The organism is Streptomyces sp. NPDC026659 (assembly GCF_040638245.1).
Classification (GTDB): domain Bacteria; phylum Actinomycetota; class Actinomycetes; order Streptomycetales; family Streptomycetaceae; genus Streptomyces.
On the sequence record NZ_JBEZXY010000001.1, the window covers coordinates 790,577 to 1,020,414 of the forward strand.

The 229,838-nt window shown below is 71.0% G+C and carries 194 protein-coding genes, 2 pseudogenes and 1 riboswitch (2 of these 197 running past the window's edge); of the genes and pseudogenes, 90 read left to right on the plus strand and 106 right to left on the minus strand.

What is annotated here, in order from left to right; all coding sequences use genetic code 11:
- Positions 1-795 carry the 3' portion of a lytic polysaccharide monooxygenase gene (locus AB0E91_RS03435; RefSeq protein WP_361774432.1) on the plus strand. Its footprint begins 201 nt before the window's first position, so the window shows 795 of its 996 coding nt (coding positions 202-996); its start codon lies off the left edge, out of view; its stop codon occupies positions 793-795.
- Between the two features lie 19 nt (positions 796-814).
- Here the strand turns inward: AB0E91_RS03435 and AB0E91_RS03440 are convergent, their stop codons facing one another.
- Positions 815-1,468 (minus strand): Tat pathway signal sequence domain protein, encoded by a 654-nt coding sequence (locus AB0E91_RS03440; RefSeq protein WP_361774435.1) that lies wholly within the window; start codon positions 1,466-1,468, stop codon positions 815-817.
- 437 nt (positions 1,469-1,905) lie between these two features.
- Here AB0E91_RS03440 and AB0E91_RS03445 point away from each other — a divergent pair, with 437 nt between their 5' ends.
- Both AB0E91_RS03445 and AB0E91_RS03450 read left to right on the plus strand, forming a co-directional pair.
- Positions 1,906-2,598, plus strand: a complete 693-nt coding sequence (locus AB0E91_RS03445) for a DUF6230 family protein (RefSeq protein ID WP_361774438.1) — start codon at positions 1,906-1,908, stop codon at positions 2,596-2,598.
- Positions 2,598-3,047 (plus strand): DUF6114 domain-containing protein, encoded by a 450-nt coding sequence (locus AB0E91_RS03450; RefSeq protein ID WP_361774441.1) that lies wholly within the window; start codon positions 2,598-2,600, stop codon positions 3,045-3,047. The genes AB0E91_RS03445 and AB0E91_RS03450 overlap by 1 nt, the downstream gene beginning before the upstream one ends.
- Positions 3,048-3,304: 257 nt before the next feature.
- Here the strand turns inward: AB0E91_RS03450 and tatA are convergent, their stop codons facing one another.
- Positions 3,305-3,547, minus strand: a complete 243-nt coding sequence (gene tatA, locus AB0E91_RS03455) for a Sec-independent protein translocase subunit TatA (RefSeq protein ID WP_361774444.1) — start codon at positions 3,545-3,547, stop codon at positions 3,305-3,307.
- Positions 3,548-3,691: 144 nt separating this feature from the next.
- Here tatA and AB0E91_RS03460 point away from each other — a divergent pair, with 144 nt between their 5' ends.
- On the plus strand, positions 3,692-5,275 hold the full coding sequence (locus AB0E91_RS03460; protein WP_361774447.1) for an LCP family protein: 1,584 nt from the start codon (positions 3,692-3,694) through the stop codon (positions 5,273-5,275).
- Between the two features lie 2 nt (positions 5,276-5,277).
- Here the strand turns inward: AB0E91_RS03460 and AB0E91_RS03465 are convergent, their stop codons facing one another.
- The 10 genes from AB0E91_RS03465 to AB0E91_RS03510 all read right to left on the minus strand — a co-directional run bounded on the left by AB0E91_RS03465 (position 5,278) and on the right by AB0E91_RS03510 (position 15,826).
- A complete protein-coding gene (locus tag AB0E91_RS03465) occupies positions 5,278-7,791 on the minus strand; it encodes an HAD-IC family P-type ATPase (RefSeq protein ID WP_361774450.1) in 2,514 nt (837 codons plus the stop codon).
- A 4-nt stretch (positions 7,792-7,795) separates the two neighbouring features.
- Entirely contained in the window at positions 7,796-8,164 is a 369-nt protein-coding gene (locus AB0E91_RS03470; RefSeq protein ID WP_361774452.1) for a metalloregulator ArsR/SmtB family transcription factor, read from the minus strand.
- A gap of 210 nt (positions 8,165-8,374) precedes the next feature.
- Positions 8,375-9,340 carry an ABC transporter substrate-binding protein gene (locus AB0E91_RS03475; protein ID WP_361774455.1) on the minus strand — a complete coding sequence of 322 codons (966 nt, stop codon included), beginning with the start codon at positions 9,338-9,340 and terminating at the stop codon, positions 8,375-8,377.
- 108 nt (positions 9,341-9,448) lie between these two features.
- Complete coding sequence (locus AB0E91_RS03480; RefSeq protein ID WP_361774458.1) at positions 9,449-10,117, minus strand: ABC transporter permease; 669 nt, start codon at positions 10,115-10,117, stop codon at positions 9,449-9,451.
- Positions 10,114-10,767 carry an ABC transporter permease subunit gene (locus AB0E91_RS03485; protein WP_361774461.1) on the minus strand — a complete coding sequence of 218 codons (654 nt, stop codon included), beginning with the start codon at positions 10,765-10,767 and terminating at the stop codon, positions 10,114-10,116. Before AB0E91_RS03485 ends, AB0E91_RS03480 begins: the two co-directional genes overlap by 4 nt.
- Positions 10,764-11,903: an ABC transporter ATP-binding protein gene (locus AB0E91_RS03490; RefSeq protein WP_361774464.1), complete on the minus strand. Its 1,140-nt coding sequence runs from the start codon at positions 11,901-11,903 to the stop codon at positions 10,764-10,766. The genes AB0E91_RS03485 and AB0E91_RS03490 overlap by 4 nt, the downstream gene beginning before the upstream one ends.
- A gap of 237 nt (positions 11,904-12,140) precedes the next feature.
- Positions 12,141-12,548: a peptide-methionine (R)-S-oxide reductase MsrB gene (gene msrB, locus AB0E91_RS03495; protein WP_361774467.1), complete on the minus strand. Its 408-nt coding sequence runs from the start codon at positions 12,546-12,548 to the stop codon at positions 12,141-12,143.
- A gap of 13 nt (positions 12,549-12,561) precedes the next feature.
- Positions 12,562-13,953, minus strand: a complete 1,392-nt coding sequence (gene murC / locus AB0E91_RS03500; protein WP_361774470.1) for a UDP-N-acetylmuramate--L-alanine ligase — start codon at positions 13,951-13,953, stop codon at positions 12,562-12,564.
- 422 nt (positions 13,954-14,375) lie between these two features.
- The gene (locus tag AB0E91_RS03505; protein ID WP_161180799.1) at positions 14,376-14,849 is read right to left on the minus strand and encodes an indole-3-glycerol phosphate synthase; all 474 of its coding nucleotides are present in this window, start codon (positions 14,847-14,849) and stop codon (positions 14,376-14,378) included.
- A 167-nt stretch (positions 14,850-15,016) separates the two neighbouring features.
- A complete protein-coding gene (locus AB0E91_RS03510) occupies positions 15,017-15,826 on the minus strand; it encodes a pyrimidine reductase family protein (protein ID WP_361774475.1) in 810 nt (269 codons plus the stop codon).
- 36 nt (positions 15,827-15,862) lie between these two features.
- On the opposite strand from AB0E91_RS03510, the gene zapE reads away from it, so the two are divergent.
- The 10 genes from zapE to AB0E91_RS03560 all read left to right on the plus strand — a co-directional run bounded on the left by zapE (position 15,863) and on the right by AB0E91_RS03560 (position 27,045).
- Positions 15,863-16,972 (plus strand): cell division protein ZapE, encoded by a 1,110-nt coding sequence (gene zapE / locus AB0E91_RS03515; protein ID WP_361774478.1) that lies wholly within the window; start codon positions 15,863-15,865, stop codon positions 16,970-16,972.
- Positions 16,973-17,209: 237 nt separating this feature from the next.
- On the plus strand, positions 17,210-17,605 hold the full coding sequence (locus AB0E91_RS03520; RefSeq protein WP_361774481.1) for a hypothetical protein: 396 nt from the start codon (positions 17,210-17,212) through the stop codon (positions 17,603-17,605).
- A 76-nt stretch (positions 17,606-17,681) separates the two neighbouring features.
- Entirely contained in the window at positions 17,682-18,260 is a 579-nt protein-coding gene (locus tag AB0E91_RS03525) for a carbonic anhydrase (protein WP_361115450.1), read from the plus strand.
- The gene (locus AB0E91_RS03530; protein ID WP_361774484.1) at positions 18,257-19,789 is read left to right on the plus strand and encodes a SulP family inorganic anion transporter; all 1,533 of its coding nucleotides are present in this window, start codon (positions 18,257-18,259) and stop codon (positions 19,787-19,789) included. Before AB0E91_RS03525 ends, AB0E91_RS03530 begins: the two co-directional genes overlap by 4 nt.
- Positions 19,790-19,977: 188 nt before the next feature.
- Positions 19,978-20,934 carry a slipin family protein gene (locus AB0E91_RS03535; protein WP_361774487.1) on the plus strand — a complete coding sequence of 319 codons (957 nt, stop codon included), beginning with the start codon at positions 19,978-19,980 and terminating at the stop codon, positions 20,932-20,934.
- 229 nt (positions 20,935-21,163) lie between these two features.
- Positions 21,164-22,027, plus strand: coding sequence for a polysaccharide deacetylase family protein (locus AB0E91_RS03540; protein ID WP_361774490.1), 864 nt, complete (start codon positions 21,164-21,166; stop codon positions 22,025-22,027).
- 99 nt (positions 22,028-22,126) lie between these two features.
- Positions 22,127-22,852: a peptidyl-tRNA hydrolase gene (locus tag AB0E91_RS03545; RefSeq protein WP_361774493.1), complete on the plus strand. Its 726-nt coding sequence runs from the start codon at positions 22,127-22,129 to the stop codon at positions 22,850-22,852.
- 123 nt (positions 22,853-22,975) lie between these two features.
- The gene (locus AB0E91_RS03550) at positions 22,976-24,283 is read left to right on the plus strand and encodes a DUF692 domain-containing protein (RefSeq protein ID WP_361774496.1); all 1,308 of its coding nucleotides are present in this window, start codon (positions 22,976-22,978) and stop codon (positions 24,281-24,283) included.
- A 122-nt stretch (positions 24,284-24,405) separates the two neighbouring features.
- Positions 24,406-25,227, plus strand: coding sequence for a TIGR04222 domain-containing membrane protein (locus tag AB0E91_RS03555; protein ID WP_361774499.1), 822 nt, complete (start codon positions 24,406-24,408; stop codon positions 25,225-25,227).
- A 165-nt stretch (positions 25,228-25,392) separates the two neighbouring features.
- Positions 25,393-27,045 (plus strand): alpha/beta hydrolase, encoded by a 1,653-nt coding sequence (locus AB0E91_RS03560; RefSeq protein WP_361774502.1) that lies wholly within the window; start codon positions 25,393-25,395, stop codon positions 27,043-27,045.
- Here AB0E91_RS03560 and hemQ read toward each other — a convergent pair.
- Both hemQ and hemG read right to left on the minus strand, forming a co-directional pair.
- On the minus strand, positions 27,042-27,773 hold the full coding sequence (gene hemQ / locus AB0E91_RS03565) for a hydrogen peroxide-dependent heme synthase (protein ID WP_361774505.1): 732 nt from the start codon (positions 27,771-27,773) through the stop codon (positions 27,042-27,044). The two genes, AB0E91_RS03560 and hemQ, sit on opposite strands and share 4 nt — an antisense overlap.
- A gap of 5 nt (positions 27,774-27,778) precedes the next feature.
- Positions 27,779-29,224: a protoporphyrinogen oxidase gene (gene hemG, locus AB0E91_RS03570; RefSeq protein WP_361774508.1), complete on the minus strand. Its 1,446-nt coding sequence runs from the start codon at positions 29,222-29,224 to the stop codon at positions 27,779-27,781.
- Positions 29,225-29,438: 214 nt separating this feature from the next.
- Between hemG and AB0E91_RS03575 the strand changes: the two genes are divergently transcribed.
- The 3 genes from AB0E91_RS03575 to AB0E91_RS03585 all read left to right on the plus strand — a co-directional run bounded on the left by AB0E91_RS03575 (position 29,439) and on the right by AB0E91_RS03585 (position 32,733).
- A complete protein-coding gene (locus AB0E91_RS03575) occupies positions 29,439-30,404 on the plus strand; it encodes a DUF4349 domain-containing protein (protein ID WP_361774511.1) in 966 nt (321 codons plus the stop codon).
- 37 nt (positions 30,405-30,441) lie between these two features.
- The gene (locus AB0E91_RS03580; protein ID WP_361774514.1) at positions 30,442-31,842 is read left to right on the plus strand and encodes an FAD-dependent oxidoreductase; all 1,401 of its coding nucleotides are present in this window, start codon (positions 30,442-30,444) and stop codon (positions 31,840-31,842) included.
- Between the two features lie 63 nt (positions 31,843-31,905).
- On the plus strand, positions 31,906-32,733 hold the full coding sequence (locus tag AB0E91_RS03585) for a rhomboid family intramembrane serine protease (protein WP_361774517.1): 828 nt from the start codon (positions 31,906-31,908) through the stop codon (positions 32,731-32,733).
- Positions 32,734-32,753: 20 nt separating this feature from the next.
- Here the strand turns inward: AB0E91_RS03585 and hemE are convergent, their stop codons facing one another.
- Positions 32,754-33,821, minus strand: coding sequence for a uroporphyrinogen decarboxylase (gene hemE / locus AB0E91_RS03590; RefSeq protein ID WP_161181317.1), 1,068 nt, complete (start codon positions 33,819-33,821; stop codon positions 32,754-32,756).
- A 107-nt stretch (positions 33,822-33,928) separates the two neighbouring features.
- Here hemE and AB0E91_RS03595 point away from each other — a divergent pair, with 107 nt between their 5' ends.
- The 5 genes from AB0E91_RS03595 to AB0E91_RS03615 all read left to right on the plus strand — a co-directional run bounded on the left by AB0E91_RS03595 (position 33,929) and on the right by AB0E91_RS03615 (position 40,783).
- Positions 33,929-34,606, plus strand: a complete 678-nt coding sequence (locus AB0E91_RS03595; protein ID WP_361774520.1) for a DUF3000 domain-containing protein — start codon at positions 33,929-33,931, stop codon at positions 34,604-34,606.
- Positions 34,607-34,947: 341 nt separating this feature from the next.
- Positions 34,948-35,610 carry a response regulator transcription factor gene (locus AB0E91_RS03600; RefSeq protein ID WP_129305965.1) on the plus strand — a complete coding sequence of 221 codons (663 nt, stop codon included), beginning with the start codon at positions 34,948-34,950 and terminating at the stop codon, positions 35,608-35,610.
- 226 nt (positions 35,611-35,836) lie between these two features.
- Positions 35,837-37,144 carry a ribonuclease D gene (locus AB0E91_RS03605; RefSeq protein ID WP_361774523.1) on the plus strand — a complete coding sequence of 436 codons (1,308 nt, stop codon included), beginning with the start codon at positions 35,837-35,839 and terminating at the stop codon, positions 37,142-37,144.
- Positions 37,145-37,439: 295 nt separating this feature from the next.
- On the plus strand, positions 37,440-38,657 hold the full coding sequence (locus AB0E91_RS03610) for an acetyl-CoA C-acyltransferase (RefSeq protein ID WP_361774526.1): 1,218 nt from the start codon (positions 37,440-37,442) through the stop codon (positions 38,655-38,657).
- Entirely contained in the window at positions 38,654-40,783 is a 2,130-nt protein-coding gene (locus AB0E91_RS03615; protein WP_361774529.1) for a 3-hydroxyacyl-CoA dehydrogenase NAD-binding domain-containing protein, read from the plus strand. Before AB0E91_RS03610 ends, AB0E91_RS03615 begins: the two co-directional genes overlap by 4 nt.
- A gap of 63 nt (positions 40,784-40,846) precedes the next feature.
- On the opposite strand, the gene AB0E91_RS03620 is transcribed toward AB0E91_RS03615, so the two are convergent.
- From AB0E91_RS03620 to AB0E91_RS03640, 5 genes are all read right to left on the minus strand, one after another.
- A complete protein-coding gene (locus AB0E91_RS03620; protein ID WP_361774532.1) occupies positions 40,847-42,235 on the minus strand; it encodes a GDSL-type esterase/lipase family protein in 1,389 nt (462 codons plus the stop codon).
- 216 nt (positions 42,236-42,451) lie between these two features.
- Entirely contained in the window at positions 42,452-44,422 is a 1,971-nt protein-coding gene (locus tag AB0E91_RS03625; RefSeq protein WP_361774535.1) for a PIG-L family deacetylase, read from the minus strand.
- Between the two features lie 35 nt (positions 44,423-44,457).
- Entirely contained in the window at positions 44,458-47,328 is a 2,871-nt protein-coding gene (locus AB0E91_RS03630) for a stealth conserved region 3 domain-containing protein (RefSeq protein WP_361774538.1), read from the minus strand.
- An 8-nt stretch (positions 47,329-47,336) separates the two neighbouring features.
- Positions 47,337-48,293, minus strand: coding sequence for a hypothetical protein (locus tag AB0E91_RS03635; RefSeq protein ID WP_361774541.1), 957 nt, complete (start codon positions 48,291-48,293; stop codon positions 47,337-47,339).
- The gene (locus tag AB0E91_RS03640) at positions 48,290-50,008 is read right to left on the minus strand and encodes a stealth family protein (RefSeq protein ID WP_361774544.1); all 1,719 of its coding nucleotides are present in this window, start codon (positions 50,006-50,008) and stop codon (positions 48,290-48,292) included. The genes AB0E91_RS03635 and AB0E91_RS03640 overlap by 4 nt, the downstream gene beginning before the upstream one ends.
- Before the next feature lie 544 nt (positions 50,009-50,552).
- On the opposite strand from AB0E91_RS03640, the gene AB0E91_RS03645 reads away from it, so the two are divergent.
- Positions 50,553-51,641, plus strand: a complete 1,089-nt coding sequence (locus tag AB0E91_RS03645) for an LCP family protein (protein WP_361774547.1) — start codon at positions 50,553-50,555, stop codon at positions 51,639-51,641.
- 51 nt (positions 51,642-51,692) lie between these two features.
- Here the strand turns inward: AB0E91_RS03645 and AB0E91_RS03650 are convergent, their stop codons facing one another.
- Positions 51,693-52,709, minus strand: a complete 1,017-nt coding sequence (locus AB0E91_RS03650) for a hypothetical protein (RefSeq protein WP_361774550.1) — start codon at positions 52,707-52,709, stop codon at positions 51,693-51,695.
- A gap of 72 nt (positions 52,710-52,781) precedes the next feature.
- Here AB0E91_RS03650 and AB0E91_RS03655 point away from each other — a divergent pair, with 72 nt between their 5' ends.
- Positions 52,782-53,174 (plus strand): NTP pyrophosphohydrolase, encoded by a 393-nt coding sequence (locus AB0E91_RS03655; RefSeq protein ID WP_361115526.1) that lies wholly within the window; start codon positions 52,782-52,784, stop codon positions 53,172-53,174.
- 47 nt (positions 53,175-53,221) lie between these two features.
- Here AB0E91_RS03655 and AB0E91_RS03660 read toward each other — a convergent pair whose 3' ends face one another.
- From AB0E91_RS03660 to ngcE, 9 genes are all read right to left on the minus strand, one after another.
- Positions 53,222-54,733, minus strand: a complete 1,512-nt coding sequence (locus tag AB0E91_RS03660) for an amino acid permease (RefSeq protein WP_361774554.1) — start codon at positions 54,731-54,733, stop codon at positions 53,222-53,224.
- A 176-nt stretch (positions 54,734-54,909) separates the two neighbouring features.
- Entirely contained in the window at positions 54,910-56,829 is a 1,920-nt protein-coding gene (gene dxs, locus AB0E91_RS03665; protein WP_361774557.1) for a 1-deoxy-D-xylulose-5-phosphate synthase, read from the minus strand.
- Positions 56,830-57,009: 180 nt separating this feature from the next.
- Positions 57,010-58,302 (minus strand): sugar ABC transporter permease, encoded by a 1,293-nt coding sequence (locus tag AB0E91_RS03670; RefSeq protein ID WP_361774560.1) that lies wholly within the window; start codon positions 58,300-58,302, stop codon positions 57,010-57,012.
- Positions 58,299-59,090, minus strand: coding sequence for an ATP-binding cassette domain-containing protein (locus AB0E91_RS03675; RefSeq protein ID WP_161180594.1), 792 nt, complete (start codon positions 59,088-59,090; stop codon positions 58,299-58,301). The genes AB0E91_RS03670 and AB0E91_RS03675 overlap by 4 nt, the downstream gene beginning before the upstream one ends.
- Before the next feature lie 183 nt (positions 59,091-59,273).
- Positions 59,274-60,374 (minus strand): substrate-binding domain-containing protein, encoded by a 1,101-nt coding sequence (locus AB0E91_RS03680; RefSeq protein WP_361775153.1) that lies wholly within the window; start codon positions 60,372-60,374, stop codon positions 59,274-59,276.
- 133 nt (positions 60,375-60,507) lie between these two features.
- Positions 60,508-61,719 (minus strand): ROK family transcriptional regulator, encoded by a 1,212-nt coding sequence (locus AB0E91_RS03685; protein ID WP_361774563.1) that lies wholly within the window; start codon positions 61,717-61,719, stop codon positions 60,508-60,510.
- Positions 61,720-61,916: 197 nt separating this feature from the next.
- Entirely contained in the window at positions 61,917-62,849 is a 933-nt protein-coding gene (locus AB0E91_RS03690) for a carbohydrate ABC transporter permease (protein WP_361774566.1), read from the minus strand.
- 5 nt (positions 62,850-62,854) lie between these two features.
- Positions 62,855-63,781 carry a sugar ABC transporter permease gene (locus AB0E91_RS03695; RefSeq protein WP_361774569.1) on the minus strand — a complete coding sequence of 309 codons (927 nt, stop codon included), beginning with the start codon at positions 63,779-63,781 and terminating at the stop codon, positions 62,855-62,857.
- Between the two features lie 53 nt (positions 63,782-63,834).
- Positions 63,835-65,280, minus strand: coding sequence for an N-acetylglucosamine/diacetylchitobiose ABC transporter substrate-binding protein (gene ngcE, locus AB0E91_RS03700; RefSeq protein WP_361774572.1), 1,446 nt, complete (start codon positions 65,278-65,280; stop codon positions 63,835-63,837).
- Between the two features lie 331 nt (positions 65,281-65,611).
- Between ngcE and AB0E91_RS03705 the strand changes: the two genes are divergently transcribed.
- Complete coding sequence (locus AB0E91_RS03705; protein ID WP_361774575.1) at positions 65,612-69,415, plus strand: GH92 family glycosyl hydrolase; 3,804 nt, start codon at positions 65,612-65,614, stop codon at positions 69,413-69,415.
- A gap of 63 nt (positions 69,416-69,478) precedes the next feature.
- Here the strand turns inward: AB0E91_RS03705 and AB0E91_RS03710 are convergent, their stop codons facing one another.
- Together AB0E91_RS03710 and acnA are read right to left on the minus strand one after the other, a co-directional pair.
- Entirely contained in the window at positions 69,479-72,748 is a 3,270-nt protein-coding gene (locus tag AB0E91_RS03710) for a GH92 family glycosyl hydrolase (RefSeq protein ID WP_361774578.1), read from the minus strand.
- 866 nt (positions 72,749-73,614) lie between these two features.
- Positions 73,615-76,332 carry an aconitate hydratase AcnA gene (gene acnA / locus AB0E91_RS03715; RefSeq protein ID WP_361774581.1) on the minus strand — a complete coding sequence of 906 codons (2,718 nt, stop codon included), beginning with the start codon at positions 76,330-76,332 and terminating at the stop codon, positions 73,615-73,617.
- Between the two features lie 250 nt (positions 76,333-76,582).
- Between acnA and AB0E91_RS03720 the strand changes: the two genes are divergently transcribed.
- A complete protein-coding gene (locus AB0E91_RS03720) occupies positions 76,583-76,945 on the plus strand; it encodes a hypothetical protein (protein ID WP_361774584.1) in 363 nt (120 codons plus the stop codon).
- A 36-nt stretch (positions 76,946-76,981) separates the two neighbouring features.
- Here the strand turns inward: AB0E91_RS03720 and AB0E91_RS03725 are convergent, their stop codons facing one another.
- Positions 76,982-77,536 (minus strand): SUKH-4 family immunity protein, encoded by a 555-nt coding sequence (locus AB0E91_RS03725; RefSeq protein ID WP_361774587.1) that lies wholly within the window; start codon positions 77,534-77,536, stop codon positions 76,982-76,984.
- A gap of 104 nt (positions 77,537-77,640) precedes the next feature.
- Between AB0E91_RS03725 and AB0E91_RS03730 the strand changes: the two are divergent.
- The 3 genes and pseudogenes from AB0E91_RS03730 to AB0E91_RS03740 form a co-directional block, all read left to right on the plus strand.
- Positions 77,641-78,021 (plus strand): annotated as a pseudogene (locus tag AB0E91_RS03730) (DUF5959 family protein); the annotation flags it as partial.
- A 16-nt stretch (positions 78,022-78,037) separates the two neighbouring features.
- A complete protein-coding gene (locus AB0E91_RS03735) occupies positions 78,038-78,682 on the plus strand; it encodes a hypothetical protein (RefSeq protein WP_361774590.1) in 645 nt (214 codons plus the stop codon).
- Between the two features lie 88 nt (positions 78,683-78,770).
- Positions 78,771-79,364, plus strand: coding sequence for a DinB family protein (locus AB0E91_RS03740; protein ID WP_361774593.1), 594 nt, complete (start codon positions 78,771-78,773; stop codon positions 79,362-79,364).
- 156 nt (positions 79,365-79,520) lie between these two features.
- Here the strand turns inward: AB0E91_RS03740 and AB0E91_RS03745 are convergent, their stop codons facing one another.
- From AB0E91_RS03745 to AB0E91_RS03760, 4 genes are all read right to left on the minus strand, one after another.
- The gene (locus AB0E91_RS03745; protein ID WP_361774596.1) at positions 79,521-80,303 is read right to left on the minus strand and encodes a hypothetical protein; all 783 of its coding nucleotides are present in this window, start codon (positions 80,301-80,303) and stop codon (positions 79,521-79,523) included.
- Positions 80,304-80,320: 17 nt separating this feature from the next.
- Positions 80,321-80,947 carry a hypothetical protein gene (locus tag AB0E91_RS03750; protein WP_361774599.1) on the minus strand — a complete coding sequence of 209 codons (627 nt, stop codon included), beginning with the start codon at positions 80,945-80,947 and terminating at the stop codon, positions 80,321-80,323.
- Positions 80,948-81,114: 167 nt separating this feature from the next.
- On the minus strand, positions 81,115-81,783 hold the full coding sequence (locus tag AB0E91_RS03755; protein ID WP_361774602.1) for a hypothetical protein: 669 nt from the start codon (positions 81,781-81,783) through the stop codon (positions 81,115-81,117).
- A 2-nt stretch (positions 81,784-81,785) separates the two neighbouring features.
- On the minus strand, positions 81,786-82,295 hold the full coding sequence (locus AB0E91_RS03760; protein WP_361774605.1) for a sigma-70 family RNA polymerase sigma factor: 510 nt from the start codon (positions 82,293-82,295) through the stop codon (positions 81,786-81,788).
- Positions 82,296-82,573: 278 nt separating this feature from the next.
- Here AB0E91_RS03760 and AB0E91_RS03765 point away from each other — a divergent pair, with 278 nt between their 5' ends.
- Positions 82,574-83,128: a hypothetical protein gene (locus AB0E91_RS03765; protein ID WP_361774608.1), complete on the plus strand. Its 555-nt coding sequence runs from the start codon at positions 82,574-82,576 to the stop codon at positions 83,126-83,128.
- 18 nt (positions 83,129-83,146) lie between these two features.
- On the opposite strand, the gene AB0E91_RS03770 is transcribed toward AB0E91_RS03765, so the two are convergent.
- On the minus strand, positions 83,147-83,437 hold the full coding sequence (locus tag AB0E91_RS03770) for a DUF1330 domain-containing protein (RefSeq protein ID WP_361774611.1): 291 nt from the start codon (positions 83,435-83,437) through the stop codon (positions 83,147-83,149).
- 239 nt (positions 83,438-83,676) lie between these two features.
- Here AB0E91_RS03770 and AB0E91_RS03775 point away from each other — a divergent pair, with 239 nt between their 5' ends.
- From AB0E91_RS03775 to AB0E91_RS03785, 3 genes are all read left to right on the plus strand, one after another.
- Positions 83,677-85,206, plus strand: a complete 1,530-nt coding sequence (locus AB0E91_RS03775) for a UDP-N-acetylglucosamine 1-carboxyvinyltransferase (RefSeq protein ID WP_161180614.1) — start codon at positions 83,677-83,679, stop codon at positions 85,204-85,206.
- A 267-nt stretch (positions 85,207-85,473) separates the two neighbouring features.
- Positions 85,474-86,751 carry an MFS transporter gene (locus AB0E91_RS03780; RefSeq protein WP_361774615.1) on the plus strand — a complete coding sequence of 426 codons (1,278 nt, stop codon included), beginning with the start codon at positions 85,474-85,476 and terminating at the stop codon, positions 86,749-86,751.
- Positions 86,752-87,037: 286 nt separating this feature from the next.
- Entirely contained in the window at positions 87,038-87,544 is a 507-nt protein-coding gene (locus tag AB0E91_RS03785) for an RICIN domain-containing protein (protein ID WP_361774618.1), read from the plus strand.
- 102 nt (positions 87,545-87,646) lie between these two features.
- Here the strand turns inward: AB0E91_RS03785 and AB0E91_RS03790 are convergent, their stop codons facing one another.
- Positions 87,647-89,362, minus strand: coding sequence for a hypothetical protein (locus AB0E91_RS03790; RefSeq protein ID WP_361774621.1), 1,716 nt, complete (start codon positions 89,360-89,362; stop codon positions 87,647-87,649).
- Positions 89,363-89,477: 115 nt separating this feature from the next.
- Positions 89,478-90,533: a Gfo/Idh/MocA family oxidoreductase gene (locus tag AB0E91_RS03795; protein ID WP_361774624.1), complete on the minus strand. Its 1,056-nt coding sequence runs from the start codon at positions 90,531-90,533 to the stop codon at positions 89,478-89,480.
- 267 nt (positions 90,534-90,800) lie between these two features.
- Between AB0E91_RS03795 and AB0E91_RS03800 the strand changes: the two genes are divergently transcribed.
- The 3 genes from AB0E91_RS03800 to AB0E91_RS03810 are packed head-to-tail and all read left to right on the plus strand — an operon-like array spanning position 90,801 to position 96,743.
- On the plus strand, positions 90,801-92,807 hold the full coding sequence (locus tag AB0E91_RS03800; RefSeq protein ID WP_361774627.1) for a dynamin family protein: 2,007 nt from the start codon (positions 90,801-90,803) through the stop codon (positions 92,805-92,807).
- Positions 92,800-94,764 carry a hypothetical protein gene (locus AB0E91_RS03805; RefSeq protein WP_361774630.1) on the plus strand — a complete coding sequence of 655 codons (1,965 nt, stop codon included), beginning with the start codon at positions 92,800-92,802 and terminating at the stop codon, positions 94,762-94,764. The genes AB0E91_RS03800 and AB0E91_RS03805 overlap by 8 nt, the downstream gene beginning before the upstream one ends.
- Positions 94,761-96,743 (plus strand): dynamin family protein, encoded by a 1,983-nt coding sequence (locus AB0E91_RS03810; protein WP_361774633.1) that lies wholly within the window; start codon positions 94,761-94,763, stop codon positions 96,741-96,743. The genes AB0E91_RS03805 and AB0E91_RS03810 overlap by 4 nt, the downstream gene beginning before the upstream one ends.
- Positions 96,744-96,791: 48 nt before the next feature.
- On the opposite strand, the gene AB0E91_RS03815 is transcribed toward AB0E91_RS03810, so the two are convergent.
- Positions 96,792-97,706, minus strand: a complete 915-nt coding sequence (locus AB0E91_RS03815) for a hypothetical protein (protein WP_361774636.1) — start codon at positions 97,704-97,706, stop codon at positions 96,792-96,794.
- Between the two features lie 50 nt (positions 97,707-97,756).
- The gene (locus AB0E91_RS03820; protein ID WP_361774639.1) at positions 97,757-98,566 is read right to left on the minus strand and encodes a Crp/Fnr family transcriptional regulator; all 810 of its coding nucleotides are present in this window, start codon (positions 98,564-98,566) and stop codon (positions 97,757-97,759) included.
- A 517-nt stretch (positions 98,567-99,083) separates the two neighbouring features.
- Between AB0E91_RS03820 and AB0E91_RS03825 the strand changes: the two genes are divergently transcribed.
- Entirely contained in the window at positions 99,084-99,887 is an 804-nt protein-coding gene (locus AB0E91_RS03825) for a hypothetical protein (RefSeq protein ID WP_361774642.1), read from the plus strand.
- A 50-nt stretch (positions 99,888-99,937) separates the two neighbouring features.
- On the opposite strand, the gene AB0E91_RS03830 is transcribed toward AB0E91_RS03825, so the two are convergent.
- Positions 99,938-100,366, minus strand: coding sequence for a DUF6299 family protein (locus AB0E91_RS03830; RefSeq protein ID WP_361774645.1), 429 nt, complete (start codon positions 100,364-100,366; stop codon positions 99,938-99,940).
- Between the two features lie 186 nt (positions 100,367-100,552).
- On the opposite strand from AB0E91_RS03830, the gene AB0E91_RS03835 reads away from it, so the two are divergent.
- Both AB0E91_RS03835 and AB0E91_RS03840 read left to right on the plus strand, forming a co-directional pair.
- Positions 100,553-101,377 carry a PaaX family transcriptional regulator C-terminal domain-containing protein gene (locus AB0E91_RS03835; protein ID WP_361774648.1) on the plus strand — a complete coding sequence of 275 codons (825 nt, stop codon included), beginning with the start codon at positions 100,553-100,555 and terminating at the stop codon, positions 101,375-101,377.
- A gap of 397 nt (positions 101,378-101,774) precedes the next feature.
- Positions 101,775-102,230 carry an ATP-binding protein gene (locus AB0E91_RS03840; protein WP_161180624.1) on the plus strand — a complete coding sequence of 152 codons (456 nt, stop codon included), beginning with the start codon at positions 101,775-101,777 and terminating at the stop codon, positions 102,228-102,230.
- On the opposite strand, the gene AB0E91_RS03845 is transcribed toward AB0E91_RS03840, so the two are convergent.
- From AB0E91_RS03845 to AB0E91_RS03855, 3 genes are all read right to left on the minus strand, one after another.
- Positions 102,190-103,674, minus strand: a complete 1,485-nt coding sequence (locus tag AB0E91_RS03845) for an amino acid permease (protein WP_361774652.1) — start codon at positions 103,672-103,674, stop codon at positions 102,190-102,192. The genes AB0E91_RS03840 and AB0E91_RS03845 overlap by 41 nt on opposite strands.
- 111 nt (positions 103,675-103,785) lie before the next feature.
- Positions 103,786-104,814, minus strand: coding sequence for an ornithine carbamoyltransferase (gene argF, locus AB0E91_RS03850; RefSeq protein ID WP_361774655.1), 1,029 nt, complete (start codon positions 104,812-104,814; stop codon positions 103,786-103,788).
- Positions 104,815-104,962: 148 nt separating this feature from the next.
- Complete coding sequence (locus AB0E91_RS03855; protein WP_361774658.1) at positions 104,963-106,186, minus strand: arginine deiminase; 1,224 nt, start codon at positions 106,184-106,186, stop codon at positions 104,963-104,965.
- 224 nt (positions 106,187-106,410) lie between these two features.
- Here AB0E91_RS03855 and AB0E91_RS03860 point away from each other — a divergent pair, with 224 nt between their 5' ends.
- Positions 106,411-107,778 (plus strand): alkaline phosphatase PhoX, encoded by a 1,368-nt coding sequence (locus tag AB0E91_RS03860; protein WP_361774661.1) that lies wholly within the window; start codon positions 106,411-106,413, stop codon positions 107,776-107,778.
- Positions 107,779-107,798: 20 nt separating this feature from the next.
- On the opposite strand, the gene AB0E91_RS03865 is transcribed toward AB0E91_RS03860, so the two are convergent.
- The 8 genes from AB0E91_RS03865 to AB0E91_RS03900 all read right to left on the minus strand — a co-directional run bounded on the left by AB0E91_RS03865 (position 107,799) and on the right by AB0E91_RS03900 (position 116,345).
- Positions 107,799-110,342, minus strand: a complete 2,544-nt coding sequence (locus AB0E91_RS03865; protein ID WP_361774664.1) for a polynucleotide kinase-phosphatase — start codon at positions 110,340-110,342, stop codon at positions 107,799-107,801.
- Positions 110,339-111,946, minus strand: a complete 1,608-nt coding sequence (locus tag AB0E91_RS03870; RefSeq protein ID WP_361774667.1) for a 3' terminal RNA ribose 2'-O-methyltransferase Hen1 — start codon at positions 111,944-111,946, stop codon at positions 110,339-110,341. The genes AB0E91_RS03865 and AB0E91_RS03870 overlap by 4 nt, the downstream gene beginning before the upstream one ends.
- Positions 111,937-112,473, minus strand: coding sequence for a hypothetical protein (locus tag AB0E91_RS03875; protein ID WP_361774670.1), 537 nt, complete (start codon positions 112,471-112,473; stop codon positions 111,937-111,939). Before AB0E91_RS03875 ends, AB0E91_RS03870 begins: the two co-directional genes overlap by 10 nt.
- Positions 112,474-112,594: 121 nt before the next feature.
- Entirely contained in the window at positions 112,595-113,518 is a 924-nt protein-coding gene (locus AB0E91_RS03880; RefSeq protein WP_361774673.1) for an LLM class F420-dependent oxidoreductase, read from the minus strand.
- A 46-nt stretch (positions 113,519-113,564) separates the two neighbouring features.
- Positions 113,565-114,035: a DUF6099 family protein gene (locus tag AB0E91_RS03885; protein ID WP_361774676.1), complete on the minus strand. Its 471-nt coding sequence runs from the start codon at positions 114,033-114,035 to the stop codon at positions 113,565-113,567.
- Between the two features lie 187 nt (positions 114,036-114,222).
- Positions 114,223-114,576, minus strand: coding sequence for a nucleotide pyrophosphohydrolase (locus AB0E91_RS03890; protein WP_361774679.1), 354 nt, complete (start codon positions 114,574-114,576; stop codon positions 114,223-114,225).
- A complete protein-coding gene (locus AB0E91_RS03895; protein WP_361774682.1) occupies positions 114,573-115,808 on the minus strand; it encodes an ATP-binding protein in 1,236 nt (411 codons plus the stop codon). The genes AB0E91_RS03890 and AB0E91_RS03895 overlap by 4 nt, the downstream gene beginning before the upstream one ends.
- Before the next feature lie 150 nt (positions 115,809-115,958).
- Positions 115,959-116,345, minus strand: coding sequence for a cell division protein SepF (locus tag AB0E91_RS03900; protein ID WP_018547259.1), 387 nt, complete (start codon positions 116,343-116,345; stop codon positions 115,959-115,961).
- A 239-nt stretch (positions 116,346-116,584) separates the two neighbouring features.
- On the opposite strand from AB0E91_RS03900, the gene AB0E91_RS03905 reads away from it, so the two are divergent.
- The 4 genes from AB0E91_RS03905 to AB0E91_RS03920 all read left to right on the plus strand — a co-directional run bounded on the left by AB0E91_RS03905 (position 116,585) and on the right by AB0E91_RS03920 (position 122,017).
- Positions 116,585-118,387: a methylmalonyl-CoA mutase family protein gene (locus AB0E91_RS03905; protein WP_361774686.1), complete on the plus strand. Its 1,803-nt coding sequence runs from the start codon at positions 116,585-116,587 to the stop codon at positions 118,385-118,387.
- Entirely contained in the window at positions 118,387-120,561 is a 2,175-nt protein-coding gene (gene scpA / locus AB0E91_RS03910) for a methylmalonyl-CoA mutase (protein ID WP_361774689.1), read from the plus strand. Before AB0E91_RS03905 ends, scpA begins: the two co-directional genes overlap by 1 nt.
- A 6-nt stretch (positions 120,562-120,567) precedes the next feature.
- Positions 120,568-121,569, plus strand: a complete 1,002-nt coding sequence (gene meaB, locus AB0E91_RS03915) for a methylmalonyl Co-A mutase-associated GTPase MeaB (protein ID WP_361774692.1) — start codon at positions 120,568-120,570, stop codon at positions 121,567-121,569.
- Between the two features lie 82 nt (positions 121,570-121,651).
- Positions 121,652-122,017, plus strand: a complete 366-nt coding sequence (locus tag AB0E91_RS03920; protein WP_361774695.1) for a metalloregulator ArsR/SmtB family transcription factor — start codon at positions 121,652-121,654, stop codon at positions 122,015-122,017.
- Here AB0E91_RS03920 and AB0E91_RS03925 read toward each other — a convergent pair.
- Positions 121,957-122,571 carry a DUF3291 domain-containing protein gene (locus AB0E91_RS03925; RefSeq protein ID WP_361774698.1) on the minus strand — a complete coding sequence of 205 codons (615 nt, stop codon included), beginning with the start codon at positions 122,569-122,571 and terminating at the stop codon, positions 121,957-121,959. The two genes, AB0E91_RS03920 and AB0E91_RS03925, sit on opposite strands and share 61 nt — an antisense overlap.
- 165 nt (positions 122,572-122,736) lie before the next feature.
- Here AB0E91_RS03925 and AB0E91_RS03930 point away from each other — a divergent pair, with 165 nt between their 5' ends.
- The 3 genes from AB0E91_RS03930 (at position 122,737) to AB0E91_RS03940 (ending at position 124,979) form a co-directional block, all read left to right on the plus strand.
- A complete protein-coding gene (locus AB0E91_RS03930; RefSeq protein WP_361774701.1) occupies positions 122,737-123,432 on the plus strand; it encodes an NAD(P)H-dependent oxidoreductase in 696 nt (231 codons plus the stop codon).
- Positions 123,433-123,499: 67 nt separating this feature from the next.
- Positions 123,500-124,471 carry a DUF4232 domain-containing protein gene (locus tag AB0E91_RS03935; RefSeq protein WP_361774704.1) on the plus strand — a complete coding sequence of 324 codons (972 nt, stop codon included), beginning with the start codon at positions 123,500-123,502 and terminating at the stop codon, positions 124,469-124,471.
- Positions 124,472-124,475: 4 nt separating this feature from the next.
- Positions 124,476-124,979: an NUDIX hydrolase gene (locus tag AB0E91_RS03940; protein WP_361774707.1), complete on the plus strand. Its 504-nt coding sequence runs from the start codon at positions 124,476-124,478 to the stop codon at positions 124,977-124,979.
- Here AB0E91_RS03940 and AB0E91_RS03945 read toward each other — a convergent pair.
- Complete coding sequence (locus tag AB0E91_RS03945; RefSeq protein ID WP_361774710.1) at positions 124,949-125,815, minus strand: helix-turn-helix transcriptional regulator; 867 nt, start codon at positions 125,813-125,815, stop codon at positions 124,949-124,951. The two genes, AB0E91_RS03940 and AB0E91_RS03945, sit on opposite strands and share 31 nt — an antisense overlap.
- A gap of 101 nt (positions 125,816-125,916) precedes the next feature.
- Between AB0E91_RS03945 and AB0E91_RS03950 the strand changes: the two genes are divergently transcribed.
- The 7 genes from AB0E91_RS03950 to AB0E91_RS03980 all read left to right on the plus strand — a co-directional run bounded on the left by AB0E91_RS03950 (position 125,917) and on the right by AB0E91_RS03980 (position 132,585).
- Positions 125,917-126,624 (plus strand): SDR family NAD(P)-dependent oxidoreductase, encoded by a 708-nt coding sequence (locus AB0E91_RS03950; protein ID WP_361774713.1) that lies wholly within the window; start codon positions 125,917-125,919, stop codon positions 126,622-126,624.
- A gap of 722 nt (positions 126,625-127,346) precedes the next feature.
- Positions 127,347-128,738, plus strand: a complete 1,392-nt coding sequence (locus tag AB0E91_RS03955; protein WP_361774716.1) for an ATP-binding protein — start codon at positions 127,347-127,349, stop codon at positions 128,736-128,738.
- 5 nt (positions 128,739-128,743) lie between these two features.
- Positions 128,744-129,172: a roadblock/LC7 domain-containing protein gene (locus AB0E91_RS03960; RefSeq protein ID WP_161180041.1), complete on the plus strand. Its 429-nt coding sequence runs from the start codon at positions 128,744-128,746 to the stop codon at positions 129,170-129,172.
- Positions 129,169-129,522, plus strand: coding sequence for a DUF742 domain-containing protein (locus AB0E91_RS03965; protein ID WP_361774719.1), 354 nt, complete (start codon positions 129,169-129,171; stop codon positions 129,520-129,522). The genes AB0E91_RS03960 and AB0E91_RS03965 overlap by 4 nt, the downstream gene beginning before the upstream one ends.
- Positions 129,500-130,120, plus strand: coding sequence for an ATP/GTP-binding protein (locus AB0E91_RS03970; RefSeq protein ID WP_361774722.1), 621 nt, complete (start codon positions 129,500-129,502; stop codon positions 130,118-130,120). Before AB0E91_RS03965 ends, AB0E91_RS03970 begins: the two co-directional genes overlap by 23 nt.
- Positions 130,117-131,322 carry a cytochrome P450 gene (locus AB0E91_RS03975; protein WP_361774725.1) on the plus strand — a complete coding sequence of 402 codons (1,206 nt, stop codon included), beginning with the start codon at positions 130,117-130,119 and terminating at the stop codon, positions 131,320-131,322. The genes AB0E91_RS03970 and AB0E91_RS03975 overlap by 4 nt, the downstream gene beginning before the upstream one ends.
- 9 nt (positions 131,323-131,331) lie before the next feature.
- The gene (locus AB0E91_RS03980) at positions 131,332-132,585 is read left to right on the plus strand and encodes a cytochrome P450 (protein WP_361774728.1); all 1,254 of its coding nucleotides are present in this window, start codon (positions 131,332-131,334) and stop codon (positions 132,583-132,585) included.
- Between the two features lie 114 nt (positions 132,586-132,699).
- Here AB0E91_RS03980 and AB0E91_RS03985 read toward each other — a convergent pair whose 3' ends face one another.
- The gene (locus AB0E91_RS03985; protein ID WP_361774731.1) at positions 132,700-133,689 is read right to left on the minus strand and encodes a hypothetical protein; all 990 of its coding nucleotides are present in this window, start codon (positions 133,687-133,689) and stop codon (positions 132,700-132,702) included.
- Positions 133,690-133,816: 127 nt separating this feature from the next.
- The gene (locus AB0E91_RS03990) at positions 133,817-135,166 is read right to left on the minus strand and encodes a hypothetical protein (RefSeq protein WP_361774734.1); all 1,350 of its coding nucleotides are present in this window, start codon (positions 135,164-135,166) and stop codon (positions 133,817-133,819) included.
- Positions 135,167-135,469: 303 nt separating this feature from the next.
- Between AB0E91_RS03990 and AB0E91_RS03995 the strand changes: the two genes are divergently transcribed.
- Together AB0E91_RS03995 and AB0E91_RS04000 are read left to right on the plus strand one after the other, a co-directional pair.
- A complete protein-coding gene (locus AB0E91_RS03995) occupies positions 135,470-136,114 on the plus strand; it encodes a dihydrofolate reductase family protein (RefSeq protein WP_161181305.1) in 645 nt (214 codons plus the stop codon).
- Positions 136,115-136,347: 233 nt separating this feature from the next.
- The gene (locus AB0E91_RS04000; RefSeq protein WP_361774738.1) at positions 136,348-137,313 is read left to right on the plus strand and encodes an SDR family NAD(P)-dependent oxidoreductase; all 966 of its coding nucleotides are present in this window, start codon (positions 136,348-136,350) and stop codon (positions 137,311-137,313) included.
- A 199-nt stretch (positions 137,314-137,512) separates the two neighbouring features.
- Here the strand turns inward: AB0E91_RS04000 and AB0E91_RS04005 are convergent, their stop codons facing one another.
- From AB0E91_RS04005 to AB0E91_RS04020, 4 genes are all read right to left on the minus strand, one after another.
- Positions 137,513-138,988 carry an MFS transporter gene (locus AB0E91_RS04005; RefSeq protein ID WP_361774741.1) on the minus strand — a complete coding sequence of 492 codons (1,476 nt, stop codon included), beginning with the start codon at positions 138,986-138,988 and terminating at the stop codon, positions 137,513-137,515.
- 32 nt (positions 138,989-139,020) lie between these two features.
- A complete protein-coding gene (locus AB0E91_RS04010; RefSeq protein ID WP_361774744.1) occupies positions 139,021-140,628 on the minus strand; it encodes an FAD-dependent monooxygenase in 1,608 nt (535 codons plus the stop codon).
- Between the two features lie 84 nt (positions 140,629-140,712).
- Entirely contained in the window at positions 140,713-141,471 is a 759-nt protein-coding gene (locus AB0E91_RS04015) for an ABC transporter permease (protein WP_361774747.1), read from the minus strand.
- A complete protein-coding gene (locus tag AB0E91_RS04020; protein ID WP_361774750.1) occupies positions 141,468-142,397 on the minus strand; it encodes an ATP-binding cassette domain-containing protein in 930 nt (309 codons plus the stop codon). The genes AB0E91_RS04015 and AB0E91_RS04020 overlap by 4 nt, the downstream gene beginning before the upstream one ends.
- Before the next feature lie 68 nt (positions 142,398-142,465).
- Between AB0E91_RS04020 and AB0E91_RS04025 the strand changes: the two genes are divergently transcribed.
- From AB0E91_RS04025 to AB0E91_RS04045, 5 genes are all read left to right on the plus strand, one after another.
- The gene (locus AB0E91_RS04025) at positions 142,466-143,101 is read left to right on the plus strand and encodes a TetR/AcrR family transcriptional regulator (protein WP_361774753.1); all 636 of its coding nucleotides are present in this window, start codon (positions 142,466-142,468) and stop codon (positions 143,099-143,101) included.
- Between the two features lie 171 nt (positions 143,102-143,272).
- Positions 143,273-145,195: an excinuclease ABC subunit UvrB gene (gene uvrB, locus AB0E91_RS04030; protein ID WP_361774756.1), complete on the plus strand. Its 1,923-nt coding sequence runs from the start codon at positions 143,273-143,275 to the stop codon at positions 145,193-145,195.
- Positions 145,196-145,425: 230 nt separating this feature from the next.
- Positions 145,426-146,187 carry an ABC transporter ATP-binding protein gene (locus AB0E91_RS04035; RefSeq protein ID WP_361774759.1) on the plus strand — a complete coding sequence of 254 codons (762 nt, stop codon included), beginning with the start codon at positions 145,426-145,428 and terminating at the stop codon, positions 146,185-146,187.
- Between the two features lie 5 nt (positions 146,188-146,192).
- Complete coding sequence (locus tag AB0E91_RS04040; protein WP_361774762.1) at positions 146,193-147,563, plus strand: FtsX-like permease family protein; 1,371 nt, start codon at positions 146,193-146,195, stop codon at positions 147,561-147,563.
- A 53-nt stretch (positions 147,564-147,616) separates the two neighbouring features.
- Positions 147,617-148,861, plus strand: a complete 1,245-nt coding sequence (locus AB0E91_RS04045) for a sensor domain-containing protein (RefSeq protein ID WP_361774765.1) — start codon at positions 147,617-147,619, stop codon at positions 148,859-148,861.
- A gap of 1 nt (position 148,862) precedes the next feature.
- Here the strand turns inward: AB0E91_RS04045 and AB0E91_RS04050 are convergent, their stop codons facing one another.
- The 4 genes from AB0E91_RS04050 to AB0E91_RS04065 all read right to left on the minus strand — a co-directional run bounded on the left by AB0E91_RS04050 (position 148,863) and on the right by AB0E91_RS04065 (position 153,077).
- A complete protein-coding gene (locus AB0E91_RS04050; RefSeq protein ID WP_361774768.1) occupies positions 148,863-149,528 on the minus strand; it encodes a response regulator transcription factor in 666 nt (221 codons plus the stop codon).
- An 11-nt stretch (positions 149,529-149,539) separates the two neighbouring features.
- Positions 149,540-150,178, minus strand: coding sequence for a hypothetical protein (locus AB0E91_RS04055; RefSeq protein ID WP_361774771.1), 639 nt, complete (start codon positions 150,176-150,178; stop codon positions 149,540-149,542).
- 83 nt (positions 150,179-150,261) lie between these two features.
- Complete coding sequence (locus tag AB0E91_RS04060; RefSeq protein ID WP_361774774.1) at positions 150,262-152,625, minus strand: hypothetical protein; 2,364 nt, start codon at positions 152,623-152,625, stop codon at positions 150,262-150,264.
- Positions 152,626-152,645: 20 nt separating this feature from the next.
- On the minus strand, positions 152,646-153,077 hold the full coding sequence (locus AB0E91_RS04065; RefSeq protein ID WP_361774777.1) for a hypothetical protein: 432 nt from the start codon (positions 153,075-153,077) through the stop codon (positions 152,646-152,648).
- 501 nt (positions 153,078-153,578) lie between these two features.
- Here AB0E91_RS04065 and AB0E91_RS04070 point away from each other — a divergent pair.
- The 4 genes and pseudogenes from AB0E91_RS04070 to AB0E91_RS04085 all read left to right on the plus strand — a co-directional run bounded on the left by AB0E91_RS04070 (position 153,579) and on the right by AB0E91_RS04085 (position 155,979).
- Complete coding sequence (locus AB0E91_RS04070) at positions 153,579-154,061, plus strand: hypothetical protein (RefSeq protein ID WP_361774780.1); 483 nt, start codon at positions 153,579-153,581, stop codon at positions 154,059-154,061.
- Between the two features lie 71 nt (positions 154,062-154,132).
- Complete coding sequence (locus AB0E91_RS04075) at positions 154,133-154,762, plus strand: SigE family RNA polymerase sigma factor (RefSeq protein ID WP_361774783.1); 630 nt, start codon at positions 154,133-154,135, stop codon at positions 154,760-154,762.
- Complete coding sequence (locus AB0E91_RS04080) at positions 154,759-155,097, plus strand: hypothetical protein (RefSeq protein WP_361774786.1); 339 nt, start codon at positions 154,759-154,761, stop codon at positions 155,095-155,097. Before AB0E91_RS04075 ends, AB0E91_RS04080 begins: the two co-directional genes overlap by 4 nt.
- A gap of 37 nt (positions 155,098-155,134) precedes the next feature.
- Positions 155,135-155,979 (plus strand): annotated as a pseudogene (locus AB0E91_RS04085) (IS5 family transposase).
- Here AB0E91_RS04085 and AB0E91_RS04090 read toward each other — a convergent pair.
- From AB0E91_RS04090 to AB0E91_RS04105, 4 genes are all read right to left on the minus strand, one after another.
- Positions 155,960-156,742 carry a hypothetical protein gene (locus AB0E91_RS04090; protein ID WP_361774789.1) on the minus strand — a complete coding sequence of 261 codons (783 nt, stop codon included), beginning with the start codon at positions 156,740-156,742 and terminating at the stop codon, positions 155,960-155,962. The pseudogene AB0E91_RS04085 and the gene AB0E91_RS04090 sit on opposite strands and share 20 nt — an antisense overlap.
- 112 nt (positions 156,743-156,854) lie before the next feature.
- The gene (locus tag AB0E91_RS04095; RefSeq protein ID WP_361774792.1) at positions 156,855-157,808 is read right to left on the minus strand and encodes a hypothetical protein; all 954 of its coding nucleotides are present in this window, start codon (positions 157,806-157,808) and stop codon (positions 156,855-156,857) included.
- A gap of 177 nt (positions 157,809-157,985) precedes the next feature.
- Complete coding sequence (locus tag AB0E91_RS04100) at positions 157,986-158,195, minus strand: DUF397 domain-containing protein (RefSeq protein ID WP_361774795.1); 210 nt, start codon at positions 158,193-158,195, stop codon at positions 157,986-157,988.
- Entirely contained in the window at positions 158,177-159,019 is an 843-nt protein-coding gene (locus AB0E91_RS04105; protein WP_361775156.1) for a helix-turn-helix transcriptional regulator, read from the minus strand. Before AB0E91_RS04105 ends, AB0E91_RS04100 begins: the two co-directional genes overlap by 19 nt.
- Before the next feature lie 235 nt (positions 159,020-159,254).
- Here AB0E91_RS04105 and AB0E91_RS04110 point away from each other — a divergent pair, with 235 nt between their 5' ends.
- Positions 159,255-159,533, plus strand: coding sequence for a hypothetical protein (locus AB0E91_RS04110; RefSeq protein WP_361774798.1), 279 nt, complete (start codon positions 159,255-159,257; stop codon positions 159,531-159,533).
- 80 nt (positions 159,534-159,613) lie between these two features.
- A complete protein-coding gene (locus AB0E91_RS04115) occupies positions 159,614-159,862 on the plus strand; it encodes a hypothetical protein (RefSeq protein ID WP_361775159.1) in 249 nt (82 codons plus the stop codon).
- 47 nt (positions 159,863-159,909) lie between these two features.
- On the opposite strand, the gene AB0E91_RS04120 is transcribed toward AB0E91_RS04115, so the two are convergent.
- Positions 159,910-164,133, minus strand: coding sequence for a hypothetical protein (locus tag AB0E91_RS04120; RefSeq protein ID WP_361774801.1), 4,224 nt, complete (start codon positions 164,131-164,133; stop codon positions 159,910-159,912).
- Between the two features lie 224 nt (positions 164,134-164,357).
- Here AB0E91_RS04120 and AB0E91_RS04125 point away from each other — a divergent pair, with 224 nt between their 5' ends.
- Positions 164,358-164,603 carry a hypothetical protein gene (locus AB0E91_RS04125; protein ID WP_361774804.1) on the plus strand — a complete coding sequence of 82 codons (246 nt, stop codon included), beginning with the start codon at positions 164,358-164,360 and terminating at the stop codon, positions 164,601-164,603.
- A 543-nt stretch (positions 164,604-165,146) separates the two neighbouring features.
- Here AB0E91_RS04125 and AB0E91_RS04130 read toward each other — a convergent pair.
- Both AB0E91_RS04130 and AB0E91_RS04135 read right to left on the minus strand, forming a co-directional pair.
- Complete coding sequence (locus AB0E91_RS04130) at positions 165,147-165,590, minus strand: PIN domain-containing protein (RefSeq protein WP_361774807.1); 444 nt, start codon at positions 165,588-165,590, stop codon at positions 165,147-165,149.
- Positions 165,587-165,847 carry a CopG family transcriptional regulator gene (locus AB0E91_RS04135; RefSeq protein WP_361774810.1) on the minus strand — a complete coding sequence of 87 codons (261 nt, stop codon included), beginning with the start codon at positions 165,845-165,847 and terminating at the stop codon, positions 165,587-165,589. Before AB0E91_RS04135 ends, AB0E91_RS04130 begins: the two co-directional genes overlap by 4 nt.
- Before the next feature lie 624 nt (positions 165,848-166,471).
- Here AB0E91_RS04135 and AB0E91_RS04140 point away from each other — a divergent pair.
- Positions 166,472-169,654: a type ISP restriction/modification enzyme gene (locus tag AB0E91_RS04140; RefSeq protein WP_361774813.1), complete on the plus strand. Its 3,183-nt coding sequence runs from the start codon at positions 166,472-166,474 to the stop codon at positions 169,652-169,654.
- Positions 169,655-170,376: 722 nt separating this feature from the next.
- Here AB0E91_RS04140 and AB0E91_RS04145 read toward each other — a convergent pair.
- The 5 genes from AB0E91_RS04145 to AB0E91_RS04165 form a co-directional block, all read right to left on the minus strand.
- Positions 170,377-173,754 carry an AAA family ATPase gene (locus AB0E91_RS04145; protein ID WP_361774816.1) on the minus strand — a complete coding sequence of 1,126 codons (3,378 nt, stop codon included), beginning with the start codon at positions 173,752-173,754 and terminating at the stop codon, positions 170,377-170,379.
- A 107-nt stretch (positions 173,755-173,861) separates the two neighbouring features.
- The gene (locus AB0E91_RS04150) at positions 173,862-174,236 is read right to left on the minus strand and encodes a hypothetical protein (RefSeq protein ID WP_361774819.1); all 375 of its coding nucleotides are present in this window, start codon (positions 174,234-174,236) and stop codon (positions 173,862-173,864) included.
- The gene (locus AB0E91_RS04155; protein ID WP_361774822.1) at positions 174,233-176,692 is read right to left on the minus strand and encodes an AAA family ATPase; all 2,460 of its coding nucleotides are present in this window, start codon (positions 176,690-176,692) and stop codon (positions 174,233-174,235) included. Before AB0E91_RS04155 ends, AB0E91_RS04150 begins: the two co-directional genes overlap by 4 nt.
- A 202-nt stretch (positions 176,693-176,894) precedes the next feature.
- Complete coding sequence (locus tag AB0E91_RS04160; protein ID WP_361774825.1) at positions 176,895-177,524, minus strand: hypothetical protein; 630 nt, start codon at positions 177,522-177,524, stop codon at positions 176,895-176,897.
- Between the two features lie 176 nt (positions 177,525-177,700).
- Positions 177,701-178,333 (minus strand): hypothetical protein, encoded by a 633-nt coding sequence (locus AB0E91_RS04165; RefSeq protein ID WP_361774828.1) that lies wholly within the window; start codon positions 178,331-178,333, stop codon positions 177,701-177,703.
- A gap of 235 nt (positions 178,334-178,568) precedes the next feature.
- Here AB0E91_RS04165 and AB0E91_RS04170 point away from each other — a divergent pair, with 235 nt between their 5' ends.
- From AB0E91_RS04170 to AB0E91_RS04190, 5 genes are all read left to right on the plus strand, one after another.
- Positions 178,569-180,710 (plus strand): hypothetical protein, encoded by a 2,142-nt coding sequence (locus tag AB0E91_RS04170; protein ID WP_361774831.1) that lies wholly within the window; start codon positions 178,569-178,571, stop codon positions 180,708-180,710.
- A gap of 17 nt (positions 180,711-180,727) precedes the next feature.
- Entirely contained in the window at positions 180,728-182,350 is a 1,623-nt protein-coding gene (locus tag AB0E91_RS04175) for a class I SAM-dependent DNA methyltransferase (protein ID WP_361774834.1), read from the plus strand.
- A gap of 103 nt (positions 182,351-182,453) precedes the next feature.
- Positions 182,454-183,614 (plus strand): restriction endonuclease subunit S, encoded by a 1,161-nt coding sequence (locus AB0E91_RS04180; RefSeq protein WP_361774837.1) that lies wholly within the window; start codon positions 182,454-182,456, stop codon positions 183,612-183,614.
- A complete protein-coding gene (locus AB0E91_RS04185) occupies positions 183,611-186,889 on the plus strand; it encodes a type I restriction endonuclease subunit R (protein ID WP_361774840.1) in 3,279 nt (1,092 codons plus the stop codon). The genes AB0E91_RS04180 and AB0E91_RS04185 overlap by 4 nt, the downstream gene beginning before the upstream one ends.
- A 146-nt stretch (positions 186,890-187,035) precedes the next feature.
- Positions 187,036-188,289, plus strand: coding sequence for a hypothetical protein (locus AB0E91_RS04190; RefSeq protein ID WP_361774843.1), 1,254 nt, complete (start codon positions 187,036-187,038; stop codon positions 188,287-188,289).
- A 403-nt stretch (positions 188,290-188,692) separates the two neighbouring features.
- Here AB0E91_RS04190 and AB0E91_RS04195 read toward each other — a convergent pair whose 3' ends face one another.
- Positions 188,693-190,012 (minus strand): TRAM domain-containing protein, encoded by a 1,320-nt coding sequence (locus AB0E91_RS04195; RefSeq protein WP_361774845.1) that lies wholly within the window; start codon positions 190,010-190,012, stop codon positions 188,693-188,695.
- 222 nt (positions 190,013-190,234) lie between these two features.
- Complete coding sequence (locus AB0E91_RS04200) at positions 190,235-192,271, minus strand: APC family permease (protein ID WP_361774848.1); 2,037 nt, start codon at positions 192,269-192,271, stop codon at positions 190,235-190,237.
- A gap of 170 nt (positions 192,272-192,441) precedes the next feature.
- Between AB0E91_RS04200 and AB0E91_RS04205 the strand changes: the two genes are divergently transcribed.
- The 3 genes from AB0E91_RS04205 (at position 192,442) to AB0E91_RS04215 (ending at position 194,202) form a co-directional block, all read left to right on the plus strand.
- Positions 192,442-192,576, plus strand: coding sequence for a hypothetical protein (locus tag AB0E91_RS04205; RefSeq protein ID WP_361117607.1), 135 nt, complete (start codon positions 192,442-192,444; stop codon positions 192,574-192,576).
- 283 nt (positions 192,577-192,859) lie between these two features.
- Positions 192,860-193,531 (plus strand): TrkA family potassium uptake protein, encoded by a 672-nt coding sequence (locus AB0E91_RS04210; RefSeq protein ID WP_018547303.1) that lies wholly within the window; start codon positions 192,860-192,862, stop codon positions 193,529-193,531.
- Positions 193,531-194,202, plus strand: a complete 672-nt coding sequence (locus AB0E91_RS04215) for a TrkA family potassium uptake protein (RefSeq protein WP_361774852.1) — start codon at positions 193,531-193,533, stop codon at positions 194,200-194,202. The genes AB0E91_RS04210 and AB0E91_RS04215 overlap by 1 nt, the downstream gene beginning before the upstream one ends.
- 68 nt (positions 194,203-194,270) lie before the next feature.
- Here AB0E91_RS04215 and AB0E91_RS04220 read toward each other — a convergent pair whose 3' ends face one another.
- The 7 genes from AB0E91_RS04220 to AB0E91_RS04250 form a co-directional block, all read right to left on the minus strand.
- Complete coding sequence (locus AB0E91_RS04220) at positions 194,271-195,056, minus strand: DUF3159 domain-containing protein (RefSeq protein ID WP_361774855.1); 786 nt, start codon at positions 195,054-195,056, stop codon at positions 194,271-194,273.
- 3 nt (positions 195,057-195,059) lie between these two features.
- Complete coding sequence (locus AB0E91_RS04225; protein WP_161181104.1) at positions 195,060-195,458, minus strand: OB-fold nucleic acid binding domain-containing protein; 399 nt, start codon at positions 195,456-195,458, stop codon at positions 195,060-195,062.
- Between the two features lie 95 nt (positions 195,459-195,553).
- Positions 195,554-196,240, minus strand: coding sequence for a response regulator (locus tag AB0E91_RS04230; RefSeq protein WP_361774858.1), 687 nt, complete (start codon positions 196,238-196,240; stop codon positions 195,554-195,556).
- A complete protein-coding gene (locus AB0E91_RS04235; protein WP_361774861.1) occupies positions 196,237-198,813 on the minus strand; it encodes a sensor histidine kinase KdpD in 2,577 nt (858 codons plus the stop codon). Before AB0E91_RS04235 ends, AB0E91_RS04230 begins: the two co-directional genes overlap by 4 nt.
- Before the next feature lie 182 nt (positions 198,814-198,995).
- Positions 198,996-199,748, minus strand: a complete 753-nt coding sequence (locus AB0E91_RS04240) for a DUF3710 domain-containing protein (RefSeq protein ID WP_361774864.1) — start codon at positions 199,746-199,748, stop codon at positions 198,996-198,998.
- 1 nt (position 199,749) lies between these two features.
- The gene (gene dut / locus AB0E91_RS04245; protein WP_361774867.1) at positions 199,750-200,310 is read right to left on the minus strand and encodes a dUTP diphosphatase; all 561 of its coding nucleotides are present in this window, start codon (positions 200,308-200,310) and stop codon (positions 199,750-199,752) included.
- Positions 200,307-200,891, minus strand: coding sequence for a PaaI family thioesterase (locus AB0E91_RS04250; protein ID WP_361774870.1), 585 nt, complete (start codon positions 200,889-200,891; stop codon positions 200,307-200,309). Before AB0E91_RS04250 ends, dut begins: the two co-directional genes overlap by 4 nt.
- A 58-nt stretch (positions 200,892-200,949) precedes the next feature.
- Here AB0E91_RS04250 and AB0E91_RS04255 point away from each other — a divergent pair, with 58 nt between their 5' ends.
- The gene (locus AB0E91_RS04255) at positions 200,950-201,420 is read left to right on the plus strand and encodes a DUF3093 domain-containing protein (protein WP_361774873.1); all 471 of its coding nucleotides are present in this window, start codon (positions 200,950-200,952) and stop codon (positions 201,418-201,420) included.
- A 2-nt stretch (positions 201,421-201,422) separates the two neighbouring features.
- Here the strand turns inward: AB0E91_RS04255 and AB0E91_RS04260 are convergent, their stop codons facing one another.
- The 4 genes from AB0E91_RS04260 to AB0E91_RS04275 all read right to left on the minus strand — a co-directional run bounded on the left by AB0E91_RS04260 (position 201,423) and on the right by AB0E91_RS04275 (position 204,986).
- Positions 201,423-202,373, minus strand: a complete 951-nt coding sequence (locus AB0E91_RS04260; RefSeq protein WP_361774876.1) for a hypothetical protein — start codon at positions 202,371-202,373, stop codon at positions 201,423-201,425.
- A 13-nt stretch (positions 202,374-202,386) separates the two neighbouring features.
- The gene (locus AB0E91_RS04265) at positions 202,387-202,683 is read right to left on the minus strand and encodes a DUF4193 domain-containing protein (RefSeq protein WP_005481602.1); all 297 of its coding nucleotides are present in this window, start codon (positions 202,681-202,683) and stop codon (positions 202,387-202,389) included.
- A 395-nt stretch (positions 202,684-203,078) separates the two neighbouring features.
- Positions 203,079-204,326, minus strand: coding sequence for a HAMP domain-containing sensor histidine kinase (locus tag AB0E91_RS04270; protein ID WP_361117579.1), 1,248 nt, complete (start codon positions 204,324-204,326; stop codon positions 203,079-203,081).
- A 6-nt stretch (positions 204,327-204,332) separates the two neighbouring features.
- On the minus strand, positions 204,333-204,986 hold the full coding sequence (locus AB0E91_RS04275) for a response regulator transcription factor (RefSeq protein ID WP_018547315.1): 654 nt from the start codon (positions 204,984-204,986) through the stop codon (positions 204,333-204,335).
- 416 nt (positions 204,987-205,402) lie between these two features.
- Here AB0E91_RS04275 and AB0E91_RS04280 point away from each other — a divergent pair, with 416 nt between their 5' ends.
- The gene (locus tag AB0E91_RS04280; RefSeq protein ID WP_018547316.1) at positions 205,403-205,576 is read left to right on the plus strand and encodes a hypothetical protein; all 174 of its coding nucleotides are present in this window, start codon (positions 205,403-205,405) and stop codon (positions 205,574-205,576) included.
- Positions 205,577-205,644: 68 nt separating this feature from the next.
- Here AB0E91_RS04280 and AB0E91_RS04285 read toward each other — a convergent pair whose 3' ends face one another.
- On the minus strand, positions 205,645-206,493 hold the full coding sequence (locus AB0E91_RS04285; RefSeq protein WP_361774881.1) for an inositol monophosphatase family protein: 849 nt from the start codon (positions 206,491-206,493) through the stop codon (positions 205,645-205,647).
- Between the two features lie 8 nt (positions 206,494-206,501).
- Positions 206,502-207,644, minus strand: a complete 1,143-nt coding sequence (locus AB0E91_RS04290; protein ID WP_361774884.1) for a ferrochelatase — start codon at positions 207,642-207,644, stop codon at positions 206,502-206,504.
- A 191-nt stretch (positions 207,645-207,835) separates the two neighbouring features.
- On the opposite strand from AB0E91_RS04290, the gene AB0E91_RS04295 reads away from it, so the two are divergent.
- Both AB0E91_RS04295 and AB0E91_RS04300 read left to right on the plus strand, forming a co-directional pair.
- Positions 207,836-209,077 carry an MFS transporter gene (locus AB0E91_RS04295; RefSeq protein WP_361774887.1) on the plus strand — a complete coding sequence of 414 codons (1,242 nt, stop codon included), beginning with the start codon at positions 207,836-207,838 and terminating at the stop codon, positions 209,075-209,077.
- Complete coding sequence (locus tag AB0E91_RS04300) at positions 209,037-210,356, plus strand: D-arabinono-1,4-lactone oxidase (RefSeq protein ID WP_361774890.1); 1,320 nt, start codon at positions 209,037-209,039, stop codon at positions 210,354-210,356. The genes AB0E91_RS04295 and AB0E91_RS04300 overlap by 41 nt, the downstream gene beginning before the upstream one ends.
- Here AB0E91_RS04300 and AB0E91_RS04305 read toward each other — a convergent pair.
- Complete coding sequence (locus tag AB0E91_RS04305) at positions 210,280-211,038, minus strand: hypothetical protein (protein ID WP_361774893.1); 759 nt, start codon at positions 211,036-211,038, stop codon at positions 210,280-210,282. The genes AB0E91_RS04300 and AB0E91_RS04305 overlap by 77 nt on opposite strands.
- Before the next feature lie 481 nt (positions 211,039-211,519).
- Here AB0E91_RS04305 and sepH point away from each other — a divergent pair, with 481 nt between their 5' ends.
- Complete coding sequence (gene sepH, locus AB0E91_RS04310) at positions 211,520-212,563, plus strand: septation protein SepH (protein ID WP_361774896.1); 1,044 nt, start codon at positions 211,520-211,522, stop codon at positions 212,561-212,563.
- A 125-nt stretch (positions 212,564-212,688) separates the two neighbouring features.
- Here sepH and AB0E91_RS04315 read toward each other — a convergent pair whose 3' ends face one another.
- Positions 212,689-213,540, minus strand: a complete 852-nt coding sequence (locus tag AB0E91_RS04315) for a sulfurtransferase (protein ID WP_361774899.1) — start codon at positions 213,538-213,540, stop codon at positions 212,689-212,691.
- A 277-nt stretch (positions 213,541-213,817) separates the two neighbouring features.
- Between AB0E91_RS04315 and AB0E91_RS04320 the strand changes: the two genes are divergently transcribed.
- Positions 213,818-214,597 (plus strand): VOC family protein, encoded by a 780-nt coding sequence (locus AB0E91_RS04320; protein WP_361774902.1) that lies wholly within the window; start codon positions 213,818-213,820, stop codon positions 214,595-214,597.
- 21 nt (positions 214,598-214,618) lie between these two features.
- Here AB0E91_RS04320 and AB0E91_RS04325 read toward each other — a convergent pair whose 3' ends face one another.
- Entirely contained in the window at positions 214,619-215,401 is a 783-nt protein-coding gene (locus AB0E91_RS04325) for a diguanylate cyclase (RefSeq protein ID WP_361774905.1), read from the minus strand.
- Between the two features lie 187 nt (positions 215,402-215,588).
- A complete protein-coding gene (locus tag AB0E91_RS04330; RefSeq protein WP_361775162.1) occupies positions 215,589-216,665 on the minus strand; it encodes a HoxN/HupN/NixA family nickel/cobalt transporter in 1,077 nt (358 codons plus the stop codon).
- Between the two features lie 261 nt (positions 216,666-216,926).
- Between AB0E91_RS04330 and AB0E91_RS04335 the strand changes: the two genes are divergently transcribed.
- Positions 216,927-217,472, plus strand: a complete 546-nt coding sequence (locus tag AB0E91_RS04335) for a DUF6461 domain-containing protein (protein ID WP_361774908.1) — start codon at positions 216,927-216,929, stop codon at positions 217,470-217,472.
- A 3-nt stretch (positions 217,473-217,475) separates the two neighbouring features.
- Here AB0E91_RS04335 and AB0E91_RS04340 read toward each other — a convergent pair whose 3' ends face one another.
- Complete coding sequence (locus AB0E91_RS04340) at positions 217,476-217,952, minus strand: ATP-binding protein (protein ID WP_361774911.1); 477 nt, start codon at positions 217,950-217,952, stop codon at positions 217,476-217,478.
- A gap of 149 nt (positions 217,953-218,101) precedes the next feature.
- Here AB0E91_RS04340 and AB0E91_RS04345 point away from each other — a divergent pair, with 149 nt between their 5' ends.
- The 4 genes from AB0E91_RS04345 to AB0E91_RS04360 are packed head-to-tail and all read left to right on the plus strand — an operon-like array spanning position 218,102 to position 219,866.
- Positions 218,102-218,965, plus strand: a complete 864-nt coding sequence (locus AB0E91_RS04345; RefSeq protein ID WP_361774914.1) for a helix-turn-helix transcriptional regulator — start codon at positions 218,102-218,104, stop codon at positions 218,963-218,965.
- The gene (locus AB0E91_RS04350; RefSeq protein ID WP_361774917.1) at positions 218,962-219,171 is read left to right on the plus strand and encodes a DUF397 domain-containing protein; all 210 of its coding nucleotides are present in this window, start codon (positions 218,962-218,964) and stop codon (positions 219,169-219,171) included. Before AB0E91_RS04345 ends, AB0E91_RS04350 begins: the two co-directional genes overlap by 4 nt.
- A gap of 7 nt (positions 219,172-219,178) precedes the next feature.
- The gene (locus AB0E91_RS04355; RefSeq protein ID WP_361774920.1) at positions 219,179-219,529 is read left to right on the plus strand and encodes a DUF397 domain-containing protein; all 351 of its coding nucleotides are present in this window, start codon (positions 219,179-219,181) and stop codon (positions 219,527-219,529) included.
- A gap of 7 nt (positions 219,530-219,536) precedes the next feature.
- Positions 219,537-219,866, plus strand: a complete 330-nt coding sequence (locus AB0E91_RS04360) for a DUF397 domain-containing protein (protein WP_361774923.1) — start codon at positions 219,537-219,539, stop codon at positions 219,864-219,866.
- Here the strand turns inward: AB0E91_RS04360 and AB0E91_RS04365 are convergent.
- The 3 genes from AB0E91_RS04365 to AB0E91_RS04375 are packed head-to-tail and all read right to left on the minus strand — an operon-like array spanning position 219,853 to position 222,356.
- A complete protein-coding gene (locus AB0E91_RS04365) occupies positions 219,853-220,503 on the minus strand; it encodes a thymidine kinase (RefSeq protein ID WP_361774926.1) in 651 nt (216 codons plus the stop codon). The two genes, AB0E91_RS04360 and AB0E91_RS04365, sit on opposite strands and share 14 nt — an antisense overlap.
- Positions 220,504-220,551: 48 nt before the next feature.
- A complete protein-coding gene (locus AB0E91_RS04370) occupies positions 220,552-221,742 on the minus strand; it encodes a nucleotide pyrophosphatase/phosphodiesterase family protein (RefSeq protein WP_361774929.1) in 1,191 nt (396 codons plus the stop codon).
- On the minus strand, positions 221,742-222,356 hold the full coding sequence (locus tag AB0E91_RS04375) for a DUF5998 family protein (RefSeq protein ID WP_361774932.1): 615 nt from the start codon (positions 222,354-222,356) through the stop codon (positions 221,742-221,744). Before AB0E91_RS04375 ends, AB0E91_RS04370 begins: the two co-directional genes overlap by 1 nt.
- On the opposite strand from AB0E91_RS04375, the gene AB0E91_RS04380 reads away from it, so the two are divergent.
- The gene (locus AB0E91_RS04380; protein WP_361774935.1) at positions 222,346-222,849 is read left to right on the plus strand and encodes a hypothetical protein; all 504 of its coding nucleotides are present in this window, start codon (positions 222,346-222,348) and stop codon (positions 222,847-222,849) included. The genes AB0E91_RS04375 and AB0E91_RS04380 overlap by 11 nt on opposite strands.
- Here the strand turns inward: AB0E91_RS04380 and AB0E91_RS04385 are convergent.
- Together AB0E91_RS04385 and AB0E91_RS04390 are read right to left on the minus strand one after the other, a co-directional pair.
- Positions 222,838-223,263 (minus strand): contact-dependent growth inhibition system immunity protein, encoded by a 426-nt coding sequence (locus AB0E91_RS04385; RefSeq protein ID WP_361774938.1) that lies wholly within the window; start codon positions 223,261-223,263, stop codon positions 222,838-222,840. The two genes, AB0E91_RS04380 and AB0E91_RS04385, sit on opposite strands and share 12 nt — an antisense overlap.
- Before the next feature lie 8 nt (positions 223,264-223,271).
- Positions 223,272-226,226 (minus strand): GNAT family N-acetyltransferase, encoded by a 2,955-nt coding sequence (locus AB0E91_RS04390; protein ID WP_361774941.1) that lies wholly within the window; start codon positions 226,224-226,226, stop codon positions 223,272-223,274.
- Positions 226,227-226,412: 186 nt separating this feature from the next.
- Here AB0E91_RS04390 and AB0E91_RS04395 point away from each other — a divergent pair, with 186 nt between their 5' ends.
- Positions 226,413-226,694 carry an HPr family phosphocarrier protein gene (locus AB0E91_RS04395; RefSeq protein WP_361774944.1) on the plus strand — a complete coding sequence of 94 codons (282 nt, stop codon included), beginning with the start codon at positions 226,413-226,415 and terminating at the stop codon, positions 226,692-226,694.
- Positions 226,695-226,876: 182 nt separating this feature from the next.
- Here the strand turns inward: AB0E91_RS04395 and AB0E91_RS04400 are convergent, their stop codons facing one another.
- From AB0E91_RS04400 to AB0E91_RS04410, 3 genes are all read right to left on the minus strand, one after another.
- The gene (locus AB0E91_RS04400; protein ID WP_361774947.1) at positions 226,877-227,536 is read right to left on the minus strand and encodes a GntR family transcriptional regulator; all 660 of its coding nucleotides are present in this window, start codon (positions 227,534-227,536) and stop codon (positions 226,877-226,879) included.
- A 232-nt stretch (positions 227,537-227,768) separates the two neighbouring features.
- Entirely contained in the window at positions 227,769-228,512 is a 744-nt protein-coding gene (locus AB0E91_RS04405) for a M23 family metallopeptidase (protein WP_361774950.1), read from the minus strand.
- 12 nt (positions 228,513-228,524) lie between these two features.
- Positions 228,525-228,683: riboswitch (cyclic di-AMP (ydaO/yuaA leader) on the minus strand.
- A gap of 245 nt (positions 228,684-228,928) precedes the next feature.
- Positions 228,929-229,838, minus strand: the 3' portion of a protein-coding gene (locus AB0E91_RS04410) for a pitrilysin family protein (RefSeq protein ID WP_361774953.1). The gene runs 479 nt beyond the window's last position; the window shows 910 of its 1,389 coding nt (coding positions 480-1,389); its start codon lies beyond the right edge, outside the window — the gene reads right to left on this strand; the stop codon is at positions 228,929-228,931.

The window sequence follows — 229,838 nt, forward strand, 5'->3', positions numbered from 1 at the left end:
GGCGGCGCGTCCTTCGCCGCGTGGGACAACCTGCGGGTGCCCGGCGTCAACGGTCGTGACCGGCAGGTGATTCCGGACGGCAAGCTGTGCAGCGGAAACCTGTCCGCCTACCGGGGCCTGGACCTGGCCCGCGCGGACTTCCCGGCCACCCGGCTGACGGCGGGCGCCCGGCTGACGATGACGTACACCTCCCCCATCGCGCACGCCGGTACGTTCAAGCTGTATCTGTCCAAGCCCGGTTACGACCCGTCGAAGCCGCTGAAGTGGTCCGATCTGCCCGCCACCCCCTTCGCCGAGGTCAAGGACCCGCCGCTGACGAACGGCGCGTACCACATCCGGGCGACCGTGCCGAGCGGCCGGACGGGCCGTCAGATGCTGTACACGATCTGGCAGACCAGCAGCACGCCCGACACCTACTACTCCTGCTCCGACGTCGTCCTCTCCGGATCGGGATCGAGCGGGGGCTCGGGCTCGGCGTCGGGCGGCGCCTCAGGAGCGGGCGCCGGCGCGAAGGCGGAGAAGAAGGAACCGAGCAACAAGCCGTCCGCCTCCCCCTCCCCCACGCACTCCGCGCACCACGAACCGTCGGCGTCACCCAGCCCGTCGGCGAGCGCGGCCGACGAGCCGCGCAAGGACGCCTCGTACGCGCCGGTCACCTCGGACGACAGCACGCCGGTGGCCGAGGCGACCCGCGCGGACGCGGGCCCCTCGGCTCCGTTGCTGGCGGCCGGCGCGGCGGGGGTGCTGCTGATCACCGCGGCGGTGGCGTTCCTGCCCCGGCTGCGGCGGCGCTGAACGACCGTGCGCGCACAGCTCAGTTGACGGACACCGGAGCGCCGTTGTCGCTGACGGGCGCGTACTTGGCCGTGAAGTAGCCGTTCGCGAAGCACAGCGACGAGCCGGACACCTTCGTGAACTGCTGGCTGGTGAAGGCGATGCTGCTGTCGGCGTTGTCGGCCTTGCCGTTGAGACTCGGCGCCTGGTAGACGCAGGTGATGCTGCCGAGCAGGGTGCGCAGCTTGACCGTGGTCTGGATGGTGGACCCGGCGCCGGGCAGCACGGTCAGGGTGCCGTCCGAGGCGACCGAGGCGGTGTACGGCAGGTTGTCGACGGTGATGCCGCTGACGCCGAGCACGCCGGTGACGTTGCTGGAACAGCTGGAGCTGTTGAAGCTGTGCCCGCTGACCGACTCGGTGGCCGTACCCGGCGCGTCCGGGTTGGCGGTGACGCTCGCGGTGAACTGGGACGACGTGCAGACGACTCCGCTGGTGCCGGTGGCGCTGGAGTAGAGCGTGGCGGAGGTGCCGGAGGCCAGGGGCGCGCTGAGGGTGTCGCCGACCGCGACGGCGGTGCCGCCGGTGCCGCCCGTGGTCAGGACGGCGGTGCCGCCCGCCGAGGCGGGGACGGCCGCGGTGAGGGCGAGCGCGGTGGCGGCGGTGGCGAGGGCGAGGAGCGTGCGGGTGCGCATACGGGTGCCTCTCTTCGATGTGGGGGGAGTGCGGGGTGGGGTGGGGCGCTTGACGGTGCCGGGGTGCGATGCCGCGCGGCGGGTCCGGCGCCACGGACCCAGGGGGAAACCAGGGAGAGTTGTAGACCTGATGGTTCGTCAACGTCAATACGACACAAGGCAATTGAGGTAAGCGGCGAGTGCGCGGCAGGGCGTCCGTAACCCCGTGTCCATCAACTCCCGTGCGGTGCGCGCAGTTTGCACACCCGTTTTTCACAACTCCCTTGACCCCTCAAAGTAACCGGCGGTAACTTCCTGGCAGGCTACCGCCGCGTAACACAGGAGCCCTCGCACCCGCCGGGAGTGTGGGGACGGCGTGCGCGGCAGCCGTCGTCCGCGCCAGGACACCGCGCCACCTGAAGCCCACCCCGCATTGATCCGTGCCCATGGGAGCAGACATGGCCTCGTCCCCGGACTTCGCGTCCGCCGACCACACCCCCGAGAACCCCGACGGCGGTTCCCCCGCACCCTCCCCGGACCCGGCCGTCGCCGGGAGCGGGAGACGCGGGCGGGTCCGGCTGCGCCGGACCGCCGTGCTGGCGGTGCCCGCCACGCTGGTCGCCGCCGGCCTCGCCGTCTTCACCGCCCAGGGAGCGCTGGGTGTGCAGTTCGCGATCTCCGGGATGCCGTTCACCGTCACGGCGACCCAGCTGGACGGCACCGGCTTCGAGCAGTTCGGCGGCCTGGACAACATGGCGGAGGGCAGCCCCAACGCGGGCGACACCGGTGGCCAGGTGCTGGTCGTCACCTCCGCGATCAAGCGCGCCAAGCTGACCAAGCTGTGCCAGAGCGTCGACCTCGGCGGCACCAACCTGCTCATCACGGCGGGCAATGGCAAGACCCGGGTGTCCGCGAAGGACCTCACCACGGACTCGACCCAGCTCTCGGGCAACGCGTCGTTCGACAACATCGAGATCGGCAACGACGCGAGCACGCTCACCAAGGCCAACGCCAAGGGCCCGATCGGCGTCTTCAGCCAGCAGGCCGACACGGTGCACATCGCCAACCTGCGGCAGACCAACTACGCCACCACCGCAGGCGTGTTCAAGCTGCCGGGACTCAACCTGCGCTTCAGCGACTCGGGCTGCTGATGCCCGGGCGTCCACACGGGTCCGGGCGAGCGGCCTTCCGGGCGTGGCGGGGCCGCCGGCCGTTCTGGGGCGGTCTGCTGCTCACCCTGGGCGGGGCCGAGATCCTGCTCACCGAGAAGGCCTCGCTGAAGGTCGTCATGCACATCGGGATACAGGGCGTGGCGGGCTATCTGTTGCCCACGCTGATGGTGCTGCTCGGGCTGCTCATCCTGTTCAACCCCGCGCAGCGGCTGTTCTACTCGCTGACCGGCATCCTGTTCTCGCTGGGCACCTGGATCACGTCCAACCTGGGCGGCTTCTTCATCGGCCTGCTCCTCGGCGCGACCGGCGCCTGTCTGACCTTCGGCTGGCTCCCCGACCAGGAGCCCCGAGTCTCCCGGCGGCAGCGCCGCGAGCGGGCCAAGGTCCTGGCGGGCGATGCGGGGCAGGGCGTGGAGAAGGCGGCCTGAGCCCGAGAACCTTCAGGGCCCCGGGGGTCCGAGGTACGGCATCGGCGCCGGAAGCTGTCTCAGCTCCGGCGCCGATGCCGTACTCCCCGGCCGCCGCCGACACCGTACGACCCGTCCGGCGCCGATGCCGTACGCCCTGCCCGGCGCCGATCCCGTACGCCCCGTCCGCTCCCGGATGTCGTACGACCGGTCGAACCCCGCGCCGGCCCCGTCCTTCGATCAGGTGACACGGGAACCCGGGCCGGGACGCGGCACGTTCACCGGACGGTCGGCGCCTCCGTCGCGCTCGCCTCGGCGGCCGTACCGACCGGACCCGCGGCACCGGCGGCGACACCGGGCGTCGCGTGCTCCGTCTTCATCGCCTTCGCCTCGCTCTTGAGGATGCGCAGGGACTTGCCCAGCGCGCGGGCGGTGTCCGGCAGCTTCCGGGAGCCGAACAGCACGATGAATACGATCGCGACGACCAGCAGGTGCCAGGGTTCGAGTCCGTTGCGGAGCATGACCGCTCTCCCTCTCTCACGGGTGTTCACGTGCTTTTCTCACGTACTTACCGACGGCCGGGACTGCCTCGCCGCCGACCCGCTCAGCAATGATTGCTACATTGCGCAACTGTACAACCCAGGGTGAGACACAAGAGGGCGCCGATGAGTATCACCAGCAGCCGGGGTACGGCACCGTCGCGACGGCGCGGTGGTGACCGCGGTGGCCGCAGCGGTCCGGGCGACGGGGCGGAGTCCCCGCGCGCCACGGCCCGCGACCGGCGCCGCAAGCGTGGCCGCAGACTGCGCACGGTTCTCGTCGTGTGTCTGTCGCTGGCGGTCCTCGTCACCGCCGGGGCGGGCTGGGTGTATCTCAAGCTCGACGGCGACATCCGCACCTTCGACTCCGGCGGCCTCTCCGACAACCGGCCCGCCGCGGGCTCCTCCAAGGGGGAGAACGTCCTCGTCATCGGCTCGGACGCGCGCACCGACGGCAACGCGGCCCTGGGCGGCGGCGACAAGACCGCCATAGGGCGCTCCGACACCACTCTGCTGCTGCACATATACGCCGACCACAAGCACGCGCTCGCGGTGTCGATACCGCGCGACACCCTGGTCACCATCCCGCCCTGCAAACTGCCGAACGGCAGCTGGACCCAGACCCAGCAGAACACCATGTTCAACGCGGCCTTCTCCGTCGGCGAGACCGACAAGGGCAACCCGGCCTGCACCCAGAACACGGTGGAGCAGCTCACCGGGCTGCGCGTGGACCACACGGTGGTCGTGGACTTCAAGGGCTTCGCCTCGCTCACCCAGGTCGTCGGCGGGGTCAAGGTCTGTCTGCCGAACGACGTGTACCAGAAGGACCTGAACCCCAACCGCGCCACGCGGGGCGCGCTGCTCTTCCCCAAGGGCGAGCAGACGGTGGCGGGCAAGCAGGCCCTGGACTACGTACGGCTGCGGCACGGCATCGGCGACGGCTCGGACATCGGCCGCATCAAGCGCCAGCAGGCGTTCATCGCGAGCCTCCTGAAGGAGGTCAAGAGCAAGGGCTTCACGCCGACCCGGCTGCTCCCGCTGGCGACGGCGGCCACCAAGTCGCTGACCGTGGACCCCGGCCTCGGCTCCGCCGACAAGCTGCTCTCCTTCGCGATGTCGATGAAGGGCATCGACCTGCACAACACCAAGTTCATCACCATCCCCTGGCGGTACTCCGGTTCACGCGTGTCGGTGGTGGAGCCGGACGCGAGCGAGCTGTGGGCCGCGCTGCGGGAGGACCGCACGATCGACGGCAAGGACGCCAGCGGCAAGGACAAGCAGGGGAAGCAGACGGACGGCGCGAAGGCGTCCGCCTCCCCCGCCATCTCGGCCGAACCGGTCTCGGGCGCGGGCATCAGCGTGGCGGTCTACAACGGCACCACCGTGACCGGACTCGGTGCCAAGGGCGCCCAGTTGCTCACCGCCGACGGGTTCTCCGTCACCGGCACGGCCACCGCGACCTCGCAGGACCACGCGACGACGGTCGTGCAGTACGGCCCCGGTCTGGAGAGCCAGGCGCGGACCGTCGCCAAGGTGTTCCCGGGCGCCACGCTCGAACAGATCGGCGCGGCCCGGATCAATGTGGTCCTCGGCCAGTCGTACGCCACCGCCGCCTCCGCCTCGGCGGCCCCGGCGAAGGTGCCGAGCGCTGTGGCCGACGGGGCGCGCTCGGCGGACGAGAACCCCTGCGACAACCTGACCTACGGCTGAACCTACGGCTGAGACGGGCCGTCCTCCGACCGGCGCCGGTCGTGGCGGCCCCGGGCCACGGCCAGCGCGAGGGCGTACACCCCGAGGACGGCGGCGAGCAGCAGGTAGTGCACGGCCGGCAGGCCCGTCATCCGCAGGGTGGCGCCCAGCGGGGTGAGCGGGATCAGCAGTCCGGCGGCGGCCAGGGCCGCGGCCGACCGGCCGACGGGGCCGGGGCGGCGGCGCCCGGCCACCCGGCGGCCGGTGCGCAGCAGGACCATCACCAGGGCCTGGGTGAGCAGGTTCTCGGTGAACCAGGCCGAGTGGAACAGCACCCGGTCGGCCGGCGCGGCGTCGCCGTGCGGGGCGAGCGCGAGCACGGCGAAGGTCGCGAGGTCCGCCACCGCGTTGAGCAGCCCGAACCCGGTGATGAAGCGCAGGAGGGCGGGCGGCCGCAGCCGGGTCGGCCGGCGCAGCACCGCGCGGTCGGGGCGGTCGTGGGCGAAGGCCAGCTGGGCCGCGTCGAAGCACAGGTTCTGCGCGAGGACCTGTGAGGGGAGCATCGGCAGGAAGGGCAGCAGCAGTCCCGCGGCGAGCATGGCGAGGACGTTGCCGAGGTTGGAGGAGAGCGTGACGCGCAGGTAGGAGGCGATGTTGGCGCTGCTGTGCCGCCCCGCGACGACCGCGTGCCCGATCGCGGTGAGGTCCTTGCGGCCGAGCACCACGTCCGCGCTCTCCCGGGCCACGCCCACCGCCTCGCGCGGGGCCAGCCCCACGTCGGCGGCGTGCAGCGCGGGCACGTCGTTGACGCCGTCGCCGAGGAAGCCGACGGTGTGCCCGGCTTCGCGCAGTCCGCTGACGATGCGCGCCTTGTCCTCGGGGGTGCAGCGGGCGACGACCCGTACGCCCCCGGACCCGCCCGAGCCCGCTCTGGACGCCGTCTCCACCTCCCCCACGTCAAGGCCCAGATCGCGGCAGACCCGGGCGGCGGTGGCCGGGTGGTCGCCGGTGAGGACGTGCACGGTGACGCCGAGCGCGGCCAGTTCACGCAGGGCCTCGGCGGCGCCGGGGGCGAGTTCGTCGCGGAAGCCGACCAGGCCCCGGAAGGTGAGCCCGCGCGCGTCGGCCGCGCGGTAGGGCCGTACGGCGGCCGGGCGCTCGGCGGTCGCGACGGCGAGCACCCGGAGTCCGGCCTCCGCCTGGCCCGCGGCGAGCCCGAGCAGCCGCCGGTGTTCGTCCTCGGGCAGCGCGCAGCGGTCGAGTACGTCCTCCACCGCGCCCTTGGTGATCAGCACATGGCATCCGAGACCGTCGCCCGCGACGACCGCCGTCGCCACCCGGTGCGCCGGGTCGAAGGGCAGCGCGGCGACGCCGTCGTACTCCTCGCCGACGGGTCCGGCGGCGTTCAGCAGTGCCTCGTCGAGGGCGTCGGGGGCGGGCGGGTCGGCCAGTTGGAGGGTCCACCAGGCGCCGACGGCGGCCCAGCGCAGCACCTCGGGGTCGGTCCGGCCGTCAGGGCCGAGCGCGGCGGCGACGACGGGCCGGTTGCGGGTGAGGGTGCCGGTCTTGTCCACGCACAGCACGTCGACGGCGCCGAGGTCGTGCAGCGCGGGCAGGCGTCGTACGACCACCTGGTGGGTGCGGGCGAGCAGGGCGGCGGCCCGGGCCAGGCAGGTGGTGACGATCACCGGGAGCATCTCGGGGGTGAGCCCGACGGCGACCGCGACGGCGAACGGCAGGGTGGCCACACCCCGGCCGTGCAGCGCGGCGGCGGCCATGAGGACGAGGGGCGGGGTGAGCAGTACGAAGCGGACCAGCACCCAGGAGATGCCGTGCACGGACCGGTCGAAGGCGCTCGGCTCCCGCCGGGCCGGGGCCCGCTGGGCGGCGGCGAACCGGGTGCGCGGTCCGGTCTCCACCACGACGGCGGTGGCGCTGCCCGTGACCACCGCGCAGCCCTGGAAGCACAGTCGGGCGTCGGTGCCCTGCTCGGGCGGGTCGGCGGCGTGTTTGGGCACCGGCGCGGACTCGCCGGTCAGTACGTCCTCCCGCACGGTCAGTCCCCGCGCGCGCAACAGGGTCACGTCGGCGGGCACCAGGTCGCCGGGGCCGAGCCGTACGACGTCGCCGGGCACCAGGTCGGCGACCGGCACCTCGCGGGCCTGCGGTTCGGCCGCTCGGTCGGTGCGGCGGAGCACGGTGGCCGTGCCCGTGACGAGCCCGCGCAGCGCGGCCAGGGCGCGGTCGGCGCGGCGTTCACCGGTCACGCGCAGCGCGCAGCTGACGGCGACGAGGGCGAGGATGACGGCGGCGGTGCGCCAGGAGGCGACGCAGGCCGAGACCAGACCGAGGGTCAGCAGCAGGGCGGTGAAGGGGTCGCGCAGGGCGCGGACGCAGCGGCGCGGCCAGGAGGGTCCGGCGAGCGGCGCGGGGGTGTTCTCGCCGAGGGCGGCGAGCCGCGCGGCCGCCTCGGTGTCGGTCAGTCCGCGCGGGCCGGTCTCCAGGCGCCGCAGCAGCCCGAGTGCTGTGTCCGGCACGGGTTCACAGGCCGTGCAGCCGGCGTACGGGCGCGGCGGCCCCGTCCTGCGGCCGGGCGGTCAGGCCGACGAGGCGGTGGACGACGTCCACGAGGGCGGCCTGCTCGACGGTGTCCACGAAGTACACCTGGCGGCGGCCCTCGCGGCGGGAGCGGACGAGTCCGGCGAGCTTGAGCTTGGTGAGGTGCTGGCTGACGGCGGGCAGCGCGCCGCCGACCCGTTCGGCGAGCCCGGTGACGTCGCTCTCGCCCTGGGCGAGCGCCCACACGATGTGCAGCCTGGCCGGTGAGGCGAGCAGCCCGAAGGCGGCCGCCGCCTCCGCGAACACCTCCGGGGAGGGGTCCTGCCGGCCGGTGCCGGGCGCTGTCGCCACTGTGCTCGTCCTCCTCGGCGTGTCTCGGCCGTGTCCGTCGGTTCCGTCGTTTCCGGGGAGCCAGTGTAGGTCGCCGGAGCCGTCCGTCCGTGCCGGGCGGGACAGGCGGAACGCCCGGCGGCGGTGTGCGCGCCGGGCGTTCCGGGTCGTTCGGGACGGTCCTCGGGCCGAGGCGCCGTCAGCTGGACGTACTGTCAGTCAGGCGTGCCGTCAGCTCAGCCCCGCGGACTTCAGCCACGCCCGCGCCACGTCCAGCGGGTCCTTGTGCTGGTTCTGCACCTGGGTGTCCAGGTCGAGCAGCGTCGCCGTGTCCAGCTTGGCGGAGACGGCGTCGAGCGCGGCGGCCCCCTCCTCGGTGAGCGCGCCCTTGCGGACGAGCGGCTGGACGTTCTCGAAGCCGAAGAGGTTCTCGGGGTCCTTCAGGACGACGAACTTCTCCTTGGCGATGATCGGGTCGGTGCTGAAGATGTCCGCGACCTGCACGTCGTTCTTCTTGAGCGCCGTCTGGGTGAGCGGGCCGCCCGCGTCCAGCGCCTTGAAGGACTTGAACTCGAGGCCGTACACGTCCTTCAGTCCGACGAGTCCCTGGTGGCGGGTCTGGAACTCCGGGGAGGCGCCGATCACGAGATCCTTCGCCACGCCCTTGAGGTCGGCGATGGAGGACTGGTCGGTCAGCTTGAGCTTGTCCGCGGTGGCCGCGTTGACCGTGACCGAGTCCTTGTCCTCGGCCGCCGACGGCTTGAGCAGGGTCAGCCCGGGGTCGAGCTTGGCCTCGATCGCCTTCGTCGTCTCCTCGGCCGTCTTCGGGGTGGCCTTGGGGTCGAGGTAGGCGAGCAGGGCGCCGTTGTACTCGGGCAGGACGGAGATGTCGCCGCTCTTGAGGACGCGGTACGTGGTCTCGCGGCTGCCGATGTTGGGCTTGTAGGAGACCTTGACACCCTTGGCCTTGAGGGCCTCGCCGTAGATGTCGGCGAGCAGGATGCTCTCGGCGAAGTTGTTGGAGCCGACCACGACGGTGCCCGCGGAGGGCTTGTCGCCGCCGGTCAGCGGGTTGTCGTCGGAGCCCTTGTCGGATGAGCCACAGCCCGCCAGCAGCGCCGTCGCCGCCACGAGCGCGGCCGCCGCCGCGGCTCGGTTTCTCCGGGTGGGCCCGCTGATGCGGTTGTCGGTAGTCACCCGTCGATCCAAGCCAGCGTGCTCCGGGCAGGTCAAGTGCGCCATGGTCACCAATTGGCTTCGATTGATGGGGAGTTGTGTGCTTCGGTGCTGGATTCCCGGCATGGTTCAGCTGCTCCTTCGTACGCCGGGCGAGACCACCAGGCGGGAGAGGGCCCAGAAGAGGACGAGGGTGGCGAGGGCCATTCCGGCGACCAGGGAGGCGCCGCCGACGACCTTCTCGTAGTCCTTCTGGTAGAGCCCGTCGATGATGTACCGGCCCAGTCCGCCGAAGCTGACGTAGGCCGCGATGGTGGCGGTGGAGACGATCTGGACGGCGGCCGTGCGCAGTCCGCCGAGGATCACCGGGAGCGCGACGGGCAGTTCCACCTGGAAGAGGATGCGCGTCTCGGTCAGCCCCATGCCGCGCGCGGCGTCCACCGGGGAGGGGTCCACGGAGCGGATCGCCTCGTAGGCGGTGACCAGGATCGGCGGTACGGCGAGGACGACCAGCGGGATCATCACGGGTAGCACGCCGAAGCCGAGCCAGAAGAACATGAGCACGAGCAGGCCGAAACTGGGCAGTGCCCGCGCGGCGGTGGCGACCAGGGCGATGGCGTTGCCGCCGCGTCCCAGGTGACCGGTGATCAGGCCGACGGGCAGCGCGATCAGGGCGGCGATGACGAGCGCTTCGAGCGAGTAGCCGAGGTGTTCGAGGAGCCGGGTGGGGATGCCGTCGTAGCCGTGCCAGTGGGCGTTGTCCTCGAAGAAGGCGCGGGCGAAATCGAGTACGTTCACCGGGCGGCGCCCTTCTCCGGCATCCAGGGGGTCAGCAGTGTGCGCAGCGCGACGAGGGCCGCGTCGACGAGGGTCGCCAACACCGCTGTGGTGATCACGGAGTTCACGGCAAGGGCGGGCCGGTGGTAGATGTTCGCGTCGTTGAGCATGTTGCCGAGGGCGCCCTGGTTGCCGATGAGCATGCCGACGCTGACCAGCGAGATGCTGGAGACGCAGGCGACCCGGAGGCCGGCCATGATCGCGGGTACGGCGATGGGCAACTGCACCTGGAGATAACGCCGCACGGGCCCGAGCCCCATCGCCTCGGCGGCGGCCAGGGTCTCCGGGGGCACCGAGCGGACGCCGTCCACGATGGCCGGGACGAGCACCACGAGGCTGTAGACGGCGAGCGGGATCATCACCGTCATCTCGCTCTGGCCGGTGTAGTCGATGAGGACGACGAAGAAGGCGAGCGAGGGTATCGCGTACAGGACCGTGGTGACGCCGAGCACCGGTGGGTACAACCAGCGGAATCTGACGCAGAGTTGGGCGACGGGCAGCGAGGCGAGGAGTCCGGCGAGCACTGGTAGCAGGGCCTCGCGCAGATGCAGTCCGATGAGTCCGGCGTAGCTGTGCTGGAGGTCGCTGGGGAGGTCGAAGAAGCCGTTCATCCCGCGGCCTTCGCGTCCGTGCGGTGCTCGTCCGTGCGGTGCTCGTCGTGCGCGGCGCGGATGGCCTCGCCGACGGCCTGCTGGGAGACCACGCCGACGGCACGCCCGTCACCGTCCACGGCCACCGCCCAGCCGGTCGGGGAGAGTACGGCGCCGTCGAGCGCGGTACGCAGCGAGTCGGTGCCGGGCCGGAACGGCCGCCCGAACGACAGCAGTTGGCCCTTGTCGATGCTTCCGGCGACGAGCCGCTCCGGCTCGGCCCAGCCGAGGGGGCGGCCGTCGGCGTCGGTCACGAGGAGGTAGGGCGCGGTGGCGGCCCCGGAGATCCGCTCGGCGTCCGCGTCGATGGGCACGACGGGCGCGGTCTCCAGCTCCAGTTCCCCGGAGGCGAAGAAGGAGAGCCTGCGGATGCCCCGGTCGGCGCCGAGGAAGTCCTCGACGAACGGGTCGGCGGGCTCGCTCAACAGCTCTGCGGGCGGCGCGAATTGGGCGAGGTGGCCCCCGGTGCGCAGTACGGCGACCATCGTGCCGAGCTTCACGGCCTCGTCGATGTCATGGGTGACGAAGACGATCGTCTTGCCCAACTCGTCCTGGATGCGCAACAGTTCGTCCTGGAGCCCCTTGCGCACCACCGGGTCGACGGCGGAGAAGGGCTCGTCCATGAGCAGCACCGGCGGATCGGCGGCGAGCGCCCGCGCCACGCCGACACGCTGCTGCTGGCCGCCGGACAGCTGGTACGGGTAGCGCCGGGCGAGCGCGGTGTCGAGCCCGACCCGCTCCATCAACTCGGCGGCCTGCTCCCGCGCCACGCGTTTGCTCGTCCCCAACAGGCGGGGGACGGTCGCGATGTTGTCGATGATGGTGCGGTGCTGGAAGAGGCCCGCGTTCTGGATGACGTAACCCATCGACCGCCGCAGCGAGTTGACGGGCCGGTCTCTGATGTCCTCCCCGTCGAGGAGGATGCGGCCCTCGCTGGGCTCCACCATCCGGTTGATCATCCGCAGCGTCGTGGTCTTGCCACACCCGGAGGGTCCGACGAGCACAGTGATCGCACGGTCCGGGATGTCGAGCGAGAGCCGGTCGACGGCCACCGTCCCGTCCGGATACCGCTTGCTGACTGAATCTATCCGTATCAAAACGCCGCGCGCCCTTCGGTTTCGGCAGGAGCCTGGGACCGTGCCGGCCGGGTCTGGACGGCGGATGTTTCCGGTACCTGGTGCATGAACGGGCTTCCCCTACCCGGAGATCACCAGGCCATTCCCGCCATTTTCAGCCGGATGCGCGGGGGCACGCGGAGTGGAGGTGACCGACACGCCACCGGCCCCCGTCCGCGCGGGCGGACGGGGGCCGGTGGTGGGCGGTCGGCGGTCGCTCTACGACTCGGTGGGCTCCAGGCGCAGCGAGATGCTGTTGATGCAGTACCGCTGGTCCGTGGGGGTCGGGTAGCCCTCGCCCTCGAAGACATGGCCGAGGTGGGAGCCGCAGCGGGAGCAGCGGACCTCGGTGCGGAGCATGCCGTGGGAGCGGTCCTCGATCAGCTCGACCGCGTCGGTGTCCTTCGGGTCGTAGAAGGACGGCCAGCCGCAGTGCGAGGCGAACTTGGTGCCGGAGGTGAACAGCTCCGCGCCGCAGGCACGGCAGGAGTAGACGCCCTGGGTCTTGGTGTCGGTGTACTCACCGGTGAAGGCCGGTTCGGTGCCCGCCTGGCGCAGTACGGCGTACTCCGCCGGGCTCAGCTCCGCCCGCCACTGCTCGTCCGGCTTCTCGACGTCGTACGACATGAGACTCAGCCCCTTACTTCCGCGACAGGCGGTCCAGGATCAGCGGGCCCAGGTCGGTGACATCACCCGCGCCCATGGTGAGAACGAGATCGCCCCGCTCCGCCATTCCCGCGACGACCTCGGGGATCTCCGCCTTGTCGTGCACAGCGGTGACGTCGGCGCCCGCGACGCGCGCGGCCTCGATGATCAGCTCGCTGGTGACACCGGGGATCGGGTCCTCGCGGGCCGGGTAGATGTCGAGCACCACGGAGGCGTCGGCCAGCGCGAGGGCCTGGCCCATCTCCTTGCCCAGCTCCTGGGTGCGGGAGAACAGGTGGGGCTGGAAGACGACGAGGATGCGGCGCGAGTCCCCGGCGGCGGCGCGCATGGCCTCCAGGTCGGCGGTCATCTCGGTCGGGTGGTGGGCGTAGGAGTCGATCACCTGGACGCCCGCCTCCTCGCCCTTGAGCTGGAGGCGCCGCTTGACGCCGGTGTACGCGGCGAGGGCGGTGGCCAGCTCGTCGGCGGGCAGGCCCAGGGCGACGCCCGCGGCGAGCGCGGCGACGGCGTTGAGCGCGTAGTGGCGGCCGGGGACGGAGACGGCGAAGGTCAGCTCGCGGCCGTCCAGCACGACGGTGACCCGGCTCTTCAGCCCCTCGGGGACGATCTTCAGGACCCGTACGTCGGCGTCGTCGGCCTCGCCGTACGTCACCGTCTGCACACCGGTCACCCGGCGGGTCAGCTCGCGGGCGCCCTCGTGGTCGGCGGAGATCACCAGCGTGCCGCCGGGGACGATCTTCCCGGCGAAGGTCTCGAAGGACTCGTAGATCTCGTCCATCGAGGCGTAGTTGGCGTGGTGGTCCAGCTCGACGTTGAGGACGATGGCGACCTCGGGGGCGTACTTGTGGAAGCTGCGGTCCGATTCGTCCGCCTCGGCCACGAAGATCTCGCCCTCGCCGTGCAGGGCGTTGGAGCCGGGGGCGTCCAGGTCGCCGCCGATGGCGTACGACGGCTGCGCGCCCAGCTCGGTCAACGAGACGGCGAGCATGGAGGTGGTGGTGGTCTTGCCGTGCGTACCGGCGACGGCGATCGGCCGCAGGCCGCCCATCAGCGCGGCGAGCGCGTCGGAACGGTGCACCACGGGGATGCCCAGCTCGGCGGCGCGCACCAGCTCGGGGTTGTCCTGCCGGATCGCGGACGACACGACGACACAGCTGGCGTCGTCGGCGAGGTGCGCGGCGTCGTGCCCGATGTGCACGGTCGCGCCCAGCGTCCGCAGCGCTTCCGCCGTCGCGGACTCCTTGGCGTCACTGCCCGCCACCTTCGCCCCGCGCTGCGCCAGAATCTTCGCGATCCCCGACATCCCGGCGCCGCCGATGCCGATGAAGTGCGGTCGGTCCATGGCGATAGGAAGGCCGGGTGCCATGCGATGTTCTCCCAGAGGACGATGAGCCAGAGCGCCCCTAGCCTATGCGCTCCGCACGGGGGCGCTCCGCAACGGGCGGGGTGGTGGGCGGCCTGGCTGCTCCAGGAGGGGCAACGTCCCGGGGGCGGGACCGACGCGTCGCGCCCGCCTGCGCGGTGGCACGGTGTGCGACGGGGCCCGGGCCGACCGCTCCGCGAGAGGCAATGGCTCGGGGGCTCCGCGCGGGACCGACGCCTCGGGGGCGGGGCTGACGCATCACGCCCACCTACGGGCGGGACGGCACGCGCCGAAGACCCGACACACACCACTCCCGGCAGCCGCCCGCACGGCCCGCGCCGGAGGCGACACCGCACCCCCGCCCCGAGCCGCCGCAGGCACCCGGCACCCGGCACCACAACACCCCGCCGAACCCGGCGGAGCGCTCACGCCTTGCTGTGCGAGAACAGCTTCAGCACCGGCACCCCCACCTTGTGCCGCGCCCGGGACGCCCAGTCGCGGTGGAAGAACTCCTCGACGTAGTGAGGGTCGGTGAGGACGATGACCTCGTCGGCGTGGACCTCTTCGACCAGAGACTTGAGGGCGTCGAGGGGGTGGTTCTCGACCAGGCGGCCCTCGGCCTGGCTGCCGGCGGCGCGCAGCGCGCGGACGGAGACGTCGAGCGCCTGCTCCCCCACGTCGCGCGCGTCCGCGCCCTCGGGCGTCTCGCGCTCGTGGACGGCCTCGTCGATCTCGCCGAGCGCGATGTCGTCGATGGCCCGCAGCAAACGGTCCGCCTGATCGCCGCGCGGCTGGAGCAGCACATGGAAGAAGACCGGCTCATCCCCGTGCAGGGTGGTGACGAACTCGACGTCGGCCGACGTCAGGGCCTTCTCGATCATCAGAACGCTTGTGAACACCAGGCGCCTCTTCTCCTTCGAGGATCTGCCGACCCTCTGTCCACCGTGGGCCCGAAAGGGCCTGCGGAAACCATCCTGCCCCGTGATCGCACGGGTAGTGCCGCACTAAGTGTGCCCGCCGGAAGCTAAACGGAACGGTAGATTCCGCTGTTTCAGCGCCGCCGTTTTCAGGGTCGGCGGTAACGCCCGAACAGAAATCCGTCCTCCTCCAGCAAGGACACCAGCCCGAACCGGTGCGGGACCGCGACCGACGGACCCCCCGCGATGCGCTGCGCGTCCCCCGCCGCGAGCATCGGCGCGAGCGTCAGGCACATCTCGTCCAGCACGTCCGCCGCCACCAGCTGGCCGAGCAGCCGCGGCCCGCCCTCGGTGAGCTGCCGGGTGTAGCCGAGCCCGGCGAGCGCCTGCACGGCGCGGGCGGGCTCGACACGGCGCCCCTCGCCCGCGACGACCACCCGCGCCCCCGCCCGCTCGGCGGCGCGCACCCGGTCGGCGGGCGCGTCGGCGCCGGTGAGCAGCACCGTCGGCACCAGGGGCGAGGTGAACAGCGGCAGCGAGAAGTCGAGGTCGAGAGCGGCGGTGACGATCGCGATCGCCGGTGCCGGACCCTGCCCCGCCGCCTCCCGCGCGGCGGCGAACTCGGCCCGCGCGCGGGCGGGCCGGTACCCCTCCTGCCGTACCGTCTCCGCACCCACCAGCACCACGTCCGCGAGCGCCCGCAGCGTGCCGAAGATCCGCATGTCGGCGGGGCAGGAGATGGGGTGGGAGTGCCCGTCGTGCTGGGCGGCGCCGTCGAGCGTGGAGACCATGTTCGCCCGCAGGTACGGGCGGGGCGCGGCGGGGTCCGGCGCCGGATAGGCATACGCCGCGGCCAGCTCCGCGAGCGGCCACTCACCACCGGAGCCCGCAGGCGCCGCGCCGCCCTCGTCAGGGGCCTGGGCTGCTGTTTCGTGGGTCACAGGGAACAGGCGTCGCATTCGTGCAGTCTGACATGACGCTTAGCATGGGTAATCGTGTCGTCCTCCACCACCGCCTCCGGTTCCGGCAAGCTGACCGGCGCGGCCCCGCTGTCCCTGTGCGCGCGCGAGCCGCATGTCCCCGCCGACCGCCTGGTCGCGGAGATGGTGCCGCCGCCCCGCTTCGACTCGGTGCGCTTCGCCACGTACATCCCGGACCCGAACCAGCCCAGCCAGACGGACGCCGTCCATGTGCTGGAGACCTTCGCGACCGGGCTCGGCGGTGTGCACGCCTCCACCGCCAAGCGCGGCTTCCTCGGCTTCGGCCGGGCCAAGGCCCCCAAGACCCCGGCGGGACCGCGCGGGGTGTACCTCGACGGCGGCTACGGCGTCGGCAAGACCCACCTCCTCGCCTCCCTCTGGCACGCCACCCCCGCCGAGCCCTCCCGCAAGGCGTTCGGCACCTTCGTGGAGCTGACCAACCTGGTCGGCGCCCTCGGCTTCCAGCAGACGGTGCGGACGCTGTCCGGCCACGCCCTACTGTGCATCGACGAGTTCGAGCTCGACGACCCGGGCGACACCGTGCTGGTCTCCAGCCTGCTCGGCAAGCTGGTCGAATCGGGCGTGGCACTCGCCGCCACCTCCAACACGCTGCCCGGCAAGCTCGGCGAGGGCCGCTTCGCGGCGGCCGACTTCCTGCGCGAGATCCAGGGTCTGTCCGCCCACTTCCGCGCCCTGCGCATCGACGGCGAGGACTACCGCCACCGGGGTCTGCCCGAGGCGCCCGCGCCGTTCACCGACGAGCAGGTCACCCGGACGGCGCAGCGCACCGAGGGTGCTTCGCTGGACGCCTTCCCGCAGCTCCTCGACCACCTGGCCAAGGTGCACCCGAGCCGCTACGGCGCGCTGACCGACGGCCTGCGCGCGGTGTGCCTGACGGATGTGCAGCCCATACCCGACCAGTCGACCGCGCTGCGTCTCGTCGTCCTGGCCGACCGGCTCTACGACCGCGAGGTCCCGGTCCTGGCCTCGGGTCTGCCCTTCGACCGGCTGTTCAGCGAGGAGATGCTGAAGGGCGGCTACCGCAAGAAGTACTTCCGCGCGATCTCCCGTCTCACCGCGCTCGCCCGCGACGCGAAGGGTCTGGTCGCCGACCCGACCGACTGACAACTCAACATATTCACAGCTCAGCGGACTGACAGATCGTCCGACTGACATCCGATCACCAAAAGAGCGGGTCAGGGGCCGGTTCCGGCCACCCGACCCGCTCTTTTCACGCTCTTTTGCGCGTGTAACCCGCCGTTAACCCTGCAAAGCCCCTCGCCGGGTTAACGTATTTCTTGACCATCCATTGACCAACGTTTGGTGCGTGCGAGAGACGCGGGTTTCCGCAGGGGGGTGCGCATGTCCCGGTGTACGAAGGCCCGTTCCGTCCTCGCTCTGCTCGCCGCCGCGCTGCTCGCCCTCCAGCTCTTCGCACCCACGGGAACCTTCGCACCCGCGCATACGCTCGGTGAGACCCAGGCCAACGACGCCCCCGGCATCGCGCTCGCCCTGCAGCCCGCGGCGGCGGCCGACGGGGAGACGATCCATGAACCCGGCCGCTCCCGGGCACCCCACAGCGCCCCGCACACCCGCGACAAGCGGCGCGGCGCGGCATCCGGGGACGGTCCCGAGCGCCCCCTCATCATCCGGCGAGCGGCCGTCCCGGCGCCGCCCGTGGCCGGTTCCCCGCACCCCCGTGTCCCGAGATCCTCCGGAGTCCGTTCACCGGCAGTGCTTCAGGTCTTCCGCTGCTGAGAGCGGGCTCGCCTCCCCCCACGTACGTCGTGCAAGACCGACGCGCCATGAGGCGCGCCAGGAGGAGTCCACACACATGCAGCCCCTCATCGACAACGCCCGCACCTTCGGTCAGCGCCCTGAGGAGTTCGCCAGGCTCGCCGAGGGTCAGTCCCCCCAGGTCCTGTTCATCACCTGCTCCGACTCCCGGGTCGTCCCGGCCCTGATCACGGGCGCCCGCCCCGGCGAGCTCTTCGAGCTGCGCACCGCGGGCAACATCGTCCCGCCGTACGCCTCCGAGCGGCCGACCGGCGAGGCCGCCACCATCGAGTACGCCGTGGAGGTGCTGGGCGTCCGCGACATCGTCGTCTGCGGACACTCGCACTGCGGCGCCGTCGGCGCGCTGGTGCGCGGCGACGACCTGGACGCCGTACCCGCCGTGCGCGACTGGCTGGCGCACGCGACCCCGCGCCCGGCCGGCGCGGCCGAGGACCCCGAGGTCGCCGAGGGTGTCCAGAGCCATGTGCTCACCCAGCTGCTGCGGCTGCGCTCGTACCCGTGCGTGGAGCGGCGCGTCGCGCAGGGCGTGCTCGGCCTGCACGGCTGGTACTACGAGGTGCACACCGGCGCCGTCCGTTCGCACCGTCCGCGGACCGACACCTTCGAGGCCCTGTGAGCGCGCCCGCGGACCGGCGCGGTCCCGCCGGTCTCATAGCCCGTCATCCGCATCTGCGGCAGGACCTCACCGCGTCCCTCGTCGTCTTCCTGGTCGCGCTCCCACTGTGCGTGGGCGTGGCCGTCGCCTCCGGAGTCCCGGCCGAACTGGGGCTGGTCACCGGCATCGTGGGCGGTCTGGTCACCGGGATGATGCGCGGCAGCAGCCTCCAGGTGTCCGGGCCCGCCGCCGGACTGACCGTGCTCGTCTTCGAGGCGGTCCAGGAGCACGGGCTGCCCATGCTGGGCGTGCTCGTGCTGGTCACCGGCCTGCTCCAGGTGCTCATGGGCTCGCTGCGGCTCGGCCGGTACTTCCGGGCGATCTCGCTCTCGGTCGTCGAGGGGATGCTGGCCGGAATCGGTCTGGTGCTCGTGGCCGGACAGCTGTACCCGGCCATGGCGGCCAAGGCGCCCGACTCCGGCATCGCCAAGATGGCCGGGCTGCCGTCGGGGCTGGGCTCCGCGCTGGGCGACGGCCAGGCGCTGGCCTCGCTCGGACTGTGCGCGGGCACGATCGCGGTCCTGGTGTTCTGGAAGCACCTGCCCGCCCGGGTGCGCACGCTGCCCGGTCCGCTCGCGGCCGTCGGGCTCGCCATGCTGGCCGTGCCGGTGCTGGGCCTGCCGGTGGCCACCGTGCGGGTGAGCGGGCTCATGGACGCGCTCCAGCCGCCGCCCCTGAGCGCCTTCGGCGAGCTGTGGCATCCGGCGGTGATCGGCACGATCGTCGCGTTCACGCTGATCGCGTCCGCCGAGTCCCTGTTCAGCGCGGCGGCCGTGGACCGGCTGCACGACGGGCCGCGCACCTCCTACGACAAGGAGCTGATCGCCCAGGGCACGGGCAACGCGGTGTGCGGGGTGCTCGGCGCCCTGCCGATGACCGCGGTGATCGTGCGCAGCGCGGCCAACGTCCAGGCCGGTGCCCGTACGAAGCTGTCCCGGGTCGCGCACGGCGTCTGGCTGCTGCTGTTCGCCGCGCTGCTGCCGGGCGTGCTGGAGCACATCCCGATCCCGGCGCTCGCGGGCGTCCTGATCTACTCCGGCGCCAAGCTGGTGCCGCTGCGGCGGCTGGCCACGCTGTGGCGCGAGCACCGGGGCGAGGCGCTGGTCCTCGCCGTCACGGCGGTGTCGATCGTGGCGGTGGGCATGTTCGAGGGCGTGCTCGTCGGTCTCGCGCTGGCGGTCGTCAAGGCGGCCTGGGAGGCCTCGCACATCCGGCTGACGGTCGTGGACAAGGGCGCGGGTCCGGTGGACGCGTATCTGTCGGGCAACGCGACCTTCCTGCGGCTGCCGAAAATACTGGACAGCCTGGAGGCGCTCCCCCAGGACCGGCCGATCCGGCTGGACCTGTCGGGCCTGCTCCACCTGGACCACGCCTGCCGCAGCGCCCTGGAGAACTGGGCGGAGCGGCACAGCGCGGACGGCACGGAACCGGTGCGGATGACGTCACCGGTACGACCGGGCGAGCGGGCCGGTACGACGACGGCGGGCTGAGCCCCGGCCGGGCGACGACCCGGCCGGCCATGGGGGCCGGGGTGCGCTTGGGCATCCCGGCCCCTCCCCATTCCCCACCGGGTTCGCACCCCGTCGCCGGGATCGTGGCCTCCGGCACCGACCCGGGCATATCGTGGCATCAGCGGACAGATCCGACTCTCGGGTAACCCTCGGGGAAGGGGGACACCATGCTTGCCGAGCTGGTGGCGGCCGTGGCGGTGGCCGGTGGCGCCTCTCTGGTGTACCTGGCCGCGGCAGCACGCGTCGTCAAGCAGTACGAACGGGGTGTCCTGTTCCGCCTGGGGCGGCTCACGGGCGAACCGCGGCCGCCGGGCCTGACCCTGGTGATCCCGGTCGTCGACAGGCTGCACAAGATCAATATGCAGATCGTGACGATGCCGATCCCCGCCCAGGAGGGCATCACGCGCGACAACGTGACCGTACGGGTGGACGCGGTCGTCTACTTCCGGGTGGTGGACGCGGCGAGCGCGCTGGTCAAGGTGGAGGACTACCGGTTCGCGGTCTCGCAGATGGCGCAGACCTCGCTGCGGTCGATCATCGGAAAGAGCGACCTGGACGACCTGCTCTCCAACCGGGAGAAACTCAACGAGGGCCTGGAGCTGATGATCGACAGTCCGGCCGTGGGCTGGGGCGTCCAGATCGACCGGGTGGAGATCAAGGACGTGTCGCTGCCCGACACCATGAAGCGGTCCATGGCCCGCCAGGCCGAGGCGGACCGGGAGCGCCGGGCCCGCATCATCAACGCCGACGCCGAGTTCCAGGCGTCCAAGAAGCTCGCCCAGGCGGCCCAGCAGATGGCCGACACCCCGGCGGCGCTCCAGCTCCGCCTCCTCCAGACGGTCATGGCCGTCTCCGCCGAGAAGAACTCCACCCTGGTGCTGCCCATCCCGGTGGAGCTCCTCCACTTCCTGGAACGCGGCAACCGCCAGGCGACTCCGTCGGACAACGGGGACAGGACGGCGGCGAAGCAGCGGCAGCCGCAGCCGAGCGAGGCTGCGGAGCCGGTCGACGCCGCCGAGGCGATCGAAGCCGCCGAGGCCGTCGAAGCGATTCCCCTGACCGACCCCGTCCTCGGCCTCGGCCCGGCCGCGGACCCGGCGACGGCCCCGCCCGAGCGGGCCTGAGCGCGCCGCAGACGCCCGCGCCGACCCCGTCCTGCCCCTGGTCCGCGCCAACCCGGCCGCTGCCTGGCCCGCTCCGGCCTGTTCCGGCCTGTTCCATGCCGACCCGGCCGCACCGGGAGGACGCCATCCACACCGGGGACGACGCCCCACCCCGCCGGGCGGGTGACCGTGCCGTCGCGTCGGCAGGTGGTTGGCCGGACAGGTCTCCATACGGTCCTACTTTCATACGGTGATTGCACACGCACGCCGTATCACCGCCGTCTGCGTCCTCGGCGCGACCCTCGCCGCCTGTGGTGGCGCGGGTACGTCCGGCACCGCACGACCGGCCCCCGCCCAGCCGCATTCGTCCTCCCCGTCCCCGTCTCCCTCCAGTACGCGTCCCCCGGTCATGGCCCCGGGTCCGGGCGGTCTGACGCCGGTGTTCGCGCACGGGCCGCGTGACCGGGGCAAGACCGTCGCGCTGACCTTCGACGCCGACATGACCGCCGACGAGGGGCCGCGCGCGGCCGCCGGGGAGCGCTTCGACAACCCCGGGCTCATCTCCGCCCTGCGCTCGCTGAAGGTCCCGGCGACCGTGTTCATGACCGGCAAGTGGGCCGAGACGTACCCCGACGAGGCCCGCTCCCTCGGTCAGGACCCGAACTTCGAGGTGGCCAACCACTCCTACAGCCACTACGCGTTCACCGCCGGCTGCTACGGGCTGCCGACCATCGCGCCGGACGAGATCCGCACGGAGGTCGACCGCACGTACACGTCACTACGCAAGGCGGGCGTGCCGAACCCGATGCCGTACTTCCGCTTCCCGGGCGGCTGTTACGACAACCGGGTGCTGCGCACGCTCAACGCCACCGGGGTCACCGCCGTCCAGTGGGACGTGGTGAGCGGCGACGCGTTCGCCACCGACGCCGACGCGGTCGTACGGCAGGTGCTCGACGGGGTGAAGCCCGGTTCGGTGGTCGTCATGCACTGCACCCGCAGCGCGGCGCCGACGACCGAGCGGGTCGTACGCGCGGTGGTGCCGGAGCTGCGCAAGCAGGGCTACACCTTCGTGAAGGTCTCCCAGCTGATCGGCGCGACGGCGGGCCACCGCTGACCGTCCCGGCGTCACACGGACCCCGAGCCGCCGTCCGGCGCCGGGCCGTGGCGGACCGTCCCGCCCGGCGCCGGACGGCGGCTCGTAGGGTTGGCTCCCGTGAGTGAAGATCCCGCAGTCCCCGCGACCAGCCAGACCAGCCCCTTCCACGACGAGCGCAACGCCCGCGACGAGGCGCCCCAGTTCGTGCTGCCCCTCGTCGTACGCATCGAGCGCGACGCCCCGCCCGCCCGCACCGACGTCCTGGAGACCGCCGCGCGCGCCGTGCTCCTGCTGCTCGCCGACGAGCGGTCGGCCGGTGACGGGGAGTGGGCCGACGCCGTACGGAACTGGGAGGACGCCCGCATCCGCAAGGTCGTCCGGCGGGCGCGCGGTGCCGAGTGGCGGCGCGCCGGGACCCTGGACGGGATCACGGTGACCGGCACCTCGGCCGAGGTGCGGGTCTTCCCGCCCGTCCCGCTGGACGGCTGGCCCAAGGACCTGGTCAAGCTCCAGGTCTCCGGCACCGAACTGGACGACCCGGAACCCCCCGCCACCCCCGACCCCACGCTGCCTGTCCTCTGGCTGAACCCGGACCTCAAGATGTCCGCGGGCAAGGCGATGGCCCAGGCCGGCCACGGCGCCCAACTCGCCTGGTGGGCCCTGCCGGACGCGGCCCGCGCCGCCTGGCACGCGGCCGGTTTCCCGCTGGCGGTACGCACCGCCGACCCCGCCCGCTGGCACCAACTGTCCGGCAGCGAACTGCCGTTGGTCCGCGACGCGGGCTTCACGGAAATCGCCCCGGGCTCGGCGACGGTGATCGCCGACCACCCCGCGCTGCGCTGACCCGGCACCCGGAACCTCAAATGTTCCTCTGAAGGCGGCCGGCGCGGGATTCGGGGCCGCGCGCCCGGGCCATACCCCCGTCATCCGGAGATGACTGCCGGAGCGGGACGGGGGGACAGCGCCATGCGACGACTGGGTACGGGGATCGGCTGGCGGCCGGAGATCGCGGATGCCGTGGCCGCGATGCCGGGCGTCGACTGGGTGGAGGTCGTGGCGGAGAACGTCTGCCCCGGCCACCTCCCGGAGCAACTGGTGCGGCTGCGCGAGCGCGGGGTGACCGTGATCCCGCACGGTGTCTCGCTCGGTCTTGGCGGTGCGGAGCGGCCCGACGCGGGTCGGCTCGCGGCGCTCGCGGAGCGGGTGGAGGCGCTGGGGGCGCCGCTGGTCACCGAGCACATCGCGTTCGTCCGGGCGGGCGGCCCGCTCACCGCGTCCCCGTCGTTGGAGGCCGGACATCTGCTGCCGGTGCCGCGTACCCGCGACGCCCTCGACGTGCTCTGCGAGAACGTCCGCATCGCCCAGGACGCGCTCCCGGTCCCGCTGGCCGTGGAGAACATCGCCGCGCTCTTCTCCTGGCCCGGCGAGGAGCTGACCGAGGGGCAGTTCCTGTACGAGCTGGCCGAGCGGACCGGCGTACGGCTGCTCGTCGACGTGGCCAACCTCCACACCAACCACGTCAACCGGGGCGAGGACCCGGCGCGGGCGCTCGCGGAACTCCCCGTGGAGGCCGTCGCGTACGTCCATGTCGCGGGCGGCTACGAGCGCGACGGCGTCTGGCACGACAGCCACGCGCACCCCGTGCCGGAGGCGGTGCTCGACATCCTCACCGACCTCGCCGCCCGGGTCGCACCGCCCGGCGTACTCCTTGAGCGGGACGACAACTTCCCCGAACCGGCCGAGCTGGAGCGGGAGTTGGACCGGATCAGGGCCACCGTGGCGGACGCCGACCGGACGTCCCGGCACCGGACCGCGCCCACCGCGGGGGGCGACCCCCGCCGCAGCGTGGCCGTACTCGCCCGCCCCGAGGCCCGTCAGCGTCTCGGCGTCGCCCAGGCCGCCGTACTCTCCGCGCTGGTGGCGGGCACACCCGCGCCTGAGGGGTTCGACCGGGCGCGGATGGGGGTGCAGGCGCGGGCGCTCGCCGCGAAGCGGGCGTCGGTGGTGGCGAAGGTGGCGCCGGAGCTGCCGGAGATCCTCGGGGAGGGATACCGGGAGGCGTTCCTCGGCTACGCACGCTCACGGCCGATGCGCGGCGGCTACCGCCAGGACGCGCTGGACTTCGCAGGCCAGCTGCTGAAGACCGGTCACCCGGCGGACGCCCGCGCCCGGCGCCGACTGCGCGCCTGGTGGCTGGACCGCGTCGGTCCGGCACCCCGGGGCGGCGCGGCCCGGCTGCTGCGGCGCACTCTCGGGGCACTCCCGGGACGCTGACACCCGCTGGCACCTCGCCGCTGACCTGCGGGAAAAACGGAACGTCACATACCGCTAACACTCTGTCCCAGATACTGAACAAGCCATGGCGTTTACCCTGCGTACTGGCATAGAAACACTCCATGTTCTGGGTCCTTCTCCTGCTCCTGGCCTGGGGTTTCGCCGGTTTCGCGTGTACCAGGCTGTGCCTGGCCGCCGGACGCGCGGGGACCGCCGAGCGCGCCGCCGCGACGGCGGACGACCGCCATGATCTGACGCTGTACGAGGCCGCGTTCCTCTCCGGCGGCCCCGCGCGCGTCGCGGACCTGGCCATGGTGCGCATGGCCCGGCAGCGCAGGCTGCTGCTCGCGCACACCGGCTGGGCCACGGTGGTGAACCCGCGCGGCCGCGACGAGATGGAACGATTCGTCATAGCCGCGATCGGCCCCGAGGGGCAGTCCCGGATCGCCCCCGTACGGACCGCCGCCGCCCGCAGCGAGGCCATACGGCACCTGGGCGACCGGCTGGAGCGCGCGGGGCTCGCCGTCCCGGCCGGATCGGGCACCGACGTCGCCTCCGCGGTCCGCCTGGTGCGCGCCGCCGCGCCGGCCGTACTCGTCCTGGCCACGACCGCTCTGTTGCTGCCCTCCGACACCGAACTGCCGTTCCTGATGGTCGGCCTGTGGTTCCTGCTGCCCCTGGTGCTGACACTGGGCTTCCTGGTCATCGCCCACTTCGAACTGCGCCCGTACACCCGCTGGGCCTCCCCGGCCGGACAGTTGCTGCTCGGCACGCTGACGGCACGCCGGGACCGGGACGCCGACGACGACTTCGGCGACAGCGCGGACCGGGACGGCAACGAGTCGGGCTTCCTCACCTCCCTCGCCACGCGCGGCATCCGCGCCCTGGCCGAGCCGGAGCTGCGCGCCGCCTTCAACCACCGCGACCAGCCCTGGCGGGAGTGACGGCGTGCCCCCGAAGGCGGCGGCTCCGGGGGCGCACAGGGAGCACTGACACCGACACCACCTGAACGGTGCTTGCCTTCACCGACCGCCGTCCGAAACATCCCTTCTGTCGCCGCCGAGCCGCAGCAGCCGCGCCGTGGCCGCCGCGCACCGGAGGGATACGCGATGAGAGCTGCCGCCCTGTACTCGGCCGCCGGGTCCTTGCTGCTGGCCGGGCTGGCCACGGCTCCGGCGGGCGGCACCCCCGCCGGGCCCGTCGGGAGTGCCGCCTCCCCCACCTCCCCCACCTCCGCCGAATCGCGCGGAGTCGCCGTCGCCGCCGCCCGCGCCAAGGCCGCCGGTATCCGCTTCGGCGCCTGCCCCGCCGAGCAGGAGGCGCCCGACGGCATGCGCTGCGGCACGGTCAGTGTCCCGCTCGACTACGCGCACCCCGACGGCAAGCACCTCACCCTCGCGGTCAGCCGTATGCCCGCCACCCAGCGCGACCCGAGGAACAGCAAGCGCCGCGTCCCCCGGCAGGGCGCCCTCGTCTACAACCCGGGCGGCCCCGGCGCCTCCGGCCTCGCCTTCCCGGTGATCGGCGTCGTCCCCGAGTGGAAGCGGATCGCCGCCGCCTACGACCTGGTCGGCTACGCCCCGCGCGGTGTGGCCCCCTCGGCCCCGCTGTCCTGTGTGAAGCCCGAGCAGTTCTACAAGGCGCCGAGCCCGGCCCCCGTCCACCCCTCCGCGGCGTACAAACGGGAGCGGATCGCGCGGGCGAAGGCGTACGCACGCGGCTGCGCGCAGCGCTCGGGCAACGGGCTGCGCTTCTTCAACTCCCTCAACAACGCACGCGACTTGGACGTCCTGCGCGCCGCCCTCGGCGAGCCGAGGCTGACCTTCATGGGCGCGTCGTACGGCACCTACCTCGGCGCCCTCTACGCCGCCCTGTTCCCCGCGCACGTACGACGCATGGTGCTGGACTCGGCGGTGAACCCCGCCCCGGCGAAGGTCTGGTACCGCGCCAACCTCGACCAGTCGGCCGCGTTCGAGCGCCGCTGGACCGACTTCCGCGCCTGGGTAGCCCGGCACGACGACGTGTACGGCCTCGGCGGCACGGCGGCGGCCGTCCAGCGCGCGTACGACACCGCGAGCGCGAAGCTGGCCGTCTCACCGGCGGGCGGCACGGTCGGTCCCGGCCAGTTGCAGAACACGTTCCTGATGGCCGGGTACTACGACGACTACTGGCCGAGCCGGGCCGAGGCACTCTCCGCCTATCTCAAGGGCGACGCCAAACCGCTGGTCAGGCTGGCCGCGCCGAGCCCGGAGACGGCGAAGGAGGCCGAGAACGGCAGCGCGGTCTACTCCGCCGTCGAGTGCAACGACGCCCCCTGGCCGGCGGACTTCGCGGTCTGGGACCGCGACAACACCCGGCTCGCCCGCGTGGCCCCCTTCGAGACCTGGGACAACGTCTGGGCGAACCTGCCGTGCGCCTACTGGCCGGTGCCCCGTCAGCGGCCGCTGGACGTACGGACCTCCCGGGGCGCGACCCCGCCGGTGCTGATCCTCGCCGCCGAGCGGGACGCGGCCGCGCCGTACGCCGGGGCGCTGGAGATGGCGCGGCGGCTGGCCGGGTCCACGCTGGTGACCGAGCGGGGCGCGGGCACGCACGGGGTCGGGCTCGGCCCGAACAGTTGCGTCAACGCCCACGTGGACGCGTACCTCCTGGAGGGCCGCCTGCCGGGCGGGCGCGCCGCGTGCGCCCCGCGCCCGGAGCCGCGCCCCGCCGAACCGGCCGGACGCGGCACCATCACGGAGACCCTCAAGGGCAAGGGCTAGGCGAGCCCGGCGACGAGGTCCGCGACCGACTTGCGGCGCCCCGTGTAGAAGGGCACCTCCTCGCGGACGTGCCTGCGGGCCTCGGAGCCGCGCAGGTGACGCATGAGGTCGACGATGCGGTACAGCTCGTCGGCCTCGAAGGCGAGCATCCACTCGTAGTCGCCCAGCGAGAAGGAGGCGACCGTGTTGGCGCGCACGTCCGGGAAGCCGCGGGCCATCTTGCCGTGGTCGGCGAGCATGCGGCGGCGGTCCTCGTCGGGCAGCAGGTACCAGTCGTAGGAGCGCACGAAGGGGTAGACGCTCACGTAGTTGCGGGGCGTCTCGTCGGCGAGGAACGCCGGGATGTGCGAGCGGTTGAACTCCGCCGGGCGGTGCAGCGCCATGTTGGACCACACCGGCTCCAGGGCGCGGCCCAGCCTGGTGCGGCGGAAGAGGTTGTACGCCTCCTGGAGCTGGTCGGCGGTCTCGGCGTGCCACCAGATCATCAGGTCGGCATCCGCGCGCAGGCCGGAGACGTCGTAGGTGCCGCGGACGGTCACGTCCTTCGCGGCGAGCTGGTCGAACAGCTCCTGGACCTCGTCGGCCCAGCCCGCGCGGTCCTCCGGCAGGACGTCCTTCAGCTTGAAGACGGACCACAGGGTGTAACGGATGACCTCGTTGAGGTCCTTGGCCAGCTTGCCCTTGTTCGGGATGCGGGTCGGCTCGTTGGTGGGGGCGTCGTCACTCATGGTCCCTATTCTCCCGCTCCGCCGTGCAGGCTCTGCACCGGGTTGGCGGTCAGCTCGCGCACACCGGTGAGGTCGCCGCCGAGCTGGTCGACGGCCGCGTACGCGCTCGCGATGCACGCCGGGATGCCGACACCGTCGTACTGCGCGCCGCACACGGCGAGTCCGGGCAGCTTGGCGACGTGCTCGCGGATACGGGCCACGCGCGCGTGGTGGCCGACGGGGTACTGGGGCAGTCCGTCGGTCCAGCGGGTGACGTGACTGTCGACGGGCGTGGCGTCCACTCCGGTGGCGGCGCGCAGGTCGCGCCGGGCGACGTTGGTCAGCTCGGTGTCGTCGCGGCCGAGGATCTCGGTCTCGCGGTGGCGGCCGACCGAGGCGCGGACCACGACCAGTTCCGGGTCCTGCTCCCCGATCCAGCCCCACTTCTGGGAGGCGAAGGTGGCGGCCTTGATGGTGTGGCCGTCGACGGGCGGTACGAGGAAACCGCTGCCCTCGGGGAGGGCGACGTCCGCGCGGCGGTAGGCGAGGCTGATCAGCGCCATGGAGGCGTACTCGACGGCGGCCAGCTCGGCGGCCGCGCCCGGGGCCTCCGCGCCCAGCAGAGCGGCGGCGGCCGGTGCGGGTACGGCGACGACCACCGCGTCGGCGTGCAGCACCCGGTCCCCGGCGGTCACGCGCCAGCCGGTGCCGTCCCGGAGCAGTTCGCGCGCCGGGGTACCGGTCAGGATCTCGCCGCCGCCCGCCCGTACGGCGTCCGCGACGGCGAGCGGGAGGGTGCCGACGCCGCCCTCGATGCCGACGAACACGGGTCCGGACTGCGGGGCCTCGGCGGCCCTGGCCTGGAGGGCACGGACGGCCTCGGTGAGGGAGTCGTGGGTGCGCGCGGCCTGGTAGAGCTGCGGGACGGCCGACCGCATGGACAGTCGGTACGCGTCGCCCGCGTACACCCCGCCGAGCAGCGGCTCGATCATCCGGTCGACGACCTCGCGGCCGAGACGTGCGGCCACGTACTCGCCCACGGCCACGTCGTCCCCGACGTCGGTGCGCGGCAGTTCGGCGTCCCGCCCGATCCGCGCCAGCCCCTCGTCGGAAAGGATTCCGGCGAGCACGTCGGCGGTGCCGGGCACGCCCATGACGTGTCCCTTGGGCATCGGGCGCAGACTGTTCCGGGTCCACAGGGACGCGCTCGCGGTGGCGGGCGTGACGAGCCGTTCCCCGAGCCCCACCGCCCGGGCCAGCTCCACGGCCTCGGGCCGCCGGGCGAGCATCGACTCGGCCCCGAGATCCATCCGGACCCCGCCGATCTCCCCGGGCAGCAGCTTGCCGCCCACCCGCTCGCCCGCCTCCAGCACCGTCACCCGGGCCCCGCGCTCCACCAGCCGGTGCGCGGCGGCCAGCCCCGCGACACCGGCCCCGATGACCACGACCTGGCCCTTACCTGTTCCGCTCATGCCCCCACTCTCTCAAAACCGGCCCCCCATCCGGCCCCGGGCCACTCCTCCCCGCCCGGGCGCCCATCGGCCCTTGTCGGCCCTTGTCGGCCCTGAGCCGGGTCGGTCCCCTGACGTGTCCGGACCGTGACCGCTTCGGGATGTGGATCGTCCAACGTTCGGGAGTGCCCCGGCGTCCAAGGGATGTCGGTTCCGTACTCATCGGGGGTAGCCCATGCGTGCACCACGTCCGTCCTCGTCCGTCCGGGCCCTGGCCGGAGCCCTGCTCGTCGCTTCGCTCGCGCTCTCCGGCTGCAGCGCGGCGGGAGGGGGCTCGTCCGGTTCCGAGAAGTCCATGGCGGACGGCCCGGCCCGGCAGACCGGCGCGGCGGGCGCGGGCGCGTCCGACGCCAAGTCCGGGGAGCGGAGCGTGCCCCGGATCACGCCGAGCTCGATCGTCCGTACCGCTTCCCTGACCGTCCAGGTCAAGGACGTGCCCAAGGCGCTGGACGAGGCGCGCACGACCGCCGAGGACGCGGGCGGGTACGTCGGGGACGAGGACACCACCCGGGACGAGCGCGGGAACGAGCGCACCCGGGTCGTGCTGCGCGTGCCGACCGCGAAGTACGACGAGGTGATGACCGGTCTCCAGGGCACCGGCAAGCTGCTGGAGCGCAACGCGAAGGCCGAGGACGTCACCGACCAGGTGGTGGACGTGGAGAGCCGGATCAAGTCGCAGCGGGCGAGCGTGGCCCGGGTGCGGGAGCTGATGGACCGGGCGGGCTCGCTGAGCGACATCGTCTCCCTGGAGGGCGAGTTGAGCAGCCGCGAGGCCGCCCTGGAGTCGCTGCTCGCGCAGCAGGCGTCCCTGAAGGACCGTACGAGTCTCGCGACCATCGCCCTGTCGCTGACCGCGACGCCGGTGCACGTGGCCGCCAAGGAGAAGGACGACGAACCCGACTTCTTCGACGCCCTCTCCGACGGCTGGAGCGCCTTCCTCGCGACCCTGCGCTGGGTCACCGTCGTGGTGGGCGCCGTGCTGCCGTTCGCCGTGCTCGCCGGTGTCGTCGCGTTCGTGTGGCTGCGGCTCGTACGGCCCCGGCTGCGCAGGCGTCAGGCCGGGGTGGCGCCGCTCCCCGCGGGCTCCCTGCCCGCCTCCCGCCCCGTCTCCGAGTCCGGTGAGCCGCACTCGGGGAGCTGACCGGGCGTGCGCCGACCCCGCCCCGTAGCGTGTCCGCATGAGCGAGCGTGACAGGCGGGGCGGGGCACAGCGGCTGGTCGTGATCGGCGGTGACGCGGCCGGGATGTCGGCCGCGTCGCAGGCGCGGCGGCTGCGAACGCCGGAGGAACTTCGGATCGTGGCCTTCGAGCGCGGCCACTTCACCTCCTACTCGGCGTGCGGCATCCCGTACTGGGTGGGCGGCACGGTCACCGAGCGGAACCGGCTGATCGCCCGCACCGCCGAGGAGCACCGCGCCCGCGACATCGACCTCAGGCTGCGCACCGAGGTCACGGAGATCGACGTACCGGGGCGCCGGGTCCGTGCGCACGACCTGGACTCCGGCGACACGTACTGGACCTCGTACGACAAGCTCGTCATCGCCACCGGCGCCCGCCCGGTCCGCCCGGACCTGCCCGGCATCGACGCCGACGGGGTGCACGGCGTACAGACCCTGGACGACGGGCAGGCCCTGATCGACTCGCTGGCCCGCGCGCGCGGACGGCGTGCCGTGGTCGTCGGGGCGGGCTACATCGGCGTGGAGATGGCGGAGGCGCTGATCCTGCGGGGCTTCGAGGTGACCGTGGTGGACCGGGGCGAGGAGCCGATGTCCACGCTCGATCCCGACATGGGGCGCCTGGTGCGCAAGGCGATGACGGGCCTCGGCATCACCATGGTCAGCGGCGCCGAGGTCACCGAGGTACGCACCGACGACGCCAACAGGGTGCGTGCGGTGGTCACTTCGGACGCGGAGTACCCCGCCGACGTCGTCGTCCTCGGCATCGGCGTCCGCCCCGAGACCACGCTCGCGCGTGCGGCCGGGCTCCCCCTCGGCGCGCGCGGCGGTCTGCTCACCGACCTGGCGATGCGGGTGCGCGGCCACGAGGACATCTGGGCGGGCGGCGACTGCGTCGAGGTGCTGAACCTCGTCTCGGGCCAGGAGCAGTACGTCCCGCTCGGCACCCACGCCAACAAGCACGGCCAGGTCATCGGCACGAACGTGGGCGGCGGTTACGCCACCTTCCCGGGCGTCGTCGGCACGGCGGTCAGCAAGGTCTGCGACCTGGAGATCGCCCGCACCGGTCTGCGCGAGAAGGACGCCGACCGGGCCGGCCTGCGGTACGAGCCGGTCGTCATCGAGTCGACCAGCCGGGCGGGTTACTACCCCGGCGCCGCCCCCATGACGGTCAAGATGCTCGCCGAACGCGACACCGGCAGACTGCTCGGCGTCCAGATCGTCGGCGGCGAGGGCGCGGGCAAACGCGTCGACATCGCGGCGGTGGCGCTGACCGCGCGGATGACGGTGGAACAGATGACGGCCCTCGACCTCGGCTACGCCCCGCCGTTCTCCCCGGTCTGGGACCCGGTGCTGGTGGCGGCGCGCAAGGCGGTGGCGCGGGTGCGTGACCGGCGGGGCTGATCCCGCGCGGGGGCGCCCCGGGCGTCACCGGTTCGGGGGCGCGATCGCGGGCAGTAGTCCTGTGTGGTCATACCCGTCCATGACGTCAATCCGGTGCGCCGCACCCCCGTGGTGACGTACGCCCTCATCGCCGCCAACGTCCTCGTCTTCCTGCTGACGCCCGGCGCCGTCGGTGCCGTGGCCGGGGAATCGCATCTGGCGCAGCTCTGCCATCTCCATGCCTTCATGGACCACTACGCGGCCGTACCAAGGGAGTTGATCCATCATCAGCTTCCGCCGCTGGTGCCGACGGGCGCGACGGGCGTGGGGCCGAACGGCCCGGGGTGCGTGGTGGGGACGCCCTCCTACGACAAGTCCCCGGCCCTGTCGGTCCTCACGTCGATGTTCCTGCACGGCGGCTGGCTGCACCTGCTGGGGAACATGCTGTTCCTGCTGATCTTCGGCAACAACGTCGAGGACCGCATGGGCCACGTGCGCTATCTGCTCTTCTACGTGGTGTGCGGCTACGCGGCCGGGTACGGCTTCGCGCTGCTCAACGCCTCCTCCACCGACCCGCTGATCGGCGCCTCGGGGGCCATCGCGGGGGTGCTGGGCGCGTATCTGGTGCTGTATCCGAAGGCCAGGGTGTGGGTGCTGGTGCCGTTCCTGGTCTTCCTGCCGCTGCGGCTGCCCGCCTGGGTGGTGCTGGGCTTCTGGTTCGGGCTCCAGGCCGTGTACTCGTCCGGGCAGGGCGTGGAGGCCGGGTCAGGGACCGTGGCCTACGCGGCGCACGTCGTCGGCTTCGTGGCGGGAATGCTGCTGGCCTGGCCGCTCAAGGCGGGCACCCCGCCCCCGCCGGAGCCGGGCCGCCTGCTGTTCGGCAGGCGGGCACGGCACCGTCAGGCATGGTGAGCGTCAGGCGTGGTGAGCGGTCAGCGGGCGCTCGCCCGGTGGACGTAGTCCACGAGGTGGCTCAGCGCGTCCGGGTCGGTGCTGGGCATGACGCCGTGGCCGAGGTTGAAGACGTGGCCCTCCAGACCGGCGGCCGCGTCGAGCACCTCCTGCGCCTTGGTCTCGGTGACCTTCCGCCCGGCGAACAGGACGGTCGGGTCGAGGTTGCCCTGGAGCGCCTTGCCGGGGCCGACGCGGCGCACGGCCTCGTCCAGCGGGACGCGCCAGTCCACGCCGACCACGTCGGCACCCGCCTCGCCCATGAGCTTCAGCAGCTCACCGGTGCCGACGCCGAAGTGGATGCGCGGGACGCCGTAGCCCGCGACGGACTCGAAGACCTTCGCGGAGGCGGGCAGCACCGAGGCGCGGTAGTCGGCGGGGGCCAGCGCGCCCGCCCAGGAGTCGAAGAGCTGGACCGCCGAGACACCGGCCTCGATCTGGACCTTGAGGAACGCGGAGGTGATCTCCGCGAGGCGGTCGAGCAGGTCGGCCCACAGCTCGGGGTCGCCGTACATCATCGCCTTGGCGTTCTCGTACGTGCGCGAGGGGCCGCCCTCGACCAGGTAGCTCGCGAGGGTGAAGGGGGCGCCCGCGAAGCCGATCAGCGGGGTGCGGCCCAGTTCGCCGGTGAGCATGCCGATGGCCTCGGTGACGTACGGCACGTCGTCGGGGGTGAGGTCGCGCAGCCGGGCGAGGTCGGCGCGGGTGCGCACGGGCTCGGCGACGACCGGGCCGACGCCGGGCTTGATGTCGAGGTCGATGCCGATGGCCTTGAGCGGGACGACGATGTCGCTGTAGAAGATCGCCGCGTCCACGTCGTGCCTGCGCACCGGCTGGAGCGTGATCTCGGTGACGAGCTCGGGCCGCATGCAGGACTCCAGCATGGGAATGCCCTCGCGCACCTTGCGGTACTCCGGCAGGGAGCGCCCCGCCTGCCGCATGAACCAGACGGGGGTGTGCGGCACGGGCTCGCGCCGGCACGCCCGGAGAAAGGCACTGTCGTACGTCGCTGCGGGCTGCCCGCCGGTGGGGATCGCGTTGGCACTCACCCCGCAAGTCTCGCACGGCCCGGGCGGGGGAAGTGCCCCAGCCCTCTGCGACCCTCTATGGGTGTCTTGCCCTGCGGAAAGGTCCGGTTCCCCTTACTCTTCCCCGCATGGCTGCGGCTCAGGGACGACCGTCGGACGGCGGCGGCGCACAGGACGACGCGAAGGACACCGATCGGATGGAGGGCCCGGGGGGCATCGCGGTACCGCAGGCATTCCGGAGCGCGGTCGACGCGCTGCGCACCGCGCGGCTGCGGCCGCAGGTGGAGGTGGAACCGACGCCCGCGCCACAGCGGCTCGCGCCGTTCGCGCACGCGCTGGAGGCGGTGGTGGCCGACGGCGAGCAGGAGCTGGCGGACGGCCGGCTGGTACTGCTGCACGACCCGGCGGGGCACGACGCCTGGCACGGGACGTTCCGTCTGGTGACGCTGGTGCGCGCGGAGCTGGAGGCCGAGATGGCGGCCGATCCGCTGCTGCCGGAGGTGTGCTGGTCGTGGCTGACCGGCGCGCTCCAGGCGCGCGGGCTCGGCTACGGCGAGCCGAGCGGCACCGTGACCCGCGCGAGTTCGCACTACTTCGGCGGCCTCTCCGAGCGCCCGGCCGCCTCGCAGATCGAGATCCGCGCCTCCTGGACCCCGCGCGAGGGCCTCGGCGGAGTGCCGGACACCGCCGCACACCTGGCCGCCTGGTGCGATCTGCTGGCCCAGGTCGGCGGACTGCCCCCGGCGGGACCGGGCGACGCCTCGGTGGTGACCCTGCCGCAGCGCCGGGGACCGCAGTCCCGCTGACGCACCGCACGGCACGGCACCGCAACGCACGACACCGCCCACCGAACACACGATCAGATCAGCGCCCCGCCACCACGGCGGGGCGCTGCTTTGTGATCACTTCCCCGACCATCTCTTTGTCGATACGGCCACTTTCCGCACTCGAATGGCACCACCCCGAACCGATTCGCTCTTCGGATGATCGACCACGTGTCCGAATTGCACGGATTGCTACTCACTAGATCGTGATCATTCTCTAAAGGCGGACGGGTTTACTGCCGAAGACGACTGTGACCTTGAAAGCACGGTTCCTCCCGGCTGTCTCCCCACCAGCCGGCCCCGTCCCCCACCCAGGAGGCCTGGTGTCCGTTCTCCTCGAGCAGCCCGCAAGCCTGGTCGCCTACCGCCCGAACAAGCCGACCGCCATGGTGGTCGTGGCCGATCCACGCGTGCGTTCCACCGTCACCCGCCATCTGTGGGCCCTCGGTGTACGCGATGTCATCGAAGCCTCGTCCGTCGCGGAGGCTCGTCCCCGCATCGGCAACCCCCGCGACATCTGCGTCGCCGACGTCCACCTGCCCGACGGATCCGGACTGACCCTGCTGTCCGAGACCCGCGCCGCCGGCTGGCCCAACGGGCTGGCCCTGTCCGCCGCCGACGACATCGGCGCCGTCCGCAACGCCCTGGCCGGTGGGGTCAAGGGCTACGTCGTCACCGGCACCCGCACCAACATCGGGCTCCCCACCCGACCGGGCGCCGCCCCCATCGGTTCCGCCGCCGCCCGTATGCACCGCCGCCCCCCGGGTGCCCCGAGCCACCCGGGTGGCTACCGCGAACTGTCCGGCCGCGAGGTAGAGGTCCTGCGCCTCGTCGCGGAGGGCCAGTCGAACAAGGCGATCGGCGTCTCCATGGGCCTGTCCGCCCTCACCGTGAAGAGCCACCTGGCCCGCATCGCGCGCAAGCTCGGCACGGGCGACCGCGCCGGCATGGTCGCGGTGGCCCTGCGCACCGGCATCATCCACTGACACCCACCCCTGCCCCGTACGACCCTCCCCCCACACCCTGACCTCGCACGTCACCGGCCGCACCAGCCTCCCCTTCCCGGCGCCCGTCGGCGGAACGTTCCGCCGACGGGCGCCGGCGCGTGCGCGGGTCCGGGAAGCGCGCCGGGTCGGCCGGATTTGACCGGTCCGCACGCCGCCCGGCCGAACGCGCAGGCCAGCGGCGCGGCCATACGGATACCCTGGGCATGTGACCGACGCCCAAGACACCGCAGCAGACAGTTCCCTGCGCATCACCGGAGGCACCCCTCCGGACGACGCCGGATCTTCTGCGACGGGGGCGTCCGCCCTGGCCGGGGCCCCGATCCCGCTCCTCGAGCCGCGCGAGGGCATCCCGGCCGTGATCGCCGACGCGGCCGGGCTCGCCGAGGTCGTCGCCGCGTTCGCCGCCGGTTCGGGACCGGTCGCCGTCGACGCCGAGCGCGCCTCCGGCTACCGCTACGGCCAGCGCGCCTACCTGGTGCAGCTGCGCCGCCAGGGCGCGGGTACCGCACTGATCGACCCGGTCGGCTGCCCCGACCTGTCCTCCCTCGGCGACGCGCTCTCCGGCGTCGAGTGGGTGCTGCACGCCGCCACCCAGGACCTGCCCTGTCTGCGCGAGATAGGCATGCTGCCCACCCGGCTCTTCGACACGGAGCTGGCCGGGCGGCTCGCCGGGTTCCCCCGGGTCGGCCTCGGCGCCATGGTCGAGAACGTGCTCGGCTTCGTCCTGGAGAAGGGCCACTCGGCCGTCGACTGGTCCACCCGCCCGCTGCCCGAGCCCTGGCTGCGCTACGCCGCCCTCGACGTGGAACTCCTGGTGGACCTGCGGGACGCCCTGGAGAAGGAGCTGGACCGGCAGGGCAAGCTGGAGTGGGCCCTGGAGGAGTTCGCCGCGATCGCGGCCGCGCCGCCCGCCGAGCCGCGCAAGGACCCCTGGCGGCGTACGTCCGGGATGCACAAGGTACGCAGGCGGCGCCAGCTCGGCGTCGTACGCGAACTGTGGGAGACCCGGGACCGGATCGCCCAGCGGCGGGACGTTTCGCCGGGCAAGGTGCTGAGCGACGCGGCGATCGTGGAGGCGGCGCTGGCGGTGCCGTCGAACGTCCACGCGCTCGCCGCGCTGAACGGGTTCGGGCACCGGATGGGACGGCGTCAGCTGGAGCAGTGGCAGGCGGCCGTCGACCGGGTGAAGGCGCTTGCCGAGTCCGAACTCCCCCAGCCGGGGCAGCAGATGACGGGTCCGCCGCCGCCGCGCGCGTGGGCCGACAAGGACCCCGCCGCCGCGGCCCGCCTGTCCGCCGCCCGTGCGGGGGTCACCGCGCTGGCCGAGCAGGTCGACATGCCCCAGGAGAATTTGATCTCTCCGGACACGGTGCGGCGCCTGTGCTGGGAACCTCCGGTGGTTGTCAGTGGGGAGTCCGTTTCGGCGGTGCTTCGGGGATTCGGCGCGCGGGAGTGGCAGATCGCGCAGGTGACGCCGGTTCTGGTCGCTGCGCTGTCCTCCGACGGCGCGTAATCGCCGCAACGGTTGCGCGGGTAGGGCGGGTGCGGCCCGGCTGTGGCCGTTCGCGCAGTTCCCCGCGCCCCTAAAAGACAAAAACCCACCCCCGCCCCCTTACCGCCCTGCCGTGGGCAGTCGTTCCGCAGGGCGGAACGGGTGGGCACGGCCATCAACGCCGGGTGCCCCGGCAACCCGACCCGCCAGTGTGACGTTCACCGCTAGCCGGGGCTGGGCTGTGCAGCTACGTTACTCATAAGTAGCATGGGCTTAAGCAAGCGCTCAGCGTCCCGCACCCTGGAGGAGAGCCATCGTGCCTCGTACCGTCAGGGACGTCGTCTTCGTCGACGGCGTCCGTACCCCGTTCGGCAAGGCGGGCCCGAAGGGCATCTACCACGAGACCCGCGCGGACGACCTGGTCGTCAAGGCGATCCGGGAGCTGCTGCGCCGCAACCCCGGTCTGGACCCGCAGAAGATCGACGAGGTCGCCATCGCCGCGACCACCCAGATCGGCGACCAGGGCCTGACCCTGGGCCGGACCGCGGGCATCCTCGCCGGTCTGCCGCAGTCGGTCCCCGGCTACTCCATCGACCGCATGTGCGCGGGCGCCCTGACCGCCGTGACCTCGGTCTCCGGCTCGGTCGCCTTCGGCGCGTACGACGTGGCGATCGCGGGCGGCGTCGAGCACATGGGCCGTCACCCCATGGGCGAGGGCGTGGACCCGAACCCCCGTTTCGTGAGCGAGAAGCTGGTCGACGAGTCCGCCCTGTTCATGGGCATGACCGCCGAGAACCTGCACGACCGCTACCCGCAGATCACCAAGCGGCGCGCCGACGAGTACGCGGTGCGCTCGCAGGAGAAGGCCGCCAAGGCGTACGCCAACGGCAAGATCCAGCAGGACCTGGTGCCGATCTCGGTCCGCAACACCAACGCGGCGGCCGGCGAGACCGGTTGGGGCATGGTCACCGCCGACGAGCCGATGCGCCCGGGCACCACCCTGGAGAACCTGGCGGGTCTGAAGACGCCGTTCCGCGTGCACGGCCGGGTCACCGCGGGCAACGCGGCCGGTCTGAACGACGGCGCCACCGCCTCGATCATCGCGAGCGAGGAGTTCGCCCGCGAGCACGGCCTGCCGGTCAGGATGCGCCTGGTGTCGTACGCCTTCGCGGGCGTCGAGCCCGAGGTCATGGGCTACGGCCCGATCCCGGCGACCGAGAAGGCGCTGGCCAAGGCGGGTCTGTCGATCTCCGACATCGGCCTGTTCGAGATCAACGAGGCATTCGCCGTCCAGGTGCTGGCCTTCCTCGACCACTACGGCATCGCGGACGACGACGAGCGCGTCAACCAGTACGGCGGCGCCATCGCCTTCGGCCACCCGCTGGCCTCCTCCGGCGTCCGTCTGATGACGCAACTGGCCCGCCAGTTCGAGGAGAACCCGGACGTCCGCTACGGCCTGACCACGATGTGCGTCGGCTTCGGCATGGGCGCGACGGTCATCTGGGAGAACCCGAACTTCGAGGGGGACAAGTGAGCACCACCACCGAACTGTTGAAGGGTGCGGCCGAGCTGTTCCCGGACGAGGTCGTGACCTCGGCGCACGTGCGCCACTTCGAGCTGCCGTTCGGGGCGGGGCGCTTCGCGCTCATCACCCTGGACAACGGCTTCGACCACACCAAGCCGACCACCTTCGGCCCGGCGTCGCTGGCGAACCTGAACGCCGCCATCGACCAGGTCGAGAAGGAGGCCGCGGCCGGTGAGATCGTCGGCGTCGGCATCACCGGAAAGCCGTTCATCTTCGCGGTCGGTGCCGACCTCAAGGGCGTCGAGCTGCTGAAGACGCACGAGGACGCGCTCGCCATCGGCAAGGGCGGCCACGCGGTCTTCAAGCGCCTGTCCGGCCTGGCCGTACCGACCTTCGCCTACTACAACGGCGCGGCCATGGGCGGCGGCGTCGAGGTCGGTCTGCACTGCACCTACCGGACCGTCTCCAAGTCGGTCCCGGCGTTCTCGCTGCCCGAGGTCTTCCTCGGTCTGGTCCCCGGCTGGGGCGGCTGCGCCCTGCTGCCGAACCTGATCGGCGCCGACAAGGCCGTCTCGGTCATCATCGAGAACAGCCTCAACCAGAACCGTCAGCTCAAGGGCAAGCAGGTCTTCGAACTCGGCATCGCGGACGCGCTGTTCGAGGGTGCCGACTTCCTGGAGCAGTCGCTGATCTGGACCGCCCAGGTCCTCAAGGGCGACCTCACCGTCGAGCGCCCGGAGATCGACCGGGGCGAGGCGTGGGACCAGGCCGTCGCCAAGGGCCGCTTCATCGCGGACTCCAAGGTGCACGGCGCCGCCCCGGCCGCCTACCGCGCTCTCGACATCATCGAGGGTGCCAAGGACGGGGACCTGGACAAGGGCTTCGACGCCGAGGACCTGGCGCTCGCCGACCTCATCATGGGCGGCGAACTGCGCGCGGGCATCTACTCGTTCAACCTGGTGCAGAAGCGCGGCAAGCGTCCGGCCGGCGCGCCGGACAAGGCGCTGGCCCGTCCGGTCACCAAGGTCGGCGTCGTGGGCGCCGGTCTGATGGCCTCCCAGCTCGCGCTGCTGTTCCTGCGCCGCCTGGAGGTGCCGGTCGTGCTGACCGACATCGACCAGGAGCGTGTCGACAAGGGTGTGGGCTACGTCCACGCCGAGATCGACAAGCTGCTCGGCAAGGGCCGTATCCACCAGGACAAGGCCAACCGCCTCAAGGCACTGGTCACCGGTGTCCTGGACAAGGCCGAGGGCTTCTCGGACGCCGACTTCATCATTGAAGCCGTCTTCGAGGAGATGGGCGTCAAGCAGAAGGTGTTCGCCGAGGTCGAGGCGGTCGCCCCGGCGCACGCGATCCTCGCCACGAACACCTCCTCGCTGTCGGTGTCGGAGATGGCGTCGAAGCTGAAGCACCCCGAGCGGGTCGTCGGCTTCCACTTCTTCAACCCGGTCGCGATCCTGCCGCTCCTGGAGATCGTGCGCGGCGAGCAGACGGACGACGCCTCGCTGGCGACCGCGTTCGCGGTGGCCAAGAAGCTGAAGAAGACCGCGGTGCTGGTGAAGGACGCCCCGGCGTTCGTCGTCAACCGCATCCTGACCCGCTTCATGGGCGAGATCCAGAACGTCATCGACGAGGGCACCCCGGTCGAGGTCGCGGAGAAGGCCGTCGAGCCGCTCGGCCTGCCGATGTCCCCGCTGGTGCTCCTGGAGCTGGTCGGTCCGGCGATCGGTCTGCACGTCTCGGAGACCCTCAACCGGGCCTACCCCGAGCGCTTCACCGTCTCCCCGAACCTCAAGGCGGTCGTCGAGGCGGGCAAGCGCGGCTTCTACGTCTACGACTCCGGCAAGCCGGAGCTGGACCCCGAGGTCGCCGCGCTGCTCAAGCAGGGCGACACCGTCCTGACCGAGGAGCAGGTCCGCGCCCGCGTCCTGGACGCGGTGGCCGAGGAGATCGGCCTCATGCTGGCCGAGGGCGTCGTCGCCGAGGCCCAGGACATCGACCTCTGCCTGATCACCGGCGCCGGCTGGCCCTTCCACCTGGGCGGCATCACGCCGTACCTGGACCGTGAGGGCGTCTCCGAGCGGGTGAACGGCAAGCGGTTCCTGGAGCCGGGCACGGCGTCGGTTCCGGCGTAACGGCCGTACGGCACACGTGAAGAGGGCCTCCGCCTCGGCGGGGGCCCTCTTCCGTGCTGCGGTTCACCAGACGGGCATCGCCGGGTAGTGCTCGCAGGTACCGGAGCAGGGTTCACGCGAGGACAGTGACGAGTGCAGCCAGCTGTCCTCGGGGATGCCGTGCACGCGCAGGGTCAGCGGGGTGGGGGCGGAGTGGATGGCGCTGAACACCGACACGAACTCGACCGCGTACGTGCCCGGCCGCCAGTCGTGGGCGTGGGTGACACGCCAGGTTCCGTCCTCCTGGACGGGGGCCTCGGCGATGAGCCGGCCCTGTTCGAGGACCATCACCTTGTGCACGCCGCGCGACGCGGTACCGGAGAAGCGGGGGCGCGGACCGCACCAGGCGTCCGGCCGCGGCTCCACGACCTGCGGAGCGTCCAGGCGGTCGAGAACCTCGAAGTCCACCGTGGAGGTCGTGGAGACCTCGTTGCCCGAGACTCCGAGCACCTCGACCGTGTGCGGCCCCGCGGGCCAGTTGACGACTCGGCGCCACTGCCAGGTGCCCGAGGCGGAGACGGCCGTCCCCCCGAGATAGCGGCCCGCTTCGTAGAAGAGGACGTAGCCGGTCCCGGCCGGTGCCTTGCCGGTCAGCTTGCGGGAGGCGCCGACGATCTGTCCGGACGCGGGCGAGTCGAAGACGGGCGCGGCGGGGAGGCTCGGCGCGATGGTGAGGGCCAGCTCGGGCCGGTTCACGGTGAACTCGGTGAGCACCGGGGGGACCATGCCCGGTTCCAGCCGCTGCGGATCGATCATGCCCTGGGGCAGTCCGGGAGTGTGGGCGAGGCACTCGGCCAGCCGCCGGGCCACTTCACGGGCTCCCATGTCGTTGAAGTGGGTGGAGTCGATGATGCCGTCGGGGTGGTTCGGGTGCTCGCCCGGGTCCAGCCACCGGAAGATGCGACGCGCGCGCCGGGGCCCCAGTTGCGCGAGCAGATTCGCGGTGAAGGCGTTCATGTCGACCAGCACGGCACCCGTCTCCGCCGCCGCCTTGCGGGTGAGCTCGGGGTACGCGTCGTTGGTGTCCACCACGTTGCCGGCCTCGTCGAAGGCGCAGCGAGCCGTCGCGGTGACCAGCACCGGGACGGCCCCCTCGCCCCGGATGGCCTCCACGTACAGGCGCATGTACTCCATGTACTCGCGCGGCCCGTGGTGCCGGTTGAGCTGGTTGATGCGCTGCTCGACGCTCCCGAAGGCGATGAGTACCAGGTCTCCGGGGCCGACGAGGCTGAGGAGCGCGGCCAGCCGCTCGGTGAAGTAGCCACGCAGCGTCATGGCGTCCCGGGCGTAGTTGCGCACCTCGTAACCCTCGCCGAGGAACTCGCCGAGGTACTGCCCCCAGCCGGCGAGCGGTGCCTCCTCCTCGGACCGCGGGGCGGCGACCGAGTTTCCGATGATGCAGATCTTCCTCATGTGTTCCTCTATGTCTTCCTGATGTCTCCAGCAGCCGCCGCTGTCGGGGCTCCCAGCGCCACCGCCGAACGCCGAGCCGTTCCGCACCCGCGTTCCGCCGGCTGTCGGGCCGCTGCCGTACGCACCTCGCTCACCCCGAGGCCGACGACCCGGTCCCGGCGCGAGGCCGGCGCGGGGCCGCGGCGCCCTCGCGCGGCAGCCCCGTACGCGTTCCGGTCAGCCGACGATCGTCCAGTCGTCGAACTCGGGGGCGCCGGGTTCCGTCTGGCGGGCGGTGGCCAGACGGGCGTCGGCACCGATCACCGCGATCACGGCTCGGCCCTGCGCGTCGAACGCGGCCGCAGGGGCGCCGACGAAGGCGCCGCCCAGCGCCTCCGTGGACAGTTCCCGCCAGGGCTGGTCGCCGGGCAGGAAGCGGTGGGCGACGCCGCCGAGGTCACTGCGGCACGCCACGAGCGTGCCCGTCTGCTCGGACGGTCCCGCGGCGAGCGCCACGGCGCCGTAGCCGCCCCGGCCACCCACCGACTTCGCGGGCTCCGCCCAGTTGCCCCCGGGGGCGTCCTCCTGGGCGACGAGCACGTTCCCCGTGTCCGGCTCCCGGTAGGCGGTCATGACCCGGCCGCTGGGCTGCAGCACGGCCGTCACCGGACCCGCGGACGGCGCGAGCCGGAAGCGCGGGGCACGGACGAGTGGTTCGCTCAGGGACCGGTGTCCCCAGCGGAAGACGGCCTCGCGACTGGCACCGAACACATCGACCTGGCCGCCCGCCGCGGTGACCGCCGTGAGTCCTTCCTGCAGCTCGTGCCCCCGCAGGTCGGTCCAGCCGCTCCAGGTGCCGTCGGGCATGCCGACGCGGGTCATCAGTCCCTGGCCGGCGTTGCGCACGAAGAGGTGCACCCTGCCCGCGCCGTCCCGGACCGCGACGGGCGTACCGAGGTGCCGGTCGCGGTGCGGTGCCCCGGCGGAGGGGTTGCCGAGGCTGGTCCAGGTGCCGAACCCGCCACCGGGCTCGGTCTGTTCGAGCAGCACGATCTCCCGCGTGTGCGCGTCGTCCGCCGCCAGGCGGGACAGCCGCTCGGCGAAGATCTGCCAGCGCCCGTCGGGCGTGAGGCAGACCGCGAGGCCGGGGGCGAGCGGTCCGCCGCCGAGGAGGAAGGGACCCCGCCACTGGCCGGTGCCGGGCTGCGTCTCCAGCCAGACCGCGGCCTGCTGGTTGACCACGGCGAAGGCGGTGAGCCGCCCGGACGGGTCGGCCCGCAGCCAGTTGCTGCCGCCGGGATACCGCGGGTTCGTGCTCTGCACCCACCCGGTCATCCGGGAGGCCAGCCCGACGGAGTAGTCCCCGCTGCCCGCCGGGTCACCGCAGTCGTAGCCGTCGGCCGCCGCGTAGAGATTGAGGAACAGCTCCTTCTGGGCGACGGCCCGGACGCCGAGATTGTGCGGCCAGCGCTCGTTGTAGTACCCGCGGAAGGCCTCCACCGTGAACGTCCGCCCCTCGGCGGGCCCCTGGTAGCGGTCCAGGGCGAGCCAGGTGAAGAGGGCGGCCGCGGTGTGGTCGCAGTGGTCGGACAGATCGCGGTAGTCGTGGCGCTGCGGGAACCGCTCGTTGTGCACGAGGCGGTCGGGGTCCGGGTCCAGGCTGCGGATCACGGTGGGACGGACGATGTCCATGATCTGGACGAGGGTCTGGACCAGGCCGGTCCGGGTGTACCAGTGCTTTTCCTGGACCAGCCCCTCGCTGAGCACCAGCGTGGGAACCCGCTCGGTCTCCTCGCGCCACAGCACGTGCAGGCTCCTCGGGAGGCCCTCCGGGGTTCCGTGCTGCCGGATGTTGAGGAAGATCAGGGTCACCCAGGGGGCGCCGGTCAGCGAGAAGACCTCCGCCACCGGGCCCTCCGCCGTGGTCATGGTCATGGCCTTCCACGGCGCGGTGCGGTCGCCCAGCGTCATCGCCGCGTAGGCGGCCTTGATGCCGTTCTGCCGGGCCTTGCCGTAGGCCGCCCGGTCCTCGGCCACCGGACCCGACTGCCAGGGCCGGGGGTTGCGTCCGTCGGAGTCCCCGCTCGTGAGGTAGACGGTCGTGGTGCGGGTGCCGCTCTTCAGCCCCTGGAGGATGGCGGGGTTCACGAAGAACAGGTCGTCGTCCGGATGCGCCATGACCTGCAGCGTCGACGCGGGGGTGTTCACGTTGTTGCTCCTCCCGGTGACGGGACTCGGGGTGTTCACATCGGCCAGCCGGGCAGATAGCCGAGCCGGGCGCGCTCGTTGCGCGTCGATCCGGTCTCGAACTGGCTCGGCACCGGGAAGTAGCTGGGCAGGAACGCGGCGAGGATCGCGTCCTGTTCGTCCGCGGTGATGTCGCCGTCGTGGTAGTCGTTCAGGCAGAACACGTCGTGCGGCCGCACCGCGAGGAGGCGGCTGAGCCGGGGCTTGTGCTCGGTCAGACCGACGTTGACGAAGCCGCAGGAGATGCTGCCGGGCGTGCTGCGCAGGGTGTGGTACGCGTAGTAGTGATGCAGCGACGAGGGGATCGAGATGTCGTCGTGACTGCGCAACTGGTGGGTGGCGGTCGCCGCCGACTCCTCGTGGTAGCGCTCCGCGATGTCCTCGAGAACACTGCGCCGCAGCGGGTACGGCGCGTGCAGGAAGCCGTTGACCAGGGTCTGGCCGAAGTCCCGCTCGATCAGCTCCCTGTTGTTCTTGGCACCCGCGATGTTGAACTCGTCCTCCTCCGAGACCGGAGCCATCGGTATGGAGGTCGGCGACATGAAGTGCTTGGCCTGGCCGTTGCCGAGGAAGAACAGGTCGGGTCGCACGGTGCGCCCGATGAACATGTCGTCGTTGAAGTACAGGACGTGCTCGGCCAGCCCCTCGATGTGGTGCAACTGGCTCTCGATGGCATGGGAGTTGTAGGTCGGCAGCGTGCCCCGGTCGCCGAAGATCTCCGTGTGGTCCACGACGCGGACCCGCGGGTGGTCGACGTCGAGCCAGTGGGGAACCTGCCGGTCGGTGACGATGTAGATGTTGCGGATCCAGGGGGCGTACATGTCGATGGACCGCAGGGAGTAGCGCAGTTCGTCACGGTCCCGGAACCGGGCGGCGCTCGTCGCCGAGTCCTCCGTGTCCAGGCCGAGCGCCGCGAGGACGGCGCTCTTGCGCTCCAGCCAGTCCACGTCGCCCCCGTTCACCCAGGTGTAGACGGCGTCGATGGGGAACGTGATGTCTCCGTGCAGCGTCCGGGTGAACGGCTCGATGCTCGGGTAGGCGCGGCCCGCGAGGGGAAGCGCTCTGCGGCGCAGGGCCTTTCCCGGCACCCGGTCGCCGATGAGCGTCCGGGTGGGGCTCCGCAGCCACGTCGGGTCCTCGGGGTCGGTCTCCCAGAACGAGATGGTGCAGCCGTACACGGCGCCGAGGCGCAGCGTGCGCGACGGAGAGACCAGGTTCTGGTGGACGCGGACACCGGAGACGGCCGGTGACGCGTACGGGGCGACCAGTCCGGCGAGGACGGTGGCGGTCGTCTTCTGCCCCTCGTTGAGGACGGCGGCGTACACGGCCTCCCCGGCATGAGTGCTCGCCAGCGCCTTGAACACGGTCTCCCGGTACCCGGCGTGCACGGCGACGGTGTGCCGGATCATCTGGTCGCGTACGACGAGGTGGGGGATGTCGGCGGCTTCGAGGGCGTTCACCGCCAGGGCGAGATTGTGCTGGACGACGTCCCAGGGCGACTCCCAGTCCAGCAGTCGGCAGACCTGCCCGCCGTCCTTGACGAGGTCGTCCCGCTTCAGCAGCCGCTCCTCTGCGGCCTGTTGCTCGGTCGAACGCACCATCGTGGCGGGGGTCGGGGCCGCGGACGGCAGGATTCCGTCGGGACCGCTGCGGTGAGCGTGCACGGCCTGGCGTTCGGCCTTGACGGCGGCACGCCGGCCACTGTCCCGTTCGGCGACGAGCTCGTGGAAAATGCGCTCCCACTGGGCGGTGACCGTGGCGGGCGCGAAGCGGTCCACCGAGGCCAGGGCCGCGGCGCCCATGCGCAGCCGCAGTTCGGTGTCCTCGATGAGCAGCATCAGGGCGGAGGCGAGGGCGTCGGTGTCGCCGGGCGGGACGAGGAGGCCGGTCTGCCCCTCGATCACGACCTCGCGCGGGCCGTTGGGCGAGTCGTAGGAAACGACCGGCACACCGGCGGCGTGCGCCTCGGCGAGCACCAGGCCGAACGCCTCGCTGCGCGAGGTCAGGGTGGCGATGCTGGCCTTGGCCCACTCCTCCGCGAGATGGCGGGAGTTGCTGTTCAGCTGGACGCAGTCGTGCAGTCCGAGCATGTCGATCTGGCGGCGCAGGGCACCGCTGAGCGGTCCGTCGCCGAAGATCCTGAGCTGCCAGTCGGGATGGTGCCGGGCGACCGTCGCCCAGGCCGTGATGGCATGGTCGATCTGCTTCTCCGCGACCAGCCGGCCGGCGATCACCACGGTGCGGGTGCGCAGCGTCGAGCGCGGCCGGAAGCCACTGGGCAGGGCGTTGGGTACGACCTCCAGGCGCGGCGCGGCGTCGCCCAGGGTCTCGGCGAACCATTCGAGGGTGCGTTCGCTGAGCACGGCCAGGGCGTCGAGCTGGGCCGCGTAACGGCGCAGGGGCTCCCCGGTGGGACCGCGCAGCTCCGAGACCCGGTGTTCCTGGTGGACGGTGACGACGTGCGCGGGGGCGTAGCGGACAGCCAGCGCCATCAGCGCGGGAGTGGTGCTGATGAGGATGTCGGTGTCGGTGTCCTGGAGGGCCAGGCCCAGTTCGAGGTCCGACAGCCGGCTGAACACCGGCTCCCAGGGACGCTCGACCACCTGGCTCGGCTGGGCCGCGAGCCCGGCCCACACCGAGTCCTCGACCGGGGTGTCGCGAAGCGGCCGGGGAGGCGTGGAGGTCAGGTCGACCAGGTAGTCGACGCGGACCCGGGTGTCCGGGGTGAAGAACTGCTCGGGTCTGCTCTTGAAGACGCTGAGCACGCGCACGTCGTGGCGCGCCGCGAGCTCGGACGCCTGGTTGAACACCGCGCGTTCGGTACCACCGACGGCGTCGGCCGTGGTCAGCAGGAACGTGATCTTCATCTGTCGGTTCAGCCTGCCTCGGGCATGCGCGTGCAGGTCACCCGGAGATTCCCTGCGGGGGTGTAGCGCGGTTGGACGATCATGGTGGTGAGCCCCGGCGGGGTGACGGCGAGCCGGCGGACGGCGAAGACGCGCAGCGGATTGCGCACGTCGTGCAGCCTGCGCCCCAGACGCAGCGACCTGCCGGTGGCGTCGCGCAGCCGGACGTCCCAGTGTTCGGGCCGGACACCACGGGGCGCCATCTCGCCCAGGGGCACGTCGACGCGGAGGATGTCGGGTCCGAGAACGGTGACGGCCTGCTCGACGGTGCGTCCGGAGGCCGTGAACTCGGCCCACGGCTCCTCGAACCGGGTGCCCAGCACCCGGAAGTCGACGGTGAGTCCCGAATGTTCGAGGTGCACCTTGGCCACCTCGACGGCGGCACGGGCGTCGGCGCTGACCACGCGGACGCTGCCGCGCACGGAGCGGCCGATGCGGTGGCGTTCGCCCGTCACCGGGGAGGCCTCCATCGGCTTGGTGGGGCCGGCGTAGGGCACCGGCGGTTCCACCAGCAGCAGCGACAGCGTGCGGGTGCGCCGTCCGGTGCGGACCCGCAGTCTCACGCGCCAGCGTCCGGTGCCGATGGGAAGCCCGCCGACCCCGGCGCCCAGCAGGACGGCGGCGTCCACGAAGGTCTCGCCCTCGGTGCCCCGGTAGACACGAGCCTCGGTGGGGTGGCTGTGCCGTCCGCGGCTCAGGATGATCTCCGCCTGCTCGGGCAGTCCGGCCGAGGCCGGCAGCTGGACATGCAGGTTCACGGTCTGGCCGTCGAGGATGCCGGCGTAGCGGACCTGCGCGGCACGCCTGCGGAGCGGGATCAGGAAGGCCATCAGCCGGGCACGCAGGAGGACCGCACGGGGGCGCAGACGGCGCGGGACCGCGGTCGCCCGCCGGGTGACGGCCGAGGTCTTGTGGCGGAGCGTCATGACTCGGTGTTCCCCAGTTCTCCCCTGCGGGCGGCACCGCGGAGCGGCGCGGTCTCGGGGGCAGCCTCGGGGGCGGCCTCGAAAGGACTGGGGACCGGGAAGTAGGAGTCCAGGAAGGTGGAGACCATGCGAGCCTGCGCTTCGGGATCGGCGGCGGTGACGGTGTCGTTCATGCAGAAGGTGTCGAAGTTGCGGCGTGCCAGAAGGTTGTTGAGCCGCCGCTGGGCCAGTTCGTCGGCCAGGTCGACGTAGAGGTACCGGATGTCGCCGACGGTGGCGCGCGCCGATCCGTAGGCGTAGTAGTGGTGCAGCGACGAGGCGATCGGCACGTCGGTGGGCGACCGGAAGCGCGAGTGCTGGGTCACGCGGTGGGCCTTGCCGTACACGTGCTCCATCTCCGCGAGGATGCTGCGCCTGAGCGCGTGCGGAGTGTGCTTCATCTTCTGGGAGATGACCGTGCCGAACTGCTGGGCGATCAGGCCCCGGCTGTTCTTGCCCGCCGCGTTGACGGGGAGGTCGTCCGAGCTGGCGCCCCCGGACGGGATCAGCGCCTTCGACTGGAAGAACTTGGTCAGCCCGTTGGGGTGGAAGAAGGTCCCGGGCGACACGGGACGCCCGAAGAACACGTCGTCGTTCAGGTAGAGGAAGTGCTCCGCCAGGTCCTCGATGTGGTGCAACTGGCTTTCGATGGCATGGGAGTTGAACGTCGGAAGCGCGTCCGGGTCGGAGAAGATCTCCCGGTGGTCCACCACGCGGATGCCGGGAAAGTCCGTACGCAGCCACGAGGGCACCTGGCCGGCCGTGACCAGGAAGATGTTGCGCACCCACGGGGCGTACTGGTGGAGCGACCGCAGCGAGTACTTCAGCTCGTCCCGGCTGGTGAACCGGGCGTCGTTGGCCGCCTGCTCGTGCAGTACGTCCCCCCGGCCCGCCGCGAGCTGCCTGCGGGCCGCGTCCCTGCGCGCACGCCACAGCGGGTCCGAATCGTCGACCCAGGTGTAGACGACGTCGATCGGGAAGAGGTGGTCGTCGGGCAGCGCGGCGAGGAACTCGGGGAGGGTACGGGTACGGCCGGTCAGGTAGGGGCCGGGCACCGTGCTGAAACGTTTCTGCCCCGCCCAGCACCTCCCCGCGTCCACGGGGATCTCGGTCACCACCTTGTTGGGGCGCGGCGCCACGAGCTTGCCGTCGACCTCGTCCCAGAACTCGATGTCACAGCCGGACTCGCCGCCGAAAACCAGCTTTCCGGTGGGGTCGCAGACCACCCAGGCCAGCCGCAGCACGCTCTGCCCGCGCAGCGCACGCCAGCTCGTCGCCGAACCGCCCGGCCGCAGACGCAGCGGGGACGCCGTTCCGACGTACCCCGGATACCGCGCGCAGGCGGCCTGCAGCAGCTCCTCGAACCGCCCGCGCCAGCGGGCGGGAATCGCCACGCACGGCACCCGCGGCGAAGCGGTGCCGCGGACGCAGAAGTAGTCCATCCCGGCCTCTTCCAGGAAGGAGACGAGGAGATGGAGGTTGCGCGCCCGCGCGGCCCACTCCGTGGCGCCGTCCACCTCCACGGCCTGGAGGTGCTTGCCGGCCACCCGCACGACGCGCCGGACATCGTCGGTGGCGCCCACCTCGCCCCGGCGACGGCCGCTCATCGCACGGACCACGGCCGCGGACCGGACGGCGTCGGCGGTGGCGAAGGACCGCTTCACCGAGGTACGCATGGGGGTGGGGACCTTCTGGACGATCCAGCGCCGGGCCCCCGCCGGCACAACAGATCGATATGTCGACACAAGTGCGCTTGCCTCAGGATTGTTCAGGCTCACCCGACGTCCACACCATCCAACTCGAAGTCCGGAGTCGACCACCCGGACAGCAACTCCATCCCGAACCGGGGCCGTCGCCCCCCATCGCGCGCGGCATCGGCGCGGGAACACCCCGTCCCGCCGAACGGAATCAGGCCCAGCGGGCCCGGACGCCGTCCTCCCCAGCACGCCGGACCGGCCGAGAGCGCATCACGACGAGGCACCCCCTTCGATCCGAAGATATTGAGTCGTCACATAATATGCACGCCCCGTGCACATTATGACCACGCATTGGTCATCTCTCCCACGTGACCGGCGACCGCACCAGCTTCGCATGTACGACCTACACAGACATGCCATGTGATCTACATCATTGCCGTACAACGTCCGTCGCGGCTGGTCGGTCTGTCCGAGCACTCAACACGAAATCGCCCTGGCATGAGCAGACGAGGACAGCGACTTCATGACAACTCCCAAGGCCGAGGCACCCGCCGGTCCGCCCCGGACGCCCGAGAGTGACGCGCCCCGCCGTCGGCGCCGTACCGGCCGGTGGATCCTGCTCTCGCTGGCGGTGCTCGTCCTGGCGGGCGCCGGCACCGGCTACTGGCTCTACGACAGCCTCGACTCCAACATCAAGGGCGTCGACCTCGACCGCGCCATCGGCGACAACCGCCCCGAGAAGCTGCCGACCTCGGGGCAGAACCTGCTCATGCTCGGCTCCGACTCGCGCTCCGGTGCCAACGCGGCCCTGCACACCGGGAAGGTCTCCGGCGCCCGTTCCGACACCGCGCTGGTGATCCACATACCCGAGGGCCGGAAGAAGGCCGTCGCGATCAGCATCCCGCGCGACACCCTCGTGACCCGGCCCGAGTGCACGACCCGGAGCGGCAAACAACTGCCCCCGGCCAAGCGCGTCATGTTCAACTCGGTCTACTCGGTGGCCGGTCCGGCCTGTGTGGTCAAGACGGTCGAGCAGATGTCGGGCGTACGGCTCGACCACTTCGTGGAGATCGACTTCGCGGGCTTCCAGGGGCTCGTGGACGCGATAGGCGGGGTGCCCGTCACCGTGGACCGCGACATCCACGACTCCTCCAGCGGCCTCGACCTGAAGGCGGGCACCACCCGGCTGACGGGCACTCAGGCCCTCGAGTTCGTACGCACCCGGCACGGCATCGGCGACGGCAGCGACCTCGGACGCATCGGCCTCCAGCAGAAGTTCCTGATCTCCCTGCTCTCCGAGATCAAGAAGCAGGATCTGCTCGGCAGCCCCACCAAGGCGTACACCGTCGCCGACAAGCTGACCGAGTCGCTCACGACCGACTCCGGGCTCGACTCCCTCACCAAGCTCGCGGAGTTCAGCCGCAGCATGAACGGCGTCGACCCCGCCACCATGGACACGCTCATGCTGCCGGTGCGCTACGACACCCAGGACCCCAACCGGGTCGTGGCCGCCGAACCGCAGGCCAAGGAGCTGTGGCAGGCCGTGCGCGCCGACAAGGCGATTCCCGAGTCGGCCAGGAAGTCCCCGGCCCGGGGCGGCGACACCCCCTGAGTCCGGCGGGGCTCCGCGCGGGCAGGTCCCGGCGCGGAGCCCCGGCCCGCCTCAGACCTCGCGCCACGCCTCCAGCGCGAGCCCCGGCTCGTCCTTGCGGCGGGTCAGCAGCAGGCGCCCGGTGGAGGGGGACAGCGCGGCCGCGACCGTACGGCCGTACTCGTCCGTCGCCAGTGACACCACCGCGTCCTCGGCCAGGCGCGGGCCCGACTCGGCCCACCAGGCACCGGCCGACTCCAGCTCCGTGGGGTAGGCGGCGAACGCCACCCGGTCGTTCGCCGTGCGCTGGGCCAACAGGGTGCAGCCGTGCCCGTCGAGCGTGCAGCGGACGGCGGTCACCGGGCCGGAACTGGCGGCGGCCAGCAGCGCGGCGGGCTGGGCACCGGGGCGCCAGGCGGAGAGGGTGCCGGAGTCGTCGGTGTAGAAGAGGGTCGTCCGCTCCGGGGAGGTGGCCAGGGCGTACAGCGTGCCGGGGCGGACCGGGGTCTCCAGGGCCTCCGTGCGGACCGGTTCGGCGCCCGGCTTCTCCTGGCGCCAGTGCAGGATGCCGCCGGGCACCGCCGCGTACAGCTCGACGAGACCGGACTCCCCCGTGATCGCCGCGAGGCCGTCCTGGACGCCGCTGCCCTTGAGGTCTTTCCAGGGCGCCCAGCCGCCCTGCTCCTTCTGGACGGCCATGCTCACCCCGCCGCCGCCGTTGCGGACGAAGACATGGGCGCGGCCCTGGGCGTCCACCGCGACGGCGGGCGTACCGGTGCGGGGGCCCTGCTTGTTGGGGTGGCCGATGGGGACCCAGTCCAGCGCGGCGAGATGCGCGCGGAAGTGGGTGGAGTGCACCAGTTCCGCCGCGCCGTTGGCGGCGGGCCGCCACGAGACCAGGTGGGCATAGCCGTCCGCGCCCTGGCCGACGCCGAGGACGGGATGGAGTGTCTGTTCGCCGCCCACCCTGCGCGGGTCGGTCCAGCCGCCGCCCGGCAGGTGTTCCGCCCGGCACACGACCGCGTCGCCCGTGGGGTGGTAGACACCGAGCCGCCCGTCGCGGCCGCATATGAGCCAGTCGCCGTTCACAGAATCACCATAAACGGCCCGGTCCGGGCGCTGTCCCGCGCCCCCTCGGCACGGGCGTGGGACGCTGGAGGCATGGACGACGTGCAAGGCAACGCTGACCAGGCAGGCCCTCTCCTCGCGATCGTGGACTGCGCGAACGTCGTCGGTTCACGGCCCGACGGCTGGTGGCGCGACCGCAAGGGCGCCGCCGAGCGGCTGCGGGACCGGCTCGCCACCGACGGACTGCCCGGCCGCACGGACGACGTGGAGATCGTGCTCGTCGTGGAGGGCGCGGCGCGCGGGGTCGAGTCCGTGCCCGGGGTACGGGTGGAGTCGGCCCCCGGCAGCGGCGACGACTGGATCGTGGAGCTGGTCGCCGGTGCGGGCGACCGCGACCGTCTGGTGGTCACGGCCGACCGCGAACTGCGGCGCCGGGTGGGTGACTTGGGCGCGGACGTGTCCGGCCCCCGTACGGCACTGGGCTGAGCCACCGCCCCCGCCCGCGTCCGCATTCACGCGCCCCGCGCCCGCGCTCAGTGGGCGCCGCCCGGGGGCTTCTCCCCCGCCGCCTCCCGCTCCCGTACCGCGAGGCGGCTGTGGGTGCGGCCGTAGGCGAAGTAGACGACGAAGCCGATCGCCATCCAGATGGCGAAACGGATCCAGGTCTCGGTGGGCAGGTTGACCATCAGCCACAGCGAGGCGCACACCGACAGGATCGGCAGGACCGGCACCCACGGGGTGCGGAACGCGCGGGGCAGGTCGGGCCGGGTCTTGCGCAGGATGATCACGCTGAGCGCGACGACGACGAAGGCGAACAGCGTGCCGATGTTCACCAGCTCGGCCAGCTCGCTCAGGCTGGTGAAGCCCGCGATGACCGCGATGATCACGCCGAGCAGGATGGTCGGCCGGTGCGGGGTGCGGAAGCGCGGGTGGACGCGGGAGAAGAAGCGGGGCAGCAGCCCGTCCCGGCTCATCGCGAAGAACACCCGGGTCTGGCCGAGCAGCAGGATCATGCACACGGTCGTCAGACCGATCACCGCGCCGAAGCTGATGATGCCCGCGAACCAGGGGTGTCCGAGCGCCTTGAAGGCGTCCGAGAGCGGCGCCTCGATCGACAGTTGGCTGTACTTCTGCATGCCGGTGACCACGATGGACACGGCGACGTAGAGCAGGGTGCAGATGACCAGTGAGCCGAGGATGCCGCGCGGCATGTCCCGCTGCGGATTGCGGGTCTCCTCGGCGGCGGTGGCGACGATGTCGAAGCCGATGAACGCGAAGAACACCACCGAGGCTGCGGTGAAGATGCCCATCACCCCGAAGTTGGCCGGGGCCCAGCCGAACATGAGCTGGATGAGGGGTGCGCTGAGGTCGCCGCCCGCCTCGGCCGGCTGGGCCGGCGGGATGAACGGGTCGTAGTTGGAGCCCGTGATGAAGAAGGCGCCGCCGATGATCACGATGAGCACCACGATCACCTTGATCGCGACGACCACGGAGGTGATCCGGGCCGAGAGCTTCATGCCGACCACGAGGACGACGGTCAGCAGCAGCACCAGCGCGGCCGCGAGGACGTCGAAGCCGAACCCGGTGGCGCCGTCCCGCCCGGAGAGGTACGGCGGCAGGGTCGCGCCCCAGCTGTCCAGCAGCGAGCGGATGTAGCCCGACCAGCCGACCGCCACCACCGCCGTGCCCAGCGCGAACTCCAGCACCAGGTCCCAGCCGATGATCCAGGCGGGCAGTTCGCCCAGGGAGGCGTACGCGAAGGTGTACGCGGACCCGGCCACCGGGACCGTGGAGGCGAACTCGGCGTAGCAGAGCGCGGCCAGGCCGCAGACGATGCCGGCCACGACGAAGGACAGCGCGACCGCGGGGCCCGCGTTGTTCTTCGCCACCTGGCCGGTGAGTACGAAGATGCCGGTGCCGATGATGACACCGACGCCGAAGACGGTCAGGTCGAGGGCGGAGAGGGACTTCTTGAGGGAATGCTCCGGTTCCTCCGTGTCCCGGATGGACTGCTCGACGTTCTTCGTCCGGAAGAGCGTGCTCACACGTACCTACCTCCCACGCGCGTCGACCTCGACATGATCGAGAGGGCCGGGGATGCGTGTGCCCGGCACTGGCAGGTTCACGCAAGCGGGCCGGTTCCGCCACCCGGAGAGGGCGGCGGAACCGGCCCGAAGGGTCGGTCCGGGAGCGCGCCTTCGCGCGCGCTCTCTTCTCCCGGCTAGTCGCGCGCGGCCTCCACGGCGGCCGCGGTCTCCTCGAAGCGGCCGTCCAGCTTGGCGACCAGGCCGGTGACCTGACGCGCGATGTCCGGCGCGGTCAGCCCGATCTCGGCCATGACCTCGGCGCGCGAGGCGTGGTCGAGGAAGCGCGGCGGGATGCCGAAGTCGCGCAGCGGCACGTCCACGCCCGCGTCGCGCAGCGCCTGCGCGATCGCGGAGCCGACACCGCCGACGCGGCTGTTGTCCTCCACGGTGACGACGACCCGGTGCTCGTTCGCGAGCGGGGCCATGGCCTCGTCCACCGGCTTGACCCAGCGGGGGTCGACGACGGTGGTGGAGATGCCCTGCTTGTCGAGCAGGTCCGCGATCTCCAGGCACATCGGGGCGAGCGCGCCGACCGAGACCAGGAGCACGTCGGGCCGGTCGGCGCCGGGCTCGCGCAGCACGTCCATGCCGCCGACCTTGCGCAGGGCCGGTACGGCGGGGCCGACGGCGCCCTTGGAGAAGCGCACCACGGTCGGCGCGTCCTCGACGGCGACGGCCTCGCGCAGCTGGGCGCGCACCTGGTCGGCGTCGCGCGGCGCGGCCAGGCGCAGCCCGGGGACGACCTGGAGGATCGACATGTCCCACATGCCGTTGTGGGAGGCGCCGTCGGTGCCGGTGACGCCCGCGCGGTCCAGGACGAAGGTGACACCGCACTTGTGCAGGGCCACGTCCATCAGGACCTGGTCGAAGGCGCGGTTGAGGAAGGTGGCGTAGACGGCGAAGACGGGGTGCACCCCGCCGTGGGCGAGACCGGCCGCCGAGACGGCGCCGTGCTGCTCCGCGATGCCGACGTCGTAGACGCGGTCGGGGAAGCGCTTGGCGAACTTGTCCAGGCCGACCGGCTGGAGCATGGCCGCCGTGATGGCGACGACGTCCTCGCGCTCCTCGCCGAGCTTGACCATCTCCTCGCCGAACACCGAGGTCCAGTCCGCGCCGGAGGTGGCGATGGGCAGACCGGTGTCGGGGTGGATCTTGCCGACGGCGTGGAAGCGGTCGGCCTCGTCCTGGAGGGCGGGCTGGTAGCCGCGGCCCTTCTCGGTGAGGCAGTGCACGATGACCGGGCCGCCGAACCGCTTGGCGCGGGCCAGCGCGGACTCCAGGGCCTCGATGTCGTGGCCGTCGATGGGGCCGACGTACTTCAGGCCCAGGTCCTCGAACATGCCCTGCGGGGCGATGAAGTCCTTCAGGCCCTTCTTGGCGCCGTGCAGGGTGTCGTAGAGCGGGCGGCCGACGACCGGGGTGCGGTCGAGCAGGTCCTTGGTACGGGCGAGGAAGCGCTCGTAGCCGTCGGTGGTGCGCAGGGTGGCCAGGTGGTTGGCGAGGCCGCCGATGGTGGGCGCGTAGGAGCGCTCGTTGTCGTTGACGACGATGACGAGCGGGCGGTCCTTGGCCTCGGCGATGTTGTTCAGCGCCTCCCAGGCCATGCCGCCGGTCAGCGCGCCGTCACCGATGACGGCGACGACGTGGCTGTCGCGCTGCTTGAGCTCGTTGGCCTTGGCGATGCCGTCGGCCCAGCCGAGCACCGTGGAGGCGTGGCTGTTCTCGATGACGTCGTGCTCGGACTCGCTCTGCGCGGGGTAGCCGGACAGGCCGCCCTTCATCTTCAGGCGGGAGAAGTCCTGGCGTCCCGTGAGCAGCTTGTGCACGTAGGACTGGTGGCCGGTGTCCCACAGGACCTTGTCCTTGGGCGAGTGGAACACCCGGTGCATGGCGATGGTCAGCTCGACCACACCGAGGTTGGGGCCGAGGTGGCCGCCGGTCTTGGAGACGGCCTCGACGAGGAAGGTCCGGATCTCCTCCGCCAGCTGGTTCAGCTCCTCCAGGCTGAGCCGGTCCAGATCGCGCGGTCCCGTGATGCGGGTCAGCAGCGGCACCCGTGCCTCCTTGCAGATAAGAGCTGATCGAGCTGTTGCCGGGCTTGATGAGTCTAATGTTCCGCTCCGGCCGCCGGTGTCCGGGCGTGCCCATGGTTGTTTCACGGGCAGCCGGAAGCGGCCGGAGACGCCGAAGAGGCCCGGCGCTCCGTTGCGCCGGGCCTCTGAGCCTGACCGCGCTTACGCGCGGCCGGCCGACTTCTGGGTCTTGCGGGTGACGGCGTCGATGACGACGGTCGCCAGCAGGACACCACCGGTGATCATGTACTGCACCGGCGAGGGGATGCCCTGGAGGGCCAGGCCGTACTGGATCGAGATGATGACCAGCACGCCCAGGAGCGCGTTCCAGGTGCGGCCGCGGCCGCCGAAGAGGGACGTACCACCGATGACGGCCGCCGCGATGGCGTTCATCAGCAGGTCACCACCACCGGCGCCCTGGTTGGCGGACGCGATCTTGGAGGCGATGAACAGACCGCCCAGCGCCGCGAAGGTGCCGGAGATGGCGAACACCGAGATGCGGACCAGGTCGACGTTGATACCGGCGCGGCGGGAGGCCTCGACGCTGCCGCCGAGCGCGAACACCTTGCGGCCGTAGGCCGTGCGGCGCAGCACGAAGTCGGTGACGAAGAGGACCGCGACGAAGATCACGACAGCCAGGGGCAGGCCCTTGTACTGGTTGAAGACGATCGCGACGGCGAAGGCGAGGACACCGAGCAGCACCGTGCGCAGGATCGTCTCGCTCAGCGGCTTCGACGGCACACCGGCGGCCTCGCGGCGCTTGTTGGCGAGGAAGGAGTTGAGGAAGAAGAGCACGGTCACCACGGCGGCCAGACCGTAGGCGGCGGCCACGTCGGAGAAGTAGTAGCTCGTCAGGTTGGCCACGAGGCCGTCGCTGTTGAGGTTGATCGTGCCGTTGTCGCCCAGGATCTTGAGCATCAGGCCGTTCCAGAACAGCAGACCCGCCAGGGTGACCGCGAAGGCGGGCACACCGATCTTGGCGAAGAAGAAGCCCTGGACGGCACCGGCGACGGTGCCCGTGAGGATCGCCAGCACGAAGGCCAGCACCTCGTTCATGCCGTTCGTGATGTTCAGCACCGCGAAGGTCGCGCCCGCGACACCGGAGAGGGAGCCGACCGAGAGGTCGATCTCGCCGAGCAGCAGGACGAACACGATACCGACGGCGATCATGCCCGTGCCGACCATGGCGACGGAGATGTCGGAGAGGTTGCCCGCGGTGAGGAAGTTGGAGTTCAGGCTCTGGAAGATGATCCAGATGACGATGAGTCCGACGACGACGGGCATCGAGCCCAGGTCGCCGGCCTTCATCTTGCGCTTGAACTCGCCGACGTAGCCCGCGAGGCCCTGCTCGCGCACCAGCAGCCGGGGGTCCACGGCGACACCGGCGCCGGGAGCGGCCTCCGGGTTCGCCACGGCCGCGTCCCCGGAGGACGTGGAGGTCTTGTCGATGCTCACTTCTTGATCTCCCCATTGGTGCGCGCCGCACGACGGGTGACGGCATTGTCCGAGGCGCCGGTGATGGCGGAGATGATCTCTTCCTGAGAGGTCGACTTGACCTCGAAGACGCCGTTGTTGCGGCCCAGGCGCAGAACGGCCACCTTGTCGGCGACCGCCTTGACGTCGGCCATGTTGTGGCTGATGAGGATCACGGCGTGGCCGCGCTCCCGCAGCCGCTCGACGAGGTCGAGGACCTGGGCGGTCTGCTCGACGCCGAGCGCGGCGGTGGGCTCGTCGAGGATCACCAGCTTGGGCTCGCCGAGCATGGAGCGGGCGATGGCCACGACCTGCCGCTGACCGCCGGAGAGCGAGGCGATCGGGATGCGGACGCTGGGGATGCGGATCGAGAGCTGGTCCAGCAGCTCACGCGAGCGCCGCTCCATCTCGACCTCGTCCAGGATGCCGCCGCGGCGGAGCTCCCGGCCCAGGTAGAGGTTGCCGACGACATCGATGTTGTCGCACAGCGCGAGGTCCTGGTACACCGTGGCGATGCCCAGGTTCTGGGCGTCGTGCGGCTTGTTGACCTGGACGGTCTTGCCGTCCCATTCGATGACACCCTCATCGATGGGGTGCACACCGGCGATCGTCTTCACCAGCGTGGACTTTCCGGCACCGTTGTCGCCCACCAGGGCGACCACCTCACCGGCGTGGACCTCCAGCGTGACATCGGTGAGCGCCTGGACGGCACCGAATCGCTTGGAGACTCCGCGCAACGCCAGCACGGGCGTAGCGGACACGTGAACCAACTCCTTCGCCGCCTGACCCGGCGGGAGGTTGTGCAGAAGTTTGGGGGAATTCCTTCCGGCGCCCCGCGACGAGCTTGCGGGGCTGTGTGATGCGCGGGGCACCGGAGGAGCCTGGTGCGGCCTGCGGCCCGGCCGGGGGCGGGACTCGCGGTGGAGTCCGGCCCCCGTGCGGGGCGGCGGCGCTTACTTCAGGCCGGCCTTGTCGCAGGCGGCCTTGTACTGGGCCGTGCAGATGTCGGCCAGGGTGTAGACGCCGTCCTTGATGACGGTGTCCTTGATGTTGTCCTTCGTCAGCGAGGTGACGGCGACGAGGACCGAGGGGACGCCCTTCGTGGTGGGGCTGTCGACCTTGTCCTTGGCGACGGAGTCCAGCGACTTGCCCTGGGCGAGGGACACGGCCATCTCGGCGGCGGCGGCGGCCTCCGGGGCGTACGGCTTGTAGACGCTCATGAACTGCTCACCGGCGACGATGCGCTGCACACCCGCGAGCTCCGCGTCCTGGCCGGTGACCGGGACGTTGATGCCGGCCTGCTTGAGGGCGGTGATGATACCGCCGGCCATGCCGTCGTTGGCGGAGTAGACGCCGATGATGTTCTTCTTGCCCAGAGCGGAGATGGCGCCCTCCATGTTGGAGTTGGCGTTCTCCGGCTTCCACTCCTTGGTGTCGTACTCCTTGCCGACGTTGACCTTGCCGTCGAGCACCTGGTGGGCGCCCGCCTTGAACTGCGCGGCGTTGGGGTCGGTGGAGGAGCCGTTCATCATGACGATCTTGCCGGACTTGGCCTTGGCGCCGAGCGCCTTGAGCAGCGCCTCGCCCTGGGTCTTGCCGACGGTCACGTTGTCGAACGACGTGTAGGCGTCGATCGGGCCCTGCGCCAGGCGGTCGTAGGCCACCACGGGGATGCCCGCGTCGTGGGCCTTCTGGACCGAGTTCTTGATGGCCGCGGCGTCCACCGCGTCGACGACAAGGACGTCCACCTTGTTGGTGATCATGGTGTCGACCTGCTGGCTCTGCAGCGTCGCGTCCTGCTTGGCGTTGGCGTAGACGACCTTGCCCTTGCCGTTCGTCAGCTCCGAGACCTTCTTCTCGATCAGCGGACGGTCGAACTTCTCGTAGCGCGCGGTCTGGTTCTCCGGGAGGAGCAGACCGACCGTGATCGCGTCGCCCTTCTTCTTGCTGTCCGCGGACTTGGCGGCACCGCCACCGGATTCCTTGGCGCTGCCACAAGCGGCGAGCGAGACGGCCATGGCACCAGCAGCAACGGCGAAGGCCGCACGACGCATACGCGTGTTCACTTCAGAAACCTCCCTGACGAGGCCGCGTCGTTGCGGCCGAGGTGGCTGGAAGTCAACTCGGCCACGCGTTCGGCGTCAAGAAGTAAATTCTTAACGAGATGGCAACGGTGCCAATCGTTGTTTAAGTGAACGCAGGCGCGACGACAGGCAGGGCGGCTGTCGCAGAACCGTCCAGAAGGGTCGAATCGCCCATTTCGCTGAGCGCGAGGGCGAGGGCGCCGAGCACCTCGGCTCGACCCCCAAGTGCCCCTGGAAGAATAGACAGTTGACGGCTCGCACTGGGAATCGCATAGCGTCCCACGGCCTCCCGGATGGGCCCGAGGACCAGTTCGCCGGCCTCGGCCAGATCGCCGCCCAGGACGACCCGGCTGGGGTTCAGCAGGTTGCACAGATTGGCCACACCGCTGCCCACATGGCGCCCCACGTCGGCGATCACCCGGCGGCAGCCGGGGTCCCCGTCCCGCGCGAGGCGTACGACGCCCTCCATGGTGAGCGCGCTGCCGTGGCTCGGCTGGAGCAGCGGCAGGACGTACCGCGCGGCGGTGAAGGTCTCCAGGCAGCCGCGGTTGCCGCAGCGGCACACCGGGCCCGACTCGTCGATCGTGATGTGCCCGATCTCACCCGCGGTGCCCCCCGGGCCCCGGTAGATCGTGCCGTTGATCACCAGGCCGGCCCCGACCCCGCTGGCGACCTTGATGTAGGCCAGGTCGCGCACGCCCTTGCCGCTGCCCCAGACCAGTTCGCCGAGGGCCCCGAGGTTGGCGTCGTTGTCCACGTGCACCGGCACGCCGAGGCGTTCTCGCAGCTCGTCGGCGGGTTTGGTGCCGCCCCAGCCCGGCAGGATCGAGGTCGAACCGATCTTGCCCGACTCCACGTCGATCGGCCCCGGCACGCCGAGGCCCACCCCGGCAATCTTGGACCGGTCCACCCCGGTCGCCGCGATCAACCGGTCGACCAGCTCCTCGGCACGGTCGAAGCCCTGCGCGGAGGAGGCGTCCACGTCCAGCGGCTCGGACTCCTCGGCCAGCACCTGGTGCGCGAGGTTGCCGATCGCGACGCGCAGGTGCGTGTGCCCGAAGTCGATGCCGATCACTATGCCCGCGTCCCCGCTCAGCGACACGCTGCGGGCCCGCCGGCCACCGGCCGACGTGGGCGTGACCTCCACGGTCCCGTGATCCTTCAGCTCCCGCACGATGTTGGAGACCGTCGCGGCGGACAGACCGGTCGTGCGGGCGATCTCGGCCTGCGTGAGCGACCCGGCGAGTCGCACCGCCCGCACGACTCTTTCCAGGTTGGCTCGGTGCAGCGACGACTGCGACCCCGGAGTCTCCATCGACCCATTCACTCCCGCCATCGGCCGGGCGGCCCCATCGCCGCCCGTGGCCCAGGTCACATCTGCGGAACCGGGCCACTTACAAGTTATGAACTCCAAGCTGTGCCGTAGGGGTTCCCGCAGTCAAGTCCTTGACGGAAATCGTCGTCAGAAGCTACGACTTCAGGTGAGTGATCGAGTCCACACCGTGTGTGATCCTACTTGAGCGCTCCCGCAGTCAGTCCGGAGACGACCTGCCGCTGGAAGACGATGTACGCGGCGAGGACCGGCAGCATCGCCATGACCAGCCCGGCGAACAGTCCGGACCAGTCGCCCTTGTAGCCCTGGCTGACCGCGAGCTGCACGAGCCCCTGGGTGAGCACCTTCTTGTCCGGGTCGGTGTTCAGGACCGTCGGGAGCATGTACTGGTTCCACTGACCGAGGAAGTTGAAGATCGCGACGCTGATCAGACCGGGCTTCGCCATCGGCAGCATGATCTGGAAGAAGGTCCGGCTGTGCGAGGCGCCGTCGACGAAGGCCGCCTCCGCGACCGAGGTCGGCAGCGTACGGAAGAACGCCGTCAGGAAGAACACCGTGAACGGCAGCGAGTAGGCGATGTAGACCAGGATCAGCCCGTGGATCGTGTTCAGCAGGCCCATGTTGTTCACGACGTAGAACAGCGGGACCAGCGCGAGCATCACCGGGAAGCTCATGCCGCCGACGAACAGGTAGTAGACGAACCTGTTGCCGGGGAAGTCGAAGCGGGCCAGCACATAGGCCGCCATCGAGCCCAGGATCATCGTGCCGATGAGCGAACCACCCACCACCAGAACGGTGTTGAAGAAGTAGTCGCTCATGTTGGCCCCGGTCCAGGCCCGCGACCAGTTGTCGAAGTGCAGCCGGTCCGGCAGCGACCAGGGCGAGGTGAGGATCGAGTTGTCGTCCTTGAAGGACGTCATCACCGCCCACGCCAGCGGCAGCACCACCATGATCGCCCAGATCACCAGCACGCCGTGGGAGAAGACGTTGAGGACGGCGCCCTCGCGCTCCCCGCGGCGACCGGGCCCGGGCCGTGCCCCGCGCGTGTCCGACTTGGCGATGGCCGGGCCGCGTTCGGCCGGCAGCGGGGCAGGAGGCTCGGTCGTCTTCATCGCTTTCAGTACTCCAGCCGCTCGCGGCGGCCCAGCCGCATCACGATCGCGGCGAACGCGAGGGTGACGACGAGGAGGGCGACGCCGATGGTGGTGGCGTAGGCGGCCTGACCGTCCCGGAACGCCTTCTGGTACACGTACAGGACCAGCACCGTGGTCGAGTAGTCGGGGCCGCCGGGGCCGGTCGTCATGATCTGGACGACCGCGAACGACTCGGCGCCGAGCGCGAGGATGCCCATGTAGACCCAGCCGGACTGCACGGTGTCCCACAGCAGCGGCAGGGTGACGCGGAAGAACGTGGCGAAACGGCTCGCGCCGTCCAGGAGCGCCGCCTCGTACAGCTCGACCGGGATCGAGGCCATGCCCGCCGAGAAGAGCACCACGAAGAAGCCGGTCGTGGACCACACGAGCACCGCCATCACGCACCACAGCGCGAGGGACGGATCGCCCAGCCACAGCGGCTGGATACTGCCGAGTCCGATGTCCCGCAGGAATGAATTGATCATCCCCGTGTCGGGGTTGTAGGCGAAGGTGAACAGCAGGGCCACGATGGCGATCGACAGCACCTGGGGAAAGAAATAGACGATCTTGTAGAACCCCGATCCCCGGACCCCGGAGATCGCCGGCCCCCCTCTGCGGCGCCGCCCGCCCACATTGATCATGAAGGCGAAGAACAGCGCCATGCCGAGCGTCACCAGCGGCAGCACCAGCGCGAACAGCAGACTGTGCCACAACGACTTCCAGAAGATGTCGTCGTGCAGCATCCGCTGATAGTTGTCGAAACCGACCGTCGTGAATTCCGGGCTCAGTCCGGTCCAGTCCGTGAACGTGTAGTAGATGGACTGGATGAACGGCCAGACGACGAAGAGCGCGTAGAGCCCGAGCGGGAGCGCCAGAAACCCCACGATGAAGCGGTACTTGCCGTGCTGCATTGCTGCCGACCCCGTTCTCCGGTCAGATGCCGCCGCTGGTGAGAGAAGCCGCGTTACTGGTGCTTGTAATGCTTGATCGACGTGTCCTTGGCGGCCTCGTCGGCATAACCCTGGATGCGCTTGATCGCCTCGGCGGGGGTGATCCGGCCGGCCATCATCTCGCCGAGCCCGGAGACGCCGATCTTCTCCTTCTCCAACTGCACGTACCAGTCGGGGATACGCGGGTTCACCACGTTCGTACCGGCCTTCTGCAGGGCCGCCACACCGGACTTGAGGCCGGGCGTGAGGGTGATGCCGTCGGTGCCGCCGTTGAACGCGGTCAGCGACTTCACCTTGGCGGTGAAGCTCTTCGAGGACGCCTCGGACAGCATGATGCGCAACTGCTCCATGCCCCCTGCCGCGTTGGCCGCCTTGGCGGGTACGACGAAGGGTTCGCCGCCGGAGGCCCAGATGGTGCCGAAGGGCATCTTGTCCGAGCCGTCGATGCCGGTCGGCGCCGACACCGCGAGGTCGAAGTCGGCCGGGATGACGTTCGCCGACTCGTTCTCCACCCAGGAGCCGTTGGGGATGAACAGCGCCTCGCCCTTGGCCCACGCGGTCTGCGACTGGATGTGGTCGAGACCCGGGGTGCCGCGCAGGATGTACCCCTTCTTGTACAGCTCGTAGTAGGCCTCGAAACACGCCTTGACCGCCGGGTGCTTCCAGGCGTTCGGCTCCAGGTTGTCGATGGCGTTCAGGACCTCGACGCCGCCGACCTTGCCGATCATCGGGTAGAGCGAGAAGGGGATGTAGTACGGGTACTTGCCCGCGTAGGTCCAGCCCGCCATGCCCTTCTTCTTGGCCTTGGCGCAGACCTTGAGCATCTCGTCCCAGGTCTCGGGGTACTTCTCGTCGAGCGAGTCCAGCGCCTTCTGCGAGTACCAGACGCCGTACACCGTGTAGGCGTAGTACATGATCCAGACCGGGTCGCCGTCGAACTGGCCCATCTCCACGATGCCGGGCCGCAGGGTGTCGCGGACCTTCTTCGAGGGGTCGTCGTACGACGGCGCGTCCAGCAGTGGAGTGAGGTCCGCGAGCTGCTTCTTGCCGACCAGGACGCCCATGTCCATCTGCTCGGCGCCGGAGTTGTCGATGAGGTCCGGCGGGTTGCCCTGGTTGAACCGGGGCTGGAGCGTGGACTGGATCTTCTGGGTGGCGGAGAACTTCACCTTGGCGCCGGGGAAGTCCTTCTCGTAGATCTTCACCGCGTCCTCGGCGTACTCCTTGCCGAAACCGCCGTCGAAGAGGACGAATTCCATCCCCGCGGTCTTGTTGACACCGAGCGGGTTCTTCGCGGTCTTCTCGCCCGCCTTCGCCTTGCCCTGCCCGTCGCCGCCACTGCTCGCGCAGGCCGACAGCAGTCCCATTCCCGGGGCCGCGATCAGGCCGATCGCCGCCGAACGCTTGATCAGATCGCGCCGGCCGACGCCCTCTCCACCGTGGTGCGGAAGTGATCCCATGCTCAAGTCCTCGCCACTCAGGCGGTGAACCGGATCTCCCCCCGGCACCGCGTCGGGTAGTGCTGGTTCGTGCAGGAAACGCCGATAGGTATAGTCCACTTCCCGCCAACTGGGCAAGATCGAGCACAACGCGACCTCGGGACTTTTCCGAGTTGAGACCTGCCGGAAATATCGGTGCGGCGCGTCCGGGCTCCTGCGGCGAATTCGCGCGATAGCCCCCCGAATGCCACACCCAACACCCTTGACATCGTGGGCCACTTGACCACCTACTGGTTCTTGCGCAGCAAGTTGACAACGTTGTCCGAAGTGAGCGCAGGAGGGGAATCCGTAGATGCAGCGGAGAACTCGGTACAGATGGACTCCGGCGGTCGTCCTCACGGCCGCCTTTGTCATGGCCGTGGGAGCGCAAGGGGCGGCGACCGCCCTGCCCGCCCAACCCAGGGCCACGGCATCGGAGTTCGCCTCGTCGTTCGAGGCAGGTGATCCGGCGCCCGACTGGCTCAGTACCGTCGACACCGGGCCGGACGGCGCGAAGCGCTCCTCGGGGGTGGACGGCGGCTTCAGCAACGGCATCCCGGGCAATGTCACCGACCAGGTCACCGACCTGCGCGCCAACGGCGAGAACACGGGCGCGGGCGAGGTCAAGGAGAACCTGACCGACGTCGACCCGAGCACCAAATGGCTGACCTTCCAGCCCACCGGCTGGGTCGAGTTCGACCTCGCCAAACCGGTCAGGCTCGTGACCTACGCGCTCACCTCGGCCAACGACCACGCCGAGCGCGACCCCAAGGACTGGAAGCTCCTCGGCTCCGCCGACGGCAAGGACTGGACGCAGGTCGACTCGCGCACCGGCGAGTCCTTCCCCGAGCGCTTCCAGACCAAGTCCTACGACCTCGCCGCCCCGGCGGAGTACCAGCACTTCCGTCTGGAGGTGACGAAGAACAACGGCGCGACCGACGCCCTGCAACTCGCCGACGTGCAGTTCTCCACCGGCGGCAGTGAAGGGCCGGTCCCGCACGACATGCTCTCGCTGGTCGACCGCGGCCCCAGCGGCTCGCCCACGGCCAAGGCGGGCGCGGGCTTCACCGGCAAGCGCGCGCTGCGCTACGCGGGACGGCACACCGCCGACGGCCGCGCCTACTCGTACAACAAGGTCTTCGACGTCGATGTGAAGGTGGGCCGCGACACCCAGCTGTCGTACCGGATCTTCCCGTCGATGGCCGACGGCGACCGGGACTACGACGCCACCAACGTCTCCGTGGACCTGGCCTTCACCGACGGCACCTATCTGAGCGGCCTCGGCGCGAGCGACCAGCACGGCTTCCCGCTGACCCCGCGCGGTCAGGGCGACGCCAAGGTGCTCTACGTCAACCAGTGGAACAACGTGGCCTCGCGGATCGGTTCGGTCGCGGCGGGCAAGACCGTCGACCGGATTCTCCTCGCCTACGACTCCCCCAAGGGTCCGGCCAAGTTCCGGGGCTGGATCGACGACGTGGCGCTCGCCAAGGCGGCCCCCGAGCGGCCCAAGGCGCATCTGTCGGACTACGCGCTGACCACGCGCGGCACCAACTCCAGCGGCAGCTTCTCGCGCGGCAACAACTTCCCCGCGACCGCGCTGCCGCACGGGTTCAACTTCTGGACCCCGGTGACCAACGCGTCCTCGCTGAGCTGGCTCTACGAGTACGCGCGGGCCAACAACGACGACAACCTGCCCACCATCCAGGCGTTCAGCGCGAGCCACGAGCCGAGCCCGTGGATGGGCGACCGGCAGACCTTCCAGCTGATGCCGTCGGCCGCGAAGGGCACCCCGGACACCGGCCGTGACGCGCGCGAGCTGGCCTTCCGGCACGAGAACGAGACCGCGCGGCCGTACTACTACGGCGTGACGTTCCAGAACGGCCTCAAGGCCGAGATGACCCCGACCGACCACGCGGCCGCGCTCCGCTTCACCTACCCGGGCGACGACGCGAGCGTGCTCTTCGACAACGTCACCGAGCAGGCCGGACTCACCCTGGACAAGGAACACGGGATCGTCACCGGCTACTCCGACGTCAAGTCGGGGCTGTCCACGGGCGCGACGCGGCTGTTCGTGTACGGCACCTTCGACAAGCCCGTGACGGAGGGCTCCTCCAGCGGGGTCAAGGGCTATCTGCGGTTCGACGCGGGCTCCGACCGCACCGTGACGCTGCGCCTGGCGACCTCGCTGATCAGCGTCGACCAGGCGAAGGACAACCTGCGCCAGGAGATCCCGGACGGCACCTCCTTCAACACCGTGAAGGCGCGCGCCCAGCACACCTGGGACAAGCTCTTCGGCAAGGTCGAGGTGGAGGGCGCAACCCCGGACCAGCTGACCACGCTGTACTCCAGCATGTACCGGCTGTACCTCTACCCCAACTCCGGCTTCGAGAAGGTGGGTTCGAAGTACCAGTACGCCTCGCCGTTCTCCCCGATGCCGAACCAGGACACCCCGACGCACACCGGCGCCAAGATCGTGGACGGCAAGGTGTACGTCAACAACGGCTTCTGGGACACCTATCGGACGACCTGGCCCGCCTACTCACTCCTGACGCCCGGTCAGGCCGGTGAGATGGTCGACGGGTTCGTGCAGCAGTACAAGGACGGCGGCTGGACCTCCCGCTGGTCCTCCCCCGGCTACGCCGACCTCATGACCGGCACCTCCTCGGACGTGGCCTTCGCCGACGCCTACGTCAAGGGCGTGAACTTCGACGCCAAGGCGGCGTACGACGCGGCCGTGAAGAACGCGACCGTGGTGCCGCCGAGTTCGGGCGTCGGCCGCAAGGGCATGGCCACCTCGCCCTTCCTCGGCTACACCAGCACCGACACCGGCGAGGGCTTCTCCTGGGCCATGGAGGGCTACGTCAACGACTACGGAATCGCCAAGATGGGAGAGGCCCTCTACAAGAAGACGGGCGAGAAGCGGTACAAGGAGGAGTCCGCGTACTTCCTCAACCGGGCCCGCGACTATGTGAACCTCTTCGACTCCCAGGCCGGCTTCTTCCAGGGCAGGAACACCAAGGGCGCCTGGCGCGTGGACTCCGCCAAGTACGACGCGCGCGTGTGGGGTTACGACTACACGGAGACCAACGGCTGGGGCTACGCCTTCACCGCCCCGCAGGACAGCCGGGGCCTGGCCAACCTCTACGGCGGCCGCAAGGCCCTCGGCGACAAGCTGGACACCTACTTCGCCACCCCGGAGACGGCCTCCCCGGAGTTCGTCGGCTCCTACGGCGGTGTCATCCACGAGATGACCGAGGCGCGGGACGTGCGGATGGGCATGTACGGCCACTCCAACCAGGTCGCCCACCATGTGATCTACATGTACGACGCGGCCGGCGAGCCCTGGAAGGCGCAGGCGAACGTGCGCCAGGCACTGTCCCGGCTGTACACGGGCAGCGAGATCGGGCAGGGCTACCACGGCGACGAGGACAACGGCGAGCAGTCGGCCTGGTTCCTCTTCTCCTCGCTCGGCTTCTACCCGCTGGTCATGGGCAGCGGTGAATACTCCATCGGTTCCCCGCTGTTCAAGAAGGTCACCGTCCACCTGGAGAACGGGCACGACCTGGTGGTCAAGGCCCCGAAGAACAGCGCCCGCAACATCTACGTCCAGGGCGTGCGCTTCAACGGCCGTGCCTGGAACTCCACTTCGCTCCCCCACTCGCTGCTGTCCAAGGGCGGGGTGCTGGAGTTCTCGATGGGCGACAGGCCCTCGTCGTGGGGCACGGGCAAGGACGCGGCGCCGGTCTCCATCACCCAGGACGACAAGGTGCCGACCCCGCGTGCGGACCTGCTGAAGGGTGACGGCGCCCTGTTCGACAACACCTCGGCGACGAGCGCGATGGTCACCTCGGTGGACCTGCCAGTGAGCGCGGCCGCCAAGGGCGTTCAGTACACGCTGACTTCACCGGCGGACCACACCAAGGCGCCGACCGGCTGGACGCTCCAGGGGTCCACGGACGGCACCACCTGGACGACGCTGGACAAGCGGTCGGGCGAGTCCTTCGCGTGGGACCGGCAGACACGGGCGTTCAGTGTCGCGGCACCGGGTTCGTACACGAAGTACCGGCTGGTGCTGGACGGCGAATCCACTCTGGCGGAGGTGGAGTTGCTGGGCTGACGCACCGGGAATGACGGAGGGGCGGGTCCTTGTGGGCCCGCCCCTTCCGGTGTGCGGGGCAGATCAGTTGGTGGCGATGGTGAACACGTGCAGATCGGCGTCGGCGGGAAGCGTGACGCTCTTCACCGTCCTGCCCTCCGGCGCCGTGAACGGCTTGGTGGCGAAGACGTAGGTGGCGACCGGATCCTTGTCGGTGCCCGCGACATTGCGGTACGCGGCCCTGGCGACGACCTCGTTGCCGTACTGGATGGTGCCGCCTCCGCCGCCGACGGTCCAGTCGGTGAAGGCGAGGTCGGCGGTTCCGGTGCTGCCGTCGGTGTAGGTGACGGTGGCCTTGGCCTGCTGGTTGCCGTTGACGGCACTGCCGATGAAGGCGAACTTGGTGGTGCTGCCCTTCAGTCGGATGGTCTGTCCGGCGCCGGTGGCGTTGTCCGGGCGGCCCGCGGGCGAGTCCGGCCAGGTGAAGGCGAGGCCGTTGGTGGCGTACTGCTCGCCCGCGGTGAGTCCGGCCGCCGTGAGGGCCTGGCGGGAGTAGGACCAGCCGCCGCCGTCGTAGTCGGCCTCGTCGTGGTCGCCCTCGTCGTCGGAGACGCCGGTGTTGTCGTAGGCGGCGAGCAGGGTGCCGGGGGCGGCGACCGTGAGGGCCACGGGCTGCTCGTAGGAGGTGTCGCCGGAGGTCACGGTGACCTTGGCGGTGTAGAAGCCCTGCTCGGCGTCGTTCGCGGCGGTCAGGGTGATCTCCTGGGCGCCGCCGGTGACCGTGCCCTCGGCGGGCGTGGCCGTGACCCCGGCCGGGGTCTCGACCCGGTAGCGCACCTCGGGTCCGGTGCCGCCGCTCAGGGACAGGGCGCGGATGCCGATCTTCGCGCTGTCGCCGGGTGCCAGCGTGGCCGTGGTGGGGCCGACGCCGATCTGGTAGGGCTGCTCGCCCTGCCGGAAGGACGGCGGCGGATTGTGCGCGCCCCAGGCCCGGTTGGCGGTGGTGCCGAGGGTGTAGTCGAGCCGTCCGCCGTCCCGGACGAAGGAGGCCGGGAGCCAAGGACGGTCACTGGAGCGGCCGTTGACCTTCAGGGACTGGACGTACGGCGCGTCGGCCGCCGCTCCCGTGGCGCGTACGGAGATGTCGTTGCCGTGCGGACGGGCGATCTCGATGCGCTCGAACAGCGGGGAGGCGAGGACGAGTTCGGCCCGCGAGGGGACCTGGGGGTACATGCCCATCGCGGAGAAGACGTACCAGGCCGACATCGCGCCGAGGTCGTCGTTTCCGGGGATGCCGCCGGGCGTGGGCGCCCAGAGCTGCCGCATCGCGGCGCGGACGGTCTCCTGCGCCTTGTACGGGGCGCCCGCGTAGTCGTAGAGGTACGGCACGTTGATCGAGGGCTCGTTGTCCAGCTCGGACTTGGCGCCGCCGTTGCCGGTGAGGGCCCACTTGCCGTCGGCGGTGTGGAAGAAGTCGTCGAGTCGGGCAAGGGCCTTGTCGGTACCGCCGAGCGCCGCGAACAGCCCCGCCGGGTTGTGCTGGACCATCCAGGTGTACTGGGCGGCCGAGCCCTCCACGAAGCCGTTGCCGGTGTCCGGGGTGAAGCCGGTGACCCAGCTGCCGTCGGCCTTGCGGTTGGCGATGTAGCCGCCGGTGGAGTCGGCGGCGATGTTGAAGTTGTTCTGCCACCACTGGGCGCGGCCCGCGAAGGTCTCGGCGGTGCTCTTCTGACCTGCCGCCGTGGCGAGTTGGGAGAGGGAGAAGTCGGCCGTCGACATCTCCAGGGTCTCGGCGGCGCCGCCCCAGGCGTTGGAGACGCTGGGCATGTAGTGCAGCTTCAGGTACTTGTCGAGGGAGGGGCGCTGACCTACCGAGAGGATGGGCTTGCCGGAGGCGGACAGGTCCTGCTCGGTGGGCACGGTGGCCGCCTTGACGAGCGACTTCAGGGCGCCCCTGAGGTCGAAGTCGGTGCCGCCGAAGGCGTGGATGCCGGCCAGGGCGGTGGGTGCGGGGTCGCCGTTCATGACGTGGGTGCCGCCCGCGCCGTGCAGCCAGCGGTCCCAGATCCCGCCGTTCTGCTTGCTGAGTTCGTAGAGCGACTGGGCGACGTCGGAGCCGGTGCGCGGGTCGAGCAGGGTGAGCAGCTGGACCTGGTCGCGGTAGACGTCCCAGCCGGAGAAGGTGCCGTACTGGGCGCGGTGGCCGCGTGCGGTGCGGTGGACCTTGTCGTCGCTGCCCCGGTAGCGGCCGTCGGCGTCGCTGATGACGTTGGGGTGCAGCAGGGCGTGGTAGAGCGCGGTGTAGAAGGTGGTGCGCTCGTCGTCGGTGCCGCCGCCGACCCTGACGGCGCCGAGTCGCTCGCGCCAGGCCGCGCGGGCCGCGTCGCGTACGGCGTCGAAGGAGCGGTGACTGCCGTTCTCCGCGCGGAGGTTGGCCTCGGCGGCGTCCTTGCTGACGTAGGAGATGCCGACCTTGACGTTCACCGGGCCGTCGCCGGGCGCGAACTCGACGTACCCTCCGGCGCCCTTGCCCGCGACGGGGCGGCCGCCGTGGGAGAAGCCGCCGGTGCCGCCGGAGGCGCTGGTGGAGCCGGGGGTGAGCTTGTCGTCCTGCCAGGTGCCGGTGGCCTTGAAGGCGCGGTCGAAGTGGGCGGTGAAGTAGAGGGTGTAGTAGGAGCGTTGGCCCTCGGGGTCGAGGTAGCCGCAGAAGTTCCCGGAGGTGACGGAGCCGGAGACCGTCCGGCTGCCGGGGTCGATGCTGACCGTCGAATCCGCCGACCCCACCTCGGAGTTGGCGGTGCGCACCAGCAGCGAGGCGGGCTTGTCGGCGGGGTAGGTGAACCGGGCCGCGCCGGTGCGCGCGGTGGCGGTGAGGTCGGCGGTGACGCCGGAGGCGAGGCCGAGCTTGTAGTGGCCGGGCTCGGCGGTCTCGTCGGTGTGCTTGAAGTCCGAGGCGTAGACGGCGTCCTTGGTGTCGCTCGCCGGCGAGGAGGTGACCTCGCCCGCGTACGGGAAGAACGGGATGTCGCCGCTGCCGCCCGCGCAGCCGGTGCCGGACATGTGGGTCAGGCTGAAGCCTCTGACCCGGGTGGCGTCGTAGTGGTAACCGCCGGGCGCGGCGGTACGGGTGGCGTCGCCTCTGGTGTTCTCCGGGCTCCAGGAGAACATGCCGAAGGGCACGACGGCACCGGGGAAGGTGTCGCCGCCGTTGCTGGTGCCGATCAGCGGATCGACGTACGGCGTCGGGTCGTTGACGAGAGCCGGTGGTGCGTGGGTCGCCGCGAGGGCGGGGGTGGCACCGCCGCCGACCGCGAGCGCGGCGGCGAGCAGCAGGGACATCGGACGGAATCGCATGACGCGGCCCTTCCTCCTTGCGGACGGGTCGCGCCCCACGGGTCGCACAAGCCGCAGGGACAGTAACGTGCGCCACCCGCCCCATGGAAGAGCGCCCGTACCGGTCGGCCTGGTTCTCTCAACTGGGTTGACATCGTTGTCCGTTGGGACGGTAAAGTCATGTACGGAACCACTAGACAACGTTGTCGCCGCCCCACCCCGGCGAGGCCCCCGCCTCTCCCCACAAGCCGCCGCACCCCCGCAAGGCCAGCACCATCCGGACGGGCACCACCCCCTCGCCCACCCGGCTCGCGGACCCGGTGGACCGTTCTCCACCGGGTCCGCCCAGAGCGATGCCCGGGCGGGGGTCACTCACAGGTGCCGCTGCCGCTTTGACGCCCTCACCTACCCGAAGGCAGGAGATTCCGGTCCGTACCGCTGCGCGGTACCACCTTGGGTTCCTGTTTCACAGGCCTCTGCCGACCGGTAAGGGTCGGTCTTACGTGGCCTCCGCAGGCCTGACTTCCCGCCCGCCCGGCGGTAGGCCGGACAACTCCGTTGATCGGCAGCTCAATTCTAGCCGTATCGCTGCGGCTCTTCGGGGCGCTGTGGACGGGATGCTCTACACCTCCACCCTGAAGGGTGGAGCACTGGGCAAGCATTCGATCGCGATGGTGTCGACCTCCCGCTGCTCCCCTGGGGGGGGACCAGGCCATGTCCGTCGCAACGGGGAGGCGGGGTGCGACTGTGTCATGCGCCCATCCTGCCGCTCCGGTCGCGGGGGTCGCCTGAGTACGGCTACTCAGTCCGCGCCGGGCGCGCTCCGCGTACGACGAAGGGCCGCACCCCCGAGGGGGTGCGGCCCTTCAACCGCGTTACCGGAAAGGCTACTTGCCGATCAGGTTGCGCAGCACGTACTGCATGATGCCGCCGTTGCGGTAGTAGTCGGCCTCACCGGGGGTGTCGATGCGGACGACCGCGTCGAACTCCACGCCCGTGTCGGTGGTGACCTTGACCGTGCGCGGGGTGGTGCCGTTGTTCAGCTCCTCGACGCCGGTGAAGGAGAAGGTCTCCTCGCCGGTCAGGCCGAGGGAGGCCGCGGTGGCGCCCTCCGGGAACTGGAGCGGGAGCACGCCCATGCCGATGAGGTTCGAGCGGTGGATGCGCTCGTAGGACTCGGCGATGACGGCCTTGACGCCGAGGAGCGCGGTGCCCTTGGCGGCCCAGTCGCGGGACGAGCCGGAGCCGTACTCCTTGCCCGCGAGCACGACCAGCGGGATGCCCTGGTCGATGTAGTTGCGCGAGGCGTCGTAGATGAAGGAGACCGGCGCGCCCTCGACGGTGAAGTCGCGGGTGTAGCCGCCCTCGGTGCCCGGCGCGATCTGGTTGCGCAGGCGGATGTTGGCGAAGGTGCCGCGGATCATGACCTCGTGGTTGCCACGGCGCGAGCCGTAGGAGTTGAAGTCACGACGCTCCACACCGTGCTCGGTGAGGTACTTGCCCGCCGGGGTGTCGGCCTTGATCGCGCCGGCCGGGGAGATGTGGTCGGTGGTGACCGAGTCGCCCAGCTTGGCGAGCACGCGGGCACCGGTGATGTCCGAGACCGGAGTGGTCTCCATCGTCATGCCCTCGAAGTACGGGGGCTTGCGGACGTAGGTCGACTCCGCGTCCCACTCGAAGGTGTTGCCGGTCGGGATCGGCAGGGCCTGCCACTGGGCGTCGCCCGCGAAGACGTCCTCGTAGGACTTGGCGAACATGTCCTCGCCGATGGCGTTCGCGACGACCTCGTTGACCTCGGCCTCGGAGGGCCAGATGTCCTTGAGGAAGACCGGGTTGCCGTCCTGGTCGATGCCCAGGGCGTCCTTGGTGATGTCCACCTTCATGGAGCCCGCGAGGGCGTACGCGACCACCAGCGGCGGGGAGGCCAGGTAGTTCATCTTGACGTCGGGGTTGATCCGGCCCTCGAAGTTGCGGTTGCCGGAGAGCACCGAGACGACGGCGAGGTCGTGGTCGTTGACGGCCTTGGAGACCTCCTCCGGCAGCGGGCCGGAGTTGCCGATGCAGGTGGTGCAGCCGTAGCCGACCAGGTTGAAGCCGACCTTGTCGAGGTACGGCGTCAGGCCCGCCTTCTCGAAGTAGTCGGTGACGACCTTCGAGCCCGGGGCGAGGGTGGTCTTGACCCACGGCTTGCGGGTCAGGCCCTTCTCCACGGCCTTCTTGGCGACGAGCGCCGCGGCGACCATGACGTACGGGTTGGAGGTGTTGGTGCAGGAGGTGATGGCCGCGACCGTCACCGCACCGTGGTCCAGCTCGTAGGTGGTGCCGTCGGGGGCGGTCACGGTGACCGGGTTCGACGGGGTGCCGTTGGGGGCGACGGCCGGGGAGTCGGAGGCCGGGAAGGACTCCTTGCCCGCCTCGTCCACGACGTCCACGTAGTTGAGGACGTCCGACTTGAACTGCTCGGCGGCGTTCGCCAGGACGATGCGGTCCTGCGGGCGCTTCGGGCCGGCGATGGAGGGGACGACCGTGGAGAGGTCCAGCTCGAGCTTCTCGGAGAAGTCGGGCTCGGCCTTCGGGTCCAGCCAGAGGCCCTGCTCCTTGGCGTACGCCTCGACGAGCGCGACCTGCTGGTCCGAACGGCCGGTCAGGCGCAGGTAGTTCAGGGTCTCGTCGTCTACGGGGAAGATCGCGGCGGTGGAGCCGAACTCCGGCGACATGTTGCCGATGGTGGCGCGGTTGGCCAGGGAGGTGGCGGCCACACCCTCGCCGTAGAACTCGACGAACTTGCCGACGACACCGTGCTTGCGCAGCATCTCGGTGATGGTCAGCACGAGGTCGGTCGCGGTGGTGCCGGGCGTGAGCTCACCGGTGAGCTTGAAGCCGACGACGCGCGGGATCAGCATGGAGACCGGCTGGCCGAGCATGGCGGCCTCGGCCTCGATGCCGCCGACGCCCCAGCCGAGCACGCCGAGGCCGTTGACCATGGTGGTGTGCGAGTCGGTGCCGACCAGGGTGTCGGGGTACGCCTTGCCGTCACGGACCATGACGACGCGGGCCAGGTGCTCGATGTTCACCTGGTGGACGATGCCGGTGCCCGGCGGGACGACCTTGAAGTCGTCGAACGCGGTCTGGCCCCAGCGCAGGAACTGGTAGCGCTCCTTGTTGCGGCCGTACTCCAGGTCGACGTTCTGCTTGAACGCGTCGTTGGTGCCGAACTTGTCGGCGATGACGGAGTGGTCGATGACCATCTCGGCCGGGGAGAGCGGGTTGATCTTCGCCGGGTCGCCGCCGAGCGCCGCGACGGCCTCACGCATGGTGGCGAGGTCGACGACACAGGGAACGCCGGTGAAGTCCTGCATGATCACGCGGGCCGGCGTGAACTGGATCTCCTGGCTGGGCTGAGCCTGCGAGTCCCAGCCGCCGAGGGCGCGGATGTGGTCGGCGGTGATGTTCGCGCCGTCCTCCGTGCGGAGCAGGTTCTCCAGCAGGACCTTCAGGCTGTACGGCAGGCGGGCCGAGCCCTCGACCTTGTCCAGCCGGAAGATCTCGTACGACTCGTCGCCCACCTGCAGCGTGCTACGGGCGTCGAAGCTGTTCGCCGACACGACAGTCTCCTTCATTGATGTGCGCGTTCCACCGCATCCTGCCGCCACGCCGGTCTGGCCAATCCGCTAAGGTAAGGCTAAGTTAGGTAACCCTTACCGGTACGGCTGCTGCGGTGCGCCTCGGCAGATATCTCGATGTCGAGATAACTCTAGTACATGGGGGCTGGATGGTCATGCCCGGGCTCGGGTGAGCGCGCTGAGAGGCACCGGCCCGTCCCGGGCGGGGTGGCGCCGCCGGTACGGTCGGTCCGTGTGCACCTACGCCTTCGTCCACTACAAGCTGCACTACGCGTGCGTGTCGTGCCGGATCAGCTTCAAACGGCACCCCCGTAACGCGGGACACACCTGCCCCCGCTGCACCGGTCCCCTGCTGTGCGCGGGCCACGACTTCGCCGCACCTCGCCGCAGCGACCGCAAGGCATGGTCGGTCGTCGCGGTCGTCCTGAACGCCGGCCTCCGCTACGAGGGCTTCGAACCCTGCGGCTGCGGCCGCGCCCCCAAGTTCCGCCCCCGCACCCGCGCCCAGCTACGCGCCCGCCGCGTGATCGCGGCCCGGACGGGGGCGCCGCTGGCGGAGGTGCTGGGGAGGGCGGAGCCGTCGGAGACCGGCTGATCCGAGAGGGACCGGCCCTCTGCCGCCGGGCCGAGGTCAGTAGAGCCAGCGGTCCAGAAGCGCCGGCCAGAGCAACCCCTCGTAGCCGTCGAAGGCCGCGGGGTCGATCTCCTTCAGCTTTTCGGCCAGCCTCTCCAGCTCGGCGAAGGCACGCTCTTCCTCCTCTTCGGAGAAGTGCTCCTCGGGGCCCTCCGGCTCGCCGAGAAGCTCTGATGCGGTGACGCGGGCGCCGTAACAGTGAAGGGTTTCGAGCCATACCCCGACGCCCGAGTTGGCGAACCGTGCCGCTCCGCCCGGCATGACGAAGTAGACCGCCCCTGTCTCCGGCTCGACGCCGAACGACGCCCGCTCCGCCGCCCCATCGTCGTCCGTGGTGAGGAGATAGAGCGGGCCACGGTCCGTGAGCAGGACCGGATCGGCCTCGCTCTGCATCACCACACGCTCGATGAGACGCGGAGTCACCGGAATGCCCACCTCGACGAGCCGCGCCTTCATGAAGTCCGGGATCCGCCAGCCGCCCACCACGCGCCGTTCGGCTCGCACTACATGCCCAGGACCGGCCCACTCGGTCAGCTGGTCGTACGTCGCCATCGAACGATCCCCCACAGTCGGCTGCCGACCCCGACCCTACCGAGCCGCCCCCTCCTCCTGATGGAAATCCCCTCGCCGCAGCGACGTTTGATCTCTCTCGAGGAGACCAGCGGATCCTGGTGCACATTCGCTTCTCGGAATCGGGCGACTACGACGCCCTCCACTCCGAGATTCTGGTGAGCAGCGAATTCGTGAACGGGCGCGTCGAGTTGTACATCAACGCCTACGACCTCGACAGCTGGAGCGAGGTTCTGGAGGCTCTCGCGGCCGGGCAGTCGGCGACCTGGCTCGAGAGTGGGCGGTCTCCTCGCGTGAGGATCGCTCCTCCGGAGGGGTCCGAAAGCGGGTGCACGGAAATAAGCGTCCACGACGTCACCGGCTCGCAGATCCATGTCACCGTCCCCGTCGCGGTAGAGCCCGACTGGATCGAGCGCCACCGTCAGCTGCTCGGGGAGATCAGGGACCGGTTCCCGTTGGCGCGCTGAGTGACAGGATCCCCCCATGGGTCTGCACATGGTCGTCGGAGTCCCCGACCGCGCCGAGGACGAGTATGTCGAGATGGTCCGCGCCGACTTCGCCGCGATCGGGGAGTTGCTCGACCGCGCCGGGGTGGGGCCGTGGGCCGAGCCCGGGCGGGTCGACGTCGAGGACGCGGAGTTCGAGATGTGGGGGTACTCGGGGCTGCACGCCGTTCGGCGTCTCGCCGTGCATCTCGCGGCGCACGGCCGGCTCCCCGAGCCCTTGCCGGCGAACGAGTCACGGCGGGCGAGTGGCGATCCGCTGCTGAGGAAGGTGTACGAAGGGCTCCCCGGGGAGCGGCCCGAGCCGTTCGAGCACCTGGTCCATCACGCGGACCACGAGGGGTACTACGTCCCGGTCGACTTCGCCCGGGTCATCACCGGCGCACCGGGCGGAGCGCTCGGCTCGTCGGTGCGGCTGCTGGCGGAGACTCGCCGGATCGCCGCGGCCCTCGGGCTGCCCGAGGACCTCGATCCGGACTCCGAGGAGGTCTTCGAGGCGTCGGACGCCGAGGAACCGGCCGAGGAAGGGTGGCAGCGGTACGGCGTCGAGTCGTACGTCTGCCTCCAGCTGATCCGGGCCGCGAAGCTCTCCATCGCCACGGGGGCGGCCATCGCACTCGTCTGAGCCGGGGCCGGGGCCGGGCCACGCCACGCATGGGAAGGGCGCCGGAAAACATCCGTACCGCCTGCGACGGCACCGGCAGACTGACCCCATGACCGTCTCAGACCCCAAGGACGACCTGCGCTTCTACCTCCAGGCCGCCCGCGATGCCCTCCTCTGGAAGCTCGACGGCCTCGCGGAGTACGACATCCGCCGCCCGTTCACGCCGACCGGCACCAACCTCCTGGGCTTGGTGAAGCACGCGGCCGGTGTGGAGCTGGGCTATCTCGGCGACACCTTCGGACGACCGTCCGGCGAACCACTGCCCTGGCTCGACGACGACGCGGAGCCCAACGCGGACATGTGGGCCACCGCCGACGAGTCACGCGCGTACATCGTGGACCTCTACCGCAGGGCGTGGGCGCACGCCGACGCCACGATCGACGCGCTGCCGCTGGACACGGTCGGCAGGGTCCCGTGGTGGCCGGACGGAAAGGACGACGTGACGTTGCATCACGCCGTCATACGCGTGACGGCCGACACGCACCGCCACGCCGGACACGCCGACATCCTCCGGGAACTCATGGACGGCGCCGTCGGAATGAACCAGGGCAACACCAGCATCCCGCCGGGCGACGGGGAGTGGTGGGAGACGTACCGGAACGGGCTGGAGCGGGCGGCTCGGGAGGCCGGGCGGAACGCGTGACGCAGGGCGTGAGATCGGACCGTCTCGCCGTCGCCTGGTGCGTGGTCCGGCGGTCGGGCGGTCGGGCGGTCGGCCCAAAGGCCTACGGGCTCAGACCCTTGGCCCGACCACCCAAGAACATCCTCAGAACTTCAGGACCTCAGAAACTTCAGGACCTCAGGAACACTCCTCCGCGGGCGCGTCCGCCTGCCGCAGGCTCCGCTGTGTCTTCTGGCCGGGCGGAGTGCCGGTCAGGCGGTCGGCCAGTTCGGCGGCGGTGTGTCCGGTGAACTCGTCACGCAGGCTGTAGTCCGGATCGCCCGGGTCGAGTGCGGCCGCGCGGGCGGCCTTCAGCAGGACTGGCCGTCCCTGGAACTCGCCCTCGCCGAGGACCCCGTTGTCGTACGGGATGATCGACTCGGAGCCGAGCCCACGCCACTGGCCGGGCAGCTCGCCGTCGCCCGGGACGCACCGGGGAGCCTGCCATTCGAGGGCCATCACGTAATGGTGGCCCGTCTCGATGCGCGGCTGGCCCTCCCCCGCCATCTCGGTACGGTTGTGGACGTCGCCGTCGGTGAACTGCCAGCCGTAGGCGGTCCAGTCGAACGACGAGGGTGCGGCCTGGGCGGCCCCGGAACGCGTCCACAGGACCTTGTCGACGCGGAGGGTGACCCCTCGGAGGATGACGCCCTCGCCGCGGTCGATCTCCTCCTGGCTCGGCGGGATGTCCCGCTCGTCCACCGGCGTGACCTCGACGACGTGGTCGGCGTACGTGACCCAGTCGGTCGCCGTCTGGGAGGGGTGCCGGTCGGCGCCGTGCGCGATGACGACTCCGGTGTGCCGTTGCTCGTGCGCGGCGGCCCCGGTGGGCGTGTGCGCGACGGCGAGGGCGGTGACGGCGAGCGCGGCCGCCGCGGCGGTTCCGGCCGCCAGGGTGGTGATGCGTGCGGATCGTCTCAACTCGATTCCCCCGTCGGTCAGTAGACGATGTTGATGTTGTTCTTGTTGTTCGAGCCGAGGGTCTGTCCGTAGTCGACGGACTTCTTCATGCAGCCCAGGATGCTGTCCTGCATGCCGACGCGCGGATAGGCGAGGTCACCGTGCGTGAGGCCGACGGCGTGTCCGGTCTCGTGGCAGGACAGTCCAGGGGTGTAGGCACCGGGCTGGATGCGGATGTACTGCTGGTCGCACTTGTAGTTGCCCGGACTGTCGTCATTGCAGTAGGTGAAGCCGTCGTCGTTGCCGGGCACGGCGGCCTCGCTGTAGTAGATGTCCGTCTCGGCGCTTCCGGACCAGCTCGGCGAGGAGTCGTAGTGGATCGACAGATGGGTGGGCCCGTACTGCGAGGACAGCATGTCCTGGACGATCGCCTTGTCGTCCGCTTCCAGCTTGTTCGAACCGCCGGAGTCCATGTAGTAGGTGAGGTAGTCGTTGTCGGTCTGGCAGATGGTTCCGTTGGTGCCGTCCAGACAGCCGACGTAGTAGTTGGCGGTGGGCACGATGTTGTCGACGGATTCCGCCGAACTCGGGGCGGCGGTGACGAGCACACCCACCGCGGCCAGGGCGAACGCCCACAGGACGTGGATCTTGTGACGTATCGGCACCTGTCTCAAAAGGATTCCCCCTGCTCAGGTCGATTGCCGCTCAGATGGTCGGCCGAGCGCGCGACCCCGGTGCCCGCACAAGCGTTCACAGGCACCGGAGACGCCCAATCGTCCCCCCAACTACACGGTGCAGCAAGGGAGTTGAGGATATCGAGAGGTCCCGGCCCTCAGGGGCGAGTCCGGCTCCAGAAGGCCGGGCAGGGGGTGTGGGCCGCCTCGGCCAGGTGGCTTGTGACACGGGCGCGGTACGCGTTCAGCTCGGCGCCCCGGAAGATGTCGAGCTCCTCGTCGTAGCGGCGGGGGACGACGATCAGGGCGTGCTGCCCGGGTTCCACCTTCTTCTCCTCGTCCGCCTTCGCCGGGTCGACGACGTCGAGCGTGACCTGCCGCTCACCCTTCCCCGGCTTGATCCATTCCGTGACGTGGAACGTGACGGTGATGTGCCCCGCCTTGGACGGTGTCGGGCGCACGGTCGCGACATCACCCACGGCGATCGTGGTCGCGCACGAGATCCACTGGGGCAGCGTCTGGCCCTGCCCGTCCTGAGGTGCCGGACGGCCGCCGCCCGAGGACGTGAGCAGCGTCGCCGTCACCGCGACGACGCAGGCCGCCGCGGCGACCGACACGGCCACGGCGGTCCGGCGCGTACGCCACCACGGCCCGGCGGTCCCGGTGTCGCGGACCGGTGCGGGCACGAATTCGGGGGCGGGGGTGGGGATGGCTTCGGGGGCGGGGATGGGTTCGGGGGCGGGGGTGGGGATGGGTTCGGGGCGTGCGGCCTCGTCCCCGATCGCGCGGATGGCACGGCGTACCAGGTCCTCGTCCGGGTCGGTCATGGCTAGATCACCTCCATGTCGCGCAGCCGTCGGCCGAGCGCGGCCACGGCGGTGTGCAGTCTGCTCTTGACCGTTCCTTCGGGGACGCGCAGACGCTGCGCGATCTCCCGGACGGGCAGGTCGGCGTAGTACCGCAGGGCGAGCACCTGCCGTTGCACGGCCGGCAGGCTCTGCATCCCCTCGGCCACGGTCAGGGCCAGAACCCGCGCGTCCTCGGTCTGATCCGGCGGTGGCCGGTCCGTCCAGCGCGCGGCCAGCCGTTCGCCCAGCGATTCGTCGCGGGCCCGGCGCCGGTGCCAGTCGACCGCGACACGGGAGGCCACGACCGACAGCCATGCCTGCCGGTTGTGGATCTCTTCCCCCGCGTCCAGCAGCTTGACCCGCACCTGCTGGACGCCGTCCTCCAGCTCCCCCCAGGGCACTCCGCCGAGAGACAGCATCGCGCGGACCAGTTCAACGTCCGAGGGCTCCAGCAGCGGCACGCCAGGGGCATGTCTACGCTCGTAGGACATCAGACTCCCCTTCTTCTTCCTCATACGACGGAGCCACCCCCGGAAACGTTCGGCCCGGGCGGGACGCGGTGGCGGCGACAGCCGGAGCGAGGCGCGGAGGGTGCGACGACGGGCCGGGGCGAGGCGGGGGAGGCGACGACGGGCCGGAGCGAGGCGCGGGGGGAGGCGACGACGGGCCGGAGCGAGGCGCGGGGGGGCGACGACGGGCCGGGGCGAAAAGCGGCTTGGGGGCGAAAAGGCGCTCGCGCGCCGCCCGGCTGCGGTGAGACCATCCGCCGGTGAGCCACTTCTCGTACCACCCGCTCCCCCAGGGCACATCGGCGAGCGCCTTCCGCACTCCCGAGCCGCGGCGCGCCGAGCCCGGAGCGTGGCCGGGGTTCGAGAAGGCGCTGGAGGCGGTGAACCGGGACCTCGCGGCCACGCTGCCCGAACACCCCCCGCTGGTACTGATGCTGCTGCCCGCCTGCGAGGCGGACGAGCCCGAGCAGCTGTACGTGGCGCTGCCGGACGGCAGCTGGCAGGGCAACGCCGTGCACCCCGAGGACACGACGGACGACTCCGGCGTACCGGAGCCGACCGATCCCGCGCGGCTCCTCGCACGCGTCGCCGACGCCGCCCAGGAGACGGTGATGGAGATGTCCTGGCAGGTGTGGCCGGTGTGCCCGTACCACAAGCTGGGCCTGCACGTCCGTACCGCCGAGGCCGTGGTGTGGTGGTGCGGGGATGCCGACGGCGGTCACGCGGCGGCGGAGGTGGGCCGGCTGGCCGGGTCCCTGCCGGGGAAACGACGGCGCGAGCTGCGCCGCGAGGAGCGCGCCCGGCGCACACCGTGAGCCGGCCCTTGGTTCCCCCTAGATTCCCCGCACGATGAGCCGCTTGCTGTCCGTGTTCCGTATCCGCAGCGGGGCGATGGCCTGGTACTCGGGCGAGTCGTTCCAGGCCCGGGCCGAGTCGACGTCGGGGAACTCCACGAGGACGATCTGCCCCGGCGCCCAGTCGCCCTCGACCACGTCGATGTCGCCGCCGCGCGCGAGGTACCGCCCGCCGTACGGCTCCAGGGTGGCGATGACCTTCGCGCGGTACTCGGCCAGTTCTCCGGCGTCGCCGGTCAGCTGTACGTCCGCGATCACATAGGCGCTCATGGACGGGGACTGTACTGGCACCCGTGTCTCGACTTGAGCGACGGCCGTCCCCGGTGACAATCGAAGAGGGCGCCATGGACGGCGCCGCCCGCCGATGCTTCACAAGACAACCCGACATAGCCCGATTTACCGGATTCCTCGCCAGGTGTCATCACGTGCCCGCCACCGGCGTGACACCGCATCACCCGAATGGACCCCCCGGGAGGGCGCCATCTCATATCTGAGATAGCCTCAACCTCATGTCAGACGACTACCTCGTACGCATCGGCAAGCTCATCCGTGACGCCCGGCAGCACCGCGGCTGGACTCAGGCCCAGCTCGCGGAGGCTCTCGGCACGAGCCAGAGCGCGGTCAACCGCATCGAGCGCGGGAACCAGAACATCAGCCTTGAGATGATCGCCCGCATCGGAGAGGCCCTGGACAGCGAGATCGTGTCGCTGGGCTACGCGGGCCCGATGCATCTGCGCGTCGTCGGCGGCCGTCGCCTGTCCGGCGCCATCGACGTCAAGACGAGCAAGAACGCCTGCGTCGCCCTGCTGTGCGCGTCCCTGCTGAACAAGGGCCGTACGGTACTGCGCCGGGTCGCCCGGATCGAGGAGGTGTACCGCCTCCTGGAGGTGCTCAACTCCATCGGCGTCCGCACCCGCTGGATCAACGACGGCGTCGACCTCGAACTCGTCCCCCCGGCCCAGCTGGAGATGGACGCCATCGACGCGGAGGCGGCCGTCCGCACCCGCTCGATCATCATGTTCCTCGGCCCGCTGCTGCACCGCATGGACCGCTTCATGCTGCCGTACGCCGGCGGCTGCGACCTCGGCACCCGCACCATCGAGCCGCACATGATCGCGCTGCGCCGGTTCGGCCTGGACATCGCGGCGACCGAGGGGCAGTACCACGCGGTGGTGGACCGTACCGTCCGCCCGGACCGCCCGATCGTCCTGACCGAGCGCGGCGACACCGTGACCGAGAACGCACTGCTCGCGGCCGCCCGCCACGACGGCGTGACCGTCATCCGCAACGCCTCCTCCAACTACATGGTCCAGGACCTGTGCTTCTTCCTGGAGGCCCTGGGCGTACGGGTCGAGGGCATCGGCACCACCACCCTCACCGTGCACGGCGTCCCGAACATCGACATCGATGTCGACTACTCCCCCTCCGAGGACCCGGTCGAGGCGATGAGCCTGGTCGCCGCGGCCGTGGTGACGGAGTCCGAGCTGACGGTCCGCCGGGTGCCGATCGAGTTCCTCGAGATCGAGCTGGCGGTCCTGGAGGAGATGGGCCTCGACCACGACCGCAGCCGCGAGTACTTCGCCGACAACGGCCGTACCCGGCTGGTCGACCTCACGGTCCGCCCCTCCAAGCTGGAGGCGCCGATCGACAAGATCCACCCGATGCCGTTCCCCGGCCTCAACATCGACAACGTCCCCTTCTTCGCCGCCATCGCCGCCGTCGCCCAGGGCAAGACCCTGATCCACGACTGGGTCTACGACAACCGCGCGATCTACCTGACGGACCTCAACCGCCTGGGCGGCCGCCTCCAACTCCTCGACCCCCACCGGGTGTTGGTGGAAGGCCCCACCCGCTGGCGCGCCGCCGAGATGATGTGCCCGCCCGCACTCCGCCCCGCCGTGGTCGTCCTCCTGGCGATGATGGCGGCGGAGGGCACGTCGGTGCTCCGCAACGTGTACGTCATCAACCGGGGGTACGAGGACCTCGCGGAGCGGCTGAACTCGATCGGGGCGCAGATCGAGATCTTCCGGGACATCTGACCGGCGCGGGTGTCGTGCCCCTTGGAGATGAGGGGCACGACACCTCAGCTCAGCCCGCAGTCGCTCCGGGGCGGGGCGAACCCGTGAACCGCTACTCGTCACAACGCCTGGCCGACGACTCCTTGTTCCCCTTTGAGATGTGACATTTCGCCAGGTCGGCGTGCCTTTCGCGGAAGGCAGGACCCCGTGCATAGTCCCTGGGCGGCCAACAGGCTCGCAGGGAGGGGATCCGGCACTTTGAGGACCGACAGGACGTCCGGCCACGCGTTGGACGGCACCGCGCCGAAAGAGGCGGAGCGACCTCGGCAGTCGGGGCTGGTGACGCGTGGGCTGCTGCCCGAGCGGGGGCCCCGGCGGACACTGGCACTGGCGACGTTCATCAGCATGACCGGCGGCGGTCTCTTCATGACCGGCGCGGCGCTGTTCTTCACCCGCTCGGTCGGACTGTCGGTGGCACAGGTCGGTCTGGGCATGGGCGTGGCGGCCCTGGCCGGCATGGCGGCAGCGGTGCCGATGGGGCGGGTGGCCGACCGGCGCGGTCCGCGGGAGACGTATCTGGCGATCCAGTGCGTGCAGGCTGCCGCGATGGCGGCGCTGGTGCTGGTGCACTCGTTCGGGATGTTCGTCCTTGTCATCTCCCTCACCCAGCTCGCGTCCTCGGCCGGTGCCGCTGCCCGGGGCCCGCTGACGCGCGGCCTTGCGGGGGCGGATTCGACGAAGTACCGCTCCTATCTGCGGGCCGTGGCCAATCTGGCCGGCGCGTGTGGCGCGGTCGTGGCCGGCGTGGTGGTGCAGGTGGACACCCGAGGTGCGTACGTGGCACTGGTGCTGGCCAATGCCCTGAGTTTCCTGCTCTGCGCGGCCGTCGTGAGCCGACTGCCGCATCTGCCGCCTTTGGGGGAACGGGACTCCGCCTCGGGGACGTCCCCCGCAGGCCGTTGGGGTGTTCTGAAGGACCGTCCCTACGTGGTGGTCACCGTACTGGACTCGATCCTTTCGCTTCAGGGACATGTCCTGGTGTTCGCGCTGCCGCTGTGGATCGTCGGGCACAGCGCAGCACCCCAGTGGCTGGTCGGAGCGTGCGCGGTGGTCAACACACTGATCGTGGTGCTGTTCCAGGTGCGGGCGAGCCGAGGGGTGGTCGACAACGTCTCGGCGGGGCGGGTCGCGGCCCGTTCCGGTGTGGCGTTCCTGCTCGGCATGGCGGCGACGTCGGCCGCCGCGGGAGCCCCGGGATGGCTCGCCACGATAATGATCGTCGCCGGTGTCGTCGTGCACACGATCGGTGAGTTGTGGCACACCGCCGCCTCGTTCGAACTGAGCTTCAAACTGGCGCCCGCCCATGCCCAGGGTCAGTACTCCGGACTGAGCGCCACCGGAGCCGGCGTGGCAAGTTCGCTGGCCCCGTCGATTCTGGGCCTGTTCTGCATTACCTGGGGTGTTGCCGGCTGGCTGGCTCTGGGTGGCGTGTTCGTACTCGCGGGACTGGCGATGCCGTATGCGGTCCGATGGGCCGAGCAGGGCGATAGCCGTTGCGGTGGTTGACGCGTTCGTCGCGACAGATCCCCGTGAAATCGCCGATCCGCACCGTCGATTCGAATCAATTTCCGGGGCCAGGTCCAGATTGGCTGGAGTGATGCGGGAGACAATATCGCCGCAGCGGCAATAAAGATAATTGGAGTGGTTCGGTCAACACCGGCGACGGCCTGTGGAGTTTTACGGAACCCATCCACGGCCAGCCACTGTCCCCTAGAATGGGGCGGAAATCGGCATTACTTCGTGGCACCTCATGGGGGGGGCTGTGAAAATCAAAGCGTCACCAGCAAGTCACATGAACCGCGCCGTTATCGCACTTCTCGTCCTGGCGACGACGGTACTGGCCATGGCCAGTAGTGCGACGGCCAGTACCGAGGCCGTGAAAACCCGGGCCGAGTCCGTGAGGTTGGGCCCGGCTGCCTCCACCCACTCGATCAAGAGCACGGTCACGGGCCGCTGCCTGGACGATAGCATCGCCTACGGTTTGCGAACGTTTCCGTGCAACGGGCTCGCGTTCCAGAAATTCATTTTCTGGCGCGACCCTCGCGGCACCTATCTGCTGCAGAACCAGGCAACCAAGCGCTGCCTCTACGACAGCCCCACTCGCGGAATCTGGGCCGCTGCGTGCACCGGCTCCAGCAACCAGCACTGGTACCTCGTCACCTGGGCACGCGGCGGCCCGTACGGTTTCGCGAACCGCTATACGATGCGATGCATCGACACCACTTCTGTCGCAGGCGTCAGCATCTTGCAGACCCTGCCGTGCAGGACGGTAAACCATCAGAAGTTCTCTCTCCGATGACCTTGACCGTCGGACAGCGGCTCGCGGACCGTGGGCGAAGAGACCGACGAGTTCAGCTGCTTTGATCCGCTGCTGGACACCGTTGCCGCGTGACTCCCGCGCTCACCCGGAGTTGTACCCCCAGCGCGCCTGGCCGTCCCTGCCCATGAAGCACTTCGCGGGGCGTCCGTCGGTGGTGGTCGCGGTGGCTCCCACCGGAGAGCAGTACTGGCCGAACTGGGTGCCCGTGTGGCTTCCGGTGCCGCCGCTGGTTCCGCCGGAGGTGGTGGAGGAGCCGCCGCTGGACGAGCCGCCGCCGGTGCTGCCTCCTGTCGTGCCGCCGCTCGTGGTGGAGTCGTACTGCGGCTGAGGGCGCGGGCGTGACTCGGGCTCGGGGTTCGGGTTCGGCTTGGGTTTCGGTTTGGGCTTCGGCTTCGGGCTGGGGCTGGGGCTGGGCTGAGCGCAGGGGGTGTCGGGGTCGATCAGCCACAGGTCGACCTGCGTCCAGGCCGAGACCTCGCTCTCGGGTTCCGGCTGCTGACGGCACACCCGCCAGTCGTCCAGGTCCCGGTCGTCGTACAGGCGCCTGTTGGTGTGGGCGTGCCAGGTGGCCGTGTGAGCGACGTCGAGGTCGCCGAGGACACGTACGGCGTCGTCGAACCGTCGGCCGATGAGGTCCGGCATGACGATCCGGCGCGGGCCGAGCAGCTGCGCGGGGCACAGTTCCTGTTCGGGGACCGCGTACAGCGTCAGGAATCTGCTTGAAGGGCGAACCGATTCATCGCGGGAGGGCGTCTGGAAGCAGACCCGCCAGCCGCTTGTGGTGATGTCCACCCGGCGGAGGTCGGAGGAGGCATCGACCGCCGACACGCTCACCCATGGGTGGCGCCGGGCGTCCGCGACAGCGGCGGTGAGCTCGGCGCCCTTGAAGTCGGGGACGTCCAGGACGCTGTCCGTCCCGCTCCGCGCGGTCGCGTGTCCGCCGCCCGACCCCGCGCCCGACCCCGCGCCCGAGCCGGCGAACAGCGCTCCGACCACGGCGAGGGATATGAGGACGGGGTGCCTGCGTATCCAGGTGAGGAACCGGGCCCGGCCGTGCGGTCGCAGGGGAGAGTCCGCGGGCAGGAGATCACCCATGCGCTGGAGCAGATCGCCCTTCGGATCGATCTTCGAACCGTGCAGTTTGTACGGCTTCCCGTCGATGAGGAGATCGACGGAGTTCAGGATGCCGTACGTACGGCGGAGGACCCGCAGGGGCTGGGGAGCCCGGATCGCCTTGGGCGCCACGAGACCGCGAAGGAAGACGAGTCCGTTCCTCGTGAGCGCCGCATAGCCCCAGCCGCAGTGGTAGAGGGCGCGTATGTCTTCGCCCGGTTCGAGCTCCGCCAGCAGCACGCTCCTGTGATCGTCGGACAGGGAGAGATTCTCGTCGGCCGCTACCACGGCCGTGCGCGGATCACCGGCGAGAGAGCCGGTCGCCGGGTTGCCCGCGCGCTGGACGAGCCCACCCGACGCGTCGAGCCGTGAGCCCCACACGGCGACGCGTCGCCCCTTCACCGACACGTCCACGCGCTGCCGCACCCCGTACGCGGGCCGGAGGATGGCCAGCGGCCTCTCGACCCGCGTCGGCGTCTCCCCGCCCAGGAGGATGAGCGCGTCGTCGGTGAGCGCGGCGTATCCCAGGCCCTGGTGATAGAGCGCCAGCACCATCTCCCCGGCACGGAGGGCGGCGAGGAGTTCCTTCGCCCTGTGGGGCGGAAGGGTGACCGTCTCGTGGGCCGCCACCTTGGCGGTGCGGGGGTCATGACGCAGCGGACACTGCGCGGCAGCAGGGGACATAAGCGGAGGATAATGGCCGGCGATCTTGGGCCCGTTACCGGTCCCACCTGCGTACGGCGATGACCTGCCCTGCCGGGACCAGGTCATCGCCCGTCAACAGGAGTGACGGCGCGCTTCATCGCTCCTGCGGCTCGCCGCGGACCGGGAGTCCGCACGCGCGGTAGATCTCGTCGAGGACCCCCATGTTCGCGACGGCGTCGGCGGGCGAGGTGACGACCGGGCCCTTGTCCAGCACCGCCGACGCGAAGGCCGACAGCTGGCAGTCGTAGCTCGAGGGGGTACGACTGAGGCGCTCCCGCCGCACCACGCGCCCTCCCTCACCGCGCGGTGCGCGGACGGTGAGCCGGTGATAGAGCTGCGGCATCACGAAGTTGATCACGTCCAGCTCACCGGCGGACCCGATCGCCCGGGCCCGGATCGACAGCAGACGACGCGACCACATGGACGCACGGACACGTCCAACAGCCCCGCCCGGAAAGGTGAGTTCGGCACTCATCGCACGGTCGACGCGCGGGTCCTTGCGCAGGGTCAGCATCCGGGCGGCCGTCACCGCCGGGTCGCCTCCGCCGAGGAGCCGGGCGACGTGGACCGCGTAGCAGCCGGCGTCCATGGTCGCGCCGCCCGCCAGTCCGTAGTCGTACCGGATGTCGCTGAACCGGGGCAGCGGGAAGCACACCTCGGCCTCGACGCGCTGCAGTTCGCCGAGTTCACCGCTCTCCACGATCTCCCGCATGCGCGTGGCAAGCGGGTGGTGACGGTAGTGAAACGCCTCCATCACCACCAGGCCGCTCCGCGCGAAAGCCTCGGCCGCGGCTTCCGCGACCCGCTCCGCCTCGGCACGGTTCGCGGCGAACGGCTTCTCGCACAGCACGTGCTTGCCCGCCCGCAGCGCCTTCAACGTCCACTCCGCGTGCAGCCCGTTGGGCAACGGCACGTATACGGCGTCCACTTGTGGGTCTTCAAGCAGCGCGTCGTAGCCGGTGTGCACGTCGGGGATGCCGTGCTTGCGGGCGAACTCCTCGGCGCGGCTCCGGTCACGAGCGGCGACCGCGGTCACCGTGACGCGGGGGTTCCGGCTCGCGGGTTTGATCAGCGCGCTCGGCGCGATGGCGGCGGCTCCCAGCAGGCCGATTCCGAGGGTTTGGGGCGGGGGGTTCGGGGTGCTTGTCATGACAGGCGGTACGGAGCCTCGGCTTCGCGTGCTCAGCCTCGGGCACGGGCCTTGCGGGCGAGGGTGGGGCAGCAAGCCAGACCCCGTCACGTCGCGTACCGGCGCGGCATGGTCGCGAAGATTCCCCCGATCCCTTCATATGCGCTATTTCACGCCGCCCGGGCGGAGTTGACTGGAACCGTCGTCAGGGAGGGGACTTTGACAACTTTGCAGAGCAAACGCCCCGTTCGCGTCATTGCCGCTGAACAGCTGGACTTCGCAGAGGAGTTGATCGGGCTCTTTGACCGTACGGATGCCCGGCGGCCCGGCTGGGAGGAGACCGTCTCCCGTGCGCGGGCCCGGATCGCCGATCCGCACCACTATCTCGCCGTGATCGGAGAGTTCTCCAGCGGCAAGAGCACCTTCGTCAACGCCCTGCTGCAGGCGGAGTTGTTCCCGTCCAGCGCACTGCCCGCGACGGGCGCCGCGGTACAGGTCCGGCACGGTCCCGCGTTCCATGTCCGCGCGGTGTTCGGCGACGGCAGCGAGTGGACGGTCACCGGGAGCGTCCCGGACGCCGTCGCCGGGTCCGGCCCGCTGCGTCCGGTACGAGCGCCCGCGGGCGCCGGGGTACCCGGCACGGTCCTCACCCCGGACGAGGTACGCGCTCGGCTCGCGGGGCTCGCTCCCCGGGCGGCGCTGGCCGTGCTGAGCACCGATCCGTCGGTCGCGCCATCCGTACGGGAGTTGCGGGTGCGCTACCCGGCTCCCCTGCTGGAGTCCGGGCTGGTGCTCATCGACACACCCGGCGCGAATGCGGCGAACGAGGGGCCGGGTCCGGCGCACGACCGTATCGCCGCCGACGCGGCGGCCCGCGCCGATGCCGCGGTGGTGGTCATGTCCCGTGCCCAGGTGCTGGCGGCCTCGCTCAACGACTTCCTCGCCGACGCCCTGGACGAGGGCGTCCTCGCCCACAGCGTCTTCGTCGTCACCCGCGCGGACGAGGAGGACGGAGAGGGCGAGGAGGACGAGGACCAGGCACAGGCGCGATCCCGCCATGATGCCGTCGCCCGCGTCGCCGCGCTGACCGGGCTCACGGACCCGCCGGTCGTGCTGGCCTCGCCCAAGGAGGTGCTGGCGGTCCTGCGGACGGGAGCTGCCGGGGACGGTGCCGCGACGGTCTGGGTCGAGCGGTTCGACCGGACCCGCGCCTGGCTGCTGCGGACCGTCGAGGCCCGGCGTGCGGCAGCCGTCGACGACACGGTGCTGCGGCTGGTGCAGAGCCTGCAGCAGGGGCTGGAGGAGGGCCTGACCGCCGAGATCCGTGATCTCGACCGACGGCGTCAGGAGCTGGAACTGGTCGCCCCCGCCGACATGGGCGGCTTCCTCGCCGACCAGGTCACGTCCCACACCACCGGCCTGCGCGCCGTCGAACGGCAGGTCGTCGCGGCCGTACGGGCCGAGTGCGGCATGCACCGGGCGGCGGCGGTCGCGTCGGTGACGGCCGCCACCGACGCCTGCGCCAACGGCAAGGAGTTGCAGCAGGCTCTTTCCGGGCCGGTACCCCAGCAGGTGCGTCAGTGCGTGGACCGCTTCCTGGAGAACGCCGCCGTCACGACCCGGACGCACTTCGACCGCCGCCTGACGAGGCTCTCCGCCGCGCTGTTCGACGATTTCGGCGAGGTGTTCGGGCAGTTGGACCGGATCGACCCGGCCCCGCTGCGCGAGCACGCGCCGGACACCCCTCCCGCGCCCGTCTCCGTGACCTCCGGCGCCTTCGCCGCCGCCGGCACCCTCGCCGCCGACGACAGTCGGCGGGACCGCCTGTCGTTCGGCTGGGGTGCGGGTGCCGGCGCGGCCATCGGCACCATGATCCTGCCCGGTGTCGGGACTCTGGTCGGCGGCGCTCTGGGGCTCTTCCTCGGTGGCATGTTCACCCGCGACATCGCCGAGGTGCGCGGGCAGGCCGTACAGAAGGCGACCGCGTCGGTCGGCGAGCTGTTCGACACCGCGCAGCGGGCCGCCGTCACAGCCGTCGCCGAGACCCGGGCCGCCGCCTGCGCCGAGATCGACCGGCAGGCGGAGTGGTATCGCACGGCCTACCGCAAGGCCGTGGACGTCCTGCACCGGTCGCATGCCGACGAGCAGGCGGCGCTCACCGCACGCGCCGACCGGCTCGGCGAGGCCGTGGGGCAGGTGGCCGGCTTCGCCGCGCACGTCGCGGCCGAGCGGGCCCGACTGCGTGTGGTCGGTCCCCTGCGTCCCACCGATCCCTTCGGAGGCATCCATGAATGACGCGCCGATCCCGTCGCAGGCACCCCCGGACGGCCCGGACCGCACCGGCCCGCAGGCGGCCGTCGACACCTGGGTGAGCGAGGTCCGCGCCCTGGCCGACGAGGCCCGGACGCCCGGGCTGGCCAACGATCTGACCGACATCCTCGTCCAGGCCGCCAGGCCGGGCGTGCGCGTGGCGGTCACCGCCACCCTGGCTCGCTTCAGCGACCTGGTCGTCGAGCAGTTCCTGGGGCGTCGGGTGCTGCCCGCCGAACGACGCTCCCCCGACCCGGTCCTGGTCACCGTCGTCCCCGGACCGGCACCGGCGGCCGATGCGAGCGGCACAGGCCGTACAGACGGCACCGGCGACATGGGCGACACCGGCAACACCGGCAACACGGGCGACGGTTGGGTCCCCCTCGCCGACGGTCTCGAACCCCCGAGCCGGGCCGACGGGACGGCGCGGCGCGGCTGTCGCCTGCGTGTGGCCGCCGGTCCGGGCGTGTCCCTGCCCGACGGTGTCGAGCTGCTCAGCTGCCCCGAGGTCCACGACGGCGGCCGCACCCCCGTCCCGCCGTCCCTGCTCGGCGCCGACGCCGCCGTCGTCGTCGTGTCGGCCGCCGCGCCGCTGACCCAGCACGAAAGCAGGCTGATCGAGCGCCTGTCGGCCTGGTACGGCTCGGCGCGCCTGCTGGTCGTGGTGACCCGGCTCGATCTGGTCGATCCGGACGAACGCGACGAGCTCGTCGCGTTCGTGCACCGCCGGGCCGGGGCACTGTCCCCCGCGCCGAGGGTCGTGGTGCAGGAGGCCGGTACGGGCCCCGAGGACCCGTCGGCGCGTGCCACGCTCCACGCGTGGCTGGAGGCCGCGGTGCTGCCCGGTGCCGCGGCCGCCCGCCGCGAGCGCCTGGCGCACCGGCTCGCCGGCTGCCTCTCACAGGTCCGTGAAACGGCCGACGAACGGCTGCGGGCCCGGAAGGCGCGGGAAGCGGCCCGCGCCGAGGCACGGGAGGCCGCACGCCGGGCGCACGAGGACGAGCTGCGCGTCTTCGACGAACTGCGGGTCGAGGTGCAGGCCCGCCACAACCAGACCCTGTCGGAGTTCCTGAGCGACCGCGACCGCTTCCGCGAGCGGCTACTGCGCGATCTGCTCCAGCAGGCGAAACGGTCGCCGGACCCGGCGGCCTGGTGGCAGCAGGAGGCCGTCTACCAGCTGGACACCCGGCTGTCGGCCTGGCGCGCGGGCGCCCGCCAGGCGCTCCAGGAGACGAGCGTCCGGTACGTGGAGCGGCTCGACGACCGCCTGGAGCGGCGGTTCGGGGTCCGTACCGACGCGTCGCCGCGGAGCGGACCGGCCGACGACGTCCCCCCGGTGGACGCCGGAACACTCCCGGTGACCCCGCTGCGCCACCGGCGGCTGCTGTACCGCATGGGACCGACCGGTGTCGCCGCGCTCGGGGTGCTGCTCGTCCCGGGCATCGGACCGGTGGCCGGGCTCGTCACCTCCCTCGTCGGCACCGGCCTGGCCGAGATACGGCTGCGGACCCTGGCCGAGGAACAGTTCCAGCTTGTCCGGCGGCAGTTGCCCCCACTCGTCGACACGGTGCTGAGTGCCGAGAGCGGCAACGTCACCGCGCAACTGGCCGAGGCCCACCGGCACATGGAGAACGCGGTGCTGCGCCTGCGCCGGCAGTGGCGCAGCCGCGGACCGGACGAGGGCCCGGAGAAGCCCTCCGACGCGGTCGAGGACGCCTGCGACTGGGCGGACGTCGGCCGTCGTGCCGGGCTGCTCGCCGAGCGCATCCTGGCCGAGGCCGGCCGCGGCCCCGTCATCACGGACGCGGCCGGAGCGGCCTCGCGGGACACCCGCCACCGGCAGCACGGTGAGCGTGCGGGACGTGCCCGGACCTCGTCCTCCGGGGACGGTACGACGTCCTCCGGAAACGGCACGACGCTCGGAAAGGAGCGTGACGCATGACTGCGATCAGCACGGGGACGGGCGGGACGGACCGTTCCGACTTCGACCAGTTCCGCCGACTGCAGCAGGAGCTGACGGAAATCGCCGACGACCTGACCGGCGTCGTCTCGGCCCTCGGGCAGAACCACTTGGCCAAGTCGGCCCGGGAGGTGTCGGCAAAGGTGGCGAACGACCGGTTCACGGTCCTGGTCGTCGGTGAGTTCAACGCGGGCAAGAGCACGGTGGTCAACGCCATGCTCGGCCGGAAGGTGCTGCCCGCCTCGATCAAGCCGACCACGGCCGTGCTGACCGTCGTCCGCTGGGGCGAGCAGCCGACCGCGACCCTCTACGCCGCCGACCGCGCCAGCCTGGACGGCCTGGACCGCACGCCGGTGCCGGTCCCGGTCGACTCGCTGGAGAAGCACCTCGTGATCGGCGACCGGAGCGACGCCGAACCCGGCTGGGGCCTGGCGGAGTTGCTCTGGCCGCTCCCGGTCTGCCGGAACGGTGTGGATGTCGTCGACTCGCCCGGCCTCAACGACCACCCCGACCGTGAAGTCATCACCATGGACTTCCTCGGCCGGGCCGACGCGGTCGTCTTCGTCCTGAGCGCCCTGCAGGCGCTCAAGAACAGCGAACGCTCCTTCGCCGACGAGTACTTGCGGCTGTTCCGGCACGACAACTTCTTCTTCCTGGTCAACCGGATGAACCAGGTCGACGAGGACGAGGCGGGCCCCCTGCTGCGCGACATCCGGGACCAGGTGCGCGGCAACTGGGACATCCGTCCCGAGCGGGTGCTTCCGGTGAACGCCCTGGCGGCACTGAAGAGCCGGCAGAACGGCGATCCCACGCTCGCCGCGTCGGGGCTGCCGGAGTTCGAGAGGGACCTGGAACGCTTTCTGACCACCGAACGCGGCCGGCTGAAGGTCGTACCACCCGCCCTGGAGATCCAGCGGCTCACCGCCGAGGCGCGCGGCGGCATCGAGGACACGGCGGCACTGCTCGACGTCGACGTGGAGAAGCTCTCCACCGAGTACGAGAGGCAGCGTGGTCCGCTGGAGTCGCTCGGCCGGGACCACCAGATCATCGTCCGCACCATCGACAACCACCTCGCGGAGACCCGCGTGCTGGTGGAGGAGTCCGCCCGCGCGTGCCTGAACCGGGCGGCCGCCCAGTGCGCGACGTGGGCGGCCGAGGTGGAACGGCAGAACAAGGTCGGCTTCAACGTGTTCAAGGCGCGCCAGAATCTGACGGCCGTCGTCGAGGAGATCGGCACCGGTCTCGGCGAACGTGTCCAGCGGCATGTCGCCGACTGGGAGAAGGAGGAACTGACCGCCCTGCTCACGGCCCGGACCACGGATCTGGCGGAGACGGTCGGGGACGACCTCACCTCCTTCGTGCAGGACCTGAGGGGGATCCGGCTGTCGTTCCGGGGAAAGACGGATGTGCCGATGGAGAAACTTCCGTCGCCCGGGGAGCGGAGTGCGGCGTTGGCCGCCGGTCTGCTCCTCGATCCCGGATCGGCTCTGGTGGGTGCCCAGTTCGGCTTCAAGGAAATGCTCAAGGGGGTACTGCCACAGCTCGCGCTGGCCATCGGGGTCGCCTTCGTCGGCTTCGGGCCCGGCGCTCTGCTCCTCACCCTGTTCGGCAGCGGGGTGATCCGCACCGTGATCAAAAAGGGCAAGTTCGACGCCCAGCTCGTCACCACCGTGGCCGACACCACGGCGGAGCGGTTGCGTGCGGATGCACCGGCGGCTGCCCGGCGGATCGCGGGCAAGACGTTCCAGCATCTCTCCACGATCCGCGAGAAGACCGATGAGCGGCTCGCCGCGGAACTCGCCAAGGTCGCCGAGAGCGTCCAGTTCGCGCTCCGGCAGCGTGACGAGAACCGGCGGGACGCCGAGACGGCGAAGCGGGAACTGGGCGAGCGACGCAACGACCTGAACTCGATCGACCAGCGCGCGGCGGCGGTACTGCAGCGCTGGGTGAGCGGGGACTGACCGGGGCAGGGGAACCGGACGGGCCGGATCACGCGGGATCGGACGGGGTCAGGCCGGGTGATCCGGCACGGCCGGGGTGTCCGGTGCATCCGGTGCGTCCGGCCCCGTATCGGGGGTGGTGTCCGGTGCGTCGGTCCATCCGATGCACGGGTCACCGGCCGGATCGTGGCTGAACGAGGCATGGCCGGAAGGTCCGTGAGGGTCCGGGGCGCGCGCGGCGTCACCTGCGGCAGGGTGCGTGCCCGGACGGAGCTCGTCGGAGCCGGGTCCGTGCAGCAGGTGCTGCAGTCCCAGCGCGGCCAGCTGGCCCGCCGCCCCGGCCGCGGCGGTGCGGACGAAGTCGCCGACCCCACCGGAACCGACGGGACCAGCGTCGGCGGCCCGCCCGGGGCCCGGCAGCGGAACCCAGCCGGCAGGCTCCGGAAGACATGTCCACGCGGGGCCGCTGAACCTCTTCTCCGGTATCCGTACGACCACTTCCCGGAAAGCGGCCGGGTCCAGTCCCGGATAGCCCTGCGCGACGACGTCGCGGTACAGCGTCTCGGAGACGATGACGGCGAGATCGCGGTCCGGGCCGCCCGCGAGCACCGACCGGAGCACGTCGGAGTCGACCAGTCGGCACACCGCCACGACGGCTTCCCCGGCGTAGCCGGACGCTCCGCGGTGTACGACGCCCTCCGTGAACGCGGTGCGCAGCCGCATGTGACGGCTGGTCACCACCCGGGAGTTGACGCGGTCGAGGGCGCCGCCCAGGCCGGCCAGTATCCGGCTGAGGACCGCGGGCTCGTCGATGCCCTGGGGAAGAACCAGCAGCAGTCCGTCTCCCCGGTCCTGTCTGCCGATGGCCGACAGGGACACCCGGGCGTGCTGGAGAGCGGCCCGCACCACGATGGTCAACTGCTCCTGGAGCGCCAGATGGTCGACGTTCCCGCGGCGGCTGTACTGCTCGATGTCGAGGGCCATGCACAGGCGTCGTTCACCCGGCGGCAGGACTGGACGCGTCGGCCGCCCCTTCACGCCCGGTCCCCTCCCCGCACGCCCGGCTCTCCTTCCCGCACGCCCGGTTCCCCTCTCCGCACGCCCGGCTCCCCCTCCCGTACACCTGGGTTTCCTCCCCGCACGGTCCGGCCCTCCGCCACGGCGCGCAGCCGGCAGGTGTCGATCACGAACATCCTGCGGTAGCGGGTGCTGATCACTCCTGCCTCACGCAACGCGGACAGCGCCCGCCGCACGCTCTGCTCGGTCGACCCGACGAGCTCCGCCAGGTCGGCCTGGCTCAGAGGCGCTCCGATGAGCACACCCTCCGGGGTGTCCTTGCCGTACACACTCGCCAGCCGCCGCACCACCCGGGCCAGCCTCATCAGCACGGGCACCCCGTTGAGGTCGGTCCGGTGGCTGGTCGACTCGCGGAGTTTGGCGGTGACCGTGCGCTGCAGGGCGAGCGCGGTGACGGGGTGCCCGGCAATGTGGGTGAGCAGTTGCCCGCCCGCGATGACGCGCGCCCAGGTCGGCACGGCGGCGAAGACGGTCGCCGACCGCGGTCTGCCGTCCAGCACCGCGATCTCGCCGACGACATCCCCCGGTACCCGGATGGCGAGCAGGGCGCGGTTGCCGTCCGTGTTCTCCCCGACGACCTTCAAAAACCCCCGGAGCACGACGAAGCACTGCGTGCCGTCTTCGCCCGCCGTCATCAAGGCGCTGCCGCGCTCGTACCGCCGGGTGGTGCCCAGCGCCAGCAACTCGCGCCGCTCCCGCTCCGGCAGTGCGGCGAGAAAGCCCCGGAGCGGCCAGGGCTCGGCTGCTTCGGCAGAACGCTCGGTCACGATGACGGTTTCCTTCCCCCATGCGCGAGAGTGGCACACCTCATCCCTCTTCCGTATTCACTATGCCAAATGCCCTGAGTTCTGCCAGTAGTTGCGGTAGGGCAACGGGCCGCAGAGGCAGTAGGGGGCGTCGTCGGGGGTACGGCACTGCCGGAGACCGCTTCCTCCGGCCTCCGGCAGCGCCTCCCACGGATCAGCCTTCTGCCACGGATCAGCCTCCTGGTGTCCCGCCCGTGGTGGTCGCGCCGGTACCGCCACCAGTCGTCGCACCGGGCCCTGTGGTCGCCCAGTCGTCGTACCAGCCCTGCGGTCGCCGCCCAGAGGCGCACTGGCCGCAGACTCGCCACGGAATCCAGCCTGCTTCGGCCGCGCCGGTTTGTCCAGTTCTGGGGGTTCGCCGTGCCCCCGAGGGACTGCGCGGCCACTCCAACTCCCCTCGCACACGACCCGTTTGGCCCGCTTCGGCGGCGAGCAGAACCCCTCCGGGACGGTGCTGTGGCGGGATACAGGGGGCGGTATGGGGGCGATATGGCTGACCGCGGTGGTGGTGGTCGTGGGCGGTGCGTTCGCCGGGTGGCGGCGGCATCTGTTCCCCGGCGGCTGGGCCTTCGCCCTCGCGTCCCGGTTCGCCGCCGAACGGCGTGAGCTGGCCCGGGCACGGACGAGGGTGCGCGGACTGGAAGGGGCCGCCCACGCGGACGAGTCGGCGGCGCGGGCCGAGCTGGCGGAACAGGAGCAGCGGCACCGGAGCGAGCTGCGGTCCCGGGAACGGCTCATCGCCACGCTGAACAACCCCGGCACGGGCCGACGGCTGGGGAGCCTCGGGGAAGTGACCCTGAACGAGCACGTCGTGGTGGCGAGGGACGCCAAGAGCGTGCGGCACACGCTTCAACTCGCCGGGCTCGGTGTGGAGTTCGACTGGGGCGAGGAGAGCTACTACGTCTACCTCGTCCGGACCGACGGACGCCGGGTGCGGGTCGACTACCCACGTACCGGCGTGAGTTCGGAGGAGACGGAGCAGAAGCAGCGGCAGGAGACGCGTTACACCGAGAAGCAGGTGCGGGACTTCGCGGACGTGGTCCGGGACGCCGTCGCGCAGGAGAACGCCTTCCGTGCCCGTCTCCCCCAGCGCCTGAAGGAGACCGAGGCCGAACTCGACCGCGTCCGTGAGGACACCGCCGCCCAGGAGCGGGCGCGCGAGCGGCTGGCCAGGATCGAGGCACGCAACAAGGACAACCCCCATCTCCGGGACGCACGCGAGGAGTTGGAGGCCGAGCGGCGGAAGTGGCGGGTGCTGACCGGGAAGATGCCGCCCGGATAGCGGAGGGAGCGGTGTCGGCCCGGTGGCGCCGGGCCGACGGGGGGGCGAGGTCAGTCCTCGATCAGCGTCACGTTCCGTTCGCCGGTCGCGTGGAACACCGGCAGGAAGGCGATACCCGAGGGGTGCAGTTCGGTGACGGTCGCCTCCACCTGGGCCGCGCCGGGGAGCAGGGCGTCGTCCGGGACCTGGCCGGAGTTGGTCCAGCGGTGCCGGACTCCGTCGCAGGTGGCACGGGTGCCGCCGATGCCGTACTTGACGCGGGAGTCGTCCTGGGCGACGGAGGAGCTGACGAACACCGGCCCGGTGGCGCCCAGGCAGCGGTAGGTGCCGGAGAGGGTCACGGTGCCGTCCTCCTCGATCGTGGCGACCGGGTCGACGGTGACGCTCTCGGACGGGGCCGCGGTGGCGGCCGGTGCGGCGACGGCGCACAGCAGCGCGGCGGCGACGGGCACGGCGGCGAGGGCGGGGCGTACGGACATGGGGGTGCCTCCCGGTCGGGGTTCCAAGGGTCCATGGGGATGGTTCCTGGGGTGGAGTTCCCCCCTGGCGCCGGGCGCCCCCGGGGCCGGGCGCGATCATCACCCGAGCGGTGGCACCGCACTGGGCCGGGCGTACCACCCACCCCTCGCACCGGTGGTGACCAGCACTGATGTCGAAGATCTAAAATGATCAACGTGTCCGAGCAGCACACCCCCAGGTCTCTCATCGTCACGCTCTACGGCGCGTACGGCCGCTCCATGCCGGGTCCGATGCCCGTCGCGGAACTGATCCGGCTGTTGGCCGCGGTCGGCGTCGACGCCCCTTCGGTGCGCTCCTCGGTGTCCCGCCTCAAGCGCCGCGGCCTGCTGCTGCCCGCCCGTACGGCCGAGGGCGCCGCCGGGTACGAACTCTCCGCCGAGGCACGCCAGTTGCTTCAGGACAGCGACCGCCGCACCCACAGCGCCGGGCCCGCCGAGGACGCGGGCTGGGTGCTCGCGGTGTTCTCGGTGCCCGAGTCGGAGCGCCAGAAGCGGCACGTCCTGCGCTCCCGGCTGGCCGCCCTCGGCTTCGGCACGGCGGCGCCCGGGGTGTGGGTGGCCCCGGCGCGGCTGTACGAGGAGACCCGGCGCGTGCTGGGCCGGCTGGGCCTGGACCCGTACGTCGATCTGTTCCGGGGCGATCACCTCGGTTTCGCGGCGACCGCCGAGGCCGTCGGCCGCTGGTGGGACCTCGCGGCGATCGCCAAGGAGCACGAACGGTTCCTCGACGCCCACGCGCCCGTGCTGCGGGCCTGGCGGCAGCGCGCGGACACCCCGCCCGAGGACGCCTACCGCGACTACCTGTCGGCCCTGGACTCCTTCCGGCACCTCCCCTACGCCGACCCCGGGCTGCCCGCCCGGCTGCTGCCCGCCGACTGGCCCGGCATCGCCTCGGCGGAGGTCTTCCGCGCCCTGCACGAGCGGCTGCGCGACGCGGGTGCCGCCTTCGCCGGAGTACGAGCCGGAGCCTGAGCCGGAGGCCGACCGCGCCGAGGTGTAAGCCGGAGCCCGTCCGCGCCAAGGTGCCGTCCGCACCGGGCCGTAAACCCCCGTCCGCGTGGAGTGACCGCGCCCACGCCTCGTGCGCGCGCGTGTACGGACGCGTACGGAAGTGACCTCGCCCGCCCCCGGATCGTTTGTGAATGTCGTCACGTAGGTGCGGCCGGACACTCCCCCGAGCCCGGCCGCGTCACACGTGTCACCGGGGTTCCACAACGCCGTAACGGCTGGCACGGGCAGGTGCGGCGGGGTTCCCGGGCGGGTAGGCAGCGGCTTGGCGGGGCCCTCGGGCACCGTCCGGCGGCCGCCGACCGACCGTGAGGGCGGGCCCGTACCATTTCCTACAGTCGAAAGCAGGACAGCCTGCTCCATGAACGGACTACTCGCCTTGCACGAACGCCCCACCGAATCGGCCTCCTGGCGCATCGCGCTGCCGCACACCGCCGCGGCGGTGCCGGTGGCGCGCGCGCTGGTGCGGTCGGCGCTGGCCGGGGTGGAGCACACGGCCGACAGCGACACCGCGGAGCTGCTCACGGCCGAGCTGGTCGCCAATGCCGTGGAGCACACCGCCGGGAGCGGCCCGATCGAGCTGGTCGTGGAGCTGCGGCCGAGCGGCTGCCAGGTCGAGGTGCACGACCCGGACCCGGCGCCGCCGGGCCATCTGACGCGTCCCGTGATCGAGGAGCCCGACCTCTGGCAGGAAGGAGGGCGTGGTCTGTTGCTGATCCGCGCCCTCAGTTCGTCCTGCGGTCACCGCCCCACCTCGTCGGGCAAGGCGGTCTGGTTCAGACTGCCTGTGGTTCCCGCTCAGCGACGCTCGGCGTGACCTCAAGGGCCTCGGGGGCCTCGACGCCGTCGGTGCCCCCGGTTCCCGCGCCCTTGGCCATCAGCGAGTGCCGGCGCCCGTAGGCGAAGTAGATGCCGAGGCCCACCGCGAGGAACACCGCGAACTGCACCCAGGTCTGCCAGCCCGTCTCGTACATCAGGTACAGGCAGAAGGCGACGCCGAGCAGCGGGGCGACCGGGTACAGCGGCACCCGGAACCCGCGCTTGAGGTCCGGCTGGCGGCGGCGCAGGGCGATCACGGCGATGTTGACGACGGCCATGATGGCGAGCGTGCCCATGGTGCACAGGTTCACCGTGGCGTCCAGCGAGGCGAAGGCCGCCGGGATCGCGAAGACGACGGCGACGATCAGCGTGCCCGCGACCGGCGTGGAGGTCTTCGGGGAGACCTTCTCGAAGACGCGCGGGACCAGGCCGTCGCGGGACATCGAGAGCAGGATGCGGGTCTGGCCGTACATCACGGCGAGGACCACGGAGGCGATGGCGACGACCGCGCCGAAGGCGATGACCCCGGCGCCGATCGCGGAGCCGGTGACCTCGTTGACGACGTACGACAGCGCCGCGGGGCGGCTGCCGACCTCCTTGCCGCCGATGGCGCCGATCGCGGCGACCGCGACCGCGCAGTACAGCAGCGTGACCAGGCCCATGCAGACGAGGATCGCGACCGGGATGTCCCGGCGCGGGTTCTTGGCCTCTTCACCGGCCGTGGTGATCGCGTCGAAGCCGATGTAGGAGAAGAACGCGGCGGTGGTGCCCGCGCCGATGCCGCCGAGGCCCGCCGGGGAGAACGGCGTGAGGTTGCCGTGCTTGAACGCGCTGTAGCCGATGGCGCAGAACGCGAGCAGGATGACCAGCTTGACCGCGGCCATGGCGGCGGTGGCCCGCGCGCTCTCGCGCACGCCGCGCACCAGCAGCACGGCGGCCATGGCGATGACGATGACGGCGGGCAGGTTCACGATGCCGCCGTCGCCGGGTCCGGCGGACAGCGCGGCCGGGATCTGCCAGCCGGTGAGGCTGTGCAGGAGTTCGTTGACGTACTCGCTCCAGCCGACCGCGACGGCCGAGATGGAGATGCCGTACTCCAGGAGCAGGCACCAGCCGACCAGGAAGGCGGTGGTCTCGCCGAGACCGGCGTAGGCGAAGGAGTACGAGGAGCCGGAGACCGGGATCGCGCCGCCCAGCTCCGCGAAGGAGAAGGCGGTGAACACACAGGTGATCGCGGCGAGGATGTACGAGACGACGACGGCCGGGCCGGCCTGTGCGACGGAGGAGGAGAGGCCGACGAAGATGCCGGTGCCCACGATGGCGCCGACGCCGAAGCAGATGAGCTGGAAGAGGCCCATGGTGCGCTTCAGACCGTGGCCCTCGCGGTCGGCGCCGGACTGGGCGACGAGCAGCTGCGGGGACTTGATGCGGGGAGCGGGCATAGGGGTGGTGCTCGTTTCTGGGTGGTGCGGACGGCCCGGGTGAGGCCGCTGCGTCGGCGCGGCGGGGGGTGGGGCCAGGCCGTCGGTCAGGATAAGGCCAGGTGAGGCGGGTCACGCAAGGGTTTGTGAGATATCGCCGAGCGTCGCCACCAGCACCGCCTTGATCGTGTGCATACGGTTCTCGGCCTCGTCGAAGACCACCGAGTGCGCCGATTCGAAGACCTCGTCGCTGACCTCCAGCTCGGTCAGTCCGTGCCGCTCGAAGATCTCGCGGCCGACGGTGGTGCCGAGGTCGTGGAAGGCGGGCAGGCAGTGCAGGAACTTCACGTCCGCGTTGCCGGTGGCGCGCAGCACGTCCATGGTGACGGCGTACGGGCCGAGCAGCGCGATCCGCTCGTCCCAGACCTCCTTGGGCTCGCCCATGGACACCCAGACGTCGGTGGCGACGAAGTCGGCGCCGCGCACGCCCTGCTCGACGTCCTCGGTGAGGGTGACGCGGGCGCCGGAGACCTCGGCGAGCTGCCGGGCCAGGGCGACGATCGTGTCGTCCGGCCACAGCACGCGGGGGGCGACGATCCGTACGTCCATGCCGAGCAGGGCGCCGGTGACCAGGTAGGAGTTGCCCATGTTGTAGCGGGCGTCACCGAGGTAGGCGAAGGTGATCTCCTCCAGGGGCTTGTCGGAGTGCTCGGTCATGGTGAGCACGTCGGCGAGCATCTGGGTGGGGTGCCACTCGTCGGTCAGGCCGTTGTAGACGGGGACGCCCGCGTGGGCGGCCAGCTCCTCGACGACGCCCTGGCCGTGCCCCCGGTACTCGATCGCGTCGTACATCCGGCCGAGCACCCGGGCGGTGTCCTTCACGGACTCCTTGTGCCCGATCTGGGAGCCGGCCGGGTCGAGGTAGGTGGTGTGGGCGCCCTGGTCGGCGGCGGCGACCTCGAACGCGCAGCGGGTGCGCGTCGAGGTCTTCTCGAAGACCAGCGCGATGTTCTTGCCGGTCAGATGCCGCGTCTCGGTCCCGGCGCGCTTGGCGGCCTTCAGCTCCGCGGCCAGCTCGACCAGACCGCGGAACTCCTCGGCGGAGAAGTCGATCTCCTTGAGGAAGTGGCGGCCGGCGAGGGCGGTCGGGACTGTCGCCATGGGGGCGCTCCAGGGGTACGGGTGCGGGGACTGCGGCAATTCTATACGAGACTTGGCATGGCTATTCATTTCGCGGCATGATTATGCGGAGTCTCACAGAGCCTCTCGCGTGCGCCCCCGCCTCACCTGCCCTCCGAGCGCCCGGGCCTCAGACCGCCTCCCGCTCCACCGGGCAGCTCATGCAGCGCGGCCCGCCTCTCCCCCGGCCCAGTTCGCTGCCCGGGATCTCGATGACCTCGATGCCCTGCTTGCGCAGATGGGTGTTGGTGGTGGCGTTGCGCTCGTAGGCGACGACGACGCCGGGCTCGACGGCGAGCACGTTGCAGCCGTCGTCCCACTGCTCGCGCTCGGCCGCGTGCACGTCCTGGGTGGCGGTGAGCACGCGGATCTCGCCGAGGCCGAGGGCGGCGGCGATGGCCCGGTGCATGTGCTCCGGCGGATGGTCGGTGACCTTCAGCTCCTTGTCGCCCACGCCCGGCTCGATGGTGTACGAGCGCAGCATGCCGAGCCCGGCGTACTGGGTGAAGGTGTCGCCGTCGACCATGGTCATCACCGTGTCGAGGTGCATGAAGGCCCGCCGCTTGGGCATGTCGAGCGCCACGATGGTGCGCGCGGAGCCCGCCGCGAACAGCTTGTGCGCGAGCATCTCCACGGCCTGCGGGGTGGTGCGCTCGCTCATGCCGATGAGGACCGCGCCGTTGCCGATCACCAGCACGTCGCCGCCCTCGATGGTGGAGGGGTAGTCGGCCTGGCCGCGCGACCAGACGCCGAAGGTCTCGTCCCGGAAGAGCGGGTGGTGCCGGTAGATCGCCTCGAAGTGCACGGTCTCGCGCTGCCGGGCGGGCCAGCGCATGGCGTTGATGGAGACACCGTCGTAGATCCACGCCGAGGTGTCGCGGGTGAAGAGGTGGTTGGGCAGCGGGCCGAGCAGGAAGTCGTCCAGGTCCATGACGTGGAAGCGGACCGAGGTGGGCTCCGCGTACGCGTCCAGGAACTCCCGCTTGGTCATGCCGCCGACCAGCGCCTCGGCCAGCGTGTCCGGGGTCATCCGGTCGAAGGCGGCGCGCAGATGGTCGGTGGCGAGCGGGCCGTACTCCTTCTCGTCGAAGACCCGGTCCAGGACCAGGGCGCGGGCCTCGGGGACGGCCAGGGTCTCGGTGAGCAGGTCGCCGAAGAGGTGGACCTCGACCCCGCGGTCGCGCAGCACGTCGGCGAACCCGTCGTGCTCGGCGCGCGCCCGGCGCACCCACAGCACGTCGTCGAAGAGGAGGGCGTCCTTGTTGCTCGGGGTGAGCCGTTTCAGTTCGAGGTCGGGGCGGTGGAGAATCACCCGGCGCAGCCGTCCGGCCTCGGAATCGACGTGGAATGCCATGCCTTCATCCTGGCCGTCCGCGACCGGATTCACGCGCTTCCCGACCGTTTCCGCGCCTCAGTTTTCGCCGTTGGTCGCGTCGGGCGACGGGAACCGGCGGGTCCGGAGTGCCGCATGCTCGGAGAGTGACAGGTGGCGCACGCGTGGTTCCCGTGATCCGTGTCGGGTGGTACACACAGCGGAACGCACGTGTTCCTGTCCGCCAGCAGGAAGGTTGCTCCCGCATGTCCGCATCACGACGTCAGGTCCTCGCCTCCACGAGCGCGGTGGGGGCGGGCATCGTCTTCACCGGTGCTCTCTCCGAACTCTTCGCGGGCACCGCCGCCGCCCGCTCGCTGGGCCGCACCGGTTACGGCCCGCTCGTCCCCGATCCCGACGGCCTGCTCGACCTGCCGAAGGGCTTCCGCTACCGGGTCCTCTCCCGCGAGGGCGCCCCGCTGCGCTCCGGCGAGGGCCCGGTGCCGTCCAACCACGACGGCATGGCCGCCTTCGGAGGACGGGGCGGCCGCACCCACCTCGTGCGCAACCACGAGAACCGCCCGACCGCCAAGATCCGGGTGCCCGCCGTCGAGGGCCTCACCTACGACCCGGAGGGCCACGGCGGCTGTACGGCCCTGGAGCTGGACTCCCGCAACCGGGTGCTGTCGGAACGGGTGGCCATCGCCGGTACGGCCGTGAACTGCGCGGGCGGCCGCACCCCCTGGGGCACCTGGCTGACCTGCGAGGAGACCGAGGACCGGGCGGGCGACAACGGCCACACCAAGGACCACGGCTTCATCTTCGAGGTCCACCCCACCGACCCGCACCGCACCGGCGCCGTCCCGCTGACCGCGATGGGCCGCTTCCAGCACGAGGCGATCGCGATCGACCCGCGCACCGGCGTCGTCTACGAGACCGAGGACGCCTTCCTCAAGCCCTTCGGCCTCTTCTACCGCTTCCTGCCGGACAAGCCGCTCGGCGGAGTGGGCTCGCTGCGCGCGGGCGGCCGGCTCCAGGCGATGCGGGTACCCGGGGTGCCCGATCTGTCGACCGTGCAGGAGACGGGGGCGAGCTTCGACGGCGTCGAGTGGGTGGACGTCCCCGACCCGCTGGCCGCCGCCACCCCGACCCGCCTCCAGGACTACGGCCCAGGCGGCATCACCCACGCCCAGAAGCTGGAGGGCTGCTACTGGGGCGGCACCTGCGTGTACTTCGTGTCGTCCTTCGCCCACCGGTCGGAGGGCTCCGGCGCCGACCACTACGGCCAGATCTGGCGCTACGACCCGCACCGGCGCCGTCTCACCCTGGTGATCGTCTTCGGCCCGGACACGGACGTCCAGCTGCCCGGCGAGTCCCCGGACAACATCTGCCTCGCCCCGAGCGGCGGCCTGATGGTGTGCGAGGACGGCAACGGCGCCCAGCACGTCTTCGGCGTCACCCGGGGCGGCGAGGTCTACGCGATGGCCCGGGGCAGGCAGAACATCGGCACCCCCGAGCAGCCGGAGTGGGGCGAGTTCGCGGGCGTCACCTTCTCCCCCGACGGGGAGACGATGTACGTCAACTGCTACACGCCCGGCACCACGTTCGCGGTGACCGGGCCCTGGCACGGGTAGCCGCACCAGGACCCGGGTCGCTACAGGCGCGGGTCCACCGGTTCCGACTCCAGCGCAAGCACCCCGAAGACCGCCTCGTGCACCCGCCACAGCGGCTCGCCGTCGGCGAGGCGGTCCAGGGCCTCCAGGCCGAGGGCGTACTCGCGGACCGCGAGGGAGCGCTTGTGGTTCAGGAAGCGCTGCCGCAGGCGGGCGAGGTTGTCCGGGCGGGTGTACTCGGGGCCGTAGATGATCCGCAGGTACTCCCGGCCCCGGCACTTGACGCCGGGCTGCACCAGGCGGCCCTTGTCGTCGCGGACCAGGGCGCCGAGCGGCTTGACGACCATGCCCTCGCCGCCCCGCCCTGTCATCTCCAGCCACCAGTCGACGCCCGCGCGCACCGACTCCGGGTCACCGGTGTCGACGTAGAGGCGCCGGGTGGTCTGGAGCAGACCGGTGGAGTCGTGCTCCACCAGGCGGTCCAGCAGGGCCAGTTGTTCGTCGTGCGGGAGTCCGGCGAGGCTGCGGCCGCGCACCGCGAGGAGCTGGAAGGGCGCCAGGCGGACGCCGTCCAGGCCGTCGGTGGTCCAGCAGTAGCGGCGGTAGGCGTCGGTGAACGCGGCCGCGTCCACGGCGCGTTCGCGCTGCCGCTCCAGCAGGTCCGACACCTCGGCACCGCGCGCGGCGGCGGACTCCAGGGCGGCGAGCGCGTCCGGGAACACCGCCCCGGAGGCGGCGCCCACGGCCGCGTACTGGCGGCGCAGCAGACCGCCCGCCTTCAGCGACCACGGCATCAGCTCGGCGTCCAACAGCAGCCAGTCGGTGTCGAGTTCGTCCCACAGTCCCGCTTCCGTGACCGCCGAGCGGAGCCGGCCGAGGATCTCCTCGGTCACCTTCCCGTCGTCGAAGAAGGGGCGCCCGGTGCGGGTGTAGAGCGAACCGGTGCGCCCGTCCTCGACGCCGAACCGCTCGCGCGCGGCCTCCGCGTCCCGGCAGACCAGGGCGACGGCCCGCGAGCCCATGTGCTTCTCCTCGCACACGACCCGCGTGACACCGTCCCGCGCGTACTGCGCGAAGGCCTCGGCCGGGTGCTCCAGGTACCCCTCCTCCCGCGAGGTCGGGGTCGGCGCCATGGTGGGCGGCAGATACGGCAGCAGGCGCGGGTCGACGGCGAAGCGGCTCATCACCTCCAGGGCGGCGGCCGCGTTCTCCTCGCGGACGGAGACCCGGCCCAGGTACCGGGTCTCCACGCCACCGCGTCCGCGCACGTCCGCCAGGTCCAGCGGACGGCCGTCGCGCCCGCCGGGCGCCTCGGTGCGCAGCGGCCTGGCCGGTTCGTACCAGACCTGCTCGGCGGGGACGTCCACGACCTCGCGCTCGGGCCAGCGCAGGGCGGTCAGCTTGCCGCCGAAGACGGCGCCGGTGTCCAGGCAGATGGTGTTGTTGAGCCAGGTGGCCTCGGGGACCGGGGTGTGGCCGTAGACCACGGCGGCGCTGCCCCGGTAGTCCTCGGCCCACGGGTAGCGCACGGGCAGGCCGAACTCGTCGGTCTCGCCGGTGGTGTCGCCGTACAGGGCGTGCGAGCGGACGCGGCCCGAGGTGCGGCCGTGGTACTTCTCGGGCAGGCCCGCGTGGCAGACGACCAGCCGGCCGCCGTCCAGGACGTAGTGGCTGACCAGGCCGTCCAGGAAGCGGCGCACCTCTTCCTTGAACTCCTCGCTCTCGCCCTCCATCTGGGCGATGGTCTCGGCGAGGCCGTGGGTGTGCTGGACCTTGCGTCCCTTGAGGTAACGGCCGTACTTGTTCTCGTGGTTGCCGGGCACGCACAGGGCATTGCCCGTCCTGACCATGCCCATCACGCGGCGCAGCACGCCCGGGGAGTCCGGCCCGCGGTCGACCAGGTCGCCGACGAACACGGCGGTACGGCCCTCGGGGTGCACACCGTCCTCGTAGCCCAACTTGAGGAGCAGCGACTCCAGTTCGGCCGAGCAGCCGTGGATGTCGCCGATGATGTCGAACGGGCCGGTGAGGTGGCGCAGGTCGTTGAAGCGCTTCTCGGTGACGAGGGTGGCCCTCTCGATCTCCTCCACTCCGCGCAGCACATGCACCTTGCGGAAGCCCTCGCGCTCCAAGTGCCGCAGGGACCGGCGGAGTTCGCGGGTGTGCCGCTGGACGACCCGGCGGGGCATGTCGGCGCGGTCGGGCCTGGCCGCGTTGCGCTCGGCACACACCTCCTCCGGCACGTCGAGCACGATGGCGATGGGCAGCACGTCGTACTGCCTGGCCAGGTCGATCAGTTGACGCCGGGCGTCCTGCTGCACGCTGGTGGCGTCCACGACGGTACGGCGCCCGGCCGCCAGCCGCTTGCCCGCGATGTAGTGCAGGACGTCGAAGGCGTCGCGGGTGGCGCTCTGGTCGTTCTCGTCGTCGGAGACCAGGCCCCGGCAGAAGTCGGAGGAGATGACCTCGGTGGGCTTGAAGTGCTGCCTGGCGAAGGTGGACTTGCCGGAGCCGGAGGCGCCGACGAGCACCACGAGGGAGAGGTCGGTGACGGGCAGCACGCGCCCCTCGCTGTTCTCGGTCATGCCGCCTTCGCCTCCTTCTTCTCTTCCTGCGGGGTGGTGTGCTGATGGAACACGGCCAGTTGGGTGGGCGGACCCACCTCGGGGTCCTCGGGTCCCACGGGGCGGAACTCGACGGTGTAGCCGTGCCGCCCGGCGACCTCGTCCGCCCAGGCGCGGAACTCCGCGCGGGTCCACTCGAAGCGGTGGTCGCCGTGCCGGACGTGTCCGGCGGGCAGCGACTCCCAGCGGACGTTGTACTCGACGTTCGGCGTGGTCACGACCACCGTGCGCGGGTGGGCGGCGCCGAACACCGCGTACTCCAGCGCGGGCAGCCGGGGCAGGTCGAGGTGCTCGATGACCTCGCTGAGCACGGCGGCGTCGTAGCCCGCGAGCCGCTTGTCGGTGTAGGCCAGCGAACCCTGGAGCAGGGTGATGCGGGACGACTGGCGTTCGCCCATGCGGTCCAGCTTCAGCCTGCGCGCGGCGATGGCGAGGGCGCGGGCGGACACGTCCATGCCGACGATCTCGGTGAAGCGCGGTTCCTGGAGCAGCGTGCGCAGCAGGGTGCCCTCGCCGCAGCCGAGGTCCAGGACGCGGGCGGCGCCGGACTCGCGCAGCGCGGCGAGGATGGCCTCGCGGCGGTGGACGGCGAGCGGGAGGGGCTTGGCGTCGACGGGAGTGCTCCCGTCGGCCTCTGCGGGGGTGCCCGCGGCCTCAGCGGCCGGGACGGCGGCTTCTGCGGCCGGGACGGCGGCGGGAGTGCTCCCGTCGGCCTCGGCAACGGCTCCGGGCTCCTCCGCCTCCGGGGCCTCCTGCGCCACCGCGTTGTCGATGTCCTCGACCTCGCTGTCGTCCGCCTCGGCGAGGCGGGCCAGCTCCAGGCGTTCCATCGCCTGCCGGGTCAGGGACCAGCGGCGGGAGAGATAGCGGCTGGTGATCAGCTTCTGCTCGGGGTGGCCCGCCAGCCAGCCCTCACCGGCGCGCAGCAGCTTGTCCACCTCGTCGGCGGAGGCCCAGTAGTGCTTGGCGTCGTCCATGACCGGGAGCAGGACGTACAGATGGCGCAGTGCCTCGGCCAGGGTGAGGGTGTCGGACTCCAGGGCGAGCCGGACGTAGCGCGAGTCGCCCCACTCGGGGAACCGGGTGTCCAGGGCGACGGGCTCGGCGCTCACGGTCCAGCCGAGCGGCTCGAAGAGGCGTCGCACCAGCTCCGGGCCGCCGCGTGCGGGCAGCGCGGGCACCTCGACGCGCAGCGGCAGCGGGGTGGACGCACGCTCCGGGCGGGCCTTGCAGACACCGTGCAGGGCGCTGGAGAAGACCGAGCTGAGCGCGACCGCGAGCAGCGAGGAGGCCGCGTAGGGGCGGTCGTTGACGTATTGCGCGAGCGCGGTGTCGGGCGCGCCGCCCCGGCCCTTCCCCTTGCCGCGCCGGACCAGCGCGACGGGATCGATCTCCAGGAGCAGCGCCGCCGTGCAGCGCTCGGCGTCCGCCTGGGGGTAGAAGACGTGCGCCGTGCCGTGCGAGGTGGCGAACGTCTGGGCGTTGTCGGGGTGCTTGTGCAGCAGATACCCGAGGTCGGTGGCCGGTGTGGCGGCGGTGCCGCGCGTGGAGATCGTCAGGAACACGTGTCCGAGTCTGGTGGATTGTCCGCCGTGGTGACCAGTGGTTTTCCCTGAGCGGCGCGTGCTCTGTGTTCGGTGATCGCGCCCATGGTGATCACCAGGCCGACGGAGGTCAGCGCGAAGACGGCGATCAGGGTGTTGAGCCAGAAGAAGTAGCCGGGACTGCTGGAGCCGGTGCTGCCGTCGTCGAGGAGGCAGTCGAAGCCGAGGGGGAGGTAGGAGCCCTCCTGGCCGCGCAGCCGGTCCAGGGGGTAGGCGTCCCGGCATTCCTGGGCGGGGGTGGAGTCCGCGCCGTGGGAGGACTCGTTCACGGAGAACGCCACGTCCGCGGCGCCCAGGAGATAGAGGATCAGCGCGGCCGCGGCCGCCATCCAGGCTCCCCAGCGCAGCAGGTCGTACCGCCAGTCGGGGCGGCGGCCCGGGAGCACCACGGCGAGGATTTTGACGAGCAGTACGACGGGCCAGGCGAAGGCTCCGACGACGGCCGGGAACAGGAGCAGGACGAAGACGAGGGGGAGCAACTCTTCCATCGGCAGAGACGACCATCACGGCCCGTCAAGGGCCGTGATGGAAGCCACAGTTCCGGCCACAGGACCGTCACAGCCGACCGTTCCCGGGGCGCGATTCAGGACAGCTACGACAGGGCACCGGCTACGACAGCTGCGGCATGACCTCCGCGGAGATCAGCTCCAGCTGGTCGAGGTCGGTCAGATCCAGGAGCTGGAGGTAGATCCGCTCGGAGCCCGCCTCGGCGTAGCGGCCGATCTTCTCGACGACCTCGGCCGGGGTGCCGGCCAGGCCGTTGGCCTTCAGCTCGTCGGGCTCGCGGCCGATGGCGGCGGCACGGCGGGCGACCTCCTGGTCGTCGCGACCGACGCACACCACGAGCGCGTTGGAGTAGACGAGCGAGTCGGGCGCGCGGCCCTCCTCCTCGGCGGCGGCGCGGACCCGGCCGAACTGCCGGGCGGAGTCCTCGACGGAGGCGAAGGGGATGTTGAACTCACTGGCGTAACGCGCCGCCAGACGCGGGGTGCGCTTCGCGCCGTGGCCGCCGATGATCACCGGGACCTTCGACTGGGCGGGCTTGGGCAGCGCGGGCGACTCGGTGAGGTCGTAGTACTTCCCGTGGAAGTCGTACGTCTTGCCGGTCTCGGTCGCCCACAGTCCGGTGACGACCTCCAGCTGCTCCTCCAGGCGGGCGAACTTGTCCTTCGGGAACGGGATGCCGTACGCCTTGTGCTCCTCCTCGAACCAGCCCGCGCCCAGGCCCAGTTCGACCCGGCCGCCGGACATCTGGTCCACCTGCGCGACCTGGATGGCGAGCACGCCGGGCAGCCGGAACGTACCGGCCGTCATGAGCGTGCCGAGCCGGATGCGCCGGGTCTCGCGGGCGAGGCCCGCCAGGGTGATCCAGGCGTCGGTCGGGCCGGGCAGTCCGCTGACGTTGCCCATGCGCAGATAGTGGTCCGACCGGAAGAAGGCGTCGAAGCCGAGGTCCTCGGTGGCCTTCGCCACGGTCAGCAACGTGTCGTAGGTGGCGCCCTGCTGGGGCTCGGTGAAGATTCGAAGGTCCATACATCCATCCTGCAACACCCATGGGCCCCACCAGCGGCAACGCCGCTCAGCCCGCCTCTCTCCCGTGCACCATCTCCTCCCGCGCCGCCAGCTTGCGCAGCATCTCCAGGACCCGGTCGCGCGACTCGTCGGCCGCGTCGATGGCCTCCATGCACTGCCAGTACGTCGTCTCGTCCGCCGCCGCGCTGGCCATGCCGACCAGGGCGATGCCCACCTCGCCGAGGAGTCCGCACAGGCAGAGCAGTGTCTGGCGGGCGTCGGCCAGTTCGGTGAGCTGGGCGGCGCGCAGGTCACCCAGCTCCAGCTCCGGAGGGTCGAGGACGCCGCAGCCCCGGCCCGCCAGCTCGGTCAGCCCCAGCGCCTCGCCGCGCAGCTCCGGCGGACCGGAGACCGCGAGGCGGCTGCCGATCGCCTGGGCCAGGGCCTGTGCCTGCCACACCTCCACCATGCCCTCGGGTGCCTCGGCCTCCGCCGCCAGGGCACGCCTGCTCGTCTCGATGAGCCGCACCGCATCCATCCGCTGCCCCCGGTCCGCCGAAGTCGCCGTACATCTGTCCGCACTCTTTCTGTTCACTACCCAGAGTGAGGGCGCTTGGTGCGAAAAGCCAGAGGAAGGCGGAAATCTGTGGACAACAATTCGGAATCGGCAGGGAAGTTGACTCCATAGAGTGATAACGGAGTCTGATAGTCCGGTTATTGGAGGGTTACTGGAGTGCCGTGGCCCCTCCGTCGCCGCCCACCGGAAACCGCTTCTCGTTCCGCTCGATCTTGGCCGCGAGCGCCGTCAGCGGGTCGACGCCGAGCACCTCGCACAGCTGGAGGAGATAGGCCAGCACGTCGGCCACCTCGTCGGTCACACGGTGCGCGGTGTCCGGGTCGGCCATCACCCGGGACGACTCCTCGGGCGTCAACCACTGGAAGATCTCCAGCAGTTCGGACGCCTCGACGCTGAGCGCGGAGACGAGGTTCTTCGGGGTGTGGTACGGCTGCCAGTCGCGCGCGGCGGCGAACTCGGCCAGCCTGCGCTGGAGTTTGGGGAGATCGGGGCGTTCGGTCACACCCTCAGGTGTACCACCGTGACGCCCGGTGTCCCCGAGGCCCAGGACGCGTCGCTCACCGCGCCCACGCAGCGGACATGGCCGCGCTCGCCCATCCGGGCCGCCAGGCCGAGGAGTTCACGGCGCCGGACGGGGTCGAGGCACCGGTCGAAGCCGTCGGCCAGGACAGTGAGGGTGCGCAGGGCATCGGGCACCTCCCCCGGCGCGTCCACGTCCAGGACGCCTGGCCCGGTCATCAGCACCAGGGCGAGCGCGATGTAGCGCAGCTCGCCCTCGCCAAGGCGGGCCAGATCGGTACGGTGGCCGTCGCCCCGGTCGAGCAGCGCCCGTACCGTGCCGTCCGGGAGCCGTTCGGCCACCAGGTCGGCGACCGGGCCCGCGCAGCCCGCGCGCACCGTCTCGACCAGCAGCGCGTGCCGCCGTCCGCACTCGGCGCGGGTGCGGGCCACGACATCGGCCAGGTTGTCGCAGCCGGGCAGCAGCCGTCCCGGCCCGGCGGGAATGGGCACACGCATGAACTCGGGGCGCGGATCGCAGGGGAAGACCGAGCGCAGCGCGACCACCATCTGCTCGGCCGTCGCCAGCACCCGGCGCTGTCCGTCCGTCGCCCCGGCCACGCGCAGCGGCAGCAACGGGGTGCCGAGCCGGTCGTCGGGGAGTGGCGCACGGGTCACCGGGGCAGTGCCCGCCGTGTGCCAGGCGGCCTGCACGGCCCGGCGCGCCGGATCGCGCAGCGCGGTCTCCAGCAGGACCACCCCGCCCGCCGTCAGCCGCTCCCCCACGATCCTGAGCTGCGGCTCGGCCTGGACCGCGACATCGAGCAGCACCGGCCCGGCGACACCGTCCGCCGTGCAGCCGATGCGGAAGCCGCGTCTGCCCTCGCGGTCCGGGCGCGCCCGCTCCGGCACCCAGGCGAGCGGGTCCGGGAACACCTCGGCGAGGCTCGCCCCGCCGCCGAGCCGGGCCAGCGCCTCGAAGGCCGCGAGGGCGGTCGACTTGCCCGTCCCGCTGGGCCCGGCGAACAGGGTGACGGCGCCGAGCGGGAACGCGGCCCTGCGGTGCCCGGCGAAGGCGGACAGCCGCAGCTCGGTCATGCGGGCGCGCACGTCGGAGAGGGCGTCGAGGGCGGGGTCCGGCAGCACGGCGGGCTCCACCGCACGCTCCGCGGAAGCCGCGGCAGGCAGGACATCGGCCGCGGCGGGCGGCACGGCGGACAGGGAGGTCACGGACATACGCGGACCGTAGGACCGCCCCGGAGCGCCGAACCGTTTTGCCCTCGGACCTTCCTACGATCGGGCGACCGGGTCAAAACGGGCACACCGTCCACCCGGCCTAAGTCCTACGACCCTACGAGCGGTACGTACACACCCTGTGACGCCCCCTCAGCCGCCCGACGCCTCCATGCCCATCAGCCCGCTGACCTCGGTCCCGGGCGGCGTCAGCAGGAAGACGTTCCGGTCCACCCGGTGCATCCCGCTGGCCAGGCCGAAGACCACGCCGGTGCTGAAGTCCAGGACGCGCTTGGCGACCTCGGTCTCCGCGCTGGACAGGTCGAGAAGCACCGGGATGCCGGCCATCAGGGTCTCGGCCACGTCGCGCGCGTCCGCGAACACGTTGACCCTCAGGACGACGAAACGGCGGCGGGTCTCGGTGTCGGCCTCCGGCAGCGAGCGGTGGTTCACCGCGGACGGCCATGCGTCCCGGCCCCGCAGCGGCACGACCTGGGCGAGCCCTTCCCACTGTTCATCGGTGACGTCGTAACGGCTCACCGGCTCCCCCTGACCTGACTCGCTTGCGATGCCTGCACCTGCCAATTCTTACGCCAAGTCACCCGTTCAGCCCAACAGCGACACACTGTGCGACCCTGCGCATGTCCGCTCCCGGTCCCATCGGCCGTGCGCACGGCGTCACATGGCCCGTCCAGAGGCCCGGATCACAACCGCAACGAGGGAAACGTCACAGCCCGGCCTTCTGCTGCCATCTGAGCCCCCTGTCCTAACATCCGAGCATGACGGTCCTGCCTGACGACGGGCTCTCCCTGGCCGCCGAGTTCCCTGACGCGACGCACGAGCAGTGGCAACGCCTGGTCGAGGGTGTACTGCGCAAGTCCGGCAAGGAAGTCTCCGGCGGCGCGGCTGAGGACGCCCTGTCCACGACGCTGGAGGACGGGCTGCGCACCCGCCCCCTGTACACCGCGCGCGACACCGCTCCCGACCCCGGGCTGCCGGGCTTCGCCCCGTTCACGCGCGGCGGCAGGCCCGAGGGCAGCACCGCGGGCGGCTGGGACGTACGGCAGCGGCACGCGGCGCTCGGCGACGGCACCGTCCTTTCCGACCTGGAGAACGGCGTCACCTCGCTCTGGCTGGTGCTCGGCGAGGGCGGCATCCCCGTCACCGACCTCGGCCGGGCGCTCGACGGCGTCTATCTGGACCTCGCTCCCGTCGTGCTGGACGCGGGCGCCGACACCGAGGCCGCCGCGTCCGCGCTGCTGCGGCTGTACGAGGAGCGGGGTATCGCCCCCGAGGCCGTATGCGGCAACCTCGGCGCCGACCCGCTGGGCCACGAGGCCCGCACCGGTATTCCGCTGGACTTCGCCCCCGTGGCCGCGCTGGCCAAGCAGGTGGCCGAGACGTACCCGGGGCTGCGCACACTCACCGTGGACGCGCTGCCGTACCACGAGGCGGGCGGCTCGGCCGCGCAGGAGCTGGGCGCCTCGCTCGCCACCGGCGTGGCGTATCTGCGAGAGCTGACCGAGGCCGGGCTGAGCGTCGAACAGGCCGCCGCCCAGCTGGAGTTCCGCTACGCCGCGACCGCCGACCAGTTCCTGACCGTCGCCAAGCTGCGCGCCGCGCGCCGGCTGTGGGCGCGGGTCGCCGAGGTGTGCGGGGCGCCGGGCGCGCAGACGCAGCACGTGGTGACCTCGCCGGTGATGATGTCCCGCCGCGACCCCTGGGTGAACATGCTGCGCACCACGGTCGCCACGCTCGCGGCCGGGGTCGGCGGCGCCGACTCGGTGACCGTGCTCCCGTTCGACCACGCCCTGGGCCTGCCGGACGCGTTCGCCCGCCGCATCGCGCGCAACACCTCCACGATCCTGCTGGAGGAGTCGCATCTGGCCCGCGTGATCGACCCGGCGGGCGGCTCCTGGTACGTGGAGCGGCTCACCGACGAACTGGCCGAGGCCGCCTGGGAGTTCTTCCGTTCGATCGAGCAGGACGGCGGCCAGGCCGCCGTGTCGCGCTCGGGCAGGCTCCGCGCGGATCTCGCGAAGACCTGGCAGGAGCGGTCCGCGAAACTCGCCAAGCGGCGCGAACCCATCACCGGCGTCAGCGAGTTCCCGTTCCTGGCCGAGAAGCCGGTCGTCCGCGAGCCCGCTCCCGAACCGCGCTCCGGCGGTCTGCCGCGCGTGCGACGCGACGAGGCGTACGAGGCGCTGCGGGCCCGCTCGGACGCCCACCTGGCGGCGACCGGAGCCCGCCCCCGCGTCTTCCTCGCCACCCTCGGCCCCGCCGCCGAGCACACCGCCCGCGCCTCCTTCGCCGCCAATCTCTTCCAGGCGGGCGGCATCGAGCCGGTCACCTCCGGGAACTTCGAGGACAGCGGCGCCGCCGAGGCCGTCCTCTGCTCCAGCGACAGCCGGTACGCGGAGGAGGCCGGGCAGGCCGCCGAGGCCCTGCGCGCGGCGGGCGCCCGCCATGTGACCCTGGCCGGACGCCCCGCTGAGTACGCGGGCGTCGACAGTTACGTCTTCGCGGGCTGCGACGCCGTCGCCGTACTGTCCGCGACTCTCGACCGCATGGGAGTGTCCTGATGGGAATCCCCGACTTCTCCGGGATCGAGCTGGGCACCCCGGCCGTGGACGGTGGCGCCGAGGAGTGGCGGACCGCCGTCAAGCGGGCGACCGGGGGCGCCGAGCCGGTGTGGGAGACCCCCGAGGGCATCGGGGTGAAGGCGCTGTACACCGGGCGGGACCTGGAGGGCCTGGACTTCCTGGAGACGTATCCGGGCATGGCGCCGTTTCTGCGCGGTCCTTACCCGACGATGTACGTCAACCAGCCCTGGACGATCCGGCAGTACGCGGGCTTCTCCACCGCCGAGGAGTCCAACGCGTTCTACCGGCGCAATCTGGCGGCCGGGCAGAAGGGTCTGTCGGTCGCCTTCGACCTGCCCACGCACCGGGGTTACGACAGCGACCATCCGCGCGTGACCGGTGACGTCGGCATGGCGGGCGTGGCCATCGACTCGATCCTGGACATGCGGCAGTTGTTCGACGGCATTCCGCTGGACCGGATGACCGTGTCGATGACGATGAACGGCGCCGTGCTGCCGGTGCTCGCGCTCTACATCGTGGCGGCGGAGGAACAGGGCGTACCGCCCGAGAAGTTGGCCGGGACCATCCAGAACGACATCCTCAAGGAGTTCATGGTCCGCAACACCTACATCTATCCGCCGAAGCCGTCGATGCGGATCATCTCCGACATCTTCGCGTACACCTCGCAGCGGATGCCGCGCTACAACTCCATCTCCATCTCCGGTTATCACATCCAGGAGGCCGGTGCGACGGCCGACCTGGAGCTGGCGTACACGCTCGCGGACGGGGTGGAGTACATCCGTGCCGGGCGTGAAGCGGGCCTGGACGTGGACGCGTTCGCGCCCCGGCTGTCGTTCTTCTGGGCGATCGGCATGAACTTCTTCATGGAGATCGCCAAGTTGCGGGCGGCGCGGCTCCTTTGGGCCAAGCTGGTGAAGCAGTTCGACCCGCAGAACGCCAAGTCCCTTTCGCTGCGCACGCATTCGCAGACCTCGGGCTGGTCGCTGACCGCGCAGGACGTGTTCAACAACGTCACGCGGACGTGTGTGGAGGCGATGGCGGCGACCCAGGGCCACACCCAGTCGCTGCACACCAACGCCCTTGACGAGGCACTGGCGTTGCCCACCGACTTCTCGGCGCGGATCGCCCGCAACACGCAGTTGCTGATCCAGCAGGAGTCCGGCACCACGCGGGTCATCGACCCGTGGGGCGGCAGCGCGTACGTGGAGCGGCTGACCTACGACCTCGCGCGCAGGGCGTGGCAGCACATCCAGGAGGTCGAGGCGGCGGGCGGCATGGCGCAGGCCATCGACGCGGGCATTCCGAAGCTGCGCGTGGAGGAGGCGGCGGCCCGCACCCAGGCGCGGATCGACTCGGGGCGTCAGCCGGTGATCGGCGTGAACAAGTACCGGGTGGACTCCGACGAGCAGATCGAGGTCCTCAAGGTCGACAACTCCTCGGTGCGCGCGCAGCAGATCGAGAAGCTGCGGCGGCTGCGCGCGGAGCGGGACGACGTCGAGTGCCGGGCCGCCCTCGACGCGCTGACCCGGGCGGCGGACGGCGAGGGCAACCTGCTGGAGCTGGCGGTGCGCGCGGCGCGCGCGAAGGCGACGGTGGGCGAGATCTCCGACGCCCTGGAGAAGGTGTACGGCCGGCACGCGGGCCAGATCCGTACGATCTCCGGCGTGTACCGCAACGAAGCAGGGGAGTCCCCGAACGTGGACCGCACCCGTGCCCTGGTGGACGCCTTCGGGGAGGCCGAGGGGCGCCGCCCGCGCATCCTGGTCGCCAAGATGGGCCAGGACGGGCACGACCGGGGCCAGAAGGTGATCGCGACCGCCTTCGCCGACCTCGGCTTCGACGTCGACGTCGGCCCGCTGTTCCAGACGCCGGAGGAGGTCGCCCGGCAGGCGGTCGAGGCGGACGTGCACGTGGTCGGGGTGTCCTCGCTGGCCGCAGGGCACCTCACGCTGGTCCCGGCGCTGAAGGAGAAACTGGCCGAGGAGGGCCGGGAGGACATCATGATCGTGGTGGGCGGGGTGATCCCGCCGCAGGACGTGCCGACGCTGCTGGAGATGGGTGCGACGGCGGTGTTCCCGCCGGGCACGGTCATCCCGGACGCGGCGCACGACCTGGTGAAGCGGCTCGCCGCCGATCTCGGCCACGATCTGTAGGCGCCGATGGCCGCGATGGATCTCGACGCCTATGTGAAGGGCGTGCTCGACGGGAAGCGGGCCGTGGTGGCGCGCGCCATCACGCTCGTCGAGTCCACCCGACCGCAACACCGTTCGCTGGCGCAGGAGTTGCTGACCGAGCTGTTGCCGCACAGCGGGCGGGCGCGGCGGATCGGGGTGAGCGGGGTGCCGGGCGTGGGCAAGTCCACGTTCATCGACGCGTTCGGCACGATGCTGACCTCGCTGGGGCACCGGGTGGCGGTGCTCGCCGTGGACCCGTCCTCGACGCGCACCGGCGGCTCGATCCTGGGCGACAAGACGCGCATGGAGCGGCTGGCCGTGGACCCGGACGCCTTCGTGCGCCCCTCTCCCAGCGCGGGCACGCTGGGCGGGGTGGCGAAGGCGACCCGGGAATCCATGATCGTCATGGAGGCGGCGGGCTACGACGTGATCCTGGTCGAGACGGTCGGCGTCGGCCAGTCGGAGACCGCGGTCGCCGACATGGTCGACTCCTTCCTGCTCCTGACCCTGGCCCGCACCGGCGACCAGCTCCAGGGCATCAAGAAGGGCGTCCTGGAACTGGCCGACGTGATCGCCGTCAACAAGGCGGACGGTCCGCACGAGCGGGACGCGAGGACGGCCGCCCGTGAACTGGCGGGCGCTCTGCGGTTGATGCACGGCAAGGACGCGTTCTGGACTCCGCCGGTGCTGCACTGCAGCGCGCGCGAGTCGAGCGGTCTGGACACGGTGTGGGAGCGCCTCGAACAGCACCGCGCGCTGCTCGACTCCACGGGACGGCTCACCGCCAAGCGGCGCGACCAGCAGGTGGGCTGGACCTGGTCCATGGTCCGCGACGAGCTGCTCGACCGCCTGCGCTCGGACCCCGCCGTCCGCGCGACCGCCCCGGAGCTCGAACAGCGGGTACGGGACGGGTCGTTGACCGCGACACTGGCGGCGGAGCGGATTCTGCGGGCGTTCGAGGACGGGATGCGGGGGCAGCAGCCCTGACCCGCTGCTCATTCATCGAGATATCCTGGTATGTCGACGTGACGGTCGATGCAGTGGAGACCGAACAGGACCCAGGGTGGACATGAGCAGGAACGACGAGGCCGCCGCGCGGGCCGGGGAGGCGCCGGAGGACCTGGCGGTCCCGGAGACGCTGGAGGCGTTCAAGGCGCTGGCCAACCCGGTCCGCCTCCAGATCATGCGCTGGCTGCGGAACCCGGACGTGGAATTCGCGGCGTACGAGCCGATCGCGGACCGCGACACCGTCGGCGTGTGCGTCAGCCACATCCAGGCCAAGAGCGGGCTGGCCCAGTCGACCGTCTCCTCGTACATGGCGACCCTGGAGCGGGCGGGTCTCGTCCGCTCGACCCGGGTCGGCAAGTGGACCCACTACCGGCGTGACGAGGAGCGGCTGCGGCGGCTGTCGGAGGCGGTCGGCGGGCTGATCTGATCGGCCTGCTCGCCCTCCGGCCCGACTCCCTTGATCCTGGCCGGAGTTCCGTCCGGGGCGAACGCCTGGTGGAAGGTGAAGGCGCCCGGCGCGGAGCCGTGGCCGTGGAGGTGCTCCAGCCTGGAGACCCCGTCCTGCCAGGTGGGCGTCACGCCGTCGGAGACCCACCAGGACACGTGAGTCGGGTGCCCTGTCCGCTCGAACCAGTCGTGACGCCTGGCCAGCGCCGCACGGTGCGGACCGCCGTAGACGGCGTCGAACGCGGAGCGCGGGTCGGTCCAGAGGGAGAGGGTCGCGGCCAGGGCGGTGGTGTCCGCCGTACGGCCCTTGTCGTACCAGACCGGTACGGCGAACTCTCCCCACGCGCCCCAGTCCGCCCCGAAGAGCACGCCCTGCTCGCCGCCCGCCGCTTCGGCCCGCCCGAGGTATCCGGGATGCCGGCCCATCTCCCGGTAGACGGCCTCGCCGATGTCGTAGAACTCGCGGGTGAGAGGTGCGGGATCGGCGAGCGGTGATGTCAGGACGCCGAAGGTGTACAGCGCGAGCTGGGGCATGCGTCTCTCCCTGATCGGGGGTGCCTGCGGTGGACCCGGGGCGAGAAGGTAGTCGCCGCCGCGGACCCTGTCGAAGTTGCGTTTTCGCTGTCCGAGTGGCCTCTGCGGCCAGAAGACCACAGCCCTTCACATCGACACATCGGAATATTGCGATACGATCGACGCATGGACATCGTGCCCACCGTGGACCCCGTCATGGACGCCCGGCCGTCCGCCCTCGTCGTACACGCGCACCCCGAGCCCGACTCCTTCGCCTCGGCTCAAATGCGGGCCGCTGTCGAGGAGTTGCGCCGCTCCGGTCACTCCGTCCGGGTCGTGGACCTCTACGCCGACGGCTGGAACCCCGTGCTCGACCGCGCCGAATTCCCGCCGTCCGACGGCCCGTTCAAGCCGCAGGCCGAGCAGATGGAGGCCGTACGGGAGGGCACCCTGTCCGCCGAGGTGCGCGCGCAGCTGGATGCCGTGCTGTCGGCCGATCTGCTCGTACTGTCCTTCCCGTTGTGGTGGTTCTCAATGCCCGCGATCCTCAAGGGCTGGATCGACCGGGTGTTCGTCATGGGTGCGGTGTTCGGCGGGGAGTTCGGGCTGTTCGACCGGGCCGCGCTGCACGGCAAGCGGGCGATGGCGCTGATCACGACCGGCGGCCCGGAGGAGGCGTTCGTGCCGGGCGGCGCGTTCGGCGCGCTGGACCAGTTCCTCTTCCATGTCCACCGGGGAATGCTGGAGTTCGTCGGCTACGAGCCGCTTCCCCCGGTCGTCACCTACGGCCCGGCCCGGATGTCCGAGGCCGAGCGAGAGGCGTCTCTTGCGGCGGTGCGGGACGCCTTCGCGGGGCTCGGGGCGAGCGCGGTACGCCTGTGACAGAGCCGTGACCGGAGAAGTGGCTTCCGTCACAGCCGGAGGAGCCTGACGCTGATCAACTCGCTTGATGCACAGACCATTTGACGGCCGGATCGCCGTCGGCACGCTCGCCGTGACGGCGGCCCTCACCCTCGCCGGATGCGGCACCCCGCGTGCGGTCGGCGGGGAGAGCGCCGCTGCGGCGTGCCCCTCGGCCACGCCCACCCCCGGCAGCACGCCCCCGCTGACCCGGCCCACGACCACCGCGGACGCTCCGCGCCCGCCGGGCACACCGAGTCCGGTGCCGTCGGCCACGGACACCGAGCGGGACGGGGTGCGGCTCACCGGCCTGTACTCCGGCGCCGTCGACCAGAACGGCGTCTGCCGGCCGAACGGCCTGACGGCGGCGTTCTCGGTGACCAACCCCGCCGCGCACGACATGACCTACACGATCATCTTCGACGCCTCCGGATACACCGGGGCGATCCGGATCGCCGGGCCGGTCCGGCCGGGCGGGACCCTGCGCGGGACGGTGGCGATGCGCCGGAGCGTCGGCGACGCGGCCCGGATGCCGAACGCGTCCATCGTGTCCGTCCGCAGCGTCCCGACCGCCGAGGCGCCGTCCGAGAGCGGGCCGTGCCCGGCGTCCGGAGTGCGGGTGTGGGCCGACCAGGGGGACGCGGCGATGGGGCTGCGCGTGACGGGGCTGCATCTGGAGAACTGCGGCAGGAGCCCGTACACGCTCGAAGGCCGCCCCCAGCTCCAGATCCTCGACGCCGACCACGAGGTGGTGGAGGGAATCCGTCTCGTGCCCGGCGACGAGGTCGCCAACCTCGACGGCAGCCCCGACGTCGTCCGCCCCGTCACCCTGAAGCCCGGCGAACGCGCCCGGTCGATCATCTCCTGGCACAACACCGTGCAGACCGTCGGCGCCCCCGTGAACGCCCCCTACCTCCGCGTCCGCGCCAGGGCGGGCGCCGCGCCCGTGATGGTGACCCCGGAACTGGATCTCGGTACGACGGGCAGACTGGGGGTCCGGGCATGGGAGAAGGAGCAGTGAGAACGTGACAGAGACCGAGCGCATCCCGTACGCCGACAAGGGCCGTCCCTCGCCGCACGCGCTCACCGGCGCGGGTGTCGTCGTGACCGACGCGGCGGGCCGGGTGCTGCTCGGCTGGTCCAGGAAGCGCCAGGTCTGGGAGCTGCCCGGCGGCAAGAACGACCCGGGCGAGGACTTCGCGGCAGCGGGTGTGAGGGAGCTGGCCGAGGAGACCGGACTGCGGGCCGACCCGGACACGACACGGACCGTGGCCCTGCTGATGGATTCCGTCCACGGTCTCCCCCGGCTGACCGCCGCCGTCCGCGTGCACGCCTTCACCGGCGAACCGTCCGTCGAGGAGCCGCACTTGATCGACCGCTGGGAGTGGCACGACCCCGCCGGCCTGCCCATGCTTCCCCAGCCGCTCTTCACCCCGAGCGCCCACGTGATCGACACGGTCTGGCCGGGCCTCCTGCCGTGTCTGCCACCGGTGCACCGCTATCCGGTGGCGCCGGGCAGCGGCGGCTGAGGCTCCACCCGCTGCGTCCCCCACACCATCAGCAGCGCCAGCCGTTCGGCGTCCTCCGTGCCCGGTTCCGCCGTGTAGACCATGACGCGCAGGTCGCTGCCCGCGACCGCGAGGATGTCGCAGTCGAGGGTCACCGGTCCGACGGTCGGATGGTCGATGGTCTTGCGGGCGGCCTCGTGGACGCCGACCGTGCCGGAGTCCCACAGGCGGGCGAACTCCGGGCTGCCGTCGCGCAGTTCGGCGACGAGGGCGCGCAGCTGGGAGTCGGCCGGGTAGCGGGCGGCCGCCGCGCGGAGGTCGGCGACGAGGGCGGACTCGAAGGCGGCGCGGGCCTCGGGGGTGTAGGTGACGGGGCCGCCGGGTCCGAGGAAGTGCCGCCAGACGCCGTTGAGTTCGCGGCCGCGCCACCGCGTGGAGTCGCCCATCAGGGCGGCGTAGGGCGGGTTGGCCGCGAGCAGGGTCCAGGTGGCGTCGTAAACGGCGACCGGGGTGTGGGCCAGCCGGTCGAGCAGGCGGTGCACGCTGGGCGGGATGAAGACGGGCACCGTCCTCGGTCCGGGCGGCGCGAGTCCGGCCAGCCGGTGGAGGTGGTCCCGCTCCTCCGCCGAGAGCCGGAGCGCGCGGGTCAGCGCCTGCACGACCTGCGAGGAGGGGTTGGCCGCGCGGCCCTGTTCCAGGCGGGTCACGTAGTCGACGGAGATCCCCGCGAGCTGCGCCAGCTCCTCGCGGCGCAGCCCGGTCGCCCGTCTGCGGCCTCCTGCGGGCAGCCCCACGTCGCCGGGGGCCAGCCGGTCCCGCCAGCGGCGGATCGCGTCGCCCAGGTCGGTGGTCGTCATGCCCCCAGTGTGCTGCCGCGCGGACGGGCGTGCCTGGTACCGCCAGTCCCAGGAAAAGCGGTCTTCTGGCTGGTCGCGGGCTCCTGGCGCAGCCTGGAGTCATGACGAGAACACTGATCACCGGAGCCAACAAGGGCCTCGGCCGCGAGACCGCCCGCCGCCTGATCGCCGCCGGGCACACCGTCCACGTCGGCGCCCGCGACCCCGAGCGCGGACGGCGTGCCGCCGAGGAGCTGGGCGCCCGTTTCGTCCGGATCGACGTCACCGACGACGCCTCCGTGGCCGCCGCGGTGAAGACGATCGAGGCGGAGGGCGGTCTGGACGTGCTGGTCAACAACGCCGGTATCGAGCCGCGTCACCCGGACGGCGGCTTCGTCCTTCCCGCCGAGACCACCGCCGACGACGTACGGACCGTCTTCGAGACGAACGTCTTCGGCCCCGTCCGCGTCCTGCACGCCTTCCTGCCCCTGCTCCTGCGCTCGGACCACCCGGTCGTGGTCAACGTCAGCAGCGGCCTCGCGTACACCCCGGCCCTGGCCGACCCCTCTGCCTTCGAGCACTTCTACCCGAGCCTGGCCTACCCGTCCTCCAAGGCCGCCCTGAACATGCTCACCGTGCAGTACGCCAAGGCGTTCGACGGCATCCGGATCAACGCCGCCGACCCCGGTTTCACCGCGACCGACCTCAACCACCACACCGGCACCCAGACCGTCGAGGAGGGCGCCGAGGTCGTCGTCCGCCTGGCGTGCGTGGGGCCGGACGGGCCGACGGGGACGTTCCAGAACGGGGCGGGGGTGCTGCCGTGGTGAGTCGCGGCAGACGGGACCGGTGAAAGGCGAACCGGCGAGCCGGGCGTTCACATGAATGGTGAAATCTTCACCGGATCACCTCAGCGTCCCGCGACCCGGTCCGGCCCCCTCGATCGGCGGCCCGGGAGCGCCGGAGGTGCGGTATACGGCCTGGCGGCGTCTGCTTCAAGTGCCGTACGGGGTACGCGAGATCACGCATATCCGCACTTTCGTTCGGCGTTGCGAGGACTACGTTACGGACCGTATTCTCACCATCGTCAATGAGCTGCCTGCCATGCGCGGCAGCCCACCGCGGCGGACCGGGAGGGGCGCCCCAGGACCAACGTCTTGCTCCAGCGCGTGACTCACGGACCGACCGCCGCCCGCACCGCCGATCCGCCCCGGACGCGACGAGCGGGTACGGACCCCGTGTGCGGGCCCCGCTCGGACGGCCCCCGCTGGACATCCCGGTTCGCTCGACGCCGCCACCGCACGCTCCGGTCCGTCGCACTCCCGCGCGCCCGCGACGTGACCCGGCCGATCCCCAGCAGGAGTTCAGTCATGCGTCTCTTACGGGCAGCCCGTACCGCTCGCGCCTCTTCGGCGCCGCCGGAGGCGCACGGACCGGCGACAGGGTTATGTGCCACGGCGATCCCGCCGTACGCGGCCCCAGGCATCCCCTTCCGCCCTCGCGTACGGATCGCCGCCGACACCCCCCGCACCATCGTCGCGAGGACGGCCCGATGACCGAACCGACCCTGTTCCTGGTGCTCGTGGCGGTCGGCGCCGCGGCGATCGCGTACTACGCACGCGTGGCCGCACGTCAGCGGCGGCGCGCCGAGCAGCTCCATGAGCGCGCGGAGACCCTGTCCCAACAGCTGCGCGCGGCCGAGCAGTTCGTCGGGAGGATCACGACCACGGTCGCCTCCCCCACGGCCGAACCGGTCGCCGCGCCCGTACTGCCGCCCCAGCTCGCCGGTACCCCCCTCGCCCACGCGCTGACCGGGCTGAGCGAGGAGACACGGAACACCGTGGCACTCCTGGAACGGCGTGCGGAGGAGCGTTCCGAGGAGCGCGCCGCCGAGGTCCGGAAGGCGGCGGACGCCCAAGTCGCCGACGCGCGGCGGGAGTCGGTCGATGTCGCCCGGGCCACCGTGCGGGCGTTCACGTCCAGCCTCGTGCAACGGGCGAAGAACCTGAGCCGGTCGGTGAGCGCCGGGGTGCGCAAGGTCCACATCTCCGACGAGGCGTACGCCACGCTCAACGAGATCGACCACCTCTCGCAGCAGATGCTGCTCATCGCCTCCGGCTTCTCGGTCCTCGCCGGGGACAAGCTCTCGGCCCGCTGGCGGGCCACCACCCTGACCGACATCGTGCGCGCCGCCATGGGCCGCGTCGAGGGGTACGAGCGCGTCCAGCACCCGGAGATGGAGACCCTCGCGGTCGAGAGCCGGGCCGTCGAGGCCGTGATCCACACCCTCGCGGTGCTGCTCAGCAACGCCCTGCGCTACTCGCCCCCCGCCGCGCGGGTGCACGTCACCCTCGACCACGGCCACAACGCGGCCTTCCTGATCGTGGACGACGCCGGACTGCGCATGGACGACGAGCGGGTGCTGTGGGCCCGCAAGGTCCTCTCCGGAGAACAGCGCGACGACATCACCGCGCTCGGCGCCTACCCGCAGACCGGGCTCCGCGTGGCCGCCGCGCTGGCCAAGGACTACGGCTTCCGTGTCGACATCACCACCCCGAACATCTACGGCGGCACCCGTGCCGTCATCGTGCTCCCGCAGAACCTGCTGACCAGCCCCGAGTCGGTCAGGTCGGCACAGGCCCGCGCCGCCGCCCGCACCGGGGCCGCGCTCCCGGGACAGCAGACCCAGCAGACACGGAGCGCGCCGGAGCGGCCCCGCCCCGAGCCGTCCGCCACGACGGCGAGCGGCCTCACCGTCCGCAAGCGCGCCCCGCGCACCGACGCCCCCGCCGAGCCGGGCACCCCGGCCGCCCCGGCGACGAAGCCCGCCGCCCCGGCGGTCCAGCCGGGCAGCCCCGGCGTCGCCGCCTCCTGGATGGCGGGCACCCGGCGCGGCCGGGACCACCACGGCAGCAGCACCCCCCGCACGGAAGAAGGACGTTGAACACCATGTCGGAGACTCACGCCAACTCCCTGGGCTGGCTGCTGGACGAACAGCTCGGCTCGGTCGAAGGCGTCCGGTACGCGGTGCTGGTGAGCGGCGACGGCCTGCTCAAGGCCCGTACGCACACCATCGACCAGGAGGGCGGCGAGAAGCTGGCCGCCCTGACCGCCTCGCTGCGGGCCTCGGCCAAGGCGTGGGACGAGTTCACCGGTGGTGGCGGGGTGCGCCAGCACCTCGTGGAGTGCGCGAACAACTTCTGCCTGACGACGGCCGCCGGGCAGAACACGACGCTGATGGTCTGCACGACCGGACCGCTGGCCGACATCGGTCTGATCACCGATCACATGGTGCGTCTCGCAGTGCAGTTGGGCACGCAGCTCTCCACCGGCGAACGCACTCCTGTTCCCCAGCGCGACGGGAGTCTCGGGGCATGAGCGGGCCGCGGCGCGACCCGGACATGGTCCGGCCCTACGTCCGTACCGGCGGCCAGATCCGCCCACGGGACGACGTGCGCTGGGAGAGCGTGGTCATCGCCGCGGCCGGCTCCGCCGGTGAACTCGCCACGGACGAACGCCGGGTGATGAGCCTGTTCTCACCCGGCTGCGGCGGTCTGGCCGTGGCCGACATCGCCGCCGCGCTGCAACTGCCGCCCTCCACCGTCCGCATTCTCGTCTCCCGCCTCATGGACACCGGCCGACTGACCAGCCCGGTCGACGCCAACTCCGCTCAGCCGCAGGACGACATTCTCGTAAGGGTGCTCCATGGACTTCGACAACTCCTCTGACCCGCCCGTCACTTACGTGCCCTCCACGGTGACGCAGTCGGCCAAGATCGTGATAGCCGGTGGGTTCGGGGTCGGCAAGACAACCTTCATCGGCAGCGTGTCCGAGGTGCGGCCGCTGCGCATGGAGGAACCCATCACCGAGGTCAGCGTCGGCATCGACGACATGCGCGGCACCCCGGACAAGACCACCACCACCGTCGGCATGGACTTCGGCCGCATCCATCTGGCCGACGGCGCACTGGCGTTGTACCTGTTCGGACTGCCGGGGCAGGTCCGCTTCAAGCCGCTGTGGGAGGACCTCTCCGAGGGCGCGCTCGGCTGTCTCGTCCTCGCCGACACCCGCGACCTCGACGCCAGCCACGGCGCCCTCGGGCTGCTGGAGGACCGGGGCACGCCGTACGCGGTGGCCGTCAACACCTTCCCCGACGCCCCGGTCTACCCCGAGGCGGAACTGCGCGAGGCGCTCGCCCTCGACCCCGGCACCCCGCTGACCAGCTGCGACGCCCGCGACCGCGTCTCCTCCCTGCGCGCCCTGATCACCCTCGTGGAACACCTGGTCGGACTCAGCCCCACCGCGTCCCTGGAGCCCCTGCGATGACCGCCGCCGACCCTCAGGCCCCGGCCCGAATCCCGCTGTACGCACCGGAGTTCGCCGCCGACCCGCACACCGCCTACGAGCGGATGCGCACCACGCACGGGACGCTGGTGCCCGTCGAACTGTCCCCCGGCATCCCCGCCACGCTGGTGATCGGCTACGACGCCGCGCGCCGCATCCTCAACGACCCGCTGCGCTTCCCCGCCGACCCCCGGGTGTGGCAGCAGGACGTGCCGCGCACCTGTCCGGTGCTGCCGATGATGGAGTGGCGGCCCAACGCGCTGCGCAGCGGCGGCACCGAGCACGCCCGCTACCGGGGCGCCAACACCGCGAGCCTGGACGCGGTGGACCAGCATCAACTCCGGGCGCTGGTCGAGGAGATCGCCGCCCAGGCGATCACGGGGTTCGGCGACACCGGGCGGGCCGACCTGCTCACCCAGTACGCGTGGCCGATCAGTTTCCGGGTGCTCAGCGCGCTGCTCGGCTGCCCCGACGACATCGGGGCGCGCATCGCGGACGGCATGGCGAAGATCTTCGAGGCGAAGGACGCCGACCACGGCAACGCGCTTCTCGCCCAGGCCATCGGCGAGTTGGTGGGCCTGCGCCGCGAGCGGCCCGGCGACGACGTGACCTCCCGGCTCATCGGGCACGAAGCCGCCCTGGACGACGAGGAGATGGCCCACCAGCTCGTCACGCTCTACGGCGCGGGCATCGAGCCGCTGACCAACCTCATCGCCAACACCCAGCTGAAGATCCTCACCGACGAGGACTTCTCGGCCGAACTCCACGCGGGACAGTCGACGTTGCGCGACGCGCTGGACACCGTGCTCTACAGCGACCCGCCGATGGCGAACTACTGCATCAGCTATCCGCCGTACCCCACGGACATGGACGGCTATCTGCTCCCGGCCCACCAGCCGGTGGTGATCTCGCTGTCCGCGTGCAACAACGACCCCGAACTCACCCTGGGAATGCCCGCGTCGAGCGTCAGCGGCAACCGTGCCCATCTGGCGTGGAGCATCGGCCCCCACACCTGTCCGGCGCGCTCGCACGCGTATCTGATCGCGGAGACCGCGCTGAGTCATCTCCTCGACGCCATCCCGGAGATGGACCTCGCCGTCCCGCCGTCCGAACTGCGGTGGCGCCCCGGCCCGTTCCACCGCGCCATGGAAGCCCTTCCCGTCCTGTTCCCCGTCCATCGCTGAAGGAGCCCCGTGCCCGAACAGTCGATATCCGCGACCGAGCAGTCCGTCCTCGTCCTCGACCCCACCGGAGCCGACCACCACGCCGAGCTCGAGGCGCTGCGCGCCCGGGGGGCGGCCACCCAGGTCGACATCCTCGGCGTCACCGCGTGGTCCGTGACCGACCCCGACCTCCTCAAGCAGCTCCTGACCAGTTCGGACGTCTCCAAGGACGCCCGCGCGCACTGGCCCGGCTTCCAGGACGCCCTGACCAGCTGGCCGCTCATCCTCTGGGTCGCGGTCAGCAACATGTTCACCGCGTACGGCGGCGACCACCGCAGGCTGCGCCGCATGGTCGCGCCCGCCTTCAGCGCCCGCCGCATCGCCGTGCTCAAGCCGGTCGTCGAGGACACGGTGACCGGTCTCCTCGACGCGCTCGCCGCCCGGCCCGCCGACGAAGTCTCCGACCTGCGCGAGCAGTTGGCGTACCCGCTGCCGATCACCGTGATCGGCCGGCTCATGGGCGTACCCGTGGACCAGACCGCCGTCTTCCGCACCACCGTGGACGGTGTCTTCGACACCACGCTCACCACCGAGGAGGCCATGAAGAACACGGCCGGCCTCTACGCGGCGCTGGACGAGCTGATCGCCGCCAAGCGCGCCGAGCCCGGTGACGACATGACCTCGCTGCTGATCGCCACCCGTGACGAAGAGGGCGACGGCAAGGGCATGACGGACGAGGAGCTGCGCGACACCCTGTTGCTGATGATCAGCGCCGGGTACGAGACCACGGTCAACGCCATCGACCAGGCCGTCACCGCCCTGCTGGCCGACCGCGAGCAGCTGGAGCACCTGCGGGCCGGGCGCGCGACGTGGGAGGACGTGGTCGAGGAGACCCTGCGGTTCGAGCCCTCGGTCAAGCACCTGCCGCTGCGCTACGCCGTCAACGACATCACGCTGCCCGACGGCCAGGTCATCGCCGCGGGCGACGCGATCCTGGCCTCCTACGCGGCGGCCAACCGCCACCCGGACTGGCACGGCCCGACCGCCGACCGGTTCGACGTGACCCGCATCTCCAAGGAGCACCTCGCCTTCGGCCACGGCGTCCACTTCTGCATCGGCGCCCCGCTGGCCCGCATGGAGATCGCCGCCGCGCTCCGGCAGCTCTTCGAGCGCTTCCCGGACATGGAACCGGCCGTTCCCGCACACGAGTTGAAGCCGGTCCACTCCCTGATCAGCAACGGTCACCAGAGCCTGCCGGTACGGCTGCGGCCTGCCGCGGGCTGATCCGCGTGTGACGGCCCGGCCCGGCGCGCGAGGTGCGTGGGCGCGCCGGGCCGGGCGTCGGTCCGACTGACGGGCCCAGCGGCGACGGCCACGATCCGCGCTCCCCGACGGCGCTCAGGGCATCCACGGCGAGTGCGGGAACGGCGGGTGATGCGCGAACGGGTCCACCGGCGGAGGCGCCGGTGGCTGTCGCGCGGCCTCGGCGCGTGCCTCGGACAGCCGCATCGGCCACTCCAGCGCCCACATCAGCGCGGCCGTCCCGGCCAGCGGCCAGAAACCGGCGATGCGCAGGCCCGGGTGCAGGAGTTCCGCCGCCTGCAGCACGGCCCACAGCACCAGGACCCGTACGGCGACCAGGACCACCGACGCCACCCCGGGAAGCGGCAGCCGCAGCGTGAACCGGGGTGCCAGCAGCACGAGTCCGGCAACCGCCGCGAGCAGCAGCGCCTGACGGGCGGCCGGTGCCGGTGCGACGGCCACGGCGTCCAGGGCGAACGCGGCGAGCGCGAGGCCGGCGGTGTTCGCCGCGTACCAGAACACGGTGAGCACGTTGGCCCGAGCGGGCCGCCGGGCGAGCGAGAACGGTGTGCGCAGCACGGCCGCGGCGACGGGCCGCAGCCCCGCCGCGACGACTCCCGCCAGTGCGGTCGTCCAGAACCCGGTCACCGTGACCGGCAGTCCAATGGCGGCCGCGAGCCGCACCCCGGCCCACAGCCCGAGCGCGGTCCCCGCCGTGTCGCGGACCAGCCCCCACACGAGTCCCGCGAACCCCAGCGTCATCAGCCGCCCGATCCCGGCGCCGAACGAGTCGGACGGGAACGGGTCGTCGTCGAAGTCCGCCTCCAGCAACCGCCGCCACCCGTCCCGCACCCGGCGCCTCGGCCCCCGGGTCAGCAGCCCGAACACCCGGTCGGCGACCTCCCCGACAACGAGGATCACCGCCCCGACGGCCAGGACCGCGCCGATCCGCTGTCCGTACGTCCCCTCCACCCGGAACCCCGCGACGAGCAGCGCGGCACCCCACACCCCCACCGCCGTACCGCCGAGCAGTCCCCCGTACGTCAGGAGAACCACCCCGCCCCGCGCCCCCACCCCTCGCGACATCGCGGCCCCCTTCCCCGGCACATCGGCGCCCGCTGCGGCTGTCCGATTTCTTCCCGGTGGGGTGGATCGACATGCGGGAGGAGGAGAGCGGGCCCCGAGTCGCGCGGGCGCGCTCCCCTCCCCGTCGTCAGGCGGACGGGTTGACGATCACCTTCGCCGAGTTGTTCCCGGTGTCCGGGTCGAAGGCGAAGGACGTGCCGTAGGACGGCCGTGCCACGACGCGGCCCGTCGCGTCCGGGACGACGCGGTCGATCCGCAGCCGGAACGGGAAGGACGCCTCCGCGTCCGGCTTGGCCGTCATCGGCAGGTTGCAGGCGTAGTGGCCGACGGCCGGGTCGTCGCCGGACTTCCAGGCCGTGTGGCAGGTGTCGGGCACGGACGTGGCGGTGGTGCCCTCCGGGAGGTAGAAGTCGAGCACGGCCACGGGGTCGCCGGAGACGACGTCGCCGACCCAGGCCGGGCCGTGGTTGGCGAAGCGGAACGCGGCGGTCACGGTGTCACCGGCCGCGCCGGCGACCTCGGTGCCGTACACCGCGAAGTCGGCGGTGTTGTCGGCCTTGACGCGCCAGGAGCGGCCGTTGTCCGAGCCGTCGAGGTCGGTGACGTCGCCGCCGGGCTCCACCTCGTAGTCGAACCGCTCGTTCAGCGCATGGCCGGTGGCGGCGAGCCGCAGCGGCTCCGGCAGCTCCACGCTCGCGCCGGGCGCGACGTCGGTGTCGAAGGCGCAGGTCACGTACGTCATGGTGGAGTACGTGCCGCCGTCGTCCGGGCCGGTGTACGTGCACTGTGGGTAGCGGGTGACGACGTCGAGGCCGTACGTCGCCCACAGCCGCACGCTGAAACCGTGCGCGGTCTCGTTGCCGGTGTTGGTGACGGAGAACGGCACGGTGAGGGTGGTGCCCGGCGCGACGCCGTCGAGGTCCCGCGGCTCCGTGACGCCGAGGTCCGGGCCGGAGCCGACGGTGACGGCGGTCTCCCAGGAGTGCTCCGGGGCGACGAGCGTGCCGTCGGGTCCGCCGGTGGCCTCGGCGGAGTACTCGATGGTGCCCCGGGCCCCTACGGCGGCACCGGCGACGGCCCGTACCTTCAGCGACAGCTGACTGCCGGAGTGGAGCGGCACGTCCCCGGTGTCGCACACCGCGACGGTCCGGGCCGCGTCCGGCGCGCAGTTGTCGGGCCACGCCACCTCGGCGACCCCGGCGAGCCGGGAGGCGTCCACGGTCAACTTGCCCTCGGTCACGGTGAAGTTGCCGTTGTCGTGGTAGAGCCCGAGCGCGAGCGACCGGTACTGCGCGGTCCCGCCCTCCGGCGCGACGGTCACCGCGTGCTCGTACGGCGCCTGGATCCACAACTGATCGGTCTGCGGCTCGCCGTCGGCGAAGGCGAGCCCACTACCGAGCCCGGCGACGACCAGCGCCCCCACGGCTCCCGCACACGCCCCGCGACGCAGCACACGCCCGACGGAGACAGAACTCATGACTTCCCCCAACTGGGACAGGAGAGAACCCGGCACCATGATCGACACCGGGCAGGGGTTGGACGGGCGGTGGGGGCCGAAGGTTGTAGTCAACTCGTGTTTTCGGAGGGGAAGTTGGGGGCCGCAGGGCACACGGCGCGACAAGGCCGTCGGTGAGCCGGTCCGAGGGCCCGGCCGGGCGCCGCGTCCGTCCGGGCGTCGGGACACCGGGCTCCGTGCCCGCCCGATGACTTCCGTCGTTCCACACAGTCCAAGCCCCGTCGGCGAACCGCCGGCTTCGGCTTCCGCCCAGGAAGGGAACACATGACTCAGCTACTGCGGGTCCAGAACTTCAACGTCTCGAGCGACGGGATCGGCGCCGGGGAGGACCAGACCCTGGAGCGGCCGTTCGGCCATGTCGATCCCGGGCGACTGTTCGCCTGGGCGGGCGCGACGGCCAGCTGGCCCATGCGCACCGAGCCCGGCGGCAGCCGGGGCCTGGACGACTATCTGACCCGGGACTACGCGCGGAACATCGGCGCCGAGATCATGGGCCGCAACAAGTTCGGCCCCGTGCGCGGGCCTTGGCAGGACGACGAGTGGCGCGGCTGGTGGGGCGACGAACCCCCGTTCCACACCCCCGTCTTCGTCCTGACCCACCACGAGCGTCCCCCGCTGACCCTCTCGGACACCACGTTCCACTTCGTGTCGGGCGACCCCGCGACGGTCCTCGCCCAGGCACGGGAGGCGGCACAGGGCAAGGACGTCCGGCTCGGCGGCGGTGTCTCGACCATCAGGCAGTTCCTCGACGCCGACCTGGTCGACACCCTGCACGTGACGGTCTCCCCCGTGAAACTCGGCCACGGCCTGCGCCTGTGGGACTCCCCGGACGACCTCCTGGACCGCTTCCACCTGGACGTCGTACCGAGCCCGAGCGGGGTGACGCATCACCTGTTCTGGCGGAAGTAGGGAGTGGGGGGCAGGGACACGGCAGAACATCTCCAGACCCGAGCCGGATGCCGGGGCCTGTACGACCCGCCCCCCATGGCCGCGAGTCCCTCACGATCTCCGTCCGGCCCAACTCCCCGTACGGTATCCGGAGCCACTGACAACGCAAGGGGCCGGAGCCGATCCCGGGATGTTCTGATTTCCTTGGTGTCCCGCTTGACTTCGAGCGCACTCGAATTCGTACCGTTCCCGGCATGAGCACTCCTGCACAGCACAAGATCGGATCGGGTTTCGGCGCGGACACCACCGCCGACGAGGTTCTGCGGGGAATCGACCTCACCGGGAAGCTGGCGATCGTCACCGGCGGCTACTCGGGCATCGGCCTGGAGACGACCCGCGCGCTCGTGAAGGCGGGCGCCGAGGTCGTGGTGCCGGCGCGCCGGACCGACACCGCCCGGGAAGCCCTGGCAGACCTCGACGACGTCGAGGTGGACGAGCTGGACCTCGGTGACCTGGAGAGCGTACGAGGCTTCGCCGAGCGGTTCCTCGCCTCCGGCCGCGCCGTTGACATCCTGATCGACAGCGCGGGGATCATGGCGTGCCCGGAGACCCGGGTGGGCCCCGGCTGGGAGGCCCAGTTCGCGACCAACCACCTCGGCCACTTCGCCCTGGTCAACCGGCTGTGGCCGGCGCTCGCGGAGGGCGGCGCGCGCGTCGTCTCGGTGTCCTCGCGCGGCCACCACCTCTCCCCCGTCCGCTGGGACGACGTCCAGTGGCGCGAGGGCTACGACAAGTGGCAGGCGTACGGCCAGGCCAAGACGGCGAACGCCCTGTTCGCCCTCCACCTCGACGAGCTCGGCCGCGACTCCGGTGTCCGCGCCTTCTCCCTCCACCCGGGCGGCATCATGACCCCGCTCCAGCGCCACCTCGCCAAGGAGGAGATGGTCGAGCGCGGCTGGATCGACGAACAGGGCAACCCCCTGAACCCCTCCGGTTTCAAGACCCCCGAACAGGGCGCCGCCACCCAGGTCTGGGCCGCCGTCTCCCCCCAGCTCGACACCCTCGGCGGCCTCTACCTCGAGGACTGCGACATCGCCGAACCGGCCCCCGAGGACGGCACCTGGTCCGGCGTGAAGGACTGGGCGACCGACCCCGAGCAGGCGGCGCGGCTGTGGGAGCTGTCGGCGGAGCTGACGGGCGTGAACGCGTTCGCCAAGTAGACCCGCGCGGCTGTTCCCCGACATCACTCCGGCTCGCGTTGCCGGTGGCGACCGCACCACCGTCGACGCGAGCCGGAGTGCCGTCCCCGGCACGCCCTCACCCGTCCGGTCCCGATGTCGGCACGCCCTCACCCGTCCGGTCCCGATGTCGGCACGCCCTCACCCGTCCGGTCCCGATGCCTGCGGGCCGGGATTCCGGTCAGGCCCCGGGCGGCCGTCCTGAATCCGGCGCTGATTCCGGCGGGAGGGACCGGTCGCGGGCCAGGAACAGCGCCGCGACCGTGGCGAGCACGAACGACGCCGCCGCCAGGGTGATGCAACCCCGCACGCCCGCCGCCGAGTTCCGCTCCGCTCCGGCGACCAGGACGGTGGTGGAGCCGAGTACGGCCGCGCCCACCATGTTCATCAGCACCGAACCGACGGCGAGCATGACCTGCACCAGGCCGGTGACCACCCCCTGCTGGGCGGCCGGGGCCACACTCGTCGCCATGTTGAAGCCGGACGTGACGATCGCCCCGGCGGTGAAGCCCAGCAGCCCGGCGAAGCACAGCGCGACCGGGTAGCTGGACATCGACGGATACATGCCGGCCGTCGCCACCGTGCCGATCACCACGCCCCCGGCCAGCGGCCACGCCGGTCCGACGCGGGCCGCCAGCCAGCCGGCCAGTGTGCCCCCGGCCATGATCCCGGCCGACGGCAGCGCGAACAGCAGACCGAGCCCGCCGCGCGCACCCAGCCCGTATCCGAGATGGTCGTCCGGCGAGACCTGGGCGACGAGGCTGAGCAACTGGAGCATGCTCTGATAGGCACCGGTCGACAGCACCACCACGAGCAGGGTGAGCGCCAGCGGCCGGGTGATGCTCCTGATGTCCACCACCGGCTCCGGCACCCGCCGTGCCAGCACCGCCCACCGCGCGAGCACCGCGACACCGAGGCACAGCAGCGCCAGCGGTCCCGCCGCGACCCAGCCGAACTCGGCCCCGAGGCTCACGTAGCTCAGCACCGCCGCGAGCCCCCCGCCGAGCAGCACCGCCCCGACGACGTCCAGCCTGCCCCCGGTCCGCACCGGCGACTCGGGGATCAGGGCCCGTACGCACCAGGCGGCCACGACCGCGAGCAGCGCGGACACCACGAACACGCTCCGGAAGCCGTACCGCGCGGCCAGCACCTGGAAGAAGAACGGCGAGACGACGCCGAGGAGCGCCGAACCCGACGTCACCACGCCCACGGCCGTCATCGCCACACGCGGCGCGCAGATCCGCCGGATCAGCGCGACGGTGAGGAACATCGCCGTCACCGCCGCCCCCTGGAGCAGCCGCCCCGCGATGAACACCCAGATGTTCGGCGCGAGCAGACACACCAGGGCGCCCGCGCCGCACATCGCCAGCGCGAGCACCAGCACCCGGCGCGCCCCGTGCATGTCGGCGCTCTTGCCGAGCAGCGGCGCCCACATCGCTCCCGCCAGCATGGCGCTCGCGTTGAGCCAGGCCGCCTGGTCGGTGCCGAAGTGGTCGAGCATCTGGGGCAGTACGAGGAGCGGCGCCCCGATCACCGTGTCCACCATGACGTTCACCAGCATCAGCACGGCCACCTGGCGCACGAGCCGGCCGCTCCAGCCGTCCTGCGGCTCCCGGCCCCAAGTCACCGGGCCCCGCAGGGCGATACGGGCCCTCACAGCGTTACGGGTTCTCACAGCGATCCGGGTCCTCACCTCGTCTCCCGCAGCAGTCCGAGGTGCCGGTCGGGCGGTGTGCAGGCGGCCAAGTGGTCGAGCAGTTCGGCCTCCTGACCGGCCGGGACACGGGCCGCGAGGTAGCCGTCCGGGCGGACGAGGATCAGCTCGCCCGGCTCCGGCCGGTACACCCGCCGGAATTCGCCGAACCGGGCCTCCGTCAGACGGTGCACCCGTAGGTGGGCCGGGTCGGCGTGGTCGAGCAGCAGCGGGCCCGGGTGCTCATAGGCGAGCAGAGACCAGTGGGGGCCGCGCAGCAGCTCGAAGACGCTGACGGGGCCGCACGCGTCGGGCGCCCGGTCGCCGGGCGCCGGGCCGGAACCGGCCGTGTCCCCCGGCGCCCAGCCCGAACCGGTCACATCACCAGCCGCCGGACCCGAACCGGCCGTACCCCCGGCGCGAAGCGTGAGCGGGCCGGTGCGGTAGTGGATGCCGAGGCCGGTGGTCATGTCGCCGTCGGCGATGCCGTCGAGCGCCGTGCTCAGCCCGTCCTCGCTGCTCCGGTCGGCCCGCGCGGTGAACGCGCGGATCTTGCCCGTACTGGCCGCCAGCACCCGGCGCGCGACCGGGACGCGTTCGGCGGTGTACGTGTCCAGCAGGTCCGGGTCGGCGCCGCCGAGCACGTGCGCCAGCTTCCAGCCCAGGTTGTAGGCGTCCTGGATGCCGGTGTTCATGCCCTGGCCGCCGGCGGGCGAGTGGACGTGGGCGGCGTCACCGGCGAGCAGGACGCGGCCCCGGCGGTAGCCGTCGGCCATACGGACGTTCACCCGGTACACGGACAGCCAGGTCGCGCTCGTGATGTCCACCGCTCCCGCACCGGCCCGCTCGTCGAAGAGGCGCTGGTACAACTCCCTTGACGGCGTGCCCGGTTCGGTGCCCGCCAGGATCGGGCTCTGGAACTGCCACAGGTCGCTGCCGGGCAGCGGGGTCAGGCCGAGCATGCCGTGCGCGGACGGCCAGATGTGGATGCGGCCCCGGTCCAGGCCGGGCACGGTGAGGTCGCCGAGGTACCAGCGCTGCTTGTCGTAGGTCTCGCCGACCAGCGGAAGCCCGGCAAGGCGGCGGGTGCCGCTGCGGCCGCCGTCCGCCGCCACCACGTAGCGGGCGCGGACGGTGCGCGGGCCGTGCGGGGTGCGCAGGGCGACGGTGACACCGGCGTCGTCCTGCTCCAGCCCGACCGCCTCGGTGCCGAACTCGACGCGGCCGCCGAGGGCGGCGAGCCGTTGCCGCAGCGCGTGCTCGACGTCGAACTGGCCGATCCACAGCGCGTCGGGGTAGGGGGTGTGGAAGCGGTCCTTGGCCCGTACCGAGATGGACGGGCGGTCCACCGTGCCGGCCGGCTCGTGGAACCGGACGGGCAGCCCGGCGACACCGCGCCGCAGGACGGGCGCGAGGGCGCCGAGGTCGTCCAGCACTTCGAGCGAACGGGACTGGATCGTCTTGGCCTTGGAGGCGCGGTTCGGCACCGGTTCACGCTCGACGACGCGGTGCGCGACGCCCCGGCGGGCGAGGTCGCAGGCGAGGGTCAGTCCGGTGGGCCCGGCTCCGACGACGAGGACTTCGGTACGGGGGATGTCGTTCATGGCGGACTTCCGTAATCGGGGGATCGGCGACCGGGGAATCGGTGATCGGGGAATCGGTGGTCGAGGGATCGGCGGCATGGGCGCTCAGACGTCGCGGACGCGCAGCGCGGCGTTCCCGGCGACACCCACCGCCGCGGCGGTCAGCGCCAGGACGGCGAGCCCGGCGCCGGGCGCGAGCGCGCCGTCGGCGTGGACCACGGCGTACGCGGACTGCCCCGCGGTGACCGGCCAGTACCGGCCGAACCAGTCACCGACCGCGCCGGGCAGACCGGGCGCGATGGCGGGTACGAGGAGAGCGGCGCCGACCAGCACGGCGAGGCTGCCGGTGGTGGAGCGGGTCAGCACGCCGACGGCCACGCCGATGACGGCGACGAGCACCAGGTAGAGGGTGCCTCCGGCGAGGGCGCGCAGCACGCCCGGATCACCGGGGCTCGCGGCGGGCAGCCCGGCGCCCTTGAACATCAGCTGCACCGCCGTAAAGCTGACCAAGGTCGTCACCAGTGCGGTGACGAGCGCGACGGCCGCCACCACGGCCGTCTTGGCCAGCAGCAGACGCGTGCGCGACGGGACGACGGCGAGGCTGGTGCCGATCATTCCCGTGGCGTACTCCGTGGTGACGGCGAGCGCGCCGAGCATGCCGATGAGGAGCTGCGCGAAGAGGAAGCCCTTGAGGCTCGTCGTCGTCGGGTCCCAGTCGGCGGGCAGGTCGGACGGCGAGGTGCCGAGCAGGTCGGAGGCGCCGAGCACGCTCAGGGCCGCCCCCGCGAGGACGGTGCACAGGGCGGTGAGCCAAGTGCCGCGCACGCTGCGGAGTTTGGTCCATTCGGAGCGGAGAACGTTCATACCGGGTGGCTTTCGTACTCGGTGGCATCGTGGGTGAGGCGGAGGAAGACGTCCTCCAACGGCTCGCGGATCTGGGCGAGTTCGTCGAGGGCGATGGCCTCGGCCGCGGCGATCTTGCCGACGGTGGAGGAGTCGGCGCCGGTGACGAGGAGCCGTGGGCCGTCCTCGCGGGCGAAGGCGATACCGGCCCGGTCCAGGGCGCGGGCGAGCTGGTCGGCCGCGTCCGCGCGGACCGTGACCGTGCGAGTGGTGTGCGCCAGCAGGAAGTCCTCCATGGAGGACTCGGCGATCAGCTGGCCCCGGCCGATGACGACGAGATCGTCCGCGGCCAGCTCCATCTCGGACATCAGATGGCTGGAGAAGAGGACGGTGCGCCCCTCGGCGGCCAGGTCGCGCAGAAAGGTACGCAGCCACCGGATGCCCTCCGGGTCCAGGCCGTTGAGCGGTTCGTCGAACACCAGGACCCCGGGGTCGCCGAGCAGGGCGGTGGCGATGCCGAGGCGCTGGTGCATGCCGAGCGAGAACTCGCCCGCCCGGCGGCGGGCCGCGTCCGTCAGGCCGACCAGGTCGAGCACCTCCTCGACCCGGCCGCCGCCCAGACCGGCGGTGCGGGCGACGGCGAGGAGGTGGTCGAAGGCGGTGCGGCGCGGATGCACCGCGCGGGCGTCCAGCAGCGCGCCGACCGTACGCGCGGGCTCGTCCAGCTCGGCGATGGAGCGGCCCCCGATGGTGATGCCGCCCGCGGACGGCCGTACCAGTCCCAGCAGCATCCTGAGCGTCGTGCTCTTGCCCGCGCCGTTGGGCCCGAGGAACCCGGTGACGAGGCCCGGCCGGGCCGTGAACGACAGCTGGTCCACCACGGCCCGGTCCCCGTACCGCTTGGTAAGTCCTCGGGCGCGGATGGACCTTGACTCTTCGATCGACACATGTGCTCCCTTCCAAAAAGTAAACTACACAGTGCAGTGTAATTTTCTTGTAAGGGTAGGCTGAGCCCATGGCGACGACGAGACCGGCCGCACAGACTCCCGGCCGACGGCAGCGCTCCGAGAGCAAGCGGGCGGCCGTACTGGACGCGGCGGAGACCCTGTTCGTCTCCGAGGGGTACGAACTGGCCGGCGTCGACGCCATCGCCGCGCGCGCCGGGGTCTCCAAGCGCACGCTGTACGACCACTTCGGCGACAAGCAGAACCTGTTCCGGATCGTCCTGACCCGCGCGACCGACGCCCTGATGGCGACCGTGCGCACGGCGATCGAGCAGGAGCTGACCGACGGGCGCGACCTGCGCGAGGCACTGACGGCCTTCGCCTCGCGCGTGGTGACGGACGCCTTCCCGTCCTCCGACTACGCGACCTTCCGGCGGCTCACCGCACAGGGGCGGCCCGCCCCCCAGCTGCCGGGAGAGGTGCGGGACCGCCCCGAGCGGCTACTGGAGGAGCGGTTCGCCGAGCTGGCCTCGGCGGGCGCGATCCGGGCCGCCGACCCGCAGCGGGCCGCGCAGCACTTCACCGCGCTGACCATCCTGCTCGCCCTCGACACCCGCCGCGACGACCCGGCCTCGGCGGCGAGGGGACCCGAGATCCGCGCGCTCATCGCGGACGGGGTGGACGCGTTCCTCCGCGCCTACACCTGACCGACACCCCCCCACCTCCGCCGCTCACCCCCGGACGCCGACACCGCGCCGCCGGGTCGGTCGGCGCGACATCAGTCATTGACAGAATTGGACATTACACGCAAACTGGACAGCCTCTAAATTAGGTTTTGTCCGCTTCTGTGCGGTTACATCGAGTTCAGGAGCGAACGCATGGCATTCCCGTCCGAAAACCGGCGCATCACACTCGCCGAGCACACCGCCGACCAGGTCATACGGACCGGTCGGCCGTTTCAGGTGGTCTCGCGCCACACCCCGTCCGGAGATCAGCCGCAGGCGATCGCCGCACTGGAGAAGCACGTCCGCGCCGGAGAGAGCGACGTGGTCCTCCTGGGCGCCACGGGCACCGGCAAGTCCGCGACGACCGCGTGGCTGATCGAGAAGCTGCAGCGGCCCACCCTCGTGCTCGCGCCCAACAAGACGCTCGCCGGCCAGCTCGCCAACGAGCTGCGCGAGCTGTTCCCGCACAACGCGGTCGAGTACTTCGTCTCCTTCTACGACCACTACCGGCCCGAGTCGTACGCCCCGAGCACCGACACGTACTTCGCGAAGGAGTCGGTCTCCAACAAGGAGGTCGACCGGCTGCGGCACTCGGCGACCTGGTCGCTGCTCAGCCGCCGTGACGTGATCGTCGTGGCGTCCGTGTCGTGCATCTACGGCCTCGGCACGCCCCAGTCCTACCTCGACCGTTCGTTCCAGCTGTCGGTGGGCGACACCGTCGACCGCGAGGAGCTGCTCGCGGCGCTGGTCGACATCCAGTACACGCGCACCGACGCCGAGCCGGCCGGGGGCCGGTTCCGCGTGCGCGGGGACACCATCGACATCCACCCCGCCTATGAGCACACGATGCTGCGGGTGGAGCTGTTCGGCGACACGGTCGAACGGCTGACCGTCGCCGATCCGGAGACCGGCGAGGTGCGCGAGGTCATCGACCGCACCCGGGTCTTCCCCGCCACCCACTACTTCGCCGGGCCCGAGCGGATGCGCGCGGCGGCCGACTCGATCCAGGCCGAGCTGACGCAGCGGGTCGCGGAGCTGCGCCGCGGCGGCAGGCTGCTGGAGGCCGAGCGCCTCCAGGAGCGGACGGAATACGACGTCGAGCTGATCCGGCACACGAAGGTCGCCTCCGGGATGGAGAACTACTCCCGGCACCTGGACGGACGTGCCCCCGGCGCGCCTCCGTCCACGCTGCTGGACTACTTCCCCGAGGACATGCTCGTCGTCATCGACGAGTCGCACGTGACGGTGCCGCAGCTGTCCGGCATGAGCCACGGCGACGCCGCGCGCAAGAAGACCCTGGTCGAGCACGGTTTCCGGCTGCCTTCCGCGCTGGACAACCGTCCCCTGACGTGGTCGGAGTTCGCCGCGCGATGCCCGCAGCGGGTCTACCTGTCCGCGACTCCGGGCCGGTTCGAGCTGACCGCCGCGCGGGGCGCGGTCGTCGAGCAGATCATCCGGCCGACCGGGCTGCTCGACCCGCGGGTGACGGTCAAGCCGACCGCCGGCCAGATGGAGGACCTTCTCGAGCAGATCCGCGAGCGGTCCGCCCGTGGCGAGCGGACCCTGGTCACGACACTGACCAAGAAGATGTCGGAGGACCTGACCGACTACTTCGACGAGCAGGGAGTCCGCGTCCGCTACCTGCACTCCGGCGTGACCACCATGCGCCGCGTCGAACTGCTGGCCGACCTGCGCCGCGGTGAGTACGACGTACTGGTCGGCATCAACCTCCTGCGTGAGGGACTCGACCTGCCGGAGGTCTCCCTGATGGCGATCCTCGACGCCGACCAGGACGGAATCTTCCGCTCCGACACGGCACTGATCCAGATGATCGGCCGCGCGGCGCGCAACGTCAGCGGCGAGGTGCACATGTACGCGGACCGGATGACGCCCTCGATGCTGCGCGCCATCGACGAGACCAACCGCCGCCGGACGCTGCAGGCGGCCCACAACGAGACCCACGGGATACGCCCGACCGCCCTGCGCAAGAAGATCAGGCCCACGGTGTCCGCCCAGTACCCCCAGGCACAGCACCCGACGACCGGCACGTCGTACAACCGGAGGATGGCGGCGTAACCGCGGGGCACCGCACACGAGGGGCGATCGCGACGGCGACCGCCCCTCGCCGGTCAGGACCCGGGTGTTCCGGTCTGCGCCCCTGGTGCGACATCCCGGGGGCTGTCGGTAATCCGCGCCTGCCGAACGAGACCTACTGACGCCCCGCCGGCACGGGTTCGGTTTCCCGAACCCCCGAACCGGGTGCTGCCACGATCGCCCGCCACGCCACGCCCGCCAAGGATGGAGGCATGGCTGAGACGACGACGGACACCCAGGACGCCCAAAGGGGAGCCGCCGCCCGCGCGGTGGACCTGCACCGGGAGTACGGGCGCGGCACCGCCGCCGTGCACGCCCTGCGCGGGGTCTCGGTGGCCCTCGCGCCCGGGACGTTCACGGCGGTGATGGGGCCCTCGGGGTCCGGCAAGACCACCTTGTTGCACTGTCTCGCGGGGATGGACCGGCCGTCCCGGGGTGCCGTCTGGTGGGGCGGTACGGAGGTGTCCCGGCTGCCCGAGCGGCGGCTGGCGGAACTGCGGCGCGGCCGGGTCGGGTTCGTCTTCCAGGCGTTCAATCTGATGCCGACGATGACGGTCGCGCAGAACGTCGAACTCCCCGGCCGGCTCGCCGGGAAACGGCCCGACCGGGGCCGGGTGACGGGCGCGCTCGCCCGGGTCGGACTGGCCGGGCGTGAACGGCACCGGCCCGGTCAGCTGTCCGGCGGGCAGCAGCAGCGGGTCGCGATCGCCCGTGCTCTGGTCTCCCGCCCCGAGGTACTGTTCGCCGACGAGCCGACCGGGGCGCTCGACCGGGCCACCGGGCACGAGATCCTCGCCCTGCTGCGCGCCGGTGTGGACCGGGACGGCCAGACCTGCGTGATGGTGACCCACGATCCGGTCGCCGCCGGATACGCGGACCGGGTACTGCTGCTCGCCGACGGTCTGGTGGTGGACGAGTTCGACCGGCCCACCGCCGCGCGGGTCGCCGAACGCCTGAGCCGGCTGGGCGGGTGAACACGATGGCCTTGATCGCCCTGGCCCAACTGCGCCGCCGTCCGGCCGCCTTCGCCGGTCTGGCAGTCGCGCTCTTCCTCGCCATCGCCACGATGACGCTGTTCGGTTCCCTGTTCGCCGCCGATGTCAGCACGCCCGCCTCCGCCCGGGAGGCGACCGAGGGGCCGGGGCTGATGGTGATCGCCGGTGCCTTCGGTGAGATCGCCGTCCTGGTCGCCTTCTTCGTCGTGGTCAACGCGCTGGGCTTCGCTCTCCGTCAGCAACACCGTGAGCTGGCCCTGCTGCGCACCATCGCGGCGACGCCCCGTCAGACACGGCGCCTGGTCCGCGTCCAGGTCTGCACGACCACCTTGCTCGCGGCCGCGCCGGCCTGGATCGCCGGGGTGGCCCTGGCCCGCCGCTTCCTCGCCGAAGTGCAGGGACTGGGGATGGCGGCACCGGGCGTGCGAGTGCCGGTGACACCGGTACCGATGCTGGTCGCGCTGGCCGCCGTACTCGCCGTAGGTCTGGCCGCCTCGGCCGTCGCGGCGCGCGGGATCTCCCGTATCGCGCCCGCGGCGGCCCTCACCGCGAGCTCCACCGAGCACGGCCGGACGGGCGCACCACGCCTGCTCGCCGGAATCGGCGCCATGGCGGGCGGAGTCCTGCTGCTGCGGCTGGCCGCGACACGGCCGGCGGAGCAGTCGGACAAGGCGGGGCAGGCGGCGTTGCTCGCTTCGCTGGTCCTGCTGGTCGCCGTCGCCCTGACCGGGCCGTTCGCGGTACGTCTCCTGGCGGCCGCCCTGGGCGCGCCGGTACGGACCCTCGCGCCGGGCGCGGGGTGGCTGGCCGACGCCAATCTCCGCGGATACGCCCGGCGGTTGTCGTCCGCCGTCGTACCGGTGGCCCTGCTCGTGGGGCTGTCCGGCACCATGCTCACCATGACAAGCACCGCTGAGCACGCCCCCAACTCGGGTGCGACGAGCGTCACTTCGGCGACGGACGTCTGGCTGCGCCAGGCCGAGTTGGTGCTCCTGGCCTGCTTCGCCGCCGTCTCCACCCTCAACACCCTGATCGCCGTGACCGCCGAACGGCGCCGCGAGTTCGCGCTCCTACGACTCGTCGGCGCCACCCGGCCGCAGCTGATGCGCATGCTGACCGTGGAAGCGGTGCTGACCACGGCGGAGGGCGTCCTGCTCGGAGCGGCGGTCGCGGGCGCCGCGTCGGCGGCGTTCAGCACGGCGGTGACCGGCTCGCCGATGCCGTACGTCCCGGTGGGCGCCTGCTGGTTCATCGTCGCGGGCGCGGCGCTGCTGACCGTCCCGGCCATCCTGGCCACCGGCCTGCGAGCGGTCCACGGCCGGGCGGCGGAGGTGGTGGGCGGTGGCCGTGACTGAACACGGCGGTGGCTCCCTCGCCGAGGGTACGGCCGGAGCTCCCGGGCCCGGAGATGGCTGAGCGCCCGCGCCACCGGTCCCTCCGGGGCGGCGAATGGGCCTTCGCCGTCGTCGGACTGCCGCTCGCCCTGCTCGGCGGTGTCTACGCCTTCGCGGTCCTGTACGCGGGGACGCTGCTCTCGCTCACCGTGCTCGGTCTGCCGTTCGTGGTCGCCGCGCTGCTGGGCGCGCGTGGCCTGGGCGCGCTGCACCGGCGGCTGATCGGCCGCCTGCTCGACGAGCGAGTCGAGGCACCGGCGAAGCTGCCCCGCCCGGCGGGCCTGATCGCCCGTGGCCGTGTCGTGCTGGCCGATCCGGTCGCCTGGCGGACGCTGCTCTATCTCGTACTGCGGTTGCCCCTCGGCGTGCTCGGGTTCGTCACCGCCGTGGCGATTCCCCTCGGCTGCGGCTGGCTGATCGGCTTTCCCCTCTGGGTCCGCCTCCTGCAACCGGGTAGGCGGCCGCTCGGCTGGCTGGACGCCGCCTCAATGGTGCTGGGCCTGCTTCTCCTGTACGCGGTGCCCACCACGATCCGGTTGCTGAGCGAGGCGAACCGACGCCTCGCACGGCTGCTGCTGGGCCCGGCCCGTACCCAGCAACGTGTCCGTGAGCTGGAGTCTGCCCGGGCCACCCTGCTCGCGGACAACACCGACCGGTTCCGCCGCCTGGAGCGCGACCTGCACGACGGCACCCAGGCCCAGCTCGTCGCCCTGGCCATCACTCTCTCACTGGCCGACGACGCGCTCTCGTCCGCCGACGGCCCGGACCTCCGGCGGCTGCGGACCCTGGTGGACCGCGCCCGCACCCAGACCGACGACACCATCACCGAACTACGGCGGCTCACCAAGGGAATCCACCCTCTGGCGCTGGACAACGGTCTCGACGAGGCGCTTCCGGCCCTCGCCGCCACCTCGCCGATACCGGTCACCGTCCGCCTGGCCCTACGGGAACGCCCCCACCCGGCGGTCGCACGAACCCTCTACTTCTGCGCCGCCGAACTCCTCACCAACATCGCCAAGCACAGCGGCGCCCGCGCGGCCGAACTGACAGCAAGCGCCGCTGACGGCCGTATCCGCCTGATCGTGCGCGACGACGGCTGCGGCGACGCGGCACCCGGCACGGGCACTGGCGCTGGCACCGGCACTGGCCTGACCGGTCTGGCCGAGCGGCTGGCGGCGCTGGACGGAACCCTGTGCGTGGACAGCCCGCCCGGCGGCCCCACCGTCGTGACCGCCGAGCTGCCGACGCGACTGCGCTGAATCAGCCGCCGCTCTCCGCCAGATAGGCCAGGACAGCCTTCACCCGCCGGTTGTCGGTAGGCGTCACCCGCAGCTCGAACTTCTCGAAAACAGCGGCGACATGCTTCTCCACCGCGCGCTCCGACACCACCAGCAGCGCGGCGATGGAGCGGTTGGAATGGCCCTGCGCCATCAGCTCCAGCACCTCGCGCTCGCGGGACGTCAGGGTGTCCACCCGAGTACGCCGGGCACCCCGCATCATGAGCGTGACCACCTCCGGATCGAGCGCCACGCCCCCTTCGGCGACCCGGTGCAGCGCGTCCACGAACTCGGAGGTCCGGGCGACACGTTCCTTCAGCAGATACCCGACCCCCGTCGCACCGTCGGCCAGCAACCGGGAGGCCCAGGCCGCCTCGACATGCTGGGAGAAGACCAGAATGCCGACCTTCGGCATCCTCGCCCGGATCTCGACGGCGGCCCGAATGCCCTCGTCCCTGTGCGTGGGCGGCATCCGAACGTCCACCACGGCCACATCGGGCCGCTGCTCAGCCACCCCGTCCAGCAACTCGGCCGCCGTCCCGGCAGTACCCACCACCTCGCATCCCCGGGCGCCGAGGAGCTCGACCATGCCGTCCCGGAGCACGACGGAGTCCTCGGCCAGCACCACACGCAGACGCCTCTTGACCATGCCGTCAGCTACTACGCGGGGTCCAGCACAGGCTTCGCGGGGAGCCCGCCGTTGTTCTCGCAGCGCAGTTCCTTGGCCATGGCCAGCGAGAAGGAGTGGGCCACCGTCGCGTAGGCGTCCTTCAACGCCTCTACGTTGTCCTGGGGGTCTCTCGGCATACCCCAGTACTCCGCGCCGATCACGATGTGGGCCTTCTCCGACGCGCCACCCAACTTGTCGCTCTGGCACGTGAAAAAGACGTACGCCATGTCCGCCGCTGCCACGGTCTCATCCCCCATCTTCAGCACAGTGAATTTCGGAGCCGCCGGCTCGTCCGTCGGGGCGTCTTCTTCCAGACCCCAGGTGATTCTGAGCTGAAACTTCGGCGTGCCGATGGGCATGAAGACACGGCAGGCGTCCCCGCGATCGACGATGGAGTTCGGGTACGCGGAGGCGAGGGCCGACGCGGCCCGCGCGACGGTGTAACTCTTCGACGACGCCTCGAAGCGCGACGACCCCGTGATCACCTTCAGCGCCTTGGACGCGTCGGCGGAAATGGCATTGCCACCGCAGAGTTGTGTCCCCCCAACGACCTTGTAGTCCTTCGGAAGGCCGTCCTTGTCCCCGTCACCTCCACACCCCGTGGCCCCGAGAAACAACGAGCCGGCCACGACCGCGGAAAGCAGTCCCCCACGTACTGACCTACGACTGATCACTGTCCGCATCCTCACGTGTCCCCGGCCGCCCGCCGCCATCAGCCGGTCTCCGGATCGTTGCCCTGCTGCTTCTCCCGGTCGTTGCCGACCCCGTAGCCGAGCAGCATCGATTCGCGCAGATCCTGCGCGAACACGTTTGTCCTGGGGTTCACACCGTGCCGCTCCAGGAAATCCTCCATCGGGGCCTCGGCCATGCTCTCACCGCCGGAGTAGATCTTGTTCTTCTCCTGGTCGGTGAGGTCCTCCATCTTCTCCTTGTGCTCATCCACCGTGTTGTCGGAGATGTCGCCGACCATCTGGCCGATGAACTGTTCGGCAGCGCCGCTGGCGGTGTCGGTCGCCAGCGGGATGAGCACCGCCGCCGTGCCCACGGCCGCGGTCGCGGGCAGGAAGGCGACGCCCGCCGCGACGCCCGCCGTGGCCCCGAACTCCACCCAACCGGACCGCTTGGCGACCGCCTTCTCGTAGTCCTCGTGGGTCTTGAGGTTCGTCGCCTCCACCTGGTCGGCCCGGGACTGGTCGAGCATGCCCTGTACCTCGGCGCCCGTGCGCACGGTCGCCCTGGCCTGTGCGGCGACCTCGTCGGTGATCTTTCCGTCCGGCCCCACCACGTCTTCCAGCACGCTGCGGGTGTAGACCTGCTCCGCGGTCGAGACCGTCGCGTAGGCGTCCGGGTGCTGGCCCAGGGTGCTGAGGAAGCCACGGACGACGCTCCGCCCGTTTCCGTCCGAGGTGTCCGCGAAGTCGATGTGCCCGTCCGGGTTCTTGCCCGGCGCGAACACGCTGTCCGGATCGTTCTTGGTCAACGCCCAATTGATGTCGTCGACGTAGCCGGCGCCCATGACGCCCAGGCTGTCGGCCATCGCCTCCTGGTGCTTCTTCAGCAGACCCGGGTCGGCGGCGTACTTCTCCATGACCTTCTGCATGACCGCGGCGTTGTCCGCGTCCCGCACCACGCCGCCGTGCGGGGGGTGCCCGGCCGGGTAGCCGAGGGTCGCCGCCTCCAGGGCGTGACCGAGGGCGTCGGGCATCTGGTCGAGCGCCCCCTTGAGTTCCTTCGGGTCGAGCGAGTTGACGTCGCCGAAGGACTCCCACTTCTCGTTGCCGAAGAAGTCGAGGTAGTTGTCGATCGCCTCGCCGTCCTTGTTCTTGCCGAGGTCGGCCGTGGCACCGTGGTTGACCGTGCCGTCCGCGTTGTACGCGGTCGGCGGGTCGGCGAAGAACTTCTTCGCCGCTTCCGGGCTGTTGCCGAGCGCTTCCAGCATGGCGGTGGCCGGGTCGTAGCCGGCTCCGTTCACGCCGGAGGGGTTGAACGGGTTCTTGAACGGACTGTTCACCACCTTGTTCCCGGAGAACAGGTCCGGGTCCTTGGCATGCAGCTGCGCCACGTGTTCGGCGATCGGGTTGAGGAACTTCGCGTCGTAGTTCCCGTACCGCATGATCCCGCCGAGCAACTGGTAGCCGAACGGCCCGCCATAGTCGTGCTTGGCCAGCGGAATGCGCTCGGTACCCAACTTACGGAGCTCCGGACCCCACTTGTCGGTGAATTCCTTGTCGTGGGAGGCGGTGGCCAGGTTGAGGCCGAGGTTCCTCTGGAGCTCCTGGACGTCCTTGAGGCGCTCCGGGTCGACCTTCCCGTACTCGTACGTGTCCGTGGAGAGCTGGCCGAAGAACGCGAGCGACTTCTCGGGACCGAGCTTCCCGTAGAAGTCCTTGGCGAACTCCGCCGACGAGCTGTTGTCCTTCAACAGCTCGTTGAGCTGCTGGAGTTCGGCGTGCGTGAGGTCCCGGCCCTTGGCCGCCAGAGCGACGGCGCGGGCGGCCTCCTCCTGGTCCAGCTTCGTGTACGTCGGAGCGCTGAAGTCCTTGCGGTCGGTGACGTTGGCCTGGAGAGAGTTCTTGAGGGCGAGATCGTCGTCGTTGCAGTTGTCGACGATGAGGTCGATCCTCTTCTGCCACGACTCGATGTTCCGCCGCTCCTCCTGCAGGAGCGCGCCGTAGTCGGGGTCGTGCCGCGCCGCGGGGGTCTCGGACAACGGGTTCCGCGCCGTGACCTTGCCGCTGCCGTCCACGTGGATACCGGCCGCAGGCCCCTTGTGGTCCCGGATGTCGATCAGGTCGTCCATGGCCTTCTTGATGGCCGCGTGACCCTCTTCCAGGATCAGCTTCACACCCTTGGCCTCGGCCGCGGCGTCCGCGAACTCCTTGACCGTCTTACCGATGAACCCCCTGGTGACGCCTGCGTTGACGCCCTCCCAGGCCGCTCGGTCCGCCTTTGCCTTCATCCCGTCGGCGGCGTCGGTCGCGAGCTTGTCCAGCTTCCCCGCCATCTCCGCCCAGTCGTCGGCGGCGGCCTTCAGCTTCGCCACCGGGGCGTCGATAATGTCCTCGTACTTCAGCATGTCGCACGCTCCCCCGAGCCCTATTTCATGTATTCCGTTAGCACGGATATCCGCTTCAGATCTCCCTCGATCTTCGCCTCGTCCTTGGCGTGCTGGGCCTTGCTGTAGTCGAGGTGATTCGAAATCTGCGCGCAGGCGTCCCGCAGCGTCTTCAGGTGCGTCTGCCAGAAGTCATGCACCTTCAGCACGGCCGAACCGCTCACGAAGTTTCCATTGGTCAGCGCCGTCGCCGCGTCGAACGTGGAGGAACGGGCGATATCACCCTCCTTCGTCAGCCGACCCAGCAGGTCGTACGCGTCATTGCCGATGGCGCCGAGGTCGTCGCGATTGACCACAAGGTCTTTCCCGCCACCCCCGCTTCCGCCACCGTCGGCCGGAACGCTGTCGATCTGCGTGGCAGTCCGTTTTGCCGCCGCCGTGCGTAGTTCAGCCCATTCTTGCTCGAACGTCATGAATTCCCCCAAGTCCATCCGGGCAGGCCACTCCACCGTACCCGCGCGGCCTCCGCCCCGATCACCCCTCCCGTACAACTACCGTCCACGGAAAGGCCGGTAGCCGATTTCCCGGAGCCGGACGACAACTGTCGGCACTCTCGCCCGCGCACTGGTCAAGGGTCAGGACGCCGACGCTTCGAGCACCGCTCGGGGCGGGTGGCCGAGCGGGGCAGGTGGCCGAGCGGGGCAGGTGGCGGAGCGGGGCAGGTCGGGTCGCCGCGGGTGTCGGTGCAGCGGTTGCGCGGAGCGTGGGCGGCCCCGCCCAGGGCATCACCGCCGTCCACGCGCGGACGTTCACCGGCCGCCCCGACGAAGGCCGCGGAATTTTTCTCGGGCCGCGACAACCTCGGATGGGGCCGCACGTCTGGTGGGGTGAAGGGCGGTTACAGGGACGGGATTTCCGGTCCCGGTGCTGCCCGACCGTCAGTGTTGTCTCCGCACTCTTTGGAGTCGTTTCCCATGCGGCACATACGTCCCAAGAAGTCGAACCGTTCCCTGCGCACCTGGGTGCTGGGGTCGGCTGCCGGTCTCGCCCTGGTGGCGGGCGGCGGCATCGCCGCCCAGGCGGCCACCGCCGGCCACCCGCACCCGGCCAAGTCGGCACCGGCCGACCCGAAGCCCGTACCGTCCACCCCGGGCACGCAGACCTCCGGCGACACCGACCCCACGCCGGTCCCGGGAGACGCGAACGGCAAGCCCTACCCGCAGCCCGTGCCCTCCACCCCCGGCACGCACACCTCCACCCACACCGACCCGACCCCGGTCCCCGGTGACGCGAACGGCAAGCCCTACCCGCAGCCGGTCCCCTCCACCCCCGGCACGCACACCTCCACCCACACCGACCCCACGCCGGTCCCGGGAGACGCGAACGGCAAGCCCTACCCGCAGCCCGTCCCCGGTGACGCGAACGGCAAGCCCTACCCGGGTCACACCAGCCGCTGAGCCGCCGACCATAGGTGTGGCGGGGTCGGACCGGAGCCGGCCCCGCCACGCTCCTGATGTGAACGAGGACGATGCAGCTCACCGTTGCCCTGCCCTGGTGGGCCCGGCTCCTGCGCCGCGCCGGAACCACCCCGTCGCCGGCGTCGAGCGCGCCGCACCCCGGCCGACGATTCCGGCACCTGCGTTCGGTGGCCGACCAGGACGGCGAGGAGGATTCCCCCACACTCGCCGATCTGTACCGGACCCGGCGGCTCGACATGGTCCGGCTGGCGGCCTTCCTGGTGGACGACCTGCACACCGCAGAGGACGTCGTCCAGGACGCCTTCGCCGCCGTCTGCCGTAGGCACGGCGAACGGCTGGACAACCTCCAGGACGCGCACGCCTACCTCCATACCGCGGTGGTCAACGCCGCCCGCTCGGTGCTGCGTCGGCGGCGTACCGCGCGCGCCTACACCCCGCCGTACCAGGGCCCGGGGGCGCCGGTCGACGAGCCGCTGCTGCTCGCCGAGGAGCACCGGCAGGTCTTCGACGCGCTGGCGCGGCTCACCGAGCGCCAGCGCGAGGTACTGGTCCTGCGTTACTGGTCCGACCTGAGTGAGGCGCAGATCGCCGGGACCCTGGGCGTGTCCCGTGGGACCGTCAAGTCGACCGCGAGCCGCGCACTCGCCACCCTGGAGAAGCTTTTGGAGGGGGACCGATGACTGATCCGGCGCCGATCGAGGAACGACTGCGTGCCGCGCTCGAAGCGCGCGGGCGGCTCATCAGCGCCCACGACCTGTCACCGGCCCGCCCGCCCGCCGGAAGAACCTGGGGCACACGCCGGACGCGGCGGATACTGTCCGTCGCCGTCGCGGCGGCCGCGGCAGCCGCGGCCGCCGTCGTCCTCCTGCTGTCCTCCAACCCCCCGGACCACCTCCGCCCTGCACCCCCCGCCGGCCAGTCCAACCCCACCGTCACCCCCACCCCCACTGACCCGCACCCGGTACCTTCCACCGACCCGAACCCGGTGCCCTCCGCCATCCCGTCCGGACCCTAGGCTGTTTCCTTCAGATCATCAGGTCGTTGGTTGATGTGTGTCGTTGACTGATGCCCAGTGGGCGAGGATCGAGCCGTTGCTGCCGGACCGGACTCCGAAGCGGGGTGGGCGGTGGCGTGATCACCGGCAGGTGATTGATGCGATCGCGTTCAAGTACCGCACCGGGACGCCGTGGATGGATCTGCCCGAGCACTTCGGCTCGTGGAAAGGTGCCCACAACCGCTTGCGGAAGTGGGCCGCCGACGGCACCTGGGAGAAGGTCTTCACCGCTCTGCTCGCCCAGGCCGACGCCGAAGGCGACCTGGACTGGGTCGTCGCGGTCGATTCCACCATCGTCCGCGCTCACCAGCACGCGGCCGGGGCCCGTCAAAAGGGGCCCCGGCCGGCGAGCCGGACGACCATGCCCTTGGACGATCCCGCGGCGGACCGACCACCAAAATCCACCTCGCCGCGGACAGCCGCTGCCGCCCGCCGGCCTTCGTCATCACGCCCGGCCAGGCAGGCGACGCACCGGCATTCGACCAGGTCATGTCCCGCTTACGGGTGCCCCGGCCAGTCGGCCGGCCCAGAACGACACCGGACGTGATCCTGGCCGACAAGGCCTACTCGTCCCGCGCAATCCGGACCCACCTGCGGCGACGCGGGATCCGCGCAGTGATCCCGCAGCCCGCAGACCAGGCCGCCCACCGCCGACGGCGCGGAAGCCACGGCGGCAGACCACCGGCCTTCGACCGCGACGCCTACCAACAGCGCAACACGGTCGAGCGCTGCATCAACAAACTCAAACAGTGGCGCGGCCTGGCCACCCGCTACGACAAGACCGCCACCATCTACCTCGCCGGACTCCACCTCGCCGCCATCTTCATCTGGTCGGCAAGGTGATCCGAAAGAAACGGCCTAGCCGGGACAGGTCTCGTACGGCGGTCTCACGGTCGTCTCCCTCACCGAAGAGGTAGCGCTGATCCGCGTCGGCGAGTGCCCAGATCAGTCGTTCCGTGGTCTCCCACACCCGCTCGCGCGCGCCGGGCCGCATGGTTCGGGTGCCGTAGCGGGCCTGGGCGCGCAGGGCATCGCAGAGGCGCCCGAAGAACCTTCCGTGGTCGTCGAGCGCGGAATCCTGGGGTCGGCGTCGCGCCGGCATGAGCAGCATCTCCAGGAAGCGGACCGACTCCGTCGTAACGACCCCGGCCGGGTCGGAGACAGTGGTGGCGCGTTCATCGGCGGCCATGAGCGTGATGGAGACGACACCGAAACCGGTGACGGCGGCGAACATCCAGAAGGGCATGTCCCTGGTCCCGGCGACCGTTGTCGCCCACCAGAAAGGAAATACGACGATCAGGAGCGGCACCGTCTGGAGCAGTACGGAGACGCACCGCCCGGCGACGACACGGTGCCGGCGGTCGACGAGTTGGCCCGTGTCCGGCCTGCCTCGCGCCGCTACGCCCCTGTCCGTCAACTCCGAGAGCAACGCGTCGACGCGCCTGGCGCACGCACCCCGCCGGACGCGCCACGCCCCGCGGAACCGGTACACCACGTTCCCCAGCACACGGCTACGGGTCCACCACAGCAAGGCGATCCACAACGCCTCGCAGAAGGTCCAACAACCCCAGAAGAGCGAAAGGCTCCCGAATTCGGTCCGCGTCATGACGAGCAGAGTCGCAGACGGCACTGACAGTCGCACCGGGGCGATTTCACACCGGGACGGAACGCGCACGCATCGACCCGGCAGAGGACGCACCAGCCGTGCGGACATCGGGTCAGTAGTTCCAGCGGTTCCAGCTGCCCTCGTCGCGGCAGTAGATGAGGCGGCCGTTCGCGGCATGGGTGGAGCTGCCCACGTCGCTGCCGCGGCAGAACTGGCCGGCGTTGTAGCAGTTCCCCGCGTTGGAGCGGATCTCGCAGGTCGTCGCGCCACCGGTGCTGGACGAAGAACCGCCCGAGGCGGAGGAGGCCGAGGAAGAGGAACCGCTGCCGCTGGTGTCGCTCGGCGGCGTGTAGTTCGGGTCGTTGGTCCTGTCCTTGTACGTACCCTTCGCGGCGGGGCAGTGGCTCTCGGTCAGCCACAGCGTGACGTCACGGTCGCCGACGAGCCGGGTTCCGGGAGCGGGGGTCTGGAAGCACACCTTCCAGTCGTCGTAGTCGCCCTCGGAGGCCTGGGAGTCGTCGACGTCCTCGTCCTTGTAGGACGCCTTGACCGTGATGTCGCCGGAGGTCGCCTTGGCGACGGCCCCGGCGGCGTGCGCGTAAGTGCCGCCGACCGTGGTCGGCATGGCCGGCCACGGGATCGGGCGGCCGTCCGTCTTGGGGCACGGCGCGTCCGAGGTCACGGCGGCGAACTCGGCACTGTCGTAGGTGTACTTCTCGAAGCACACCTTCCAGTCGCCGCCCGGGGAGACGTCCTTGTCACTCGCGTCGTGCGCGGAGACGTCGTACCCGTGCTTCTCGGCGACGCCGGTGGCCTCCGCGAGCGTGCTGCTCACCTGACTGGTCATCGCCTCGGGGGTGGCCGTGACGGTCGCGGTGACGGTCACGGTGGGCGCGGGCTTCGCCTTCACCGGCTCGTCGCCGCCGCTGCCGCAGCCCGTCAGGAGCGCGCATATCAGCGCGGCGGCTCCGAGGCCCCTGCGCCACGCGTTGCCCATTCCGGGAACCGGGAGTTGAGACCCCCTCGACTCCGGCGCTCCGAACGACAGTTGCTGCGGACGGTTCATGGTCTCCCCTGAGGCTGGTACGTGTCTCGCACGTGTGCGACTCGTGAAGATCATGTGAAGTTGCCTTCGCGCAGCGAGCGAGATCCAATCGTGACCGAGGGAGCGAGGAGCCTGGCGTACGGCGACGGCCCCGCACTCATCCAAGTGATGGGTGCGGGGCCGTCGTTGCGTTCGATCTCAGCCGCTCAACTCGCCACGCTTCACGGCCGCCACGAACGAGGCCCAGCCACCGGCCGCGAACGCGATCACCGGGCCATGCTGGTTCTTGCTGTCGCGGATGGGAACGAAGTGAGCAAAGTCGTTGGAGACCTCAACGCACGCGCCACCGTCCGAATTGCTGTAAGAGCTCTTGTGCCAGGTCACGGCGTTCAAGTCGAGGGGTCGCACGGCACTTCCTCCAACATGCACAGGATGAACTTCCGCGACTCGGCGGGGGACATAGCCATGTCGCGTACCGCATCGTAGGCGCGTTGCAGGCGCTCAACAAAGCCGCCTTCCTCGATCAGCTCGCCGCGATGTGCGTTCTCTGTGTAAGCGACCGTATGCCCTCGGGGAAGCCGCAGGAACCACACATCCGTACTATCCAGCCCGTACAGTCCAGCGCTGAACGGCAACACGTGAACGGTCACGTTTGGTTGCTCCGACACCTCCAGCAGGTACTCCAACTGCGCTCGCCACGCCCCCTCGTCCCGAAGCCGAGTGAGCAACGCAGCCTCGGACAAGATCGCCCTGAACGGCGGCGCATCCTCCCCCTCCAGCAACTCCCGCCGCCCCATCCGAGCCTCGACCTGCTTCTCCAGCTCAGCGCCCTTGAGCCCGCCCGCCGCCAGCAGCTCCCGCGCGTACCCCGGCGTCTGCAACAGCCCCGGCAGCACACTCACCGCGAAGTGCCACAGGCTCACCGCCTCGGCCTCCAGGGCCATGTACTGCCGGTACTGCTCGCGGAACTGCGTCTTGTCGGCCCGCGCCAGCTCCCACAGCGCGAGCAGCAACCCCGGCGTCCCGTAGTAGTGGTCCAGCGCCTGGACGACCTCGGGTCCGCCCAGCGTCTCGCCCTTCTCCATCTTCCCGAACAGCGACCAGTCCCACCCCAGCCGCTCCCCGAGCTGCCGCAGGCTGTCCCCCTTCGCCGTACGCAGTCGCCGTAACTCCTCGGCGAACCGCCGCCGCGGCTCCTGGCTACGGCCCGTGACTACGCGTCGCTCCGGCAAGGCGACTCCCCTTCCGGGCCGTCCGGTCGTCTCCGTCGACGCCGGCGGCCGGCCCTCGTGCTCGCTCACGTGGAAGTTGTGGAACGTACGCCGCCGGACGCGGAACGACCCCGCCCCTACGGCACCTCCCGCCCGACCCGGGCGGCATGCTCGTAACACACCGACTACCCAGCGTAATTCGCCGGGCGGGACCGCGGTGTCCGAATCAGGAAAAGCCCCACCGAAGGGACCTCCCATGCCCAAGAGCGCCACCAGCGCCAAGCTCCGTGAAGCCCTTGCCGCCCGCGACGCCCTCGCCGCCGCGCTCACCCGGGCCGGCATCCAGCTCCCCGCCATGGACGTCCGTACTCCCTGGAACGAGGCGCTCCCCGAGGACCCGGACCAGCCCGCCGGAGTCGACGAAGATGGCCGTGCCCCCACGAGCGCCCAGTACGCCCTCGTCCACCTCGGCGTCTGCTCCGCCCCGGTCGCCGTCGCCCTCGCCGCCGTCATCGCCGAAGGCGCTCACCGGTGACCACCTCCCCGGGCCCGGACTCCCCTCCTCCGCCGGGCACCGCGGTCCGCGACCTCACCCACGACCGCGTAGGCATCGTGATGGGCCACGAAGGGCCGCACCTCCAGCTCCGCCCTCTCTCCGGCGGCCGGGAATGGGACGTACACCCACGGCACGTCCAGCTGCTCACCCCCGCCGAACTGCTGCGCGCCCGCCTCGCCGAGGCCAACCACCGCAGCCGCATCGGATTCGGCCTGCGCGGACCGCCCACCGCCCTCGGCAGCCCCGAGCCCCCTGCGGACCGCAGCCCCGAAACCGGCAGAAGCGCCCATGTACCGCCGCCGCAGTAAGCGCCCCACAGACAGCCACTCACCCCACAAGCAATGCCTTCCGCCCCTCACGCAACCTCCGCGAACACCTCCGTCCAAGCCTCCCCATGCCCCGCTCGCCCCGCCCACGACGCCGTACCGCGCAGGGCCGGAATGAGGGCGGGCGGAGTCCTCGGATCGCGCATCAGGGCGTACAGCTCCGGTGAGATGTCGCCCAGACTCTGGCCGGCGACTTCCACCAGCTGCTTGGCGAAGGCGATGTCCCGGACGGCGAAGTCGAGGATCGTGTCGGTCAGTTGCGCCCGGTCCTCCAGGCTGACCACGCGGAGGTAGCGCCGCCAGTCGTTGGCCAGGCCGTCGCGCCAGTTGCCCTTGCCCGAGGGATGGACCCGGTTGGTGAAGTCGAGGACACGGTCCAGCAGGCCGCGGGCGGCCGCCCGGTGGTCCGCGTCGGCGAGGCGGCGGCACAGGTGGGGCAGATGCTCGAAGCGACGGCGCCATGCGTGCAGGGCGATCTCCCGGTCGCCCGGCGGGAGGAAGAGCGGGAGGTCCGCGAAGACCAAGTCCTCCAAGTCGCTGAGGAGTTCTGCCACGGGTTGCGCGCCGAGGTCGTCGAAGTGGGCGTGCAGGGCGATCCGCAGAAGGTACGCCTCGTTGGCGGCCAGCATGAACTGCCGGGCATGGTGGTCGTACGGCGGGCCGGCCGTGGCCCGCGTCTCGCGTCCCCGGTTCTCCATGGCCTCCAGGACCGGGGTGAGTCTGCCGAACGGGTCCTGGCTTCGCCATTGCGCGGTGTGCCTGTGCAGTTGTTCGCCGACGCCGGCGAGGACGCCCTTCTGGACCTCGCCGTTGCGGGTGGCCTCCAGGAGGGCGACCACCTCGTCGACGGGGACCGGAATCAGGCCGCCCCGGGAGGTCGCCAGCATCCGCAGTCTGACACCGAGGGCCTTGAGCCCGGCGGGCGAGTCCTGGAGGATCTTGGCGATGGTGAGCAGGGTCTCCCGGTGCCCTGGGTCTTCCAGGATGACGGTCATCATCTCGGGTCCCATGCCGGCCAGGCGTTTCAGTCCGCTCAGGTCGCCGCTTCGGGCGGCATCCCGCTGGAGCGGGCCGAGGAGAGCGCCGGGGTGGTCCGCGGCGTGACGGCCGATCGCCTCCCTCAGCCGTACCGCGTAGGCGTCGGTGGCGGGCGGCTCCATGGTGACGTGCAGGGCGAGGGCGCGCCCGGCCACGGGGTGGCCCCCTGCGGCGGCGGCCACCGTGAGGGACGGCGGCCACGGGTCGCTCAGCCAGCGCCGCAGCGTGGACTCGCGGCAGCGGGCCGGGTCCGGCGGCGTGGGCAGGCAGGCCGCCACCGTCGCGGCGGGCAGAGGCACCTTGTCCGCCGCGAGGGCCCTGGCGATCACGCCCGTGACACCACGGTCGGCGTCCGTTCCGTCCGTCAGCTCCGTCGGCGAGAGATGGCGGCGGCACCAGTCGCGGGCGGCGAGGACGCCCTTCTGCTCCGGCTCCCGGGCGAGGAGGGGCGCCAGCAAGTACTTGGCGACGCGCTCGGCGGACTCGGGTGAGGCCGCCGAGTCCGCGAGGAGGTTCAGGCAGCGGTGGACCAGTCCGCGGGACCTGGTGGAGAGCACCTCGGCCAGGGCACGCAGCCGCAGCGCGCCCGAAGGGCCCGCAGAGCCGGACTTCAGGCACTCGGCCACGGACCTGACGACGTCCTCGATCTGCGTGGCAGTGGCCGCTCGCTGTGTGGACGCCCACGCGGGGGCCGCCACGTCGACGAGCTTGTCGAGAGCCGCCTGCCACTGCTTCTGCTGGAGGCCGTCGAGGAGTTCGGGCAGGCCCGCGGCGTGGTCGTCGTACGGGCCGGGGTGCCGGTCCACGAGGTGCGCCAGCGCGGTCAGCGTGTGCAGCAGAACGGGCTTGTCGCCGAAGGCGACCGCCGCGTCCAGCAGCCTGGTGACGCCGGTCGCGCACTTCCCGGGTGCCACGATGTGCAGGGCGAGCAGGAAAAGGGTCAGGTCCCGGCCGTAGGGAAGGTACTTCAGGTGTTCCCGGCCCGCGAAGTCGAGCAGGCCCAGAGAGGAGAGGAACCGCGCGACCTGCTCCGGCTGCTGGTGCGCGAGGTGCGTGACGGCGATCAGCACCCGGCGGCGGTCCCGGGTGTCGTCGCGGTCCCAGACGGCGCGCAGGGTGCGCGGCCAGGCCGACTCGGCCGGGTTGCTGGTACCGGTGAGCACCGTCATGTATGCCGCGGTCTGCCACGGGTCGGCGTTCCGCAGGATCTCCACGGCCAGGGACACCGCGCTCTCCGGGGGGTGGCGCAGGCCGGCATGGATACGCAGGGCGGTGAGCCGGGTGGCCGCGTGGTCGTGCCACGTCAGCGTCTCCAGTGCGGGGTACCAGCCGGACGCGCCGTCGCGGTCCGCGATGTGGAAAGCGTGCCTGGCGGCCTCCGCAAGGAGGAGGTCGTCCGGATGGCGGGTCACGCGGTCGGCAGTTGCGGCCAGTCCTCGCCTGGCGAACCGCAGGGCTTGTCCGGCGGCGTGCTCGGCGAACGCCTGGTGGTGGAAGGAGATGCGGCCGCCCTCGACCTTGCGCAGCACGCCCCGGCGCAGCAGCACGGACACAGCCCGCTGCGCGCGTCGATGTCTGAGGTCCGTGTGCGCGACGAGGGTGGTCCAGGCGTCCGCGCGGTGCAGTTCCGGCTTGCCCTCGCGGAGCATCGCCAGGCCCAGGACCCGTACCTCCTCCGAGAGGTTCCACCGGGCCTCGTCGTCCGCCGGATCGTCGCCGAGGACGGCGTGCCGGACGTCCTCGGTCACACGAGCCTCCCAGTACTCCTGGAAGAGGCCGGCGACGTCGATGTCCTTGTCGCGTGGGCCGGCGGGGGCGTAGACGTCGAACAGCATGCGAAGGGACAGGGGGTGGCGGATCAGCTGTCCGAGCGGGAGTCCCCGTGCCGCCGCGTACACGAGCGTCGAGCGCATCCGCCGGGCCAGCGGCTCCACCGGGCCCCGTCCGTGACGGCTGCCCTCCGCACTGTCGTCCTCGCGCGGGCTCGGCCTTCCGTGGTCGCGGCAGAAGACGCGCAGGTGTGCTTCCACGGCACGGTCGAGTTCGGAGCCCGGCTCCCATGGGGCGCCGACGTGCTGCGCGGCACCCGCCCCGGCGCGGCCGTCGTCGTAGCCCTCCAGATGCTCCTTGGTGAGCAGTGCCTCGATACCCGCCGGGTCGTGCTCCTCCAGCCTGCGCGCCTCGGCCGACCGGCAGGCGAGGGCGACGGCGACACCCAGCTTCCGGGCGCCCCTGACCAGGGCCACCAGCCGGTTCCGTCCCTGGTCGGTGTCGTCGTGGAGGAGCAGGTCCACGGTGTCCAACAGGAGGGCGACGGGGCGGGCTCCCTTACGGGCACGCGTGTCCGACAGGCGCGTCTCAAGGGCGTCCAGCAGCTCCTGGAGCCTGAGATCCGCGGGGTGGCCGGGGGTGTCGAGCAGGGCGGACGCCGAGACCGCCACGACCGTCCAGCCGACGGTGAGCAGCTCCTCGCGTACTCCCCAGAGCACGCAGCTCTTGCCGGTACCGGGCTCACCGAGCACGGCGCTGCCCTGCGGGCTGCGGTTGACCAGTTGGTTGTTGAGGCCCCGGACGAGCGCCTTCTGGGCCTGACGGGTGACGTAGACGTCACGCAGCCGGACGGCGGCCCGGTCGGGGTCGTCGAGCAGGGGTACGACGGCCTCCCAGGCACGGACGGTCCGACGGTCGGCCGCATCGACTCTGCGGAGGGCGGCACGGGTCTCGTCCCGCTGGGCCGGGACCGACCGGTGGATGACAGACGCGAGCCGCGCGGGCGCGTCGGCGGCCCGGGACACGACCGTGCTGGCGCCGGCCGGGGACCGGCGGGCGGGCACCACCGCGGGCCCCTTCTTGTCCTTCTCCTCCTGATCCGCGGCGTAGAGCCTCTTGAACAGCTCGTCCTCGTCCGCGTACGGAGAATCGCAGGTGGCCGGGTCGCAGCCCACCCGGTCGCGCACGACTCCGAGCCACTTGGGATTCCACAGCTCGCCCTTGCGCCAGGCCGTCGCAGCGGACTCGCGGACGCCGATCCATTCGCCGACCTTCTTGTTCCGCGGCTGGTATCCGGTCTCGGGATCGCCGTGTTCGGCTGTCCAGTGCGCCAGTGCCCGCCACAGCCAGGCGGTGTGCGGGCGGGTCTTCTGGTCGAAACAGTCCGCCACCGACGTCCAGTCGAGTTTGCGGCCCTGCCCCGGTGGCAGCGATCGCGCGTTCACCGATTTCTTCACCACTTCCCCCGGCGTGCTGCGCTGAAGAATTCCCCACATCCTGCCAGGTCGCGGCGGCCGGTAAACGTGTTTCGGGGGGTGCGGCCGGGCGGGGCGGGCGAAGAAACGCGGTGCCGGAGTCACCTGTGTGGGCCGGTCACCGACCGGCCTCTCCCCAGGGCCAGTTGAGGCTCAAACACCGGGAGAGCCCTCGCTGGGACCAGGAGCCGAAAATGACACTCGACACGATCCTCGACCTGTTGCACACCCTGCCTCACACCCCGGGGCCTGCCGGTACCGCCACCGCGGCGCTCGTCCTCGCGCGGACCTCGGTACGGCACCTCACGCTGATCTGGCTGACGCGCGGGGCCACTCCGCAGGAGCGGGCGCTCATCCTCGCCTCGATGCACACCCGCCCGCGGCCGCCCCGGCGGACCCGTGGCAGGCGGCTGGTACGGCGCCTGCCACGCCGCCGGTGACGTGGGATGCGGCCTCCCGGGCAACGGCACTTCACCGTGTGCCGCCGCCCGGGACGGTGGCAGTGGCCACCGGGCCGGACGCGCGCCCAGGTGGAGCCGGGCGACCACATCTCCGAAACTTTCCGCATCTGGGGGCTGCTGTCGATGTGACGGGGCTCCAGAACAAGCGTCATGCGAGCGTCAGCAGCCCGAGGAACACACGGACACAGCTTGTCCCGCTGTCGCCGCACCTGCCTGAATCCGCAGCTCAGGTGGCCTCTACCGAGGATCGCCGCCAATCCACCGGTTGGACGAGCGAAAACAGGTCGAGTAGCCGATGAACACAGCGAAATCCCAGGTAAACCGCCCTACTTCGCCGGCTCCAGAATCCACACACTCCACATGATGCGTCATCGGGAAGATGTCGGCCGGAACCGCATCCAGGAAACTGCAGGTGAGATGGGGTTTCATGCCCCACCAGGGAGTCCGCGAGGGCCGCGAGCGTCATACGAGCGTCACGACCGACTGAACCCGACGGACGACACAGCCGGACACCATCCGAAATCAGATCGGCAGGTCGTCGGGCAGTACCCGGAACACCTTGTGCCGACCCAGTGGGCGCACAGCCCGGAAATCGCGCCGGTCGAGCGTGAGTACCGCGTCGGTGTCGTACTCAGCGGCAAGGGCCACGTTCACCGCGTCCGCGAGGTCCAGGTCCAAGTCGCGATAGCGGGCGCGTACCGACTGGGCGACACCCAGATGGTCCTCGGTGATCTCGGGCAGAACGACACGGCCTCGTCGCACCCAATGACGGATGTCGTCGACCGCGCTCAGCGCCGCTTCACGGCCGAGCTCGCGCGTGGCGACGTGGTCGATCTCCGCGAGCAGCAGCGGGGACATCACCAGGAGCCCGGCAGCCATGATGGCCTCGTTCGACGCTTGGTGCTCGGGGTGGGCGGAGTCGAGCGCCGCAAGCAGCCCGGAGGTGTCCGCGATGACGATGATCACGCAGCGGTCCCGGCCCCGGTCTCACGGCGCACGGCATCGGCGACTGCGTCACGCACATCACGCTTACCGGGGGTGCGGCCTGCTCCCTGGAAGGTGCGGGAGAAGAGAGGCTCGTCCCATACACGGTTGGCCATGGCCGCGAGATGGATACCCTGGCGGATGATCTCGGCCTCGCTGATGCCGCGCCGCTTCGCGGCCTCTTTGATGATCGCGAGGTCTTCCGGATCGGCGTAGACGTTGGTGCGCTTCATCGACATGTACCAAGGCTAGCGTATGTACCACAATGATGTATGTCTGTTGCACTCGAGGCCATGCCGCGAAGTCGTCTCGGCAGAACGGGCTGAACACCAGACGACAGCCTGAACGCTGCCCGCCACTCCGCACAGGTCCCGCCTGACGCATTCCAGCCGGCGCCGAGCGTAAGAACCCGCGCAGCACAGAGCCTGAGCACCACACACCGCCCCAAGGCTCCGTCCGAAACAGCTCTGGTGAATCTGGAGGTGAGTTTGCTGCCCTTGGCAATGTTGGCGGGGCAACGCACCGGCGTTCAGATGGCGCATCTTGCATGCCCACGCGCCTCTGTGCGCCCTCACACGCACCCTCCTTGCGCCCCAAGCTCCCCTCCTACGGTTATAGAAAGCGAGGGCCGGAATGAAGTCCGGCCCCGACGGGAGCAAGGTGCGGCAGATAGCCGCACCGACCTGACGTCGGCCGGATCTGCCCGCCTTGGGGGATGGGGCGGTATGAGTGCCCGACGCAGGATCCATGACAGCTTCGAGCAGGCAGTCCAATCCGCTGTGTCCGCGTTTGGAGCGGAGGTCACACCAAAGCTGAGAGGCAGCGGGTGGCAGGAGGACCAGCTCCGGGGGCCGCTGGAGAACATGATCCGGTCCGTGTGCCGCGGCCTCGGTCTGGACGTCACCCTCATCGGCGAGGTTCCGCTCGTCGACATGGGAGCCCGCCCTGACTATGCGGTTGAGGTCGGCGGCGCTCTCGTCGGTTACATCGAACTCAAGAAACCGGGTACGCAAGCCGACCCGTCCGTCTACACAGGCCGCAACGCCGAACAGTGGGCGAAACTGCGGCTGCTCAACAACGTACTGCTCTGTGACGGGAACGAGTTCTCTGTCCACCAGCAGGGCCAGCACGTTGGCGAAGTGGCCTACCTGCGCGGCTCGGTCCTCACCTCAGGAGCCCGGCTTGCGCCCGCCGACGGGGCGCTTGCGCGGGTGCTGTACGACTTCCTGACCTGGGAGCCGCAGACACCCCGCACCACGAGTCAGCTCATCCGAGCAGTCGCCGGACTCTGTCAGCTTCTGTCGGAAGAGGTCGGTGAGGCGATCGAGCAGGAAAAGAGCCGACGCCGTCTGCCGGCCTTCACGAAACTGGCCAAGGACTGGCGGCATTTGCTGTTCCCGGAGGCGACCGACGCCGAGTTCGTCGAACAGTACGGTCAAGCCGTCGTGTTCGCCCTTCTGCTGGCTCGGGTGGAGGAGATCACCTTCGAGGGCGAGACCATGCACAGCATCGCCACGAAGCTGGGCAAGAAACACTCGCTGATGGGCCAGGCACTGGACGCCCTCGCTGGAGACTCGTTCGCTGGACTGTCCACCACGCTCAACACACTGCTCCGTGTCATCGGCGCGGTCAGATGGGACGTGCTGGACGACGGAACTGGCGACGCCTATTTCCTGCTCTACGAGCACTTCCTTCACGTCTATGACCCTGAGCTGCGGATACGCACCGGCTCGTACTACACACCGCGTGGTGTCGTCTCGGCCATGGCCCGGCTGGTCGAGGACGTCCTGAGACGGGAGGGATTCCGTATTCCGTCCGGCTTCGCTTCTCCCGATGTGGTCCTTGTCGATCCGGCCATGGGCACCGGCACTTTCCTGTTGTCGGCACTGGAGCTCGCTGCCGAGACCATCACCGAAGAAGAGGGCCCGGGCGCGGTGGGCCCGCGTCTGCGAGAAATGGTGGGGCGTCGACTGGTCGGCTTCGAGATGCAGGTCGGTCCGTTCGCCGTCGCAGAACTGCGTATGCACGCCATGCTCAAGCAGTACGGGTCCGCAGCCCCCTCCCAGGGCCTCAGGCTGCTGGTGGCTGATGCTCTGGACAGCCCGACAGCCGAGTTCAACTGGATCCCTCATACCTACCGGGCTCTCGCCGAATCCCGCCGCCAGGCCAACCAGGTCAAGCGGGACGAGCGTGTCATGGTCGTCATGGGTAACCCCCCTCACGACGCTGTGGGTCGAGGGGCCGGCAAGTGGGTGGAACGAGGGGAACCCGAGGCAGACATCCCGGCCCCGCTGGGAGCCTTCCGGCAACCCGGTAACGGCAGGTACGAATCGAAGATCGCCAACCTCTACGTCTACTTCTGGCGTTGGGCCACGTGGAAGGTCTTCGACGCACACGACGACGCGCCATTCGGTGTGGTCGCGCTGATCACGCCGAAGGCATGGCTCAAGGGGCGGGCGTTCGCCGGAATGCGGCGTTACCTGCGTGAAACAGCCGATGAGGGCTGGATCATCGACCTGTCCCCCGAGGGCCACCGCGCAGATGGCGCGACCCGCATCTTCCCCGAGGTCGCCCAGGAGTTGTGCATCGCGATCTTCGTACGATGGCGGGACAACCCCAGGCTGCGGACAGACCGGCCGGCCACGAAGGTAAGACACCTCAAGATCGGCGGTCGCCGCGGCGAGAAGGTCGAACGCCTGACGACCCTCAGGCTCGACGACCCGGAATGGCGCGAGTGCGCCACAGGCGAGACAGACGCCTTCCTGCCACCCGGCAGCGACCTGTGGGAGTCCTGCCCGCAGCTGAGAGACCTGATGCCGTGGTCATCGCGTGGCGTCACCCCCGGGCGCATGTGGGTCTATGCACCGGACGAGGACACGCTCCATGAACGGTGGCGGCGGTTTGTCGCCGCGAACACCGACCGGCGCGCCGAGATGCTCGGACCCTCTGGCGAGCGAACGCCTGGAGACAATGTCCCGCCCCTGCCTGGGGTTGAATCCCACGGGCGGATACCACTCGCCGCCGAGCGTAGGACAAACACTCAAACGGTGCGCATCGGGTTCCGGTCGTTCGACCGGCAGTATGTACTGCCGGACAGCCGATTGATGGAACGAGGCAGGGCAGACCTCTGGCGAGTCCGCAGCGAGCGCCAGATCTACACCGTAGAGCAGAACGCCCACCCGGTGGTCAACGGTCCGGCACTGGTCTTCAGCGCCCTCATTCCCGACATGCACTACTTCAACAACCGCAGCGGTTGCGCCCGTCCTCTCTACCGCAACGTTGCCGGTACGCTGCCCAACGTCACGCCCGGTCTGCTCCCCCTGCTCGCCGGGCGGCTCGGCATACCGGTCGTCGCCGAAGACCTGCTGGCCTACATCGCCGCGATCGCGTCCCACCCGGAGTACACAGCTCGATTCCAGGAAGACCTCGAAGTCCCGGGCGCGCGGATACCCCTCACCGCCGCCCCTTGCCTGTGGGACCGGGCGGTTGCCATCGGCCGCCGAGTTCTGTGGCTGCACACCTACGGCGAGCGGTACGCCGACGAGACGGCCGGAAGGCCGTACGGCAGGGTGTTGCTACCACGCGACCGCCCCCGATGCGTCACGGAGATCCCGGACGATGCGGAAGCCATGCCGGAGAAACTGGCATACGACCCCGTGACACAGGACCTGTGCGTCGGCAGTGGACGGATCAGTCCGGTACCTCGCACGGTCCGGGAATACGAAGTGTCCGGGATGAACGTTCTCGACAAGTGGTTCGGCTACCGCCGGAGGAATCCCGCCGGCAAGCGACGCCTCGAACTGGACCACGTGGTAGCTCCGCGCTGGCTTCCCTCATGGACCACAGAACTGCTGGAGTTGCTGAACGTCCTCGGCTTGCTCGTGCGGGAGGAGCCAGCGCAGGCCGACCTCTTGAATGAGGTGTGCGCGGGCCCACTGATCACGGTGACGGACCTGACCACGGGGGGCATCCTTCCCGCGCCCACAGAGGCAACCAAGGCGCTGAAGGCGACATCGGACACGGGCGACGCACTATTCGACCTGTGAGCGAAGCAGCGGCTCGTCGGCAGCGGACCGCTGATCATTGATACCTGAGCCGAATGCCCCTGACCGTCGCCTCATACGCATCTGACGCCCCGGCAGAACGAGCGTCGAGACTGTCTTGCGCTGGCTCCGCGGTAACCGGAGGACATCACTGCGATCCCCCCGACCCCTGGCCGAAACCGCAGGTCAGAAGCTTTTGCCCGACAAGCAACGCACGTTCACGTCGTGCGCCCACGGAAACATGTGGGCGCGACCCACCCGAAACCCAGACAATCAACAAACCAGCAGGTCTTCAAGCGTCGAACGAGCGTCACGGCCGAGGGTCGGGTTCGTGTTCGACGAGATGCAGAGACGGCAGTGGCTGGCACTCCTGCCCGAATGGGAGCGCGCGTGCAGGACTAGAGCTGAGCGTCCTCATACCCGCAGTCCTCCATAGTCGAACAGCGCCGAGGACTGCGAGTGGGACGCTCAACGCGCCGTTACGGCGCTGTACGGGATCGGCGACACCTTCGACAAGAAGCGCGCTCAGCACCTGCGGGACCTCGCTGCCGAACGGCTGCTTCGGCGTGTTGATGGCGAGCGAGCCCGGTACCTTCCTACCCAATCCGGAGGAGTGGAGGCCGACGGGCGACGACGCGTGGGCGGTGCCGGCCGGCACCGCCCACCATCAACGACCATGAATCTCAGAAACGGGACCTCGTCGCACCGACACCGGATAGCAGGGCCTACGGCCTGCCCGAGCCCAGGGCGGCATCCGTGTCCCGGCCGCCCCAGCCGTCGTTGGCGCGCCAGAGGAGGTAAACGCCGAAGACGTCGAGCAACGTTTCGGCGAACCAGTCCTCGGCCGGCGGCTCGGTGAGGACCAGGTAGAGGCGGTCGGCGGGGGTGGGCAGGGTGTGGTTGATCTCCAAGAGGCGGGCGGCGCCCAAGCGGAGATCGGTGTAGGCGGATTGGCCGGCGCCGAGGACCTCGTACAGGAAGTGGCCGTCCGCGGCCGTGCGGGTGACGTCTATGACCTGGGATGACATTGCTTGTACGTCGGCCTCGAACAGGGCCGACATCAGGGCGTGGCGCACCGATTCATGCTTCATGCACGTGCGGTCGGCGGTCGCGGTGGTCTGCAGCGCGTGCAGAAGATGCGTCGTGGAAGGTGTCATTGCGGCGGTGTCCTCGGCGGATGCCATGGGCTCGGCTGCTTCCTGCTCGGGCTGCGGTGCGGCGGGTGCGAGTGCGGTCTCGGCCGCCGGTTCGGTCGAGGCGGTCATTCGGTGCTGGAGCGTCTGCCGGGCCTGGGCGAGGGACTGGGACCAGCCCGTACGCGCCAGGTCCTCCTGGAGACGACCCACGTCCAGGCTGTCGTCCTTGAGAGCGCGATTGGTTTCGGCGGCGAGGTCACGCAGGAGATTCAGACGCTGTCTGTCGGGGGATCCCAGCACCCTTCGTACGTCCACCCAGTCCGCTTGGTCGCGGCGGAGTACGCGGTTGGCCATGCCCTTGAGTTCGGAGAGGCGCTCGCGGGCGTTCTCGGGTGCGGTGTCACCGTCGCCGGTCAGCTCGGCAAACACGCCGAGTGCCGCCAGGTAGCGCTCGGCCATTCTCGGGGAGATGGGCTGGCGTCCGCGCTGGTCGGTGGTGAGCAGGCAGTGGGTCCTTTCCTGGGCGAAGACCCAGCAGTCCAGCTTCTCGCCGGGGCGGGGAGGAGTCGATCCGTGGCGGACGGTCAGGGTCAGGGGGACCTTGACCGCCGGTGAAAGCGCCCTGACCTTGTAGCGGCCGCCGGTACCCCGGTCGAGGACGCGGACACGAATGTCGGTGCCGATCTCCGGGACGTCGTCGTCCGCCATCGCCGGTTCGGTGTCGGGGGTTTCCGGCCCGGTGGTGATGCCGGTGGTGTTCATGAGGGCGTCCGGGAGCGAGGAGGTGTGCAGGACGGTCAGGCTCTGGGTGCTTCGGGTGAGGGCGACGTAGAGCTGGCGCAACCCGGCCGGTCCGCGGTCGGCGATGGTGGCGGGTTCGACGACGAGGACGTGGTCGTACTCCATGCCCTTCGCGTGGGCGGCGGCGAGCACGGACACGGTGGCACGGTGCTCTTCGGTGAGGCCGGCGGTCTGGTCTAGATGCCGGTTGATCTCGTCGAGCCAGCCGGAGTCGTCGGGGACGATGACGGCGACGCGGCGAAGGGTGTGTCCGTCGCTGGTGCCAATGAGCCGGGTCGTCTGGGTGACGGTGTCGTCGAGCAGCGTCCACGGTTCGGCTGCCAGGGTCCGGACGCTGTTGGCGCCCGCTTCGCGCACCGCCCGCGGGTAGGGGAGCGAGGGGGCGATCGTGCGAGCCAGAGGCGCGACGAACTCCATGATCTCCGCCGGCACGCGGTAGCTGGTATTCAGTTCGGCGACGTGCCAGTCGCCGTGGTCGGACAGCAGAGCGCTGAGGCGGTCCCAGTCGGCGTAGGCGTGCGGGCCCGTGGCCTGGGCGAGATCGCCGAGAACGGTCATGGAGCCGTTGACCGTGAGGCGTCGGCGCAGTGAGCGCGCCTGCATGGGAGTCAGGTCCTGGGCCTCGTCGATGACGATGTGCCCGTAGCGTTGTGGGGTCTCCCCGGCGATGAGGTAGCGCAGCTCTTCCAGGCAGACGCGATCGTCGAGGGTCCAGGGGTCGGCGTCCGCCGTGGCTGCCCTCGGGCGGTGAAGGGCTGTCTGCTCCTCGGGGGCGAGGATGCCGTCGGCGCAGGTGCGCAGGAGTTCGGGGGAGTCGTAGAGGCTTCGGAGGGCTTCCCTGGCACCCGGCGACTGCCAGACGCGTTCGATCAGCCGCTCGACCTGTCGGTTGCGTTCCAGATCACGGCGGATCGCTTCTCCTTGGCTGCGGCGCGGGGCCAGAGCGACGAGTTCCTGCAGCAGGCGGTCCACGAGCAGACTGCGGAAACGGTTACGGCGCTCCCGGTAGGAACCGTCGCCCTCGCGTGCTTCCTGGAGCAGGACGAGAACCTCGGAACGCGGGATACGCAGTGTGGTGCTGCCGACGGTGACCGCAAGTTCGGGCTTGGCGTCCTTGTACGTGGGAGTGGTGGTGAACTCGTCGATCGAGTCGGGGCGGCACTCGTGGTCGACGCGCCGGCGCAGGACGGCGGCCATGCGATCGTCGGACTTGACCAGCCGTGCGTGCGGGGTGTCGGTGCCGAGGACCTCGCCGTCCCACAGGCGGTTCATCTGGACGGCGTTGATGTTCTGGGTGCCGAGGGTCGGGAGGACCTGGCCGACGTAGTCGAGAAAGCGCTCGTGAGGGCCGATGACAAGGATGTCCTGCGCATTGAAGTGGTTGTTGTTGACGAGCCACGTCACTCGGTGCAGGCCGACCGCGGACTTTCCGGTGCCCGGGCCGCCCTGTACGACAAGGATGTCAGCGGGCGTACCGGTGACGAGGTCCATCTGATCGCGGCGGATGGTCTCGACGATGTCCCGCATGCTGCCACTGCGGGAACGCTGCAGCTCTCGCAGCAGGAAGTCGTCGAGCGGCTGTTGCCTCTGCCGATGGAGCTGGGCGACATCGGACGGAGTGGGAACCGGCCGGGGCGTCGGTCTCTCAGACACCGCGGCCCCGGAGGCGTCCTGCGCACCGGCTTCGGGATCCGTGCCCTCGGCGGCAGGCGGCGCGGCGGCGGGGGCAGCGACGGAGATCTCGTCGACGTACTCTTCGACGACATTCTTCGCGCAGCGCAACTGTCTCCGCAGGAGCACTTCACCAGGTGCCTCGGGCAGGGCCTTCGCCCACTTCTCCGCCACCGGGGCGGTCCACAGCACTACGACGGTCTCGCGGGTCTCCACGTCGGAAACGGCACGGCGGCCGACGTAGAACGTGTCCGACTCTTCGCCGGGCTGGACATCGACGCGGCTGACGACCAGCGACGCCTCCCCGAGGCCGCCGTATTCCGCGGCCTTCGCCTCGGTGTCCTTCTGGTTGGCAACGCTGTCCTTGCCGCTGGCGGAGGCCGAGGCGACTGAGCTGCCGCTCAGTTCGGCCAGCCGCTTTTCGTAGCAGTCGTAGGCGCGGTCCACCGACTTCTGTTCTTGGGCGATGATCTCGTCGCGCATGGTGGTGCTCATGTACATCCCCTCCCCCTGCGGCGCCCCGAGAGACGCCGCGCGCCGGGCATATGCCCGGCCCCCGGCAAAAGACTTATCAGACACATGGGCCGGCTGTGAATATCTGTTCAACGGGGCAATTCCCGTACCAATTCGCCGACTTCCGCGCGCCACGCATGGACCTGATCCTTGGTGGGTCCGATCTCGTACTGGTGGTAGTGGCACCCGAGGCAGAGGTGCGACCAGACGGCGTTGGCCCGGCGGGCGGTCGTCGCAGCGGTGTAGCAGCGCAGGCAGAGCATCTTCGCCCGCGTGCTGATGCCGGCCAGTCCGGGCATCGCGGCGTCGAGCGTACGGTCGACCGCGATCTCCAGGGCGGTCCGCAGCGCGAGGGAGGCTCCACGGTGCCGGCCGGCCTTCGATGCCTCGACGCTGGGGTCGGAGATCAGCTGGTCGGCCGTCAGCAGCAGTTCCTCGATCGACGTGCTTGCGGTGCTGGTCACTTGGCCACCTCCGCCTTGCGCACCTTCTGCGCGAGCTCGCTGATCTCGGTCACGAAGCGGTGCGCGTCGTCGATACGGGTTCCTGTGGCGTGGGCACCGCTCTGGCACTGCTTGAGGAGGTCCACCGCACGCGGACCGCAACGGGTGCGGAGTTCCCGGTAGACATCACCGGTACGGCCGATGTCTCCGAAGAAGGCCAGTGCGGCCATCTTCATGAGCTTGTCCGCGTCGGCCACGGCGGAGTGCAGATCGAGCTCAGAACCTCCGGAGCGGTGGTGCTGGATCCAAGCCGCTTCGACGAAGGCGTTCTCCAAGGCGATCCGGCAGAGACTGGGCAACACGTGCGTGCGTGCCGCTTCGGGCAAGTTCTTGGTGCTGGCGAGAGCCCTGGCGTCCAAGATCGCCTGACGTACCGGGTCGGTCACGGCCTTGACGTTCACCTTGGACGCCTTGCCCCGCTCGACCTCGAACACCGTGACCGGCAGCTCCTGGGTCGTGAAGGCGCGCTGGAGCCGGGTGTCGTGGGTGAACACGACGACCTGCCGGTGCTCTCCGAGCTCGTGCAGGACCTGGGCAAGCCCGTTGACCTTGGCCGGGTCCATGGACTGCACAGGGTCATCGATGACGATGAAGCCGAACGGACTGTCGGCGGTGGCGGCCCGGGGCAGGAACAAGGACAGCGCGAGCGAGTGCTGCTCCCCCTGGCTCATGACGCTCAATGCCGACGCCTCCGCCCCGTCGACGGTGACATCCATGACGAGCTTGCGGACGTTCGCTTTCTCGCTGCCCTGAAGGCTCACCGACTGCAGGTCGATGTCGCTCTCCTGGCGAAGCTTCTCCCAGATCTGCTGGGAGTGACCGGTGAAGCCCTCCATGCGCCTCTCCCGCAGCTCGGCGGTGAGGGTCTTGACCCAGGTGCGGGCCTTCCTCACATGGCCGAGCCGGGGCTCGGCGTCCGCCGCGGTGCGAGCCTTCTCCGTCCAACTCGCCAGGTGTGTGACGAGCTGACGCCAACGTTCGTCCCGCTTCTCCAACTCCCTGGCTGCGTTGTCCTTCACGGCGGCGCAGGCATCGGCCAGGGTCAGGGCGGTGTCGTGGACGCGCTGGACGAGCTCGCCCGGGTCCGTGACCGCCCGGCAGGCGAGCCACGCGTTCCACGGATCCGTGAGGGAGGCGGGGATCCGATGGGGCCTCTCGATGAGGTTCTGGGCCGACCGTGCCGCAGAACGGAGTTCGCTGCGCGCGTCCTCGGCGGTCTTTGCCTCCTGGCGAAGGAGGGCGATCTGAGCGCCGGCGCCGGCGGCCCACGCCGAGTCGAGGACCTGCTCAGTGCCGCAGACAGGGCAGGACTCCTCATCGGGATGGCGGTTGTTGTGGGCCAGGGCCTTCTCCAGAAGTTCGGCGCGCTGCAGAGCGTCCTCGGCACCGGTCAGGCGCACGTCCTCGACTCCGGCGAGCGCCGCACGCAGCCGGTCCACCGCGGCTCCGACCTGTTCCAGATCCGGGCCCTGCACCTCGACCTCGGCGCGCAGTTCGGCGAGGATGCCGTCGTCGGTAGTGGGCAGCCCCGCCACCAGCCCTTCGAGGGTCGCGAAGTCCGGCCGGCCCTTCGTCTCGACGGCCACGAGCGCCTGGACCGCACGCTCGTCGTCCTGCAGCGCGTACAGCTCTTCCTTGATCTGCGGCAGTTCGTTCTTGGCCGCCTTGACGGCGTCGCCCAGCGCCTTCTCCTGAAGCCCGAGGTGGTTATACGCGGCGCTGAGGTGCCCGAGTCCGAGGATCGTGGCGATGGAGTCGTACATCTGGGAGGGCTTGCCACTGATCATGCGGCCGAGGTCGACGTACGACAGGAAGGGGCGGTAGTCCGTCAGGGCCTGATCCCAGGGAGCCTGGTCGAGGGGCACCGTGCCGTGCCCGGGGCGCCGGAACGTGCCCGCGCAGTCGCTTACGTCGTGGCCGGTCCAGGTGCGGCTGAGCGTGCTCCGGCCGGGGTCGCCCTCGATGGCGAGCTTGACCTCGATCTCCGTCTTGGCTCCGTCATGGAGGTTGCGCCAGTTGCTGGTGCGCGTCGCGTCCTGTCCCAGCCAGCGCATGTTCGTACCCGTGAACGCCGTCTCGATGGCCTCGGCGATGCTCGACTTGCCCGAACCGTTGCGGCCCACGACCAGCGTGACACCCGGACGAGGGCTGAGGTTCAACCAGGCCCGGGGTCCGATGCCGCGGAACCCCTCCACGGAGACCGAGTCGAGGTAGATCCGGCCCATGGGCGAGTGCCCCGGGGTCTGTGCGCTGCCGAGGGCCTCGGTCAGGAGCGCCTTCACGGGTTCGCCGAGGGCTGCCGCGGCCAGACGCGCCTCCACCAGGGCGGCGAGCGGCACGGCCTGAGAGGAAGGGACCTGCGCGGCCGGGTCCGTGGAAGGGCGTGCGTTCGGCTGGTTCTGCTCTGAACTGGTCATGAGGGCCTTCCTGGAGTTGGTTCCGGTTCAAAGGGACGGAACAGCAGCGGACGCGGTAGACGTGGGTCTTCAGCCGCGCTGGCTGCCGACAGTCCGGGGCCTTGGACTCGCTGTGCTCGGTCGGCGGGGTGCCAGTAAGCCGTCGGCGAGGTGTACGCGATGCGGGCGCCGATGGAGTGTCTGTCGCTCGCTCTCCGGGCGGTCAGCCGCCGAGCGTGAACTCGAGGCCGCCTGCCCGCAGGGCGGCCTCCGTCTGAGTGAGACCGCCGCGGTGGGACACCTCGACGGTGTAGAACTTCGAGCCCGGGGCGATGTCGTCGACGGTGAAGGGGAAGACACACCCCGCCTCGGTCTTCTCGCCCAGGCCGAGCGAGCCGACGGCGACCAGGGTTCCGTCCGCGTCGCTGACGTTGACCTGGGTCCCGAGGTCGATGTCGGAGTAGCCGCCGGTCCCGGAGCACACCTCTCCGGTCTCAAGTCCCGCACCGACTTCGGCGAGCGTGAGCGTGCCGTCGGTTTCGAACGGTGCCGGCACCCGGCTCGCTCCGGACGTGGCGACTGCCGGCCGGCCGCCGCCGCTCTTCGTCGGGGCCGCGTCGGGACCGAGCAGGGACAGCGAAACCCAGCAGATTCCCACGGCCGTGGCTCCGGTGCCGATACCGAGAAACAGCAGGGCGGTCCGCGAGAGGCGCGTCCAGCGGGAACCGTGTGCCGACCCCGGGATTTCCGGCGGAACGTTCGACGGCGCGGACTCGGGCACGGGCGGGATCTGGCCGATGGACGGGAGCGGGTCCTGAGCGGAGACCTCGGTGGACTGCTCGGACTCGGACATGGCGATGCTTCCCCTCGTGAGTGACCGGGAGCGGAACGGAGCTGGGGTACGCGGCGGAAGGGGCCGCGGGTGCCGGGGAGACCGTCCGGCAAGCAGCGGCCGGGTACGGGTCTGTCCAGGTGGGCGGGTAGCCCTGCGACGTCGGCCGGGCGACCGGGGAAGGAGACTCCTCGGCGTCAGCCGACCTTCTTCCAGTCCTGGCAGCCGCTGGTCTTGAAGTACTCCCACTTGTTGAGGGTCACGCGGCCCTGCCCCTGAAGGTTGTCGTTCGCGATGATCGCGTCGAACTCGCCGGAGGCGTTCTTCAGGCGTGCCCAGTAGCAGTTGGGGATGATGCTGTCCTTCTCCGGGCCACCGGTCCGGTAGGTCCCCTCCTGGATGTCCTCGCCGACGAGGTACTGGCCTTCGCCCGAGAAGCTGCTCGGGGGGCCGGACTTCTTCACCGGCTTCGGCTTGGCCGTGACGGTCGCCTTGACCGTCTCGGTGACGGTCACCGCCGGCTGAGGCTTGGCCGCGGCGGTCTTGGTGACCGTGACGGCCGGCAAGGCGCCCGAGGCGTTCGCCGTATCACCGGACTCGCCGCCGCCTCCGATCGCGGCACCGAAGATCAGTGCGATCAGCGCCGTCGCACCGTGGGTAAGCCAGACCCTGCGCCGCGAGGGCGTACGACCGGTGGGCGGCAGGCCCTGGTGGGGCGGCTGTGCGAACGGGTGCGGCGTCGGCTGAGGCGGAACCGTCCCCCATCCGGGGCCTCCACCCACGCCCCCCGGCGGCTGGTGGGCGGGCGGCGTCGAGGGCATGTCAGTCATGGGGAGGCCTCCGGATTGTGGCTGAGGTGAGCACCGGGAGTCGGTGCGTCGAACGAGCACCAGAGTGGGGCCAGAAGGCTTAGAAATTCCTTGGCAAAGCTGATAACTGGGGTTATCAGCTTCTCTCTCCTTCAGCTGCCCCCTTCGCTGTAGGGTTCTGCCTGCCGCGAGCCCACCGAGGGCTGTCGGGGCCATGGACGCCCTGTCGGGGCCGGAAACAGAGGGGACGAGGCGAGTGACCAGCACACGCAAAGAGGCCGTGTCGCCCATCGTGCCCGAGGCGTCGACCTGGCGGATCACGTATGCGGAAATCGCCGCTCTTGCCCAGGTGCGTCGGCCTGTCCCCACCACTTGGAGCCGCAGGCACCCGGACTTCCCCGCTCCCGTCGCCCGCGAGGAAGGGCGTCCCCTGTTCGACGCCCGTGCGGTCGTCGACTGGCTGATGAGGACGGGCCGGGGCAACGCCGATCCCCGCCGCCTGCGGGCAGAACTAGCCCTGTACACCCTGGCCGCCTGGCGGACGCCGGCCCTTTCCGCCCCTGTCCTGGTGGGGGCGCTCACCGCGCTGATCTGCCTGCGCCGGCAACTCGACGCCCCGATCTCGGGCCAGAGCTGGGACGCGATCCTCACCCACGCCGACGAGCTCGACCCCGAAGACACCTACCTGTACGCCGAGTTGAAGGCCGTCCCGGAGCCGGAACGCATCGGCCCCGAGCTGGCCGCGCTGGCCGATGAGCTGACCGAGGCCGCCTACACCCCCACCGAGGCTTTCGACTGGGTCCTGGAGGCCCGCCGCCGCCTCGGCTCCCACGACCTGGCCGCCGACGAGCCCACCCCGGCGGTGGCACGCGCCCTCGCGGCCCTGTCCGGCGTCGACACCCTCGACGAGGGCTCCGTCGTGGCCACCCCGTATGCCTGCTCCGGCGACCTGCTCGCCGCCCTGCACGCCCGGGCCGCAGAGGACTCCGGACACACCTACCTCGCCGCCGACCCCGATCGGGTGCGGGCCCGCCTGGTCCGCCGCCGAATGCTCGTCCGAGGCGTGAACGAGTTCGACCTCGGCGTCACCGAGGGGGAGGACCTGCCTGTCGACGACTGGGGATACCCCCAGCTGCTGGTCTCTGTCCTCCCCTACCAGCCGGGAGAGAACCGCAGTCCACAGGCCGTGCTGGAACAGGTGCAGGCACTGACCGACTACCTCGGCGAAGGCTCGACAGCCGTCGTCCTCGGCCCCGCCGACGTGCTCGTCCGCCCGTTCTCTCGGCACAGCGAGGCTGACCGCTTGCGCCGGTCCTTCCTCCGAGACGGTTTACTCAAGGCCGCGGTGAGCCTCCCCGACGGCGCGTTCCCCTACCGTCCCGGCTACCGCACTGCCCTCTGGGTACTGGCCCGCACCTCGGCGGAACACCGCACGGGCCTGGTCCTCCTCGCCGACTACTCCGCGCAGCCGCTCACCGAAACGGTCCTTGACGCGCTCTCCGAGGACATCGCCATCTGGCGCGCCGCCCCTTGGCGCGGAGACCGCCGCCACGAACCCCGCCACGCGGTGATCGTCCCCGCGAAGGACCTCGACGACCGGCCGGGCGCCGCCTTCACCACCCAACACCGCCCGCCCACGGCCCGCTACACCCGGGGCGTCATCGAGCGTCCGGTCCGCATCAGCGCCCTGGAGCAGCGCCTGACGGAGCTGCACGACCAGGCCCGGCAGCGCGCCGACCTGCGCACGGCACTGAGCACCCGGGCCGTACTGCGCCCCGACGACCAGCCGGTACGGCGCACCACCGTCCGTCGGCTCCTCGACGATCGGCGCCTGCGCCGACGCCCCGGGCACCGTTTCGCCGACGAACACCTCACGGCAGACGGCCACTACACCGTGCTCACGCCCGACGAGGTCCTCGGCATCGCACGGCCGGGCGGACGCCGCATCGACCGCGGAGTGCTCCTCACCGGCTACGAACACGCCCTGTTCACCGAGCCGGGTGACATCGTCGTCACCACGAGCCCCCGCTTCGGCACCTACGTCGACGAGGCGGGCCTGTCCTTGGTGGCAGCCCCGGCCCGTATCCTCCGCGTCCACCCCGACGCCGACCCGCCGGTGCTGCCACGGGTGCTCGCGGCACTGCTGCGGGCGGCCGCCGAAGAGTACGCGCGCACCAGCGGTGCGGTGCGGGCCTCTCGCGGCATCGAAGACCTCCTCATCCCCGACCTGAGCCGGCAAGAGGCCGAGCGCTTCGACGCCGCGCTCGCGGAGATCGAGGCCCGCGCGCACCTCCTGCGGGAGCAATCCGCCGCTCTCGACGACCTGGTCCGCCTCACCGCCGCCGGTATCGCCGACGGCACGCTCACCCTCCAGAACCTTCTCGGAACCGACGACTGAAGGAGACGTTCCGTCCCATGCCACCCCGCAAAAAGACCGCTGCCGACCAGGCATCGCTGTTCAGTGCCTCCACCGCCAAGGAGATCCAGGACATCCTCTGGAAGGCCGCCGACAAGCTGCGCGGCTCCATCGACGCCGCGCAGTACAAGGAGTTCGTCCTCGGCCTGATCTTCCTGAAGTACGTCTCCGACGCCTTCGACGAGCGCCGCTCCCAGCTCGCCGCGGAACTCGCCGATGACGGCATCACCGAGGACCGGATGGACGACTTCCTGGAGGACCGGGACGAGTACACCGGCGCCCACGTCTTCTGGGTACCGGAGACCGCCCGTTGGACGTGGATCGCCACCCACGCCAAGAGCCAGGGTGTCGGCAAGCTCCTCGACGACGCGATGGACGCCGTCATGCGCGAGAACGCCTCGCTTACGGGAGTCCTGCCGAAGATCTTCAACCGCGACAACGTCGACCAGAAGCGCCTCGGCGAACTGGTCGACCTCATCAGCGACGCCCGCTTCGGCGGCAGCGGAGACAAGCCCGCGCAGGACGTGCTGGGCGAGGTGTACGAGTACTTCCTCGGCAACTTCGCGCGAGCGGAGGGCAAGCGGGGTGGTGAGTTCTACACGCCGCAGTCCGTGGTCCGGCTGATCGTGGAGATCCTGGAGCCGTATGAGGGACGGGTCTATGACCCCGCGTGCGGATCGGGCGGCATGTTCGTCCAGGCGGCCAAGTTCATCGAGGCGCATGCCGGGCGCGCCCATAAGGCCGACATCTCGGTCTTCGGCCAGGAGCTCAACGAGCGCACTTGGCGCCTGGGCAAGATGAACCTCGCCATCCACGGCATCGACGGCAACCTCGCCCCCCGCTGGGGCGACACCTTCGCCGACGACAAGCACCCCGACCTCAAGGCCGACTTCGTCATGGCCAACCCGCCGTTCAACATCAAGGACTGGGCGAGGGACGAGAGCGACCCGAGGTGGCGGTATGGGGTACCGCCGAAGAACAACGCCAACTACGCCTGGCTCCAGCACATGATTGCCAAGCTGGGGGAGCGAGGCACGGCCGGCATCGTGCTGGCCAACGGCTCCATGAGCTCCCAGCAGAGCGGCGAGGGCGAGATCCGCCAGGCGCTGGTCGAGGCCGACCTGGTGGCCTGCATGGTCGCGCTGCCGTCCCAGCTCTTCCGCACCACCCAGATCCCGGCCTGCCTGTGGTTCCTGGCCAAGGACAAAACCCCGCAGGGCGCGAAACGCCTGGACGACCGGCGCGGCGAGATCCTGTTCATCGACGCTCGGAACATGGGCGAGATGGTCGACCGCACGGAGCGCGTCTTGACGGAGGCCGACCTCGCGAAGATCGCTGGCGTCTACCACGCGTGGCGGGGCACGGCTTCGGCGCGCGAGGCGGGGCTGGAGTACGAGGACGAGGCGGGGTTCTGCTTCTCGGCCGACCTGGAGACGGTGCGGGAGCACGGGTATGTGCTGACGCCGGGGCGGTATGTGGGGGCTGTCGAGGCGGAGGAAGAGGGGGCGGAGGCGGTTGGGGAGCGGATCGCTGCGCTGACAGAGGAGTTGTTGGGGTTGTTCGAGAAGTCTGCGGAGTTGGAGATTGTGGTTCGGGAGCAGTTGGGGGCCCTCCATGGCTAGGACCACTACCACTACGGGTGGACGCGCCGCCACAACAGGGATTATCCCTGGTAAGTGGGCATTGAGCGTCGGTAAGCCCAGCATTCCGGCACCGTCTGGCTTCATGTGGACCCTGTTGTCAGACATTGCTCGTCTGGAGAGTGGTCACACTCCAAGCCGTCGGCACGCCGAGTACTGGGATGGTGACGTTCCATGGATCGGCATCAAGGATGCGACCGGAAATCATGGGCGCGTCATTACATCCACCCTGCAAACCATCACCCAGGCCGGCCTGGACAACTCATCCGCCCGATTGCTTCCGGCCGGTACTGTCTGCTTGTCTCGAACGGCATCGGTGGGCTACGTGGTCACCATGGGCGTTCCAATGGCGACGAGTCAGGATTTCATCAACTGGGTGTGTGGGCCGCAGCTCTCATGTCGCTACCTCCACTACATCCTGGTGATGGAGCAGGACTCCGTCCGGCGGTTCGCACACGGAACGACCCACCAGACTGTTTACTACCCCGAGGCCAAAGCTTTCCATGTGTGCATCCCCAGCCGCGGAGAGCAGGATCGGATCGTCTCCGTACTCGGGGCGCTGGATGACAAGATTGCCGTCAACGAGCGTATCTCTGACGCTGGCGAGAATCTGGCAGTGGCCCTCGCGTCAGGGGAGCGTTGGAATAAGCATGTCCGCCTCGATAGTCTGTGTGAGCTGCGCAAATATCAAGTATCTCCACAAGAGGTTGATGACGAGTTCGTCGATCATTACAGCCTTCCCGCATTCGACTCTGGGAAGTTGCCTGTGCGAGAAGCTCCGGTGTCGATCAAAAGCGGCAAGTTCCTTGTTTCGGAACCGGCTGTGCTGCTCTCGAAACTTAACCCGGATATTCCTCGAGTCTGGAATGTAATGCCGAACTCGGGAGTCCGGTCGCTGGCGTCAACCGAGTTCTTGGTGTTGGTGCCGAGAGGGGATTTGAGTGTCCATGAATTGTGGGCGGTTACTGCGCAGCAGGCATTTCTTGAAGACCTGGCTTCGAAGGTGACTGGCACTTCAAAGAGTCACCAACGTGTGCGACCCGCCGAGGTCTTGGAATCGACCGTCGTCGATCCTCGTCAGTTCGGCGAAGTCGGGGCGCAACTTCGTTCTCTGGCCAGCCGATCAGCACTGGCGAGGCGAGAATCCCAGACCCTCGCCACCCTCCGTGACACCCTCCTGCCCCAGCTCATGTCCGGCCGGCTTCGCGTCAAGGACGCCGAGAAGATTGTCGAGGACCACGTATGACGCACGACGACGAGAGCGGAAGCGACAGAAGCCACAACCACCGCCCCCTGGAAGCCGACTGGGAGATCCTCGCCCTCGACGAGCTCGCCGAGCTGGCCTGGCTGCCGGCCCCCGGGAACGAGTTCGCCCCCGGCTCCGGGCACCGTAAGTCGTGGGACGACCTGATCCTCTACCCGGACCTCCGGGAGGCGATCGAGCGGCTCAACCCCGAGCTGCCGCCGGACGCCGTCCGCGACGCCATCGCCACCGCGGCGACCCCGGAGTCGCAGGACACGTACGAGGAGAACCGCACCGCCCACGGTTACCTCACCACCGGCATCCGCTCCGTCGTCTACATCGACGCCTTCGGCGCCGAGCACAACCCGACCGTCCGCCTCGTCGACCTGGCGGACCCGGACGGGAACACGTACCGCGCGCTGAACCAGGTCACCGTCGTCGACGGTGAGAAGCGGCGCCGCTTCGACATCGTCCTGTACGTCAACGGACTCCCCCTTGCAGTGCTGGAGTTGAAGCGTGCCGGCGACGAGCACGCCACACTCCAGGACGCGCACTCCCAGGTCGCCCGGTATGTGAAGGAGTTCCCGACCGCCTTCCGCTACAACGCGGTGGTGCTGGTCTCCGACGGCATCACGGCGAAGTACGGCACACCCTTCACCCCGTACGAGCACTTCGCACCGTGGAACACGGACGAGACCGGGGCCCGCGTCGACCCGTTCACCGCGGACGGCGAAGGGGTGGCCGAGTCGGGCCAGAACCTGGCGCTGCACGGGCTGTTCACCCAGCCCCGCTTCCTCTCCCTCTGCCGATCCTTCATCAACTTCGTGCCGTCGAAGCGGATGAAGCGCATCGCGAAGCCGCACCAGTACTTCGCGGTGACCCGGGCCGCGGAGAAGGTGCGGGAGGCGGCAGCCGGCGACGGGAAGGCCGGTGTCGTCTGGCACACGCAGGGCTCGGGAAAGTCCGAGGAAATGGTGCTCACCACGGCGATGGTGATGAGCGACCCGGCCCTGTTGAACCCGACCGTCGTCGTCATCACCGACCGCAACGACCTCGACGACCAGCTGTACTCCACCTTCCTGGAGAGCGAGATCCTCCCGGGTACACCTCTCCAGGTCGCGACCCGGGCCAAGCTGCGGGAGGAGCTCGCGGCCAAGCGGACCGGCGGCATCCTCTTCACCACCCTGCAGAAGTTCGGCAAGACCAAGGAGGAGAAGGAGTCGGGGGCCGACCACCCGCTGCTCTCCGACCGGCGCAACATCGTGGTCGTCGTCGACGAGGCCCACCGCAGCCACTACGACAACCTCGACGGCTACGCCCGCCACCTCCGCGACGCCCTCCCGCACGCCACGCTCCTCGCTTTCACCGGTACGCCGATTTCCGAGGCAGACCGCAACACCCGCGAGGTGTTCGGCGGTTACATCGACATCTACGACCTCAAGAGGGCCGCCGACGACGGCGCGACGGTCAAGGTCTTCCACGAGGGCCGGGTCATCAAGCTCGTCCTCGGCAAAGACGTCGACCCGACGAAGATCGACGAGGAGGCCGACCGCATTACCGACGGCCTCGACGATACCGAACGCCGCCGGGTCGAGACGGCCGTCGCCACGATGAATGCCATGTACGGCTTGCCGGCCCGTGTCAGGGATCTTGCCGGGGACCTAGTGGCGCACTGGGAGGAGCGGCGAGAGCGGATGCAGCCGTTCGTCGGCGTCTCCGAGAAGGGCGGCGCAGCTGGCAAGGCGATGGTCGTCTGCGCGACCCGTGAGATCTGCGTCAAGGTTTACGACGCCCTGCGCGAGTTGCGGCCGGACTGGCACAGCGACGAGCCCGCCAAGGGCGCGATGAAGATCGTCTTCTCCTCGAACTCCCGCAAGGACGAGGACCACCTGCTCGTCCACGCTCTGCCCGACGGCCAGCGCAAGGCGGTCATCAACCGGGCCAAGGATCCCGACGACGAGCTGGAGCTGCTCATCGTCAACAACATGCTGCTGACCGGCTTCGACGCCCCGCCGGTCCACACCATGTACCTGGACCGTCCGCTCAAGGGCGCCAACCTGATGCAGGCCCTCGCCCGCGTCAACCGCCGCTTCCGCGGCAAGGAGGACGGTCTGCTCGTCGGCTACGCACCGCTGACGGAGAACCTGCAGAAGGCGATCGCCGAGTACACGGACGCCGATCAGGAGGACCGTACCCTCGGCCAGGACCTCGACCGGGCGCTGGACGAACTGCGCAATGAGTACGACATCCTCAGCGACATCCTGCGCGGCTTCAACTGGCGTGCGCGGCTGGAACAGCCGACCGCGAAGGCGTTCGTCAACGCCGCCGGCGGGGCCGCCGAGTACCTCCGGAACCCGCGCACCCCCGGCAACGACCCGGAGAAGCTCGACGACCCCCGCCAGACCCTCGGCCGGCGCTTCCGTGAGCACTCCCACCGCCTGGAGCGCTTCTACGCGCTGTCCGCCAGCGCCACGAACATCGGCGAGCGTTTCCCGGACCACCCGGCCTGGCGTCGGGACATCCAGTTCTTCGTCGAGGTCCGCGCCTACATGGCCAAGCTCGACGCGGCGGAGCGCGAGGCGCGCGGCCTGCCCGTCGCCCGCGACGTCGAGCTGTACCTCGCCCAGCTGACCTCGTCCGTGGTCGAGACCGGCGGGATATCTGACCTGTTCGCCGAGGCCGGCCTGGAGATGGCCGACCTGACGCACCTCAACGACGCGCTCGTCGCCAAGCTCCAGGGCAGCGACACCCCGCACCTCGCGGCGGAGGCGCTGCGGCGGCTCATCGAGCAGAAGATGCGCGAGGTCACCCGGCACAACATCGTCCGCCGCACGGCCTTCTCCGACCGTCTGCAGGACCTCATGATCCGGTATACCCGGCAGCAGTACACGAGTGCCGAACTCATCGCCAAACTTGTCGAGATGGCAAAAGAGGTGGTCGAGGACGCCAGGCGTGGCGAGAAGTTCGAGCCGCCGCTGAACTGGCGCGAACTCGCCTTCTACGACGCCGTGGCCGAGCACGGCACGGCTCAGGAACTCATGGGTGACGAGATCCTGGCGAGCATCGCCCGCGACCTCGTCGCGGAGGTCCAGAAGAAGCTCAAGCCGGACTGGATCGCCCGCGAGCCGGTCCGTGCCGGCCTCCGCAGCGCCATCAAGCGCCTGCTGGCCCGCCACGGCTACCCGCCGGACCGCCGCGCGGAGGCGGTGAAGCTGGTCCTGAAGCAGATGGAGCACTTCGCCGACGAGTGGGCCACCACTGGTATGCCGGACAGCTGAGTCCGCGCGGCCACATCGGCGCGGGAGCAGTGCACTCACACGGGGCCGAAGTCTCTGTATTCGGCAGACCTCGGCCCCTGACCGACGATCACCGCGGGACCGCGACAACTTGTAATCGGAAATGCCCACTTCAGGGGGAGACAGGTATGGACAACGAGATTCAGCTGATCAGCGACGGGGATGGACTGACAGTTATCGGGAGCTCGCAGGATGTTGAGAACTTCCTCGCTTCCGAGGGACTGCCATCCAAGAACCTCGGACCGCGATGGTACAAGTCGGTCTTCGCTGTGGGGGCTGCAGTCGCCGAGGCAGGATCCGAGATCGCCGCCAACTCCGCTCACTGGGTGAAACTGACTCCGAAGTCGGCACAGCTCGTCAAGAAGTACGGCCTGAGGGAGAGCGCGAAGACGGGGCTCAGCACGGGGGTGCTGAAGGGGCAGAAGGGCCAGATCAAGGGGTTTCTCGAGTTCACGCACTCGCCCCGATCGTTCCTGTCCAACCCGGCGAATCTCGCTAACGCCGGGAAGTTCATGGCACAGGTTGCGATGCAACAGACCATGGACGAGATCACGGACTATCTCGCCGCGATCGACAAGAAGATCGACGACGTACTGCGTGCCCAGAAAGACGCTGTGCTGGCCCGCATGATCGGACTGGGGTTCGTGATCGAGGAGGCCATGACCATCCGAGAGGCGCGGGGCAGAGTCGACGAGGTCATCTGGTCGCGGGTGCACGCCGCGCCGGCGACGATCGCGGATACGCAGGCATACGCGCTGCGTCAACTCGACGCACTCGCCGAAAACATGGAGCGACAGACCAAGATCGGCGATCTCACCACAGCGACCAAGGAAGCCGAGGTCACTGTTCGGGAATGGCTCGCCGTTCTGGCCCGCTGCTTCCAGCTGCAGGACGCAATCGCCGTGCTGGAACTCGACCGGGTACTGGACGCGTCACCGGAGGAGCTGAACGGGCACCGCCTCGGCCTGAAGGCCGCCCGTAAGGGTCGACTGGATCACATCTCGCGGAGCACTGAAAGTCTGCTGGCCAGGATGAACGCCGCGGCTGGTGTGGCTAACGCCAAAGTACTGCTGCACCCGACCGCGTCCCCGGCTGTGGTCCAGTCGAGCAACCAGGTCGCGCTCGGCGTCCACGACTTTCACGTGCGGCTGGGGATCGAGTCCGGCGGCGACTCACCCGAGACGAGGCGATGGACGGAGGCTGCACTGGAGGTGAGGGACAGGGCTCTGGAAACAGGGGCCAAGGGCGTTGACGTTGCCCGAAGCCTCGGCAACGAGACCCTCGACCGGGCCAACTCGGTGAAGAGCAGGCTCTCCAGCAGCATTGCCGAGCGAGCGCGCCGCTTGCTCGGGGACGAGGAGGAACGTGGCGAGAAGGGCTGAGCGAACGCCGGCCGTCAGCCACGTGCGCAGGCAACTGTGGCCTCAACTGCGATGACCAGCCGCAGCCCACACGGCCCGACAGCAGCTCTCTGTATCGGGCTGACCACCCGCCCTCGTCTGCACCGACCGTCCTTCAACAACGACGCGGCATTCCGCGCACTGGGCAAGCGTCACGCGAAGCCCGCGATCTGCCCCGCACACTATTGACACCCCATCAGAACGAGCGTCATGCGAGCGTCAGCAGCCTGAGGAACGCACGGACTCAGCTTGCACCGCTGTCGCTAAGGCCGCCTGAATCCCCAGGTCAGGCGGCCTTCGCAGCCAATCGCCATCGTTCATCCGTTGGACGAGCGAAAACAGATCGAGTAGCCGACGACTAGAGCAAAACCGCAGGTCGGCGTCCCTACTTCACCGGTTCCAGAATCGCCACACACTCCACGTGATGCGTCATCGGAAACAGATCAAACGCCCGAAGCGTCCGAACCCGATACCCGCTCTCCCCGAAGTACTTCAGATCCCGAGCCAGCGCAGCAGGATCACACGCGACGTAAGCGATACGCCGCGCACCCAGCCCCGCCAGATGCTCCACCGTCTTCTTGCCCGCCCCCGCCCGCGGCGGATCCAGCACGATCAGGTCCACCTCCGAGATCCCCGTCCGGGGAAGCACGGATTCGACCTTGCCCTGCTCGATCCGCACGCGGGGGAAGTCCGCCAGGTTGTGGCGGGCGTCCTCCACCGCGCGCTTGCCGGACTCGATGCCGAGGACCGCGCCCTTGTCGCCGAGGCGGTCGGCGAGGGCTCCGGCGAAGAGGCCGGCGCCGCAGTAGAGGTCGAGGGCCATCTCGCCCTTGCGGGGGAGGAGGCCCTGCATGACGGCCTTGACGAGGGTGTCGGCCGCCCTCGGGTGGACCTGCCAGAAGCCGCCGCTGCCGACCCGGTACGTGCGGCCGTCGGCGCGTTCGCGGACGAAGGGGCGGCCGTGGACGCGGTGGACGCCGCCGTCCTTCTCGCCGACCCGCATGACCGAGACCGGCTTGTCCAGCTCGACGATGGGGAGGCGGGCGCCGGGGCGGGGGGTGAGGATCACCTGGCGGTCCTGCGAGCCCGTCGCCGCGATCGCCTCGATGGACTCCATGCCGGACCAGTCGCGGGACTCGATGCCCAGCTCGCTGACGCCCTCCGCCGCGATCATGCAGCGGTCGATCCGCTCGACCTCGTGCGAGCGGTGGCGGCGCAGGCCCGCGTGGCCCTCGGCGTCCACGGCGTACTGCACGCGCGTGCGCCACTGGGGCACCTCGCCCGCGGGCAGCTTGTCGCCCTCGGCGGGCATCACCGTGCCGTCCCAGCCGACGTCCTCCGGCGTGAGGCCCGCGAGCCGCTGCAGCTGCTCGGCGATGACCTCGCCCTTCAGACGGCGCTGTGCGCCCGGCTTGGCGTGCTGCCAGTCGCAGCCGCCGCACTTGCCGGGACCGGCGAACGGGCACGGCGCCTCGATGCGGTCCTTGGACGCGTCCAGGATCTCCACCGCGTCGGCGCGCAGGAACCGCGCGCCCTCCTCGCCCTCCGTCACCCGGGCCACGATCCGCTCCCCCGGCAGCGTGTGCCGGACGAACAGCACCTGGCCCTCGGACGTACGGGCGATGCAGTGGCCGCCGTGGGCGACGGGGCCGACCTCGACCTCGTACTCCCGGCCCACCAGAGACTTCGTCGGTTCTGCCTGCATGGTGGGGGGCTCCAGATCAAGGGGCCAGGGGCCGCTACGACACCCTGTGGGGACAACAGCCCACCAGTCTACGGCGTCCCCGGCCCACCCCCGACCCGGGAGACCCGCCGGTCCCACCGGGGCCCGTCGCGAGAGTCCCGCCCTCCCACGCGGGACGCGGGGAGGGCGGGACTCTCGCTACAGGTCCTCAGACCGACACCCTCACTCCTGAGACCGGCACCCTCACTCCCGGGCCCCCGCCCGCTCCGTCGGCCCCCGCCGGACCGCACCCGGCGCGCTCCACTCCTGCCGGCGACGGGCCCGGTCCCGGGCCACCTGGGAGGACTCCAGCTGGTACGGCACGGACGTCACCATCACGCCCGGGGTGAAGAGCAGCCGCCCCTTCAGCCGCAGCGCGCTCTGGTTGTGGAGCAGGTGTTCGTACCAGTGGCCGACCACGTACTCGGGGATGATCACGGAGACCGCGTCGCGCGGGGACTCACGGCGCAGGTTCTTGACGTACTCGATGATCGGGCGGGTGATCTCGCGGTAGGGGGAGTCGAGGACCTTGAGGGGGACGTCGATTCCCCGGCGTTCCCACTCCGCGCGGAGTGCCTTCGTCTCGGCCGGGTCGACGTTGACCGTGAGCGCCTCCAGGGTGTCGGAGCGCATCAGCTTGGCGTAGGCGAGGGCGCGCAGGGTGGGGCGGTGGATCTTGGAGATCAGGACGAGGGAGTGCACGCGGGAGGGGCGCACGATGTCGTCGCTGGGGCCCTCGGGCGCGGCGATCTCGTCGGCGACGCGGTCGTAGTGCTTACGGATCGCGGTCATCGTGGCGTAGAAGATGCACATGCCGAGCAGGGCCACCCACGCGCCGTGGGTGAACTTGGTGACCAGCACGACGACCAGCACCAGGCCGGTGAAGAAGGCGCCGAAGGCGTTGATCGCGCGGGAGCGGATCATGCGGCTGCGCTTGGCCGGGTCCTTCTCGGCGGCGAGGTGACGGTTCCAGTGCCGGACCATGCCGGTCTGGCTGAGCGTGAAGGACACGAACACGCCGACGATGTAGAGCTGGATCAGCCGCGTGGAGTCGGCGCCGTAGATGACCACGAGCAGCATCGCCGTACCGGCCAGCAGCACGATGCCGTTGGAGAAGGCGAGGCGGTCGCCGCGGGTGTGCAGCTGACGGGGCAGATAGCGGTCCTGGGCGAGGATCGAGCCGAGCAGCGGGAAGCCGTTGTACGCCGTGTTCGCCGCGAGGAAGAGGACCAGGGCCGTCGCCGCCGCGAGGACGACGAACAGGAAGCTGCCCTTGCCGAAGACGGCCTCGGCGACCTGGGAGATCACCGGGTTCTGGACGTAGCCGGGGCCGATCGGGACGCCGCCCTTGAGCAGGTCGGTCGCCGGGTTCTCGGCCATGCGGACGCCGGTCGACATCGCGAGGCCGATGATGCCGCAGAACATCGTGACGGCCAGCAGGCCCATCATGGCGAGCGTGGTCGCCGCGTTCTTCGACTTGGGCTTGCGGAAGGCCGGGACGCCGTTGGAGATGGCCTCCACGCCGGTGAGCGCGGCACAGCCGGAGGAGAAGGCCCGCAGCAGCAGGAAGATCAGCGCGAAGCCCGCGAGTCCCTGGTGCTCGGCCCTGATGTGGAGGTCCGCCGTGGGGGCGTGCATGGTCTCGCCGAGGACGAGGCCCCGGATCGCACCCCAGGCGATCATGACGAAGACGCCGCCGACGAACACGTACGTCGGGATGGCGAAGAGCTTGCCCGACTCCTTCATGCCGCGCAGGTTCATCAGCGTCAGCAGGAGGATCACCGCGCACGCGCAGAGCACCTTGTGCTCGATCACGAAGGGGATCGCGGAGCCCAGGTTCTCGATGCCCGAGGTGATGGACACGGCGACGGTCAGCACGTAGTCGACCAGCAGGGCGCTGGCCACGGTGAGGCCGGCGCGGGGGCCGAGGTTGGTGTTCGCCACCTCGTAGTCGCCGCCACCGCTGGGGTAGGCGTGCACGTTCTGTCGGTAGGAGGCGACCACGGTGAACATCAGCACGACGACCGCGACAGCGATCCAGGGGCTGAAGTGGTACGCCGACACGCCCGCGATGGACAGGACCAGCAGAACCTCCCCCGGCGCGTAGGCGACGGAGGACAGCGGGTCGGAGGCGAAGACGGGGAGGGCGATGCGCTTCGGCAGGAGCGTTTCGCCCAGCCGGTCACTGCGCAAGGCGCGCCCGATCAGAATGCGTTTGGGCACGTCGGTCAGTTTGGACACGACAGAGGATCGTAAGGCTTCGAACAGGCAGCCGCCCACCCGAAAGACGCATTCTGCCTCACGAGTGAAATCAGGGGCGCGCGGAACCGCGGTTTCCGTCGTCCCCGCGCCCCCCGTGCCTAGATGGCAGACCGGCCCGTCGTCGCAGTTCATCGCCCTTCGGAGGTCCCATGCCCGCGGCCGCGGAACTGATCGGCGCCACCCTCGCGCTGCTCGCCCTCGGAATCCTGACCCGGTGCAGCGTGCGCAGCATCACGCGACGCGGGGAACCCGGGGTGACGGGCGTCACCGAGCGGCACAGGTGAGCACGTGAGCAGCGGATGCCCTAGGGCCTGTCGTCAAACTCCCGCCTGCGGGGCGACGCCATGCACGCACTCTCGCCGCACCGGGCGTCAGCCCACGTACGTCCAGTACGAGGGCCCACGCCCGGCACGCCGAGAGCACGCACCTGACGCCGCCCCGCCCGCCCTCCGGGCGGACGGCGGGAGTTTGACGACAGGCCCTACGAGGACCGCGCGTGTGTAGCTTTGGGCGTCGGTCTGAGACCCTGAGGCTGAGCAGTAACTTTTGGACACCGGAAGGACGGTCGTGCACATCGTCATCATGGGCTGCGGACGCGTGGGTTCCGCGCTCGCGCAGACCCTGGAGCAACAGGGCCACACGGTCGCGGTGATCGACCGGGACCCCACCGCCTTCCGTCGGCTGGGGCCGGGATTCGGCGGCCGCCGGGTCACCGGCGTCGGCTTCGACCAGGACACCCTGCGCGAGGCCGGCATCGAGGAGGCGGGCGCCTTCGCGGCCGTGTCCAGCGGTGACAACTCCAACATCATCTCCGCGCGCGTCGCCCGCGAGATGTTCGGCGTGGAGAACGTGGCCGCCCGCATCTACGACCCCCGCCGTGCCGAGGTCTACCAGCGGCTGGGCATCCCGACGGTGGCCACGGTGCGCTGGACCGCCGACCAGATGCTGCGCCGTCTGCTGCCCTCCGGCGCCGAGCCGCTGTGGCGCGATCCCACCGGTGGGGTGCAGCTCGCCGAGGTGCACGCCTCCGAGAAGTGGGTCGGCCACAAGATCAGCAAGCTCCAGGAGGAGACGGGCGTCCGCGTGGCGTTCCTGACCCGCCTGGGCGAGGCCGTGCTGCCCACCTCGCAGACGGTCCTGCAAGAAGGTGACCTGGTGCACGTGATGATGCGCACGGACGACGTGGAGAAGGTCGAGGCGGCGTTCGCCGGGGGCCCCGAAGAGGAGAGCGGTCACTGATGAGGGTCGCCATTGCCGGTGCCGGTGCCGTCGGCCGCTCGATCGCGGCCGAGCTGCTGGAGAACGGCCACGAGGTCCTGCTGATCGACAAGGCGCCGACCGCCATCTCGGTCGAGCGCGTGCCCCAGGCGGAGTGGCTCCTTGCCGACGCCTGCGAGATCACCTCCCTGGACGAGGCCGCGCTCCAGCGCTGCAACGTCGTCATCGCCGCGACCGGCGACGACAAGGTCAACCTGGTGGTCTCGCTGCTCGCCAAGACGGAGTACGGCGTCCCGCGCGTCGTCGCCCGGGTGAACAACCCCAAGAACGAGTGGCTCTTCAACGAGTCCTGGGGCGTGGACGTGGCCGTCTCCACCCCGCGTCTGATGTCCGCCCTGGTCGAGGAGGCGGTGAGCGTCGGCGACCTGGTCCGGCTGCTCCGCTTCAGCCACGGCGACGCCAACCTGGTCGAGCTGACCCTGCCGGAGGAGTCGGCGCTGGCCGGCACCCAGGTCGGGGACGTGGACTGGCCGGAGGACACCTCCCTGGTCACGATCATCCGCGGCACCCGGGTGCTGACCCCCTCCAAGGAGGACTCCCTGGAGCCGGGCGACGAACTCCTCTTCGTGGCCGCGCAGGCCCGGGAGGAGCAGCTGGAGGACCTGCTGTCGGTACGGCGGGAAGAGGGCTGAGTCCCGTACGCGCGAAGAACCCCCACACGCCGGAAACGGTGTGTGGGGGTTCTTTGCGTTCCGCGCGTCTACGCGCCCCTGCGGTGCCGTCCGCCCGAGGGCTCGCCCGCCTCCGCGGCCGCGCGCTCCCGCTCCGCCTTCTCGGCCTTCTCCGCCTGCTCGGCGGCCTCCATCTCGGCGAACACGTCGATCGGCGGCGGCGCCTTCGCGAGGAAGACCCAGGTGAGCCAGACCGCCAGCAGGAAGGGCGGGATCTTCAGGATGACCAGGACCCAGCCGAGCTGGGTGGTGTCGGCCCACCAGTAGAGCGGGAAGAGGATCGCGCACTTGGCGAGCAGGATCAGGCCCCAGGCCCAACTGGCCTTGGCGTACGCCTTCTTGCGGCCGGGGTTGCGGGTGCGCCAGGAGAGGTTCTCCTTGAAGACCGGACCGAGCATCAGGCCGATCAGGGGCACCCCGGCGAGGGTGGTGATGATGTAGGCGAGCGCCAGGCCCAGGGTGTAGAGCATCCCGGGGAGGTAGAAGTCCTTGGCGTTGCCCGTGAACATCGCGAAGACGACACCGAAGGCCACACCGAAGACGCCGCTGAAGGCGTGCTTGACGGTGTCCCTGCGCAGCAGCCGGACGACCAGCATCACGACCGCCACGCCCAGTGCGGCGAGCGCGGAGAGGTGCAGGTCCTTGTTGATCGTGTAGATCGTGACGAAGAGCAGTCCGGGCAGGACCGTCTCGACCATCCCCCGGATTCCGCCGAACGCCTGGAACAGCGCGGCCTCGGTCACCGCACGTGAGTCGTGGGCGTCGTCCGGTGGTGTCTGTCCGGTGTCCTGGGTCGGCTTGTCGAGGGACGTCACCGGCTACTCCCGTCCGAGGGGTCGCAGTTCGTATTTCGGGTTGAACAGCACGCGGCGGCCACGGCTCATCGAGATCCGGCCCGATGCGATCAGCCTGCGCCCCGGTTCTATGCCCGTGATGGAACGCCTGCCGAGCCACACCACGTCCAGCGCGGCGGTGCCGTCGAACAGCTCCGCCTCCAGGGCCGGGACTCCGGCGCGCGGGCGCAGGGTGACCGTGCGCAAGGTACCAGTTACGGTGACGATCTGCCGGTCGTGGCAGTCGCCGATGCGGGTGCAGCCCGCCGTGTCGGCGTCCTCCCGCAGCTCCTCCGACTCCAGGTCCTCCTGCGACGAGGAGAGCCGGTCCAGCATGCGGCGGAACCGGCCGACCGGCTTTTCGGAACGGGGAACGGCGCTCATGTCTGAAAGCGTACCGGTGAGGGCCGACCGGGCGTACTCGTGGCCGTTCCGTCTCCCCCGCATCTCCATCCCCGCCGCTCGCTTCCCGTAAAGGATCACTTCTCGAAGCGGTACCCCATCCCCGGCTCGGTGATGAAGTGGCGGGGGTGGGCGGGGTCGGTCTCCAGCTTGCGGCGCAGCTGGGCCATGTAGACGCGCAGATAGTTGGTCTCGGTGCCGTACGACGGTCCCCACACCTCGCGCAGCAGCTGCTTCTGGCCGACGAGGCGGCCCGTGTTGCGGACCAGGACCTCCAGGAGGTGCCACTCGGTGGGGGTGAGGCGTACGTCCTTGCCCGCGCGGTTGACCTTCTTCGCGGCCAGGTCGACGGTGAAGTCCGCGGTCTCCACGGTGGTCACGTCGCCCTCGCCCGCGCCGACGGGTTCGGCCCGGCGTACGGCGGCCCGCAGCCGGGCGAGCAGTTCGTCCATGCCGAAGGGCTTGGTGACGTAGTCGTCGGCGCCCGCGTCGAGGGCCTCGACCTTCTCGTCGGAGGAGTGGCGGGCGGAGAGGACCAGGACGGGCACCCGGGTCCAGCCGCGCAGGCCGCGGATGACCTCGACGCCGTCCATGTCGGGCAGGCCCAGGTCGAGGACGACCACGTCGGGGTGGCGGGAGGCGGCGAGTTCGAGGGCGGTCCTGCCGTCGGCGGCGGAGTCCACCTCGTACTGGCGCGCCTTGAGGTTGATCACGAGGGCCCGCACGATCTGCGGTTCGTCGTCGACCACCAGCACCCTGGTCATAGGGCCTGCCTTTCTCGTTCCGTGGTGTGCGCGCCGGCTTCCGTGGCGCGCTCGATGGTGCCGCGCTCCTGCGTGCCCCGCCCCGCCGCGCGCAGGCTCAGCACCATGGTCAGGCCGCCGCCGGGGGTGTCCTCGGCGACCAGTGTGCCGCCCATGGCCTCGGCGAAGCCCCGGGCCACGGCGAGGCCGAGACCGACCCCGGCGCCGCGCGGGGCGTCGCCGTGGCGCTGGAAGGGCTCGAAGATGCGCTCCTTGGCCTCGTCGGGGACGCCGGGCCCCCGGTCCACCACGCGTACCTCGACCCGGTCGTCCAGGGCGCTGGCGGCGACCAGGACGCGGCGGCCGGGGGGACTGTACTTGACGGCGTTCTCGACCAGGTTGGCGACCGAGCGCTCCAGCAGGCCGGGGTCGACGGCGACCATGGGCAGCGTCTCGGGCACGTCCAGCTCGACGCTGTCCTCGGGCACGCCGACCAGCGCCATCGGGACCACCTCGTCCACGTCGATCTCGCGGATGAGCGGGGTGACGGTGCCGGTCTGGAGGCGGGACATGTCCAGGAGGTTGCCGACGAGGTGGTCGAGGCGGTCGGCGCCCTCCTCGATGCCTTCGAGCAGCTCGGCGCGGTCCTCCTCGGACCAGGCCACGTCGTCGGAGCGGAGCGAGGAGACCGCGGCCTTGATCCCGGCGAGCGGGGTGCGCAGGTCGTGGCTGACGGCGGCGAGCAGGGCGGTGCGGATGCGGTTGCCCTCGGCGAGGGTGCGGGCCTGCTCCGCCTCGGCCTGGAGACGGCGCCGGTCCAGTACGACGGCGGCCTGGGCGGCGAAGGCGGCGAGCACCCGGCGGTCCTCGGCGGGCAGCACCCGGCCGGTGAGCGCGAGGGCCATGTGGTCCCCGACCGGCATGTCCACGTCGGCGTCCTCGGGGCGCTCCAGGGGCGGTCCGACCCCGACCCGGCCCTGGCAGGTCCAGGGGTCGACGTCGCTGGCCCGCTCCAGGAGGGCGGCGGACTCCATGGCGAAGGTCTCCCGGACCCGTTCGAGCAGCTCCTCCAGTCCCGTTTCGCCGCGCAGGACGTTGCCCGCGAGGAAGGAGAGGATCTCCGACTCGGCGCGCAGCCGGGCGGCCTGGTGGGTGCGCCGGGCGGCGAGGTCCACCACGGAGGCGACGGACATCCCGACGCCGAAGAAGATCGCGATGGCGACGATGTTCTTCGGGTCGGCGACGGTCAGCCGGTGCAGGGGCGGGGTGTAGAAGTAGTTCAGCAGGAAGGACCCGATGGCCGCCGAGGCCAGCGCGGGCATGAGTCCGCCGAGCAGGGCCGCCGCGACCGTGAGGGCCAGGAAGAGCAGCATGTCGTTGGCGAGGCCGAGGTCCACGGTGTTGAGCAGCACCGCGAGGGCCACCGGGCCGCCGACGCCCACCAGCCAGCCCCAGACGATCCGGCCCCGGCCGAGCCGGGCACCCCGGGCGACGGGCAGTCCCCGGCCCTGGGCGACCGCCTCGTGGGTGACGATGTGGACGTCCAGGTCGGGGCCCGACTCCCGGGCGACCGTGGCGCCGACGCCGGGTCCGAAGACGTACTGCCAGGTCTTGCGGCGCGAGGAGCCGAGGACGATCTGGGTGGCGTTGACCCCGCGTGCGAAGTCCAGCAGGGCGGCGGGTATGTCGTCGCCGACCACGTGGTGGAAGGTGCCGCCGAGGTCCTCCACGAGGGTGCGCTGGAGGGCGAGTTCCTTCGGGGAGGCGGCGGTGAGGCCGTCGCTGCGGGCTATGTAGACGGCGAGCACCTCGCCGCCCGCGCCCTTCTCGGCGAGCCGGGCGGCGCGGCGGATGAGGGTGCGGCCCTCGGGTCCGCCGGTCAGGCCGACCACGATGCGCTCGCGCGAGCCCCAGATCCGGGAGACCTCGTGCTCGCTGCGGTACTCGTTCAGGTACTCGTCGACCCGGTCGGCCACCCACAGCAGCGCCAGTTCGCGCAGGGCGGTGAGGTTGCCGGGGCGGAAGTAGTTGGAGAGGGCCGCGTCGACCTTGTCCGGCTGGTAGATGTTGCCGTGCGCCATGCGGCGGCGCAGCGCCTGCGGGGACATGTCGACCAGCTCGATCTGGTCGGCCCGGCGGACGACCTCGTCGGGCACGGTCTCGCGCTGGCGCACCCCGGTGATCGACTCGACCACGTCGCCCAGCGACTCCAGGTGCTGGATGTTGACGGTGGAGACCACGTCGATCCCGGCCGCGAGCAGCTCCTCCACGTCCTGCCAGCGCTTGGCGTTGCGCGAGCCGGGGACGTTGGTGTGGGCGAGTTCGTCGACGAGGGCGACGGCGGGGGCGCGGCGCAGCACGGCGTCGACGTCCATCTCCGTGAAGAGGGCACCCCGGTGCTCCAGCTCCCGGCCCGGGACGCGCTCCAGGCCGTGCAGCATGACCTCGGTGCGGAGTCTGCCGTGGTGTTCGACGTGGGCCACGACGCAGTCGGTGCCGCGCTCGACGCGCCGGTGCGCCTCGGAGAGCATCGCGTAGGTCTTGCCCACGCCCGGTGCGGCACCGAGGTAGATCCGAAGCTTGCCGCGTCCCATGGCCCCATTGTCTTCCGGTGAACCGCTCCCCGTCCGGCGTCGACCCTACGGCCAACGATGCGGACAAAGCGGGCGGGGGGCCACCGGACCGGGGCGCTTTGACACAACCCTGACGCGCTGGGGCGTACACGAAGGGGCCGTACCCCCGTGGGAGTACGGCCCCTTCGCTCGTCGTGCCGGGGTCAGCGGACCTCGGTGATCTCCGGGCCGCGCTGGAGCTGGCCCATGCCGCCGGAGAAGCGGGAGCCCTCCTCCTGCTGGACGCCCTCGGGGACCATCTGGGCGTCGTTGGGCAGCTTGAGGACGATCGGGTCGCGCGGGGCCATCGGGCCCTCGCCGCGGACCACGACCGTGTCCCGGAAGATCTGCTCAAGGAGTCCGGCGGCCTGCGGCTGCACCGCGCCCTGGCCGGAGATCACACCGCGCAGGAACCAGCGCGGGCCGTCGACGCCGACGAAGCGGACGACCTGGAAGCCGCCGGTGCCGTCGGGCAGCTGGACCGGGACCTGGGCGCGCAGTTCCCAGCCGAGCGGGCCCTCGACCTCGTCGATGATGCCGCCCTGCTGGGTGATGCCGCCCGCGATCTCCTCGCGGACCTCGCCCCAGATGCCCTCGCGCTTGGGGGCGGCGAATGCCTGGAGCTGGATGGCGCTGTCCCGCAGGACGACGGTCGCGGCGACGATCGCGTCACCGGCGACCTCCACGCGCAGCTCCATGCCGTCCACGCCCGGCACGAACAGGCCGCCGAGGTCGACGCGGCCCTCGGCCGGGTCGCGCACCTCGGTGGAGTCCCAGGGCCCGTCGGGGCGCGGCTCGGGCTCGAGCCGCACGCGCTCACGCTCTCCGTCCGCCTCGGTGCCGACGTTGTCGACGACCTGCTCGGCCTCGCCGGCCGCGCCCTCGGCGGCACCCTTCTTGTTGCGACGTCCGAACACGTCACTGTCCTTCCCGGTCGGATACGACCGAAGCGTATCGATTCCCACCCGTCGGACCGCCGTCGGCGGTCCGACCGTCTGTGCCGCTCCCGTCGTCCACCGAGGCATGGCCTCCGGTGGACCCGAAGCCCCCCTCGGCGCGTACCGAGGCGGGAAGTTCCGCGACCTCCTGGAAGCGGACCCTCTCGACCTGCTGGACGACCAGTTGGGCAATCCGGTCGAAGCGTTCGAACCGCACGGTCTCGCGCGGATCGAGATTCACCACGATCACCTTGATCTCTCCACGGTACCCGGCATCCACCGTCCCGGGGGCGTTCACGAGCGCCACACCGCAGCGGGCGGCCAGGCCCGAACGGGGGTGCACGAAGGCCGCGTAGCCCTCCGGGAGCGCGATCGCGATGCCCGTGGGCAGGACGGCCCGCTCACCGGGGCTCAGCTCGCACGGCTCGGTGGTGCGCAGGTCGGCCCCGGCGTCGCCGGGGTGCTCGTACGCCGGGAGGGGGACGTCGGGGTCGATCCGGCGGATGCGGACGTCCAGCGGGGCGGTCCGGTCGGTGTTCACGGGTTCACCTCGAAGGCACGGGTACGGCGGATCTGGTCCGGGTCGCTCATGGCGGCCCGGATCTCCTCCTCGCGGCCGTGGTCGGTGAAGTGATCGACCTTGACCTCGATGAAGAGGGCGTCGGCACGGACGGCGACGGGGCCCTCGGGGCCGCCGATGCGGCCGGTGGCGGTGGAGTAGATCTTCCGTCCGGCGACGGCGGTGACCTCGGCCTCCAGATGGAGCGTGGTGCCCACGGGGACGGGCCGCACGAAGTCCGTCTCCAGTCTGCCGGTGACGGCGATGGTCCGCAGCAGCCAGTTCAGCGAGCCCAGCGTCTCGTCCAGGGCGGTGGCGAGGACCCCGCCGTGCGCGAGGCCGGGGGCGCCCTGGTGGGCGGGCCGCACGGTGAACTCGGCGGTCAGCGAGACGCCGTCGCCCGCGCGGGCCTCCAGGTGCAGCCCGTGCGGCTGCCCGGGCCCGCATCCGAAACAGTGTTCGTAGTGGGTGCCCAGCGGCTCGCCGGGGGCGGGCGCGTCGGGGTGACGTACGGGGCGCACCGCGTCGGCGGGCGGCTCAAGGGCTGGGGAACTACCACTCACAGGCGCAGACCTTACCCGGCCGCCCGGCGCCCGCCACCGGCGTGCCAAGCTTGGCCCCATGCAGCTTGCCGCCACCCCCTACGAAGAACGCCTGACCGCCCCCCGCTCGTGGTGGCTGATCAGCTTCCTCGTGGGTGTCTCCTTCGCCCTGATCCTGCTCCCCTTCGGCGTCCTGCCGCTGCTCGGCGGGCTGGTCGGGGGCACGGCCGCGGCGGCGGTCATGGCGAGCGCGTACGGCTCCCAGCGCATCCGGCTCGTGGGCGACTCGCTGATCGCGGGTGAGGCGAAGATCCCGGTGTCCGCGCTGGGCGCCAGTGAGGTGCTGGACGCGGAGGAGGCGCGCGCCTGGCGGACCTACAAGGCGGACGTGCGCGCGTTCCTGCTGCTGCGCGCGTACATCCCGACGGCGCTGCGTGTGGAGGTCACCGACCCGGAGGACCCGACGCCGTACCTGTATCTGTCGACGCGGGAGCCGGAGCGGCTGGCGGCGGCCATCGAGGCGGCGAAGACGGCCGGGGCCGCGGCCTGAGGTCAGGTCTTCGGGCTGCCCGGGACCTCGGGGTCCTCGGGCATCTCCTTGATCCGCACGGGGTGTTCGGGCTGGTCCAGCGGGGGCTGCGCGGCCAGTTCGTCCCAGGGGACCTGGTGGTTGCGCAGGTCGGCCCGGACCCGGTCGGCGAGCCTTCTGGTGTCGCGGCGGTTCATGACCGCGCCCACGGCGGCGCCCACCATGAAGGGCGTCAGGTTGGGCAGGTTGCGGACCATGCGCTTCATGATCTGCTGGCGCAGTTCGCGTTTCATGCGGCCGCCCAGGGCCGCGTCGATCGTCGACGGCTTCATCACGTCGATGCCGCGCTCCCCGGACCAGGAGCCCAGATACGCGGTGCTGCGGGCGCCGAGGCCACCGGGGGCGCGCTGCCCGTAGACCTCGTGGAGTTCGGCGATGAGCTTCAGCTCGATCGCGGCGACCGCGGTGATCTCCGCGGCGAGTTCGGTCGGCAGGGCGGGCGGTACGGGCAGCATGGCCGCCGCTCCGACTCCGGCGCCGACGGTGGAGGTGGCGTTCGCGGCGCCCTTCACGAGCTTGTCCGCGAGCTGTTCGGGCCCGAGGCCCGGGAACTGCCTCCGCAGCGTCGCGAGGTCCCGTACGGGGACGCGCGGGGCGATGTCGATGACGCGGTCCGCGACGTAGGCGACGCCCGCGCGGGCGTGGTCGCCGCCCCGGCGTGCGCCTTCGCGCGCCAGATGGCGGGCCCTGCCACGGATCGCCGCGGCCCGTGGATGGCGGACCGGTGCGTCGAGGCCGGCGGACTCCCCCGTCCCGGCCCGCGGAGCGTGGCGCTCCGCCGGTGGTTCGAGCGAGGCTCCCGCTTCCGGTGAGCCCCGCTCGTGGTCACGCGTGCCGTGCGAGCCGCCGAACGGCCCTTTGTCCGCTCCCGGGAACCGGAAACGGCGCTTCCGCGGAGGGGTCGAGCCAGTCACGGCCGACCCGTCCTCAGTCGCAGTCGCGGCAGATCGGCTGACCGTTCTTCTCGCGGGCCAGCTGGCTGCGGTGGTGGACGAGGAAGCAGCTCATGCAGGTGAACTCGTCCTGCTGCTTGGGCAGCACACGGACGGCCAGCTCCTCGTTGGAGAGGTCGGCGCCGGGAAGCTCGAGGCCCTCTGCGGCCTCGAACTCGTCGACGTCCACCGCGGAGGTGGACTTGTCGTTCCGCCGGGCCTTCAGCTCTTCGAGACTGTCCGAGTCGACGTCGTCGTCGGTCTTGCGTGGAGTGTCGTAATCGGTTGCCATGGTCGCTCTCCCCCTCTGGGTGTCTGCGGTGTCTTCAGCGCACGTAACGCGTGAGAGGCCGGACTTGTGCCCGACCTGAGGCGGAGATTTTGCCTCACATCAAGGTCTGTTACTCAATCGACACCCAACCCGATCCCTCAAGAGTGATCGGCTTGGATGGCGGTGAGGACCGTACACGGTTCGAATGCCGCACCTCAAAGGCGCCTCATCGTGTACTTCCCGTGATCAGGAGGGCTGAAAACCCGGACTTTCCCGGCTTTGTGGCCCACTTCTTGATCACGTTCAGTACATGGCCGGAAATCCATACATGTGATTGATCACACAGGGACAACCCCGGCAGGGTGGTGGAAAATTCCGCGCGAAGCGAACAATCTCCGGGCGTGCCGGAGGCCCGTTCACAGCGGCAGGGTGACGCGCATCACCAGCCCTCCGCCCTCGCGCGGCCGGGCCACGATGTGACCGCCGTGCGCCCGCGCCACCGACCGGACGATGGACAGGCCGAGCCCGACGCCCTTGTCGCTGCCCGTGCGCTCGGTGCGCAGCCGTCTGAAGGGCTCGAAGAGGTTGTCGATCTCGTACGCCGGGACGACCGGGCCGGTGTTGGAGACGGTCAGCACGGCCTGGTTGTGCTCGGTGTCCGTGGTGACCTCCACCCACCCGTCCTCCGGCACGTTGTACCGGACCGCGTTCTGTACGAGGTTCAGCGCGATCCGCTCCAGGAGCACGCCGTTGCCCAGCACCACCGCGCGCTTGCGTTCGCCGCGGATCTCGACGTCCTTGGCGTCCGCCTCGCTGCGCACCTGGTCGATGGCCTGCCCGGCGACCTCGGCGAGGTCCACGGGACCGCGCTCGACGATCTGGTTGTCGCTGCGGGCGAGCAGCAGCAGGCCCTCCACGAGCTGCTCGCTGCGTTCGTTGGTGGCGAGCAGGGTCTTGCCGAGCTGTTGCAGCTCCACGGGCGCGCCCGGGTCCGAGAGGTGGACCTCCAGGAGCGTGCGGTTGATCGCGAGCGGGGTGCGCAGCTCGTGGGAGGCGTTGCCGACGAAGCGCTGCTGGGCGGTGAAGGCCCGTTGCAGGCGCTCCAGCATGTCGTCGAAGGTGTCCGCCAGCTCCTTCAGCTCGTCGTCGGGTCCGTCCAGCTCGATCCGGCGGGAGAGGTCCGAGCCGGCCACCTGGCGCGCGGTGCGGGTGATCCGGCCGAGCGGGGACAGCACGCGGCCCGCCATGGCGTAGCCGAAGGCGAAGGCGATCACGGCGAGGCCGAGCAGGGCGAGCAGCGAGCGGCTGAGCAGCTCGTCCAGGGCGACCTGGCGCTGGTGGTCGACGCACGTGCTGATCGCGTCGTTGAAGTCCTGGAGCGAGAGGCTGCTGGTGTTGATCGCCTGGCAGTTGTCGCTGGAGACCTTCAGCGCCTGGAAGCTGACGATCTTGAACAGGGGCTGGTTGCCGGAGCTGATCGCCTGCGCGGCCAGCAGATAGATGATCGACAGCAGCAGGATGCCGGCGATCAGGAACATGCCGCCGTACAGCAGGGTCAGCCGTATGCGGATGGTCGGGCGCAGCCACGGGAAGGGCGGCTGGGGGCGGCGGGGGTCCCAGGTGGGCTTCGGGGGCGCCTGGGGCGGCGCGGGGGTGGCGGCCATGGGGGATCAGATCCGGTAGCCGGAGCCGGGCACCGTGACGATCACGGGAGGCTCGCCGAGCTTGCGGCGCAGGGTCATCACGGTCACCCGGACCACGTTGGTGAACGGGTCGGTGTTCTCGTCCCAGGCCTTCTCCAGGAGCTGCTCGGCCGAGACGACCGCGCCCTCGCTGCGCATCAGCACCTCCAGGACGGCGAACTCCTTAGGGGCGAGCTGGACCTCGCGGCCGTCGCGGAAGACCTCGCGGCGGTTGGGGTCGAGCTTGATCCCGGCGCGCTCCAGGACCGGCGGCAGGGGGACGCTCGTACGGCGGCCGAGCGCGCGTACGCGCGCGATCAGCTCGCTGAAGGCGAAGGGCTTGGGCAGGTAGTCGTCGGCGCCGATCTCCAGGCCCTCGACGCGGTCGCTGACGTCGCCGGAGGCGGTGAGCATGAGCACGCGGGTGGCGATGCCCAGCTCCACGATCCGGCGGCAGACGTCGTCGCCGTGCACGAGGGGGAGGTCGCGGTCGAGGACGACCACGTCGTAGTCGTTGACGCCGATGCGCTCCAGGGCGGCCGCACCGTCGTACACGACGTCGACGGCCATGGCCTCCCGGCGCAGTCCGGTGGCCACCGCATCGGCGAGCAGTTGCTCGTCCTCGACGACGAGTACGCGCACGTCGCTTGTCCTTCCTCATGTCCGCCCACGGCGCGCCTGGGCGCGGGCGGGCGGGGGTGTCCGTGGGATTGTGCCCTCCATCCTGCCCTTTTCGGCCATAAGTCGGCGGTAAGCCGAGGACGGTCGCCGCAGGTACGGCGGTCGGAGGGCGAGAAAGCGGGATTTTCTGCGGCGTCGGAGGTTTCCCGGACGAGGCGCGCGGGGAGGACGGCTTTACACCCCGCGATCACGCTCCGCATGTGCCGAGGCACCATGCGGTCACTCCGCGATCAGCCCCGGCGGAGCGGGCGCGGGTGTTCGGCACCGCAGCCGCCCCGGCAGGGCTGTGCCGGGCATCCGCGGGCCACGTGATCGCCCCTTCCCGACCGGCACACCCCCGTGCCACCGACCCACGACCCAGGACGAGGGGGCGCAGCATGGACGCATTCACCGCAGGACTTCTGCAGCGCATAAAGACGACCGAGTCCGACCTGTCGCGGGCTCGTGACGAGGGCGACGACTTCCTCGCCGAGGTGGAGCAGGGAGAGCTGGACGACCTGCGCCGTCTCGCGGCCGAGCACGGTGTGGAAGTCGCCGTGTCACAGCCCTGACCTGCCCCGGCAGTCGAGTGGGCCCCGGCGGAGAGATCCGCCGGGGCCCACTCGCATGGCGGTACCGCTCAGTCGTGCCAGGCGCCGAAGTCCTCCAGCAGGGGCTGGAGCGCCTCGAAGACGGCCGGGGTGGCCGCGAACGCGAGGGCGGGTGATTCGGGCTCTCCGGGGCGTCCACCGGTCACCGCGCCCGCCTCACGGGCGATGAGGGCACCGGCGGCGTAGTCCCAGGGGTTGAGCCCGCGCTCCCAGTAGCCGTCCAGCCGGCCCGAGGCCACGTCGCACAGCTCGATCGCCGCCGAGCCGCCCCGCCGGATGTCCCGGACCAGCGGGAGCACCCGGGCGGCCACCTGGGCCTGGTGGGCGCGCACCTCGGTGACGTAGTTGAAGCCGGTGGCGACGAGTGCCTGGTCCAGCGGGGCGGCCGGGCGGCAGGCGAGGGCCCGCTCGCCCTCCCAGGCGCCGGTGGCGAAGGCGCCGCCGCCGCGCACCGCGTGGTACGTCTCGCCGCGCAGCGGGGCCGCGACGACGCCGACGACGGTCTCGCCGTCCAGCTCGGCGGCGATGGACACCGCCCAGGTCGGCAGCCCGTAGAGGTAGTTCACCGTGCCGTCGAGCGGGTCGATCACCCAGCGGACCCCGCTGGTGCCCTCGGAGGCGGCACCCTCCTCGCCGAGGAAGCCGTCGTCGGGGCGGCGCTCGGAGATCAGGTCGGTGATCAGCTTCTCCGCCGCGATGTCCATCTCCGTGACGACGTCGATGGGGCTGGACTTGGTCCTGGCCACGGCGAGGTCGGCCGGACGGCCGTCGCGCAGCAGCTCACCGGCGCGGCGGGCGGCCTCCAGGGCCAGGCCGAGCAGGTCGTCGAGCCGGTCGTCGGGCAGGTCGTCAAGCAGGTCGGAGTGCGGGGTCGTCACGTGGCTCCTCACGCGTAGGGGCTGTCGGCACCGGCGGCGGCCGGGCGCGGGGCGCGGGCCGGGCAGCAGCCGACGGGGCAGAGGTCGTGGCTCGCGCCGAGGGCGCCGAGGGCGCACGGGGTGACCCGCTCGCCGCGCTCGGTGGCGGCCCGCTCCTCGATCAGCTCGCGCACGGCGGCGGCGAAGCGCGGGTCGGCGCCCACCGTGGCCGAGCGGCGCACCGGCAGGCCCAGCTCCGCGGCCTTGGCGGTGGCCTCCGTGTCGAGGTCGTAGAGGACCTCCATGTGGTCGGAGACGAAGCCGATGGGCGCCATGACGACGGCGGGGACTCCGGCCGCGTGCCGCTCCTCCAGGTGGTCGCAGATGTCCGGCTCCAGCCAGGGGATGTGCGGGGCGCCGGAGCGGGACTGGTAGACGAGCTGCCAGGGGTGGTCGACGCCGGTGCGCTCGCGGACCGCGTCGGCGATCAGCCGGGCGACCTCCAGGTGCTGGCGGACGTAGGCGCCGCCGTCCCCGTGGCCCTCCACGGGGCCCGAGGTGTCGGCGGCCGTGAGCGGGATGGAGTGCGTGGTGAAGGCGATGTGGGCGCCGTCGCGGACCTCCTCGGGGAGGTCGGCGAGCGCGCGCAGCACGCCCTCGGTCATGGGCTCGACGAAGCCGGGGTGGTTGAAGTAGTGCCGCAGCTTGTCGACCCTGGGCGGCTCCAGGCCCTCGGCCTCCAGCGTGGCGAGCGCGTCGGCCAGGTTCTCGCGGTACTGGCGGCAGCCGGAGTACGACGCGTAGGCGCTGGTGGCGAGGACCAGGACGCGGCGGTGGCCTTCGGCGGTCATCTCGCGCAGGGTGTCGGTCAGATACGGCTGCCAGTTGCGGTTGCCCCAGTGGACCGGCAGGTCGAGGCCGTGCTCGGCGAAGTCCTTGCGCAGGGCGTCGAGCAGCTCGCGGTTCTGCTCGTTGATCGGGCTGACGCCGCCGAACAGGAAGTAGTGCTGCCCGACCGCCTTGAGGCGTTCCTTCGGGATGCCACGCCCGCGCGTGACGTTCTCCAGGAACGGGACCACGTCGTCGGGACCCTCGGGGCCGCCGAAGGAGAGCAGGAGGAGGGCGTCGTAGGGACCGGCGTCCGGCGGGGGGACATCGAGGGCGTCTGGCATGTCTCCGATCCTGCCACCCGGCACCGACAGCCGGGAAAACGACCCGGCGGCGCCACCACGTGTCCCGCGCTGACCTGGTGCGTTAGGGTTGCCTAACTCGTAGCTGTATGCGCCTCTTTCACGCCTTACAGCTGTGCAGCGCGACCGTCCGCCCCCCGCAGGACCGCCCGCACCGGACAACGGAGACCGCCGTGCCCAGCCCCTACCGCGCCCTGTTCACCGAACCGGGCACCAAGCGCTTCGCCGCCGCCGGTCTCGTCGGCCGGATGCCGCTGTCCATGATGGGCATCGGCGTGATCACGATGATCTCGCAGCTCACCGGGCGCTACGGTCTCGCGGGCGCGCTCACGGCCACCATCGCCCTGTCCGCCGCCGTGATCGGGCCGCAGATATCCCGGCTGGTGGACCGGCACGGGCAGCGCAGGGTGCTGCGCCCGGCCACCATGGTCGCGCTGACCGCCGCCACCGGGCTGCTGCTGGCCGCACACCTGCGCTGGCCGGACTGGACGCTGTTCGTGTTCTGCGCCGCGATCGGCTCGGTGCCGAGTCTCGGCGCGATGGTCCGGGCCCGCTGGGCGGCGCTGTACGGCGGCACCCCGAAGCTGCACACGGCGTACTCGTTCGAGTCGGTCGTCGACGAGGTGTGCTTCATCGTCGGCCCGATCGTCTCGGTGGGCCTGTCCACGGCCTGGTTCCCGGAGGCGGGTCCGCTGCTCGCGGGCTGCTTCCTGGCCGTCGGTGTCTTCTGGCTGACCTCCCAGCGGGCCACCGAGCCGGTGCCGCACCCGCGCGACGAGAACCACGTCGGCGGCAGTGTGCTGCGCTCGCGGGGTCTCCAGGTGCTGGTGCTGGCCTTCGCGGCGACGGGCACGATCTTCGGCGCGGTCGACGTGGCGACCGTGGCCTTCGCCGAGGAACGCGGACACAAGGGCGCGGCGAGCGTGGTCCTCGCCGTGTACGCGGCCGGTTCCTGCACCGCCGGGCTGGTCTTCGGCCTGCTGCGGTTCGCCGGGCGGCCCGAGCGCCGGTGGCTGCTGGGGGTGGCGGCGATGGCCGTGAGTATGATCCCCCTCCTACTGGTCGGGAACCTGCCGCTCCTGGCCGTGGCGCTGTTCGTAGCGGGACTGTCCGTCGCACCGACGATGATCACGACGATGTCCCTCATCGAAGAGCACGTACCTCGCGCGAACCTCACCGAGGGCATGACCTGGGTGGGTACCGGCCTCGCCGTCGGTGTCGCGCTCGGCTCGTCCGCGGCCGGCTGGGTGATCGACGCCGCCGGGGCACGTGCCGGGTACGGGGTTCCGGCCGCCGCCGGGGCCGTCGCGGTCGCGGTCGGGTTCCTCGGGTACCGCCGGCTCAGCAGGCCGGCCGCGGGTCGGGGAGGCACCGTTGAGCAGCACGGCGAGCGGGAAGCACGGCACGTGGCGTAACTGGGGCGGCAATGTGACCGCCCGTCCGGTCCGGCAGGTGACTCCGGCCTCGGTGGAGGAACTGGCGGCCGAGGTGCGGAAGGCCGCCGAGGAGGGCCTGCGGGTCAAGCCGGTGGGTACGGGCCACTCGTTCACGTCCATAGCCGCGACCGACGGGGTGCAGATACGGCCCGAACTGCTCACCGGCATCCGGGAGATCGACCGTACGGCGATGACCGTCACCGTCGAGGCGGGCACCCCGCTCAAGCGGCTCAACGCGGCCCTGGCACGCGAGGGCCTGTCGCTGGCCAACATGGGCGACATCATGGAGCAGACCGTGGCCGGGGCGGTCAGCACCGGCACCCACGGCACGGGCCGCGAGTCGGGCTCGATCGCGGCGCAGATCACCGCGCTCGAACTGGTCACCGCCGACGGCTCGGTGCTCACCTGCTCGCGGGAGAAGAACCCCGAGGTCTTCGCGGCGGCCCGGATCGGGCTCGGTGCCCTCGGGATCGTCACGGCCGTCACCCTCGCCGTGGAGCCGCTGTTCCTGCTCCACGCGCGCGAGGAGCCGATGCCACTGGACCGCGTGCTGGCCGAGTTCGACCAACTGTGGGCGGAGAACGAGCACTTCGAGTTCTACTGGTTCCCGCACACCGGCAGCACCAACACCAAGCGCAACAACCGCAGCGCGGGTCCGGCACGTCCGGTGAGGCAGCCGGCCGGCTGGTTCGAGGACGAGTTCCTCTCCAACGGCGTCTTCCAGGTGGCCCAGTGGGTCGGCCGCGCGGCGCCCGCGAGCGTCCCTGCCATCGCCCGGATCGCCGGCGGGGCGCTGTCCGCACGGTCGTACACCGACATCCCGTACAAGGTCTTCACCTCGCCGCGCCGGGTGCGGTTCGTGGAGATGGAGTACGCGGTGCCGCGCGCGGCGCTGGCCGAGACGCTCCGCGAGCTGAAGGCGGCCGTCGAGCGGTCCGGGCTGCGCGTCAGTTTCCCGGTCGAGGTGCGCACCGCCCCGGCCGACGACATCACGCTCTCCACCGCGTCGGGCCGGGACAGCGCGTACATCGCGGTCCACATGTACCGGGGCACGCCGTACCACGCCTACTTCAGCACGGCCGAGCGGATCTTCACCGCGCACGAGGGGCGACCCCATTGGGGGAAGGTGCACACCCGTGACGCGGAGTACTTCGATCGGGTGTATCCGCGTTTCGGGGAGTTCAGGGCGTTGCGGAACCGCCTTGATCCGGAACGGCTGTTCCAGAACGACTACTCCCGGCGGATTCTCGGGGAGTAGGGCTCGCGGTCGGCGCGTCCGTCGTCGTCGGCGCCGGGGTGGTCGCGCCGGGGCTGGGCACGGCATCCTGCTCGCCCCGCAGGTCCGGGCTCCGGGTCGGGTCGGGGGTCGCCGGAGCCGTCGTACCGCCGTCGTCCGACGGGGCGGTCTCGCCCGGGGAGGTTGTCCCGGTACCGGTGGACGGGGTCCAGGAGGGTGCGGGGGCCGGGGACTTGTGGGGTGAGGGCTTCCGGCCGCCGACCGCGTCGCTGACCGTGGTGCCCTTTCCGCCACTGAAGCTGCTGCCGGAGACCAGTTCGTAGACGGTGATACCGGCCATGGTCACGCCGAAGACGAGCGCGGCCGCGACGAGCGGGCGCTTCCAGCTCTTCACCCGCGCGCGGTAGACGGTGCCCGCGCCGAACTCCCCCGGTACGGCGGCTGCTTCACCGGCCGCGTGCGCTCTCGGCAGGCCGTGCGACTTGGCCTCGCGCAGTTGCTCGCCGGTGCGCCGGAAGACCTGCTGGAAGACGGAGCCGCCGCAGGTGGCCACGATGCTGACGACCCCCGCGCCGAGGATCGTGCCGTACACCCCGAAGTAGGAGGCCAGTTTGGCCGCCACGACGGCGGCCAGCGCACTGCCCGCCACCTGGGGCACGTTCAGGTCGAACCGCTTGCGACCCGTCTCGGGCGTCTCACCCATACCCGGAACCTGCCTGCCTTTCCCATACCTGACCGGCCTTGACCGGCTATTTGCACGAGGAAGGGACGTATGGGCGAAACCTTTAGTTCCGTTTCTGTCGATTGCGTGAAGTTCGCCACGTTGATGACCGATCGGACCGACTCGCGCACGGCCGAGACGCGCCTCTTGTCAGAACTCGGGCGGCGCGCCAATCCACGCGCGTGGTCCGAATGGAGTACTGTTGCGAGCCCTGGGCCCGGTCTCCCACCAGGGTGTCCGGGGCCTCGCAGGACCGCCGGGAGGGGACTACTTGCACAGGGTGATGGAGTTCGTCACTTAGCGTTGTGAACAAGTAACCGTGCCATAACGGCGAACTCGGGTCCGAGCCCGACACGCCGGGCAACTCGGCAAGGTTGTGGCAGGCTGCACCCGGGCAGGCCACACTCGACTAGCGGAAGCAGCGACGCACGTGACGTCGGCAGGCACCACCCGGGAGGTCCCCATGCCCGAACTGCGTGTCGTGGCCGTCTCGAATGACGGCACACGGCTGGTGCTCAAGGCTGCCGACGCGACGGAGTACACCCTTCCGATCGACGAGCGGCTGCGCGCCGCCGTGCGCGGCGACCGTCCCCGGCTCGGCCAGATCGAGATCGAGGTGGAGAGCCACCTCCGCCCCCGTGACATCCAGGCGCGGATACGAGCAGGTGCCACCGCGGAAGAGGTCGCCCAGCTCGCCGGCATCCCCGTCGACCGGGTCCGGCGCTTCGAGGGCCCCGTCCTCGCCGAGCGCGCCTTCATGGCCGAGCGCGCCCGCAAGACCTCCGTCCGCCGCCCCGGCGAGAACTCCGGCCCACCCCTGGGCGAGGCCGTCCAGGAACGGCTGTTGCTGCGCGGCGCCGAGAAGGACACCGTGCAGTGGGACTCCTGGCGCCGCGACGACGGCACCTGGGAGGTGCTGCTCGTCTACCGGGTCGCCGGTGAGATGCACTCCGCGAGCTGGACGTACGACCCGCCGCGCCGCCTGGTCCAGGCCGTGGACGACGAGGCGCGCTCGCTGATCGGGGAGTCCGACGACCTCGCCTCGGCGGAGCCGAGCTTCCCGTTCGTGCCGCGCATCGCCCGGCTGCCGCGCGACCGCACGATGGACCGCGCCCTGGAGCGGGGCGACCGCGACCGGCCGAGCCTGCCCGCCCAGGCGTCGGAACCCGTCGAGGAGACCACCGCCGGTGAACGGGACTCGCTGACCAGCCTGTTGGAGGCCGTGCCGAGCTTCCGGGGCGACCTGGTGGTGCCGGAGCGCCCGCCGGAGACCGACGAGGCACCTCCCGAGGAGCCCGAGGCGGAGGAGCCCCCGGCGCCCGCCGCATCGGCCGGTTCCGCGTACGCGGACGTGCTCATGCCCCGCTCGGTCGGCAGCCACCGCGACCGGCTCGTGGGCGCCACGGACCGCCAGGCCGAGGCCGACGGGGTGCGCCCCGGACGCCGGGCCGCCGTGCCCAGCTGGGACGAGATCGTCTTCGGGACGCGGCGCAAGAAGCAGGAGTAGCGGCGGGAGCAAACAGGTCGTACGACCGTTTGTGCGAATAGGCGTATCGCGGGGGCGTGTTCAGCGCGCCCCCGCTTCCGCGTGCCCGCCCTCCCGTGTGCTTACCCGGGGTCCGGTTCGTGCGCCTACCGGGGGTCCGGCCCCACCGCGACCGGGCGGGACGGATCGGCGGACCACTCCGACCACGAACCGACGTACAGCTCCGCCGGGATGCCCGCGACCGCGAGGGCCAGCACCTCGTGCGCGCCCGAGACGCCCGAGCCGCAGTACACGCCCACCGGGGCGTCGTCGGACACGCCCAGTGCCTTGAAGCGGTCGTGCAGGTCGGCGGCGGGCAGGAAGCGGCCGTCGGGGCCCACGTTCTCCGTCGTCGGCGCCGACACCGCGCCCGGGATGTGGCCGCCGACCCGGTCGATGGGCTCGACCTCGCCCCGGTACCGCTCCCCCGCCCGCGCGTCGAACAGGACGCCGACACCCGCCAGTTCGGCGGCGCCGTCCGCGTCCAGGACGCCGGTCGGCGCGGGAGACGGCTCGAAGTCGCCCTCCGCCGGGGCGGGCAGGTCGGTGGACAGCGGACCGTCCCACGCCGTCAACCCGCCGTCCAGCACCTTCACGTCCGGGTGACCCGTCCAGCGCAGCAGCCACCACGCGCGCGCGGCGGCCCACCCCTGCCCGCCGTCGTAGACCACGACGGGCCGCCCGGCGGAGACGCCCGCGCGGCGCATGGCCGCGCCGAACACCTCCAGGTCGGGCAGTGGATGGCGCCCCTTCTCGCCGGGCGTGGAGGCCAGTTCGCGGTCCAGGTCGACGTAGACCGCGCCCGGGATGTGCCCGGCCGCGTACTCGGCCCGGCCGTCGAAGGCGGGCGCCCCCGCCGCCTTGGCCGCGGAGAGCTGCCAGCGGACGTCCAGCAGCACGGGAGGCGCCTGCCCGGACAGCTCCTGGGCCAGCTCGGACGGGGAAATGATGACTGTCATGGTGTCCATCCTTACGCCAGGGGTAGCCCCGGCGTCCAGGTACGGCTACTCTGCTCGGCCGGACGGACACGATCACGGGGCGTACGCGACCGGGCACGCATCGTGCGCCGGGCGCGTGCGCGGGAGGACGGCTTTTCCTCCGTACGGGACACCAGGCACGTACGGCACACCCGACACCGGTTCCGCCCGGGCGTGCGCCCCCTTCGGGTGACGCGCGCCCCTTCCGGGTGAGCGGACGCGACACGGCCCCCGTGCGGGGCCGGAGGGAGAGTGGCGCATGACCCAGGCACGGCAGGCGGCAGTACCCCGCGCGGAGCGTGCGCCCGGCGCACCCTGGCGGGTGAGCCTGCTGACACACCGGCCGGCCGCCGCCGAGGAGTTCTACGGGGCGCTGTTCGGCTGGGAGTTCGGGCCCGGCCCGGGGCGCCGGACGCGGGCCCTGCTGGACGGGCAGGAGGTGGCGGGTATCGGCCAATCACCGCCGGACCGTCAACTTCCGGCCGCCTGGACGCCGTTCTTCACTTCGACCGACGTGGACGTGGCGGCCGGTCAGGTCCGCCTCTGCGGCGGCACGGTGGCCGTCGGACCGCTCGACAGCGCCGGGGAGGGCCGCACGGCGGTGGCGGCGGACCCGGCGGGCGCGGTCTTCGGCCTCCGCGAGGACAAGGGCCCCGCCACGGCGGCGGGCGACGACCGCCACGGCCTGCCGGTGTGGACCGAGTTGATCACCTACGAGACCGAACGCGTCGTCAAGTTCTACGAGATGGTCTGCGGCTACGACCAGGACCCCGCCCCACCCGCCCCCGACCACGTGACCCTCCGCACCGGCGGCCGGCCGGTCGCCGGTCTGCACGGCGCGGGCCGCGCGGTCCCCCGCGACCGGGGCGCCCACTGGCTCACCCACTTCCGCGTCACGAACGTGGACGTGACACTCGCCCGGGTGACGGCCCTCGGCGGCCGGGTACTGGAACCGGCCCGCCCGGGCACACGGGGCCGGGCAGCGACGGTGGCGGACCCGGAGGGGGCGGTCTTCGCGGTGCTCCAGGCGCTCGGCTGATGCCCGACGGCCCCCGGCGGTTCACTCCTCCCGGGCACGCGCCGCCCGCCTGCAGCGCCACAGTTCCTCGGCGTACGGCAGGACGACGCCCGCCGTGACGACCGTGCCGAGGGCCACCAGACAGGGGGCCGGCAGCGGAGGTTCCTTGGACAGCAGGCGCCAGTCGTGCGACCCCGGGCCGCCGTGGAGGAGGGCGCGGACCTGGTCGGGGTGGAGGGACGCGGTGAGGGCGAGGGTGGTGAGGGGCAGCACGTTCAGGAGGGTGTGGAGGCACTGCTCGACCGGGCGGGTCTCGCGGGCGCCGGTGGCCAGGGAGGCGTCGTAGACGGCCGTGGCACCTTGAGCGACGGCCGCTCCGGTCATCACCGTGAGCACCAGGGGGTTGACCCGTGCGACCAGTCCGAGGACCGGTGGCACCCCGGCCTCGGCCACCATCAGCGCGTGCGCGGCGGACGCCTGGGTGCCGGTGGTGCGCTCGACATGGGTACGGCGGCGCAGCCACCAGTCCGCCAGGGCGGGCACGACCCAGAGCGGCAGGATGCCGGGCAGCGGGGAGGGGCGGTCGGCCCGCCCGGCCTGTGCGGGGTGCGCACCGGAGATCCATGAGTCGCCACCGCGCCGCCGGTGCCGCCGGGCCGTACCCGGCAGATGCGGGGCCACCCCGGGCACATGCGGGACCACGTGGGGCGCGATCCGGACCACCCGGTACGCGAAGCGCGCCTGCGGGGGCCACGCCGAGCGGGGTACGTGACGGGCCACGCGGAACGCGAAGCGCGCCGTGCGCGGCAGCAGACGCTGGGCCATGGGGATCCTCCGTGTCGTCACCGACCGGACGGCCGGACCGGGCCTTCGGTCCGCCCCGCGTACCCCTGTTCCCGTGGGGTGACACGACGGAGGTGGCCTCCTGCCCCGTATCCCGCCGCCGGTCCGGGCGCCGGCGGAGCGGCTGCCTAGCGCGCGGCGGGCGGCGGCCACGGCCCTGCCGGTCCGGCTACTCGGAGTCCGCCGGGGCCGGCTGGGCCAGGCCCGCCGTCCACTTCTCCTCGATGCGGGCGACCTTCCAGATGACCAGGGCGAGGACCCAGGTGAGGAAGAACAGGCCGACGATGACGTAGCCGATGATGTTGAGGTCGAGGCCGGAGACCCAGTCCCAGAAGGCGCCGTGGAGGTGGGCCTTGTCGGCGATCAGGCCGAGGAGTTCGACGGTGCCGATGATGAGGGCGACGGCGACGGACAGGCCGGTGATCGTGAGGTTGTAGTAGACCTTGCGGACCGGCTTGGAGAAGGCCCAGCCGTAGGCGAAGTTCATGAACGAGCCGTCGATGGTGTCGAGCAGGCACATGCCCGCCGCGAACAGCACCGGCAGGCACAGGATCGCGTACCAGGGCAGCCCGGAGGCGGCGCCGGACCCCGCGAGGACGAGCAGGGCGATCTCGGTCGCGGTGTCGAAGCCGAGGCCGAAGAGCAGGCCGAGCGGGTACATCTGCCAGGGCTTGGTGATCGACTTCATCAGGCGGCCCAGAATGCGGTTCATCAGGCCGCGGTTGTTGAGCTGCTCCTCAAGGGCGGCCTCGTCGAAGTGGCCGCCGCGCATCTGCCGGAACACCTTCCAGATCCCGGCGAGGATCAGGAGGTTGATGATCGCGATGACGTAGAGGAAAACGCCGGAGACGGTGGTGCCGATCCAGCCCGTGACGCTGTGCAGCGTGGAGTTGTCGTCCTCGACCGGGCCCGCCAGCGCCTTCACGCCCAGCGACAGCAGGAAGGCCAGCGCGAACACGATGCTGGAGTGGCCGAGCGAGAACCAGAAGCCGACCGACAGGGGCCGCTTGCCCTCGTTCATCAGCTTGCGGGTGGTGTTGTCGATGGCCGCGATGTGGTCGGCGTCGAAGGCGTGGCGCATCCCGAGGGTGTACGCGGTGATGCCGATGCCGACACCGAAGGTCTTGGTGCCCAGGCTGTAGTGCTCCGGCGCCACGATCGCCACGAGCGTGAACCAGCCGATCACGTGCAGCGCCACGATGAAGGCCGCCATGCCCCCGAGTCGCGCCCACTCCTTGCGGCTCATGGAGGCGCGGACGCGGTGCCAGGATATGGCGCGGCCGGTGTCGGGGCGGGTGAGCACGGGATCGGGAGGGACGGTCATGGGGGCGGGGGCCTCGCTTTCGGACGGGACTGTTCTCGGCCTCAAGGTTTCTGCATATGAGTTGCAATAACAAGCCGAGAGCAGAAAGTCCGTACCAGATTTGGGTCAACAGTGGGGAAAGGAGCCGCATGGTCGAGGGCGAGTGGGGATGGGCCACTGATCCGCGCTTCCCCCTCTGGTTGCGTGACCTTCACCAGGCACGTTTCCCCTGACGAGGTTCTGCGGCGCTACGGAGTGGACCCCGACGCGGCACGGACGCTTGCCCGGGGCGAGGCGAGCGGTCTCTACGATCTCGCCCTCCGCGGGGGAACGGTGCTGCGCGCGGGCACGGCCGGTGGGTGGTCCTTCTGTTACGAGGACGTAGGCGGAGCCGGTTCCCGGCCCGACGCCCTCGGCGCCCTCTCGCGCGGCACCGAGACACTGTCTCTCCTGCGCGGGGGCGACGGGACGAACCACCTGGCGTACTGGCGCGACGGGGAGCGCCTCGACTTCGAAATCGACCCGCGCGGCGGGACGTCACGGCACACTGGGCTCGCGCCCGCCCTGCGGGCCATCACTCGCCACACGGGAGTCTCCCTCGGCGCGGACGACCTCGAAGGCCCCCTGCTCACCGCGTATCTCGCCGAACCGGCGCCACGGCACAGCCCGGTTGCGGGAGGCACCCGCACGTCGGCCGCGGAGCGGCCTCCGGGTGCGATCCGGCCCTCCCCGCCCGCGAAGCCCCGCTGACCGTCACGACGGAATCTCGTACTCGGCCCAGACGGTCTTCCCGGGCCCCTCGGCACGCGGATGCCAGTCCCACCGGACCGCCAGCCGCGACACCAGCAGCAGCCCCCGCCCGGCCTCCCCGAGCCCGGGGTCCAGCCGCCGGGGCACGCGCTCGCCCCGGGTGTCGGTCACCTCGACGCGTACGGTGCGGCTGCCGGGCAGGACACGCAGGCCCAGCTGGAAGTCCCGGCCGGGGACATGCCCGTGCCGGACCGCGTTCGCGGTCAGCTCCCCAACGATCAGTACGACCGCGTCGTGCGCGTCGGTGCCGTACGGCACGTCCCACGCGTGCAGCCGTACGGCCGCGAGGTGGCGGGCCAGGCGGGCGCCCCGGGGCGTGGAGGTGAACCGCATCTCGAAGGCGTGCGGGGTGGTGATCAAGTTGAGGGTGGGACCGGGGAGTTGAGTGGGGCCCTCGATCCGGGCGGGATGGCTCGTCATGCCTACGACGATCCCGTTGGTGGCGTAGCGTGACCAGCGGTGACGCACCGACGCGGCCTGACTGTACGCGTGCTGTCGTCACGGGTACGAGGCGCGCGGCGTGACGGGGTTCCCCGCGGGACGTTGAAGGCCGGGGAGGCGGTGGTTCGATGACGGAGGACGTGGCGGAGTCGCAGGCTTCCGACAGCGAGGGTGGGAGGCGTCCGGAGGACGGGGCGGCGCGGAGTGTCGTGGTGGCCTTCGGCCAGACGCTGAAGACCCTGCGGATTCGAGCGGGCATGGAACGCGAGGAGTTGGCCAAGCTGCTGGGCTACTCCGTCTCCACGATCGCGTCGTTCGAACAGGGGCGGCGGATTCCGTCGCCTCAGACGATCGACCTGGCGGACGAAGTGCTGGACGCTGGTGGCTTGTTGCGCCTGTGGAAGGAGCAGGTGGAGCGGGCGCAGTATCCGGTGTTCTTCCAGGGGATGGCGGCACTGGAAAAGGAGGCGGTTGAGCTCGTCTCTTACGACACGCTGGTGATCAAGGGCTTGCTTCAGACAGAGGAGTACATGAGGGCACTGCTCAGCATGAGGCGTCCACCTCTGGACGATGAGATCATCGAGCAGCGCGTGCTGGCGCGGTTGGCCCGGCAGGACATCTTTGATCGCCGCCCGTCGCCGCTCCTGAGTTTCGTGCTCGACGAGTCGATCCTGCACCGCCCTTATGGGGGGAAGAACCTGCTGCGTAGGCAGTTGGAGCACCTGCTGGTGGTCGGCAACAAGCGGAACGTCGAGATCCAGGTCATGCCGGTCGACCGTGAGGACAACGCCGGGGTGAATGGGCCGTTCACTGTGGTCACTCGCAAGGACGGCAAGAAGTTCGTGTACGCCGAGGCCCAGGGGGTCGGCTCTCTACAAATCGACGCGGAGCAGGGGGTCCTGGCCGCCGCCCGCCATGGGATCATCCGATCACAGGCTCTCAATCCGCGAGAGTCATTGGAGCTCATCGAAGGATTGTTGGGATCGCTATGAACAACGCTGAGTCCTCGACCGTCCCCACCGGCCTCGCCTGGTTCAAGAGCAGCTACAGCGGTACCGAGGGCGGCGATTGTGTAGAGGTCGCGCTTGTTCCGGCAACCGTGCACGTCCGGGACTCCAAAGCCGTCACTGGCCCCGTCCTCACCGTGTCCCCTTCGGCATGGACGGAGTTCGTCGGCCTGGCTTCGAAGGGATGCTGACAACGCGATGAACGAGGCCGCACCCTCAACCACCGTCTGGTTCAAGAGCAGCCACAGCGGAACCGAGGGCGGTCAGTGCGTAGAGGTCGCACATGGCACAACCGCCGTACGCATCCGCGACTCCAAGACCGCCACCGGCCCCGTCCTCACCGTCTCCCCCTCCGCCTGGACGGAGTTCATCAGCCTGGCGTGGGCCAAGAGCAGCTACAGCGGCGCCGAGGGCGGGGATTGCGTAGAAGTCGCACGCGGCAACGCAGTCGTGCACGTCCGTGATTCCAAAGCCGCCACCCACCCCGCCCTCACGCTGTCCCTCCCAGCTTGGACGGAGTTCATCAGCCTGGCCTCGAAGGAGTGCTGAGATCGCCATGAACAACGCCTGGTTCAAGAGCAGCCACAGCGGAGCTGAAGGCGGTCAGTGCGTGGAGGTCAAGCGCACCACGGCCGCCGTACGCATCCGGGACTCCAAGGCCGCTGCCGGACCTGTCCTCACCGTCTCCCCGTCAGCGTGGACGCAGTTCATTGGCCTGACCTGGCACAAGAGTACCTACAGCGGTGCCGAGGGCGGCGAATGCGTAGAGGTCGCCGCCGGACCCGGTGCCGTACACATCCGCGACTCCAAGTCCACCGCCGGCCCGCTCCTCACCGTCTCCCCCGCCACCTGGACGGAGTTCGTAAGGGCCGTCAGCCCGAAGTGACCGGCAGTACGTCCGGGGACAGTGTCGCCGCCTGGGAGGACGCCGCGGTCATGCGCCGCAGGTGGTGGCGGCGGCACAGGACCTCGTAGCCGATCTCCTCCACGGAGCGGTTGACGTCGCCGATGACGACCTGGGCGCCCTCGACGACCATCTCGCCGCCGACGGTGCGGGCGTTGTGGGTGGCGCGGGCGCCGCACCAGCACAGGGCCTCGACCTGGAGGGCCTCTATGCGGTCGGCGAGTTCGATCAGCCGCTGGGAGCCGGGGAAGAGGCGGGTGCGGAAGTCGGTGGTGATGCCGAAGGCGAAGACGTCGAGGCCGAGGTCGTCCACGATGCGGGCGAGCTGGTCGATCTGCTCGGACGTGAGGAACTGGGCCTCGTCGGCGATCACGTAGTCGACCTTGCCGCCCTTGGAGAGGCGGTGGACGAGGTAGCCGTAGAGGTCCATGCCGTCGGCCGCCTCCACCGCGTCGGTGACCAGGCCGAGGCGGGAGGACAGCTTGCCCTCGCCCGCGCGGTCGTCGCGGGTGAAGATCAGGCCGACGAGGCCGCGCGCGGAGCGGTTGTGCTCGATCTGGAGAGCCAGCGTCGACTTCCCGCAGTCCATCGTTCCGGAGAAGAACACCAGCTCGGGCATGAGGAGTTGAGCACCTTTCGAGGGGGGAGGGTCAAACGGAGCGGCGGGTCAGGAGCGTACTTCGAGCAGCGGGATCAGCTGCTCCGCGGGGGTCATCGAGCCGTGGTTGCCCACCATGAGCGACTCCTTCGGCTCCCGCTCGGACGCGGTGATCAGTACGTCGTCGTACGCGGCCGCGACCACGTCCCCGATCCGGAGGTACACGCGGTCGTCCACGTGGGGGCCGAACCAGCCCGCCGCGATGGCCTCGTCGCGGGAGGCGATCCAGAAGCGGTCGCCGAGGACCTCGCGCCAGCAGGTGAGGACGTCGGACTCGGCGCCGGGGACGGCGTAGACGTGGCGGGCGCGGCCCTCGCCGCCGAGCAGGGAGACGCCCGCGCGCAGCTCCCAGTCCTCGTCGAAGTCGATGCGGTGCTCGTCGTCGAAGGGGATGTCGACCATGCCGTGGTCGGCGGTGACGTAGAGCGCGCTGCGTGGGGGCAGCTGCTCGGCCAGGCGCTGGGCGAGGCGGTCGACGGTCATGAGCTGGCCGCGCCAGGTGTCGGAGGCGACGCCGTAGCGGTGGCCCGCGCCGTCCAGCTCGGCGTAGTAGGTGTAGACGAGCGAGCGGTCGCCCGCGGCGAGCTGCTCGGCGGCGACGTCCATGCGCTCCTCGCCGGTGAGCCGGCCGACGAAGGTGCCGCCGCTGAGCGCGACCTGCGTGAGCGGGGTGTCGCGGAAGGTGGGCGAGGAGACCTGCGCGGCGTGCACGCCCGCGCGCTCGGCCAGCTCGAAGACGGTCGGGTACGGCTGCCAGACGTGCGGCGGGGTCCAGGGGCGCCAGCGGAGCTGGTTCATCAGCTCGCCGGTCTCGGGGTTGCGGACCGTGTAGCCGGGCAGGCCGTGGGCGCCGGGGGGCAGGCCGGTACCGACGGAGCCGAGGGAGGTCGCGGTGGTCGCCGGGTAACCGGCGGTGAGCGGGCGCCCTGTGCCGCCGCGCGAGGTGCCGAGCAGGGAGTTGAGGAACGGGGCCTCGTCGGGGTGGGCCCGCAGCTGCTCCCAGCCGAGGCCGTCGACCAGGAAGACGCAGACGCGGTCGGCGGGGGTCAGCTCGGCGATGGTGGCGCTCATGCCGGGTACGCCGAGGCCCGCCGCGAGGGTGGGCAGGAGGTCGGCGAGCGAACCGCTGCCGTACTCCGGCAGCGGCGCGGTGTCCAGGGCGAGGGGTTCGTAGGCGTCCCAGGCGGCGGGCTGCGACATCAGCGGGCGGAGTCCGCGGACGCGGTCGCCGTCGCCGTCGCCTCGGAGACGGCCTGGGCGAAGGCGAGCGCCTCGCGCACGGTCTCCGGGCCGTCCCCGGCCTCGCTGACGCGCAGGCTGAGGTCGTCGGCGGTGGAGCTGCCGGTGTAGCCGTGGTCGGCGTCGCAGTTGGGGTCGCCGCAGGCGGCGGGCTCCAGGTCCAGCCGGCTGACCGCGCCCCAGCCGACGGTCAGCACGACCTCGCGGGGCAGGGTGCCGGGGGTGTACTTCTCCGGGTTCGCCACGACCCGGCTGACCACCACGGACGAGATCCGGCCGATCTTCACCGACTCCGTGGAGGTGGTGGCGTACGGCGTCGGGGAGGTGCTGTCGGCGGCCTGCTCGTCGGTGTGGCTGACCAGGAAACGGGTGTCGGTGAGGACCAGGACGGTGACATGCCGGCGGACCTCGTTCTGGTCGAACGTGGTCTCCTGGTGCACCAGGTACGACCGCACGGGCTCGCCGCCCACAGCGGCCTCCACCGCCTCGGCCACGAGGGCCGGGTAGTAGCCGCTGCGCTCGATCGCCGCGCGGAGCCCCTGGGTCGTCGTACTGGTCTTGGCCATGGCGTCCATCCTAATCCGTGAAGGGGGGCGCTCCGGGCCAGTCGCGGGAGGGGTCCGGGCCTGGCAAGGGGTGTTCACGGGGGTGTGTGCGGGGGGTCACCTCGTGGCCCTGGATCACCGTCGGGGCGCGTTTCAAAGGTGGATCACGACAGAAGGCAGGGGCCGACCGCCGTCCGGGGCCAGGGGCACTGGTCCCGGCTCGGTGATCACCGGGATGCGCGGCGCGGGGCACCTGGTCTACTTGGCGGCCTTCGTCCCGGAAACGGGTGAGAGTGCGGCCGCTCTGGGCGGCGCGTCCGCGCGGCTCCGTCAAGCGATCCGCGCGGAGGACCGGGCCATCGACCCGGACCTCCAGCGGAGGCTGGCCGCACGCTGCACGCATGTACGCGAGTGGCGGACCGGGCACTCGCCCTTCGTGGGGCGCCCCGATCTCGTCGTCGGACTCGTACGGGAACTGCTTGCCGGTCTCCCGACTCCGTCGAGCGGAACGTCAGCGCGGTGATTCCGGGCGGGCGACGAAGCGGGCGAGTGCCTCGGCGGCGCCGCCGGGCAGGTCGGAGATCGCCGCCTCCGGCAGTGCCGTGATCGCGGTGCGCAGCCGTTCGGCGAGGTCCGGGAGGAAGGTCCAGGCCGGAGCGGGGACTTGCGTGGTGGCGAGGAGGAGGTCGCCCTCGTAGAAGTAGGCGTCGAGAAGGGGCTCTTCGAGGAGCAGGCGCACCGCGAGGGGGAGGACGTACGGCAGGCCCACCCGCTGGGAGACGAGGGTGCGCAGGTCCGCCGGGCCGAGCGCGCGCAACGGGACACGGCGCAGCTCGTGCACCTTGCGGACCAGGCGGGTCGCGTCGGGAGCAGGGGGCGACCAGCGGGGTGGGTCCAGGTCGTCGAGTGTGCGGTCGAGGTGCAGGAGATGGTCCACGGGAGCCTCTAGTACACCGGCAGCGTGCGCGGCCCCAGGTCGTCCCGGGCCGGAGGGGGTGCCAGGCGGATCGTGGCGTCCAGGACGGTCAGGCCGTGCTGGGCGACGACAACCGGTTCCAGGGTGACGGCGACCACCTCGGGGTGGTCGTCGACCAGGCGGGAGACCCGGAGCAGCAGTTCCTCCAGGGCGGGCGTGTCCACGGGGGTGGAGCCGCGCCAGCCGAAGAGGAGGGGGGCGGTGCGGATGGAGCGGACCAGTGAGGACGCCTCGCGTTCGGTGACCGGGACCAGCCGGTGGGCGGTGTCGCCGAGCAGCTGGGAGGCGGCTCCGGCCAGGCCGAAGGAGAGGACCGCTCCGGCCGCCGGGTCGATGACCGCCCGTACGACGGTGTCCACGCCACGCGCCGCCATCGCCTGCACCACCGGGCGCAGTTGCTCCGCCGGTCCGAACAGCTCGGTCAACTCCGCGTAGGCCCGCCGCAGTTGCTCCTCGTCGGCTAGGTCGAGCCGTACTCCCCCGAGGTCGGCCCGGTGCCGTAGATGCGGGGCGGTCGCCTTGAGCGCGACGGGATAGCCCAGCGCGTGGGCCGCCTCGGCGGCGGCGTCCGGGGTGGGCGCGGGCAGCGCGGGGCGGACGCGGATTCCGTAGGCGGCCAGGAGTTCCCGGGTGTCCTCGGGCCCGACAGCCAGCCCCTCCCCGCGCTCCAGCAGACCGGCGATCAGCTTGGCGGCGCCCCGCTCGTCGATGTCGTCGTACTCCGGCACCTTCCCGGGCTCGGTGGCCTCCCGCCGCCAGTGGGCGTACTTCACGGCCTCGGCGAGGGCGCGGACGGCCCGTTCGGCGGCGGGGTAGGCGGGGATCAGGCGGGGGGTGGTACCGGCCGGTGCGAGGGCGACCGGGGTCTCCGGGGGCGCGCGGCGTACGGCGGGTGGCCGGACGGAGGGCGTGGGGGTGGCGGCGGAGTGCCGCTCGGCCGTCCGGTCGCCCTCGGCGGTGGGCGCGGTCTCCTCGGCCTCGGCCGTACCTCCCGCGGCCGACACCGCCCCGCCCACCACGACGGCCCCCGCCCCGTCCCCCGGAGGCACCGGCGCCGTACTCGTCGCCAGCGACAGCGCCTCCGCCAGTCCGCCCAGCTCCACGTGGACCACCAACACCGGCTTCTCCGGCGCCGCGGCGGCCGCCGAACGCAGGGCCTCGGCCAGCTCCGCGTCGTCGGGGGACGCCTCGCCGATCGCCGGGATCGCCGTCACGACCACCGCGTCGGAGGCGTCGTCCGCCAGGGCGTGGGACAGGGCGCGGTGGAAGTCGGCGGCGGTGGCCGAGGTCGTCAGGTCGATCGGGGTGGAGGGTTCGAGGCCCTCGGCCAGGCAGCGGTCGTAGGTGAGCATGCCGAGGGACTCGGAGTTGCCGAGGATCGTCACGCGGGGGCCGGCGGGGAGCGGCTGGCGGGCCAACAGGAGCCCGGCGTCGACCAGTTCCGTGATCGTGTCGACGCGGATGACGCCCGCCTGGCGGAGCAGCGCGGACACCGTGTCGTGCGGGAGACGGGTGGCGCGCACCGCGTGGCCCTGCGGAGCCGAGCCCGCGCCCTGGACCACCACCAGCGGTTTCGCCGCAGCCGTACGGCGGGCCAGGCGCGTGAACTTGCGCGGGTTGCCGATGGACTCCAGGTACATGAGGACGACATCGGTGTCGGGGTCGTCGAACCAGTACTGGAGGACGTCGTTGCCGGAGACGTCGGCGCGGTTGCCGGAGGAGACGAAGGTGGAGACACCGGTGACCCCGGTGATCCCGCCCCCGCGCCGGTGCAGCCGGGAGAGGAGGGCTATTCCGATGGCACCGGACTGCGCGAACATCCCGATGCGGCCGGGCCGGGGCATCTCCGGGGCGAGGGAGGCGTTGAGACGGACGTCGGCGGCCGTGTTGATGACCCCGAAGGCGTTCGGGCCGATGATCCGCATGCCGTACGCCCGCGCCTGCCGCACCAACGCCCGCTGCCGCTCCCGCCCCTCGGGCCCGATCTCGGCGTACCCGGCGGAGAGCACGACCAGACCCTGCACCCCGTGTGCCCCGCACTCGGCGACGACGCCGGGCACGCGGTCGGCGGGGACGGCCACGACCGCGAGGTCCACCGGGCCCTCGATGTCCCGCACCGAGCGGTGCGCCCGGACCCCGTCGATCTCCTTGACGTCCTCGGGGAAGGCGCTGTTGACGGCGTGCAGCGGCCCCCGGTACCCCGCGTCGCGGATGTTGCCGAGCACGCTGCGTCCGACCCCGCCCGGCGCGCGGCCGACGCCGATGACGGCGACGGAGCCGGGCGCGAGCAGCCGCCGTACCGACCGGGCCTCCGCCCGCTGTTCCCGCGCCCGCTGCACCGCGAGGGAGCGGTCCGTGGGTTCGAGGTCGAACTCCAGCCGGACGACCCCGTCCTCGAAGCTCCGCTTCTGGGTGTACCCGGCGTCGGTGAACACCTTGATCATCTTGGTGTTGGCGGGCAGCACCTCGGCGGCGAACCGGCGGATGCCGCGCTCGCGCGCGACGGCCGCGATGTGCTCCAGGAGCGCGGAGGCGACGCCCCTGCCCTGGTGCGCGTCCTGCACGAGGAAGGCGACCTCCGCCTCGTCGGCGGGCGCGGAGGCGGCCATGCCGTCGGCGCCGATCCGGTCGTAGCGTACGGTGGCGATGAACTCGCCGCCGACCGTGGCGGCGAGCCCCACACGGTCCACGAAGTCGTGGTGCGTGAAGCGGTGGACGTCCTTGGCGGAGAGCCGGGGGTACGGGGCGAAGAAGCGGTAGTACTTCGACTCGTCGGAGACCTGCTCGTAGAAGCTGACGAGGCGATCGGCGTCGTCGGTGGTGATGGGCCGGATGCGCGCGGTGCCACCGTCGCGCAGCACCACGTCCGCCTCCCAGTGGGCGGGGTACTCGTGCCGGTCCTGCCGGTCCGCCGGGGTCTGCATGGGCCCCAGAGTACGGCTCGCGTACGACAACGGCGCGAGGCAGTCTGTGGGAAACGGAAGTCGGGCCGAGGCCGCGGTCCGACGACCGGTCCGGAGGAGCTCCGGAGGGGTGAACTGCCGCTCCGGGCACGCTTCCCCGTGTGGGAAACTGGTCTAGACAACTGAGAGACTGAAGGGCAGCATCACATGGCTGAGCGCCGCGTCAACGTCGGCTGGGCCGAGGGCCTCCACGCCCGCCCCGCTTCCATCTTCGTCCGAGCCGCCACGGCCACAGGCGTCCCGGTCACCATCGCCAAGTCCGGCGGCACGCCGGTCAACGCGGGCTCGATGCTCGCCGTCCTCGGCCTGGGCGCCCAGGGTGGCGAGGAGATCGTCCTCGCCTCCGACGCCGAGGGTGCGGACGCCGCGCTGGAGCGTCTGGCCAAGCTGGTCGCCGAGGGCCTGGACGAGCTGCCCGAGACCGTCTGAATCGCGTAGCGACGGTCTCGTCTCGTCAAGAGCGGAAGCCGCGTCACCTGTTCCGGGTGGCGCGGTTTCCGCGTTTTTACCTTCGGGCGCGAGACGGCCCTGGAATTCACGGCACACAAAAGAAAACAGGCAGCGGAAAACAACGCCATCGAAAGAGCTGTTCTTTGTATACAGCGCCCGTGTTAATTCCGCTGACCCGCTGTGTTTACAACATGTTGCGGCTGCCGCAGCCGGTGTGCGAACGCCGCGCGCTCGGCGTGCAGCGCCGTGAGCGACCGCGCGCGGTCGCCGTCCCCGCGCGCCACCGCGTCCACGATCGCGCCGTGCTCCGCCCAGGACTCGACCGGGTTCGCCGGGGCCTCCACCGTGTACATCCAGGCGATCTTGTGCCGCACCTGGGTGAGCAGCGCGGTCAGCGACTGGCTGCCCGCGGCCTGTCCCAGCGTCTCGTGGAACCAGCCGCCCAGCGCCCGCAGATCCTCGCTGTTCCCGCGCCTGGCCCGCTCCTGGCCAAGGCGGACCAGGCCACGCAGCACCTTGAGGTGGGCCTCGGTGCGCCGCTGCGCGGCCCGCGCGGCACCCAGCGGTTCGAGGAGGCGCCGCATCTCCAGCAGGTCGGCGGCCTCCCGCTCGGTCGGCTCGGCCACGCACGCTCCCGCGTGCCGCCGGGTCACCACGAACCCCTCCGCCTCCAGCGTGCGCAGCGCCTCGCGGACGGGGACGCGCGAGACGCCGTAGCGGCGGGCGAGGACCTCCTCGGTCAGGCGGCTGCCGCGCTCGTGGACCCCGGCGACGATGTCGTCCCGGATCGCCGTGCACACCGAATGCGCCGGAATACGCATGAGCCACCTCCGCCTTAATCCCCGTGAAACGTCGACGCCGGACGTCTGTTCCGTGACTCTATTGCAATGTGCGGGAATTTCCGACGGCGGACCGGAATTCATGGCTCTTTTTTGGACAGCGCGGCTCGGTGGCGGACGCCCGACGCGCCGGGAAACGCCGCGGAAAGAGCGGGAGCCCCGGCGGCGGTGCGGACCGGGGCTCCCTGGAGTACTGCCTGAGACGCGGCGCGGCTCAGACGTCCACGCCGTGCTTGCGGAGGTAGCCGACCGGGTCGATGTCCGAGCCGTACTCGGGGCTCGTACGGGCCTCGAAGTGCAGGTGCGGTCCTGTCACGTTGCCGGTCGCGCCGGACAGGCCGATCTGCTGGCCCGGGGTGACCTGCTGGCCCACCGAGACGCCGAGGGACGACAGATGGCCGTACTGGGTGTACATGCCGTCGGCCATGCGGATCACGACCTCGTTGCCGTACGCCCCGCCCCAGCCGGCGGAGACGACGGTGCCCGCGCCGACCGCGTGGACGGGCGTCCCGCTCGCGGCGTGGAAGTCGATGCCGGTGTGGCTGCCGGAGGACCACAGGGAGCCGCCGGTCTTGTAGCCGGTGGAGACGTAGGAGTGGGTGATCGGCACGACGAAGGCGTTCAGCCGCTCGCGCTCGGCGGCGCGGGCCGCGCGGATCTCGGCGTCGCGCGCCTCCTTCACGCGCGCGGCGGCGGCCTCCTGGGCGGCCTTGCGCTCGGCCGCGGCCCGCTGGGCGGACGCCTGGGCGTCGATCTCGGCGGCGAGGTCGTCGTTGACGCTGATGACCGGGGTGAGACCGGTCTGCTCGGCGGAGTTGTCGGCGGCGAGGGCCGGGGAGGCCGTGAGGGTGCCGACGACACCGGTGGTGGTGAGGGCCGCTACTCCGGCCGCCCGAGCGGTGGTACGCGTGACACGTCCGGGCCTGCGATGCTTCCCGGTGGCGCACATGAACGCCATGTGGTGGCTGGTCCTTTCCTTCCCTCACGCCTACCGGGTTAGCTGACAGGTTCGGAGAGGAAGGTCTCCTACGGACTCCCCCGCTCGCGCGTGGGTGCCCGATTCACCTCGGGAACATGGTTCCCCGGCTCCCCAGGCTCGCGCCATGCGGGGACTCGGCGTCGGCTGTCCGGTGCCGCGGGCGCGGCGCACTGCCTGACGGACAGCCCGGAAGAAGCTAATGGGGACGGCGGCCGATACTCAAACGACTCCGGGCATTTGTAGCGCACGACACAGGGCAGACGGGCAACCTCCGCATCAATCCGGACATTTGCCGACCGGGTCGAACATGAAAGGGCCCTGACGGGTCATCTGCCGTCAGGGCCCCTGCGCGCGTGCGGGTGTCGCCGCTCGCCGTTCCTTGTCGCTCCTCGTGGTTACTCGGCCGACACCACGGTGACCGGGCCGATACCGAGGGCCTCCACCGGCTCCTTGATCTGAGCGGCGTCACCGACGAGGACGGTCACCAGACGGTCCGCCGGGAAGGCGTTCACGACGGCCGCGGTGGCCTCCACGGTGCCGGTCGCGGCCAGGCGGCGGTACAGCTCGGCCTGGTAGTCGTCGGCCAGGTGCTGCTCGACCTGGTCGGCCAGCGTCCCGGCGACGGCGGCGGCCGTCTCGTACTTCAGCGGGGCGACCCCGACCAGGTTCTGCACGGCCACGTCCCGCTCGGCGTCGGTCAGGCCCTCCGCCGCGAGGGTGTTCAGCACGGTCCACAGGTCCGCGAGCGCGGGACCGGTGTTGGGCGTGTCCACCGAGCCGCTGATGGCGAGCATCGAGGCGCCCGTGCCGTCGGCGGAGGAGCGCAGCACCTGGCCGAAGGCGCGCACGCCGTAGGTGTAGCCCTTCTCCTCGCGCAGGACGCGGTCCAGGCGGGAGGTGAGGGTGCCGCCGAGGCAGTAGGTGCCGAGCACCTGCGCGGGCCACACCCGGTCGTGCCGGTCGGAGCCGGTGCGGCCGATGAGCAGCTGGGTCTGGACGGCGCCGGGCCGGTCCACGATGACCACGCGGCCGGTGTCGTCGGAGCTGACCGGCGGCACCGGGCGGGGCGTGCCCGGCGTGCCCGTCCAGGCGCCCAGGGTCTCGGTGAGCAGCCCGTCCAGGTCGATGTCGGTCAGGTCGCCGACGACGACCGCGGTGGCCGTGGCCGGGCGCACATGGCGGTCGTAGAAGGCGCGCACGGCGGACGCGTCGATCTTCTCGACGGTGTCCTCGGTGCCCTGGCGCGGGCGGGACATGCGCGCGGAGGCCGGGAACAGCTCCTTGGAGAGTTCCTTGGCGGCGCGG

What these genes read in the sequence shown, in the direction of transcription:
- AB0E91_RS03440 (WP_361774435.1), bottom strand. Translation starts at nt 1,468, where the DNA reads ATGCGCACCCGCACGCTCCTCGCCCTCGCCACCGCCGCCACCGCGCTC.
- AB0E91_RS03445 (WP_361774438.1), top strand. Translation starts at nt 1,906, where the DNA reads ATGGCCTCGTCCCCGGACTTCGCGTCCGCCGACCACACCCCCGAGAAC.
- AB0E91_RS03450 (WP_361774441.1), top strand. Translation starts at nt 2,598, where the DNA reads ATGCCCGGGCGTCCACACGGGTCCGGGCGAGCGGCCTTCCGGGCGTGG.
- tatA (WP_361774444.1), bottom strand. Translation starts at nt 3,547, where the DNA reads ATGCTCCGCAACGGACTCGAACCCTGGCACCTGCTGGTCGTCGCGATC.
- AB0E91_RS03460 (WP_361774447.1), top strand. Translation starts at nt 3,692, where the DNA reads ATGAGTATCACCAGCAGCCGGGGTACGGCACCGTCGCGACGGCGCGGT.
- AB0E91_RS03485 (WP_361774461.1), bottom strand. Translation starts at nt 10,767, where the DNA reads ATGAACGGCTTCTTCGACCTCCCCAGCGACCTCCAGCACAGCTACGCC.
- msrB (WP_361774467.1), bottom strand. Translation starts at nt 12,548, where the DNA reads ATGTCGTACGACGTCGAGAAGCCGGACGAGCAGTGGCGGGCGGAGCTG.
- murC (WP_361774470.1), bottom strand. Translation starts at nt 13,953, where the DNA reads ATGGCACCCGGCCTTCCTATCGCCATGGACCGACCGCACTTCATCGGC.
- AB0E91_RS03510 (WP_361774475.1), bottom strand. Translation starts at nt 15,826, where the DNA reads ATGCGACGCCTGTTCCCTGTGACCCACGAAACAGCAGCCCAGGCCCCT.
- AB0E91_RS03520 (WP_361774481.1), top strand. Translation starts at nt 17,210, where the DNA reads ATGTCCCGGTGTACGAAGGCCCGTTCCGTCCTCGCTCTGCTCGCCGCC.
- AB0E91_RS03525 (WP_361115450.1), top strand. Translation starts at nt 17,682, where the DNA reads ATGCAGCCCCTCATCGACAACGCCCGCACCTTCGGTCAGCGCCCTGAG.
- AB0E91_RS03535 (WP_361774487.1), top strand. Translation starts at nt 19,978, where the DNA reads ATGCTTGCCGAGCTGGTGGCGGCCGTGGCGGTGGCCGGTGGCGCCTCT.
- AB0E91_RS03550 (WP_361774496.1), top strand. Translation starts at nt 22,976, where the DNA reads ATGCGACGACTGGGTACGGGGATCGGCTGGCGGCCGGAGATCGCGGAT.
- AB0E91_RS03555 (WP_361774499.1), top strand. Translation starts at nt 24,406, where the DNA reads ATGTTCTGGGTCCTTCTCCTGCTCCTGGCCTGGGGTTTCGCCGGTTTC.
- AB0E91_RS03560 (WP_361774502.1), top strand. Translation starts at nt 25,393, where the DNA reads ATGAGAGCTGCCGCCCTGTACTCGGCCGCCGGGTCCTTGCTGCTGGCC.
- hemQ (WP_361774505.1), bottom strand. Translation starts at nt 27,773, where the DNA reads ATGAGTGACGACGCCCCCACCAACGAGCCGACCCGCATCCCGAACAAG.
- hemG (WP_361774508.1), bottom strand. Translation starts at nt 29,224, where the DNA reads ATGAGCGGAACAGGTAAGGGCCAGGTCGTGGTCATCGGGGCCGGTGTC.
- AB0E91_RS03575 (WP_361774511.1), top strand. Translation starts at nt 29,439, where the DNA reads ATGCGTGCACCACGTCCGTCCTCGTCCGTCCGGGCCCTGGCCGGAGCC.
- AB0E91_RS03580 (WP_361774514.1), top strand. Translation starts at nt 30,442, where the DNA reads ATGAGCGAGCGTGACAGGCGGGGCGGGGCACAGCGGCTGGTCGTGATC.
- AB0E91_RS03595 (WP_361774520.1), top strand. Translation starts at nt 33,929, where the DNA reads ATGGCTGCGGCTCAGGGACGACCGTCGGACGGCGGCGGCGCACAGGAC.
- AB0E91_RS03620 (WP_361774532.1), bottom strand. Translation starts at nt 42,235, where the DNA reads ATGAGGAAGATCTGCATCATCGGAAACTCGGTCGCCGCCCCGCGGTCC.
- AB0E91_RS03630 (WP_361774538.1), bottom strand. Translation starts at nt 47,328, where the DNA reads ATGAAGATCACGTTCCTGCTGACCACGGCCGACGCCGTCGGTGGTACC.
- AB0E91_RS03635 (WP_361774541.1), bottom strand. Translation starts at nt 48,293, where the DNA reads ATGACGCTCCGCCACAAGACCTCGGCCGTCACCCGGCGGGCGACCGCG.
- AB0E91_RS03640 (WP_361774544.1), bottom strand. Translation starts at nt 50,008, where the DNA reads ATGCGTACCTCGGTGAAGCGGTCCTTCGCCACCGCCGACGCCGTCCGG.
- AB0E91_RS03645 (WP_361774547.1), top strand. Translation starts at nt 50,553, where the DNA reads ATGACAACTCCCAAGGCCGAGGCACCCGCCGGTCCGCCCCGGACGCCC.
- AB0E91_RS03655 (WP_361115526.1), top strand. Translation starts at nt 52,782, where the DNA reads ATGGACGACGTGCAAGGCAACGCTGACCAGGCAGGCCCTCTCCTCGCG.
- AB0E91_RS03680 (WP_361775153.1), bottom strand. Translation starts at nt 60,374, where the DNA reads ATGCGTCGTGCGGCCTTCGCCGTTGCTGCTGGTGCCATGGCCGTCTCG.
- AB0E91_RS03685 (WP_361774563.1), bottom strand. Translation starts at nt 61,719, where the DNA reads ATGGAGACTCCGGGGTCGCAGTCGTCGCTGCACCGAGCCAACCTGGAA.
- AB0E91_RS03690 (WP_361774566.1), bottom strand. Translation starts at nt 62,849, where the DNA reads ATGAAGACGACCGAGCCTCCTGCCCCGCTGCCGGCCGAACGCGGCCCG.
- AB0E91_RS03695 (WP_361774569.1), bottom strand. Translation starts at nt 63,781, where the DNA reads ATGCAGCACGGCAAGTACCGCTTCATCGTGGGGTTTCTGGCGCTCCCG.
- ngcE (WP_361774572.1), bottom strand. Translation starts at nt 65,280, where the DNA reads ATGGGATCACTTCCGCACCACGGTGGAGAGGGCGTCGGCCGGCGCGAT.
- AB0E91_RS03705 (WP_361774575.1), top strand. Translation starts at nt 65,612, where the DNA reads ATGCAGCGGAGAACTCGGTACAGATGGACTCCGGCGGTCGTCCTCACG.
- AB0E91_RS03710 (WP_361774578.1), bottom strand. Translation starts at nt 72,748, where the DNA reads ATGCGATTCCGTCCGATGTCCCTGCTGCTCGCCGCCGCGCTCGCGGTC.
- AB0E91_RS03725 (WP_361774587.1), bottom strand. Translation starts at nt 77,536, where the DNA reads ATGGCGACGTACGACCAGCTGACCGAGTGGGCCGGTCCTGGGCATGTA.
- AB0E91_RS03735 (WP_361774590.1), top strand. Translation starts at nt 78,038, where the DNA reads ATGGGTCTGCACATGGTCGTCGGAGTCCCCGACCGCGCCGAGGACGAG.
- AB0E91_RS03740 (WP_361774593.1), top strand. Translation starts at nt 78,771, where the DNA reads ATGACCGTCTCAGACCCCAAGGACGACCTGCGCTTCTACCTCCAGGCC.
- AB0E91_RS03755 (WP_361774602.1), bottom strand. Translation starts at nt 81,783, where the DNA reads ATGACCGACCCGGACGAGGACCTGGTACGCCGTGCCATCCGCGCGATC.
- AB0E91_RS03760 (WP_361774605.1), bottom strand. Translation starts at nt 82,295, where the DNA reads ATGTCCTACGAGCGTAGACATGCCCCTGGCGTGCCGCTGCTGGAGCCC.
- AB0E91_RS03770 (WP_361774611.1), bottom strand. Translation starts at nt 83,437, where the DNA reads ATGAGCGCCTATGTGATCGCGGACGTACAGCTGACCGGCGACGCCGGA.
- AB0E91_RS03775 (WP_161180614.1), top strand. Translation starts at nt 83,677, where the DNA reads ATGTCAGACGACTACCTCGTACGCATCGGCAAGCTCATCCGTGACGCC.
- AB0E91_RS03785 (WP_361774618.1), top strand. Translation starts at nt 87,038, where the DNA reads ATGAACCGCGCCGTTATCGCACTTCTCGTCCTGGCGACGACGGTACTG.
- AB0E91_RS03790 (WP_361774621.1), bottom strand. Translation starts at nt 89,362, where the DNA reads ATGTCCCCTGCTGCCGCGCAGTGTCCGCTGCGTCATGACCCCCGCACC.
- AB0E91_RS03795 (WP_361774624.1), bottom strand. Translation starts at nt 90,533, where the DNA reads ATGACAAGCACCCCGAACCCCCCGCCCCAAACCCTCGGAATCGGCCTG.
- AB0E91_RS03805 (WP_361774630.1), top strand. Translation starts at nt 92,800, where the DNA reads ATGAATGACGCGCCGATCCCGTCGCAGGCACCCCCGGACGGCCCGGAC.
- AB0E91_RS03810 (WP_361774633.1), top strand. Translation starts at nt 94,761, where the DNA reads ATGACTGCGATCAGCACGGGGACGGGCGGGACGGACCGTTCCGACTTC.
- AB0E91_RS03815 (WP_361774636.1), bottom strand. Translation starts at nt 97,706, where the DNA reads ATGGCCCTCGACATCGAGCAGTACAGCCGCCGCGGGAACGTCGACCAT.
- AB0E91_RS03825 (WP_361774642.1), top strand. Translation starts at nt 99,084, where the DNA reads ATGGGGGCGATATGGCTGACCGCGGTGGTGGTGGTCGTGGGCGGTGCG.
- AB0E91_RS03830 (WP_361774645.1), bottom strand. Translation starts at nt 100,366, where the DNA reads ATGTCCGTACGCCCCGCCCTCGCCGCCGTGCCCGTCGCCGCCGCGCTG.
- AB0E91_RS03835 (WP_361774648.1), top strand. Translation starts at nt 100,553, where the DNA reads ATGATCAACGTGTCCGAGCAGCACACCCCCAGGTCTCTCATCGTCACG.
- AB0E91_RS03840 (WP_161180624.1), top strand. Translation starts at nt 101,775, where the DNA reads ATGAACGGACTACTCGCCTTGCACGAACGCCCCACCGAATCGGCCTCC.
- AB0E91_RS03845 (WP_361774652.1), bottom strand. Translation starts at nt 103,674, where the DNA reads ATGCCCGCTCCCCGCATCAAGTCCCCGCAGCTGCTCGTCGCCCAGTCC.
- argF (WP_361774655.1), bottom strand. Translation starts at nt 104,814, where the DNA reads ATGGCGACAGTCCCGACCGCCCTCGCCGGCCGCCACTTCCTCAAGGAG.
- AB0E91_RS03855 (WP_361774658.1), bottom strand. Translation starts at nt 106,186, where the DNA reads ATGGCATTCCACGTCGATTCCGAGGCCGGACGGCTGCGCCGGGTGATT.
- AB0E91_RS03860 (WP_361774661.1), top strand. Translation starts at nt 106,411, where the DNA reads ATGTCCGCATCACGACGTCAGGTCCTCGCCTCCACGAGCGCGGTGGGG.
- AB0E91_RS03865 (WP_361774664.1), bottom strand. Translation starts at nt 110,342, where the DNA reads ATGACCGAGAACAGCGAGGGGCGCGTGCTGCCCGTCACCGACCTCTCC.
- AB0E91_RS03875 (WP_361774670.1), bottom strand. Translation starts at nt 112,473, where the DNA reads ATGGAAGAGTTGCTCCCCCTCGTCTTCGTCCTGCTCCTGTTCCCGGCC.
- AB0E91_RS03880 (WP_361774673.1), bottom strand. Translation starts at nt 113,518, where the DNA reads ATGGACCTTCGAATCTTCACCGAGCCCCAGCAGGGCGCCACCTACGAC.
- AB0E91_RS03885 (WP_361774676.1), bottom strand. Translation starts at nt 114,035, where the DNA reads ATGGATGCGGTGCGGCTCATCGAGACGAGCAGGCGTGCCCTGGCGGCG.
- AB0E91_RS03895 (WP_361774682.1), bottom strand. Translation starts at nt 115,808, where the DNA reads ATGTCCGTGACCTCCCTGTCCGCCGTGCCGCCCGCCGCGGCCGATGTC.
- AB0E91_RS03905 (WP_361774686.1), top strand. Translation starts at nt 116,585, where the DNA reads ATGACGGTCCTGCCTGACGACGGGCTCTCCCTGGCCGCCGAGTTCCCT.
- scpA (WP_361774689.1), top strand. Translation starts at nt 118,387, where the DNA reads ATGGGAATCCCCGACTTCTCCGGGATCGAGCTGGGCACCCCGGCCGTG.
- meaB (WP_361774692.1), top strand. Translation starts at nt 120,568, where the DNA reads ATGGCCGCGATGGATCTCGACGCCTATGTGAAGGGCGTGCTCGACGGG.
- AB0E91_RS03920 (WP_361774695.1), top strand. Translation starts at nt 121,652, where the DNA reads ATGAGCAGGAACGACGAGGCCGCCGCGCGGGCCGGGGAGGCGCCGGAG.
- AB0E91_RS03925 (WP_361774698.1), bottom strand. Translation starts at nt 122,571, where the DNA reads ATGCCCCAGCTCGCGCTGTACACCTTCGGCGTCCTGACATCACCGCTC.
- AB0E91_RS03930 (WP_361774701.1), top strand. Translation starts at nt 122,737, where the DNA reads ATGGACATCGTGCCCACCGTGGACCCCGTCATGGACGCCCGGCCGTCC.
- AB0E91_RS03935 (WP_361774704.1), top strand. Translation starts at nt 123,500, where the DNA reads ATGCACAGACCATTTGACGGCCGGATCGCCGTCGGCACGCTCGCCGTG.
- AB0E91_RS03945 (WP_361774710.1), bottom strand. Translation starts at nt 125,815, where the DNA reads ATGACGACCACCGACCTGGGCGACGCGATCCGCCGCTGGCGGGACCGG.
- AB0E91_RS03950 (WP_361774713.1), top strand. Translation starts at nt 125,917, where the DNA reads ATGACGAGAACACTGATCACCGGAGCCAACAAGGGCCTCGGCCGCGAG.
- AB0E91_RS03955 (WP_361774716.1), top strand. Translation starts at nt 127,347, where the DNA reads ATGACCGAACCGACCCTGTTCCTGGTGCTCGTGGCGGTCGGCGCCGCG.
- AB0E91_RS03960 (WP_161180041.1), top strand. Translation starts at nt 128,744, where the DNA reads ATGTCGGAGACTCACGCCAACTCCCTGGGCTGGCTGCTGGACGAACAG.
- AB0E91_RS03965 (WP_361774719.1), top strand. Translation starts at nt 129,169, where the DNA reads ATGAGCGGGCCGCGGCGCGACCCGGACATGGTCCGGCCCTACGTCCGT.
- AB0E91_RS03970 (WP_361774722.1), top strand. Translation starts at nt 129,500, where the DNA reads ATGGACTTCGACAACTCCTCTGACCCGCCCGTCACTTACGTGCCCTCC.
- AB0E91_RS03975 (WP_361774725.1), top strand. Translation starts at nt 130,117, where the DNA reads ATGACCGCCGCCGACCCTCAGGCCCCGGCCCGAATCCCGCTGTACGCA.
- AB0E91_RS03985 (WP_361774731.1), bottom strand. Translation starts at nt 133,689, where the DNA reads ATGTCGCGAGGGGTGGGGGCGCGGGGCGGGGTGGTTCTCCTGACGTAC.
- AB0E91_RS03990 (WP_361774734.1), bottom strand. Translation starts at nt 135,166, where the DNA reads ATGAGTTCTGTCTCCGTCGGGCGTGTGCTGCGTCGCGGGGCGTGTGCG.
- AB0E91_RS03995 (WP_161181305.1), top strand. Translation starts at nt 135,470, where the DNA reads ATGACTCAGCTACTGCGGGTCCAGAACTTCAACGTCTCGAGCGACGGG.
- AB0E91_RS04000 (WP_361774738.1), top strand. Translation starts at nt 136,348, where the DNA reads ATGAGCACTCCTGCACAGCACAAGATCGGATCGGGTTTCGGCGCGGAC.
- AB0E91_RS04010 (WP_361774744.1), bottom strand. Translation starts at nt 140,628, where the DNA reads ATGAACGACATCCCCCGTACCGAAGTCCTCGTCGTCGGAGCCGGGCCC.
- AB0E91_RS04015 (WP_361774747.1), bottom strand. Translation starts at nt 141,471, where the DNA reads ATGAACGTTCTCCGCTCCGAATGGACCAAACTCCGCAGCGTGCGCGGC.
- AB0E91_RS04025 (WP_361774753.1), top strand. Translation starts at nt 142,466, where the DNA reads ATGGCGACGACGAGACCGGCCGCACAGACTCCCGGCCGACGGCAGCGC.
- uvrB (WP_361774756.1), top strand. Translation starts at nt 143,273, where the DNA reads ATGGCATTCCCGTCCGAAAACCGGCGCATCACACTCGCCGAGCACACC.
- AB0E91_RS04035 (WP_361774759.1), top strand. Translation starts at nt 145,426, where the DNA reads ATGGCTGAGACGACGACGGACACCCAGGACGCCCAAAGGGGAGCCGCC.
- AB0E91_RS04040 (WP_361774762.1), top strand. Translation starts at nt 146,193, where the DNA reads ATGGCCTTGATCGCCCTGGCCCAACTGCGCCGCCGTCCGGCCGCCTTC.
- AB0E91_RS04045 (WP_361774765.1), top strand. Translation starts at nt 147,617, where the DNA reads ATGGCTGAGCGCCCGCGCCACCGGTCCCTCCGGGGCGGCGAATGGGCC.
- AB0E91_RS04050 (WP_361774768.1), bottom strand. Translation starts at nt 149,528, where the DNA reads ATGGTCAAGAGGCGTCTGCGTGTGGTGCTGGCCGAGGACTCCGTCGTG.
- AB0E91_RS04060 (WP_361774774.1), bottom strand. Translation starts at nt 152,625, where the DNA reads ATGCTGAAGTACGAGGACATTATCGACGCCCCGGTGGCGAAGCTGAAG.
- AB0E91_RS04065 (WP_361774777.1), bottom strand. Translation starts at nt 153,077, where the DNA reads ATGACGTTCGAGCAAGAATGGGCTGAACTACGCACGGCGGCGGCAAAA.
- AB0E91_RS04070 (WP_361774780.1), top strand. Translation starts at nt 153,579, where the DNA reads ATGCGGCACATACGTCCCAAGAAGTCGAACCGTTCCCTGCGCACCTGG.
- AB0E91_RS04075 (WP_361774783.1), top strand. Translation starts at nt 154,133, where the DNA reads ATGCAGCTCACCGTTGCCCTGCCCTGGTGGGCCCGGCTCCTGCGCCGC.
- AB0E91_RS04080 (WP_361774786.1), top strand. Translation starts at nt 154,759, where the DNA reads ATGACTGATCCGGCGCCGATCGAGGAACGACTGCGTGCCGCGCTCGAA.
- AB0E91_RS04090 (WP_361774789.1), bottom strand. Translation starts at nt 156,742, where the DNA reads ATGACGCGGACCGAATTCGGGAGCCTTTCGCTCTTCTGGGGTTGTTGG.
- AB0E91_RS04095 (WP_361774792.1), bottom strand. Translation starts at nt 157,808, where the DNA reads ATGAACCGTCCGCAGCAACTGTCGTTCGGAGCGCCGGAGTCGAGGGGG.
- AB0E91_RS04110 (WP_361774798.1), top strand. Translation starts at nt 159,255, where the DNA reads ATGCCCAAGAGCGCCACCAGCGCCAAGCTCCGTGAAGCCCTTGCCGCC.
- AB0E91_RS04115 (WP_361775159.1), top strand. Translation starts at nt 159,614, where the DNA reads ATGGGCCACGAAGGGCCGCACCTCCAGCTCCGCCCTCTCTCCGGCGGC.
- AB0E91_RS04125 (WP_361774804.1), top strand. Translation starts at nt 164,358, where the DNA reads ATGACACTCGACACGATCCTCGACCTGTTGCACACCCTGCCTCACACC.
- AB0E91_RS04135 (WP_361774810.1), bottom strand. Translation starts at nt 165,847, where the DNA reads ATGTCGATGAAGCGCACCAACGTCTACGCCGATCCGGAAGACCTCGCG.
- AB0E91_RS04140 (WP_361774813.1), top strand. Translation starts at nt 166,472, where the DNA reads ATGATCCGGTCCGTGTGCCGCGGCCTCGGTCTGGACGTCACCCTCATC.
- AB0E91_RS04145 (WP_361774816.1), bottom strand. Translation starts at nt 173,754, where the DNA reads ATGAGCACCACCATGCGCGACGAGATCATCGCCCAAGAACAGAAGTCG.
- AB0E91_RS04155 (WP_361774822.1), bottom strand. Translation starts at nt 176,692, where the DNA reads ATGACCAGTTCAGAGCAGAACCAGCCGAACGCACGCCCTTCCACGGAC.
- AB0E91_RS04160 (WP_361774825.1), bottom strand. Translation starts at nt 177,524, where the DNA reads ATGTCCGAGTCCGAGCAGTCCACCGAGGTCTCCGCTCAGGACCCGCTC.
- AB0E91_RS04165 (WP_361774828.1), bottom strand. Translation starts at nt 178,333, where the DNA reads ATGACTGACATGCCCTCGACGCCGCCCGCCCACCAGCCGCCGGGGGGC.
- AB0E91_RS04175 (WP_361774834.1), top strand. Translation starts at nt 180,728, where the DNA reads ATGCCACCCCGCAAAAAGACCGCTGCCGACCAGGCATCGCTGTTCAGT.
- AB0E91_RS04180 (WP_361774837.1), top strand. Translation starts at nt 182,454, where the DNA reads ATGTGGACCCTGTTGTCAGACATTGCTCGTCTGGAGAGTGGTCACACT.
- AB0E91_RS04185 (WP_361774840.1), top strand. Translation starts at nt 183,611, where the DNA reads ATGACGCACGACGACGAGAGCGGAAGCGACAGAAGCCACAACCACCGC.
- AB0E91_RS04190 (WP_361774843.1), top strand. Translation starts at nt 187,036, where the DNA reads ATGGACAACGAGATTCAGCTGATCAGCGACGGGGATGGACTGACAGTT.
- AB0E91_RS04195 (WP_361774845.1), bottom strand. Translation starts at nt 190,012, where the DNA reads ATGCAGGCAGAACCGACGAAGTCTCTGGTGGGCCGGGAGTACGAGGTC.
- AB0E91_RS04205 (WP_361117607.1), top strand. Translation starts at nt 192,442, where the DNA reads ATGCCCGCGGCCGCGGAACTGATCGGCGCCACCCTCGCGCTGCTCGCC.
- AB0E91_RS04215 (WP_361774852.1), top strand. Translation starts at nt 193,531, where the DNA reads ATGAGGGTCGCCATTGCCGGTGCCGGTGCCGTCGGCCGCTCGATCGCG.
- AB0E91_RS04225 (WP_161181104.1), bottom strand. Translation starts at nt 195,458, where the DNA reads ATGAGCGCCGTTCCCCGTTCCGAAAAGCCGGTCGGCCGGTTCCGCCGC.
- AB0E91_RS04230 (WP_361774858.1), bottom strand. Translation starts at nt 196,240, where the DNA reads ATGACCAGGGTGCTGGTGGTCGACGACGAACCGCAGATCGTGCGGGCC.
- AB0E91_RS04235 (WP_361774861.1), bottom strand. Translation starts at nt 198,813, where the DNA reads ATGGGACGCGGCAAGCTTCGGATCTACCTCGGTGCCGCACCGGGCGTG.
- AB0E91_RS04255 (WP_361774873.1), top strand. Translation starts at nt 200,950, where the DNA reads ATGCAGCTTGCCGCCACCCCCTACGAAGAACGCCTGACCGCCCCCCGC.
- AB0E91_RS04265 (WP_005481602.1), bottom strand. Translation starts at nt 202,683, where the DNA reads ATGGCAACCGATTACGACACTCCACGCAAGACCGACGACGACGTCGAC.
- AB0E91_RS04270 (WP_361117579.1), bottom strand. Translation starts at nt 204,326, where the DNA reads ATGGCCGCCACCCCCGCGCCGCCCCAGGCGCCCCCGAAGCCCACCTGG.
- AB0E91_RS04280 (WP_018547316.1), top strand. Translation starts at nt 205,403, where the DNA reads ATGGACGCATTCACCGCAGGACTTCTGCAGCGCATAAAGACGACCGAG.
- AB0E91_RS04290 (WP_361774884.1), bottom strand. Translation starts at nt 207,644, where the DNA reads ATGCCAGACGCCCTCGATGTCCCCCCGCCGGACGCCGGTCCCTACGAC.
- AB0E91_RS04305 (WP_361774893.1), bottom strand. Translation starts at nt 211,038, where the DNA reads ATGGGTGAGACGCCCGAGACGGGTCGCAAGCGGTTCGACCTGAACGTG.
- sepH (WP_361774896.1), top strand. Translation starts at nt 211,520, where the DNA reads ATGCCCGAACTGCGTGTCGTGGCCGTCTCGAATGACGGCACACGGCTG.
- AB0E91_RS04315 (WP_361774899.1), bottom strand. Translation starts at nt 213,540, where the DNA reads ATGACAGTCATCATTTCCCCGTCCGAGCTGGCCCAGGAGCTGTCCGGG.
- AB0E91_RS04320 (WP_361774902.1), top strand. Translation starts at nt 213,818, where the DNA reads ATGACCCAGGCACGGCAGGCGGCAGTACCCCGCGCGGAGCGTGCGCCC.
- AB0E91_RS04325 (WP_361774905.1), bottom strand. Translation starts at nt 215,401, where the DNA reads ATGGCCCAGCGTCTGCTGCCGCGCACGGCGCGCTTCGCGTTCCGCGTG.
- AB0E91_RS04330 (WP_361775162.1), bottom strand. Translation starts at nt 216,665, where the DNA reads ATGAGCCGCAAGGAGTGGGCGCGACTCGGGGGCATGGCGGCCTTCATC.
- AB0E91_RS04340 (WP_361774911.1), bottom strand. Translation starts at nt 217,952, where the DNA reads ATGACGAGCCATCCCGCCCGGATCGAGGGCCCCACTCAACTCCCCGGT.
- AB0E91_RS04345 (WP_361774914.1), top strand. Translation starts at nt 218,102, where the DNA reads ATGACGGAGGACGTGGCGGAGTCGCAGGCTTCCGACAGCGAGGGTGGG.
- AB0E91_RS04350 (WP_361774917.1), top strand. Translation starts at nt 218,962, where the DNA reads ATGAACAACGCTGAGTCCTCGACCGTCCCCACCGGCCTCGCCTGGTTC.
- AB0E91_RS04355 (WP_361774920.1), top strand. Translation starts at nt 219,179, where the DNA reads ATGAACGAGGCCGCACCCTCAACCACCGTCTGGTTCAAGAGCAGCCAC.
- AB0E91_RS04360 (WP_361774923.1), top strand. Translation starts at nt 219,537, where the DNA reads ATGAACAACGCCTGGTTCAAGAGCAGCCACAGCGGAGCTGAAGGCGGT.
- AB0E91_RS04365 (WP_361774926.1), bottom strand. Translation starts at nt 220,503, where the DNA reads ATGCCCGAGCTGGTGTTCTTCTCCGGAACGATGGACTGCGGGAAGTCG.
- AB0E91_RS04370 (WP_361774929.1), bottom strand. Translation starts at nt 221,742, where the DNA reads ATGTCGCAGCCCGCCGCCTGGGACGCCTACGAACCCCTCGCCCTGGAC.
- AB0E91_RS04380 (WP_361774935.1), top strand. Translation starts at nt 222,346, where the DNA reads ATGGCGTCCATCCTAATCCGTGAAGGGGGGCGCTCCGGGCCAGTCGCG.
- AB0E91_RS04375 (WP_361774932.1), bottom strand. Translation starts at nt 222,356, where the DNA reads ATGGACGCCATGGCCAAGACCAGTACGACGACCCAGGGGCTCCGCGCG.
- AB0E91_RS04390 (WP_361774941.1), bottom strand. Translation starts at nt 226,226, where the DNA reads ATGCAGACCCCGGCGGACCGGCAGGACCGGCACGAGTACCCCGCCCAC.
- AB0E91_RS04395 (WP_361774944.1), top strand. Translation starts at nt 226,413, where the DNA reads ATGGCTGAGCGCCGCGTCAACGTCGGCTGGGCCGAGGGCCTCCACGCC.
- AB0E91_RS04400 (WP_361774947.1), bottom strand. Translation starts at nt 227,536, where the DNA reads ATGCGTATTCCGGCGCATTCGGTGTGCACGGCGATCCGGGACGACATC.
- AB0E91_RS04405 (WP_361774950.1), bottom strand. Translation starts at nt 228,512, where the DNA reads ATGGCGTTCATGTGCGCCACCGGGAAGCATCGCAGGCCCGGACGTGTC.